General features: G+C 60.0%; 198 protein-coding genes, 1 tRNA gene and 4 pseudogenes (1 of these 203 only partly in view). 96 read left to right on the plus strand and 107 right to left on the minus strand.

The window, feature by feature from the left end:
* The 7 genes from ACNQPL_RS00580 to ACNQPL_RS00610 all read left to right on the plus strand — a co-directional run.
* Positions 1 to 825: the 3' portion of an SMP-30/gluconolactonase/LRE family protein gene (locus tag ACNQPL_RS00580; RefSeq protein WP_416465237.1), read on the plus strand. Its footprint begins 18 nt before the window's first position; only the last 825 of its 843 coding nucleotides appear in the window; the start codon falls outside the window, past its left edge; it ends in the stop codon at positions 823 to 825.
* Between the two features lie 91 nt (positions 826 to 916).
* Entirely contained in the window at positions 917 to 2,560 is a 1,644-nt protein-coding gene (locus tag ACNQPL_RS00585; protein ID WP_416465239.1) for a GMC family oxidoreductase, read from the plus strand.
* A gap of 34 nt (positions 2,561 to 2,594) precedes the next feature.
* Entirely contained in the window at positions 2,595 to 4,067 is a 1,473-nt protein-coding gene (locus ACNQPL_RS00590; protein ID WP_416465241.1) for an NAD-dependent succinate-semialdehyde dehydrogenase, read from the plus strand.
* A gap of 42 nt (positions 4,068 to 4,109) precedes the next feature.
* On the plus strand, positions 4,110 to 5,516 hold the full coding sequence (locus tag ACNQPL_RS00595) for an MmgE/PrpD family protein (RefSeq protein ID WP_416465243.1): 1,407 nt from the start codon (positions 4,110 to 4,112) through the stop codon (positions 5,514 to 5,516).
* A gap of 21 nt (positions 5,517 to 5,537) precedes the next feature.
* Complete coding sequence (locus ACNQPL_RS00600; protein ID WP_416465245.1) at positions 5,538 to 5,825, plus strand: putative quinol monooxygenase; 288 nt, start codon at positions 5,538 to 5,540, stop codon at positions 5,823 to 5,825.
* Positions 5,826 to 5,963: 138 nt separating this feature from the next.
* A complete protein-coding gene (locus tag ACNQPL_RS00605) occupies positions 5,964 to 7,322 on the plus strand; it encodes a carbohydrate porin (protein ID WP_416465247.1) in 1,359 nt (452 codons plus the stop codon).
* A 215-nt stretch (positions 7,323 to 7,537) separates the two neighbouring features.
* Positions 7,538 to 8,365, plus strand: a complete 828-nt coding sequence (locus tag ACNQPL_RS00610) for an IclR family transcriptional regulator (protein WP_416465249.1) — start codon at positions 7,538 to 7,540, stop codon at positions 8,363 to 8,365.
* 72 nt (positions 8,366 to 8,437) lie between these two features.
* Here ACNQPL_RS00610 and ACNQPL_RS00615 read toward each other — a convergent pair whose 3' ends face one another.
* The 3 genes from ACNQPL_RS00615 to ACNQPL_RS00625 all read right to left on the minus strand — a co-directional run bounded on the left by ACNQPL_RS00615 (position 8,438) and on the right by ACNQPL_RS00625 (position 12,024).
* Entirely contained in the window at positions 8,438 to 9,739 is a 1,302-nt protein-coding gene (locus ACNQPL_RS00615) for an MFS transporter (RefSeq protein WP_416465251.1), read from the minus strand.
* A gap of 91 nt (positions 9,740 to 9,830) precedes the next feature.
* Positions 9,831 to 10,595, minus strand: coding sequence for an SDR family NAD(P)-dependent oxidoreductase (locus ACNQPL_RS00620; RefSeq protein ID WP_416465253.1), 765 nt, complete (start codon positions 10,593 to 10,595; stop codon positions 9,831 to 9,833).
* 46 nt (positions 10,596 to 10,641) lie between these two features.
* Positions 10,642 to 12,024 (minus strand): MmgE/PrpD family protein, encoded by a 1,383-nt coding sequence (locus ACNQPL_RS00625; RefSeq protein WP_416465255.1) that lies wholly within the window; start codon positions 12,022 to 12,024, stop codon positions 10,642 to 10,644.
* A 164-nt stretch (positions 12,025 to 12,188) separates the two neighbouring features.
* Here ACNQPL_RS00625 and ACNQPL_RS00630 point away from each other — a divergent pair, with 164 nt between their 5' ends.
* Positions 12,189 to 13,133, plus strand: coding sequence for a LysR family transcriptional regulator (locus ACNQPL_RS00630; protein ID WP_416465257.1), 945 nt, complete (start codon positions 12,189 to 12,191; stop codon positions 13,131 to 13,133).
* A gap of 152 nt (positions 13,134 to 13,285) precedes the next feature.
* Positions 13,286 to 14,638, plus strand: coding sequence for an OprD family porin (locus tag ACNQPL_RS00635; protein ID WP_416465259.1), 1,353 nt, complete (start codon positions 13,286 to 13,288; stop codon positions 14,636 to 14,638).
* Positions 14,639 to 14,667: 29 nt separating this feature from the next.
* Here the strand turns inward: ACNQPL_RS00635 and ACNQPL_RS00640 are convergent, their stop codons facing one another.
* A complete protein-coding gene (locus tag ACNQPL_RS00640) occupies positions 14,668 to 15,588 on the minus strand; it encodes a LysR family transcriptional regulator (RefSeq protein ID WP_416465261.1) in 921 nt (306 codons plus the stop codon).
* 136 nt (positions 15,589 to 15,724) lie between these two features.
* Between ACNQPL_RS00640 and ACNQPL_RS00645 the strand changes: the two genes are divergently transcribed.
* On the plus strand, positions 15,725 to 16,783 hold the full coding sequence (locus tag ACNQPL_RS00645) for a tartrate dehydrogenase (protein WP_416465263.1): 1,059 nt from the start codon (positions 15,725 to 15,727) through the stop codon (positions 16,781 to 16,783).
* Positions 16,784 to 16,951: 168 nt separating this feature from the next.
* Here the strand turns inward: ACNQPL_RS00645 and ACNQPL_RS00650 are convergent, their stop codons facing one another.
* The 11 genes from ACNQPL_RS00650 to ACNQPL_RS00700 form a co-directional block, all read right to left on the minus strand.
* Complete coding sequence (locus ACNQPL_RS00650; protein WP_416465265.1) at positions 16,952 to 17,974, minus strand: XdhC family protein; 1,023 nt, start codon at positions 17,972 to 17,974, stop codon at positions 16,952 to 16,954.
* A 12-nt stretch (positions 17,975 to 17,986) separates the two neighbouring features.
* Positions 17,987 to 19,333 carry a c-type cytochrome gene (locus ACNQPL_RS00655; RefSeq protein WP_416465267.1) on the minus strand — a complete coding sequence of 449 codons (1,347 nt, stop codon included), beginning with the start codon at positions 19,331 to 19,333 and terminating at the stop codon, positions 17,987 to 17,989.
* Positions 19,334 to 19,351: 18 nt separating this feature from the next.
* Entirely contained in the window at positions 19,352 to 21,592 is a 2,241-nt protein-coding gene (locus ACNQPL_RS00660; protein WP_416465269.1) for a molybdopterin cofactor-binding domain-containing protein, read from the minus strand.
* On the minus strand, positions 21,592 to 22,047 hold the full coding sequence (locus ACNQPL_RS00665) for a (2Fe-2S)-binding protein (RefSeq protein WP_416465271.1): 456 nt from the start codon (positions 22,045 to 22,047) through the stop codon (positions 21,592 to 21,594). Before ACNQPL_RS00665 ends, ACNQPL_RS00660 begins: the two co-directional genes overlap by 1 nt.
* Before the next feature lie 161 nt (positions 22,048 to 22,208).
* On the minus strand, positions 22,209 to 22,850 hold the full coding sequence (locus tag ACNQPL_RS00670) for an NAD(P)H-binding protein (protein ID WP_416465273.1): 642 nt from the start codon (positions 22,848 to 22,850) through the stop codon (positions 22,209 to 22,211).
* A 123-nt stretch (positions 22,851 to 22,973) separates the two neighbouring features.
* Entirely contained in the window at positions 22,974 to 23,315 is a 342-nt protein-coding gene (locus ACNQPL_RS00675) for a cyclophilin-like fold protein (protein ID WP_416465275.1), read from the minus strand.
* Positions 23,316 to 23,568: 253 nt separating this feature from the next.
* Entirely contained in the window at positions 23,569 to 24,762 is a 1,194-nt protein-coding gene (locus ACNQPL_RS00680; RefSeq protein WP_416465517.1) for an MFS transporter, read from the minus strand.
* 520 nt (positions 24,763 to 25,282) lie between these two features.
* Positions 25,283 to 26,026, minus strand: coding sequence for a YkgJ family cysteine cluster protein (locus ACNQPL_RS00685; RefSeq protein ID WP_416465276.1), 744 nt, complete (start codon positions 26,024 to 26,026; stop codon positions 25,283 to 25,285).
* Positions 26,027 to 26,107: 81 nt separating this feature from the next.
* A complete protein-coding gene (locus ACNQPL_RS00690; RefSeq protein WP_416465519.1) occupies positions 26,108 to 26,929 on the minus strand; it encodes an MBL fold metallo-hydrolase in 822 nt (273 codons plus the stop codon).
* Positions 26,881 to 27,099, minus strand: coding sequence for a twin-arginine translocation signal domain-containing protein (locus ACNQPL_RS00695; RefSeq protein ID WP_416465521.1), 219 nt, complete (start codon positions 27,097 to 27,099; stop codon positions 26,881 to 26,883). Before ACNQPL_RS00695 ends, ACNQPL_RS00690 begins: the two co-directional genes overlap by 49 nt.
* A 199-nt stretch (positions 27,100 to 27,298) precedes the next feature.
* Positions 27,299 to 28,405 (minus strand): alpha/beta hydrolase, encoded by a 1,107-nt coding sequence (locus ACNQPL_RS00700; protein ID WP_416465278.1) that lies wholly within the window; start codon positions 28,403 to 28,405, stop codon positions 27,299 to 27,301.
* Positions 28,406 to 28,716: 311 nt separating this feature from the next.
* Here ACNQPL_RS00700 and ACNQPL_RS00705 point away from each other — a divergent pair, with 311 nt between their 5' ends.
* Positions 28,717 to 29,631, plus strand: coding sequence for a LysR family transcriptional regulator (locus ACNQPL_RS00705; RefSeq protein WP_416465280.1), 915 nt, complete (start codon positions 28,717 to 28,719; stop codon positions 29,629 to 29,631).
* Between the two features lie 32 nt (positions 29,632 to 29,663).
* The gene (locus ACNQPL_RS00710; protein WP_416465282.1) at positions 29,664 to 31,274 is read left to right on the plus strand and encodes a PQQ-dependent sugar dehydrogenase; all 1,611 of its coding nucleotides are present in this window, start codon (positions 29,664 to 29,666) and stop codon (positions 31,272 to 31,274) included.
* 139 nt (positions 31,275 to 31,413) lie between these two features.
* On the opposite strand, the gene ACNQPL_RS00715 is transcribed toward ACNQPL_RS00710, so the two are convergent.
* From ACNQPL_RS00715 to ACNQPL_RS00730, 4 genes are all read right to left on the minus strand, one after another.
* Positions 31,414 to 31,710 carry a hypothetical protein gene (locus tag ACNQPL_RS00715; protein WP_416465284.1) on the minus strand — a complete coding sequence of 99 codons (297 nt, stop codon included), beginning with the start codon at positions 31,708 to 31,710 and terminating at the stop codon, positions 31,414 to 31,416.
* 224 nt (positions 31,711 to 31,934) lie between these two features.
* Entirely contained in the window at positions 31,935 to 32,609 is a 675-nt protein-coding gene (locus ACNQPL_RS00720; RefSeq protein WP_416465286.1) for a carboxymuconolactone decarboxylase family protein, read from the minus strand.
* A 91-nt stretch (positions 32,610 to 32,700) separates the two neighbouring features.
* The gene (locus ACNQPL_RS00725; protein ID WP_416465288.1) at positions 32,701 to 33,198 is read right to left on the minus strand and encodes a cupin domain-containing protein; all 498 of its coding nucleotides are present in this window, start codon (positions 33,196 to 33,198) and stop codon (positions 32,701 to 32,703) included.
* Between the two features lie 48 nt (positions 33,199 to 33,246).
* Positions 33,247 to 33,690: a cupin domain-containing protein gene (locus tag ACNQPL_RS00730; protein ID WP_416465290.1), complete on the minus strand. Its 444-nt coding sequence runs from the start codon at positions 33,688 to 33,690 to the stop codon at positions 33,247 to 33,249.
* A 104-nt stretch (positions 33,691 to 33,794) separates the two neighbouring features.
* Here ACNQPL_RS00730 and ACNQPL_RS00735 point away from each other — a divergent pair, with 104 nt between their 5' ends.
* Entirely contained in the window at positions 33,795 to 34,694 is a 900-nt protein-coding gene (locus ACNQPL_RS00735) for a LysR family transcriptional regulator (RefSeq protein ID WP_416465291.1), read from the plus strand.
* Between the two features lie 186 nt (positions 34,695 to 34,880).
* Here the strand turns inward: ACNQPL_RS00735 and ACNQPL_RS00740 are convergent, their stop codons facing one another.
* Positions 34,881 to 36,278 (minus strand): tyrosine-type recombinase/integrase, encoded by a 1,398-nt coding sequence (locus ACNQPL_RS00740; RefSeq protein WP_416465293.1) that lies wholly within the window; start codon positions 36,276 to 36,278, stop codon positions 34,881 to 34,883.
* A gap of 148 nt (positions 36,279 to 36,426) precedes the next feature.
* Here ACNQPL_RS00740 and ACNQPL_RS00745 point away from each other — a divergent pair.
* Positions 36,427 to 36,510, plus strand: a tRNA-OTHER gene (locus tag ACNQPL_RS00745).
* A gap of 79 nt (positions 36,511 to 36,589) precedes the next feature.
* Here the strand turns inward: ACNQPL_RS00745 and ACNQPL_RS00750 are convergent.
* Positions 36,590 to 37,626 (minus strand): annotated as a pseudogene (locus ACNQPL_RS00750) (tyrosine-type recombinase/integrase); the annotation flags it as partial.
* A 356-nt stretch (positions 37,627 to 37,982) separates the two neighbouring features.
* Here ACNQPL_RS00750 and ACNQPL_RS00755 point away from each other — a divergent pair.
* The 3 genes from ACNQPL_RS00755 to ACNQPL_RS00765 all read left to right on the plus strand — a co-directional run bounded on the left by ACNQPL_RS00755 (position 37,983) and on the right by ACNQPL_RS00765 (position 39,017).
* Positions 37,983 to 38,156, plus strand: coding sequence for a hypothetical protein (locus ACNQPL_RS00755; RefSeq protein WP_196997916.1), 174 nt, complete (start codon positions 37,983 to 37,985; stop codon positions 38,154 to 38,156).
* 127 nt (positions 38,157 to 38,283) lie between these two features.
* Positions 38,284 to 38,481 carry a hypothetical protein gene (locus ACNQPL_RS00760; RefSeq protein ID WP_416465295.1) on the plus strand — a complete coding sequence of 66 codons (198 nt, stop codon included), beginning with the start codon at positions 38,284 to 38,286 and terminating at the stop codon, positions 38,479 to 38,481.
* A 365-nt stretch (positions 38,482 to 38,846) separates the two neighbouring features.
* Entirely contained in the window at positions 38,847 to 39,017 is a 171-nt protein-coding gene (locus ACNQPL_RS00765; protein ID WP_416465297.1) for a hypothetical protein, read from the plus strand.
* Positions 39,018 to 39,057: 40 nt separating this feature from the next.
* On the opposite strand, the pseudogene ACNQPL_RS00770 reads toward ACNQPL_RS00765, so the two are convergent.
* From ACNQPL_RS00770 to ACNQPL_RS00815, 10 genes and pseudogenes are all read right to left on the minus strand, one after another.
* Positions 39,058 to 39,228, minus strand: a pseudogene (locus ACNQPL_RS00770) (single-stranded DNA-binding protein); the annotation flags it as partial.
* A gap of 252 nt (positions 39,229 to 39,480) precedes the next feature.
* On the minus strand, positions 39,481 to 40,044 hold the full coding sequence (locus ACNQPL_RS00775) for a DUF1003 domain-containing protein (RefSeq protein WP_416465299.1): 564 nt from the start codon (positions 40,042 to 40,044) through the stop codon (positions 39,481 to 39,483).
* 385 nt (positions 40,045 to 40,429) lie between these two features.
* Positions 40,430 to 41,104, minus strand: coding sequence for a polysaccharide lyase family 7 protein (locus tag ACNQPL_RS00780; RefSeq protein WP_416465301.1), 675 nt, complete (start codon positions 41,102 to 41,104; stop codon positions 40,430 to 40,432).
* Between the two features lie 118 nt (positions 41,105 to 41,222).
* Positions 41,223 to 42,386, minus strand: coding sequence for an AAA family ATPase (locus tag ACNQPL_RS00785; RefSeq protein WP_416465303.1), 1,164 nt, complete (start codon positions 42,384 to 42,386; stop codon positions 41,223 to 41,225).
* Positions 42,387 to 42,450: 64 nt separating this feature from the next.
* A complete protein-coding gene (locus tag ACNQPL_RS00790; RefSeq protein ID WP_416465305.1) occupies positions 42,451 to 42,729 on the minus strand; it encodes a DUF3077 domain-containing protein in 279 nt (92 codons plus the stop codon).
* Positions 42,730 to 42,834: 105 nt separating this feature from the next.
* The gene (locus tag ACNQPL_RS00795) at positions 42,835 to 43,101 is read right to left on the minus strand and encodes a DUF3077 domain-containing protein (protein ID WP_346612203.1); all 267 of its coding nucleotides are present in this window, start codon (positions 43,099 to 43,101) and stop codon (positions 42,835 to 42,837) included.
* A 75-nt stretch (positions 43,102 to 43,176) separates the two neighbouring features.
* Positions 43,177 to 43,419, minus strand: coding sequence for a hypothetical protein (locus ACNQPL_RS00800; protein ID WP_346612204.1), 243 nt, complete (start codon positions 43,417 to 43,419; stop codon positions 43,177 to 43,179).
* A gap of 425 nt (positions 43,420 to 43,844) precedes the next feature.
* Positions 43,845 to 44,129: a DUF3077 domain-containing protein gene (locus ACNQPL_RS00805; RefSeq protein ID WP_416465308.1), complete on the minus strand. Its 285-nt coding sequence runs from the start codon at positions 44,127 to 44,129 to the stop codon at positions 43,845 to 43,847.
* 105 nt (positions 44,130 to 44,234) lie between these two features.
* A complete protein-coding gene (locus tag ACNQPL_RS00810) occupies positions 44,235 to 44,501 on the minus strand; it encodes a DUF3077 domain-containing protein (protein WP_346612203.1) in 267 nt (88 codons plus the stop codon).
* 75 nt (positions 44,502 to 44,576) lie between these two features.
* Positions 44,577 to 44,819: a hypothetical protein gene (locus ACNQPL_RS00815; RefSeq protein WP_416465309.1), complete on the minus strand. Its 243-nt coding sequence runs from the start codon at positions 44,817 to 44,819 to the stop codon at positions 44,577 to 44,579.
* A gap of 389 nt (positions 44,820 to 45,208) precedes the next feature.
* Here ACNQPL_RS00815 and trbK point away from each other — a divergent pair, with 389 nt between their 5' ends.
* The 8 genes from trbK (at position 45,209) to ACNQPL_RS00855 (ending at position 49,785) form a co-directional block, all read left to right on the plus strand.
* Positions 45,209 to 45,382, plus strand: coding sequence for an entry exclusion lipoprotein TrbK (trbK, locus tag ACNQPL_RS00820; protein ID WP_416465311.1), 174 nt, complete (start codon positions 45,209 to 45,211; stop codon positions 45,380 to 45,382).
* 88 nt (positions 45,383 to 45,470) lie between these two features.
* A complete protein-coding gene (locus ACNQPL_RS00825) occupies positions 45,471 to 45,827 on the plus strand; it encodes a hypothetical protein (protein ID WP_346612206.1) in 357 nt (118 codons plus the stop codon).
* Between the two features lie 110 nt (positions 45,828 to 45,937).
* Complete coding sequence (locus ACNQPL_RS00830; protein WP_346612207.1) at positions 45,938 to 46,162, plus strand: hypothetical protein; 225 nt, start codon at positions 45,938 to 45,940, stop codon at positions 46,160 to 46,162.
* A gap of 143 nt (positions 46,163 to 46,305) precedes the next feature.
* Positions 46,306 to 47,022 (plus strand): hypothetical protein, encoded by a 717-nt coding sequence (locus ACNQPL_RS00835; protein WP_416465313.1) that lies wholly within the window; start codon positions 46,306 to 46,308, stop codon positions 47,020 to 47,022.
* A 19-nt stretch (positions 47,023 to 47,041) separates the two neighbouring features.
* On the plus strand, positions 47,042 to 47,707 hold the full coding sequence (locus tag ACNQPL_RS00840) for an HD domain-containing protein (protein ID WP_416465315.1): 666 nt from the start codon (positions 47,042 to 47,044) through the stop codon (positions 47,705 to 47,707).
* A 207-nt stretch (positions 47,708 to 47,914) separates the two neighbouring features.
* A complete protein-coding gene (locus ACNQPL_RS00845) occupies positions 47,915 to 48,286 on the plus strand; it encodes a hypothetical protein (protein ID WP_416465317.1) in 372 nt (123 codons plus the stop codon).
* Positions 48,287 to 48,309: 23 nt separating this feature from the next.
* Positions 48,310 to 48,531, plus strand: coding sequence for a hypothetical protein (locus ACNQPL_RS00850; RefSeq protein WP_416465319.1), 222 nt, complete (start codon positions 48,310 to 48,312; stop codon positions 48,529 to 48,531).
* A gap of 180 nt (positions 48,532 to 48,711) precedes the next feature.
* Positions 48,712 to 49,785 carry an aldo/keto reductase gene (locus tag ACNQPL_RS00855; protein ID WP_416465320.1) on the plus strand — a complete coding sequence of 358 codons (1,074 nt, stop codon included), beginning with the start codon at positions 48,712 to 48,714 and terminating at the stop codon, positions 49,783 to 49,785.
* Between the two features lie 56 nt (positions 49,786 to 49,841).
* Here the strand turns inward: ACNQPL_RS00855 and ACNQPL_RS00860 are convergent, their stop codons facing one another.
* From ACNQPL_RS00860 to ACNQPL_RS00870, 3 genes are read right to left on the minus strand one after another with little or no spacing between them, the layout of a single operon-like run.
* Positions 49,842 to 50,192 (minus strand): hydroxyisourate hydrolase, encoded by a 351-nt coding sequence (locus ACNQPL_RS00860; protein WP_416465322.1) that lies wholly within the window; start codon positions 50,190 to 50,192, stop codon positions 49,842 to 49,844.
* A complete protein-coding gene (locus tag ACNQPL_RS00865; protein ID WP_258652939.1) occupies positions 50,189 to 50,698 on the minus strand; it encodes a nucleoside deaminase in 510 nt (169 codons plus the stop codon). The genes ACNQPL_RS00860 and ACNQPL_RS00865 overlap by 4 nt, the downstream gene beginning before the upstream one ends.
* A 57-nt stretch (positions 50,699 to 50,755) precedes the next feature.
* Positions 50,756 to 52,090: a nucleobase:cation symporter-2 family protein gene (locus ACNQPL_RS00870; protein ID WP_416465324.1), complete on the minus strand. Its 1,335-nt coding sequence runs from the start codon at positions 52,088 to 52,090 to the stop codon at positions 50,756 to 50,758.
* Positions 52,091 to 52,274: 184 nt separating this feature from the next.
* On the opposite strand from ACNQPL_RS00870, the gene ACNQPL_RS00875 reads away from it, so the two are divergent.
* From ACNQPL_RS00875 to ACNQPL_RS00885, 3 genes are all read left to right on the plus strand, one after another.
* A complete protein-coding gene (locus ACNQPL_RS00875; protein ID WP_387526823.1) occupies positions 52,275 to 53,189 on the plus strand; it encodes a LysR family transcriptional regulator in 915 nt (304 codons plus the stop codon).
* A gap of 67 nt (positions 53,190 to 53,256) precedes the next feature.
* Positions 53,257 to 53,730, plus strand: coding sequence for an anti-virulence regulator CigR family protein (locus ACNQPL_RS00880; RefSeq protein ID WP_416465326.1), 474 nt, complete (start codon positions 53,257 to 53,259; stop codon positions 53,728 to 53,730).
* 121 nt (positions 53,731 to 53,851) lie between these two features.
* Positions 53,852 to 54,013, plus strand: a complete 162-nt coding sequence (locus ACNQPL_RS00885) for a hypothetical protein (RefSeq protein WP_416465328.1) — start codon at positions 53,852 to 53,854, stop codon at positions 54,011 to 54,013.
* A gap of 242 nt (positions 54,014 to 54,255) precedes the next feature.
* On the opposite strand, the gene ACNQPL_RS00890 is transcribed toward ACNQPL_RS00885, so the two are convergent.
* Positions 54,256 to 55,245 carry a 5'-nucleotidase gene (locus tag ACNQPL_RS00890; RefSeq protein WP_346612219.1) on the minus strand — a complete coding sequence of 330 codons (990 nt, stop codon included), beginning with the start codon at positions 55,243 to 55,245 and terminating at the stop codon, positions 54,256 to 54,258.
* A gap of 217 nt (positions 55,246 to 55,462) precedes the next feature.
* The gene (locus ACNQPL_RS00895; protein ID WP_416465330.1) at positions 55,463 to 55,762 is read right to left on the minus strand and encodes a YceK/YidQ family lipoprotein; all 300 of its coding nucleotides are present in this window, start codon (positions 55,760 to 55,762) and stop codon (positions 55,463 to 55,465) included.
* A 160-nt stretch (positions 55,763 to 55,922) separates the two neighbouring features.
* Here ACNQPL_RS00895 and adhP point away from each other — a divergent pair, with 160 nt between their 5' ends.
* Complete coding sequence (adhP, locus tag ACNQPL_RS00900) at positions 55,923 to 56,933, plus strand: alcohol dehydrogenase AdhP (RefSeq protein WP_416465332.1); 1,011 nt, start codon at positions 55,923 to 55,925, stop codon at positions 56,931 to 56,933.
* 281 nt (positions 56,934 to 57,214) lie between these two features.
* On the opposite strand, the gene ACNQPL_RS00905 is transcribed toward adhP, so the two are convergent.
* Positions 57,215 to 58,549 (minus strand): serine hydrolase domain-containing protein, encoded by a 1,335-nt coding sequence (locus tag ACNQPL_RS00905; protein ID WP_416465334.1) that lies wholly within the window; start codon positions 58,547 to 58,549, stop codon positions 57,215 to 57,217.
* Between the two features lie 122 nt (positions 58,550 to 58,671).
* On the opposite strand from ACNQPL_RS00905, the gene ACNQPL_RS00910 reads away from it, so the two are divergent.
* Positions 58,672 to 59,571, plus strand: a complete 900-nt coding sequence (locus tag ACNQPL_RS00910; protein WP_416465336.1) for a LysR substrate-binding domain-containing protein — start codon at positions 58,672 to 58,674, stop codon at positions 59,569 to 59,571.
* Positions 59,572 to 59,579: 8 nt separating this feature from the next.
* Here the strand turns inward: ACNQPL_RS00910 and ACNQPL_RS00915 are convergent, their stop codons facing one another.
* The 3 genes from ACNQPL_RS00915 to ACNQPL_RS00925 form a co-directional block, all read right to left on the minus strand.
* Entirely contained in the window at positions 59,580 to 60,326 is a 747-nt protein-coding gene (locus ACNQPL_RS00915; RefSeq protein ID WP_416465338.1) for an SDR family NAD(P)-dependent oxidoreductase, read from the minus strand.
* Positions 60,327 to 60,336: 10 nt separating this feature from the next.
* Positions 60,337 to 61,023 carry a type 1 glutamine amidotransferase domain-containing protein gene (locus ACNQPL_RS00920; RefSeq protein ID WP_416465340.1) on the minus strand — a complete coding sequence of 229 codons (687 nt, stop codon included), beginning with the start codon at positions 61,021 to 61,023 and terminating at the stop codon, positions 60,337 to 60,339.
* A gap of 133 nt (positions 61,024 to 61,156) precedes the next feature.
* Positions 61,157 to 62,068: a LysR family transcriptional regulator gene (locus tag ACNQPL_RS00925; protein WP_416465342.1), complete on the minus strand. Its 912-nt coding sequence runs from the start codon at positions 62,066 to 62,068 to the stop codon at positions 61,157 to 61,159.
* Between the two features lie 95 nt (positions 62,069 to 62,163).
* Here ACNQPL_RS00925 and ACNQPL_RS00930 point away from each other — a divergent pair, with 95 nt between their 5' ends.
* Positions 62,164 to 63,330: an MFS transporter gene (locus ACNQPL_RS00930; RefSeq protein ID WP_416465344.1), complete on the plus strand. Its 1,167-nt coding sequence runs from the start codon at positions 62,164 to 62,166 to the stop codon at positions 63,328 to 63,330.
* A 130-nt stretch (positions 63,331 to 63,460) separates the two neighbouring features.
* Here the strand turns inward: ACNQPL_RS00930 and ACNQPL_RS00935 are convergent, their stop codons facing one another.
* Together ACNQPL_RS00935 and ACNQPL_RS00940 are read right to left on the minus strand one after the other, a co-directional pair.
* Positions 63,461 to 64,621, minus strand: a complete 1,161-nt coding sequence (locus tag ACNQPL_RS00935) for an MFS transporter (RefSeq protein ID WP_416465346.1) — start codon at positions 64,619 to 64,621, stop codon at positions 63,461 to 63,463.
* Positions 64,622 to 64,674: 53 nt separating this feature from the next.
* Positions 64,675 to 66,357 (minus strand): amidohydrolase, encoded by a 1,683-nt coding sequence (locus ACNQPL_RS00940; RefSeq protein WP_416465348.1) that lies wholly within the window; start codon positions 66,355 to 66,357, stop codon positions 64,675 to 64,677.
* Between the two features lie 133 nt (positions 66,358 to 66,490).
* On the opposite strand from ACNQPL_RS00940, the gene ACNQPL_RS00945 reads away from it, so the two are divergent.
* The 5 genes from ACNQPL_RS00945 to ACNQPL_RS00965 all read left to right on the plus strand — a co-directional run bounded on the left by ACNQPL_RS00945 (position 66,491) and on the right by ACNQPL_RS00965 (position 72,029).
* Entirely contained in the window at positions 66,491 to 67,111 is a 621-nt protein-coding gene (locus tag ACNQPL_RS00945; protein WP_346612237.1) for a TetR/AcrR family transcriptional regulator, read from the plus strand.
* Positions 67,112 to 67,202: 91 nt separating this feature from the next.
* On the plus strand, positions 67,203 to 68,000 hold the full coding sequence (locus tag ACNQPL_RS00950) for a DUF6508 domain-containing protein (protein ID WP_416465351.1): 798 nt from the start codon (positions 67,203 to 67,205) through the stop codon (positions 67,998 to 68,000).
* Between the two features lie 113 nt (positions 68,001 to 68,113).
* Entirely contained in the window at positions 68,114 to 68,623 is a 510-nt protein-coding gene (locus ACNQPL_RS00955; RefSeq protein ID WP_346612238.1) for a sigma-70 family RNA polymerase sigma factor, read from the plus strand.
* Positions 68,623 to 69,567 carry a FecR domain-containing protein gene (locus tag ACNQPL_RS00960; protein WP_346612239.1) on the plus strand — a complete coding sequence of 315 codons (945 nt, stop codon included), beginning with the start codon at positions 68,623 to 68,625 and terminating at the stop codon, positions 69,565 to 69,567. The genes ACNQPL_RS00955 and ACNQPL_RS00960 overlap by 1 nt, the downstream gene beginning before the upstream one ends.
* A gap of 65 nt (positions 69,568 to 69,632) precedes the next feature.
* Complete coding sequence (locus ACNQPL_RS00965) at positions 69,633 to 72,029, plus strand: TonB-dependent siderophore receptor (RefSeq protein WP_416465353.1); 2,397 nt, start codon at positions 69,633 to 69,635, stop codon at positions 72,027 to 72,029.
* A 347-nt stretch (positions 72,030 to 72,376) separates the two neighbouring features.
* On the opposite strand, the gene ACNQPL_RS00970 is transcribed toward ACNQPL_RS00965, so the two are convergent.
* Together ACNQPL_RS00970 and ACNQPL_RS00975 are read right to left on the minus strand one after the other, a co-directional pair.
* Positions 72,377 to 73,000 (minus strand): glutathione S-transferase family protein, encoded by a 624-nt coding sequence (locus ACNQPL_RS00970; protein ID WP_416465355.1) that lies wholly within the window; start codon positions 72,998 to 73,000, stop codon positions 72,377 to 72,379.
* 72 nt (positions 73,001 to 73,072) lie between these two features.
* Positions 73,073 to 75,184 (minus strand): TonB-dependent receptor family protein, encoded by a 2,112-nt coding sequence (locus ACNQPL_RS00975; RefSeq protein WP_346612242.1) that lies wholly within the window; start codon positions 75,182 to 75,184, stop codon positions 73,073 to 73,075.
* Between the two features lie 433 nt (positions 75,185 to 75,617).
* On the opposite strand from ACNQPL_RS00975, the gene ACNQPL_RS00980 reads away from it, so the two are divergent.
* The 9 genes from ACNQPL_RS00980 (at position 75,618) to ACNQPL_RS01020 (ending at position 87,635) form a co-directional block, all read left to right on the plus strand.
* Entirely contained in the window at positions 75,618 to 77,720 is a 2,103-nt protein-coding gene (locus tag ACNQPL_RS00980) for a TonB-dependent receptor family protein (RefSeq protein ID WP_416465357.1), read from the plus strand.
* The gene (locus ACNQPL_RS00985) at positions 77,720 to 79,432 is read left to right on the plus strand and encodes an ABC transporter substrate-binding protein (RefSeq protein ID WP_416465359.1); all 1,713 of its coding nucleotides are present in this window, start codon (positions 77,720 to 77,722) and stop codon (positions 79,430 to 79,432) included. The genes ACNQPL_RS00980 and ACNQPL_RS00985 overlap by 1 nt, the downstream gene beginning before the upstream one ends.
* Positions 79,429 to 80,361, plus strand: coding sequence for an ABC transporter permease (locus ACNQPL_RS00990; protein ID WP_346612245.1), 933 nt, complete (start codon positions 79,429 to 79,431; stop codon positions 80,359 to 80,361). Before ACNQPL_RS00985 ends, ACNQPL_RS00990 begins: the two co-directional genes overlap by 4 nt.
* A gap of 21 nt (positions 80,362 to 80,382) precedes the next feature.
* Positions 80,383 to 81,627 (plus strand): acyl-CoA dehydrogenase family protein, encoded by a 1,245-nt coding sequence (locus tag ACNQPL_RS00995; protein ID WP_416465361.1) that lies wholly within the window; start codon positions 80,383 to 80,385, stop codon positions 81,625 to 81,627.
* 14 nt (positions 81,628 to 81,641) lie between these two features.
* A complete protein-coding gene (locus ACNQPL_RS01000) occupies positions 81,642 to 82,997 on the plus strand; it encodes an LLM class flavin-dependent oxidoreductase (RefSeq protein ID WP_416465363.1) in 1,356 nt (451 codons plus the stop codon).
* Between the two features lie 214 nt (positions 82,998 to 83,211).
* Positions 83,212 to 84,267, plus strand: coding sequence for an NADP(H)-dependent aldo-keto reductase (locus ACNQPL_RS01005; protein WP_416465364.1), 1,056 nt, complete (start codon positions 83,212 to 83,214; stop codon positions 84,265 to 84,267).
* A 63-nt stretch (positions 84,268 to 84,330) separates the two neighbouring features.
* A complete protein-coding gene (locus ACNQPL_RS01010) occupies positions 84,331 to 85,185 on the plus strand; it encodes an ABC transporter permease (RefSeq protein WP_346612249.1) in 855 nt (284 codons plus the stop codon).
* On the plus strand, positions 85,182 to 86,828 hold the full coding sequence (locus ACNQPL_RS01015) for a dipeptide ABC transporter ATP-binding protein (protein WP_416465366.1): 1,647 nt from the start codon (positions 85,182 to 85,184) through the stop codon (positions 86,826 to 86,828). Before ACNQPL_RS01010 ends, ACNQPL_RS01015 begins: the two co-directional genes overlap by 4 nt.
* Before the next feature lie 135 nt (positions 86,829 to 86,963).
* Complete coding sequence (locus tag ACNQPL_RS01020; protein WP_346612251.1) at positions 86,964 to 87,635, plus strand: TetR/AcrR family transcriptional regulator; 672 nt, start codon at positions 86,964 to 86,966, stop codon at positions 87,633 to 87,635.
* Positions 87,636 to 87,642: 7 nt separating this feature from the next.
* Here the strand turns inward: ACNQPL_RS01020 and ACNQPL_RS01025 are convergent, their stop codons facing one another.
* A complete protein-coding gene (locus ACNQPL_RS01025) occupies positions 87,643 to 88,650 on the minus strand; it encodes a GlxA family transcriptional regulator (RefSeq protein ID WP_346612252.1) in 1,008 nt (335 codons plus the stop codon).
* A 207-nt stretch (positions 88,651 to 88,857) separates the two neighbouring features.
* Here ACNQPL_RS01025 and ACNQPL_RS01030 point away from each other — a divergent pair, with 207 nt between their 5' ends.
* The 4 genes from ACNQPL_RS01030 to ACNQPL_RS01045 all read left to right on the plus strand — a co-directional run bounded on the left by ACNQPL_RS01030 (position 88,858) and on the right by ACNQPL_RS01045 (position 92,495).
* Positions 88,858 to 89,070, plus strand: coding sequence for a PLDc N-terminal domain-containing protein (locus tag ACNQPL_RS01030; RefSeq protein WP_346612253.1), 213 nt, complete (start codon positions 88,858 to 88,860; stop codon positions 89,068 to 89,070).
* A 177-nt stretch (positions 89,071 to 89,247) separates the two neighbouring features.
* Entirely contained in the window at positions 89,248 to 89,655 is a 408-nt protein-coding gene (locus ACNQPL_RS01035; protein ID WP_416465369.1) for a RidA family protein, read from the plus strand.
* Between the two features lie 107 nt (positions 89,656 to 89,762).
* Positions 89,763 to 90,257: a GNAT family N-acetyltransferase gene (locus ACNQPL_RS01040; RefSeq protein WP_346612255.1), complete on the plus strand. Its 495-nt coding sequence runs from the start codon at positions 89,763 to 89,765 to the stop codon at positions 90,255 to 90,257.
* A 138-nt stretch (positions 90,258 to 90,395) separates the two neighbouring features.
* Entirely contained in the window at positions 90,396 to 92,495 is a 2,100-nt protein-coding gene (locus ACNQPL_RS01045) for a putative bifunctional diguanylate cyclase/phosphodiesterase (protein ID WP_416465371.1), read from the plus strand.
* 105 nt (positions 92,496 to 92,600) lie between these two features.
* Here the strand turns inward: ACNQPL_RS01045 and ACNQPL_RS01050 are convergent, their stop codons facing one another.
* Positions 92,601 to 93,425, minus strand: a complete 825-nt coding sequence (locus ACNQPL_RS01050) for an aldo/keto reductase (RefSeq protein ID WP_346612257.1) — start codon at positions 93,423 to 93,425, stop codon at positions 92,601 to 92,603.
* A gap of 230 nt (positions 93,426 to 93,655) precedes the next feature.
* Here ACNQPL_RS01050 and ACNQPL_RS01055 point away from each other — a divergent pair, with 230 nt between their 5' ends.
* The gene (locus tag ACNQPL_RS01055; RefSeq protein ID WP_346612258.1) at positions 93,656 to 94,534 is read left to right on the plus strand and encodes a DMT family transporter; all 879 of its coding nucleotides are present in this window, start codon (positions 93,656 to 93,658) and stop codon (positions 94,532 to 94,534) included.
* 438 nt (positions 94,535 to 94,972) lie between these two features.
* Here ACNQPL_RS01055 and ACNQPL_RS01060 read toward each other — a convergent pair whose 3' ends face one another.
* Positions 94,973 to 95,890, minus strand: a complete 918-nt coding sequence (locus ACNQPL_RS01060) for a LysR family transcriptional regulator (protein ID WP_416465373.1) — start codon at positions 95,888 to 95,890, stop codon at positions 94,973 to 94,975.
* 371 nt (positions 95,891 to 96,261) lie between these two features.
* Between ACNQPL_RS01060 and katG the strand changes: the two genes are divergently transcribed.
* The 3 genes from katG (at position 96,262) to ACNQPL_RS01075 (ending at position 101,270) form a co-directional block, all read left to right on the plus strand.
* Positions 96,262 to 98,523: a catalase/peroxidase HPI gene (katG, locus tag ACNQPL_RS01065; protein WP_416465375.1), complete on the plus strand. Its 2,262-nt coding sequence runs from the start codon at positions 96,262 to 96,264 to the stop codon at positions 98,521 to 98,523.
* A gap of 168 nt (positions 98,524 to 98,691) precedes the next feature.
* On the plus strand, positions 98,692 to 100,020 hold the full coding sequence (gene pssA, locus ACNQPL_RS01070; protein ID WP_346612261.1) for a CDP-diacylglycerol--serine O-phosphatidyltransferase: 1,329 nt from the start codon (positions 98,692 to 98,694) through the stop codon (positions 100,018 to 100,020).
* A gap of 83 nt (positions 100,021 to 100,103) precedes the next feature.
* Positions 100,104 to 101,270, plus strand: a complete 1,167-nt coding sequence (locus ACNQPL_RS01075; protein ID WP_346612262.1) for a GGDEF domain-containing protein — start codon at positions 100,104 to 100,106, stop codon at positions 101,268 to 101,270.
* A gap of 39 nt (positions 101,271 to 101,309) precedes the next feature.
* Here ACNQPL_RS01075 and ppnN read toward each other — a convergent pair whose 3' ends face one another.
* Positions 101,310 to 102,683, minus strand: a complete 1,374-nt coding sequence (ppnN, locus tag ACNQPL_RS01080; RefSeq protein WP_346612263.1) for a nucleotide 5'-monophosphate nucleosidase PpnN — start codon at positions 102,681 to 102,683, stop codon at positions 101,310 to 101,312.
* 50 nt (positions 102,684 to 102,733) lie between these two features.
* A complete protein-coding gene (locus ACNQPL_RS01085) occupies positions 102,734 to 103,795 on the minus strand; it encodes a YeiH family protein (protein ID WP_416465378.1) in 1,062 nt (353 codons plus the stop codon).
* 112 nt (positions 103,796 to 103,907) lie between these two features.
* On the opposite strand from ACNQPL_RS01085, the gene ACNQPL_RS01090 reads away from it, so the two are divergent.
* The gene (locus tag ACNQPL_RS01090; RefSeq protein WP_416465379.1) at positions 103,908 to 104,792 is read left to right on the plus strand and encodes a LysR family transcriptional regulator; all 885 of its coding nucleotides are present in this window, start codon (positions 103,908 to 103,910) and stop codon (positions 104,790 to 104,792) included.
* A gap of 382 nt (positions 104,793 to 105,174) precedes the next feature.
* A complete protein-coding gene (locus tag ACNQPL_RS01095; protein ID WP_416465381.1) occupies positions 105,175 to 106,725 on the plus strand; it encodes a sensor histidine kinase in 1,551 nt (516 codons plus the stop codon).
* A gap of 44 nt (positions 106,726 to 106,769) precedes the next feature.
* On the opposite strand, the gene ACNQPL_RS01100 is transcribed toward ACNQPL_RS01095, so the two are convergent.
* From ACNQPL_RS01100 to ACNQPL_RS01110, 3 genes are all read right to left on the minus strand, one after another.
* Positions 106,770 to 107,126, minus strand: a complete 357-nt coding sequence (locus ACNQPL_RS01100) for a stress-induced protein (RefSeq protein ID WP_416465383.1) — start codon at positions 107,124 to 107,126, stop codon at positions 106,770 to 106,772.
* A 182-nt stretch (positions 107,127 to 107,308) separates the two neighbouring features.
* Positions 107,309 to 108,508, minus strand: a complete 1,200-nt coding sequence (gene pncB, locus ACNQPL_RS01105) for a nicotinate phosphoribosyltransferase (RefSeq protein ID WP_346612268.1) — start codon at positions 108,506 to 108,508, stop codon at positions 107,309 to 107,311.
* Entirely contained in the window at positions 108,505 to 109,155 is a 651-nt protein-coding gene (locus ACNQPL_RS01110; RefSeq protein WP_416465385.1) for a nicotinamidase, read from the minus strand. The genes pncB and ACNQPL_RS01110 overlap by 4 nt, the downstream gene beginning before the upstream one ends.
* A gap of 138 nt (positions 109,156 to 109,293) precedes the next feature.
* Here ACNQPL_RS01110 and ACNQPL_RS01115 point away from each other — a divergent pair, with 138 nt between their 5' ends.
* Both ACNQPL_RS01115 and ACNQPL_RS01120 read left to right on the plus strand, forming a co-directional pair.
* Positions 109,294 to 109,998: an NUDIX hydrolase gene (locus ACNQPL_RS01115; RefSeq protein ID WP_416465387.1), complete on the plus strand. Its 705-nt coding sequence runs from the start codon at positions 109,294 to 109,296 to the stop codon at positions 109,996 to 109,998.
* A gap of 172 nt (positions 109,999 to 110,170) precedes the next feature.
* A complete protein-coding gene (locus ACNQPL_RS01120; RefSeq protein WP_416465389.1) occupies positions 110,171 to 110,467 on the plus strand; it encodes a hypothetical protein in 297 nt (98 codons plus the stop codon).
* 236 nt (positions 110,468 to 110,703) lie between these two features.
* Here ACNQPL_RS01120 and ACNQPL_RS01125 read toward each other — a convergent pair whose 3' ends face one another.
* Positions 110,704 to 111,927, minus strand: a complete 1,224-nt coding sequence (locus ACNQPL_RS01125) for a multidrug effflux MFS transporter (protein ID WP_416465391.1) — start codon at positions 111,925 to 111,927, stop codon at positions 110,704 to 110,706.
* Between the two features lie 215 nt (positions 111,928 to 112,142).
* Here ACNQPL_RS01125 and ACNQPL_RS01130 point away from each other — a divergent pair, with 215 nt between their 5' ends.
* The 4 genes and pseudogenes from ACNQPL_RS01130 to ACNQPL_RS01145 all read left to right on the plus strand — a co-directional run bounded on the left by ACNQPL_RS01130 (position 112,143) and on the right by ACNQPL_RS01145 (position 114,754).
* Positions 112,143 to 112,979, plus strand: a complete 837-nt coding sequence (locus tag ACNQPL_RS01130) for an autoinducer binding domain-containing protein (protein ID WP_416465393.1) — start codon at positions 112,143 to 112,145, stop codon at positions 112,977 to 112,979.
* Between the two features lie 47 nt (positions 112,980 to 113,026).
* Positions 113,027 to 113,161: pseudogene (locus ACNQPL_RS01135) on the plus strand (PaaI family thioesterase); the annotation flags it as partial.
* 47 nt (positions 113,162 to 113,208) lie between these two features.
* Entirely contained in the window at positions 113,209 to 114,195 is a 987-nt protein-coding gene (locus tag ACNQPL_RS01140; RefSeq protein WP_416465395.1) for an aldo/keto reductase, read from the plus strand.
* A gap of 109 nt (positions 114,196 to 114,304) precedes the next feature.
* On the plus strand, positions 114,305 to 114,754 hold the full coding sequence (locus tag ACNQPL_RS01145) for a MarR family winged helix-turn-helix transcriptional regulator (protein ID WP_416465397.1): 450 nt from the start codon (positions 114,305 to 114,307) through the stop codon (positions 114,752 to 114,754).
* A 78-nt stretch (positions 114,755 to 114,832) separates the two neighbouring features.
* Here ACNQPL_RS01145 and ACNQPL_RS01150 read toward each other — a convergent pair whose 3' ends face one another.
* Positions 114,833 to 115,471, minus strand: a complete 639-nt coding sequence (locus ACNQPL_RS01150; RefSeq protein ID WP_416465399.1) for an RraA family protein — start codon at positions 115,469 to 115,471, stop codon at positions 114,833 to 114,835.
* A 245-nt stretch (positions 115,472 to 115,716) separates the two neighbouring features.
* Between ACNQPL_RS01150 and ACNQPL_RS01155 the strand changes: the two genes are divergently transcribed.
* Together ACNQPL_RS01155 and ACNQPL_RS01160 are read left to right on the plus strand one after the other, a co-directional pair.
* On the plus strand, positions 115,717 to 115,941 hold the full coding sequence (locus tag ACNQPL_RS01155; protein WP_280344813.1) for a DUF2188 domain-containing protein: 225 nt from the start codon (positions 115,717 to 115,719) through the stop codon (positions 115,939 to 115,941).
* Positions 115,938 to 116,366 (plus strand): DNA methylase, encoded by a 429-nt coding sequence (locus ACNQPL_RS01160; RefSeq protein ID WP_387526969.1) that lies wholly within the window; start codon positions 115,938 to 115,940, stop codon positions 116,364 to 116,366. Before ACNQPL_RS01155 ends, ACNQPL_RS01160 begins: the two co-directional genes overlap by 4 nt.
* Before the next feature lie 1,225 nt (positions 116,367 to 117,591).
* Here the strand turns inward: ACNQPL_RS01160 and ACNQPL_RS01165 are convergent.
* Both ACNQPL_RS01165 and ACNQPL_RS01170 read right to left on the minus strand, forming a co-directional pair.
* On the minus strand, positions 117,592 to 117,972 hold the full coding sequence (locus ACNQPL_RS01165) for a helix-turn-helix domain-containing protein (protein WP_387526975.1): 381 nt from the start codon (positions 117,970 to 117,972) through the stop codon (positions 117,592 to 117,594).
* A gap of 166 nt (positions 117,973 to 118,138) precedes the next feature.
* Entirely contained in the window at positions 118,139 to 118,825 is a 687-nt protein-coding gene (locus tag ACNQPL_RS01170; protein WP_070383754.1) for a hydrolase, read from the minus strand.
* A gap of 207 nt (positions 118,826 to 119,032) precedes the next feature.
* On the opposite strand from ACNQPL_RS01170, the gene ACNQPL_RS01175 reads away from it, so the two are divergent.
* Complete coding sequence (locus tag ACNQPL_RS01175) at positions 119,033 to 119,494, plus strand: RidA family protein (protein ID WP_019471974.1); 462 nt, start codon at positions 119,033 to 119,035, stop codon at positions 119,492 to 119,494.
* A 19-nt stretch (positions 119,495 to 119,513) separates the two neighbouring features.
* Here ACNQPL_RS01175 and ACNQPL_RS01180 read toward each other — a convergent pair whose 3' ends face one another.
* Entirely contained in the window at positions 119,514 to 120,500 is a 987-nt protein-coding gene (locus tag ACNQPL_RS01180) for a LysR family transcriptional regulator (RefSeq protein ID WP_416465402.1), read from the minus strand.
* A gap of 383 nt (positions 120,501 to 120,883) precedes the next feature.
* Between ACNQPL_RS01180 and ACNQPL_RS01185 the strand changes: the two genes are divergently transcribed.
* The 3 genes from ACNQPL_RS01185 (at position 120,884) to ACNQPL_RS01195 (ending at position 122,665) form a co-directional block, all read left to right on the plus strand.
* Complete coding sequence (locus ACNQPL_RS01185; RefSeq protein WP_132842083.1) at positions 120,884 to 121,462, plus strand: TetR family transcriptional regulator; 579 nt, start codon at positions 120,884 to 120,886, stop codon at positions 121,460 to 121,462.
* Positions 121,463 to 121,515: 53 nt separating this feature from the next.
* Complete coding sequence (locus tag ACNQPL_RS01190; protein WP_132841733.1) at positions 121,516 to 121,992, plus strand: DUF1348 family protein; 477 nt, start codon at positions 121,516 to 121,518, stop codon at positions 121,990 to 121,992.
* A gap of 196 nt (positions 121,993 to 122,188) precedes the next feature.
* The gene (locus ACNQPL_RS01195) at positions 122,189 to 122,665 is read left to right on the plus strand and encodes a DUF1348 family protein (RefSeq protein WP_416465404.1); all 477 of its coding nucleotides are present in this window, start codon (positions 122,189 to 122,191) and stop codon (positions 122,663 to 122,665) included.
* A gap of 146 nt (positions 122,666 to 122,811) precedes the next feature.
* Here the strand turns inward: ACNQPL_RS01195 and cynR are convergent, their stop codons facing one another.
* Positions 122,812 to 123,699, minus strand: a complete 888-nt coding sequence (gene cynR, locus ACNQPL_RS01200) for a transcriptional regulator CynR (protein ID WP_346612280.1) — start codon at positions 123,697 to 123,699, stop codon at positions 122,812 to 122,814.
* Between the two features lie 110 nt (positions 123,700 to 123,809).
* On the opposite strand from cynR, the gene ACNQPL_RS01205 reads away from it, so the two are divergent.
* From ACNQPL_RS01205 to ACNQPL_RS01220, 4 genes are all read left to right on the plus strand, one after another.
* On the plus strand, positions 123,810 to 124,469 hold the full coding sequence (locus ACNQPL_RS01205; RefSeq protein WP_346612281.1) for a carbonic anhydrase: 660 nt from the start codon (positions 123,810 to 123,812) through the stop codon (positions 124,467 to 124,469).
* Positions 124,470 to 124,508: 39 nt separating this feature from the next.
* On the plus strand, positions 124,509 to 124,979 hold the full coding sequence (cynS, locus tag ACNQPL_RS01210; protein ID WP_019471981.1) for a cyanase: 471 nt from the start codon (positions 124,509 to 124,511) through the stop codon (positions 124,977 to 124,979).
* A 112-nt stretch (positions 124,980 to 125,091) separates the two neighbouring features.
* Positions 125,092 to 125,349 carry a DUF2790 domain-containing protein gene (locus ACNQPL_RS01215; RefSeq protein WP_132841725.1) on the plus strand — a complete coding sequence of 86 codons (258 nt, stop codon included), beginning with the start codon at positions 125,092 to 125,094 and terminating at the stop codon, positions 125,347 to 125,349.
* A gap of 45 nt (positions 125,350 to 125,394) precedes the next feature.
* Positions 125,395 to 126,411: an alpha/beta hydrolase gene (locus ACNQPL_RS01220; RefSeq protein ID WP_416465407.1), complete on the plus strand. Its 1,017-nt coding sequence runs from the start codon at positions 125,395 to 125,397 to the stop codon at positions 126,409 to 126,411.
* A gap of 200 nt (positions 126,412 to 126,611) precedes the next feature.
* On the opposite strand, the gene ACNQPL_RS01225 is transcribed toward ACNQPL_RS01220, so the two are convergent.
* The 5 genes from ACNQPL_RS01225 to ACNQPL_RS01245 all read right to left on the minus strand — a co-directional run bounded on the left by ACNQPL_RS01225 (position 126,612) and on the right by ACNQPL_RS01245 (position 134,062).
* A complete protein-coding gene (locus ACNQPL_RS01225; RefSeq protein ID WP_416465409.1) occupies positions 126,612 to 127,406 on the minus strand; it encodes an OBAP family protein in 795 nt (264 codons plus the stop codon).
* A 582-nt stretch (positions 127,407 to 127,988) separates the two neighbouring features.
* Positions 127,989 to 129,515, minus strand: a complete 1,527-nt coding sequence (locus ACNQPL_RS01230) for a fumarate hydratase (RefSeq protein ID WP_416465411.1) — start codon at positions 129,513 to 129,515, stop codon at positions 127,989 to 127,991.
* A 70-nt stretch (positions 129,516 to 129,585) separates the two neighbouring features.
* Entirely contained in the window at positions 129,586 to 131,952 is a 2,367-nt protein-coding gene (ppsA, locus tag ACNQPL_RS01235) for a phosphoenolpyruvate synthase (protein WP_416465413.1), read from the minus strand.
* A gap of 80 nt (positions 131,953 to 132,032) precedes the next feature.
* Positions 132,033 to 132,860, minus strand: a complete 828-nt coding sequence (locus ACNQPL_RS01240; RefSeq protein WP_416465415.1) for an HpcH/HpaI aldolase/citrate lyase family protein — start codon at positions 132,858 to 132,860, stop codon at positions 132,033 to 132,035.
* On the minus strand, positions 132,857 to 134,062 hold the full coding sequence (locus ACNQPL_RS01245) for a CaiB/BaiF CoA transferase family protein (protein WP_416465417.1): 1,206 nt from the start codon (positions 134,060 to 134,062) through the stop codon (positions 132,857 to 132,859). Before ACNQPL_RS01245 ends, ACNQPL_RS01240 begins: the two co-directional genes overlap by 4 nt.
* A gap of 220 nt (positions 134,063 to 134,282) precedes the next feature.
* Here ACNQPL_RS01245 and ACNQPL_RS01250 point away from each other — a divergent pair, with 220 nt between their 5' ends.
* The 4 genes from ACNQPL_RS01250 to ACNQPL_RS01265 all read left to right on the plus strand — a co-directional run bounded on the left by ACNQPL_RS01250 (position 134,283) and on the right by ACNQPL_RS01265 (position 138,415).
* Positions 134,283 to 135,188 carry a LysR family transcriptional regulator gene (locus ACNQPL_RS01250; protein ID WP_416465419.1) on the plus strand — a complete coding sequence of 302 codons (906 nt, stop codon included), beginning with the start codon at positions 134,283 to 134,285 and terminating at the stop codon, positions 135,186 to 135,188.
* Positions 135,189 to 135,592: 404 nt separating this feature from the next.
* Positions 135,593 to 136,324 (plus strand): TorF family putative porin, encoded by a 732-nt coding sequence (locus tag ACNQPL_RS01255; protein ID WP_416465421.1) that lies wholly within the window; start codon positions 135,593 to 135,595, stop codon positions 136,322 to 136,324.
* A 347-nt stretch (positions 136,325 to 136,671) separates the two neighbouring features.
* The gene (locus ACNQPL_RS01260; RefSeq protein ID WP_416465423.1) at positions 136,672 to 137,682 is read left to right on the plus strand and encodes an AraC family transcriptional regulator ligand-binding domain-containing protein; all 1,011 of its coding nucleotides are present in this window, start codon (positions 136,672 to 136,674) and stop codon (positions 137,680 to 137,682) included.
* 100 nt (positions 137,683 to 137,782) lie between these two features.
* Positions 137,783 to 138,415, plus strand: coding sequence for a TetR/AcrR family transcriptional regulator (locus tag ACNQPL_RS01265; protein ID WP_416465425.1), 633 nt, complete (start codon positions 137,783 to 137,785; stop codon positions 138,413 to 138,415).
* A 96-nt stretch (positions 138,416 to 138,511) separates the two neighbouring features.
* Here the strand turns inward: ACNQPL_RS01265 and ACNQPL_RS01270 are convergent, their stop codons facing one another.
* The 13 genes and pseudogenes from ACNQPL_RS01270 to ACNQPL_RS01330 all read right to left on the minus strand — a co-directional run bounded on the left by ACNQPL_RS01270 (position 138,512) and on the right by ACNQPL_RS01330 (position 153,170).
* Complete coding sequence (locus tag ACNQPL_RS01270) at positions 138,512 to 139,891, minus strand: aspartate aminotransferase family protein (RefSeq protein ID WP_416465427.1); 1,380 nt, start codon at positions 139,889 to 139,891, stop codon at positions 138,512 to 138,514.
* Between the two features lie 51 nt (positions 139,892 to 139,942).
* Positions 139,943 to 140,746, minus strand: coding sequence for a coniferyl-alcohol dehydrogenase (locus tag ACNQPL_RS01275; protein WP_416465429.1), 804 nt, complete (start codon positions 140,744 to 140,746; stop codon positions 139,943 to 139,945).
* Between the two features lie 11 nt (positions 140,747 to 140,757).
* A complete protein-coding gene (locus tag ACNQPL_RS01280; protein ID WP_416465431.1) occupies positions 140,758 to 141,987 on the minus strand; it encodes a cytochrome P450 in 1,230 nt (409 codons plus the stop codon).
* A 28-nt stretch (positions 141,988 to 142,015) separates the two neighbouring features.
* On the minus strand, positions 142,016 to 142,966 hold the full coding sequence (gene speB, locus ACNQPL_RS01285) for an agmatinase (RefSeq protein WP_101320434.1): 951 nt from the start codon (positions 142,964 to 142,966) through the stop codon (positions 142,016 to 142,018).
* Between the two features lie 30 nt (positions 142,967 to 142,996).
* Complete coding sequence (locus ACNQPL_RS01290) at positions 142,997 to 143,317, minus strand: 2Fe-2S iron-sulfur cluster-binding protein (RefSeq protein WP_101320432.1); 321 nt, start codon at positions 143,315 to 143,317, stop codon at positions 142,997 to 142,999.
* Between the two features lie 27 nt (positions 143,318 to 143,344).
* A complete protein-coding gene (gene gabT / locus ACNQPL_RS01295; protein WP_416465433.1) occupies positions 143,345 to 144,616 on the minus strand; it encodes a 4-aminobutyrate--2-oxoglutarate transaminase in 1,272 nt (423 codons plus the stop codon).
* A gap of 11 nt (positions 144,617 to 144,627) precedes the next feature.
* The gene (locus tag ACNQPL_RS01300) at positions 144,628 to 146,028 is read right to left on the minus strand and encodes an aldehyde dehydrogenase family protein (protein ID WP_416465435.1); all 1,401 of its coding nucleotides are present in this window, start codon (positions 146,026 to 146,028) and stop codon (positions 144,628 to 144,630) included.
* Between the two features lie 31 nt (positions 146,029 to 146,059).
* Positions 146,060 to 147,283: an NAD(P)/FAD-dependent oxidoreductase gene (locus ACNQPL_RS01305; RefSeq protein ID WP_416465437.1), complete on the minus strand. Its 1,224-nt coding sequence runs from the start codon at positions 147,281 to 147,283 to the stop codon at positions 146,060 to 146,062.
* 12 nt (positions 147,284 to 147,295) lie between these two features.
* Positions 147,296 to 148,780 carry an aldehyde dehydrogenase gene (locus tag ACNQPL_RS01310; protein ID WP_416465439.1) on the minus strand — a complete coding sequence of 495 codons (1,485 nt, stop codon included), beginning with the start codon at positions 148,778 to 148,780 and terminating at the stop codon, positions 147,296 to 147,298.
* A 145-nt stretch (positions 148,781 to 148,925) separates the two neighbouring features.
* Positions 148,926 to 149,681 (minus strand): methyl-accepting chemotaxis protein, encoded by a 756-nt coding sequence (locus tag ACNQPL_RS01315; RefSeq protein ID WP_416465523.1) that lies wholly within the window; start codon positions 149,679 to 149,681, stop codon positions 148,926 to 148,928.
* 102 nt (positions 149,682 to 149,783) lie between these two features.
* Positions 149,784 to 150,896 (minus strand): annotated as a pseudogene (locus tag ACNQPL_RS01320) (HAMP domain-containing protein); the annotation flags it as partial.
* 645 nt (positions 150,897 to 151,541) lie between these two features.
* Positions 151,542 to 151,862, minus strand: coding sequence for a DMT family transporter (locus ACNQPL_RS01325; protein ID WP_416465441.1), 321 nt, complete (start codon positions 151,860 to 151,862; stop codon positions 151,542 to 151,544).
* Positions 151,863 to 151,877: 15 nt separating this feature from the next.
* A complete protein-coding gene (locus ACNQPL_RS01330; RefSeq protein ID WP_416465443.1) occupies positions 151,878 to 153,170 on the minus strand; it encodes an NAD(P)/FAD-dependent oxidoreductase in 1,293 nt (430 codons plus the stop codon).
* A gap of 136 nt (positions 153,171 to 153,306) precedes the next feature.
* Between ACNQPL_RS01330 and ACNQPL_RS01335 the strand changes: the two genes are divergently transcribed.
* The gene (locus ACNQPL_RS01335; RefSeq protein ID WP_416465445.1) at positions 153,307 to 153,861 is read left to right on the plus strand and encodes a TetR family transcriptional regulator; all 555 of its coding nucleotides are present in this window, start codon (positions 153,307 to 153,309) and stop codon (positions 153,859 to 153,861) included.
* Here the strand turns inward: ACNQPL_RS01335 and ACNQPL_RS01340 are convergent.
* Positions 153,829 to 154,728 (minus strand): LysR family transcriptional regulator, encoded by a 900-nt coding sequence (locus ACNQPL_RS01340; protein WP_416465447.1) that lies wholly within the window; start codon positions 154,726 to 154,728, stop codon positions 153,829 to 153,831. The genes ACNQPL_RS01335 and ACNQPL_RS01340 overlap by 33 nt on opposite strands.
* 63 nt (positions 154,729 to 154,791) lie before the next feature.
* Here ACNQPL_RS01340 and ACNQPL_RS01345 point away from each other — a divergent pair, with 63 nt between their 5' ends.
* Positions 154,792 to 155,250 carry a multidrug/biocide efflux PACE transporter gene (locus ACNQPL_RS01345; protein ID WP_416465449.1) on the plus strand — a complete coding sequence of 153 codons (459 nt, stop codon included), beginning with the start codon at positions 154,792 to 154,794 and terminating at the stop codon, positions 155,248 to 155,250.
* 38 nt (positions 155,251 to 155,288) lie between these two features.
* Here the strand turns inward: ACNQPL_RS01345 and ACNQPL_RS01350 are convergent, their stop codons facing one another.
* The 5 genes from ACNQPL_RS01350 to speB (ACNQPL_RS01370) all read right to left on the minus strand — a co-directional run bounded on the left by ACNQPL_RS01350 (position 155,289) and on the right by speB (ACNQPL_RS01370) (position 162,146).
* Positions 155,289 to 155,945, minus strand: coding sequence for a glutathione S-transferase family protein (locus tag ACNQPL_RS01350; RefSeq protein ID WP_416465451.1), 657 nt, complete (start codon positions 155,943 to 155,945; stop codon positions 155,289 to 155,291).
* Positions 155,946 to 155,960: 15 nt separating this feature from the next.
* Positions 155,961 to 157,616 (minus strand): choline dehydrogenase, encoded by a 1,656-nt coding sequence (locus ACNQPL_RS01355; protein ID WP_416465453.1) that lies wholly within the window; start codon positions 157,614 to 157,616, stop codon positions 155,961 to 155,963.
* Between the two features lie 60 nt (positions 157,617 to 157,676).
* Positions 157,677 to 158,846, minus strand: a complete 1,170-nt coding sequence (locus ACNQPL_RS01360; RefSeq protein ID WP_416465455.1) for an MFS transporter — start codon at positions 158,844 to 158,846, stop codon at positions 157,677 to 157,679.
* A 376-nt stretch (positions 158,847 to 159,222) separates the two neighbouring features.
* Positions 159,223 to 160,692, minus strand: coding sequence for an APC family permease (locus tag ACNQPL_RS01365; RefSeq protein ID WP_416465457.1), 1,470 nt, complete (start codon positions 160,690 to 160,692; stop codon positions 159,223 to 159,225).
* A gap of 383 nt (positions 160,693 to 161,075) precedes the next feature.
* A complete protein-coding gene (speB, locus tag ACNQPL_RS01370; protein ID WP_416465459.1) occupies positions 161,076 to 162,146 on the minus strand; it encodes an agmatinase in 1,071 nt (356 codons plus the stop codon).
* A gap of 75 nt (positions 162,147 to 162,221) precedes the next feature.
* Between speB (ACNQPL_RS01370) and ACNQPL_RS01375 the strand changes: the two genes are divergently transcribed.
* From ACNQPL_RS01375 to ACNQPL_RS01385, 3 genes are all read left to right on the plus strand, one after another.
* Positions 162,222 to 162,464: a hypothetical protein gene (locus ACNQPL_RS01375; RefSeq protein ID WP_416465461.1), complete on the plus strand. Its 243-nt coding sequence runs from the start codon at positions 162,222 to 162,224 to the stop codon at positions 162,462 to 162,464.
* A 303-nt stretch (positions 162,465 to 162,767) separates the two neighbouring features.
* Positions 162,768 to 163,136, plus strand: a complete 369-nt coding sequence (locus ACNQPL_RS01380; protein WP_416465463.1) for a histone-like nucleoid-structuring protein, MvaT/MvaU family — start codon at positions 162,768 to 162,770, stop codon at positions 163,134 to 163,136.
* A 55-nt stretch (positions 163,137 to 163,191) separates the two neighbouring features.
* A complete protein-coding gene (locus ACNQPL_RS01385) occupies positions 163,192 to 163,419 on the plus strand; it encodes a hypothetical protein (RefSeq protein ID WP_416465465.1) in 228 nt (75 codons plus the stop codon).
* 255 nt (positions 163,420 to 163,674) lie between these two features.
* Here the strand turns inward: ACNQPL_RS01385 and ACNQPL_RS01390 are convergent, their stop codons facing one another.
* Both ACNQPL_RS01390 and ACNQPL_RS01395 read right to left on the minus strand, forming a co-directional pair.
* Complete coding sequence (locus ACNQPL_RS01390; RefSeq protein ID WP_416465467.1) at positions 163,675 to 163,860, minus strand: hypothetical protein; 186 nt, start codon at positions 163,858 to 163,860, stop codon at positions 163,675 to 163,677.
* Positions 163,861 to 163,890: 30 nt separating this feature from the next.
* On the minus strand, positions 163,891 to 164,373 hold the full coding sequence (locus ACNQPL_RS01395; protein ID WP_346612323.1) for a GNAT family N-acetyltransferase: 483 nt from the start codon (positions 164,371 to 164,373) through the stop codon (positions 163,891 to 163,893).
* Between the two features lie 90 nt (positions 164,374 to 164,463).
* On the opposite strand from ACNQPL_RS01395, the gene ACNQPL_RS01400 reads away from it, so the two are divergent.
* Positions 164,464 to 165,900 carry a PLP-dependent aminotransferase family protein gene (locus tag ACNQPL_RS01400; protein ID WP_416465470.1) on the plus strand — a complete coding sequence of 479 codons (1,437 nt, stop codon included), beginning with the start codon at positions 164,464 to 164,466 and terminating at the stop codon, positions 165,898 to 165,900.
* Here ACNQPL_RS01400 and ACNQPL_RS01405 read toward each other — a convergent pair.
* Entirely contained in the window at positions 165,893 to 166,372 is a 480-nt protein-coding gene (locus ACNQPL_RS01405; RefSeq protein ID WP_416465472.1) for a carboxymuconolactone decarboxylase family protein, read from the minus strand. The genes ACNQPL_RS01400 and ACNQPL_RS01405 overlap by 8 nt on opposite strands.
* A 519-nt stretch (positions 166,373 to 166,891) precedes the next feature.
* Between ACNQPL_RS01405 and ACNQPL_RS01410 the strand changes: the two genes are divergently transcribed.
* Positions 166,892 to 167,050: a hypothetical protein gene (locus tag ACNQPL_RS01410; RefSeq protein WP_346612326.1), complete on the plus strand. Its 159-nt coding sequence runs from the start codon at positions 166,892 to 166,894 to the stop codon at positions 167,048 to 167,050.
* Positions 167,051 to 167,560: 510 nt separating this feature from the next.
* Here the strand turns inward: ACNQPL_RS01410 and ACNQPL_RS01415 are convergent.
* The gene (locus ACNQPL_RS01415; RefSeq protein ID WP_346612530.1) at positions 167,561 to 168,064 is read right to left on the minus strand and encodes a CinA family protein; all 504 of its coding nucleotides are present in this window, start codon (positions 168,062 to 168,064) and stop codon (positions 167,561 to 167,563) included.
* Between the two features lie 235 nt (positions 168,065 to 168,299).
* Between ACNQPL_RS01415 and ACNQPL_RS01420 the strand changes: the two genes are divergently transcribed.
* Positions 168,300 to 168,572, plus strand: a complete 273-nt coding sequence (locus tag ACNQPL_RS01420) for a hypothetical protein (protein ID WP_416465474.1) — start codon at positions 168,300 to 168,302, stop codon at positions 168,570 to 168,572.
* Between the two features lie 524 nt (positions 168,573 to 169,096).
* On the opposite strand, the gene ACNQPL_RS01425 is transcribed toward ACNQPL_RS01420, so the two are convergent.
* A complete protein-coding gene (locus ACNQPL_RS01425) occupies positions 169,097 to 169,399 on the minus strand; it encodes a hypothetical protein (protein WP_346612328.1) in 303 nt (100 codons plus the stop codon).
* A gap of 159 nt (positions 169,400 to 169,558) precedes the next feature.
* Between ACNQPL_RS01425 and ACNQPL_RS01430 the strand changes: the two genes are divergently transcribed.
* Positions 169,559 to 169,792 carry a hypothetical protein gene (locus ACNQPL_RS01430; RefSeq protein WP_416465476.1) on the plus strand — a complete coding sequence of 78 codons (234 nt, stop codon included), beginning with the start codon at positions 169,559 to 169,561 and terminating at the stop codon, positions 169,790 to 169,792.
* Between the two features lie 44 nt (positions 169,793 to 169,836).
* On the opposite strand, the gene ACNQPL_RS01435 is transcribed toward ACNQPL_RS01430, so the two are convergent.
* Positions 169,837 to 170,631, minus strand: coding sequence for an OBAP family protein (locus ACNQPL_RS01435; RefSeq protein WP_416465479.1), 795 nt, complete (start codon positions 170,629 to 170,631; stop codon positions 169,837 to 169,839).
* A 343-nt stretch (positions 170,632 to 170,974) separates the two neighbouring features.
* Between ACNQPL_RS01435 and ACNQPL_RS01440 the strand changes: the two genes are divergently transcribed.
* Positions 170,975 to 171,421 carry a GNAT family N-acetyltransferase gene (locus ACNQPL_RS01440; protein ID WP_416465481.1) on the plus strand — a complete coding sequence of 149 codons (447 nt, stop codon included), beginning with the start codon at positions 170,975 to 170,977 and terminating at the stop codon, positions 171,419 to 171,421.
* A 259-nt stretch (positions 171,422 to 171,680) separates the two neighbouring features.
* Here ACNQPL_RS01440 and ACNQPL_RS01445 read toward each other — a convergent pair whose 3' ends face one another.
* The 4 genes from ACNQPL_RS01445 to ACNQPL_RS01460 form a co-directional block, all read right to left on the minus strand.
* Positions 171,681 to 172,184, minus strand: coding sequence for a ProQ/FinO family protein (locus ACNQPL_RS01445; protein WP_346612336.1), 504 nt, complete (start codon positions 172,182 to 172,184; stop codon positions 171,681 to 171,683).
* Positions 172,185 to 172,375: 191 nt separating this feature from the next.
* Positions 172,376 to 172,558: a hypothetical protein gene (locus ACNQPL_RS01450; protein ID WP_346612337.1), complete on the minus strand. Its 183-nt coding sequence runs from the start codon at positions 172,556 to 172,558 to the stop codon at positions 172,376 to 172,378.
* Positions 172,559 to 172,751: 193 nt separating this feature from the next.
* Positions 172,752 to 174,164, minus strand: a complete 1,413-nt coding sequence (locus ACNQPL_RS01455; protein ID WP_346612338.1) for a purine-cytosine permease family protein — start codon at positions 174,162 to 174,164, stop codon at positions 172,752 to 172,754.
* A gap of 466 nt (positions 174,165 to 174,630) precedes the next feature.
* Positions 174,631 to 175,083, minus strand: coding sequence for an Lrp/AsnC family transcriptional regulator (locus ACNQPL_RS01460; RefSeq protein WP_387527038.1), 453 nt, complete (start codon positions 175,081 to 175,083; stop codon positions 174,631 to 174,633).
* 110 nt (positions 175,084 to 175,193) lie between these two features.
* On the opposite strand from ACNQPL_RS01460, the gene ACNQPL_RS01465 reads away from it, so the two are divergent.
* Both ACNQPL_RS01465 and ACNQPL_RS01470 read left to right on the plus strand, forming a co-directional pair.
* The gene (locus tag ACNQPL_RS01465; RefSeq protein ID WP_416465484.1) at positions 175,194 to 175,811 is read left to right on the plus strand and encodes a LysE family translocator; all 618 of its coding nucleotides are present in this window, start codon (positions 175,194 to 175,196) and stop codon (positions 175,809 to 175,811) included.
* Between the two features lie 111 nt (positions 175,812 to 175,922).
* The gene (locus ACNQPL_RS01470) at positions 175,923 to 178,088 is read left to right on the plus strand and encodes a response regulator (protein ID WP_416465486.1); all 2,166 of its coding nucleotides are present in this window, start codon (positions 175,923 to 175,925) and stop codon (positions 178,086 to 178,088) included.
* Positions 178,089 to 178,095: 7 nt separating this feature from the next.
* Here ACNQPL_RS01470 and ACNQPL_RS01475 read toward each other — a convergent pair whose 3' ends face one another.
* From ACNQPL_RS01475 to ACNQPL_RS01520, 10 genes are all read right to left on the minus strand, one after another.
* Positions 178,096 to 180,276 carry an ATP-binding protein gene (locus tag ACNQPL_RS01475; RefSeq protein ID WP_416465488.1) on the minus strand — a complete coding sequence of 727 codons (2,181 nt, stop codon included), beginning with the start codon at positions 180,274 to 180,276 and terminating at the stop codon, positions 178,096 to 178,098.
* 119 nt (positions 180,277 to 180,395) lie between these two features.
* Positions 180,396 to 180,959, minus strand: coding sequence for an NUDIX hydrolase (locus tag ACNQPL_RS01480; RefSeq protein ID WP_416465490.1), 564 nt, complete (start codon positions 180,957 to 180,959; stop codon positions 180,396 to 180,398).
* Between the two features lie 2 nt (positions 180,960 to 180,961).
* Positions 180,962 to 181,714, minus strand: coding sequence for a GntR family transcriptional regulator (locus tag ACNQPL_RS01485; RefSeq protein ID WP_167062359.1), 753 nt, complete (start codon positions 181,712 to 181,714; stop codon positions 180,962 to 180,964).
* A gap of 88 nt (positions 181,715 to 181,802) precedes the next feature.
* A complete protein-coding gene (locus ACNQPL_RS01490) occupies positions 181,803 to 182,192 on the minus strand; it encodes a carboxymuconolactone decarboxylase family protein (protein WP_033697320.1) in 390 nt (129 codons plus the stop codon).
* A gap of 184 nt (positions 182,193 to 182,376) precedes the next feature.
* Positions 182,377 to 182,862 (minus strand): flavin reductase family protein, encoded by a 486-nt coding sequence (locus tag ACNQPL_RS01495; RefSeq protein ID WP_416465492.1) that lies wholly within the window; start codon positions 182,860 to 182,862, stop codon positions 182,377 to 182,379.
* A 13-nt stretch (positions 182,863 to 182,875) separates the two neighbouring features.
* Complete coding sequence (locus ACNQPL_RS01500) at positions 182,876 to 184,357, minus strand: aldehyde dehydrogenase (RefSeq protein ID WP_346612345.1); 1,482 nt, start codon at positions 184,355 to 184,357, stop codon at positions 182,876 to 182,878.
* Positions 184,354 to 185,187: an alpha/beta fold hydrolase gene (locus ACNQPL_RS01505; protein ID WP_416465494.1), complete on the minus strand. Its 834-nt coding sequence runs from the start codon at positions 185,185 to 185,187 to the stop codon at positions 184,354 to 184,356. The genes ACNQPL_RS01500 and ACNQPL_RS01505 overlap by 4 nt, the downstream gene beginning before the upstream one ends.
* Positions 185,188 to 185,255: 68 nt before the next feature.
* On the minus strand, positions 185,256 to 185,852 hold the full coding sequence (locus ACNQPL_RS01510) for an amino acid synthesis family protein (protein WP_003256068.1): 597 nt from the start codon (positions 185,850 to 185,852) through the stop codon (positions 185,256 to 185,258).
* Between the two features lie 463 nt (positions 185,853 to 186,315).
* Entirely contained in the window at positions 186,316 to 187,356 is a 1,041-nt protein-coding gene (locus tag ACNQPL_RS01515; protein ID WP_346612347.1) for an LLM class flavin-dependent oxidoreductase, read from the minus strand.
* 66 nt (positions 187,357 to 187,422) lie between these two features.
* Positions 187,423 to 187,908 carry a flavin reductase family protein gene (locus tag ACNQPL_RS01520; protein ID WP_416465496.1) on the minus strand — a complete coding sequence of 162 codons (486 nt, stop codon included), beginning with the start codon at positions 187,906 to 187,908 and terminating at the stop codon, positions 187,423 to 187,425.
* Positions 187,909 to 188,225: 317 nt separating this feature from the next.
* On the opposite strand from ACNQPL_RS01520, the gene ACNQPL_RS01525 reads away from it, so the two are divergent.
* Positions 188,226 to 189,629: a purine-cytosine permease family protein gene (locus tag ACNQPL_RS01525; protein ID WP_346612349.1), complete on the plus strand. Its 1,404-nt coding sequence runs from the start codon at positions 188,226 to 188,228 to the stop codon at positions 189,627 to 189,629.
* Between the two features lie 140 nt (positions 189,630 to 189,769).
* Here the strand turns inward: ACNQPL_RS01525 and ACNQPL_RS01530 are convergent, their stop codons facing one another.
* Together ACNQPL_RS01530 and ACNQPL_RS01535 are read right to left on the minus strand one after the other, a co-directional pair.
* Positions 189,770 to 191,395 carry a methyl-accepting chemotaxis protein gene (locus ACNQPL_RS01530; protein WP_416465498.1) on the minus strand — a complete coding sequence of 542 codons (1,626 nt, stop codon included), beginning with the start codon at positions 191,393 to 191,395 and terminating at the stop codon, positions 189,770 to 189,772.
* Positions 191,396 to 191,629: 234 nt separating this feature from the next.
* On the minus strand, positions 191,630 to 192,841 hold the full coding sequence (locus ACNQPL_RS01535; protein WP_416465500.1) for an NAD(P)/FAD-dependent oxidoreductase: 1,212 nt from the start codon (positions 192,839 to 192,841) through the stop codon (positions 191,630 to 191,632).
* Between the two features lie 224 nt (positions 192,842 to 193,065).
* Here ACNQPL_RS01535 and ACNQPL_RS01540 point away from each other — a divergent pair, with 224 nt between their 5' ends.
* The gene (locus tag ACNQPL_RS01540) at positions 193,066 to 193,584 is read left to right on the plus strand and encodes an RrF2 family transcriptional regulator (protein WP_346612352.1); all 519 of its coding nucleotides are present in this window, start codon (positions 193,066 to 193,068) and stop codon (positions 193,582 to 193,584) included.
* A 24-nt stretch (positions 193,585 to 193,608) separates the two neighbouring features.
* Here ACNQPL_RS01540 and ACNQPL_RS01545 read toward each other — a convergent pair whose 3' ends face one another.
* Complete coding sequence (locus ACNQPL_RS01545) at positions 193,609 to 194,520, minus strand: AraC family transcriptional regulator (protein ID WP_346612353.1); 912 nt, start codon at positions 194,518 to 194,520, stop codon at positions 193,609 to 193,611.
* Between the two features lie 102 nt (positions 194,521 to 194,622).
* Here ACNQPL_RS01545 and ACNQPL_RS01550 point away from each other — a divergent pair, with 102 nt between their 5' ends.
* Genes ACNQPL_RS01550 through ACNQPL_RS01570 form a run of 5 tightly spaced genes read left to right on the plus strand, consistent with a single transcriptional unit; the run spans position 194,623 to position 199,056 of the window.
* The gene (locus tag ACNQPL_RS01550) at positions 194,623 to 195,180 is read left to right on the plus strand and encodes a carboxymuconolactone decarboxylase family protein (RefSeq protein WP_346612354.1); all 558 of its coding nucleotides are present in this window, start codon (positions 194,623 to 194,625) and stop codon (positions 195,178 to 195,180) included.
* Positions 195,181 to 195,226: 46 nt separating this feature from the next.
* Positions 195,227 to 196,291, plus strand: coding sequence for an acyl-CoA dehydrogenase family protein (locus tag ACNQPL_RS01555; RefSeq protein ID WP_346612355.1), 1,065 nt, complete (start codon positions 195,227 to 195,229; stop codon positions 196,289 to 196,291).
* A complete protein-coding gene (locus ACNQPL_RS01560; RefSeq protein ID WP_416465503.1) occupies positions 196,288 to 197,109 on the plus strand; it encodes an ABC transporter ATP-binding protein in 822 nt (273 codons plus the stop codon). The genes ACNQPL_RS01555 and ACNQPL_RS01560 overlap by 4 nt, the downstream gene beginning before the upstream one ends.
* Positions 197,096 to 198,301 carry an ABC transporter substrate-binding protein gene (locus ACNQPL_RS01565; protein WP_416465505.1) on the plus strand — a complete coding sequence of 402 codons (1,206 nt, stop codon included), beginning with the start codon at positions 197,096 to 197,098 and terminating at the stop codon, positions 198,299 to 198,301. Before ACNQPL_RS01560 ends, ACNQPL_RS01565 begins: the two co-directional genes overlap by 14 nt.
* Positions 198,301 to 199,056 carry an ABC transporter permease gene (locus ACNQPL_RS01570; protein ID WP_346612358.1) on the plus strand — a complete coding sequence of 252 codons (756 nt, stop codon included), beginning with the start codon at positions 198,301 to 198,303 and terminating at the stop codon, positions 199,054 to 199,056. Before ACNQPL_RS01565 ends, ACNQPL_RS01570 begins: the two co-directional genes overlap by 1 nt.
* Before the next feature lie 111 nt (positions 199,057 to 199,167).
* Here ACNQPL_RS01570 and ACNQPL_RS01575 read toward each other — a convergent pair whose 3' ends face one another.
* A complete protein-coding gene (locus ACNQPL_RS01575; protein ID WP_416465507.1) occupies positions 199,168 to 199,854 on the minus strand; it encodes a GNAT family N-acetyltransferase in 687 nt (228 codons plus the stop codon).
* A gap of 81 nt (positions 199,855 to 199,935) precedes the next feature.
* Entirely contained in the window at positions 199,936 to 200,877 is a 942-nt protein-coding gene (gene argC, locus ACNQPL_RS01580) for an N-acetyl-gamma-glutamyl-phosphate reductase (RefSeq protein ID WP_416465509.1), read from the minus strand.
* 169 nt (positions 200,878 to 201,046) lie between these two features.
* Here argC and ACNQPL_RS01585 point away from each other — a divergent pair, with 169 nt between their 5' ends.
* Both ACNQPL_RS01585 and ACNQPL_RS01590 read left to right on the plus strand, forming a co-directional pair.
* Positions 201,047 to 201,928, plus strand: a complete 882-nt coding sequence (locus tag ACNQPL_RS01585; RefSeq protein WP_346612361.1) for a LysR family transcriptional regulator — start codon at positions 201,047 to 201,049, stop codon at positions 201,926 to 201,928.
* 131 nt (positions 201,929 to 202,059) lie between these two features.
* Positions 202,060 to 202,323, plus strand: coding sequence for a hypothetical protein (locus ACNQPL_RS01590; protein ID WP_346612362.1), 264 nt, complete (start codon positions 202,060 to 202,062; stop codon positions 202,321 to 202,323).
* Positions 202,324 to 202,509 lie beyond the last annotated feature (186 nt).

The following is a 202,509-nucleotide window of genomic DNA, read 5'->3' on the forward strand; positions in this document are numbered from 1 at the left end:
CAGCCACTTGCGGCCGATTTCATTTTTCTTGAGGCGCCTCGTTGGCATGAGGGCGCTTTGTGGGTGCCTGATGTGTTCGACTCGATCCTCTATCGTGTCGATGCCCGCGGTTACAAACAGGTGGTCGTTGACCAGTTGCCGCCTCGTCCCAATAGCCTCGGTTTCCTGCCAGATGGCACGCCTCTGCTGGTGTCCTCTGTTGAGCGACAGTTGCTAAAACTTGTTGGGGGAAGGCTTGAGGTATATGCAGACCTGTCGCATTGGGCGACAGGCGATCTCAACGACTTCGTAATCGATGATGACGGTCGCGTGTATGTGGGCAATTTCGGCTATGACCTCTTTGCGGGCGAAGCTCCCAAGGAAACCGATATCCACATCGTGCAGGCGGACGGCACGCTTCAGGTAGGCGGCAGCGGGGTCGAGTTCCCGAACGGCGCTGTGATCATCAATGAAGGACGGACTTTGGTGGTTGCGGAGACCTGGCGTGGGCGGCTGACAGCTTTTGACCGCTCGCCTGATGGTTCGCTGTCTAACAAGCGCGTGTTCGCTGAGTTACCTGGTCGCCAACCTGATGGCATGTGCGCCGATGCTCAAGGCGCAATCTGGGTCTGTTCGTTCAATACCGGTGAAGTGCTTCGATTGACGGAAGGAGCACAGATCACCCATCGCCTGGAGTTCCCGGGCAGCGCCGTTGCCTGCACATTGGGCGGTGAGGACGGTCGCACCCTGTACATCACTACCTACGACGGAAGCATCCCTGACCAGCAAGCACGCAAGCGGCTGGGTGTCCTCCATACGGTGCGCGTGGCAGTGCCGGCTCCGTAACCGGCCACACACCGGCGTGTTTGAACGAGTAAATCTTGAAAACCGACAGGCCTCGGCCTGCGCACCAGTCGAATAGGGCAGGAAAAGGTGTATGCAAATCTTTGATTACATTGTCGTTGGCGCAGGTTCTTCAGGGTGCTCGTTGGCACGTGGCCTGTGTGACAACCCTGACAATAATGTGTTGCTTCTGGAGGCTGGCCCGTCTGCCAACCGGTTCTGGGTTAATACCCCCGCGGGGATGGCCAAGCTGTATTTCAATGAGAAATTGAACTGGAATTTCCACACCACACCCATGGCGAATCTGCGTGACCGACAGATGTATTGGCCACGGGGGAAGTTGCTCGGCGGGTCGAGTTCGATCAACGGCATGGTGTTTATTCGGGGTCACCAGAAGGATTTTGATGGTTGGCGCAATCTTGGTAACCCGGGCTGGGGATACGATGATGTACTGCCGTATTTCAAGAAAATGGAGAGTTTCGAGCGTGGCGGCGACGACTATCGCGGCGTAAGTGGGCCGTTGTGGATCAGCGATCCGGTAGTTAAAGAGCAAAGTAGTTATGACTTCATCGAGGCTGCTACCCGGCAGGGTGTACCTTTTACCGAAGATATGAATGGCGCGTTGCACGACGGTGTTGGTTTCATGCAGCACAACATTCGTGACGGTGGTCGGCTTTCGGCGTATCGCGCGTTTATTGAGCCAGTGATCGAGCGCAAGAATCTTACTGTGCGCACAGGGTGCGAAGTCCAGCGTGTGTTGTTCAAGGGGCATACAGCGATCGGAGTCGAGATCCTGCGTGATGGACGTCGTGAGAGTATCTATGCGGCGCGCGAAGTCATCATGTCGGCGGGCTCCCTCAAGACCCCGCAATTGCTGATGCTGTCGGGTGTTGGGCCTTCTGCAGAATTGCAAAAGCACGCCATTCCATTGGTGCAGGACATCCCTGGCGTCGGTCAGAACCTACAGGACCACTTCTATATACACACTGGTTTCCGCTGCACACCTGACAGCTCCTACAACGCCAACCTGACGGGTGTGCGCAAGTATTGGGAAGGGTTCCGTTACCTGATGACCCGAAAGGGCTACCTCGCATTGGGCTCTTCTCAAGTCGCGGCGTTCGTCAAAAGTCGCCCTGAAGAAGACTATGCCGACCTGCAGATCAGCTTCCGGCCAATGACCTTCCAGTACTTCCCTGACGGCACAGTTGCCGTAGAACCAGAGCCTGGCGTAGGCGTGTCGGTGTATCAACTGCGCCCCAGCACTACTGGGACAGTCACACTGCGTTCTACCAATGCCTCGGATCCCGCAGACTATACCCCCAATTTCCTCACCAACGAATACGACATTAATGCCGTGATCAGCGGTATTCGCTGGATTCGCAAGATCATGGATAGCGAACCGATCAAGTCGCGCATCGTGGGCGAAGAAGTGCCTGGTATTGGCGTCCAGACCGATGAGGAGATCTATAACTACCTCGTCGAGACCGGCAACTCCGCACACCACCAAGCCGGCACCTGCAAGATGGGCAACGACCCGATGGCAGTTGTCGATGAGCGGTTACGAGTTCGTGGTTTGGAACGGCTGCGTGTTGTAGACGCATCAATCATGCCGTTCGTGACATCAGGAAATACCAACGCGCCGTCGATCATGATCGGCGTAAAGGCTGCTGACATGATCATTGAGGACGCGGTAGCCAGACAGCCGCTAGCCGATAATCACCAAATCAAACATGCGTGAGCGGTGTAATAGCCTGCTGCAGAGAGATAATTCCATGTCCAACCAGACTAATAGTTCGATCGGTGACACCCTCCCACAGACGCGGGTGGGCCTGTTTATTGATGGCGAGTGGATATACGACAGACCATCCTGTTTCGAGGTGTTAAACCCCAGCAATGAGCAAGCGCTTTATGCTGTGCCGGGAGCTACTGCTAAAGACTTGGAGCGTGCGTTAGCTGCTGCGCAGAAAGGCTTCGAGATCTGGCGGAATACGCCACCGGTCGAGCGCAACGTGATCATTACGCGCGCCATTGCGTTGGTCCGTGAGCGTGCCGAAATGATAGCTCGCACCATTACCCTTGAGAACGGGAAGCTGATTGCGGATGCTCGTGCTGAAGTAGAGCGCTCCGCAAGTTTCTTCGACTGGGATATGGCGCAAGCGCTTCGTGCCTACGGTACCATCGTCCCAGGCGAAGCTGGGATGCAGAAGCTGATCTTGCGCCAGCCCATCGGCCCGGTTGCGGGCTTTACGCCCTGGAACGTTCCCCTGAGCGCACCGTCGCGTAAAATCAGTGGAGCCCTCTGCTCTGGGTGTTCGATCATCCTCAAAGCAGCAGAAGAAACTCCTTCAGCTGCCGTGGCCATGGTCCAGTGCTTCGAAGAAGCCGGTTTACCGAAAGGTGTGCTCAACCTGGTATTTGGTAACCCGGCTGAAGTTTCGACGACGCTCATTGCCTCTCCCGTGACTCGTATGGTCACGCTCACCGGGTCAGTCGCCGTTGGCAAGCATCTGACCCAATTGGCGGGCCAGGCGATGAAGCCGGTGCTCATGGAACTGGGTGGGCATGCGGCTGTCATCGTGTGCGAAGGGGTAAATGCAGCCGCCATCGGGCGCATGGCACTCAAAAGCAAAATCCGCATCAACGCACAGTGGTGCGCAGCACCTGGCAGATTCCTGATCCACGAGAGCGTATACGAGGCGTTTGTATCGGCCTACGTTGATGCTGCGCTGGAAGTTCGTGTGCTTGATGGTATGGATGCCAGCGCTGACTTGGGGCCGGTTTCCAGTGGGCGCCGCCTAGCCGCTATGCAGCACTTGGTCGATGACGCCGTATCACGCGGCGGCAAAGTCGCTGTGGGGGGGGCGCGTGTGGGGTCTCGAGGATACTTCTTTGCCCCGACGTTGCTCACAGATATTCCTCTGGACGCCGCCATTATGACCGACGAACCCTTTGGTCCCGTGGCCGCTGCCGTTCCGTTCAAGACGCTGGATGAGGCGCTGAGAATTGCCAATAGCTTGCCTGTCGGTCTGGCAGCGTTTGCCTTCACTAATACCCTGGAAGAGGCCGAACGTTTAAGCCGGGACTTGGATCTAGGTGTTCTATCGATCAACCATTTCGGTGCGCCTGATCCCGACACTCCGTTCGGCGGTGTACGCGACAGCGGCATGGGTAGAGAGGGGGGGCCGTGGAGCCTGGATGCCTACATGGTAAGCAAAACCGTGCTGCAGAAAACGGCGCGCGTTTGATGCTCGCCGGCATTCTGACCAACCGCTACTTTGGGACTGAACATGCAAGCTCCATATACTTCCATCACTGACGAATCTTTGGATATCGCACGGCATTTCGCCGAGTTCGCCGCTAAGGCCCGCTACGAAGACGTGCCTACGGAGGCACGCGAGGCGGCCAAAAAAAGCATCATCGACACGTTGGGGGTGATGCTTGCCGCCAGCGGAATGGAGCCTGCGGTCCAAGGGGTGATCGAGGTCGTACGTGAGTCCGGTGGCGCGGCTGAGTGTACGATTCTCGGCTTCGGTGGACGAGCGCCCGCCATGATGGCGGCGCTAGCCAACGGCGCGCTCGCTCATTGCCTGGACTACGACGATCAGACGCCTTGGGGGCAGCATGCGGCAAGCTCCATCGTGCCGGCATTGTTGGCCTTGGCGGAGCGCCGTGGCGGTGTATCAGGCAAGGAACTGATCACGGCGGTCGCGGTAGGGCAGGACATCTTCGCGCGACTGCGATGCAATGTGGGCTGGAAGAAGGACTGGAATCTCTCGACGGTCCTGGGGGTCTTCGCCGCTACTGCAGCATCGGCACGTCTCCTGCAGTTTACGCCGGCCCAGGTTGGGAATGCGCTCGGCATCGCCAGTCTGCAGTGCTCGGGTATCATGGAGATGGTTTGTGGTACCGGCAGCGATCTTCGCGGCCTTTACGCCGGCTTCTCAGCCAAAGGCGCGGTATTAGCCACTCTATTGGCGGAAAAAGGCGTGCCGGGGATTGTCCGCCTGTTTGAAGGCGAATATGGATTCTTCAATACCTATTTCGACGGTCGTTATGATCGATCGAAGATCCTGCACGGGCTCGGGACCGATTATTTGGGTGCCGGCACGCTATACAAGCGTTGGCCTTCGGTGGGTACTGCTCACAGTCATATGAAGGCGGTTATTGATATCGTCACTGAACAGCGGTTGAGCAGCGCGGACATCGCTCAGATTCGGTTATCCGTGGGTGACTACCATGCACTCATGTGCGAACCCATCGAGCAGCGGATTGCACCGGCTACCCTGGCCGATGCGAAGTTCAGCCTGCCGTTCCTTGTCGCCGTTGCCGCCGTGCGCCGGGGCATGAGTGTGTCCGATTTTACTCAGGCTGGCCTTCGTGATCCTGAGGTTCTCGCCACTGCTCGGAAAATCGTTCTGGTTGCGGATCCCCGTCTGGACTGGAAGCTGGACCTGCCACCAGGTTTCGTCGAAGTGGTGTCCAACGACGGACGGACTTGGTCTACTTTCGGTACCCATATCCCTGGAAGCACCGAGAGTCCCATGGACTGGGGCGCATTGTCCTCGAAATTTTCAGAGTGTGCCTCGGTGGCGTACAGCGCTGTACCCAAGCCTGCAGTATTGCAGGCATTGAAAATGGCTGAAGTCCTTGAACAAGCCGAGGATGCGACCGAATTGTTGCGGTTGTTGCGTTAAATTATCCAGAGGTCATTGACAATGAGTGAAGTGTATTGTGTTGCCGTTACCCTCGCCAAGTCGGAACATTTGCAAGCTGTGAAAACTGCCCTTGAAAAATTGATTCCGCTTGGCCAGCAGGAAAAGGGCGTCCTGCAGTACGAAATGTATGTCGATCAAACGGAGCCTAGGCGTTTCGTCTTCATTGAAAAGTGGGAAAGCGCGGAGGACTTCCAGGCACATGTGAATGCACCGCATGTGCAAGAGTTCCTAAAAGCTACTGAAGGCCTGATTGAAGATAATTATTTCCACCCCTTATTCAAGCACTGATGGTTTTTCTCTAAGGCCTGTACAGTTTGCCTGTCAGGCCCCGTGTTATTAGATAGTCCTATTGAATGCTGGTTCAGTTACGAGGCTACCAGCAGGCTTGAGTTCGCGTCAAATAAAAATAAAATAGAGGAACACAAGATGGGTAAGAATATTTATAGTGTGGGCAAGAATCGCCTGTACTCCAATGCTGTGCTATTGGGTGCACTAGGTCTCGCCGGCAATACTTTCGCGGCTGACGCGTTCGATGTAAACTCAAAATACATGACGGGTGACTGGGGAGGGGTGAGAAATGAACTTCTGGAGAAGGGTTACGACCTTTCCTTGTTCTACACGTCCTCCACTGCGACCAACGTCAGCGGAGGTTATAATGACGATCAGACAGTCCGCTACGCCGACCAGTTTGCATTCGGCCTGCACATGGACCTTGAAAAAATCCTGGGATGGTCGGATACAGAGTTCAAACTGGCAGTTACTGAACGCAGCGGTCGTAACCTGAGCAACGATCGCATCAGCGATCCTCGTGCAGGTATGTTTAGTTCCGTGCAGGAGGTGTGGGGGCGGGGGCAGACCTGGCGGCTCACACAATTGTGGTTGAAGAAGAAGTTTTTGGATGAGCAGCTGGACATCAAGCTCGGGCGTTTCAATCCGGGCGAAGACTTCAACAGTTTCCCCTGCGATTTCCAGAACCTTGCGTTTTGCGGTTCGCAGGTCGGCAACTGGATTGGTGATGTCTGGTACAACTGGCCCGTATCGCAATGGGGCTTGCGCGTGAAGTACAACCTTACCCCAGAGCTGTATTTCCAGGTCGCTGCATTCGATCAGAACCCCTCGAATTTGGAGATCGGCAACGGCTTCAAAATGAGTGGCAGCGGCTCGCGCGGCACCCTGATCCCGGTCGAACTGGTCTGGTCGCCTAAGGTGAACGGTCTCCCTGGCGAGTACCGTGTGGGCTATTACAAAAGTACGCCAAAGGCTAACGATGTGTTCGAAGGCGCTGATGGTCAACCTCAGCCAGTCTCGGGCGGCGCGTTCCGTACGCATAGTAGCAAGCATGGCGGTTGGTTCGTGGCCCAACAGCAGGTGACTAGTCATGCCAGCGATGCCAGTCGTGGATTGAGCTTGTTCGGTAGTGTGACTTTCCACGACAAGGACACCAACTATGTCGATAGCTACCAACAGGTCGGAATGATCTACAAAGGGCTGTTCGATGGGCGGCCCAAGGATGATATCGGTGTGGGCTTGGCGCGTATTCATGTCAACGACGACGCTCAGAAGCGTACGCGCCTCGCCAACGAACTCAACGGCGTGAGTGACTATAACGATCCTGCATTCCAGCCGGTTCAAGACACCGAGTACAACGCGGAGATCTATTACGGCGTACATGTGGCGGACTGGTTGACGGTGCGTCCAAACGTTCAGTACGTCCGTCATCCCGGCGGCGTGAATGAAGTAGATGATGCCGTTGTAGTTGGCTTCAAGGTCCAGTCGAGTTTCTGACACACTTCCCTCGTTTGCAGACCGGGTGCCTCCCCGACCCTGCAGCGGCAGCTCATGTGAGTCCGCGGGCTATCTATGCCGCGGACCTTGCATTGAAGATCATCTTTCCTATAATTTGAGATTTTTCGCGGCTACTGCCGGTCATGACGCAAGCAATGCCTTTCGTCCTGCGGCCGCTCGCTGCGAGCATGATTGAAGGCAGGGGTTACTGAACGATGGCAGCGGACAACATGCTTGAAGTGGAAACGGGGTTTGAAGGTGACAAGGAAGAACATTCCCGGGATGGTGCCAGCAGCCTTATAAAAATGCTCAGCATCCTGGACCTGTTCACCTCCGAGCATCCTGCCTGGTCGACGGCCGCGATCATCGAAGCGCTGGAAACGTCGCGGTCGACCGGTTATAGGTACATTAAGACGCTGCATTCCGCGGGCTTGCTGAGCACGGTGGGCACCGGTAACTACGTCTTGGGTTCGCGAATTATCGAACTGGATTTGCAGATTCGAAATACCGACCCGCTGGTATTGGCCAGTAAAGGTGTACTGGAAGAACTGGTCGATACGATCGGTCACTCGGCGTTGTTGTGTACAGCGTTCCGAGATTCCGTATTGTGCATCAGGGAGCACCGTGCACCGCTGAGCCCAGAAAACCGATTTTGCCGCGGGCAGAGGCGACCGTTGTTTCAGGGGGCAGTTTCCAAGGTGATCCTGGCGTACTTTCCGCATCATCGTCTGAAAAGCCTCTATAGCCGTTGTCAGTTGGACATCGAGAACGCAGGGCTGGGATCCACCTGGGAGGCTTTTCGCAGCGGGCTCAGCAAGATTAAGAAGGACGGTCATATCATCACGGTGGGCGAGTTCAACCCAGGAGTCATTGGTGTGGCCGCGCCCATTATGAGCAGTAGCAACGTCGTCCTCGGTAGCGTTGGCGTTGCTTGGGATGAGAAAGAGCGGAAGGATGTCGACGTCAAGCGGGCGGTCCTCTCGGTGAAACGTGCCGCGAGAGAAATATCCAGCCGCTTGGAGCAGTTCGAGATCAAATCCTAGCGTCGGCTGAAATCGGAGTCGGAATATGGACGGCGTCACCCGGATTGGGTAGGCGCCGTCTTTTTTCAGGACTTAGTTAGTGACTGACTTCGGGTCGAATCGGATGGTTCTGTCTGCAGCGCAGCGGGTAATCATCAATATGATAATCACTGCTACGAAGGTGATAGCCGCCAGCACCAGTAATCCGGCAGTGAAGTCACCCGTGCGATCTCGGAAAAAACCCATTATCGAGGGGCCCATGAAACCGCCGAGATTAGCGATCGCATTGATGGCAGCAATCGACCCTGCCGCGGTTCGGGTTGGTATGTGACTGAAACACAATGACCAGAAAGGTGACATTGCTGCCCAGCATCCGACGGCGGCGCAACTGAAAGCGATCATCCGTGCCACCGGGTCGGTCATCAGGGCGGCAGCGACCAGACCTAAGCTGGCGAATACGATGGGGGCGGCGGTATGGAAACGTCGTTCCATTTTAGCGTCCGAGCGGCGTCCCCAAGCGACCATGACGATTGCCGCCGCCGCGTAAGGGACGGCAGCCAGCAGCCCGGTCTGCAGATCGTTCAAGCCGAATTCTTTGACGATGCGCGGGAGGAAGAAGCTGACCCCGTAGCTGGCGACCACCACGGAGAAATTAGCGACCCCCAGCATCAGTACACGTAGACTGAACAACGCCGACAACATGTTTCCGTGGGCAGGAGGGCGTTTGACTGCGTCCAATTCCAGTTGCTCGGTAAGGGCAATTTTCTCCCGCGGTGTCAACCATTTGGCGTCTGCAGGGCGATCAGCCAGATAGCGCAGCACCACGAACGCCAGTAAGACCGCAGGAAGCGCTTCGAGGAAGAACATCCAGCGCCATCCAGCGATGCCGAGCACGCCATCCAGCCCCAGCAAAATTCCCGAGATCGGTGCACCTATGGACAGCGAAATTGGGGCTGCACACAGAAATGCGCCCATTACCCGTGCGCGATATTGCGCTGGAAACCAGAGTGTTAAGAAATAGGTAATGCCGGGGAAAAAGCCAGCTTCAGCGGCACCGAGTAGCAAGCGTAAAGTATAAAAACCGTACTCCTCGGAGACGAAAGCCATCGCCCCCGACATGATGCCCCAAGTCAGCATGATCCGTGCGATCCAGCGCCTCGCACCGAACCGTGACAGCATCAGGTTTGAGGGAATTTCGAATATGAAGTAGGTGAGGAAGAACAAGCCCGCGCCCAAGCCGAAAGCTGCAGCGGTCAGACCGATGTCTTCACTCATATGGAGTGCCGCGAAGCCGACGTTGGCTCTGTCCAGATAAGCTACGAAATAACAGATCATCAGCAAAGGAATCAGGCGTCGGAAAGCTTTTTTGACGGCTGAGGCTTCATGATTCGACATTGAAAGTCTCCATTCTTGTTCTTGTGCGGAGTGGTCATCGCTTTAATGCATCAGCCCCAGGCTAATTCGCCAGGAGCTGATGCGCGCATGGTTAGACAGAAGCGATACAGGCCGTCTGTCCTCCGTCAACGCTCACCACTGCACCGGTCATGAAGCTGGCGTCGTCTGTCAGTAGGAACGCAGCCACAGCAGCGATTTCTTCCGGTTCACCTTCACGGCCAATAGCGTGCGCCGCACGGATACGCTTGGCTTTTTCCGGGTCATTGAACATGTAGGCGGTGAACGGCGTGCGCACCATGCCAGGCGCAATAGCATTGACCCGTATGCCATAAGGGCCCAGTTCTGCTCCCATGGTGCGAGTGATACCTGACACACCAAATTTCGATGCGACGTAGGGCATGCGGTTAGGGACACCAAGTATCCCTGCGCCTGAAGAAATATTGACAATGGCTCTGCTCGTCTGGTCGTCGCGTACGGCTCTGGCAAAGGCTTGGCACATCAGGAATGTGCCATCCAGATTTACTGCCATGACGTTTTTCCAGTCTTCGATGTCCGCGTCCAAGACACTACCTACGCCCTTGATACCTGCGCAGTTGATCAAACCATTTAGTTGACCGAATTTTTTTTGCACCGCTGCGACGAATGCCGTGGTCTGCTCTGGACTGGAAACATCGAGCGCAGCGCCGAACACCCGCTCTGTATCGGTGAAACGCGACGCCACTTCGTCGATGAGTTGAGGGTTGATATCTGCCAGCGCTACCGAGGCGCCCTCGTCATACAGGCGTTGCACACAGGCCGCACCGATTCCGCTCGCTGCACCCGTCACCAGTACCACTTTGCCGTTGAAACGATTCATGTTGATTCTCACTTTGTCAGTAGGAGGGCGAAAGATGGATGTAGAACTAACGGACCAGCATGTCGAAGAGGTCCTGGACCCGTTCTACGGTCTCTAGCGACTGCACGAGCTGGGCAGTCCTTTGCGCTGTTGCTGGGGTGATCGCAGTGGCGGCTACGGCCGCGCATTCATTGAATTTCTCCCCGAGGACCTGCCAGTTCAACGGCGCCTCCAGGCTGCCGGGCACATTGCTGCCAACTTTCTTCAGCACTCGCCCATCGCGCATAATCAGTTCCAGGCAGCCGTCTGGGATCTTGCATGTCCAGTCATAAGCGCTGTCCTCCACCGGCACCACTTTTTCAGCGAGGCCAAGGACACTTGGGTCTGTGAGTGAGTCAGCGGTGAAGTCTTTGATCCTGATTGCGCCGTGGTGAAGCGCCAGTGCAACACAGAATGGCAAGCTGAACTTGGCATCCACCAGCGTCCTGGGTGCCCGACGAACATCGAGAGGTGTGCACATGCGCATGTGGAAGTCCCCCACGTAGGCGCGAATCTGTTCGATGTCTTGTGCAGCTAATTGATGCTCTCGCATCAACTCGATAGCCGCATGGATATAAGTGTGGACGTTGCCGACCGCTGGCCAGGCCTTGTACAGCGTTGAGCCACCAAGGTAGGTCTGACCAAGGCCCGCGAGCATCTTGTTGCGGTCATACTCACCGTCAAAGTAGACCTTGAAGACGCCCGATGGTCCTTCGAACAAATGTTCAACACCGGTGATTCCATTTCGTGCCATTAGGACAGCCTGCAGAGCGCCTTGAGCGGTGAAACCTGCATACATGCCTCTCAGGTCGCTGCCGATTCCGAAGATCACCTCCATTGTGCCGGCCGACTGCATGCTGGCAATTCCGAACGCATGAGCGATCTGCGGAGCTGTAAGACCCAAGATATGAGCTGCTGCAGCGGTTGCGGAGTACACGCCTACGACGGACGAAAGGTTCCAGTCCTGACGCCATCGGACGTTGCATCGCAAGCGAACGAACAGGTCTTGGCCCACCGCGATGGCAGTCAATAGCTCTTTACCGCTGACGCCCCCCTTATATTGGGCTGCAGCGAGCACAGCGGGTATCACCGAGCTGTCTGGGTGCGCCCCCCAAGGTGTTTGATCGTCGTAATCTAGGCAATGGGCGAGCACGCCGTTTGCAAATGCTGCCATCGGAGCAGGTACCTTGCGACGAAAGCCAAATACGTCGCAGTCGGCCCTGCCGCCATTTTCGAAGATGATGTCGGTTACGCCTTTGACGGCAGGCTCCATGCCGCTGCCTGCGAGCATGACGCCAAAGGTGTCGAGAAGAGATTTTTTTGCACCCTCGATCGCTTCGGGGGGGATGGTGTCGTAACGAGCGTCAGCCACGTGACGGGCGAAGAGATGACTTAAATCGACAGTAGACATAATGGATTATGTGACCTCTGCAAGTGCTTTTGTTATTGGCGGAACGGGGGACATTCGCCCCTCCTATTTGCTTGCAAGCACGATCAATGTGCAGGGGGGGGGTACGATCAACAAGCGATGAATAACGGTCTATTATTAAGAAAAATTGGATAGTGAGTTTCTCGATGTCGCACCTGCGCTTCACTACACGCCAGCTCGCAGCTTTCGTTGAGGTGTCTCGAGTGAGAAGTTTCCGCGAGGCGGGCGAGCACTTGAATCTTTCGTCGTCTGCGGTCAGCCAATTGGTGGCGGACTTGGAGGCGGCAGTCGGTCTGAGGTTGTTTGATCGCACCACGCGAAGTGTGAGCCTTTCGCCTGCCGGACGAGAGTTCCTACCCTCTGCCCTGAGTGTGCTCAAGCACCTGCAATTGGCGCAGACTGCCGTTGATGACATTAGTAACCGCGCTGCCGGCGTGGTGCGGATAGCTGCGCCGTTGATCCTCGCCAGTCTCGTATTGCCTGCGACGATTCAGGCGTATACCCGTGACCGGCCTAAGGTCGTGATCCGAATTCGCGATGCATCGGTTGATAACCTGGTCGATATGGTCAGCAATGCCGATGCAGACTTGGCGATTGGGTCTGATTACCCAAATCAGGGGGATGTCGTCCGTACGGCTTTGTTCAAATCACCATGGGTATTGTGGTGCAGCCCAGCACATCCGTTGGCCACCGGTGAGGGGCTCACCTGGGCTCAGTTACGAGAATTTCCCTTAGTGGTTGCTGGCAGGGACTACGAGCGCACATTGGCGCTCACCCATGCGGATTCGTTGTCTACACAGAAGATCATTCCCGTGGATATCGTCGACAACATCAGCACCGCATTGGGGCTTGCTGCCATGGGTGATGTAGCGACGTTAGCCCCGGCCTATGTCGGAATTCTGGCTCGAAAGTTCGGACTCGTAATGCGACCGATCAGCAAGCCTGCGGACACTCGCCAAGTCTGCATCTACCACACCAACAACCGGGCTGTATCCCCTGTAGCAGAGGGTTTCCGTCAATATCTAATCCGTCGACTGCAGGACAACGATCGGTTCGGGCTCGATGGCATCTGGGAGTCATCGGATTCTTAATGACGGGTCGGAAATTTTTCACTATTGATAAATCCCATACTGCGAGATATATTAAATCTCGTCTTGCCTTGCTGACTGAACTGCTTTCAGCAAATTCCGGAATGTCGGTCTGACATCACCCCTCAAAAAACAATAAGACGGGATGCCCTTTCATGATCAAGCCTTTCGCGCCCCTCGGCGTGCTGATTTCGCTCGCCTGTTTTCAGGCCAGCGCCGATGCTGATACCAATCGAACGCCTGACTTCCTCAGAGATACGAAAGTGTCCGCGACGCTTCGAAACTTCTATTTCAATCGCGATTTTCGGCACGGCCACTCGAGCGCGACAGGTACCAATACGTTCAAACCTGCTGCCCTACGCAGCGGTCGCTCGGAGGAGTGGGCGCAAGGCATCATGACCAATCTTGCTTCGGGTTTTACTCCTGGGGTGATTGGTGTGGGATTCGATGCGTACGGCTTTCTTGGCATTCGGCTCGATAGTGGTGGTGGACGGGCAGGCTTGAGGCTCATGCCGCTGGATGGTGAAGGTCACCCACAAACGGACTACCTCAAGACAGGCGCAGCGATCAAATTGAAGTACGAAAGTGCCGTGCTGCAGTATGGCAATCTGTTTCCCAACGTACCGGTACTGGCTGTAAACACCGCCAGGCTGTTTCCCAGCTCCGCCACCGGCTGGATGCTTAGATGGGATCGAGGAAATGTCCACGTCGACGCTGGCCACTTCTATGCTCAGGGAGGTGTTGACTCTACCAACAACGATGACCGGCTCACTCTGGATTACGGGTTGCCGATTCGGCTGAAAGCAATAAATTATGCAGGCATCAGATACAGCCCATCCCCTGAACTCAAGATATCCGGTTATGCATCGGAGCTGGAAGATGTCTGGCATCAATACTACGGAGGGATGAGCTACAGACTGCCGTTATCGACCAAGTCGACCTTAACCCTGGACGGTAATCTCTATCGCACGACTGATACTGGGCAGGCGTTGGCGGACAGCATTCGAAACACGACGTGGTCATTGGCGGTAGGATATCGGTACCTGGCCCATACCCTGACGTTCGCCTATCAAAAGGTCGACAGTAACGAACCGATGGATTGGGTTGGCTTCGGTACCCAAGGTGGAGGTGTCATGCTGGCAAACGCCGTTCAGTACTCCACCTTCACTGAAGCCAACGAGCGCTCGCTGCAATTGCGGTATGACTTGGATTTCGCCCCTTTGGGTGTACCGGGGCTGTCATTGACGACGCGTTACATTCGCGGTGACCAGATTTCCAATAGTGACAGTGATAACCACTTCTACATCAAGCGCTATTCCTATCCTGAGGGTTCCAATCCTCGACACTGGGAACGGGACGTTGAGGTCAGGTATGTCGTGCAATCCGGACCTGCTAGGAATCTGGCCGTTCGACTTCGCCAGGCTACTCACCGAGCCTCGACAGGTTATCGACACGTTGATATCGATGAGGTGCGGGTGATACTCGATTATCCGCTATCCATCCTCTGAGCGTTTCATTACCAGGTTGCCAGTATTGGTCACCTCAGAGCAGCGCTTTCAAGGTGATCGATGTGCTTGAAACGCTCTACTAGAAAGTCGATCAGCCTCCGTACACGTGCTGACATATGCAATTGCTGCGGGTACACCGCATAAACATCGGCACGTGTGGGCGTCTGGTCTTCGAGTACCAGGCGCAGACGACCACTGCGCACGTATCTAGCAATGTCCCACTCGGCGCGCAGCAGTATCCCGTAGCCGTCCAAAGCCCAATTCAACGCGACTTCACCGTCATTGCAACCAAGGGCTCCGCGAATCTTGATGTTTTGCTCGCGGCCACCATTGGTAAAGCTCCATACCCCATGAGTAGTCTCATTCTGGCGTAGGAAGATGCAGTTGTGTTTCTGTAGATCGGTCAGTCGCTGCGGCGTGCCATGTTTTTCCAGGTAGATTGGTGATGCGCACAGGAGTCGGCGATTCGAGGCAATTTTTCGGGCGTGGAGAGCTGCGTCCGGAAGAGTCCCGAAGCGAATGCTTAGATCGAACGCATGGCTTGCCAAGTCAACCGGGTGGTCACTGATCTCTAACTGGATTTCAACTTCCGGGTACAAAGCATAAAACGCCGCGAGCGCAGGGCCTATGTGACGCCTGCCAAAACCGAGTGACGCATGCACGCGGATCAGACCTTTGGGTGTGGATCGTCGGTTGCTGATGCTCTGCTCAAGCTCTTCGATCTGGGTAAGGATCCGCGCAGCTTGTGAGAAGTACAGCTCGCCGTCGGAGGTGAGGCTCATCGAACGGGTGGTGCGATTGATCAGGCGAACACCCAGTCGGGCTTCCAGTGCTGACAGGCGCTTACTGACGGCAGGAGGCGTTACTCCGAGCTCGCGTGCTGCGGCCGCGAGGCTGCCGTTACTCGCCAGCAAGTGGAAAAAAGACAGATCCAGCGTCGTTTGGCTCATTATTTCCGCCCATTCACGAATGTCGTAATTTTTTATTAATATCGAAAATTAGCTCATTGCTTATACTCGGCTTGCACCCTGTCCGGAGCGCCGGTTCGTGGAGTGTGCAGATAAATTTTAAGTGGGGTTCATGGTTATGAGTGCCTATAAGATTGCAGCCGTTCCGGGAGATGGAATTGGTGTAGAAGTCATCGCAGCTGGCGTGGAAGTACTGCAAGCACTTTCCAAACGCTCCGGGTTTAGCTTGGATTTTAAGCACTTCGACTGGAGCTCGGAGCAGTACTTGGCCACCGGACAATATATTCCAGATGGTGGGCTCGATGAATTGGCGACATTTGACGCGATCTTCTTCGGCGCGGTGGGGGCACTCAACGTTCCAGACCATATCTCGCTCTGGGGATTGCGACTGCCCATTTGCCAAGGATTCGATCAATATGCCAACGTGCGGCCGGCTCGAGTGTTGCCAGGTGTGAAAAGTCCTCTGCATAACGGTGAGCAGATTGACTGGGTCGTTGTGCGGGAAAACTCCGAAGGGGAGTACTCCGGGAACGGCGGGCGGGTTCACAAGGGGCTGCCGGAGGAGGTGGCGACCGAAGTCTCTGTCTTCACTCGCACCGGTGTTGAACGTATTCACCGATTTGCCTTCGAACTCGCTCAAAGTCGCCCGCGCAAGCATCTGACTCTGGTGACCAAATCCAACGCTCAGCGGCACGGAATGGTACTTTGGGATGAGATCTTCTTCGAAGTAGCAAAAGACTTTCCGGACGTTCGGTTCGACAAGGAACTGGTGGACGCCGTAACCACCAGAATGGTCCTTAAGCCTGGCTCGCTCGACGTCATCGTGGCGACAAATCTGCATGCTGATATTCTCTCCGACCTTGCCGCAGCGCTATCGGGAAGCCTAGGTATCGCACCTACAGCAAACCTCAACCCATCACGTAAATTTCCGTCTATGTTTGAGCCGATCCACGGTTCGGCCTTTGACATTACTGGCAAAGGGGTAGCGAACCCGATCGCAACATTCTGGACCGCTGCGCTGATGCTTGAACATCTGGGTGAGCAAAGTGCCGCGCAGGAGCTAATGACTGCCATTGAAACCGTTACAAAAAGTGGCCTGCAAACCCCGGATCTAGGTGGCAGCGCGACTACCCGACAAATCACCGATGCAGTCCTGGAAATCATCCGTGGTGGCTGAGGCTCTCTACTGATAGAGAGGGCTGGGTGGTTTATCTAGCCCTCAGCCTTTCCAAGAATCCTGTTGGCAAAAGAATGATCGAGTGTGACCCTGATAACGTTAAAGTGCCCTATAGCCTTCCACCAAGATGCGCTTGGCACGTTTACACGGCTATAGGGCAAACCTCGTTCAAATTGCCAAGCGGTCTCGAGCATGACCGCGTTTTGCCAGGGTTACGTTCATTTCCGGCGGTAACTCCACAGCATTTTTAATGGCTAGCACCTCAGCCATGACACTGACTGCGATCTCCGCAGGCGTCTTGCTACCGATGTAGATGCCAATTGGGCCGTGCAGGCGCTTTAGCGATACTGCGGTTTCGCCGAAGTGTTCGATCAGACGCTCACGACGAAGCTGGCTGTTGCGTCGTGAGCCTATCGCCCCAATGTAAAAAGCTGGGCTATGCAAAGCTTCGAGCAGGGCCAGGTCGTCTAGCTTAGGGTCGTGACTGAGGGCGACGATGCAACTGCGCAAGTCGGGGGCAAACGCTCTGACCACGTCGTCCGGCATGCCGACAGTTTTCTCCACGCCCGCGATGGTCCAACTGTCCATGTATTCCCGGCGGGGGTCGCATACAGTCACCTTGAAGCCGTTGAACAGGGCCATGGTCGCGAGGTATTCGGTCAGCGCGCCAGCACCGATTAATAGCATGCGATAGCCGGGGCCCAGCGTATTGGTCATGCTCTCGCCATCGAAGCTGAATTGCTCGGGCGTGTGGGTAGTCGTCAGCTGAACCTTCCCATTGCCGAGGTCTAGCTGGCGACGTACCAGATTGCCTGCATCCAGGCGGGGCAGCAGTTGCCCCAGGCTCGACAATGACGGGCTGAATTCGAGGATTAACTCCAGGGTACCGCCGCAAGGTAAGCCGAATCGGTGAGCTTCATCGGCACTGACACCATAGCGGACCACACGTGGTGGTCCCTCCGGGATTCCTTCACCCTGGTACGCCGTAGTGTAGCGATGGACGAGATCATCCTCGATACAGCCCCCGGACACGCTGCCAATCACTCGGCCGTCATTGCGCAGGGCCATCATCGACCCAACTGGTCTGGGTGACGATCCCCAAGTACGGGCCACGGTAGCCAACAATACTCGCTGCCCAGCCTGCAGCCAGTCGCGGGCGGTGCGCAGAACCAGTAGGTCGATACTTTCCATTGGCAGTATTCCTCAGCGCATGTGCAAGATTATCGGGCTGCTGCTGGCCGGGTCGGTATGCCCGCGCAGTTTGCCGACGGCCTGTGCATCCACCGCACCGCCCTGGTTACCCCAAGTGCTGCGGACAAAACTCAGCACATCGGCAATTTCCTGGTCAGACAGGTGTTCGCGGAATGCTGGCATGCGGTAGGCATCCGGCAGGCCGGCGGCGACGATCCTCTGCGAGCCGTTGAGGGTGATGTTGATCGCCGAAGCGCTCTCTTTGGCCAACGCTGAGGTCGCGCCGGCGAGTGGCGGCATCCATTCGGCCTGGCCCCTGCCATCGAGGCCATGGCACGAGGCGCAGCGAGTCACATAAGTGTGGGCGCCGGGGCTGCTCAGGCGCTCCCCAGCAGAAACGGCCTGGTACCGCCAGGGGGCACCGTCACGCTGTGGGTCGCCCGGCAATGATTTAAGATAATGGGCAACCGCGGCCAGGTCGTCATCGCTCATGAACTGGGTAGAGTTGTTGAAGGCTTCGGTCATCGAGCCATAGACCACTGCGTGCTTGTTACGCCCGGTCTTGAGGAAACGCGCGATCTCGGCCTCGCTCCAGCGGCCAAGACCGGTATTGTGGTCGTTGCGCAGGCTTGGCGCGTACCAGCCATCGAGCAGCGCGCCCGCCAGGAACGGCTTGCCCCCCTCATCCAGGGCTTTTTCGTTGAAGGCCAGCCCACGCGGGGTGTGGCAACTGCCGCAATGGCCGGGCCCCTGGACGATGTAGGCACCACGGTTCCATAGTGGGTTTTGCCCGTCCTTGGTGGCATACGGCGTAGTCGCGGCGTACATTCCGTTCCACAGCGCTATCGGCCAGCGCATATTCAGCGGCCAGGGTATGTCACTGGGGATGTTCGCCTGTTGCGCAGGCTGCACGCCCTTCATGAAGAAGGCATACAATGCACGCACATCGTCATCGCTGAGCTTGGCGTAGGAAGGGTAGGGCATGGCAGGGTAGAGCCGGCGCCCACCTGGCGCTATGCCGTGGCGCACGGCGCGGTCAAAGTCGGCGAGGCTGTAGTTGCCGATGCCGGTGGTAGGGTCCGGAGTGACGTTGGTGGCGTGAATTGCACCCAGTGGCGTGGCCATTGTCAGCCCGCCGGCGAAGGGCTTTCCGTCGGGCAGGCTATGGCAAGCGACACAGTCACTGAGCCTGGCCACATACTCGCCGCGGCTGACCAGCGCTGGCTCAAAGCTGACGTTCTGCTCGTTGACGAACGGGGTGGCAGGCACGCGGGTGACGTACCAAGCCAATAGGCCTGCCGCGAGCAGGCAGGGCAGTGTCAACCAGCTCGCGGTTCTTGCGAAACTACGTTGGATCATGGAGCTGTCCTTTTCCGGTCAACTGAAACTGTGGCGGCTCATTGGCAGGCTGCGCACACGCTGACCCGTGAGCTGCGCCACTGCATTGGCCACGGCGGGAGCCACAGCCGGCAGTGGCGGCTCGCCAATGCCACCCATTTTTTCGCCGCTCTCGACAATGCGTACATGTACTCGAGCCATGCGCTGGGGCGGTAATATTGGATAGAGGTCGAAGTTGCGTGCCCGAGGGGTGCCGTTAATCCACACGGCTTCCTCCAGAAGGGTCTGTGAAAGCCCTAGCGCTACCGCACCGTTGACTTGTGCTTCGACGATCGCCGGATTGACGATGCTGCCCGGATCGATCGCCTGCCAGATGTCATGCACCTTCACTTGACCATTTTCGATGGAGACTTCGGCAATAACCGCGGTGTGTGTACCGAACGGTGAGGCCATCGCCACCCCACGCGCGCGTGTGCTGCCGTCCTCGGCAGTGAACGGCCCGCGCTTCCAGCCCCCGGACAGGTCGCCCACAGCCTGCAGCAGAGTGGTCAGTCGCGGGTTTTCACGCAGCAGGTGCAGGCGCAGCTCGAAAGGGTCCTTGCCGCCCTTGTCTGCCAATTCGTCAAGGAATGCTTCATAGAAGAAGTCGTTCAGCGAATTGCCCACCGAACGCCAGTAGCCGAGCATAGCTGGGCCTTTGACATAGATCTGCGCTGTGCGTTTGTTCGGGATGGCGTACGCTTTGCCGGACAGCCCTTCGACGGCTGTGTGATCGACAGTATCGCTCTGCTTGTTGGCGACGCCTTCGACAGGCCCTTCTGTTGCACTCACCGCTTCAAGGGCGATTGGCAGACCCTTGTCATCCAATGCTGCGCGGAACCTGACTACGGCGACGGGCCGCAGCACATCGCGCAAGAACTCCTCTTCGCGACTCCAGATCAGCTTGACTGGCCGGCCGACAGCCTTGGCCAGCAAAATGGCTTGCGGGTAAGGATTGGCCGAGTCGTATAGGAAATGGCGTCCGAAGAAACCACCTAGAAGCGGCGAGTGCAGGGTTATCTGCTCGGGCGCCAGGCCGGTACGTTTGACGATGTCGTCGCGGAACATGTCTGGCGCCTGATTGGGCAGCCACACCTCCAGTGAACCATCCCGGTTGAAGCGCGCGATGGCTGACGGTGGCTCCAACTGTGCATGATTAAGGTACTGGTTGTGGTAACTAGCCTCCACAATCGTCTTGGCATTGGCGAGAACGGCAGCCACATCCCCTTGATTCTCGTCGTCGCGACCTGGACCGCGCTGGGCGGCCAGATGCTCGCGCCAGGCATCGCTGGAGAAGTCTTTGGGCATCGGCCGTACCTTGGAGTTGGGGCCTGGCTCCTGCCAGTCGACCTGAAGCGCCTCCACGGCACGTTTAGCGTCCCACCAACGTTCGGCGACCACTGCGACAGCACCTGGCAACTGATGCACCGAATGCACGCCCTTCATGGTCTTGACCTGTGCTTCGTTGCGCAGGTGACCTACAGTCATTCCCAAGCGTGGTGCATGTTGGACTGCGGCCTGGAGCATACCGTCGACTTTGATGTCGATGCTGTACTGAGCCTTGCCGGTGGATTTGTCGTAGGCATCGATGCGGCGCACTGGCTTACCGATCCAGCGGAACCGGCTTGGGTCACGCAGTTTGACACTGGCTGGATCTGGAACAGGCAGATCCATCGCCTGCTCGGCCAACTCCCCGTAGGACAGACTTCGACCGGATGCCGCGTGCAACACCTTGCCAGGTTCGGTGGACAGTTCGGTCACAGGCACGCCCCACTGGGCGGCCGCAACTTGCATCAGCATTGTCCGCGCCAGGGCGCCTAGGCGCCGCATGATCGGATAGCTCATGCGCACCGACATGCTGCCGCCAGTAACACGCATTCCATTCTCCGTGACGATGTAGGCTTCGCCGGGTGGGGCGCTGTCGACCACGAAGGTGGACGGGTCGGCGTCTAGCTCTTCACCGACGATCTGTGCCATGGCGGTGTAGGTACCTTGCCCGCCTTCCATGAAGGGGCACAGTAGGCGCACGGTACTGTCCGGGCGGATTTCCAGGAACGCTGGCACTTGCGTGCCTCGCTCGGTTGTCGCTGTGATCGCAGCCTGGACCCGAGCGGATCCCATCGGCAGGCCGAAGCCCAGTACCAGCGCACCGACGGCGGCGCCGCCAAGAAAGCGTCGACGGGACAGGTTGACGGTTTCGCCAGCGGGTAAGTGCGAAAGGTCGTAATTGGGCGTCTTCATCAGATTTTGCCCCCGCGGGCCAGATCATCCATGGCGGCATGGATGGCGTTGTAGGTGCCGCAGCGGCAGAGATTGACCATTGCCGCATCGATCTGCGCATCGCTCGGCTGCGGGGTGTGCTTGAGTAGTGCGGTAGCTGCCATCACCTGGCCGGACTGGCAGTAACCGCATTGGGCGACCTGGTGCTCGACCCAGGCGGTCACGACGCGCCTGCCCACTTCGTCGTCTTCAATGGCTTCGATGGTCGTCACTTCGCGGTCGGCAACGCCGGCCACCGGTGTGACACAGGCGCGTACCACATTGCCGTCCACCAGTACCGAGCAGGCGCCGCACTGGGCCAAGCCGCAGCCATATTTGGTACCAGTCAGGCCCAGTTCGTCACGAATCACCCACAGCAGCGGCGTGTCGGCGTCGGTCTCGACCTGATAGGTCTTCTGGTTGATTTTCAGCTCCATGGCTCACCTGTAATCAGTCGGTTGATAAATCGATCTTTTGTAAGCAAAGGGTGGGCATACAATCGCCTGTTCAGGAATGACTTCGGTTCTCCTGCACACGCATCAATTGCTTTGCTGAGGGGCTTGATCTGTCACTATCGAACCGCCAAGTCGTTCGACGATCAGCGGTATGCCGCTGGCCTATCTCCGTCGGTAGAAGGCAAGCTTATTCCCAGGTTCTCACCAACGTGGAGGTCAGGGTTGCGCACGATATCGGCTATCAAACGGCCAATACTTGAACGTGTGGTCTCTGTGCCCTTGAATTCTTCACCTTTGCGCGTCAGTTCGAAGGCATCCGTAGCCTGATCGCTCAGCCAAACCGGGCGCAGGATGGTAAATTTGAGCAAAGAATTCTCGATTTCCTCAGCTGCTTGCAGATTGGTTGGTCTGGTGTATCCCGTCATTCCTTTGTCCCATGTATTGAACGGTTCGGGTAACTCGTCGTAGATGCCACCCGCGCTGATCGCGATGATCCGTGGAGCGCCCACTTCTTCCATTACATGGACCACCGTCCGAATTTTCTCACCGAGGTCCATGCCCCCCATCGTGCAGATCACGATGTCTTGACCCTGGATAGCCTTCTTCAGCGATTCAGGATCTCGGGCGTCGCCCTCGATAATGTCGACGCATTCTCTGGCAAGGTATTTGAGACGTTCGGCCCGGCGCAGGAACAGCCCCAAATGCACGTCGTTCTGCTCAAGCAAGCGGGGAATGATTTCTCGGGAGGTATGTCCATTGGCGCCTAGCAACAACACATTTTTCATCTCGCTCATCCTTTATTTACTTGGTATCTCAGCCAGACCGTGCTGTCCCTTATCCTGATACGTCAGTGCATGAATCACCACGCAAGACTCTTCAATACGAGGTCTCCAGTGTTTCATCCGCAGCTAGTTCTTGGAGAACACTACCCGCACATCGCCACGTCCAACGGTTTGCTCTAGCCCGGCTGGATCATCTATGTGGCCCAGGGAGGTATAGGAGTAGGGGGAGTTGAAAGTCTGGTAGAAGACAACCACGGTGCGGTCCCCCCAGAGCAGAAGGTCGCCGGTATTAATCCTTCCGGGGCGGATCACCGATGTGGGCAGTGCTTGCGGCAGCTCTTTCTTCTTCTCATTGCCGTTGAGTTCCTCCATGTCCAGCGTCAGCGGCAAAAGGGAAGCGAATGCGCGCGCGGCCTCGTTGTCGGCCAAGGTGATGACGAAACGACGTTCGCCAATGGTCATCAACATACGTGATTTCTCCGAACTCACGAGCGTATCTGTTACAACCTCTGCAGGTGTATCAGGCTGCGAGGCCCCAGCCGCGTACGCGGCTGGGGCACCCCACAGTGCAAAGAAAAGCATTGCCACTGCACACTGTCGGACTCCCCTCCGGCCACCAGAAAAGGGGCGGGCTTGCAGTTCCGTCGTGCCGCGTTGAGCCGCGGCGCGGTTACAGATAGTGTCGCAATTCATAAGCGCCTCTTTGCAAAGTGCAGGCGGGCTAGGCATTTTCTTGCGCTTGCACCCGCGATGTCTTAAAGGTCAGGAGAGATGCAACCAGCAATACAATGGCACTCGCGATGAAGGTACTTTGATAGCCGTTGCTATCGAACAGCACTCCACCAATGGTGGACCCCAAAGCGATGGAAAACTGGACTACCGCGACCATCAGTCCGCCACCCGCTTCGGCATCGTTTGGCATTGTCTGCGCGATCCAGCTCCACCAACCTACCGGAGCGGACGTCGCTACCAGCCCCCACAGGCCCAGTAGAATTGCGACGGGTATCATCCAGCCTCCGAACCCAATCAGAGCTACCGCAATTACAGCCATCAGAATCGGAGCGATCATGAGGGGGCGGTAAAGGCTGCGTTCAAGAACCTGGCCGATGATTATGGTGCCAACAAAGCCTGCTATTCCGATCACCAGCAAAACCAGTGACAGCGTGGACACGTTGACCTTGGTCACCGTTTCAAGGAATGGACGCAAGTAGGTGAACAGTGCGAACTGTCCCATGAAGAATGCTCCGCATCCTGCCATGCCGTAGGCGACAGTGCGGCTTTTGAGCACTTTGAATACGTTGCCAGTACCAGATGCCCGGGCCTCTGGCTTCAGAGAAGGCAACGCGCGCCATTGCCAAACCAATGTAATCACGGCCACGGGGACCAAGGCGAAGAACGCCCCTCGCCAACCGATGATGCTGCCTAGATAGCTTCCCAGCGGAGCAGCAATCACGGTTGCCAGTGCATTGCCGCCGTTGAATATGGCCAGGGCTCTGGGTACTTGGTTGGGAGGTACCAATCGAATCGCCATGGCTGCCGACATCGACCAAAAACCACCGATTACGACGCCAATGAGTGCGCGACCTACCATGTATGTTACGTAGTTAGGTGCCAATGCCACGATGCAGCCAGACACACCCATTAACACTGTCAACAGCAGAAGCAGCTTTTTGCGATCCATATCTCCGGCCAGGGCCGAAATCGACAGGCTGGTCAGCACTGCGAAAGCGCCGGAGATTGCGATGCCTTGTCCAGCCATTCCTTCTGTGATTCGAAGATCGCCAGCGATAGGAGTCAGCAAGCTGACGGGCATGAATTCGGAGGCGACGAGTGCGAACACGCAGAGTGACATCGCAAATACACCGCTCCAGAAGGCGGGTTTTTCGCCATCAACCGCTTCGATTGACGCTTGCATAGGTATGTCTGAGCTACTGGAAGTCATGGGGTTTCTTTGATTTTTCCTGTTTCGAAAGCGTAATAGAGCATGCAAATCTGCTGAAGAAGGGCATGGCGAATTGAAGTGACCCAGGCAGCAGTGAGGCCTTGAGAGTGCATCGTTGTGTTCATGAGTGGCAGCAACGTAGCGAGCCCCAGAGCACTGATCGACCTAACCCCTAGGTGGGGTGACTTTTTGTCATGTGATCGTCTTGGCAGTGATACCTCTGCCTCGGTTGTACGTTGTACTAAGGCTCGTATAAGCCCTGGGTCTATTTTCCCCTGGCAAACAGATTGGAACTAGCTAACTAATGCTTAAAGAGCCTATTAGCCAGGCTAATCAAACGGGGCTTGTATGGGGGGCTGAGAAAAGTAGCTTACGAGCGTGCAGAGCGTATCTACTGCAGTGTTTGGATACGAGGGCAGTAACCGAGGATTGATACGTGCTGGATCTTCCTCGGGTTGAATGTCTGAGTTGTGTTGATTCTGGCGCTTCAAATTTACAGCTGATGGAAAATGAAGTCTGTGCTGGCACCCCCTTCCAGGGCGTAAGAACGACGCTCGAGCGCTTCCAGCAGATCTTCATCTTCTGCTTTGATACGCCATGTAGACTGCGACGAATCCCTGGCCTCGAGGCTCTCAAGGGCGACCAGCATTGCCTCACTCGTGGGCATGTGGATGGTGAGTCCGTTACCTTTCCACGCTGCGACTGTCAGTCCCATCGCCTCGCATAATTGAATCTTCCGTTGAGCATCGTCTCGATCTGCCTGACGAGATTGCAAGATCTGATTTGTGAGTTCGCGATCAGAGCCCAGCAGGGCTCCTTGATCCCAGCTTTCAGGAGGGCAATCTTTTGAGGATGGTGACAGAGCAATGAATGGGTTGATCTCCATTGGGTAAATCCGGCAGACCAGAGGCCGCTCGGCATAGATGGAGCAGAGATCATCCTCCCCGAGATTGGGACATTGAGGGATGACATTGGCCGCGAAGATTGCGATCACTTGCAGTGAGGCAGATCCGCATGTGACCGGCGCTGATCGCAATGTGTTGTAGTCGAATTCAGGTGCCCCTTGGGGCCACGCTGTCTCGTCGAATGCCTCCAGCAACACGGCAACGGAATGGCCACGACGGAGCCAAGCATGCGTTTCGTTTAGGGTCAGAGGCACAAACCGACCGCGACAACAGGCGCCGCATCCCACGCAAGCGAAGCGGGTGTCGTTAGTCTCATTGTTAGATTGGATCACTAGGTAAACTCCGAACAAGCTGTTCCTCAGCCGGAAATAGACGGCTTGGGGATTGCTTCGGGATGGTAAGAGCGCTTGCCTTCACTTCCTTGGCTCGAGCGCGACATCCGACCGTACTAGGCCTTCCCACCAAGGTGTAAAAGTCTGTGTGCGGCCATCCAGGTAAGCTGGCTGGCCGATCTCTGGTGTCCAAAGCGCGTAGGTGCGGCCCTGGCTGGCAGCCGTGATGCGTTTGAACGGGTCGTTCCAATCATGCGGAGAAAGCGAAAAACGGCCGGTATGCGCGGGTATCAGTACCTTCGCTCCCAAGTCTTCGGCCGCCTGTGCCGCCTGCTCTGGATTCATGTGGACGTTGGCCCAGCGTGCATCGTATTGACCCATGTCGAGAGCCACCCAGTCGAATGGGCCAAGCCGTTGGCCGATCTCGGAAAAATGTGGTCCGTAACCTGAGTCGCCGCTGAAGAAAAACCGGTGCTTGGGGGTAACTAGCGCATAACCGGCCCATAGGGATTGGTCGCGAGTGAGCGTACGACCCGAAAAATGACGCGCCGGGGTGATGTGTATCTGTACCTGTGGAGTTAGCGCGACGACCTCGTTCCAGTCGGCCTCGCGGACGTTGCCCTGGTCATACCCCCAAGCCTCGAAATGCGCGCCTACCCCAAGCCCCACGATCACATGACGGACTTTGGGGCGTAGGGCAACGATGGTCGGGTAGTCCAGATGATCGTAGTGGTCGTGGCTGATCAGCAGGGCATCGATCTGCGGCATGTCCTGTGCGCTATAAAGGCTAGTGCCATCGAACGCGCGGACGGCGCCAGGCACCGGTGCGGCGTTGGTGCTGAAGACCGGGTCGATCAGGATGCGTTGACCGTCCAGTTGTATGAAAAAGGAGGAGTGCCCCAGCCACCTAGTGGCACGGTCTTCATGAGGGTCCTCATAGGAGTCGTGGAGTGGGTTTGAGTAGGCACGCTTACGCCGCCAGATGCCTGGCTGGCAAGCGTGGCGGTGCTGCCCAGGGCGAGCCCTGCGCTGGCTACCGCAAGCCCGGAGAGAAAGTCGCGTCGAGTTGTCATTGCAAACCTCCTTGTTCAATTGGCAACTTGCTGTGCTTGCCAAGGTAGGTTGGTGGGTCCGACCTTGAATACATCGAAGCGAACATTGCTCTCGCAAGCAGCAGGGGGCGCTATTCGCGTAATGCTTTCGGCGCAGTGCAATGAACTTCGGTCTATCCATGGTCGAACGCGCACCGTCATGGCGTGGAGCTTTGAATCCTTAGGCCAGATGCTGCTTGAAGAACGAGGTCAGCTTGTCAAAGGGGATCACATCTGCACGGTCATACAGATCGGTGTGATTGGCGCCCGGGATGATGACGAGCTCCTTGGGTTGAGCGGCTGCCGCATAAGCGGTTTCACTGAAGTAGCGTGAGTGGGCCTTTTCCCCGTGAATGAACAGCACCGGGCGTGGCGAGATTTCCTTGATGTAGGTCAGTATCGGCATGTTCATGAACGAGATGGGGGTCGTGATCGTCCAAGCATTGCCGGAATTGACCGAGCGTTGATGGAAGCCGCGCTTCGTCATGTAGTAATCGTGGTAGTCCACCGCGAACTGCGGTTCGCCACCCTTGAGTTCGTTGTAGGGTGGCTGGTAGGCCGGAGCGCCTTTTTCGGCATCCACCCAGCGCTGGCGGCTCAACTGCTCTAAGGTCTGAGTACGCTGATCAAGGGTTACGCTGTCGTTGTAGCCCTTGGACATAACGCGAGTCATGTCGTACATGGTGCTGGCAACAACCGCCTTGACGCGCTTGTCCGCAGCGACGGCATTCAGAACCATTCCGCCCCAGCCGCATATTCCGATGACGCCAATGCGATCGCGATCAACTGCCGCTAGCAGACCTAGGTAATCAACAGCGGCACTGACATCTTCTGTATTGATGTCTGGCGATGCGACATTACGCGGTTCGCCGCCGCTTTCGCCGGTGTAGGACGGATCGAATGCCAAAGTGATGAAGCCGCGTTCCGCCATGGTCTGTGCGTAGAGGCCGGACGACTGCTCCTTCACCGCCCCGAATGGGCCGCAAACAACTATCCCCGCCAGCTTTTCATTGGCATTTTTTGGTCGATAAAGGTCAGCAGCCAAGGTGATGCCGTAGCGATTCTTGAACGTTACTTTCGTGTGGTCGACTTTGCTGCTTTTTGCGAATGTCTTGTCCCACTTGTCGGTCAGGTTCAGCTGTGATTGGGCGGCGACCGCATCGGCCGCAATGCTGCCTACGCTCAATACCGCGATTCCAGTGCCGGTCATCTTCAACATGTTTCGACGGCTAACGTCCGTGCTGTCCAAGAAGGCGGTTGAATTGCCAGTTTCGCTGGTCTCAGTCATTGGAAATTTCCTCTCCTGTTCGCCTGTAATGATTAGGCTTGATTGGGATGAAAAAGTCGCTCACTGCTGGTGCAGGCACGCATATTTTAGATTGCGTTGGTGGCCTGGAGTGGCGTTGCGGCGCCCTTCCTCCAGTGTGCGGGGTGGGGGCGCTGCCCTTGTTTACGTAAAGTGGCTGACTTGTCGCGGACTGAATCGTTTGTGCAATTAGTGGCCTTCATTCTCGCGTGCTCACCAAGTCGCGACTAGCTAACTAATGCTTAAAGGGTCTATAAGTGGTGCTAATGAGATTGTCGTGAGAGACTAGGCACATGATTAAGCGCAACCTCAATGATCTTCTCTCCTTTGTCACCGTCGCCCGTGAAGGAAGCTTCACGCGGGCGGCTGCGTTGCTGGGCGTGACACAATCGGCTTTGAGTCAGGCCATCAGCGGCCTTGAGGCCCGTTTGGAGATACGCCTGCTGACCCGCACCACGCGTAGCGTTTCCCCTACAGTTGCTGGCGAACGCCTGTTACAGGCGATCGGGCATCGTTTCGAGGAGATTGAGGCAGAGCTTGAGGTGTTGACAGAGCTGCGCGATAAGCCCGCAGGCATAGTGCGAATAACCTGTGGGGACCATGTACTGAAGACTACGCTGCTGCCAAAAGTCGCGCCTTTGCTCCATAAATATCCAGATGTCCAGGTTGAGTTCGACGTTAGCTACGGGTTCAGGGACATCGTGGCTGACCGCTTCGATGCCGGCGTACGCTTGGGCGACACCATCGACAAAGACATGATTGCAGTACCGATCGGTCCCAAGTTGCGCATGGCGGCAGTCGCTGCACCGAGTTACTTTGCCAAAAATCCAAAGCCTAAGCGGCCGCAAGACCTGACAACGCACAGCTGTATCAACCTGCGCTTTCCCACGCACGGTGGCCTTTATGTCTGGGAGTTCGGCCGCAAAGGGAAGGAGCTCAATGTCCGCGTCGAGGGACAGGTCACGCTCAATAGTACCCCGCATATCGTACAAGCTGCGCTGGAGGGCTTGGGTATTGCCTTCCTCCCTGAGCAAGAGTTTGCGCCCCATATCGATGAAGGTCGGCTCATCCGAGTGTTGGATGATTGGTGTGCACCGTTTGAGGGTTATTACCTCTATTATCCGAGTCGGCGTCAGCCTTCACCCGCTTTCTCTTTGGTCCTTGATGCGCTGCGCTCGAAGGATGCATCAGGAAAGAGACGTCGCTAGCGCTGGCGCTTAAACGAACGCGAAGGAGCCAGATGATTTCCTCTATTCGACACATCGCTGCTTTTCTTGCCGCGGCTGTGGCCACTGGTGCCTTCGCAAGCATCGTCCAGACCCAGATAGTGTTTGGCCACCTCGTCGAACTCGGCGCCCCGGTAACCACCTCGGTCAGGGTGTGGACTACGCTAGAAGACTTGGCGAGATTCGGTCCTGTAATGTTCGGCATCGCCGTCGCTGCGCTGTTCCCTGCGGTTTTGGTCGGGCATTTGTTAATAGGGGGCTCGCGGTCAACCTGGCGCATGATGGTTTTTGCGACGCTGTCCGTTATATGCCTATGGGTTTTGCTCTGGCTGATGCGCTCGGTGATCCCCATGCCCGCGATACCGGGAAGCCGGGAGCTTCTCGGCCATTCGTTGATGTCGTTGACCGCAATCGTTGCTGGGCTTGTGTATGCCCGAATGACTTCGCCTGTACATTTGTCGCGTGTCGGTGAGTGGCGGCATACCGGGCGCTATGCCATGGCAGCGGCACTGCTCGTAATTGCTCCCTTAGTGAGCTTTTTCATCATGGCGCCTGGGCCAGGTGGTAAACCCGCAGCCGTAGACCCTGGCAGCTATGTGGTCCAAACTGTGATTACAGGGTTAAACCGGCCATGGTCCGTGGCATCTCTGCCCGACGGCCGAGCGCTCGTCACGGAGATGAGCGGACGTTTACTGATTGTCGCTGTCGATGGTACGTCCTCACAGGTCGAGCTCAATGGTTTACCACCAATCTTTCAGCAAGGCGGCGTCACTGGGTTGATGGACGTGGTTCTGGATCCGCAGTTCGAGCAGAACGGTTGGCTCTACCTGACGATGGGCTACGGCGATGCTGATGCGAATGGAACACGCCTGTTGCGGGCCAGACTGGTAGGCGACCGGATCGAGGATGTTCGTGTGCTGTTCAGTTCGACGTTGAAGGCGCGTGCGGGCAACAACGGGGGGCGTATAGCATTTCTTGGTGACGGCACGCTGGTGCTTTCGCTGGGCGACGGCAGTGTTCGGCGTGAGGAGGCGCAAAACCTCGCTAACCATTTAGGCAAAGTGGTCCGGCTGGACCGCCAGGGCAGGCCGCCCGCGGACAACCCGTTTGTTGATCAAGCCGGTGCTGCTCCAGAGATCTATAGCGTCGGGCATCGCAACGCCCAAGGTATTGCTGTCGACCCAACAACCGGTGACTTGCTGATCACTGAGCACGGTGCTCGCGGCGGCGATGAAATCAACCAAATCTTGCCGGGTGGGAACTACGGTTGGCCAATTGTCACTGGAGGCATCGATTATCCCTTCGCGCAAATCACCCCATTCCGCAGATTGCGCGGATATCAGGATGCAATTCTGGAGTGGATTCCATCGATAGCGCCTGCTGGTCTGGCAATCTACGACGGCCCGATGTTTCCGGAGTGGCGTGGGGATCTCCTGGTACCGGCGCTTAAAGAGCGTGCGGTGCGCCGTGTTTTGCGTGATGGACGCCGCGTCGTAGGGCAGCAGTTGCTACTGGGCGATTTGAACGAGCGAATCCGAGATGTCAAAGTCGCTTCTGATGGTGCGGTCTACGTGCTCACCGATGGGCAAAATGCCAAACTTCTGCGTATTTCGGCTCCGCTGTGAAAATATCGCCCCGAATTTATGCTTGCGTAAACACATTCAAGGCGAAGAGCGATCAGTTCAGCAGGGAAAACACACTGAAGCATCGAGTAAAAAAAGCCCGCGCATGCGGGCTAGGAGCAATCCGCTCAGTCAAGCGCAGCTATGAAGCAGCAAACCAAACCGGGTGGCTTTTCATCATCCAGACGGCCATGGCTGCTAGCACAAATGCCAGTGCGAAAAGCACATAGAGTTCGGCTGACTTCCAGTTGGCGTCGATGAGCCGACCCGCGACAAGCGGAGAAATGATCGCGCCCACCCGCCCAATCCCGATGCCCCACCCAAGCGCGGTCACACGCTGCTCCGTGGAGTACAGGCTTGGCGTCAGGGCATACACATCATCGGAGATAGACAGCGAAGATGCTTGCCGACATACGGTATCGCTGACGAAGCGGGGCATAGCACTGCACGATCGCGTGCTCGTTATCGCGCTTGAGAGAGAACAATTGCTGATAGCTGATTTGAAGAGCGAGGAAGTCGAGCTCCTGATCAGCATGCTTCATCGCATGAGCGCGCAGTTGGAAGCCGTAAATGCTGTTGAGCCCAGCCAGTAGGAGGGCGTGGGTGCTGACTAAGCTCTTTACAACGGCATTTCGCTGCGCGTGGCAGTAAGGAAGAAGGGGGCTAAGCCGGATTGATATTTTGAAGGTGTTGCTCTAAAGCCTTTCTTGCGCGATCACCCATAGCTGCATCAGCGTGTTCAGTGAGGAGCTGGCACAACTGCCGCAGTTGTGAAACGGTGATTCCGGTATTTGTGCTTATCTTCATGTGGGCCTGCAATTGTGGTTCCACTCCACCTAGTGCGGACAACATGCCCAAGGTTGCCAGTTCCCGGGTTTGCCAGTCCACGTTGTCCCGCTCGAAGATGTCACCGAAGAGGTGGGTGCGTAAAAACTGATTGGCAATCGGGGCAAAGTCAAATAGAGGCCCCTCGACCGGAGAACCCGACAGTTTGGTCTGATTGGCTGTGCCGGCGGCTAGCAGGGCGTCGCCTTGGGGAATCGAACGGCTAGGGGCTCTACCCATAGTGTCGTTGATTCCGCGCTGTTTGCGTGATTCCTGGACGTTCATCAGTGCCGTCAGTGCGTTGAGCGACCGAGGGAAGCCGGCGTAGGCGTAAAGCTGGATGAGCACTTCGCGGAGTTCGCTGACCGTCAGTCCAACATCTAACGCCTGGTTCAATGCATCATTAAGGCGCGGCATATCACCCACGGCGGCAAACGCAGCCAACACGACAACGGCTTGTTGCTGTAGGCTAAGTTTCGTGGAGTTGGTTTGATAGGTGTTGGGGTCGCTCATCGAATTCAGCTCTCCGATAGGGTCCGGCCAGGCTAGTTCCGTAGCACCTAGGCCAATAATGAATGTAAGGGCGGTAGCCACTCGGCCCCACTTACTGAGCGCGTGGCCCGCTGTATTGTTCATCGGTCACCTTCTCCATCCAGTGGACGTTCTCGCCTTCAGCCATACCAGTCACGGCCAGGTGGGTCATGCTCGTTGTTGCAGAAGCACCATGCCAGTGCTTGATGCCTGGCGGACACGACACTACATCCCCCGGACGAATCTCTTTGATCGCACCACCCCATTGCTGAGTCAGCCCAACGCCCGCGGTGACGACTAAGCGCTGGCCTGTGGGGTGGGTGTGCCACGCACTGCGCGCACCCGGTTCAAATGTCACAAGGCTACCCGAGGCGTTAATGCCAGAGTCCGCGGGCCATATCGGATCAATCCGTACTGCACCCGTGAAAAACTGTCTAGAGCCAACCATGGAGGGCTGTGTGCCGACCCTAGTGATTTCCTGCTTCCGCTGTGCAGCTTCTTCTGTCGCGTCGGCCAAAGGTAGCTGTAAGGTAGAAAGGCAGATCACTGCCAGGATGGGGCGAGCATTCATGGTGTGTCTCTCCAGATTTGGGGTTGCGATACTGCGGCTTTCCTCAATTCAATCTCGTTGGACTGAGCTGTTTAAAAAGATGTCGTCAGTAACAGCTTCCAGCCAGTCGACGGCCTTGCCATCCAGAATCTCATTGATCGCAATATGCTGCATGGCTGTGGTATCAGTCGCGCCATGCCAATGACGCCTGCCACAGTTGCACCAGATTAGATCACCCGCTCGGATCTCAGTTTTGGGCCCTCCCTCGCACTGTGTCCAACCCACGCCGTCCGTAACCAGTAAAGCTTGGCCCAAAGGGTGGGTGTGCCAGTGGGTACGAGCACCCGGCTCGAAATTGACCACTGCGACGCCAATGCGAGCAGGAGCTGGAGCCGTGAAGATGCGGTCGATCCGCACGCGTCCGGTGAACCAGTCAGCAGGCCCTTGGATCGCTTTAGTTGAACCGGCACGGTGCACTTGCATGTCGGCGGCAGAATGCTGGTTTGCAGTCATGTTGTTTCTAGCCTCACGAAAATCAGATTGAGATAACTTTACCGATTGCGATTTAATTCGATAATTAGTTAAATCGAGAATTCGGTTTGAAGCTGAGCTTAATAATGAAGGCAGATAATCTGAGCGATCTTGTGGTTTTTGTTGCGGTAGCCAGGGAGAGCAATTTCACCCGTGCGGCGGCGCGTCTGGGTGTATCACCGTCAGCCGTTAGCCAGACAATTCGTAGCCTGGAGGAGCGCCTCGGCGTACGGTTACTCACACGTACCACCCGAAGTGTTACGAGAACGCAAGCAGGGGACCGGTTGTTGCAGGATGTCGCGCCATTGCTGGAACAGATCGAAGGTCATCTTGGGGCGCTGACGGAGTTCGGGCAACATCCGTCAGGGACGGTGCGCATCTCGGCCGACGAATTTGCTGCGCGTCACGTTCTTTGGCCGAAGCTTCGACCTGTGATCGAGTCCTATCCCGAGGTCACGATTGAATTGACGACTGATTACGGCCTGACAGACATCGTCGCCGAGCGATTCGATGCTGGAGTACGGTTGGGTGGCATCATTGACGCGGATATGGTGGCTGTGCCCATCGGCCCTCCTATGCGAATGGTTACCGTAGCCTCACCTTCCTATCTAAAGGGTTATGGCGCTCCCCAGCGGCCTGAGGAGTTAATGGGGCACCGGTGTATTAATTTGCGATTACCCACGCACGGCGGCCTTTATCCTTGGGAATTTACCCGCGGTGGCGACGAATTCCGTATTCGAGTGCAAGGGCCCCTTATTATGAACAGCTCTTTACAGATACTCGATGCTTGTCTGGCCGGGGTGGGGTTGGCTCAAGTGACCGATGTGCACGCTCAGGAGCATCTCAGTAGTGGGGCGCTCGAGGAAGTATTGCGTGAGTGGTCGGAAGCCTTTCCTGGCTATCATCTTTATTATCCGTCACGGCGACAGCAAACCGCTGCGTTCAAGGTGGTTTTGGATGCGTTACGTGTCGCGGGGGCGTCATGAGCTCAGGTCGGCAGATGGTTTTTCAGCCGCTGTAGAGTTAGATCTGGCTTTTCCTATTTCACTGTCAAACTGCTTGAATTACCGACGTCGGATCAAAGGACTGGCGTCCTGTAGGCAGGCGGAAAGTTCGCTACTGAAAACGTGGTCTTAAGTCTTTGTTCCTGTCCTGCTCCCTTTAGTTTATGACTAGTCTACAGTTTCTGGAGCTCGAAGGATGTTTTCAAGGCGCTCTCCCAGTGTATTCCATGCCTCATTTTTTTCCTTGGCATAGTCATAATGTAGATAGTGTCGACGCACCTTTGAACCTCCCAGTAAGTGATTCTGGCACCGATCAATGATCTCAAGTGTCACACCTAGTTCTTGCATCATGGTCGCTCCCGTACGGCGCAAATCATGCGGAGTCCATTCGCCCTTGTTACCTTGGCTTAGTACCAGTGAGTCATCGTGATGGCGGCCAGATAATGGCTTGCTGCGATTTTTGAAACAGCATTGACGGTCTCCGATCAGCTTGCTGACTGTTTTGGTATCAACGTGACTGCTTTCGTCCTTACTGGGAAAGCAGAAGGGTGTGTGGCCGGTTTCTTCTCTAAGACGTTTGAATTGAGCCAGGGCGAATTTGGATAGGAATACATGGTGATCCTGCCGTTTGCCCTTATGCCCTTTAGTGGCTTCTGCTGGGACAAACCAAGTGCCTTTCTCTAGGTCGAGATGTCGCCATTCGGATTTCAGTAGTTCACCAATGCGACAGAGCGTGCTGAGGCAGATCCAGACTGCGCATTGCACGCGAGAGTTCACGGGTCTGATACCGGAATATTTCTTGCCAGCGGGCAGGGCATCATAATCTCGCGTTAAACGAGTGAAAATCTGTTGCAGCTCCTGGATCTCGCCACTGGATAAAAGCCGATCGCGCTGCTCCTGATAGTCATGATCGAGGAGTTTGTTGACGTCAACCAGGTCGGAGGGGTTTCCGTCGACCATCAACGTGCGCCACGGTTTACGTTTCTCGGCCCACCGCAGCATCTGCCCTATGTCCTTGCTGCGAATAACTACGGTGCGGTTTAGGCCGCGGGCCTTGACCGAACGCAGGACGGTGAGCAGGTCTTTTTCAGTTACGGTGCGGAGCGGTTTGTCGCCAATAGCCGGAAGCACGTCTTTGGAGAAGCTACGGCGCAGTTCTGCGTTGCCGTCCTGACGAGACACTCCGTCGCGCAGCCACGCTTCAAAGAGATCGGCAAATGTCTTGTTTTCTGCAGCCTGACGTTCGGCCTCAGCGATGGTTGCAGCTACTGCAGCTTGAGCCTCAATCTTAGATGCCTTTCGGGCAGTGGCGGGATCTATGCCTTTGTGGACACTCGCTTTCACTGCGTCTCGCTCAACACGAATCTGCGCTAGCGATTTTTTTGGCCAACTGCCCAGGCGGTGGTCGCGTTTGGCTCCACCCATTTTGAACTCAAAGCGGAACAAAGCTGTAACGCCGCGCACACCGGCACGAACTCTGGCGGTCAAGCCACCCTCTTCGCGTAGCGTTATGCCATCGTCGGCAGGGGTGAGTGCTTCGAGTTGCTTCACTGTGATCTTCGCCAATCTCTACCCCTAGCCAAGGTCGACCTCGGATTTTTGCCCCACTTTTGCCCCACCGAATCGTTTGGCTGAGGGTGGAAGTAAGTGGATAAGAATAGATCACAATATAGCCATTAGGCCACGTATTTACTAGCTTTAAGGCGATCTAGGACGGGCCGTAGCATTCCATAGAAATGCAGTAAATAAGCGCATGGGGTGCAAGGGGTCGAGTGTTCGAATCACTCCGTCCCGACCATATATTTCAGTGACTTAGGCCATTTCCGAAAGGGATGGCCTTTTTCATGTGCGTGACTTTTGCGTGACTTCTCAGGATTTTACGCCTGTCTCCTCTTCAAAATGGTCAGCACCGGCCCACGCGAGTCCGCCGCTGAAACTTTGTTTGCCGCCTCTATCAACTGCTTCAGCTCCGCGCCAGAATAGTGACTGGTCACGATTCCGTTCTTGTGGCCAAGTAGCGACTTTCGATCTTCCTCTGTTACACCAGCTGCTTTCAGGCGCCTGCCGAAAGTGTGCTTAAAGTCGTGAACCCTGATAGAAGCGAACCCAGAGTGTGCCGGCCGCAAGTGTTGCTCCTGCCAGAGCTTTGCCGCGCGCACCCTCGCTTTCTTCCAAGCAGAGTCGTTCATCATGTGCATCCTGGTGCCGTTGTAGGGAAACACCCATTCCCGGTTTATCCCGCGCTGCCCGTCGAAGATCGATTTTGCCACGCTGTTCAGCACCACCAGACGCTCATCCCGGTTCTTCACGCCAGAGTTCTCGTGCCGACCGCTGAGGTCGACAGGTATCAGGAACACGCTGGTTCCGAGCTCGGGTACTGAAATCTCCCACTCCCACCTCAGCTTGCAGACTTCCTGCTCGCGGCAGCCCATGTTCACCTTGAACAGGCCCATCCGCTGCAGATGGTCCGGCAACTCCCCGAAGAGAATCGACTGTTCGTCCCACGACATGGGGTAGGACTTCCGACTGGCTCTCTTCTGCTCCAGCTTGGCCAGCGGCGGAATGCTGTCGAGCCACGGTCTGCGCTCTTCGTCCCGCCATTTCCGGCAAGCCAGCGACAGAACGCGAATCACACGCTCGATCGCGATGTTGACCGTTCTGTTGCTGACTGCCTTCCTCACCTTCCCATCCGGCAAGTCTTCGTCCGTCTGCCGGTCCCGAATGAACGGGGCCAGCGCCTGGTCGTCGATGTGCGTCAGCTGCAGGTCGCCCAGGTATGGGTCCAGTTGCTGCAAGCACAAAGCCGTAAGTTTGATCGACGGCTGATCCTTGTGCTCGAGAAGTACCTGGTGGCCGACTCGCGGAACGTCCGCATCTGCCGGATGCCATACACCTTGCGCTGGCGGATCTGCTGGCCACTACTTTCCAGCCCGGCAGAAGAGCCAGTCAGCGTCTCTCTAGGTGCCGTTAACCGGGCCGCCATTGCCGTACTGATCTGTTGGCCCTTGGATATGCGCTTCAGAACCACAGATCCTCGATCGATCGTTCGTCAACGTCGCCTGGCGCTATGTGCCCCTGCCTGATCAGGTTGCGGAGCCACTGCGCGGCGTATGGGTCGATTTCGTTGTAATACGCGGCCATGTGGCTCCTCGCCGGGGAGGCGTTATCGTTGAATAGGGGAAGGCGCTGGCGGCCAGCGCGTGGTGTCACGTTTTGCGGCCGGAATCGTTTTTTGGTATAACGCGCGGCCATTTCAAAGGAAGGAACCTCATGAAACGCACCATCATTAGCGCTATGCTTGTCGCCGTTACTGCGCTGTCACTCAGTGGCTGCTTCGAGTCCGAAGCTGAGAAGCAGGCCAAAATTGAAGAGCAGAAGTCCAAGGACTTTTTTGACATGGGTGGCCCTACCGACCGCAGCAAGAGCAAGGGTTACGTACCGTGAGCCGAAGGCTTCCGTAGAACCTCAACGCCGCCGAACCCAAGGCGGCGTTTTCGTTTGCGGGGAATGTGCTAGCGGACAGCGCTGTGGTGAAATGCTTCGGCACGCTTACCGAACAAGGAGAGTGGTAATGAAATTGCGTGAAAGAATTCGGGCGTTCCAGCAATGGTTCAACCCGAAGCGCAGACGGTGGGCTGGCGTGACCCTGATCGCGCTTGGGGTGGTCGGGATGTTTCTCAATCCGCAAAGCCGGTGGACCTTAGTGCTAGGAACTGGAATCTACTGGTTCTTCACGGCTTTGCCGCCCGTCCTCGGCGGTAGGCGCTGAGGCGCCGGCGGGCAGCGCCGTCTGGGTGAATGTGGCATCCGGTGATATGCTTCGCCGCTTACCAAACAAGGAGAGTGGTATGCGCTTTAGAGAAAGGTTCGGAACCATGCAGGAATGGCTCACACCGAAGCGTTTGCGCCGTATCGGCTTTGCGCTGTTGGCGATATGGGGAGGCCTATCAGCGATGTATCCAGGCCAGCATCTTGCCTGGCTGGTTGTGCTCGCGTCATGCATTTTGGCGTCGGCGTATATCCCAAACCCTATCAGGAAGCGTTGAGGCGCTGGCGGGCAGCGCATAGTGTCAGGTTTTGCGGCCGGAATCGATTTTTGGTATAACGCCCGGCCATTTCACAGGAAGGAACCTCATGAAACGCACCATCATTGGAGCAATTCTTGTCGCAGTAACCTCGCTTTCTCTCAGCGGCTGCTTCGAGGCAGAGGCCGAACATAAGCCGAAGGAACAGAAGGAAGTCAGCGATAAGTTCTATGAGATCTCGGAGCCTGATGAAAGTCAGGACGAGGGCTTCAAGCCCTAATTCACTGCCGCCACCAACGTCGCCGGTATAGGGCGGCGTTTTTCTCATTGTCAGGCCGGCCGCCCAGCAACTGCTGGGTGCCGTTGATGTCGACGTGCACCTCTGTGGCGTACCGCTTGATGTCGTCCTTCTCCCACTCGCGGGTTTCCAGCTTGCCCTCGATGTAGCACTGGGACCCTTTGCGCAGGTACTCGCCGGCAATCTCAGCTACATTCAAACGACTCAGCCACCTTCGGGCGGCTTTGTTGTTTCTGGGGGCGCGGAAGTTTTCGGGGCTGCATCCGATTTTATTCGTCAATCTCGTCAACATCGGCCGGCGAGAGTCAGTATGTGGATGCTCTCTTCGCAGCCTCAATCTGCTCGCTAGGCTCAGCGCCGAGTTGTGGAGGGTGATGCGCCCGTCTGAGCCGGAGCCATGACAACCTTCTGAGCCTGTCGGTCCCGGCTGGATTAAAAGGGATTCTTAGTTTTCCCGCGTGGGCGCTTCGCCTGATGAAGCAAGCAGATGCGAATGCATTTGTGATGTAAGGATTTCGATTCTTTCACTCATTTGCTTTGTCACTTCCGTTAGGTGTGTATTTTGCTCCAATAACTGCAGTAGCTGCTTGCTGTGTATCTCTGCGTCCCGCTGCCGTCGTTGATTGGCCATGGCAATGGCTTCTCGATGTCGTGCGTCTGCTTCGGAGGTTGCTTTGTCACGGTCGGCTTGGCGAGTTTGGGCCAGAAGAATGAGAGGGGCCGCGTAAGCCGCCGGCAGGCTAAAGGCCAGATTCAGTAGTATGAAGGGATACGGGTCGAACGCTGATAGCCCCGATAAGCTGATACCCATCCAAATAATGACTACCAGTGACTGGGACCCTAGAAATAACGGGGTGCCGAAGAAACGGGCGAATGCCTCAGATCTGCGGGCAAATGCATCATTCCCAAAAGGGTGATGCATATGTTCATGGGCGCGGAGAAACCTGAGATGGTCGACGTCTTCATGAGTTTCCTGAGGTTTAGACTGCTCAGAGGTTAGTGGGTCCATCTGCTGGCTCCCTGTGCGTTTCCCCCGTCCAGTCTGGTCTAGGCCCCGCATTCCCAGTAGGCGCACCCTTCAGCGAGAAGGCGTTATCGTTGGATAGGCATTAAAAGGGCCGGCGGTGGAGGCCTACTCCGAGCCGCCGGCAATGACGATGATTACTCCACGCTACAAACCCAGCGATGGTTATGCCGGTATGGCGCTCTGGTAAATGCGACGTCTGTTACAAGGGTCATGCCGCGCTCTTGAAGGGCTTCGGTCAGTTGAGCGAGTGTCTCTGCTTCGATAGTCATTGCTGTTACCTCGTCAGATTTACTGCGTTCATAAATCCTGACCGGTTGGGCAACCGCGGGATTCAATTTTTTTTGATCGAGGCTTCGAGGCTACGCGGCTACACGTGGGTCAGTGAGAGGGCGCTCACGATGCAGGTTGAGCCGTCGTCTGCTGCAGTGGCATCGGTGTAATCAACCTGGTTGTAGACGCCGCCATGGAAGTTCAGCAGCGATGAGCGCCACGAGCTGTCCATATGGAGGCTGCCGGACGATGCGGCCTTGCCATTGCAACTGGCGGTCACAGTCAAAGCGCCCGAGGCGAGCACGCGGAGGGTGACGGTGAACTTTGCACCCAGGGGCACGCCTTTGAGCAGCGTGGTGTTGACCGGGGTGGCCTGGTTGAACGTTTCGCGGAACCCCAGGGTGATGTTGCCTTTGCTCCAGAACACCTTCACCGGCGGGCTGTCATCGTCCTTCACGTGCAGTTGCGAGATCACCACTTTCTGCGCGGAGTTGACTTTGGTCAGCGTCATTTCCTGCATGTTGATGTGCTCGGCTGCGCTGGCCAGTAACCAGTAGTTGGGCTCTTTCCATTCACAGCGCGTGCGATGGGTGCTTTTACTCGACGCGCCTTTGGTTGGCGCCGAAAACTGAACTGAGCCATCGGCCAGGGCAGTCACCACGTTCGGGTAACGGGCAAGCGCTTCGGCACCGCTGAGCTCGAGGGCTACGGGGTTGGCAGGTGAAGTGGCCACAGGGGTCGTGATCGTTAGATTGCTGATGTTCACGGTCATGAGTATGTCTCCTGACGATAAAGATCCTGGTCAGTGCATGCGCCTGCTAGTGCCGGGGTAAGGCCTTTGGATTTCAGGGCAAGCGCTCGCGAATACTTTAGACAGTGCACCGTCAGCGTCAATCAACCCAGCGCCATAGCGGCTCGTCTAACAGCCCAACCCCGCTGAGCTGGGTCTGGCCTTGAATCTTCTCCAGCTCCAGCACATTGCACCCGTCACACGCTGACAGCGCCTCAATCAACGGGGCACTGTGCGATACCACCCAAACCTGGCTACGTTGCGAGGCGCGAATGATCAGCCGCGCCAACGCAGGCAGCAGGTCAGCATGCAAACTGGTTTCCGGCTCGTTGAGCACCATCAGCGACGGCGGCCGTGGCGTCAGCAGTGCGGCCATCAACAACAGGTAACGCAAGGTGCCATCCGACAGCTCCGCACCACCCAACGGCCGCAACAGCCCATGCTGATGCAGGCGTACGCTGAACAACCCACCCGGCGGCGCATCGATCTCCAGGCGGCTACCCGGGAAGGCGTCATCCAGTGCTGCTACGAGGTCTTCAACTTCGCCAATCTCGATGATGGTCTGCAACGCCGAGGCAAGGTTGCGGCCATCGTGATGCAGCACTGGCGAGCGCGTGCCCAACTGCGGTTGGCGGCAGGGCGCGTCGCGGTCGATGCGAAAGTGATCGTAGAACCGCCAGCTGTTGATGAACGCGCGCAGCTCGCCGATCTCCGGTGCCTGGCGTGGCCGGCCGACGATGTTGAAAAAGCTCTCGCAACTGTCGGCATGCTGATCCAGCACCGTCCAGCTGTTGCCCTCTCGGGCACGAACCATCGCGTTTTTACGTTCAACCAACAGGGACGCTGGCCGGTACGCACCGGCGCCCCAGATGGCTTCGGTTTTGATCTCCGGGTCGAGCATGAATGCGGTGGGATAGGGCAGGGGGATCGGCAGGCCGAGGGAGATGGCGAAGCCGAAATCTTCGGTGGCGAAGCCGAGGCGCAAGCGTTTGGCTTCGCTTGGGTGCTGGCCTTGGATGGGCACTTCGCTGCGTTTCATGCGGGCGCTGGCCTGGGGGCCGGCCCACCAGGTCGAATCCAGGCCGCCTTCGCGGGCGAGCGCTTCGATCACGCCGCCTTGGGCGGTTTCGGCGAGCAGGCGCAGGGCCTTGTAGAGGTTGGATTTGCCGCTGCCGTTGGCACCCGTCACCAGGTTGAGTTGGCCTAACGGCAGCACGAGGTGGTTGATCGAGCGGTAGTTGCCGATGGCGAGGGTGGTGAGCATGTGGTGCGTCCCAGCTTGAACTGAGTGGCCGATTGTGGCGGAACTGGGGCTCGCTTACTACCGATCAAGATGGCTTCGGGAGTGAGGGACGGTCGCCTTCGAGCTGGTCCAACAGGGCACGAACCATCGTGTTCAGGTGATGGGACGCGGCGACCATGCGCTGGTCGCCTAGCATGACGCCCGTGTGGTTGAGGTGGCGGGCACAGTCCATCAGTTTTGCGGCTTGGGCTTTGGCTACCGTGCCAGGTGTTCCCGGGATGACGGTGAACAAGGGTTGGCTTAGCCCGTAGCGGTGGTCTGGATTGCCTGGATTTGCGCTGGTTGGGAGGGTGTCATTTGGCATGGATGCCTTCTCTCAGGGGCTTGAGTTGCTGGGGCCGCTGTGCGGCCCTTCGCGGGCAAGCCCGCTCCTACAATGACGGTGCTGGCCCGCGAGGGTCGTTACCGTTCAGGTTTTCATCATGCCCAGTTCAGCATCGTCAAGCAGGGCCTTGGCCAGGGCGCAGAGGTAGTGGGAGGCCCACAGCAACTGCGGCTTGTCTTCCATCAGGCCGTCGATGGACAGATCGCGGGCGTAGCCCATCAGTTCGGAGGCTTGTTCGCGGGCGTTCTGGCAGGGGATGCCGGGTTCGATGCGGAACAAAGGGTGGGTGTGGTTTTCACCTTGGTAGAAGGTGGTTTTGCCGACGGTGAAGTGGGTTTCTTCGGTGGCCATTGATTGATCTCCCTGAAGTTGTAGATGCCTGGGCTGACCGCTGGAAGTGGCAGGCCAGGCAGATCATGCTGCGGGCTAGTGCATTGGCTGCGGGGCGGCTGGTTTTTGTATTTGAACCAGCGCGGACTCGAGCAATTTGCGCAGTGTTTCCAGCTCGTGCATTGAGGCCATGATCAACAAGGACACGGGGGATCTGGGCTGCATCAGCATCGCCTGCTGGGCAACGACTTCCGCGCAGAGTGCGTAGTCGGCGGCCATTATCAGCGTGTCTTCGAGGGAGTGGAGATAGTGGGGTGGATCGGGAACGATCTTCAGCATGGTGTGGCTCCTGTCGTAGTGGAGCAACCACCAACCGCGGCTAAACGAATGGGTGGCAGCTGTACGCGGGTTAGCCGACCGGGACGTCAGGCACCCGGCGCACCCGAAGGTGCCCCACGCACAGCCGCCATAAAGGCGCTAATGCCGATTGCTCGGTATTGCACGGCTGTTGTGTCCGACGATTTTTTGGGCGGCTAACCCAGTCGTTGAGTGACAACGACGGGCCGACACTAAAGTCCACTTTTAGCGGGTGCAACGAAAAACAGGCGTCGGCAGTATCTTTGGGAAATGCCCTACAAGAAAGGGGCTTAATCTGATTTTTTTAGCCGTTGGCTGTAACAGGATATTAGGGAAATTCAACGCGCGGTTGAGCATGTCCCAGCTTGAACTGAGTGGCCGATTGTGGCGGAACCGGGGCTCGCTTACTACCGATCAGATGACTTCGGCAGTGGGGGACGGCCGCCTTCGAGCTGGTCCAACAGGGCACGAACCATCGTGTTCAGGTGATGGGACGCGGCGACCATGCGCTGGTCGCCTAGCATGACGCCCGTGTGGTTGAGATGGCGGGCACAGTCCATCAGTTTTGTGGCTTGGGCTTTGGCTACCGTGCCAGGTGTTCCCGGGATGACGGTGAACAAGGGTTGGCTTAGCCCGTAGCGGTGGTCTGGGTTGCCTGGATTTGCGCTGGTTGGGAGGGTGTCATTTGGCATGGATGGCTTCTCTCAGGGGCTTGAGTTGCTGGGGCCGCTGTGCGGCCCTTCGCGGGCAAGCCCGCTCCTACAATGACGGTGCTGGCCCGCAAGGGTAGTTACCGTTCAGGTTTTCATCATGCCCAGTTCAGCATCGTCGAGCAGGGCCTTGGCCAGGGCGCAGAGGTAGTGGGAGGCCCACAGCAACTGCGGCTTGTCTTCCATCAGGCCGTCGATGGACAGGTCGCGGGCGTAGCCCATCAGTTCGGAGGCTTGTTCGCGGGCGTTCTGGCAGGGGATGCCGGGTTCGATGCGGAACAAAGGGTGGGTGTGGTTTTCACCTTGGTAGAAGGTGGTTTTGCCGACGGTGAAGTGGGTTTCTTCGGTGGCCATTGCTTGATCTCCCTGAAGTTGTAGATGCCTGGGCTGACCGCTGGAAGTGGCAGGCCAGGCAGATCATGCTGCGGGCTAGTGCATTGGCTGCGGGGCGGCTGGTTTTTGTATTTGAACCAGCGCGGACTCGAGCAATTTGCGCAGTGTTTCCAGCTCGTGCATTGAGGCCATGATCAACAAGGACACGGGGGATCTGGGCTGCATCAGCATCGCCTGCTGGGCAACGACTTCCGCGCAGAGTGCGTAGTCGGCGGCCATTATCAGCGTGTCTTCGAGGGAGTGGAGATTGTGGGGTGGATCGGGGACTACTTTCAGCATAAACCCTCTCAGTGCCGTCAAGGGCTGCCGCACTCCCGCTGTCAAACGGAAGGGTGGCAGCTGTTCGTGGGTTGACAGACCGAGGGCACTGAGAATCCCGGCGCACACAAAGGTGCCCCACGTACAGCTGCCATAACTGGCATTGCACATGCACTCAGTGACTCACGGTCTGTCAAAACCGTATCGCTGATTAGTAGCGATTGGCCGAGACTATGATTCACGTTTTGCGGGTGCAACGAAAAACAGGCGTCGGCAGTATCTTTGGGAAATGCCCTACAAGAAAGGGGCTTAATCTGATTTTCTTAGCCGTTGGCTGTAACAGTGGATTACTGCTTCGTAACTCCCAATAATTTTGCTATAACTTCGGGCCCCTCAATGGACTGAGCCTGATGATGTTTCGCGAATCCCTTCTTCTCATTGCCACCGCTGTCCTCCTGACGGCCTGTGGCGACGATGCTGCCCGCTATGCAGTCTCCGATGAGCACTGCCAACCCGACTACCTGAAGACACTGCCTGCCGATGGCGCGCGGGATTCGCTGGTCGAAAAGTGCATGGCTCGATAGCGGGTCAACTTGCTCCAACCGCAAGACATGGAAGCGGCCACCCTACGTGGTCCTTTTACTAATGGACGTTTTGAAGACAGAGGTCTCTATGCTCGCCAAGAAAATGCTGTTCGCAGGTCTGATCGCCACGCTCGCCGGGTGCGGGACGATTGGTAACAATGTCGTTTCGGATGCAGAACTTGCCCGCAAGGCCGCCTTTGCCCTGGATACCACGGCCGACCAGGTCACCATTTCCGATCGCTCCGGCGAAGTCTCCGGCGCCATCAACTTCGTTGCCGCTACCCGTGGCCGCAAGCACCAGTGCTATATCACCACAGTGATGGGCGCAGTGAGCTCCAGCGCCATCTGCTCGGGGGCAAACTCGGTAAACAGTGCCAACGCCGGTTCCAGTGCCGGTAACAGTAACTGCAACGCGCTGCAGAGTGCCGCTGGGCAATGCCGCTGAACTGACGCTCTCGCCAGCTTTGCACGAGGGCTGGCGGGAGAACGCGTGAGTGTGAATCTTTTTTTGTCCGCTGGGTCAAGTAATGAGTCCCTTCCGTCCGAGAGGTTCTCATGCACGCTTACACCGTACGTTATGTACTCAACGGCACTCCCTCCATTCACACCTTTGAACTCAAGCAGCCCAGCCTTGCCCTTCACGAGGCGGCGCTCCACTTGATGGTGCTGCACTTCGGCGATGGCGAGAACAGCCTGGTTATGCCGCCTGCCGATGCGGCCCCTGAAGAAATCCTGGCCCAAGCCGAGGTGCTCGGTTTGTCACAGATCGAGGTGGGCTGATCCTTTCCGTCGTCACAGGCGTTGGGTCCGCTTGGCAAAGCAGGCCCGCGTCTTCAGACTGGTGTGCGCAGTGCATCCCCTCGGCATGATGGCCAGCTGATTCGCTCTCGGCCGCGGTTGGAAACTCATAACTAAGGAAGGTCATGGCCTACCCGAGATGCATTAAATCGCTCAGCCTGTTGTTAGCCGCGACCACGCTAGCCGCCTGCGTCCCCTGGAAGCGCGAGCGCGCCGCCTACGCCGACCTGTGCCAATCCGAATTCCAGTTCAAAGTCCCCGGCCCCAAAGGCGAAAGCACCCTCTACCTGGAAACCTACCTCTACGACCACGCCGCCCTATGGGGCGAGAAGCGGTACGAACAAGCCTTGTACGTTCAATACCCGGGCGAGAAATACCCACGCCCCGAGTTCTACGTCCAGCTCATTGCCTACAACAAAGACCGCCAACGCCCTTCAACCCACTCCAGCGGTGGCGAGCCGCCAATCCCGATCGTCTACGACAGCCGCCAGGCCTACATTACCTTCGAAGACGGCTCCCGCCTGAACGCGCGGCCTGAGCTTTACCTGGGCATCAACGAAACCTACGACTTTCCGGTCGTGTACGCACCCGCCGCACGCCCATCGCCTTACGACATCAACAGCGACGAAGTGCAGCGCAACATCCCCAAGATGACCAACAACAAGCGCTACGGCTCTGCCTATGTGATTTTCCAGACCGACAAGTTCGATGCCGATTCCAAATGGACCATCCACCTGGGCGCGCTCGAGGTGCAAGGCCAGAAGCTACCAATCCCACCGCTGGAGCTCTGCTACCACCCCGTGAAGAAGTGGATGGGTATCGAGCCTTTGATGCGGCCATAAGCTGATGGAATGTCCAAAAATGACGATTGAAGCCTTCGCCCCGTACCAGCATCTTGCCGCCGAGCTGCTGAAGCATCTGCCAAGCGGGCAGAAGGACGGCTCCCACGACCTGTCCCACATCCATCGCGTATGGGTCAACGCTCAGCGAATCCGGCAGGTAGAGGGCGGCGACCTTGAAGTGCTGTTCGCGGCCACGGTGCTACACGATTGCGTGGCCGTGGAGAAGAATTCGCCACTTCGCGGGCAGGCATCGACGCTGTCGGCAGAAAAGGCCGCTTCAGTCCTGGCTGCCATGGGCTGGCCCGTGCGGCGTATCGAGCAGGTGGCGCATGCGGTCAAAACCCACAGCTATTCGGCTGGCTTCGAGCCTTTGACGCCGGAGGCCAAAATTCTGCAAGACAGCGACCGCCTCGATGCAATCGGGGCGGTGGGTATCGCCCGGTGCTTCTATGTGGCGGGGCGCATGGGTTCGTCGCTGTACGATTTCACCAACCCCAGCGCGCAGGGTAGGGCGTATCAAGACACAACCTTCGCCATCGAGCACTTTCATACCAAGCTGCTGCAGCTTGCGTCAGGGTTCCAGACCGGCGAAGGGGCGCGGCTTGCGGCCTTACGCCATGCGAGGCTCCAAGCGTATCTCGACGATTTCATGGATGAGGTCGGTACGCTCGGCAATCTCGCTTGAACTGCTCAACAACAGGTGTGCCTAACGAACATCACCCAGAGGGCAGCACCATGACCGAGCAGAAAGACGACCCCAAACAAAGCCAGGTACCGGCGCATTCCACGGAAGAGGAAAAGGCCAAGCTCAAGGACAGGAACAAGGACGGCATCCCGCCCGGCGCCGAGTGAAGCTCGCACCCTGAACCCTAAGCGCAACTGGAGAACGATCATGGCAATCGATCACAATGGCCCCGATGCCCCTTACCCCGGCCCCGCCGAGGGCGCACCCGATACTGGCGCAGGCCACGGCTCGGGGCTGGAGCAAGCCGAGTCCGAACCCAAGCAAGGCGTTGGTGAGAAATGGTCGCAGAACCGGCCCGAAGACTGGAACCCGCCACCTGGCAACCCCGGGTCGGATCAGGATGCCCAGGTCGAGCGGGATAACGGCACCGCGCGCACAGACGAGGACAAACTGCAGCAGCGCGGGAGCAGGGAAGGCGAAGTGCCGCTGCCTGCCGACGACCAGTCGCCGGTAGATGAAGAGATGAGGGATGTGGACGCCAACAATTCGGTCTCCAGCGAGCACCCGAAACCCCGCTGAGCAACGCGACGAGGGATGCAGCGATGAACATCGAGCAAACCGTAGCAGGTGGCAGCGACCGCGACATGCCCCCTTCACCCGACCCGGCAGTGGACCCTGACCACCCCGCGGTCCCTGATCCGGATGACGATCCGCTGATGAATGAGGAAGAGGGCGGCGACCGGCAGGGGGCTGATGATGACGCACAAACGGTCAGGCAAAGCGTCGAGCAACCTTACGATTATCAGCCGCCGGGTAACAAATAAAGAGTTCGGTGCTGGGCCTGTGGAAGCGGCCTTGTGTCGCGAAGGGGCTGCTCCCACACACATACACACGCACATCCCCAAAGCCTCATCCAGCTCAAAGCGCTTGAGTCATCCGATTGAACGTTTCAGCACCCCACGCCGTCGGTACTTCCAAGTCTTTCGCATTTGGAGGCAATCCCCATGAAGTACCGCGCACTCGGCAACACCGGCCTGCTCGTTTCCGAACTGGTCATCGGCACCGTCCCATTCGGTGGGCGGGGGGCGTTCGAAAAGACCGGTAGCGTCGATGTCACCCAAGCCAGGCGCATGTTCGACATGGCCTTCGACGCCGGGGTGAACTTGGTCGACACCGCAGACCTTTACTCACAGGGCCTGGCCGAGGAAATCGTCGGCCAGGCCCTGGGCCAGCGGCGCGATTCGATCATCCTCGCCAGCAAGGCGCGCAGCCCGATGGGCGACAACCCCAACGACAGCGGCGCCTCGCGCTACCACCTGGTCCGCGCCTGCGAAGCCAGCCTCAAGCGCCTGGGCACTGACCATATCGACCTCTACCAGATCCACAACTGGGACGGCATCACGCCGGTGGAAGAAACGCTGTCGGCCCTGGACCACCTGGTGCAAAGCGGCAAAATCCGCTACTTCGGCACCTCCAACTACACCGCCTGGCAAATGATGAAAACCCTCGGCAGCGCCCAGCTCAACGGCTGCCAGCAACCCGTTTCCCAGCAGATCTACTACACCCCTGAAGCCCGCGAGGCCGAGTACGAGCTGCTGCCCATGGCGCTGGACCAAGGCTTCGCCACCCTGGTGTGGGGGCCGTTGGGGGAGGGGTTGTTGACCGGCAAGGTGCGGCGCGGGCACAAGACGCCGGCCGGCACGCGCCAGGGCAATGACTGGCCAGAGCCCTACGTGCACGACAAAGAGCGTGCGTACGACATCATCGAAGCGCTGATCGAGGTTGGCCAGCGCCACGGCTGTTCGCCGGCGCGGGTTTGCCTGGCCTGGCTCAAGGACCGGCCGGGCATCACCAGCGTGATCACCGCCGGGCGCACGGTGGAGCAGTTGCAAGACAACCTGCAGGCGGTGGAGCTGGTGCTGACGGCTGAAGACCAGCAGCAGATCGAGCGGGTGACGCGCATTGCGCCCCAGTACCCGTACTGGCACCGGATTGCGGCGGGCATGGACCGGATCGACCCGGCAGAGGCGCCGTTCATCGAGCTGCACCGGCAGACGATGAAGCTGCAATCGGAGTAAAAGGCTGAAGCGGCGGGGCGGCGCTGGTCATTCAAGGCTGCCCCGTGCCCGCCGTATCAGGCACCGCCGCGGAAACAGCTCACGCCCCATGCCGTAAGCTTGAACGGCAGATGAAAGTGCTCCCCGGTATCGCCAATGCCAAAGCGGTAGATCAGCTCGTCCATGAACGGCGTGTCGGGCAGTGCAGCACCCCGCGCCCGATAAAACGCCGCTACCTGAAGGCGCACCTCGTAAACACCCACAGCAAACCGCTCGTTGAGCTCATCCAGTTGCGGCAGCAGCCCCCGCTCGTCCACGTGACCTTCAATCATGGGCGCTTGCCCGACCGCGCCGATACTCACCGCCATCCCCTGCGCCACGCGCCCGCTGGCAATATCGACGACATGGATCGAAACACCCCGGTTCATTTCCAGAACCCGTCATGCGCGGTGGCCGCCTCGTCCTCAAGCATCGGGCCGTGCACGCACACATCCCGCTGGCCACGGGCAAACACCTCGCGGCAGGGCAGGGAGAATGTCGGGTTCTCCGGATGCGCGCCGGTCAAGCCCAGCAGCGTGTGTTCCGACAGCGCGTACACCACGCGGCCGATGCCAGTCCAATAGACGGCGCCGGCACACATGCAGCAAGGCTCGGCACTGGTATAGAGCGTGCACTCGGCCAGCGCCTCCGGCGGCAGCGCTTTGGCGGCCAGGGCGGCGGCGACCAGTTCGGCGTGCTGGGTGGGGTCGCCTTCGGGTGGCATGGAGTTGTTGCCGGCGCTGGCGATCACCCGGCCGCTGGCATCGGCGACGATCGCCGCAAAAGGGTGGCGCCCGCGTTCGCGGGATTGCTCCGACAGGCGAATCGACTGGCGCAGCAGGTCCAGGTCGAGGGCGCTAACGCCGCTGGCAGCAGGCTGGTTGGAAGTAGTCATGACGGCTCCTTGGGTAGGCAGGTGGTAAGCGCGCCGTTGGGCGCGCAGCAAAACGGCTCACTTGGCCACGCTGGCATCGGCGGCGTGCGGGCCAGTGGCCTTGTCGTTGTTGAGCAGCAGGTTGAGGGTGATGGCGGCGATGGCGCCGAGGAAGATGCCGCTTTCCAGCACAAGCTTCAGCGGGCCGCTCAGGTGGTGGAACAGCGCGGGGAACGACATCGGCAACACACCGATACTCACCGACACGGCGACGATAATGCCGTTGCGGGTGCCTTCGAAGCGCACGCGTGACAGCTCCTGGATGCCCGCCACGGTGGTCATGCCGAACATGACGATGGCGCAGCCGCCCAGCACCGGCGTGGGCACGGCGGCGATCAGTGCGCCGAGTTTCGGGAACAGGCCCATCAACACCATGATCGCGCCAGCGGCGGCCACCACGAAGCGGCTCTTGACGTTGGAAAGGGCGATCAGCCCGGTGTTCTGGGTGAAGGCGTTGTACGGGAAGCTGTTGAACAGGCCGCCGAGCATGGTCGAAAACCCGTCGGCACGGAACGCGTTGCCGAGCGTGGCCTGGTCGGTGGGCTTGCCGACCAGTTTGCCGATGGCCAGGCAGTTGCCGGTGGTCTCGGCCATGATCACCAGCATCGCCAGCAGCATGATCAGGATCGGCACGCTGGAGAACTGCGGCGCACCAAAGGCCATCGGCGGGCTGAGTTCGAACCACGCGGCTTGGCCGACGTTGCCAAAGTGCGTCATGCCGAAGGCCGCCGCCAGCAGGCTGCCGCACACCAGGCCGATCAGTACGCTGAGGTTGCCGATGAAGCCTGAAAAGCGTGCGTACACCACCAGCGTGATGGCCACGGTCGCCATGCCCAGCAGCAAGTTGGCGGGCTTGCCGAAGTCCGGCGCGTCGGGGTTGCCGCCACCCAGCCAGATGGCTGCTGCGGGCATCAGCGAGATGCCGATGATGGTGATCAGGCTGCCGATTACCACGGGCGGAAAGAACCGCAGCAGCCGGCTGAACAAGGGGGCGATGGCGATGGTGATGGCCCCCGCGGCGATCACTGCGCCAAACACGTCCTGCAGGCCGAACTGCTTGCCGATCATGATCATCGGCGCCAAAGCGATGAACGAGCAGCCCTGAATCAACGGCAGCCGCGCGCCGAAGCGCCAGAAGCCGAGGGTCTGGATCAGTGTGGCGATGCCTGAGGTGAACAGGTTGGCGTTGATCAGCGTGACGATCTGCGCCTGGGTCAGGCCCAGCGCACTGCCGAGGATGAGCGGGACGGCGACGGCGCCGGCATACATCACCAGCACGTGCTGCAGGCCAAAGGTGAACAGCTGCCGCAGTGGTAATACTTCGTCCACAGCGTGGACCGGGGTTGGGCTCATGGCGTGAATCTCCTGTAGGTGCGGCTCTTTTCGTTGTTTTCGGCGCCTGGAGTGACACGCAGTGCAGGGAAGCACGGGCAGCTGCCAGCGTTGTCGAGGGTGATAATCCTGCGAAACAAGCGATGGAACAAATGAGTAACCATCGTTAGCATCGATGGTTCACGTGACCATGCGGGGGTTGGAGATGCGCTTTTCGCTGGAGCAATTGCAGGTGTTCGTCGCAGCGGTGCAGGCGGGGTCATTTTCCGCCGCAGCCAGGCGGCTGGGGCGTACTCAGTCGACGGTCAGTGCGGCGATCAGCAACCTGGAGGCGGACCTGGGCGTGGAGCTGTTCGACCGCAGCAGCCGCATCCCGGCATTGACTGCGGCTGGCCATAAATTGTTGTTGCGGGCGGAAGGTATTCTTGAGCGTTGCTATGCCCTGGAGGGCAGCGCCGACAGCTTGGCGGAACAGGCGGAACCCGCGCTCACGCTGGCCATCGAGGTGCCTTACGGCTCGCTGATCCCGGCGCTGAAAGCGTTTGACGAGGCCTTCCCTTTTGTCGACCTGCTGATTCGCCACCCCGTGCACGGCGATGTGAGCGAAATGGTGCACAAGGGCGAGGCAGACCTCGGGATCGCTTTTTCCCAGCCGGGTTACCCGCCGACGCTGGCCTTCCAGCAGTTGGGCAAGCTGATCATGGCCCACGTCTGCCATGCCAGGCACCCGCTGGCGCAGCTGCAAACCTGCCCCTTCGCCGCCCTGCATGCCCACCGCCGCCTGGCGTTCTTCGGCCACGCCCAAAAGCTGCCCAGCAGCGAATACCTGCGCGCCGCGCAGGTGTGGCAGGCCGAGAGTTACCTGGCGCTGGTGGAGATGGTGCGCGGTGGCTTGGGCTGGGCGACGTTGCCGCGGCAGTTGGTGCAGCGCGAGCTTGATTCGGGGGAGCTCATCGAGCTGCAGCTGGAGGCCTATCCGCATACTGACTGGCTGGTGGGCGTGGACCTGCTGTGGCACCAGAAGCGCCGACCGGGCAGGGCGGCGCAGTGGTTGCGGGACTGCCTGCGGCGGACCAAGGTGTACGAGCTGGACCGGCGAGGTATGCCTACCACGCTGTAGGCCGCGCTTTATGTCTTCGCTGTCGTCTATATTTCAACGTACATCGCATATCGCAAGGGATGCTCGTATGGCCAACTTCAAAGCGTTGATTGCGCTATTCACGTCGGCTGCCCTGATGGTGGGGTCTGGTACTGCCTCGGCCGACCCAGGTAACGGCAAGGGCAATGACAACGGGCAGGGGCAGGGCAAGGGCCAGGCTCAGCACGGCCATGGGCAAGGTAATGCGGGGGGTAAAAAGTCCGGTTCTGGCGATGCGGATTGGCATGGCGGGCCGTCCATCGATCGGGGGGATGTGCTCGGTATCCTCGGCGGTCACCGCAGCTACTGGAGCCCAGGCCCCGCCTTGCCACCTGGTATCCAGAAAAACCTGGCGCGGGGTAAGCCACTGCCGCCCGGTATCGCCAAGAAGCTCGATGGCCGGCTACTGGGGCAACTGCCTCACTACGACGGGTACGAGTGGATGCAGGCCGGGGTGGACCTGATACTCGTGGCAGTTGCGACCGGGATCATTTACGAGGTCGTTAATGGGGCGTTCGATTGAGGCGCCCAGATTGTAAAGAGTTGGAAAAGCTCCCACAGGCTGGCCGTCAGCGCATCTAGAATCCGCGCGCTGCCCAACCTGGCGTCAGGCAGGCAGCCGATCTTGCCTTTGGAGTTTTTCGATGAAGTTGAAACACGTTGCCCGCGCAGCTCTTGTCGCGGCTTTGGTATCTACCCTGTCGGGTTGCTGGATGTTCATGCCGCCGGGCGGCGGTGGTGGTGGTGGGCACGGCGGCGGCCATGGCGGCTTTGGCATGGGTGGCCACGGCGGCGGCCCTCGCTGATTTCCGACCTTCAGTCTGTGTAATCGTGCAAAGAAGAATGGGCGCAATGCGTTGCTGACTGTGTGGGAGCCGGCTTGCCGGCGATGCAGGCGCCGCAGTGTTGGGCACCGGCTTCGCCGGTGATCGCTGGCAAGCCAGCTCCCACAGTGATTGCGCAGGATATGCTGTTGTTTTACAAGCTCGCCCTGGCGCTGGTGCTGCTCACCGGCCTGGCTGGCTGCAAGGAAAGCGCCTGAAGCCTGCTACGGAGCGGGCTTGCCCGCACCAGCCGCCACCAGCCCCAGTTTCACCACCCGCTCCTTGTGGGCCCGGTTCGCCACCCCAAACGGCACATGCACCATCGGCAAATCCCCTGCGGCCGACATCAGGTGGCTGCGCTGGTCATCGAAGAACATGTGCGGCTTGAGAATCGACAGCACCCGGTCCTTCTCCATCCCGCCCAGGAAGAACGACTCATCCGGCGAAACGCCCCAGTTCTTCAACGTCGTCACCACCCGTTCATGGGACGGTGCATTGCGCGCGGTGACGATGGCAATCCGCAGAATGCGCTTGTAGTCCGGGTCTTGCGCCAGCTTGCGATCCTCCAACTGGCGAATCAGCGACAGCTTGCGATAAAGGTCTGCCAGCGGCCCCGGCTGGTGCGGGATGGCCTTGTGCGCATGCTCATGGGCCTGAAATTCATTCAGGTCCTGGCGCTGCTTGTACACGCTCTCCGCCTCGTCATCGGCAATTACCCCATCGAAGTCGAAGGCCACGCGCAGCTCGGTATCGATCTCGTCATCGTAGATCTTGCTCGGCAATACAAGGCCTGCGGGGTAGTCCGCGTCAATGGCGCGCTGCACGTCGCCTTCGTGGGCACTCAGAAACAGTGACGCGTTGAATGCGGGAATGTACTCGTAAGGCGAACGGCCGGACATGAACGCCGCGCGGCTGATGTCCAGGCCGTAATGGTCGATCGAGCGGAACACCCGCAGGCCGGTCTCGGGTGAGTTGCGCGAGAGCAGCACCACTTCCACCGGCAGCTGCTCCGGGAAGGCCTTGTTGATGCTCAGGAAGCGGCGGATGAAGGGGAAGGCGACGCCCTTGGGAAAGGGCACATCGAGGTTGGCTTCCTGGTGCAGGCGGTAGGCTTCTACACCATCGGTCTGGTAGATATCGTCGGACACGGTCAGGTCGAACAAGGCACTGGAGGCAACGCCGACGACGAGTTTCTGTTCGATGGGGTAGGGCATGGGCGGCTTCCTGAGGGAGAGGCGGGGTGAAGCTTGGCTCAATGTCGCGGCTGTCGGTGATCAAGCCGCGCTTAGTGCATCACGATAGTACGCTCATCACCGTGATACTCATCGCGCACTTTGCAGACGCGTGTCTCCCTGTGCAAAGTCTTTGGCCGCTTTGTACGCCGGCATCATCTGCCAGGGCCAAGCGTGTATCGCAACTAACTGTCGTGACTTACCTGATTACAGAGAGGTTGAACGAACCATCCAGGTTGCATTCCTGGTGATCCCCGCCCATGCCCTCTGGCAAAAACGCCGTGAGGTCATAGGGCAGCAGCACCGTATCCAACGCAAACGAGAAGGGCACGTCTACCAGGCCTATCCAGGCGCCTTCGTTGCGGATGGCGAAATTCCAGCCAAAACGCGTGCCCGGATACACACAGCGCTCGCCATCAAGGTGGGTCAACAGGCTCCAGCAGCCGCTCAGCATCAGTGCCAACGCCAGCACTAAGCCTCTGGCAATCCATCGCATCATAGGTCGAACTTCCGTTTCATCGTTTTGGTCATCCTGTCGGCGTCCTTGACGGCCGGCAGTGTACCTTACCGGTCGCTGATCTGAATCAACCCCGTCCACCAATCCACCACTATGCTGAAGCCTTCAACCCACGCTCAATCAGGTCAACAAGGAGGCCTCCATGAAAGCTGCAGTTGTTGCCAAAGGGCAGCGCGTCGACGTGGTGGAAAAGACCCTGCGCCCGCTCGCGCACGGCGAAGCGCTGTTGAAGATGCAGTGCTGTGGCGTGTGCCACACCGACCTGCACGTCAAGAACGGCGATTTCGGTGACAAGACCGGCGTGATCCTCGGCCACGAGGGCATTGGCGTGGTCGTGGAAGTGGGGCCGGGCGTCACCTCGCTCAAGCCGGGGGACCGGGCCAGTGTGGCGTGGTTTTTCCAGGGCTGCGGGCATTGCGAATATTGCAACAGCGGTAACGAAACGCTGTGCCGCGAGGTGAAGAACTCCGGGTACACCGTCGACGGCGGCATGGCCGAGGCCTGCATCGTGGTGGCCGACTACGCGGTAAAAGTGCCGGACGGGCTCGACTCGGCGGCGGCCAGCAGCATCACCTGCGCGGGTGTGACAACCTACAAGGCGGTGAAGTCGTCGAACATCCGGCCTGGGCAGTGGATTGCCATTTATGGCCTCGGCGGCCTGGGCAACCTGGCGCTGCAGTATGCGAAAAATGTGTTCAACGCGCGGGTCATCGCGATTGATGTCAATGATGAGCAGCTGGCGTTCGCCAATGAAATGGGCGCCGACCTGGTGGTCAATGCGCGCACTGAAGATGTGGCCAAAGTGATCCAGGCTAAAACCGGTGGCGCACATGCTGCCGTGGTAACGGCGGTGTCGAAAAGCGCCTTCAACTCGGCGGTCGATGCGCTGCGTGCCGGTGGCCGGCTGGTAGCTGTCGGCTTGCCGCCAGAGGCCATGAGCCTGGACATTCCACGCCTGGTACTCGACGGCATCGAGGTGGTCGGCTCGCTGGTCGGTACCCGGCAGGATCTGGCGGAGGCCTTCGAGTTCGCGGCGCAAGGCAAGGTGGTGCCGAGAGTGACACTGCGGCCGATCGAAGACATCAACGACATCTTCGAGGAAATGCTTGAAGGGAAGATCAAGGGCCGCATGGTGATCAACTTCGCGGATTGAGGTAGCGGCACCCCTCAACACTCGTGTGGGAGCGGGCTTGCCCCGCGAACGGGCCCGGCGAGGCACTGGTGGTGTATGGCCAGGGCTTCGCCCTGGTTCGCGGGGCAAGCCCGCTCCCACAAAATCAGCACTGAGCCCGCGCAGATAGTGTGGGGGCCGGCTTGCCGGCGATCACCGGCGAAGCCGGTGCCATCCAATGAGGTGCCTGCATCGCCGGCAAGCCGGCTCCCACAAAGTCAGCGGCGCATGTACGACCCTTGATCCATGCGCGAAAGCGCAGCCTACTTAGCCTGGCCGCGGCCCAAAGCTTCGGCCACGGCATTCACGAACACTGCCTGCTCGTCATACAGCGAGCTCGGCGTTTCGGCATTCTTCCAGGTCGACCACTGCACCACCACCAGGTGCTCGGCGGGGTTGATGGCAATGGTCTGGCCGAAGATCCCCAACGCCCAGAACGTCTGGTCGCTGTGCGCCGTTTTCTTCGGCTCGGCCTGGGCATCCGGCGCGGGCGCGTTGTACCACCACTGGTAGCCATACTGCCCGTTCGGCGCTGCGGCGGTCACCGAGCCCTTGGCCTGGGTCCAGTGCGTGGAGCGCGCAATCCAGTCATCCGGCAGGAGCTTTTCACCGCCTGGCAACTGGCCGCCGCTGAGCACGAACTGGCCGAACCGGCCCCAGTCGCGCAGGGTAGCGTTGAAACCGTGGCCGCCCATGTCGACCTTGCCGGGCACTAGCGCGTGCCACACGCCGTCCTGTTGCATGGCATAGCGGCTCCAGACTTGCTTCTCCAGGTAGTGGGCGATGGTCTGGCCGGTGGCGTTTTCCAGCACCCGGCCCACCAGCCAGGCGCCGCCCGTGTTGTACGACCAGACCTCGCCAGGCTTGACCCCCGGCTTGCGCTTCACCGAGCGCACCAGGTTGAGTACGCACTGGTACGGGTCGGGTTTGGCTTCGCACTGGGTCATGTGCGAAAAGTCGGAATTCTTCGACGCGTAGTTCTCGTCCCAGACCACCCCGGAGGTGTGTTGCATCAGCTGGTGCAGGGTCACGTCTGCCCAGGCACTGCCTTTGAGTTCGGGGGCGTACTGGGTGATCTTGTCGTCCACCGACTTGATCTTGCCTTCCTTGATGGCCACGCCCACCAGCACGCTGACCACCGACTTGGCCACCGAGCGTGAGGTCCACAACGTCTGCGCGGTATTGCCTTGCGCATAATGCTCATAGGCCACCTTGCCATCCTTGAGCACCAGCAGGCCGGTCACGCTTTGGTGATGCAGGTAGTCGGCCAGGCCTTGGGGCTTGCCATCCAGGGTGTAGCGCACATCGGCGAGCTTGTGGGCGGCTTCGGGCAGCGGGTAGGGCTTGGCGCCGTGGGTGGCGAAGACGTCACCGCCGTACAGGCGGTAGGTGTTGCGAAAACCGACCACGCGGGTGGCCTGGTCCCAGGTGAGCATGTCCTTGGCGGCGGGCAGCACCTTGTCGAAGGGTTGCGGGCACGCCTGCAGCCCGGGCACGCCGCACGGCCCCTTGGCGTCGTCGGCATGCACCGCGCCGGTCATGGCGGCCAGCACGGACAACACGGTGAAGGATCGTTTTATTGTTGGTATCGCCAGCATGGGCGGCTCCTCGTTGGGCGTGGAAGTACGCCTTGCGAGTGTCGAGAACTTGCGGGACGCGGAAAAGCACAATAAATTTTCAGCCACTATTAAAAAAACTGACAGCCCAAGGACGTTCAACCATGACGATTGACCGGCTGCCACCGCTGAATGCGGTGCGCGCCTTCGAAGTGGCTGCGCGTTTGGGCAGTTACGTGGCGGCGGCCCGCGCGTTGCACGTCACTCAGCCAGCGATTGGCCGGCACGTGAAAATCCTCGAAGACTGGCTGGGCGTGCGCCTGCTCGACCGTTCGCCGCGTGGCGTCAGCCTGACCCAGGACGGTGCGCACTATTACCAGGCGGTGGCCGAGTCGCTGCAGCTGCTGGCAGACGCCGGCATGCGCTGCGGGCGGCGCAGTGCCGAGCGCTGGTTGCGCATTATGTGTGTGCCGGCGTTCGCGTCGCGCTGGCTGACGCCGCGGATAGAAGCGCTGCGTGCACTGCGCCCGGAACTGAAGATTGCCATTGAACCCAACGCCACTTTCACCAGCGTCGATGCCCGCCAGGCCGACCTTGGGATTGCCTATGGCCTGCCTGGGGAGTTGGCCGGCGTGCGCGAGGTGTTGATCCGCCCGCAAGTGTTTGCCGTGTGCTCCCCAAACTACCGGGCGCAGTTGCCCGCGCAGCTGTCCGTTCGCGACTTGCCCCGCTGCAAGCTCATCCATGTCGACGACGGCAACTGGTGGAGCAGCTGGTTTGCCGCCCAGGGCATACGGGTGAGGGCCAAGGCCGATACTTCGCACATGAGCAATGACATCGTGCTGAACCTGGCGCAAAGCGGGCACGGGATTGCCTTGGCCACCGACGTGCTGGTCGGGCGCGAATTGGCGGCGGGGAGCCTGGTGCGCTGTGTGGAGCAGGGCGTACCGCTGGAGAGTTACCAGGTGCTCGCACCTTCGCCGATGCTGGGTGAGGATGCGTTGTGGTTCATCGAATGGCTGAGGGCGAGCCTGCGCGAGGCTTACCCCGCAGCTGTGGTATGAGGCAATTGTCACCAGGTGATTGGCTGGCCATCCCACGCCCAGAAGCTGCCACTGTCCGCCGGCCCATGGCGGGCAATCTGTTCAAGGATGCACTGCGCGGCAAAGGCAGGCTCGAACAGTTGTTCAGCGGGCACGTTCGCCTGAAACGGCTGCGACAGGCCGGTGTCGGTGGTGCCGGGGTGAAGTAACAGCACGGTGGACGCGGGGTTGAGGCGTTTGAGCTCGATGCTCGCGGTGTGCAGCAACTGGTTCAGCGCCGCCTTGCTGGCGCGGTAGCTGTACCAGCCGCCCAGGCGATTGTCACTGATCGAACCCACGCGCGCTGAAAGGGCGGCGAAGGTGCAAGGTTGCTTGCGCAACAATGGCAGCAGGTGTTTGAGCAATAATATCGGGGCGAAGGCGTTGGTGGCGAAACTGGCCTGCAGGCTTGCCAGGTCAAGTTGCGCCAAGGCCTTTTCCGCTTTGGCGCCGCCCTGCTGCAGGATCCCCAAAGTGCAGATCACCCAATCAAGGTGGGTACAGTGTCGGCCAACTTCCTGCGCAAGCGCGGCGAGCGACGGTTCGCTGCGGGCGTCGCAATCCAGCCGAAGCAGGCGCTCGCCATGGGTCGAGGCGAGGGCTGCCAGCGACGCCTCGCCGCTGGCCTGGCGCGATACCGCACATACCTGCCCCACGTCGGCACGGGCAAGCAGCTGCGTACAGAGCGCCAAGCCGATGCCCTGGCTGGCGCCACAGATGAGTACATTCAGCGCCATGGCGCTGTGCCTACTCGCGCTCGAGCCGCTTGAGCAGCGCCTTGGCCACACCCTCCGAGGAGGCAGGGTTCTGCCCGGTGATCAAGTGGCCGTCCTCCACCACGTAGCTTGCCCAGTCTGCAGCCTTGGAATACTCGCCGCCTTGGCTCTTGAGCATGTCTTCGACCAGAAACGGCACCACCTGGGTAAGCCCGACGGCGTCTTCCTCGCTGTTGGCGAACCCGGTCACCTGCTTGCCCTTGACCACGGGGTGGCCGTCCGGTGCGTTGACGTGCTTGAACACGCCCGGTGCATGGCAGACGGCGGCAATCGGCTTGTTGGAGGCGTAAAAGGCTTCCAGCAGGGTTTTGGAGTCCTTGTCCTCGGCCAGGTCCCACAGCGGCCCATGGCCACCGGGGTAGAACACGGCGTCGAAGTTGTAAGGGTCGATTTCGCTCAGCGGCACCGTGTCGGCCAGCGCCATTTGCCCTTCGGTGTCGGTGCGAAAACGCCGGGTGGCGTCGGTCTGCGCGTCGTCCTCGTCGCTCTTTGGGTCCAGGGGCGGCTGGCCGCCCTTGGGCGAGGCCAGGGTGACGTCGGCGTTGGCGTCGATGAACACATAGTAGGGAGCGGCGAACTCTTCCAGCCAGAAGCCGGTTTTTTTGCCGGTATCACCCAACTGATCGTGGGATGTCAGCACCATCAGGATCTTTTTCATCAGAGCCAGTCCTCCAAGCGTGAATGGGCAGCGCGCCGTTCGCCCTGCATTACTGTGGGAGGCCGCAGCAGGGCAGACGTTCCCTGCGCGGGGTATTTCAGGTGGACTATCAACGCTGCCGCGTGGCCATGTGTCATGCCAGCACCAGCGGCCACCCCTGGTGATTGGCAACCATGAAGTCCACGAACACCCGCACGCGTGCCGGCATCGCCGGGCCGCCGACGAACACGGCGTGGATCGGCTCCCGGTCGCCGGGGTTGAAAGCCTCCAGCAGCGGCACCAGTTCGCCGCTTCGCAGCTCGTCGGCCACGGTAAAGGTACCGATCCGCGCAATGCCGGCCCCCACCTTGGCCATTTGCGCCAGCGCCTCGCCGCTGCTGCACTCGATGTTGCCGGCCACCTTCAGCGAAAACGCCTGCCCCTCGCGAACGAACGGCCATTCGGACACCGCACGGCGGAAGTTGAAACGCAGGCAGTTGTGCCGGGCCAGGTCTTCAGGTTGCTGGGGGGCACCGCAGCGTTCGAGGTACGCGGGCGAGGCGACGATGACTTCGCCGGTGTCGCCAATGAAGCGAGCACTCAGCGAGCTGTCCGGCAGATGGCCGAAGCGCAAGGCGACATCGGCCTGGCCGCCGAGAATGTCGGTGACCTCGTCACTCAGCGTCAGGTCGACCAGCACTTGCGGGTACAGGGCGCTGAACGCGGCCACCAGCGGCACCACGGTTTGCCTGCCGTGGCCAAGCGCGGCGCTGACCCTCAGCCGGCCCCGGGGCACGCCTTGGTCGGTGATGGCTTCTTCGACTTCGACCAGGTCGGCCAGGATGCGCCGTGCCCCGTGCAGGTAGGCGTCGCCCTCGGCGGTCAGGGTGATCGCCCGGGTGGTGCGCAACAGCAGGCGCGTGCCCAGGCGTTGTTCGGTGCGGGCGATGATGCGGCTGACGGCCGACGGTGTCAGGCCGAGTGCACGCGCGGCTGCCGACAGGCTGCCTTCGTCCACCACCTTGGCAAATACCTCCATCTCGCCGGATCGGCCGTTGTAGTCCATTTGTGCCTCTTGCGCAAAGGTGGTTGCCAGAAAAGCGGTCTAGTGCTTTGAAAGCTGGAATCGTAGCATTCCACGCACAGATTAGGAGCTTTGTCATGCGTATCAATCCACCTCTCGTCGCACTCTCCGTCGGTGCCTTCGGCATCGGCGTCACCGAGTTCGCACCCATGGGCATGTTGCCCAGTATCGCCGCCGACCTCGGCGTGTCGATCCCCGCTGCGGGGCTGCTCGTCAGCGCCTACGCCATTGGCGTGCTTATCGGCGCTCCGCTGATGACTTTGGCCACCGGCAAGATCCCGCGGCGGTATTTGCTGATCGGGCTGATGGCGATTTTCACCTTGGGCAACCTGATGTCGGCGCTGGCCACCGATTACCAGAGCCTGCTGATCGCCCGCGTGGTCACATCGCTCAACCATGGCGCGTTCTTTGGCGTCGGCTCTATCGTCGCGGCCAGCCTGGTGGCGCCGGAAAAACGCGCCGGGGCCGTGGCGGCAATGTTCATGGGGCTGACACTGGCCACCATTGGCGGCGTGCCGATGGCGACCTGGTTCGGCGAGCTGATGGGCTGGCGTACCGCGTTCTGGGGCATTGCCGGCCTTGGCCTGGTGACGATGGTGGCGCTGTGGTTTGCCTTGCCCAACCTGAAACTGCCTGCCAGCGATGGCGCGCTGGCCGAAATCCGCGTGCTGGCCCGCGGGCCTGTGCTGTCGGCGCTGGCGCTGACGGTGGTGGGCTCCAGTGCGATGTTCACGGTGTTCACCTACATCGCGCCTATCCTGCACAGCGAGGCTGGCGCCTCGACCACCTTCATCACGGCCATGCTGGTGCTGTTCGGTGTCGGCCTGACCTTGGGCAACGTGTGGGGTGGCAAGGCAGCGGACCGCTCGGTGGACCGCACCTTGATCGTCTCGCTGGCGGTGCTGATTGCGGTGTTGCTGGTGTTCCCGCTGGTGCTGGGCTGGCCGCTGCCGACTGCCGTGGCGATCCTGGTCTGGGGCGCGGCCAGCTTCGCCCTGGTGCCGCCGCTGCAGATGCGTGTGATGGAAGCCGCCAAGGACGCGCCTAACCTGGCGTCGGCGGTGAACATCGGTGCGTTCAACCTGGGCAATGCCATCGGGGCTGCATTGGGTGGTGCGGTGATCAATGCGGGGTTGGGTTATCCGGCGATTTCCGTCGCAGGGGCGACGATGGCGGGGCTGGGGCTGCTGATGACGGTGGCCTGGCGTGCACGGCCGCAAACGCTGGCGAACCAGCTGTCATAGGTCTTCACAAACCTTACAGAGGTAGCAGAGGACATTGTGGGAGCCGGCTTGCCGGCGATGCAGGCACCGCGGTGCATGGCACCGGCCTTGCCGGTGATCGCCGGCAAGCCGGCTCCCACAGAGGTCCCGTCTAGGTTGCAGAACCTTGTTTGTGCCTCGGTGCCAAGTAGCCCGCCGCACACTTGAGCGCAAACCCCAGCACAACCGCTACCCCCGCACTGACGAATATCGTCTCGCGCCCCGCGCTCTGCTGCTGCACTGCCACGAACGCAGGCGCCAATGCTGCCGCGCCCATCTGCAGAATACTCACCCAGGGTGTCAGCGTGCCCTTCGGGTCGTTGGTGGCTATCGCCCCCATGTAATACGTCAGCGCCAGCACCCAGCCAAAGTTCATCAGGAACAACGCCCCGCAAAGCTGCTCTGCATCATGGGAATAGCGTGCCAGCAGCACGATCGACAGCAGCACCAGCAGCGAGCCGAAACCGATCATCGGCCCCCGCCTTACCCGTGCCCCCAGCAGGCTCGGCAGCGCGCCGCCAGGCAGGCCACCGAGTATTCCCAAGCCGAAGGCCCAGCCCACATCCACCGGCCCGATCCCACGCTCACGCGCCAGCTGGTCGACAAACCCCCAGATGCAATAAATGGCCAGCTGCAGGCATAGCATCCCCAGCAACGCATAGCGCCCGAGCAGTGCCGAGCCGCCACCGCACTGTGCCAGCTGCTGCGGCGCCTGGTGATGCAGCCGGGAGGGGATCACCAGCGCAGCCGCGGCAATCAACACGAACCAAAAGCCCATGGAGGCGATCGCCCCGCGGTTGCCAATCAGCGCTGCCAACTGCGGCATGCACGTGGCGTACAGCGCGAACACCGCCGTCTGGATCAGCAGCGACAGCCCGTACGAGCGATCCTGCCCGGGCATGCGCCCCAGCCCACTGATCGCCCCTGCGTACAACAGCCCAGCGGCCATGCCGCAGGCCAGGCGGCAGACGATCAGCGCCGTCAGCGAATCCAGCGCGCCGCTCAGCAGGTTCAGTGCGCCAGCCACCAGTGCGGCGGCAAGGTACAGGCCGCGGCCAGGGCACCGCCGCCCCAGCACAGGCAGCAGCAAGCTGCCCAGCAAGGTGCCGGCCATTTCGACGGAAAGAATCCAGCCTTGCTGGCTTAGGTTGAGGTTCAGCCGCTCGCTCACCAGGCCGATGAAGATCGGTTGCACGCCAATGATGATCAGCGCCGTGGCGGCGATGTAAATCAGGGCGGCACGCAGAAGCAGGGTGTTTTTATTGTTGTGCATTGGAGGGTCCCGGGTGCGGCAAGGTGTGCGGCCCGCAGGCCGCGGCGGTCAGGTCAGGCGTGGGGGAGGGTGCCTGCGTCGTGGGTAATGCGGCCGTTCATCAGCGTCAGCGCCACCTCGGTCTTGCCGATCTGGTAGCGGTCCAGCTCGAACAAGTCCTGCTCGAGGATGATGATGTCCGCCCGCTTGCCCTCGGTGATCGAGCCGATCTCCTTTTCCAGGCCCAGTTGATAGGCACCGTTGAGGGTATAGGCGGCAATCAGCTGCGGAATGCTCAGGCGTTCGTCGGCATCGGGCATCACCGGCGCACCGGGCTCGCCGCTGAGCTGGCGGGTGTGGCCCGACTCGATATGCTCCACGGGTTTGTGCTGGCAGCGGCACTGGCACACCAGCCCGTCCATGCCGATGGACACGGTCACGCCCTGGTCGATGAAGCTGCGGAACTTGTACATCGAGGCCCAGCGCTTGAAACCGTACGATTGCTGAATGGCCTCGGCATAGGCATCGACCACGCCCCATTGCAGCTGGGTGTTGGCCATGACACCGATGCGGCGAAAGCGCGGGATGTCGTCGGGGTGAGTGAGGAAGGCGTGGGTGATGACGTGGCGGCGGTCGCGCGGCGGGTTGCAGGCGAAGGTGCGCTCGAACACGTCCAGGGCCATGCGCACGGCGGCATCACCCACCGCGTGCACCATCACGTCGATGCCGTTGGCGTCGGCGTTGCGCACATGGTTTTCGAACACGGCTTGCGGCATGGTCGTCGAGCCGCAGCTGTGCGGTTTGTCGCAATAGGGTTCCAGCAGGTAGGCGGTGTGGTTCAGCTCGGTGCCATCGAGCATCAGCTTGAGGGTCTGTGCCTTGACCAGCGGCGAGGCATAGCGGGCGCGCAGGTCCTGCAGGCAGGCCACCGGGTCATCCTCGGTGCCCATGTTGATGTAGCTGCCCACCACGCGCAGTTTCAGGCGCTGCTCGCGCTCCAGTTGCTGCAGGGTTTCGTAGAGCAGGGCTTGGTCGCCGGCGGGGTCGAGAAAGCCTGCATCGAACACGGTGGTGATGCCAGCCGCCACCAGCTTTTCTTGCCAGAACGGGATGGAGCGCAGGTACAGGTCGATGCCTGTGGGCAGGTAACCGGCTTCGCTCAGGCGCTGCATCAGCAACGAATAGGCAGCGCAATCGATGATGATGCCGGTGGGCTCGCCCGTCACCGGGTCTTTCTCGAACCAGCTGGCGCCTTCTTCAACTGGCGGGGTGTCGCGGTCGATGCCGGCGGCTTTCAGGGCGAAGGTATTGACCCACATGGTGTGGTAATCGGTGGACAACAGGCACACCGGCTTGTCCGGGCAGATTTCGTCCAGCACTTCGCGGCGCAGCCATTCGGCGGGCATCAGCGGCTGGATCCAGCCCATGCCGGTGATGGCCTTCTCGGTCGGGTTGGCCTCGACATAACGCTTGAGCAGGGCCAGCACTTCGCGCGGGTCTTCATGGTTGACCAGCGCCTGGAAAGCGAAGGCGGTGCTCGAGAAGTGCCAGTGCGACTCGACGAAGCCCGGCAGCACCAGCTTGCCGTCGGCATCTACCAGCCGCGTGGCGGGGCCGGCGTGGGCCATGACACTGGTGTGGTCGCCCACGCAGACGATGCGTTCACCGTGCACCGCCACGGCGTTGGCCCAGGGCCGGTGCGGGTCGACGGTGTAGATGCGGGCGTTATGGATGATGAGGTCTGCAGCGGTGCGCATGGCGGCTCCCTGGGTCAAAATGCCGCGCTAGTTTTGCGTCGATAAAAAGTTTTAGTCAATAAAATATTTTTACGAATATGGCGATGTTGTATGCTGGCCATCCCGACCGGTTCGGTTCGACAAAGGTAGTGACGTGAGCGGATTACGCGAACAGCAAAAGGCCCAGCGCCGGGAAACCATCAGCCGTACTGCGCTTGGCCTGTTCGAGGCGCAGGGCTACCAGACCACCACCATGGAACAGATCGCCCGCCTGGCCGCGGTGTCGGTGCCCACGGTGTTTGCCTACTTCGGCAGCAAGCAGGAGATCCTCCTGGAAAAGCTGCGCGAAGCCGACCACCGCGCCGTCACCCAGGCCCGCCGCCGCTTGCCCGAGTTCGAGGATGCGCTGGATGCCTTGTGCTGTTACGAGGAGCACCTCACCGACTATGCGTTCGCGGTGCTGCCTGCACCGCTGTGGCGCGAGATGCTGCCGCCCTTGTTGCCGCTGCTGGGCGGTGAGCAGCGCGATCTGCCTGCAGCGTACAAGCGGGTCAACGACGCGCTGGTCGATGAGCTCAAGCATTTGCTGCAAGACTTGTGCGACAGCGGCAAGCTACGGGCGGACCTGGATGTGGGCTATGCCGCGTTCCTGATCAACGACTACGGGCATCTGCAGCTGCTGCGCCTGTGCAACTGCCAGACGCTGGACATGCCCTCGCACCGCGCGCAGGTGCGCAGGTTCATGGCCATGCTGCTGGCCGGCATGCGTGGTTGAGAGCACCTTCATGGCACTGACCCTACGGCCTGAAGCAACTCCGGAGCAGGTGTAGACTTGTCGCCCTCCCTTCGTCGATAAGGACATCGTCATGCAGCCCGACAAGGCCTGTGCAGTGGTTCTTTCAAGCACTACACCCCCCAGAATCCTTCTGTTTCGCCATCCCCAGGCGGGGGTGCAACTGGTCAAAGGCAGCCTGCAACCGGGCGAAGCACCGAGTGCGGCCGCGCTGCGGGAGCTGCGCGAGGAGTCAGGCATCAGCACCGCTGTGATCAAGCGGGATCTGGGTAACTGGGAGGCGGGTTATCAAGGGCAGGTGTGGTCGTTGCAATTGTGTGAAACCGACGAGGCTTTACCTGAGCAGTGGTCGCATCAGACGCTCGATGATCATGGCCATGTGTTCTCGTTTTTCTGGGCGTTTTTCGATGAGTTGCCTTATGCAGATTGCCACCCGGTGTATCAGCGCGCATTGGCCCATTTGGACCGGATCCTGCCCATGTACGGCTACACGTTGTTGATGCCGCAGCCGGCCGATGTCGACGCGCTGCTGGATTTCCTGCCTCTTCTGTACCCAGGCGAAATACCTATCAAGACCTACACCGTAGAGGGCAGCAACACTTGGCCGACCTATGCGGCTGTGGTTGACGACTTTTATCGCGAAGCGGGCAAGGCATGCTGGACCCAATCCGATTATCGGCGCGGTGGCACTGAAGGCCTGCTGAGCAACCCCTCTGCCATCGAGCAGGCCAGCCTGGCCGAGATCCAGCGCATGCTGACCTACTGCGTGAGGGGCGAGCGCTTTTGCGATGGGCACTGGGGGGCAATGATCGAGCAGGGCCACGTGTTGCACATACTGAATCGACTGAAGCGCCTGAGCGAACGTCCCTAAATCCGCGTCTCGGCGGCGGCCAGTGCCCGACGGTATCCAGGCACAAACCTCTTGGATTTGAGTGCCTGCGTAAAATAGAATCACTAGCATTTACGCCATTGCAGGGTATTCCCATGAGCGACGCCGCGACGCCCCCGGAGCACAGCCTGCCCGCCCTGTACCGTGATCACCGTGGCTGGCTGGAAGCCTGGCTGCGCCGGCGCATGGGCAATGCCTGGGATGCGGCCGACCTGAGCCAGGACACCTTCCTCAAAGTGCTGGCCAGCGCCCAGCCGCTGGCAGAAATCCGCGAACCGCGCGCCTACTTGCTGACGGTAGGCAAGCGCCTGCTGAGCAACTTCCACAAGCGTCGGAGCCTGGAGCAGGCCTACCTGGACGCCTTGGCGCAACTCCCCGAACACAGCCTGCCGTCGCCGGAGCAGCGCTGGATACTGCTGGAAACCCTGCAAGCACTCGACGAATTGCTCGATGGCCTCCAGGCCCCGGTACGCAAGGCGTTCCTCTGGAGCCAGCTGGAAGGCCTGACCTACCGCGAAATTGCCGAGCGCCTAGACATTTGCGAACGCACCGTAAAACGCTACATGGCGCAGGCCTACGAGCACTGCCTGCTGGCGCAGCTGTAATGGCTGCACCTTGCGTAGAGGCCCGCGAAGTGGTGCGTGCCGCAGCGCGCTGGCTGGCGCTGCTGGAGTCGGGCGATGCCACTGAGGGCGACCTCCAGCGCCTGGCGCAATGGCGCGCCAGCAGCAGCCTTAACGAAAGCGCCTGGCAAAAGGCCCAGTTGCTGCGCCAGCGCTTCGCTCAGCTGCCGGGCGAACTGGCAATGGCGACGCTGGACCGCCCGGATGCCGGGCGCCGTGCCCTGCTCAAGCAGGCGCTTGGGGTGGCCGCAGTGGTCCCGGCCGCCTGGTTGCTTGGCCGGCAGGTGCCGTTGGAGGCGTGGGCTGCCGACGTGCACACTGCTGTGGGTGAGCGCAGGCGATTGCTGTTGAACGATGGCACCGCCTTGCAGTTGAACACCGACAGTGCAGTCAACATCGATCTGGCTGCACGAAGGCTGACGCTGGTACGCGGCGAGGTTGCTATCACGGTTCCCACCGGCGTCAGCATGATGGTGCAGGTGCCCTTTGGCCGCGTTGCCGTCAGCGCTGGCGAGGCCTGTATTCGGCTGTTCGATCAGGCCTGCCAGGTTGCGGTGATCCACGGCACGGCCAGCTTGCAACCGCTGCGCGGGGTAGCCTTGGCGTTGCAGGCAGGGCAGCAGGCCAGCCTGCAAGCCACAGGCGTTGGCACTGTAACGGTGCTGGATGATCTGCTGCTGGGCTGGCGTGATGGTGTGCTAAGGCTGGACGACCGGCCATTGGGCGACCTGCTGCGCGAATTGCGCAGGTACCGCGCCGGTGTGCTGCGTTGGCAGCCGGCGCTGGAAACCCTGCGCGTTACCGGCACCTTCCGCCTCGACGACACCGACCGCGTGCTGGCATTGCTGGCTGCCAGCCTGCCACTGGAGGTGCATGCACGTACCCGTTACTGGGTTACGCTGGCGGCGCGAGAAAATCGCGCGTGAGGCTGTCCCCTTTTTCCTACTCGCCGGTCATCAGCAGTAGGAAACAATAACGGGAGCCTCGTTCGATGCCTGCAGTACTGCCTTGCCGCCCACGCCCATGGATGCACCTCGGGTTCACCCTGAGCCTGCTGTTGAGCTCACCCGCCTGGGCCGATGACCTTGCCCGGCGCGCCTACCAAGTGCCCGCGGGCAGCCTGGGCGCCGCGTTAACCCGCTTTGCCGACCAGGCAGGTGTTAGCCTCTCGCTGGACCCGGCGTTGCTCAACGGCCGGCAGAGTCAGGGGCTGTCTGGCAGCTACAGCGTGGCCGAAGGCTTCCTGCAGTTATTGCAGGGCAGTGGCCTGCAACTGCAGCAGGTAGGCGAGGGCGCTTACACCCTGGTACCTGCACCGCAGGGCGGCGATGCGCTGGAACTCGCGCCCACCAGCATCGTGGGGGGAGCTGTGGCTGGCGGCGACGCTCAGCCCTATGCCGGCGGCCAGGTGGCACGCCGAGGCGCGCAAGGCCTGCTCGGTTCGCGCGACTTCATGGACACGCCGTTCAGCATCACCACCTACACCAGCGAACTGGTGAAGAACCAGCAGGCGCGCACCCTGGGCGACCTGATCGCCAGCGACCCGTCGGTGCGCGCCACCAACCCGGCAGGTGGGCGTTTCGAGCAGTTCACCATTCGCGGCTTCAGCCTGTTCAACAGCGATGTGGCCTACAACGGCCTGTACGGCATCCTGCCGACGTATTCCATCGACATGGAAATGGCCGACCGGGTCGACATCATCAAAGGCCCGAGCCAGCTGATCAATGGCATCTCGCCCCGTGGCAGCATGGGCGGCGGCATCAACGTGGTGCCCAAGCGCGCGGGCGAGACGGCCATCACCGAGTTCACCGGCAGCTATGCCTCGAACAGCCAGGCGGGCGGCGCGGTGGATATTGGCCGGCGCTTTGGCGAAGGCGACCGGTTCGGCGTGCGCTTCAACGGGGTGAAGCAGGCGGGCGATACCGAGTGGGACCACCAGCGCGTCGAGCGCGAAATGGCCGTGCTAGGCCTGGACTTTCGCGGTGAGCGCCTGCGCCTTTCGGCCGACCTTGGCCACACCGAACGCGACACCGATGCGCCGCAGGAACGGGTGCTGGTCAGCGCCAATGCCAAGGTCCCGACCGCCGACGACGTGCGTCACAACTACGCCCAGGCCTGGAGCCAGGCGCGCACCAACGACACCTTTGGTGCGCTGAATGCCGAGTACGACATCAGCGATTCATTGCTGGCTTATGGTGCGGTCGGTGCGCGAAAGAGCAACCATGATTTCCTGCGGCATAACGTATCGATCATCAACGATGCCGGCGACTTCACCGTGCAGCCGCGTGACTTCACCCGCGATGAATCGGTGCGCACCGCCATGGCCGGGCTGCGCAACTGGTTCCGCACCGGGCCGGTCAGCCATGAGCTGAACCTGTCGGCCAGCTACTTCTACATGGACTTCGAGAACGGCGGCGCGCGCTATGCCTCCGCGCCCAGCAACCTCTACAACCCGGTCGCGACACCCACGCCAGGCACGCCCACGCGCATCGACCCCAAGGTGTATACGGAAAACCGCTTCAGCGGGCTGGCGCTGGCCGACACCCTTGGGTTTTTCGACGACCGCCTATTGCTGACACTCGGAGCCCGCTGGCAGCGGGTGCAGGTAGATGACTGGAGCGACGGCGTCAAAGGTGACACCGCTTATGACGAGGAGAAGGTTTCGCCTTCGGGCGGTGCGCTGCTCCAGGTGACCGACCAGCTGTCGCTGTACGCCAACTACATGGAGGGCCTGAGCCAGGGCAAGATCGCCCCGTCGACCTCGGTCAACGAAGACCAGATCTTCCCGCCGTTCACCAGCCGCCAGGTCGAGGTCGGGGCCAAGTACGACCTGGGCCGCGTCGCCTTCACCGCCAGCGCCTTTCGCATTCGCCAGCCCGCCTACGAGACCAACGCCCAATCACGGGTGTTCGGCCCCAACGGCAAGCGCGACAACCGCGGCATCGAGCTCAGCGTATTCGGCGAACCCCTCAAAGGCGTTCGCCTGCTGGGTGGGCTGATGTATATCGACAGCGAGCTGACCAACACCGTGGGCGGCACCTTTGACGGCAACCGTGCACCGGCGACGCCTGAGTACAACGTCAACCTTGGCGCCGAATGGGATGTACCCGGGCTGGCCGGGCTGACCTTGACCGCGCGCGGCATTCACTCCAGCTCGCAGTACCTTGACCAGGGCAACAGCAAGCAGATTGACGGCTGGGAGCGCTTCGACCTCGGCGCGCGGTATGCCTTCAAGGTCGATGCCACCCAGGTCACCCTGCGTGCCAGTGTCGAGAACGTGCTGGATGAGCGCTACTGGGCATCAGCCGGAGCCTCGGATGACAGCGAGCCGGGGCTGACGCTGTCCACGCCCCGGACCTGGCTGCTGTCGGCGACCCTGGGCTTTTGACCTGAAAGCGGTCGCAATCACCCGCGCCTTGTCTGGCACTGCGCAGATACCGGTTTTACGACTGCTGCGCAGCCGATCGCAGGCAAGCCAGCTCCTACAGGGCAAAGCGTACGGCGTACCATCGCGTCCGTGCAGCACAACCCCCCGACCTGGCTGCTGTCGGCGACCCTGGGCTTTTGACCAAAGTCTGAAAGTGATCGCAATCCCTGTAGGAGCTGGCTTGCCTGCGATCGGCTGCGAAGCAGTCGTAAATGCTGCAACCGCATACTGCCTGGCACAGCGCGGATACCGGTTTTACGACTGCTGCGCAGCCGATCGCAGGCAAGCCAGCTCCTACAGGGCAAACCCTACGGCGTACCGTTACGTCCGTGCAGCACAAACCCTGGCCGATCCGTCAGCCGCTTGAAATACTCACTGACCGCCGGCAACGGCGGGTGCTCGAAGGGCGTTTCGAACCAGCGGTTGACCGACAGCCCGATGGGGATGTCCGCCAGGGTGAAGCGGTCCCCGGCGACGTAGGCGCCGGTTGCGGCCAACTGCTGGTCGAGGATGCCCATGTACCGCGACCAGTCGGCGCACCCTGCGGCGAGCGCCTGGGCGTCCTGATGCGCAGGCGAATGCCGTACCAGCGACATGAACGCGTAGCTCCAGGACCGGTTCAGGTCCGAGGCCTGCCAGTCGATCCACTGATCCACGCGAGCCCTGGCTTTCGCCTCGGTCGGGTACACCGCCGCATCGCCATAACGCGTGGCCAAGTAGCGGATGATGGTGTTGGATTCCCACAGCGTGAAGTCGCCGTCCTGAATCACCGGGACCATGGCGTTGGGGTTCAACGCCAGGAACTGCGGGGCGTCGGTCGCTTGAAAGCCCGTGCCCCAGTCTTCGCGTTCAAAAGGGATATCGAATTCGCTGCAGGCCCACAGGACCTTGCGCACGTTGATGGAAGACGCCCTGCCCAATATCCGTAACATGCTGTCAGTCCTTTACCGGGAAGCGCCGATCGTCAACCACGGCCCTTCCTCGGTCAAGCGCAAAAACAGCGGTCAGTAACGCACCTCCACCCCCACGTACGCCCCGACCCCGTCGCCCGGCCAGAAGGCCGCCGTGTCCTGCCCGCCTGCGTTGTACACCGGCGTGATGGCCGTCACATAGGCCTTGTTGGCGAGGTTCTTCAGGTCCAGCGAGACCTTCCAGTTACCCTTGGGCGCTTCATAGCCCAGGTTCGCCCCCCAGATGGTGTAGGACGGCGCGTACAGGCTGTTGGCGTAGTCCGCTGCGGTGCGCGACGCCGACTGCACATTCACCCCGGTGTACCAGCCACTGTGGTCCTGGTATTGCAGCTCGCCTTGGTAGATATGCTTGGGCACGCCCGGTAGCTGGTTGTCGCCGAAGGTTTCGTCGTGGCGGTAGTAGAAATCGTTGTAGGTGTACACCTGACGCCAGCGCACCAGGTCGCCCTGGCCGTTTTCCCACAAGCGCGTATTAAGGCCGGCCTCGACGCCCTGGTGGATGGTCGGCGAGGCGTTGAACGCACCAGTGACTGCGGCGGCGGTCGAGGTGGCGGGGATGATCTGCACGTTCAGCAGCTCGTCGTGGATCCACGAGCGGTACAGCGCCAGGCTACCGTCGAAGATGCCATGCGAGCCCTTGATGCCGACCTCGAAGGTGTTGGCCTTCTGTTCGACCAGCGGGCGGATGTACGGCAGGGCAGGGCCGGAGCCGGAGTATTCCCACGAGGCAGGTGGGTCGATGCTGCGGCTGAAGTTGGTGAACAGCTGCAGGTTGGGGCTGAACTCGTAGCGCAGGCCGATACGTGGGGCCACGCTCCAGTTGTCGTAGTCCACGTGCTGCGGGAAGGCCGTGGTGTTGGGGTTGACCGCGTGGTCGATGTCGACCTTGCGCCGCACGTTGACGAACGACACGCCGCTGGTAAGCCACAGGTTGTCGACCAGGTTGAGGTCGTTGCCCAGCGCGATCACCCGGTCGAACGAGTCCTTGTAGTCGACTTTCTTCAGCGACACTTTGTCGTCGTTGGCCGAGTTCACCCCGCCACGCAGGTGCTGGGTGGAGGTGAAGGCGATGTTGCTGCGGCTTTCATGGCCGAACAGGGTATCGACGCGGTCGTAGCCCAGCAGCAGGCCGAGGTCGTGCCAGTCCCAGTAGCTGGGGTTGCTCGGGCTGCGCGGGCTGTTGGTGTGGCGGTAGTCGTGGTACGACAGGCCGACGGTCAGGCGGGCGTCATCGTCGAAGGTGTAGGTGGTCTTGCTGCCCAGCCAGATACTGCCCGGGCGGCGCGCACCGGCACCGCTGCTTTCGGCGGTGGCGCTGGCACGGCGGCTGTGGTGCAGGGCGCCATCGAGCGTGGTGGCGCTGGGGTCGTTGTGGCTTTCGTCGCGGTAGCGCAGCAGCAGGCGGGTTTCCAGTTTCGGGCTGAAGCGGTAACCGGCGTTGGCAACGATGCCCGAGCTCTTCGACAAGCTGTAGTCGCGGTAGCCTTCGTTGCGGTAATTGTCGGCTTGCAGGTAGTAGTCCAGGTCGCCTTCGACACCGCCGTAGCTGATGCTTTGCTTCTGGTAGTGGTAGCTGCCGGCCTCGGCGCGCACGCGCAGGCCGGGGGCGCTGTAGCCGCTGTGGTTGACGAAGTTCACCGCGCCGCCCAGGGTCAGCGCGCCGTACTGGAAGGCGTTGGCGCCACGCAGTATCTCGGTGTAGTTGACACCGCTGGTGTTGAGGAACTCGTAGGGCGTACCGCCCGGGCCGGTCAGCGGCAGGCCGTCGAAGAGGAACTTGATGCCCTCGCGAAAGTAACCCGGCGAGGTGTTGGCACCCGAGCCGCGGATCGAGATTTTCGCCGCATCGTTGCCGCCGGTGGACTGTACGAACACACCGGGCTGGTAGGCAAGGGTGTCCTGCAGGGTGGCGGTGCGGCCCTTGGCGACTTCTTCGCTGTCGACCACGCTGGTGCCGCCGGGCACTTCGGCCAGTGCGCTGGCGGCCTGTTGCACTTCGGTCTGCTTGTTGCCCTGCACGGTCACCGTGCCCAGGGCCTGGTCAGCCGCCAGTACCGTGACCGGGGCCAGCAGGGCCGTGGCCACGGTGGCCAGGGCGGCCTGGCGGATGGCCAGGCGCAGTGGATGGGGTTGAATCGCACGCATCGTCGTATCCCTTGAAAGTCATCGTAGGTCCTCGGCGTTCTATGGGAATAGTCAGGCCTGTCACCAAGTGCAGGAGCAGTTTTTGTGCCAGATGGCAAAGTGCCGGAAGTTGTGGGGTTGGTCGGTTGTTGCAAATAACCCAGTGAACAAAACAACAAGTTTTTGTTGCGCGGATGTTGGCGGCTGAACAGTTGTTGTTATATGCAAATTACCAAATCAAAGCCCTGCCCCAGAGGGCCTGCGTCACGGCTGATGTTCGCTCTGCAACAGGCAATGAACAGTTTGTGTGGCATCACAACTTGCCACCATGGAAAAGCCCAGCAAATAGGCGGCAAAAGGCTGGCACGACTACTGCAATACCCTTTGCAAAGCAGTTTGGCGATCTTCGCAACCGTCGCGAATATCAGCCTTATATATAAAGGGAGTATGTGCAGTGCGTGCGAAAGTTCGACCCTACAGTCACTCGCTGGCCACGGCCGCCAGCCTGCCGGTGTTGCTGACGCTGCTCTGCCCAGCCGTGGTAGCCGAGGCGGCGGAGTCTACCCTGCAAACCGTGACGGTCACCGGCGCAGCGGCCACCGGCGCGCAGCAGGACCAGAAGCGCCTGCAGAAGGTTGCCGGCAACACGGCGGTGGTCGACAATCGCCAGGTCGAACAAGGCCGTGCGGCCAACGCCGAGGACGTACTGGCGATGCAACCGGGCGTGTTCGCCCAAGGCACCAGCGGTACTGCAGCGAACAAGATCTCCATCCGCGGCTCGGGCCTGAACACCTTCTACCAAGGCTATGTGCTGGGCACCAAGTTCCTCTTCGACGGCCTGCCGATCACCGGCCCCGGCGGTACCCAGGAAGACTTCCTCGACATGCAGGCGGTGGACCACACCGAAGTGCTCTACGGCGCCAACGCCTACGAATACGCCGCGTTGTCGCTGGGCGGGGCGATCAACATGGTCAGCAAGACCGGGCGCACCGACCCGGGCAACTACGCCCGCTTCGAGGTGGGCAGCTACGGCTACCGCAAGCAGCAGTTGAGCACCGGGGGCGTGGTCGGCGACAGCGACTACTACATCAACGTGCTGCACAACGAACGCGACGGCTACCAGGACCATGCCAGCAACGAGGGCCGTGGCCTCGCCGCCAACTTCGGCCACGTGTTCAGCCCCAAGCTTCAGACGCGGTTGTTCGTCAAATACCGTGAAGAGCAGTTGATCAATGGCAACACCCTGACCCGCCAGCAGCTCAAGCACGACCCGCGCAGCAACGTCGCACCCACCGGCCGGCGCAAGGACGGCACCACCTTCGTCGGCAACAAGACCACCTACACCTTCGATGACGGCAACCAGCTCGAAGTGGGCGCTTCGTACAACAACTACCCGCTGCTCAACGGCTGGCGCTACGCCGTGGCGCCGCAGGACTGGCGGTCCAAGGACATCAGCCTGAGCCTGCGCTACCTGCGCACCGGTGACCGCTTTCTCGGCCTGCCCAGCAATAGCAGCATCATCTTCAGCAACACCCGCGCATACCTCGCCGACGTGAAGGCCCATAGCCGCGCCACGGGCGCGAAAATTCAGGAAACCAACTACACCGGATCGCGCGACACCGTGCTGACCTTTGCCAACGAGCTGCAACTGGCGGACGACCTGTGGCTGTCGTCCGGGTTGTCGTTCATCAATATCCGCCGCAAGGCCGAGATCGAAGGCACCACCCTCACAACGGCCAACCCCAGCAACCTCCCCACCGGTGTCGAGTACGTAGAGAACGACCTGGCCCCGCGCCTGGGCCTGCGCTACCAGATCAACCCCGACTTCACCGTGTTCAGCAACGTCAGCCGCAGCATCGACCCGCCGGTAACCTGGCAGCTGGGCTCCACCAGCAACCCGTTCCTGTACGACGTGCGGCCGCAGAAGGCGACCACGTTCGAGGTGGGTGTGCGTGGCAGCCACGGTATTTTCGACGGCAGCCTGACGCTGTACCGCTCGTGGGTGCAAAAGGAGCTGCTCACCGTGGTGGTGCGCCAGGCCTCCGCCACCCAGGACCAGCTCACCGCCACCTCCAACGCCAGCCCGACCCTTCACCAAGGCATCGAAGCCGGGCTCAGCGCCTTGCTCTGGGCTGGCGCCAACGGCGATACCCTGGACCTGCGCCAGGCCTACACGCTCAACGACTTCCACTACCGCCACGACGACACCTTCGGCGGCAACGAACTGCCCAGCCTGCCGCGCCAGGTGTACCAAGCCGAGCTGGCCTACCGCCAGGCCAGCGGCTTCTACGCCTCGCTCAACCTGCGCACCGCCAGCAGCTACTACATCGACTACGCCAACACCTGGCAGGCACCGTCATACGTGTTGTGGGGCGCCAAGGTCGGTTACCAGGCGCCGAGCAAGCGGTGGGAGGTGTTCGCCGACCTGCGCAACCTCACCGACGAGCGCTACGCCAGCGCGGCCAACACCGCCTACAACGCCAATGGCGGTGACTCGGCCAACTTCTACCCGGGGGACGCCTTTTCGGTGACCACCGGCGTGGCGTTCCGATTCTGATGCGCGCGCCGCTGCAGCACCTCATCCCATTGGCCGGCGCGCTGTTGCTGGCCGCCTGCTCGCCGCCGACGCCACCGGACACCGCCAGCACCCTCAAGGGTGAAACGGTGCGCGACGTGGGCGGGGTACTGCGCTACGCGCCGGGTGATTTTGTCGAACAGCAGCCGGGCCGGCGCGGCGGCACCTTGCGCGTGTCTGCCGCAGGCGACGCTGGCAGCTTCGATATACATGCACTGTCCCACGGCAACATTGCCTGGATGGGCCGGGTATTGTTCGACTGCCTGGTCTACCAGACCGAAGACGGCACCCTGACGCCGTGGCTGGCAAAAAGCTGGGACATCAGCGCCGATGGCCTGACCTACACCTTTCACCTGCGCGACGACGTCACCTTCAGCGACGGCGAGCGCTTCAATGCCGAAGCGGTACGGGTCAACCTCGAACACATGCGCGACCCGAAGACCAAGTCGCCGCTGGCCGCCGCCTATATCGCGCCGTACCTGAAGGGCCGCGTGGTCGATGAGTTCACCTTCGAGGCCACTTTGCGCGAGCCTTATGCGCCGTTCCTCGATGTGCTGTCGCAAGGCTGGCTGGGGATGATCTCGCCGCGGCAAATCCTCGAGGCGCCCGCGACCATCGCCAGCAAACCCATCGGCAGCGGCCCGTTCGTGCTCACCCGTTGGGTGCGTGTGCAGGGCGCCACCTTCGAGCGCCGCCGTGGCTACGACTGGGCGCCGCCCGCCACGCACCACCAGGGCGAGGCCTACCTTGACCGCATAGAGCTGAGCTACGTGCCCGAAGCCATGATCCGCTACACCTCGCTGGAGGCCGGCGACAGCGACATGGCCCTGGATGCACCGGCGCAAAATGCCGAGGCAATCCGCGCCAACCCCGACCTGGTGTTGCGCAGCCGCATCCGCAAGGGCATCCCGTTTCGCAGCATCACCTTCAATGTCGAGCGCGCGCCGTTCGATGACGTGCGCGTGCGTCAGGCCGTGGCCAAGGCCATCGACCGCCAGGGCCTGGCGTGGATTTCCGGTTTTGGCGAATACCTGGCCAACGACGGCTTCCTGGCCGTCAACACACCCGGCTACGACCCGACGGCCCAGGCGGCACTGGCGTTCGACCCGGCAGCGGCCAACCGCCTGCTCGATGCTGCCGGCTGGACCGGCCGAGATGACCAAGGCGTTCGTACCCGCAACGGCCAGCGCCTGGCCGCGACCCTGCTGACCTACGACAACCCGGCATTCCCCGCCAACGTCGCCGTCGCCACCCAGGCCGACCTGCGCAAGGTCGGTTTCGACCTGGACATCCAGTTGCTGCCCATCACCCGGGTTTCCGAGCTGCGCTATGCCGGCGACTTCGATGCGCTCGGCGGTGGCTACTGGCACACCAACACCGCCGATGGGCTGTACATCCTCTACCACAGCCAGTCGATCCCGAGCGCCCGCATGCTTGGGCAGAACGTTGGCCATTTCCGCGATGCGCAGGTTGACCAGCTGCTGGGCGAGGCCCGCGGCAGTACCGACCCGGCGCGCCGCCAGCAGCTGTACCGCGAGGCCCAGCAACGCCTTGCCCAGACCATGCCGTCGGTGCCCTCGGTGGAGGCGCAGATGCTGCTGGCCTACCGCAAGGCCGTCGGCGGTGTGCTGTTCGACGGTTCGCACAACGTTCCCCTGTTCACCGGCGTGTGGCTGGCCAAGGAGCAACCATGAAACTGCTGCCAACCCTGCTGCGCCGCCTGCGTGACGGCGTGATCGTGCTATGGGCTGCCGCCACTCTGACCTTCATCGCCGTGCAGCAGAGTGCCGGCGATACCGCGCTGGCCATCCTCGGCGGGCCGGACGCCATGCCCACACCAGCGATGCTCGCCCAGGTGCGTGCCGATTACGGCCTCGATGAACCGCTGTGGGTGCAATACGGCCACTACCTGGCGCGGCTGGCGCAGGGCGACCTGGGCGAGTCGTACCGCTTGCGCATCCCGGTCAGCCAGGCCATCGGCGAGCAGGTGGGTGCCACCTTGGCCCTGGCCAGCACCGCGGCGCTGCTGGCGGTGCTGTTGGCGCTGGTGTCGGCGCTGCTCACCGCCAACCGCGGCCGGCGCCTGCGCGCATTGGTGTCGGGTGTGGAACTGGTGCTGTCGTCGACCCCCAACTTCGTCATCGGCACCTTGCTGCTGCTGGCCTTCGCCTTCTACTTCCATGTGCTGCCGCCCTCAGGTTCCAGCGGTTGGCGCTCGCTGGTGCTGCCGACCCTGGCCCTGGCGTTGCCGATTGCCGCAGTGCTGGCCCAGGTGCTGCGCCAGTCACTGGAGCAGGTGCTGGAGCAACCCTTCATCACCCAGGCCCGGGCGCGCGGCATGTCCGACACCGCCGTACGCCTGCGCCATGCCCTGCGCCACGCGCTGGTGCCGCTGGTAACCCTGGCCGGCTACGTGTTCGCCAGCCTGCTGGGCGGCGCGGTGGTGCTCGAACTGCTGTTCGGCCGCCAGGGCATCGGCCGGCTGATGCTCGAAGCCACCGGTAACAAGGACGTGCCCCTGGTACTGGGCGTGACCCTGCTGGCGGCGGCCATCTACGTGCTGGTGAACCTGCTGGTGGACCTGCTGACCCAGGCCATCGACCCGCGCACTGCGCGCCGCTGAATTCAACAGAAAGGAACCTTCATGAGTCAAACACCCCTTACCGACGCCGAACTGGATGCACGCTTCGCGCCTGTGTATGCCCGCATCGCCGAGGGCGCTGTGGAACGTGAACAGCAGCGCACCCTGGCCTTCGAGCCCGTCGCCTGGTTACGCGAGGCGGGCCTGGGGGCCTTGCGTGTGCCGCGCAGCCACGGTGGCCTCGGTGCCAGCCTGGCGCAGTTGCTGCGCCAGCTGGTGCGCCTGGGCCAGGCCGATTCCAACCTGCCACAGATCTTCCGTGCCCACTTCGGCTTCGTCGAAGGGCGCCTGGCGTCCAACGATGCCGCCTCGCAGGACTACTGGTTTGCCCGCGTGGCAGCCGGTGAGCTGTGGGGCGCGGCCATGGCCGAACGCACCGACAGCACCGGCAACACCGTGCAGCTCAGCGACGCTGACGACGGCTATCGCCTGGACGGCGAGAAGTACTACTGCACCGGCACCCTCTACGCCGACTGGGTGGCAGCGGTGGCCAACCATGGCGATGATTTCGTCAGCCTGGCGGTGCCCACCCGTGCTGCGGGGGTGGAGCGGGCCGATGACTGGGACGGTTTCGGCCAGCGCCTGACCGGCAGCGGCACCACGCGCTTTACCCAGGTGGCGGTGCAACCGCAGCACGTGCTGCGGCGCTTCGCCAAGGGCGAACTGCGCGCCGAATCCTACCTCACCGCGTTCTACCAGGCTGTGCACCTGGCCACCCTGGCCGGCATCGGCCGCGCCGTGTTGGCCGATGCCGTGGCCTTCGTTCAGGGCCGCACCCGTGCCTTCGGCGTGCCGGGCCAGTCGCAGCCGGCCGATGACCCACTGGTGCAAGCGGTGATCGGGCGCCTGGCAAGCCTGGCCTTCGCCGCCGAAGCGCAGGTGACGGCGGTGGGCCAGAGCCTGCAGGCCGTGTTCGAAGCCGGGCAGGCGGGCGAGGTGCCGGAGCAGCTGTACACCGATGCCGAGATCCACACCTTCCAGGCCCAGCAAATCGTGCTGCCGCAGGTGCTGCAGGCCAGCACCTTGCTGTTTGAAGTTGGCGGCGCTTCGGCCACCAGCAATGCCCGGCGCCTCGACCGCCACTGGCGCAACGCCCGCACCCTGGCCTCGCACAACCCGGCCATCTACCGCGAGCAGGCCCTGGGCAACTACTACCTCAATGGCATCAGCCCGGCCCAGGCCTGGCGTGCGCGCCAGGCCGCCGCCAGCGAAGGGCAGGGCAGCGGCGACGAAGCCAGCGCGGTCTGAACAGGAGAACCACCATGAGCAACAAACCCGCACAGATGAGCCTGGGCATGAACATCCTCGGCTTCGGCTCGCACGCCGGCGCCTGGCGCCAGGGCGAGGCGGCGATCGACGCCTACATCGACGTCAACTACTACCGCGACATTGCCCGTTTGTCCGAGCGTGGCTGCCTGGATGCGATCTTCCTCGCCGATGGCCCGGCACTGCCGCCGGATGTTTCCAGCCAGCCCGGCGGGCGCCTGGAACCGACCGTGCTGCTGACCGCAGTGGCCGCCGCCACCGATCGCATCGGTGTAATCGCCACCTGTTCAAGCACCTACAACGAGCCGTTCAACCTGGCCCGGCGCATCGCCTCGCTGGACCACATCAGCGGTGGCCGCGCGGCCTGGAACGTGGTCACCAATGCCGGTGACGCGGCGGCGCAGAACTTCGGCCTGGCGGGTGCGCCGATGCATGTGGACCGCTATGGCCGTGCCGAAGAGTTTGTCGATGTGACGCTGAAGCTGTGGGACAGCTGGGAGGATGACGCGGTGATTGGTGACCGCGCCGGCGGGCGCTTTGCCGACCCGCGCAAGGTCCACACCCTGGACTTTCAGGGCAAGCACTTTCAGGTCAAGGGCCCACTGAACCTGCCGCGCTCGCCGCAAGGCCGGCCAGTGGTGGTGCAGGCAGGCTCGTCCGAAGGCGGCAAGGCGCTGGGTTCGCGCTACGCCGATGCGATCTTCACCACCCAGACCACCCTGGCCGACGGGCTGGCCTTTTATCAGGAAATGAAAGCCCGGGCCAAGGCCTGGGGGCGTAACCCGCAGCACCTGAAGATCATGCCAGGGCTGTCGACGGTGATCGGCAGTACCGAAGCCGAAGCGCATGCGCGGTTCGACGAGCTCAACGCCTGGCATGGCGAGCATGGCCTGCTGCAGCAAGTGGCCGGGCGCATCGGCATCGATGCCAGCCAGCTGGACCCGGACGCGCCGCTGCCCTGGGCGAAGATTGGCGCAGTGGCGGATTTCGAGCGCGGTTCGCACGGGTTCCTGGAGGCCCAACTGAACCTCGCGCGCAGCGAGAACCTGACCATTCGCCAGCTGTCGCGGCGGATTCTGGTGGGGCACCGGTTGGCGGTGGGCACCCCGGAGCAGGTCGCCGACACCCTTGCCGAGTGGTTCCTGGCGGGCGCGGGAGATGGCTTCAACATCATGCCCGACATGTTCCCCTCGGGCGCCCGGGTGTTTGTCGAGGAGGTGGTGCCGTTGCTGCAAAAACGCGGGCTGTTCCGCACCGAGTACAGCGGCACGACGTTGCGCGAGCACCTGGGGTTGCCCAAGGCGGTGAACCAGTTTGCCGAGGCCAGGCGCGAGACAGCGCCGGCTGTTTAAGGGGGCGCTGCGCACCCCATTCGCGGGGCAAGCCCGCTCCCACAGAGATCACCACCGGCCCACCCTTCACCCCATCACCCAAGGACTCACACCATGCTCTATCGCCCGCTCCCGCAGAGATCACCACCGGCCCTGTAGGAGCTGGCTTGCCGGCGATGGGCTGCAAAGCAGCCCCAAGATCCACCCTTCACCCCATCACCCAAGGATTCACACCATGCTCTATCGCCCACTAGGCCACACCGACCTGCAAGTCAGCCTGCTCAGCCTCGGCACCATGACCTGGGGCCACCAGAACACCGAACAGGACGCCCACCAGCAACTGGACGCCGCCATCGCTGCCGGTATCAATTTCATCGACACTGCCGAGATGTACCCCACCCCCACCCGCGCTGAAACCTGGACCACCACCGAGCGTTACATCGGCACCTGGCTGGCCGCCCGGGGCCAGCGCGACCAGGTGCTGCTGGCCAGCAAGATCGCCGGCCCCGCCCGCGACCCAGGGGCCCAGGCGCACATCCGCGATGGCCTGTCGCACCACGACCGCAAGAACATCGTCGCCGCGCTGGAGGGCAGCCTGCGCCGCTTGCAGACCGATTACCTGGACCTCTACCAACTGCATTGGCCCGACCGCAGCAGCAACTTCTTCGGCATCCGCGAATACCCCTATGCCGATGACCACCCGCAAACCGCTGCCATCGAAGAAACCCTCGCCGTGCTCGACGAGCAGGTCAAAGCCGGCAAGGTGCGTCACATTGGCGTGTCCAACGAAACGCCATGGGGCGTGGCGCGTTTCCTGCGCCACAGCGAGGACCAGCACCTTGCGCGCATTGCCAGCATCCAGAACCCCTACAGCCTGCTCAACCGCCAGTACGAGAACGGCCTGTCGGAGTTCAGCCACCGCGAGGGCATCAGCCTGCTGGCCTACTCGCCGCTGGCCTTCGGCGCGCTGACCGGCAAGTACCTGAACGGCGCGCGGCCAGAGGGCTCACGGTTGTCGTCGGTGTACCGCACGTTCAACCGCTACGGCAGCGAGGAGGCCAACAGCGCCATTGCCAGCTATGTGCAGATAGCCCGCGCGCACGGCCTGACCCCGGCGCAGCTGGCCCTGGCCTTCGTTATCCGTCAGCCGTTCGTGGCCAGCGCTATAACCGGGCAAACCAACTTGGCGCAGTTGCAGGAAAACCTCAGTGCGCTGGACGTGCAACTCAGTGACGACGTGCTGGCCGAGATCCAGGCCGTGCACCGGCGCATCCCCAACCCTTCGCCGTGAGGTGAATGGCAAGGGCTTTGCCCCGCGAAGCGGCCGGCCCAGGCACCACAAAAAAGGACTGACATGACCGCAATTGCACTCACCCCTCCAGCCTCGATCAGCCGCTCCATCTGGCCATCCCGCCCCGGCCTGTGGCTGGCCTGGGCCATGCTCGGCCTGTTGCTGCTGGCTGTGGCGCTGCCCAGTTGGCTCTCCCCAGCCGACCCGCTGGCCGCCGACGCGCGGCTGGCGTATCAACCGCCCAGCAGCACCTTCTGGCTAGGCACCGACGAAAACGGCCGGGACCTGCTCAGCCGCCTTGTCCACGGCGCCCGGCCATCACTGTTCATCGGCCTGGCCGCCACCCTGGTCGGCCTGGGCCTGGGCACATTGCTCGGCCTGCTGGCGGGGCTTAGCCCGCACTGGCTGGACAACCTGCTGATGCGCGCCGTGGACGTGCTGCTGGCGTTCCCCGACCTGCTACTGGCGCTGGTGATCATCACCCTGTTCGGCCAGGGCACCACCAACCTGATCCTCGCCGTGGGGGTCGCTTCGGTGCCGCGCTATGCCCGGCTGGTGCGTGCGCAAACCCTGACCATCCGCCATGCCGGTTTCGTCGAGGCGGCAGTGGCCCTGGGCCGCAGGCCTGTGGCGGTGGTACTGACCCACGTGCTGCCCAACGCCGTGCAGCCCGTGCTGATCCTCGCCTGTATCGGCCTTGGTGGCGCGATCACCGCCGCCGCCGCCCTGAGCTTTCTCGGTTTTGGCGCACCACCACCGGCAGCCGAGTGGGGCGCGATGATGGCCGTGGCCCGCAACTTCATGGCCAACGCGCCCTGGCTGATGGCCTGGCCGGCGCTGGCGATCACCTTGACTGTCATTTCCATCAGCGTCATCGGCCGTGACTGGCTGCGGCGCAGTGAGGGTAGAAGCGTATGAACAACGTCGACACACAGCCACCGCTGGTGGATATTCGCGACCTATGGGTAGGCTTCAAGGGCGTACCGGTGGTGCGCGGCGTCAACCTGCAGCTGCACGCCGGGCAGTGCCTGGCGCTGGTGGGCGAATCCGGCTCGGGCAAGAGCGTGACCGCGCGCACCTTGGTTGGCCTGACCGGCCCGGGGGCTGACGTGCAGGCGCAACGGTTGGCCTTTGCCGGGAAAGACCTGCGCGGGCTTGACGAGGCCGCGTGGCAGCGCCTGCGTGGCGGGCGCATCGGTTTTGTCATGCAGGACGCGCTGGGCTCGCTCGACCCCCTACGCCGCGTGGGCGCCGAGATCGAGGAGCCGCTGTACCTGCACACCCGGCTAGGCGCCGAGCAGCGCCGCCTGCACGTGCTGGAGCTGTTGCGGCAAGTCGGTGTGCCAGAGCCGCAGGTGCGGGCACGGCAGTACCCGTGGCAACTGTCGGGCGGCTTGCGCCAGCGTGCGCTGATTGCCTCGGCCATCGCCTGCCAGCCACGGCTGCTGATTGCCGACGAGCCGACCACCGCGCTCGACGCCACGGTGCAGGCGCAGATCCTCGACCTGCTGGAGCAGCTGCGTGCCCGTGACAACAGCTTGCTGATGGTCAGCCATGACCTGGCGGTGGTTGCACGCCTGGCCGACTGGGTCGCGGTGATGCGCCATGGCGAAGTGGTCGAGCAAGGCAGCGTCGAACAGATTCTGCAGGACCCCCAGGACCCTTATACCCAGCGCCTGCTGAGCGCGGCGCGGGCGGTGCATTTCCAGCGCCCTGCGACGGCTGCACTGGCGCTGGTGGAGGAAGACGTGAATCCGCAACCAGCGCTGCTGCAAGCCCGTGGCTTGAGCAAAGCCTTCGTTGGCCCGGATGGCCGGCCCCGCCAGGTGCTGGACGACGTGTCAGTGCAATTGCGTGCAGGGCAGACCTTGGGGGTGGTGGGTGAATCCGGCTCCGGCAAGAGCACCCTGGGCCGCATCCTGCTCGGCCTGGAGCGCCCGGAGCAGGGCAGTGTGCAGTTTGCCGGGCAGGACTGGCTGGCGCTTTCTGCCGAGCAACAGCGCCAGGCCCGCCAAGGCATCCAGGTGGTGTTCCAGGACCCACTGGCCTCGTTCGACCCGCGTTACACCGTGCTGCGGGTGTTGTCCGAGGCGCTGGCCCAGGCCGGCGTGCCGCGTGGGCTGCGGCGTACCGAGGCGGCGGCGCTGCTGGAGCGGGTGCAACTGCCGGCGAGTGTGCTTGACCGCCGCCCCCTGGAGCTGTCTGGCGGGCAACGCCAGCGCATCGCCATCGCTCGGGCACTGGCGATGAAACCGAGGGTGCTGGTGCTGGATGAGCCGGTGTCGGCGCTGGATGTGTCGGTGCAGGCGCGGATCCTGGCGTTGCTGGCCGAGCTCAAGGCCGAGCTGAATCTGGCGTGCGTGTTCATCTCGCATGATTTGGGTGTGGTCGAGCAGGTCAGCGATCAGGTGCTGGTGATGCAGGGCGGCAAGGTGGTGGAGCAGGGCGCTGCGGCGCAGGTGCTGGGGCAGCCGCGTCATGCCTACACCCGCGCCCTGCTCGATGCCGTGCCCGGCCTGCCGGCCGCGCGGCCCAGCTGGGTCAGCCGGATTGCAGTGTGATCTGCCTGGCCGCCGTTGTTTGCAAGTGCAGCGGCGAGCCAGTAATCCTGACCCTTCGACCAACAGCGCGCTTCCCCCCAACCCCCCACTCACGGATAATCCCACCCAAATCCAATAAATACCCCGTGAGCACTCATGAGCCACCCCGTAGCCCCCCTCGACCAGCCCGAGACCGAAGGGACACGCAAATCGCGCAAGAACAACCCCGAGAAAACCCGCGAGGACATCCTCCAGGTGGCCATCAACGAGTTCGTCCAGCAAGGCCTGGCCGGCGCGCGGGTGGACGCCATTGCCGAGCGCACGGCCACCTCCAAGCGCATGATCTACTACTACTTCGGCAGCAAGGAGCAGCTGTACGTCGAGTGCCTGGTCAAGCTGTACGGTGACATCCGCAAAACCGAGCACCGCCTGGACCTTGAGTCGCTGCCGGCCGTGCAGGCGATCCAGCGCCTGACCGAGTTCACCTTCGACCACCACGACCGCAATGTCGACTTCGTGCGCATGGTCTGCACCGAGAACATCCACTACGGCGAGTACGTCAAGAAAACCCCGGCCATCCGCGAGATGAGCAGCCTGGTGCTGCAAGCCTTGGGCCGCACGCTGGAGCGCGGTGTGGCGGAGGGCGTGTTCCGCCCTGGCATCGAGGTCATCGACTTGCACATGCTGATGAGCGCGTTCTGCTTCTATCGGGTATCGAACCGCCACACCTTTGGCGATATCTTCCAGATCGATCTGCTCGACGAGCAGGTCAAGCTGCGCCACAAGGCGATGATTTGCGAAGCGGTGCTACGCTACATTCAGGCCTGAGCGCCGTTCACTCGCCCAGCCGTTGCTCGCGCGACGGCGGGTAGCCGAAGTAGGCCGCGTAGCACTTGCTGAAGTGCGACACCGACACGAAGCCGCAGGCCACCGCCACTTCCATCACCGACAGGTCGGAGTATTGCAGCAGGCGGCGGCTCTTGGTGATGCGCAGCTCCATGTAGTAGCGCCGCGGCGAGGTGCCCAACTGAGCCTGGAACAGGCGGTCGATCTGCCGGCGTGAACGGCCGCTGTAGGCCGCCAGCTGGTCGAGGCTGAGGGTTTCTTCGAGGTTGTTTTCCATCAGCTCGACGATGGTGCGCAGGTGCAGGCTCATCGACTTCTTCGCCCCGGGCCCGACCTGGCGATAACGCGCGCCGGAGAACGACAAGATCTCTTCGACACCTTCGGCCAGGCCGTCACCGTACAGGCGGCGGACCAGGCCTAGCATCAACTCCATGGCGCCGTTGGGGCTGGCGGCGCTGAGGCGGTCGCGGTCGAGGGTGAAGCTGGCCGGGGTGATGCGGGTTTGCGGGCTGCGCTCGGACAGGCTGGCGCGCTGCTCGGGGTGGATGCTGCAGCCGTAGTCATCCAGTGCCCCCGCGCGGCCGAGGAACCATGCGCCATTCCATAGACCACCCAAGGCCATGCCGTGGGCGGCGCAGTCACCCAGCATGCGGTCGAGTTCAGGGTACTTGAGCGGTGTGCGCAGGCCGCCGCAGACGATCAACAGGTCCAGGCCCTTGAGGTCGCCAGCAGTAAGCTCGGTGGCCACCAGCTCCAGGCCCAGGTCGCTCAGCACCCGGTCGCCGTCCAGCGACAACGGGGTGAACTGGAAACTGTCGGCGCGCAGCAGGTTGGCGGTGACCAGCACGTCCAGGGCCACGGTGAAGCTGGCCATCGAGAAGTGCTCGAGCAGCACGAAGTCGACCCGGTAGGGCGCCTGCGGGCTGCCGGCGGCGCTCTTGAGGCGCAGCATGTTGCTGGTGCTGGTCTTCTTGCTGAACTGACGTGGGCTGGGCACTCTGGACTCCGCTTCCTGGCTGGCCGGGAGAGTGTGGCGGGTGGCCGGGGGAAAGACAATCGCCAGGGGGGCGCGTGTCGTAGTGAAGGTCGTATCGAGGCAAGTGGGCGGTGCAGTGGCGGATACGCAGGCGCAGTGCTTCAATCCGAATTGAACCCTTACCGCTGCGAGCTACCCAACCCAGTACATGCCAACGGGAGAGTGCTTATGGAAATCGGAACGATGTGGATCATTGTCGCGGCCTTGGTCATCCTGCTGGAGATTTTCGCCATCTGGCACATCATCGGCAGCGAGCGACGCGCCGAGCGCAAGATGCTGTGGATCGTCTTCGTCGTCTATGCACCGATCCCTGGTTTGCTGTTCTGGATGTGGCGCGGGCCGCGCGCGGTGAAGGGCAGGTCGGTATTGCAAGAGAAATGACAGGGGGCATCAGGGGCGAGGCGCCTGATGCCGTCGAAAGTGGCAATGCGCAAGGGGCAAACAAACGCGGTGTTGATGCGCAGCCGCGTATGCCGGGAAAAAGCCTACGACAGCCCTTGACCTCGACTTGACTCGAGGTTGCAGACTCGGGCGCTCAATCACACGATGGAGCGCCCAATGCCCCCTGCCTTCAAGCTGTTCAACCCGCAAGGCCTTTACGACCCCAGTGCCAATGCCTATTCCCATGTTGCCGAGGTGCGCGCCGGTAGCCGGCTGCTGTTCGCTGCCGGGCAAGGGGGTGAAGATGCCGGGGGCCGATTGTCGCCGCGCTTCGCCGAGCAGGCGCGTCAGGCGTTGGCCAACGTCCAGGCTGCCCTTGCCGCGAGTGGAGCCAGGCTTGACCAGGTGTGCAAGCTGACGTTGTTGATCGTCGACCACAGCGAGGAACGCCTGCGCGAGTGGGTGGCCGAGGCTGATCGTGCCTGGGGGGAGCATATGAAGCCCACCTGTACGCTGATCCCGGTGCCGCGCTTGGCACTGGAGGGCATGTTGGTCGAGATTGAGGCGGTTGCAGCGGTGGTGTGAGCCATAATTGTGGGTGGCAGTACCGGCCTCTCGCGGGCTTGCCTGCGAAGAGCCCGGTACCTTCAATACAGAACCCTTAGAATGACCCCTTTTGCCCGAGCCCAACCATGCTGCCCATCGAACTGCTCCCGACCACCGCCGACCAGGCCGAACTGATCCGCAACCTGTATCAGTTCTATGCCTACGAGTCTTCCGACTGGGAACAGGAAGACGTCGAGGTGGACGGGCGCTTCTATGTCCATGAAGAGCACCTGCAGCGCTACTGGGCATGCGAAGGCTGGAGCGCCAACCTGGTGCTGGTGGACGGTTTCATCGCAGGCTTCGTGCTGGTCGAGCGCAGCGAGCTGCCAGGCATCGACGCCAGTGAGCTGGCCGACCTGTTCATCCTCAAGCGCTATCGCCGCCAGGGTATCGGCCGGGCTGTGGCGCAACAGATGCTCACGGGCCCGGGCGACTGGCTGTTGCGTTGCTATGCGCTGGACCCGGTAGCCGTGGCCTTCTGCAAGGCCGTCGTGGCCAACCTGCCGCGGCGGGTGCAGCAGCTGGTGCTGGACGATGACCCGGACCTGCTCAACTACAAGGTCACTTCCTCACTGCATTGAGTGGCCCCTTGAAGCAAAATTTTGTGAGCCACTTCACAAAATTCACTCGCACGGCATAATGCCAGCACGTCAAATCAAGACCCAGCCGCTCTGGCCTGGGGTTCCTTTTCGTGCGCGTCGCAGGTTCAGGGAAATTTCATGTCGCTAGTCGCAAGCCCCGACATCATGTACCGGCTGTTGATCCAGAGCGTGGTGGACTATGCCATCTACCTGCTCACCCCCGACGGTATCGTCGCCAACTGGAACCCCGGCGCCCAGCGGGCCAAGGGTTACCTCGCCGATGAAATCGTCGGCAAGCATTATTCGCTGTTCTACAGCGAGACCGAGCGCGCCGCCGGGCTGCCGCAGCAGAACCTTGAGCAGGCACGCCACACCGGCCGCTTCGAGGAGGTCGGCTTGCGCCTGCGCAAGGACGGCTCTGCCTTCCACGCCCATGTGGTGATCGATGCCGTGCGCGACGACAGTGGCAACCTGGTCGGCTTCGCCAAGGTCACCCGCGACATCTCCGAGCGCCGCCAGCAGGAGCTCGAGCTGCTGCAGGCCAAGGAGCTGGCGGAGCAGTACAGCCAGGAAATGGCCAAACTGTCGCAGTTTCTGGACTCGGTGATCGCCAATATTCCGGCCAGCGTCATCGTCCAGGACCTGGAAACCCAGCGCATTCTGTTGGCCAACCAGCAGGCCGAACGCCTGTTCGGCGGGGGCGGCAGCAGCATGATCGGCCAGCTGCCCGGCGCCTGCCTGGCACCGGCTGCCGCCGACTACCTGGAGCAGCAGCTCAGCCGGGGTGCCCGCAACGCCAAAGGCTACGCCGCCGAAACCCGGGTGGACACCGCCTGCGGCCCGCGCACCCTGCGCAGCCGCGCGTTGCTCAGCCAGCACCGCAAGGGCCAGGCCGACTACGTGCTGTTCGTGGCCGAAGACGCCACCGAGGAGCTGGCGGCCCATGCCCAGATCCACCACATGGCGCACCACGACGCACTGACCGGCCTGCCCAACCGCACGCTGTTCAACGAGCGCCTCAAGCAAGCGCTGGTGCGTGGCCACGAGGACGAAAAACTGACCGCTGCGTTGTGCCTGGACCTGGACAACTTCAAGAACATCAACGACTCCCTCGGCCATGCCTTCGGCGACAAGCTGCTGCGCGCCCTGGGCAAGCGGCTGCGCCGCGAGCTGCGTGAGCACGACACCCTGGCGCGGCTGGGCGGTGATGAGTTCGCCGTGGTGCTGACTCGGCTGGACAGCCGTGAGGCAGCCTGCAGTACCGCACAGCGCCTGATCGATGCGATCAGCCCGCCGTTCCAGATCGAGGGCCACCAGTTCACGGTGGGCGTAAGCATCGGTATCGCGCTGGCCCCGGATGACAATGAACAGGCCGAACAGCTGCTCGGTTATGCCGACATGGCGCTGTATGAGGCCAAGCGCAACGGGCGTAACCGTTATGAGTGCTTCCATGTCGAGCTGGACGTCGCCGCCCGTCAGCGCCGCCTGGTGGAAACCGATCTGCGCACCGCGCTTCATCTGGGCCAGCTGCACCTGCATTACCAACCGGTGGTGGACCAGCTGACCAGCAGCGTGACCGGTTACGAGGCGCTGCTGCGTTGGCAGCACCCGACCCGCGGCATGGTCATGCCGATGGACTTCATCCCCATTGCCGAAGAGACCGGGCTGATTCACGAACTGGGCATCCGCGCGCTGAACCTGGCGTGCCAGGAAGCGGCCACCTGGGACAGTGAGCAGACGGTGTCGGTCAACCTGTCGCCGGTGCAGTTCAAGAACGCCAATCTGGTGCACACCGTGTCGCTTGCCCTGGCCGACTCCGGCCTGCCGGCCAGGCGCCTGGAGCTGGAAATCACCGAATCGGTACTGCTGGGGAACAGTGAAGAGAACGTGCGCACCTTGCGAGCGCTGAAAGACCTGGGGGTGTCGATTTCGCTGGACGATTTCGGCACCGGCTATTCCTCGCTGGGCTACCTGCGCTCGTTCCCGTTCGACCGGATCAAGATCGACAAATCGTTCGTGCATGACATGTGCGATAGCCGTGAAGCGATGTCGATCATCCGTGCAATCACCGAGCTGTCCAACAGCCTGATGATCAAGACCACCGCCGAAGGGGTGGAGTCGGAGGAGCAGATGCTGCGCCTGAGGGCGGAGGGGTGCTCACACTTCCAGGGGTATCTGTATGGCCGGCCGGTGCCGGCGGACGAGCGGTTGAAGCAGGTGGCTGCTGCGGTGGGTTGAAGCGGGCTGCAGTGCAGCCCATCGCCGGCAAGCCGGCTCCCACAGGTACGGCAGCGTGCGGCCGTTGTGGCAGCCGGCTTGGCGGCGCCGCGGCGCTGGCGAGTATCAGCTGTTCCAGTCCGGGGCGAAGTCCGGGTTTACCACCCGCTGATCCTTCGGCAAGCCGGCAATCAGCGCACGGTCTTGGTCATCCAGGCGCACGTCCAGCGCCGCCAGGTTGCTCAGTTGGTTCTCGCGGCTGCTGGCCTTGGGGATCACCGCGACGCCATCCTGGTCCAGCAGCCACTTCAGCGCCACCTGGCTCGGCAACACACCGTGCTTGCGGGCAATTTCCTGGATCACCGGCTGTTGCGCCGCTTGCCCGCGGGCCAGCGGCGTGTAGGCGGTGAGCAGCAGGTCGTGCTGGCGGGCGTAATCGAGCAGCGGTTGCTGGCCAAGCAGCACGTGGTATTCAACCTGGATCGCCGACAACGGCGCACCCAGCTGCTCGATCACCTGGCGCAGCAGGCCGAGCGGGAAGTTGGCCACGCCGATGCTGCGCACCTTACCCTCGTCACGCAGTGCCACCAGGGTCTCGATGCTGCGGGCCAGGTCCCAGTCCTTGCCGGGCCAATGAATGTGGAACAGGTCGACCTGCTCGGTGCCCAGCGCTCGCAGGCTGTCTTCCAGTGACTGGCGCATGGCATCAGGGGCCAGGCGGTCCCACCACACCTTGGTGGTCAGGTGGATCTGATCGCGTGGCACACTGCTGTCGCGCAGGGCTTGGCCGACGGCGGCTTCGTTGTTGTAGGCGGTGGCGGTGTCGATGTGCCGGTAACCCAGCTCCAGCGCCTGGTGGACTGCACGTGTGCACTCGGCGCCGGTCATCGGCCAGGTGCCCAGGCCGATGCTGGGCAGGTCGAGGCCGTTGCGGGTGGTGAGCCTATGCATGAAAACTCCTTGTTCGGGTTCGAGGGTCCATGGCCGATGGTGCGCGTTTCGCCTGGCAGGGGCTATGCGCGGGGCGCAGAAAGTGGTCGATCAGCGAACGGAAAATGCAATGCCCCGAATGGACGCGGCAATTGGCCTTCCTCAAGTCGTCGTATCTCTTCTAGAATCTCTGCTGGTCACACCTGCCTTCACCTGGCGCAGCATGCCGCCGCGCCGCCATCGAGAACGCCATGAGTTCCAGCACACCGCTGTCCGGAGTCAACCACCCCTTGCGCGGCATCGTCCTGGTGGTGGTGGCGACGTTCCTGTTCGCCAGCCACGATGCCTTGTCCAAATTCCTCGGCGGGCTGTACCCGATCATCATGGTGGTATGGGCGCGTTATGTGGTGCACACCTTGCTGATGGCCGGGATCTTCCTGCCCAAGTCGGGCCTCAACGTGCTGCGCACCCGGCGCCCGGTGCTGCAGACCTTGCGTGCGCTGAGCCTGCTCAGCACCAGCCTGCTGTTCACAACCGGCTTGCAGTACCTGCCGCTGGCCGAGGCGACTTCGGTCAACTTCCTGGCCCCGGTACTGGTCACCGCGTTGTCGGCGCCGCTGCTCAAGGAGCGGGTCACGGCCGGGCAATGGGTGGCGGTGGTGCTGGGCTTCATCGGCGTGCTGGTGGTAGTGCACCCGGGCGGCGCGATGTTCACGCCGGCGATTCTGTACCCGTTCGGTTCGGCGCTGGGGTTCTGCTTCTATCAGTTGCTGACGCGCATCCTCGCCGCCTATGACAGCCCGACCACCAGCAACTTTTACGCCGGGCTGTGCAACACCCTGGTGATGAGTGCGCTGGTGCCGTTTTTCTGGGAAGTACCGCGCTGGGACCATGCGCTGCTGATGCTGGCGCTGGGCGGTTTTGGCATGAGTGCGCACCTGCTGCTGACCCAGGCCTTCCGCCACGCCGCGCCTGCGCTGCTGGCGCCGTTCAGTTACTGCCAGATCGTGTTTGCGGGGTTGCTGGGGCTGTTGATCTACGGGCAGGTGCCGGACAGCGCGAGCCTGGTGGGGATCGCTATCATCTGTTTGAGTGGGTTGGGGGCGGCTTGGATGCAGCGGAGGAAGTGAGGATCTTGGGGGGCGATAGGGGCGCTTGCCTTGAGATCTTCAGCGCCCTTGAGATCGAGCGCCGCCCGCGCGGCGCTTCGCGGGGCAAGCCCGCTCCCACATTTGTTGCAACGCGCCGTTCCAGTCAGGCCATGGTTGTTCGCCTTGGTGCATGGCTGAAGACAGGCGGGGCTCCGGCAGCGCCACCCGAAATATCTCGGCGGGCCAACAAGGCTGACAACTATGGCCTATCAGGCCATGGCACGTTGCAACAAATGTGGGAGCGGGCTTGCCCCGCGAAGCGCCGCGCGGGCGGCGCTCGATCTCAAAGGCGCTGAAGATCCCAAGGCAAGCGCTTCGCGATGCGCCGCGCGGGCGGCGCTCGATCTCATTACCGCAACACATCTAAAGGCATGCGCCCGAGGGCATCACCCAGCCCCCCAAAAAAACCAACGCCTCTCAAACCCCTCCCCCCGACCTCGCCATAAACTGCATGATCCGCTCCCGCAACCAACGCTCGGCTGGGTCATTATCCTGGGCGCCGCTCCAGACCATCGACAACTCCGCTTCGGTGATCTCGAACGGCGCCGGGTCGGCGCGCAGGCTGCCATCGTCGGCCAGGGCGCAGGCGGCATAGTCCGGTACAGTGGCGATCATCTCGGTGTTGCGCAGCAAGGCGCGCAAGCTGCCGAACTGCGGCACCGCCAGCACCACCTTGCGGCAACGGCCGATACGCGCCAGGTCGAGGTCGATGTTGCCGCTCATGTCACCGGAGAACGACACCATCACATGCGGCCTGGCGCAGTATTCGTCCAGGGTCAGCGGGCCTGGGCGGTCGTCAGCGCGCAGCACGCGCACGCCGATGTCGCGCAATTTGCGGCGTTTGGCGGTGGCCGGCAGGTCGGTGGTGTAGCTGACGCCGACCGAGATCTCGCCGCTGGCCAGCAAGCTCGGCATCAGCAAGAAGTTCGCCCGGCGTACCACCACGCTGATCTCCGGGGCCTCTTCGCGCAGGGCTTGCAGCAAGGCGGGGAACAGCCCGAACTCGGCATCGTCGGACAGCCCCAGGCGGAACACGTTGCAGCTGTTGGCCGGGTCGAACTCCCGGGCGCGGCTGATGGCCGACGAGATCACGTCCATCGCCGGGCCCAGCTCGGCGAAAATCTGCATCGCCCGAGGGGTGGGCTCCATGGCGCGCCCGCTGCGGATCAGCAGCGGGTCGTCGAACAGCTCGCGCAGGCGGGCGAGGGCGGCGCTGACGGTGGACTGGGTGATGAACAGCTTTTCGCCGACGCGGGTGAGGTTGCGTTCGATCATCAGGGCTTCGAAAAGCACCAGCAGGTTCATGTCGACGCGGCGCAGGTCATTGCGGTTCATGGGGCTTGGCTCACGGAGGGTGATGGCTTGGCGTTGTATTGAAGCACGGCGCAGGCGCTCGTGCCTTGTACAGATGTGCCGGCCTGAGCGCAGGGCAAGCCCGCTGCCACAAGAGCCAATCTATCAGCCGCCAATAGCCACTCTATTAGAAGTCTGCCCAAGCTCGACTAGTCTTGACCGTGGCCCCGCGAAACCGCGTGCGGGCGGCGCTCCAACAGCTTCATGCGCCGCGCAGTGACAGCTTCGCAAGCCCCGTGTCGGAACGTGACCGACAGGACCTGATGAGGGGTAGGCATGAGCCCATGTGCTCGGCTGAAAGAACACCTGGCATAGACCGGAAATCTGGATAACCGACCCAAAGGTAACCGCAGATGTCGAACGAATCGAAATGCCCGTTCCATCAAACCGCAGGTGGCGGCACCACCAACCGTGATTGGTGGCCCGACCAGCTCAACCTCAGGATTCTCCACCAACACTCGTCCAAGTCCAGCCCCGACCCGGACTTCGACTACGCCAAGGCGTTCAAGAGCCTCGACTTCCAGGCCCTGAAAAATGACCTGACCGCCTTGATGACCGACTCCCAGGACTGGTGGCCGGCCGACTTCGGCCATTATGGCCCGCTGTTCATCCGCATGGCCTGGCACAGCGCCGGCACCTACCGCATCGGTGATGGCCGCGGTGGCGCAGGCTCCGGCCAGCAACGCTTCGCCCCGCTCAACAGCTGGCCCGACAACGTCAGCCTGGACAAGGCCCGGCGCCTGCTGTGGCCGATCAAGCAAAAGTACGGCAACAAGATTTCCTGGGCCGACCTGATCGTGCTCACCGGCAACGTCGCCCTGGAGTCCATGGGCTTCAAGACCTTCGGTTTCTCTGGTGGCCGCGCGGACGTGTGGGAGCCGGACGAAGACGTGTACTGGGGCTCGGAAAAGGTCTGGCTGGGCGGCGACACCCGCTACGGCAAGGAGCAGGTCAAGGCCCAGCCACCCGGGCAGGGCGACCTGGTGGCCGAACCCGCCAAGCACGGCGAAGAGCAGAACCGCGACCTGTCCGCCGAGCGCAACCTGGAAAACCCCCTGGCTGCGGTGCAGATGGGCCTGATCTACGTCAACCCCGAAGGCCCGGAAGGCAACCCAGACCCGGTGGCTTCGGGCAAGGATATCCGTGAGACTTTCGGCCGCATGGCCATGAACGATGAAGAAACCGTGGCGCTGATCGCCGGTGGCCATGCCTTCGGCAAAACCCACGGTGCCGGCCCGGCCGATAACGTCGGCGCCGAACCGGAAGCCGCCGGGCTGGAGCTGCAAGGCCTGGGCTGGCCCAACAAGTTCGGCACCGGCAAGGGCGGCGACACCATCACCAGCGGCCTGGAAGTGACCTGGACCTCGACCCCGACCCGCTGGAGCAACGAGTACCTCAACAACCTGTTCAACTTCGAATGGGAGCTGACCAAGAGCCCGGCCGGCGCCCACCAGTGGCGGCCCAAAGAGGGCAAAGGCGCAGGCACCGTGCCGGATGCCCACGACCCGAGCAAAACACACGCACCGTCTATGCTCACCTCCGACCTGGCCCTGCGTTTCGACCCCCTCTACGAGCCGATCGCCCGGCGCTTCAAAGACAACCCCGAGCAGTTGGCGGACGCCTTCGCCCGTGCCTGGTACAAGCTGATCCACCGTGACATGGGCCCGCTGGCGCGTTACCTCGGGCCGGAACTGCCCAATGAAGAACTGCTGTGGCAAGACCCGCTGCCCAAAGCCGAGCCCTCGTCACTCGATGACCAGGATATCGCCGCGCTCAAGAGCAAGATCCTGGCCTCAGGGTTGAGCGTGGGGGAGCTGGTGTCCACCGCCTGGGCCTCGGCCTCGACCTTCCGTGGCTCCGACAAGCGCGGCGGTGCCAATGGCGCCCGCCTGCGCCTGGCGCCGCAGAAGGGCTGGGCTGCCAACCAGGGCGTGGACAAGGTGCTGGCGGCGCTGGAGAACATCCAGCGCGAGTTCAGCAATGGTGGCAAGCAGGTTTCGCTGGCCGACCTGATCGTGCTGGCCGGCACCGCAGCCGTGGAAAAAGCCGCCAAGGACGCAGGTTTCACCGGCAGCGTGGGCTTCCGCCCGGGCCGCGTCGACGCCACGCAGGAACAGACCGACGTCGAGTCGTTTGCCGTGCTCGAACCGTTGGCCGACGGCTTCCGCAATTTCACCAAGGACCGTTACAGCGTCAAGGCCGAGAAGCTGCTGCTGGACAAAGCCCAGCTGCTGACCCTCACCGCGCCCGAGCTGACCGTGCTGATCGGCGGCTTGCGGGTGCTGGGCGCCAACCATGGCGGCAGCAAGGACGGGGTGTTCACCGACAAGCCTGGCACCTTGAGCAACGACTTCTTCCGCAACCTGCTGGACATGGGCGTGGAGTGGAAGCCGACCTCGGCCGACAACGAAGCCTTCGAAGGGCGCGACCGCAAGACCGGGCAGGTGAAGTGGACGGGCAGCCGAGTTGACCTGGTGTTCGGCTCGCATGCCCAGTTGCGGGCACTGAGTGAGGTGTATGGCAGCAGCGATGGCAATGACAAGTTCGTCAAAGACTTCGTTGCCGCCTGGGTGAAGGTGATGGAGCTGGACCGTTTCGACTTGAAACAAATGTAATCCCTGCGGCTGCTGTGCAGCCGGTTCGCAAGCAAGCCCGCCCCCGCAGGTGACCGCGGGGGCGGGCTTGCGCGTATCTGCTTCAATGGTTGCTGGACCATTGCGCTGTTCCTGTGCAAGCTGAGGCATTCAGGAATGGACCTCGATGCAGACAGAAGGTGAACCCACGTGAACCCCGAATCCATGCTGGCGGCGCTGCCAGGTTTCGCCATTGCGCCGGAGGCGATCCAGGTATTGCCCGATGCCGCAGCCTACCGTGCCTGCCTGCTCGAGCGCATCGCCGCAGCAACCCGGCGCATCGTCATCGTCGCCCTGTACCTGCAGGAGGACGAGGCCGGGCAGGAAGTGCTCGACGCCCTGTACCAGGCCAAGGCTGCACGGCCGGGGCTGGAGATCGTCATCGTGGTCGACTGGTTCCGCGCCCGGCGTGGCCTGCTGGGGGCCGGGCGCCAGCCTGGCAATGCCGCCTGGTACCAGGCCCAGCGCCAGTTGCGCGGCCTGGACGTGGTGATTCATGGCGTGCCGGTGCAAACCCGCGAGCTGTTTGGCGTGCTGCACCTGAAGGGCAGCGTGATCGATGATTGCGTGATCTACACCGGCGCCAGCCTCAACAATGTCTACCTGCACCGGTTCGACCGCTACCGCCTGGACCGCTACCACCTGTTCGAATCGCCCGCGCTGGCCGAGGCCATGGTCGACCTGGTGCGGCGCCTGCTGCACCACACCGCCACGCCGCGCCTGGACCTGCCTGCGCCACCGGAAACGCGCAACCTGCGCGGTGATATCCGCCGCCTGCGCGCCCGGCTGCGGCGCATGGCCTATGACGCACCGGCCGCCGCGCCGGGGCAGGGCCTGCGGGTGGTGCCGCTGCTGGGTGTCGGCCGTGGCAACCCGCTCAACCGTGCCCTGTGCGCGCTGCTGGCCGCCGCCCGCTCGCAGATCATCATCAGCACGCCGTACTTCAACCCGCCACGGGTGGTGATGCGCGAAATCGACCATGCCCTGGACCGCGGCGTGCGGGTAGAGCTGATTGTCGGCCACCGTACCGCCAACGACTTCTACATCGCCCCCGGCGAGCCGTTCAGCGCCAGCGGCGCCTTGCCTTACCTGTACGAAGACAACCTGCGCGCCTTTGCCCGGCGCCGCCATGCCGGCATCACCAGCGGCCAGCTCAGCGTGCGCATCTGGAACGACCCCGGGCATACCTTTCATGCCAAAGGCGTGTGGATCGACCAGCGCTATTCGCTGCTGACCGGCAACAACCTCAACCCGCGCGGGTTTAACCTGGACCTGGAGAACGGGCTGCTGATCGATGACCCGCAGGGGCAGTGGATTGTGCCGCGCGAGGTGGAGCTGGAGGGCATCCGCCGGCATGCGCCGCAGATCAGTTCGGCCGAAGAACTGGGGGTCAAGGCCGAGCACCCCAAGGAAGTGCGCAAGTTCCTGCGGCGCTTGCGCTACAGCCGCCTTGAACCGTTGATCAAACGGGTGCTTTAAGGGCTCTCATACCTCTCTGAAAAGTCATGGCAAACGAATACAATCAGCCGTTTTCCACGTTAACCAGATAGGCCAATCCATTCATGGCGCTTGACCCACCCACGATGCTGACCATCACCATCGCCCTGGCTGCCGCCGCAGCCCTCTACCTGGCGATCGAGTGGCGCAGCGTTCGCGAACCCTCGCTGCTGTTCTGGAGCGCGGGTTTCGCCACCATCACCGTCGGCTCCACCCTGGCCCTGCTGCGCGGGATCGGCCTGTTGCTGATCGGCATCTGGTTTGCCAACGGCTTGCTGGTGGTGGCGCATGCGTTTTTCCTGATGGGCGTGTTGCGCTTTACCCAGGCCCGGCTGTCACGGGCCTGGCTGCTGCTTGTGCCGCTGTGGTGTGCCTTGCTGCTGTTACCCGCAGGGCCGCAGTGGTCGAAGATCATGCTGATGGTCAATTCGCTGCTGGTGGCGCTGCTCACCCTCAAGGCCAGCCTGCTGTTGCGCCCGCACGGCAAGTCGCTGAGTGTGGGGGCGGTGCAGCTGCGCTATGTGCTGCTCATTCACGGCCTGTTCTATGTGGCCAAGGCGATCATCGCGGTGGCCCCCGGCACGTTGATCGACCTGGCAACCTTTGGTGGCCTGATCATCCAGATTTCCTTGGTGGAAGGGGCCATGGCGATCATGCTGATCGCCCTGTCGATGACCGGCACCGTGCGCTACCGGCGCGAAGAGCGGATTGCCCGGTTGGCCGCGCGTGATCCCCTGACGGCGTTGTACAACCGCCGCGCGCTGGAAGTTCGCGCCGTGCACCTGTTCAAAGGCGTGAGCCCGGCCCGCCCGGGGGCGCTGCTGCTGATCGACATCGACAACTTCAAGCTGGTCAACGACCTGCACGGCCACGCAGCCGGTGACCGCCTGCTGGTCACGCTCAGCGAGATGATCCGTGCGGTGCTGCCGGAACGTTCACTGGCGGCGCGGCTGGGCGGCGATGAGTTCGTCATCCTGCTTGGCGATGCCAGCAGCGAGCGTGTGGTGGAGCTGGGCAGCCTGTTGCGGGGGCAGTTCCAGCAATTTGCCGAACAAGCCATGCCAACCCCGCAGGCGGTAACCCTGAGTATTGGCGCCAACCTGTTCGACCAGCCACCGGCCAGCCTGGCGGCGTTGATCGAGCAGGGGGATGTGGCGCTGTATCAGTCCAAGCGTGGCGGGCGTAACAGTATCCGCCTGGTTGACCGCACCGACGTGAGCCCGGTCAGGTAGGGGTGGATGAAACTGGGGCCGCAAAGCGGCCCCAAAGGTTCAGGTCACAACCTGATAGCAAGGCACGTACGCCGCGCCACCCGGCAGCTTCATCCGGTGCTGGTCGACAAACGCCTGCAACAGGCGCCCCAGCGGCTCCAGAACCGCACTGTCACCGCGTATCTGGTACGGCCCGTGTTCTTCGATCAAGCGGATGCCCTTGTCCTTGACGTTGCCCGCAACAATCCCGGAAAACGCCCGACGCAGGTTGGCGGCCAGCTCATGCGGCGGCAGCTCGCGGCGCAGGGCCAGTTCGGCCATGTTGGCGTGGGTCGGGTCGAACGGGTGCTGGAAGCCCTCGTCGATCTTAAGCAGCCAGTTGAAGTGGAAGGCGTCGTTGCGCTCACGGCGGAACTGCTTCACCTCCTTGAGCCCTTCGACCATCTGCCGTGCTACTTCGGCCGGGTCATCGATGATGATCTGGTAGTGGCGCTGGGCGGCTTCGCCGAGGGTGGCGCCGACGAAGGCGTGCAGCTGCAGCAGGAACGGCTCGGCACTGCGCGGCCCGGTCAGCACCACCGGGAAGGGCAGGTCCTGGTTGTCCGGGTGCATGAGGATGCCGAGCAGGTAGAGGAACTCTTCGGCCGTGCCGGCGCCGCCGGGGAAGATGATGATGCCGTGGCCGACACGCACGAAGGCTTCCAGGCGCTTCTCGATGTCCGGCAGGATCACCAGCTCGTTGACGATCGGGTTCGGCGCCTCGGCGGCGATGATGCCCGGCTCGGTAAGGCCCAGGTAACGGCTGCCGTGCATGCGCTGCTTGGCATGGGCGATGGTCGCGCCCTTCATCGGGCCTTTCATCACCCCCGGGCCGCAACCGGTGCACACGTCCAGCTTGCGCAGGCCCAGCTCATGGCCGACCTTCTTGGTGTACTGGTATTCCTCGGTGCTGATCGAATGGCCGCCCCAGCACACCACCATCTTCGGCTCCACGCCCGGGCGCAGGGTGCGGGCGTTGCGCAGCAGGTGGAAGACGTAGTCGGTGATGCCCTGGGAGCTTTCCAGGTCGATGCGCTGGCTGGCCAGCTCGCTTTCGGTGTAGACGATATCGCGCAGGGCGCTGAACAGCATTTCGCGGGTGCTGGCGATCATTTCGCCATCGACGAAAGCGTCGGCTGGGGCGTTCAGCAGCTCTAGGCGCACACCGCGGTCTTGCTGGTGGATACGCACCTCGAAGTCCCGGTAGGCTTCGAGGATGGTCTTGGCATTGTCGACATGCGCGCCGGTGTTGAGGATGGCCAGGGCGCACTGGCGGAACAGGGTGTAGAGGCTACCGGTACCGACTTCGCTCAGTTGCTGGACTTCACGTTGCGACAGCGTCTCCAGGCTGCCTTTGGGGCTGACGGATGCATTGATGACATGGCGTTGGGGCATCTAAGTCTTTCCTGTGCAGGTAAAACATCCTTCTCAGACAACACCATAAGTCATGCGAAGAGCTTTTGCACACCCAGCGTAATCGCCATCCCGCCGCCCACCAGCCACAGGTTGAGAATGGCCCCGGTGACCAACGCCCGTGGCCCGGCCTGGCGAATCTGGCTGAAGCGGGTTTCCATGCCCAGCGCGGTCATGGCCATGGTCAGGGCGAAGGTGTCCAGGCCGTTGACCGCCTGGGTCACGCTGCCCGGCAGCACCTGCAGCGAATTCACCAGCACCAGGCCCAGGAAGCCGAAGGCGAACCAGGGCATGGCGATACGGCCATTGCCTTGCGCCTGGCCCGGCTGGCGCGAACGGCTGATCCACAGGCCCACCACCAGCAGCACCGGTACCAGCAGCATCACCCGGGTCATCTTGACGATGGTGGCGATGTGCGTGGCTTCGGGGCTGACGTTGCTGGCCGCGCCCACCACCTGGGCCACCTCGTGAACGGTGCCGCCAAGGAACAGGCCGGCGCCCAGGGTATCCAGCGGTAGCCAGCCGGCATTGATCGCCAGCGGGTAGAGGAACATCGACAGGGTACCGAACAGCACCACGCTGCCTACGGCCATGGCGCTCTTGTGTGGCGCGCTGCGCAGGGCCGATTCGAATGCCAGCACCGCAGCGGCGCCACAGATGGCGCTACCGGCGGCGGTCAGCAGAGCCGTGTCGCGGTCCAGCTTGAGCAGCTTCATGCCACACCACAGGCCGATCAGCAGGGTGCTGACTACCACCAGCAGCGACACGGTCAGCCCGGACCAGCCGACTTCGGCAATTTCCTGCAGGCTCACGCGCAGGCCGAAGAACGCCACGGCAATGCGCAGCAGCCCACGGGCAGAGAAGTTGATGCCCGCCGCCCAGCTGGCCGGCACGCCGTCACGCAGGGCATTGCCGTACAAGGCGCCGGCGACGATACCGACAATCAGTGGGCTGATGCCCAGGTTGGCGATGGCAGGCAACGCCGCCAGCTGAGTGACGGCGAATGCGAACAGTGCGACGAACAGGATGCCATTGAGCCGCCCTCGGGTGGAGAGGGTAGGGGCAAACGCAGGGTTGGACGGAACCGTGGCCATGTGAGTCCTCCGGGAAATGTGTTTCGACAGGGACTACTTTATTTTGGTTATAAGCTTATAAAAAATCGTAATTTAGGATGCCAAGTATCCGTTTAGCTGATACTTTTGCAAAATGACCCCGGAACAGCTGATAACCTTCGCCACCGTTGCCGAGCACGGCAACATCAGCCATGCGGCCTTGGCCCTGCATTTGTCGCAGCCGGCTGTCTCCGGCCAGCTCAAATTGCTGCAGGAGGCGTTTGGCGAGCCCCTTTACCAGCGCGCCGGGCGGGGCGTGCGGCTGACGGCTGCAGGTGAACAACTGCTGGCCCATGCCGAGCGCCTGCGCGAAACCTTCCGCCAGGCCCAGGTGCTGCGCGAAGCCATGCGCGGGCTGGAGCGCGGCACCCTGCGAATTGGCGCGAGCACGACCCCCGCGAGCTACCTGCTGCCTTACCTGATCGCCGACTTCCATGCCCGTTATCCCGATGTGCTGGTTACCACCTCCCATGGCAACACGGCGGAAATCGTCGCAGCGCTGGACAGTGTCGATATCGCCCTGATCGAAGGCCCGCCTGGCCAGGAGTTGCCGCTAGGCACCGGCGTTACGCCTTGGCGTGAGGACGAAATCGTTGCCATCGTGCCCAGCGGCCATCCGTTGCTAGCGGATCAGCAGCAACCGCTGGAAGCACTGGGCCGCTACCCGTTGGTGTTGCGCGAGAGCGGCTCGGGGGGGCGGCAGATCGTCGAGCGGGCGTTTGCCCGCAGTGGTGTGGCGATGCGCGTGGCGCTGGAGATCGCTGGGGTGGAAGGGGTAAAGGAAGCGGTGCGGGCGGGGATGGGCATTGGCTTTGTGTCGGCGATGTCGATCCGGCATGAAGATGGCGCGCTGCGGCGTCTGCACATTGCGCCGCAGCCGTTGGTACGGCGCTTTTCGATCCTGCTGCCGCATGCCGCCACACCCTCGCGGGCGGCGGCGCGGTTCATGGAGCTGTGTGTCGGCGCGTCAAAACCCTGAAGACCTGCCCCTTGCCTAGCGGCGCCTGATGAAGCAGAGCTGCGGCGGTTTGCTGAGCAAATCAGGGCGCATAGGTACAAGTTGCTCATAACGGTAATGGCTTATACAGTTTTCGTTGTTGCGCCCAAGCGATGGGCGGTGATAAACGAGAGCCACTAGGCTTTGTATGAAGAACCCCGTGTAGGAGCTGGCTTGCCTGCGATCGGCTGCGAAGCAGTCGTAAAATCGGTATCTGCGCAGTACCAGACAGACTGCGGATAGAGGATTTACGACTGCTTCGCAGCCGATCGCAGGCAAGCCAGCTCCTACACGGGGAGCGCGATATGCGATATTTCGTACAGCGCCTGGCGAGCGGCACGCCCAACAGCCCTGGAAGATTCCCATGCAAGAGTTGCCTCCTGACGAGACAATCCGCGCGGCATTGCGCAAGTCCCATGCTCGGCTGCACAAGCAGCACGAGCTGGTGGTTGAGTACGGGGTGAAGTCATTGAAGTCGACGGATCTCGATGCCTTGCTGACCCACGCTTGTGAAGTGGTCGCGCAGGGCATGCAGACCCGCTTCGCCAAGGTGCTGACTCCGGTACCCGACAGCGATACGTTCCTGTTGTCCCACGGCGTCGGTTGGGATGAGGCGGATATCGGCAGCGCCACGGTCGGCGCCGATGAAGCCAGCCCTGCAGGGTATGCCATCGCCACCTACCGGCCCGTGCTGTCCAACCACCTGGGCCAGGAGCACCGCTTTCGCACGCCAGAATTGCTCAAGAAGTACGGCATCGAGCGGGCTATCAACGTCCCTATCAGGGGGGCGCTGACGCCGTTTGGCGTGCTTGAGGCGGACAGCAGCAATGGCGACGACTTCATCGAAAGCGATCTGGTCTTTCTGGAGGGCATTTCCAACGTCATCTCCATGGCCCTTGAGCGGCTGGCATCCGATGCCGATGCCGAATTGCCCAACCCCTATTCGGAAAGCATGCTCAATGCCAGCCCGGATTGCGTGAAGGTGTTGTCCACCAGCGGTGCAATCGAGTTCATGAATGATGCAGGGCTCTGCCTGATGCATATCGACGAACTTGCGCAGGTGCAAGGGTTGCCGTGGGCGCAACTCTGGCCCGACGAGTCCAGGCCGGTCGTGCTGGAGGCCCTCGACAAGGTGGTCGCGGGCGAGTCCACCCGGTTCGAGGCTTTTTGCCCGACCGGGCCGGCAGAACCTAAGTGGTGGGATGTCACGGTGGCGCCCATTCTGGGCGCGGATGGCCGCGTAGAAAAGCTCATCGCCGTCTCCCGGGATATCACCGAGCGCCATCATCACGAAGCCCGGTTGTTGTCCCTGATCGAAGCACAGAATACCCGGCTCGATAGAAGTGACCTGCATCTGGAAGAAATCCACCACCGCGTCAAGAACAGCCTGCACCTGGTCAATACGCTACTGCTGCTGCAGGCCAACCTGACGCCAGACGAAGCTGTGAGGATCCAGCTGGAGACGGCGGCGGGGCGGGTGGTGACCATCGCCAGTGTCCATGAACGGCTTTATCAAACCGCTGAGGAACGGGACGTGCTTGTCACCGACTACCTGAGCGCCTTGCTGGCGGACCTGGGTAAAGCCCTGGCCGATCGCAAGATTACGCTAGAAGCCGATGCGTTCATCCTACCCCCCGGCCGGATGGCACCGTTGGGCATGGTGATTTCAGAACTGATCACCAACGCCTTGAAGTATGGCAAGGGCACCATCGCAGTCCGTGTGGAAGACGCGGATGATCATGCGCTGATTTCGGTGACCGATGAGGGAGAGGGGTTCCCTGAGAACTATCCCAAGCCGACGGGGACCGGGCTCGGCATGCGGCTTGTCAAAAGCTACTCGGGTTACGGCAGCACGGCAATTTCGGTGGACAGGCAGCTTGAAAAAAGCACTATTCACGTACGTTTCAAGCTGTGAAGTGAAAGGGCCAGGGATGTTCCATCAACCCTGGCCCGAGGCAATCAGCGATCGTCCTTGTTCATCCCACTGTCTTCTTCATCATCAAGCTCGGTGCCAGGGTCCATGCCCTGTTCACGGTCGCCGTCCGAACGGCTTCCCGCGCCATGGCCACCCATCCCGCCTTGTTGTCCCGCGCCGCCAGAGCGCTGCGGGTCGTTTGCCCATTTGTCATCTGGGGTTTGGCCACCTTGCTGGCCAGGCTCGGACGTATGCTGTGGATTGTCCTTGCCAGCGGATTGCCCACCTTGCCCACCTTGGCGGCCAGATTCCCAGGCCTGGTTCGGATCGTTGGTGACCTGGTCCGGGTTCTGTTGCGGCATGCCGCCTTGTTGTCCGCCTTTACCTTGATCGTTAGCCATGATCGTGCACCTCGTGAAGTTCACACAGAAAGGCTGTGTTCAATTCCGACGCTGGGGGCGAACGGCTTGCTCCCATAACTTTCGTATTAACGGACGAGGTGCACGAAAGAACTGAAAGCCGGACGTATTGCGCCGTAAAAGCCTCCAGCCCAACAAGCCGGGCGGGGTATATGGCGTGTGGCTCAGGCCACCTTGAATACATGCTTCAGGTACGCCACGAAGTTTTCGTCACGGCACTGGGTCTTGCCCGGGCTGTCGCTGATCTTCGCCACCGGGGCGCCGTTGCAGGCGGTCATCTTGATCACGATGTTCATCGGCTCGACACCGGGAATATCACACGTCAGGTTGGTGCCGATGCCAAAGCTCACGTTGATCCGCCCGTGCAGGGCACGGTACAGCCCCAACGCCTTGGCAAAATCCAGCCCATCGGAAAAGATCAGCGTCTTGCTGCGCGGGTCGATCCCCAGCCGTTCATAGTGGGCAATGGCCTTTTCAGCCCACGCCAGGGGGTCACCTGAGTCGTGGCGCAGGCCATCGAACAGCTTGCCGAAGTACAGGTCGAAATCGGCCATGAACGCCTCCATGGTGATGCAGTCGGTCAGCGCGATACCCAGCAAGCCGCGGTATTCCCGTACCCAGCATTCCAGCGCGGCAACCTGGCTGTCGACCAGCCGCGGGCCGAGCTGCTGGTGGGCCATGAACCATTCGTGGGCCATGGTGCCGATGGGTTTGAGTTCATACTCGCGGGCCAGGTGCACGTTGCTGGTGCCGACGAAGCGGCCTGGGAAGTCGCGCTTGAGGGTGTGCACCACTGCTTCCTGCACCCGGTACGAAAAGCGCCGCCGCGTGCCGAAATCGGCCAGCTGGAAGCCCGCCAGCTCATCGGGGCTGGCTTCGGCCTTGAGCCAGTCGAGCTTCTGGTACAGCCGCTCGCCCACCTGCTCCATCACCACCTCGCGGTAGCGGTAGCGGTTGCGCACTTCGCTGATGATCGCCAGCAGCGGGATCTCGTAGAGAATCACATGCAGCCACGGCCCGCGCACGCGGATCGCCAGTTGCCCCGCGTCATCCAGGCCAACCTGGACGTAGCGCAGGTTGAAGCGGAACAGGCTGAGGAAGCGGATGAAGTCCGGCTTGATGAACGGGATCTTCTCCAGGTACGCCAGCTGGTCGTGGGTGACCGTGACCTCGGCCAGTTGCTCCACCTGGTAGCGGATTTCCGCCAGGTAAGGGGCGAGGTCCTCGCCATTGCGGCAGCGAAATTCCCATTCCACCTCGGCATTGGGGTAGTTGTGCAGCACCGCCTGCATCATGGTGATCTTGTAGAAGTCGGTGTCCAGCAGGTTCTGGATGATCCGTGGGCCGAAAACGCTGTCGCTCATGGGCGGGCTTCCTTGATCAGAGAGAGCTGGTAGTCGAGCGCGGCCTCGTCGCCGCAGAGGATAACCCCTTCGGCAGCCAGCGCTCCGCAGGCGGTGATTGCGCCTTGCTGGGTCAGCGCGCGGCAGGCGGGCAAGTACAGCAGCACCTGGAAGCCTGCCTGGCGCAGTTGCTGGGCGGTGGTCTTGACACAGTAATCCAGGGCCAGGCCGCCAACGATCACCGCGCCTACCTGCTGCACCTTGAGGTACTCGATGACACCGGTGGAACGCCGTTCGGCCAGGTCGTGGTAGCACGCGCCGTAGGGGTGCAGGTCCGGTTCGACGCCTTTCCACACGAAGTAGTCGTAGTCGATGGGGGCCGGCAGCCCAGGCAGCAGTTCGAAACCCGGGGTGCCTGGCACGCAGTGGCTGACCCAGGTCAGGTCGGCGTTGGGCAGGGCCAGCGGCTGCAGCATTTGCGTAGGTTCTGACACCACCCAGGCGGCATTGGCCGGGTGTGCGTCCTTGCTGCCCAGGCGCAAGTCGGCGCGCAGGGCCATGGTGTTGAGGTCGGCGGCGATCTCATTGCCCTCGGGTACCGGCAGTTCCTGCGGGGCGTTGGCGGTGAAGCCGTTTTGCGCGTCGACATCGAAACTGGCGATTTTCATGAGGCACTCCTCGCTGGATTTGCTACATAATTCATCTGGTGTAGTAAGTGTGTCAAGCACAATCTACAGCGCAGTTCGAGCTTGCATTACTTAAACGCTCTGGTGGATTATTGCGGCATTAAACTGTGGAGGCTCCTGGTGAGTACAGCCGAAGTCCTGGCCAGCGTCGATATCGTCGCCTTGCGCCTGGCCCCCGAAGCCCAACACCTGCAAGTGTTGTTGCACCGCCGCGAGCGTGAGCCGCATGCCGCCCAATGGGCGCTGCCCGGCGTGATCGTCAACGGCCGCACCCCGGACACCAGCCTGGAGGCCGCTGCCGAGCGGGCCTTGTGTGAAAAGGCCCAGGTGTTGCCGCGTTACCTTGAGCAGGTCGGTACCGAAGGCAATGCCTTCCGAGACCCGCGCGGCTGGTCATTGAGCACCTACTACCTGGCTTTGCTTGACCCCCAGCAGCAGGTCGAGGGTGACACGTTGGCTTTTTTCGACCTGGACAGTGTGTTGGGCCGCAAAGTGCTGCTGCCGTTCGATCACAACCTGCTGGTGGAGCGCGCCCGCGAACGGTTGGCGAGCAAGACGGTGTACAGCAGCTTGCCGCTGAATCTGCTGGGTGAAAAATTTACCGTGCTGGACGCGTTGGGGGCAGTGCAGGCGTGCCTGGGGCAAGCGGTGAACAGCACCTCGCTGCGCAAGCGCCTGGAACGCTTGCGTGAGCTGGGCTGGGTGCGCGATACCGGCGAGAAGAACCAGCCTCGGCTCGGCCGGCCGCAGCAGCTGTATCAGTACTCACCACCAGGCGAGCGGCCGTTCATGTTCGACCGCAGCCTGTTGCCGGAAGGGGTGTGAGGGCGGGTTGCTCACGCAGTGCGTTTCGCCATGCAGGCGCGTTGCGGATGCGTGCACATTCTGCATTTCATGACAATTGATCAGCTTTTTGTACCAACCGGTACATTCTGCGCGTAGAATCGCCGGCAACCGGCAATTGTCCTACAAAACTATTCAGCGGAGTTCTGAGTTGATGCGCGCGGACCCGAGTCGCCTGACCGCAATCGAGCACAAAATGCTGCTCGAGGACCTCAGCAGCAGCTCCACCCAAATTGAAGACCTTCTGGAACACATCGTGTGCGGGCAATCCACCTTGGTTGAGCTTGTGAATCTGCTCGGCCCTTTTGCGCAATGCGAGGCTCAAGGTGATGTGCAATTACCCCTGTGGAAGTTTTTTTACACAGAGCGCGGCTTTGAGCTGAGCGATCCACAAGTATTGTCGGTGGCCATCGATGTGAAGGGCTGCGTCAGCGTTTTTGCGCTGGTCTAGTTAACCAGGAATTGATCGCCCCTGGCTTCGTATACACCTCCAAGGCTAACCGATGCACCGGCGTTTAGCTGAGTTAGCCTCTTTGGGAAACAGTCTCGCCTTGCACGCGACCTTTTCGAAGAATGGTGCGTGGACGTGACGCTGAATCGATCACATGGGCACAGGGGCGGGGCCCTTCACGCCTGTGGGGCAGGCCTGAAGGGCTCGGGTCGCCCTCAGCATTGATCCCAGCTTCTCTACCTGGCAGTCAAAAAGCACAGGAAGGCTAGTGCGATGGCGGTAAGTAGCACGACCCCAAGCACCGTATACGCTGGCAGGGCAAGAAGATTGCCGCAGGTGATGGCCAGGGCAGCGCAACCCATTTGCATGAAGCCCAGCAACGCGGAGGCTGCTCCAGCTTGCTTAGCAAACGGATGCAGGGCGATAGCGGTGCCGAGTGGGTTGAACAGCCCCATACCGAGCAGAAAAATGCTCAGCGCGAAGCAGAAGTATTTGAAGTCCATTGGCCCCAACAGCAGCATCACGCTGGCAGCAAGCGCGACAACCAGGCCGATCCGGGCAGCTGTGATTTGGCCAAAGCGGTTGGCCAGGCGAGGTGCTATCAAGCCTGCGGTGAAGACGATCACCACAGTCGTCGCGAAAAACAGTCCGAACTGCAGCGTTGACAAGCTGAACCCTGTTAGCAGCACCGCTGGAGCCATAGCGAAGAACGCGTACAGTGCGCCGATCACCAAGCTCACTGCCAGGGCTGGGGCCATCAGGCTGCGGTCGTTGATTAGGGCTGCGTAGCTGCGAAACACGGCTGCCACTGACAGCGGCGAACGCCTGTCCGGCAAATGCGTTTCGCCCAAGCGCGTGCGATAAATCACCGCGAGTATCAACGCCACTGTCGCAATGATGATGAACAGGGCTCGCCAGCCCAGAGCGTTACTCAAAATGCCGCCGATCAGCGGGGAAAACCCCGGCGCAGCAGCCATGGCAACCATGGTCAGGGAGAGCGCGCGTGCCAGCTCGGCACCGTCATACAGGTCACGAGCAATGGCACGCGACAGAACCGCTGTAGCGCACACGCCCAGTGCCTGAATGCTTCGTCCAGCGATGAGCGCCGGCAGCGAATCTGCCAGTGCGCACACGACGCTTCCGAGCATGAAGATGGCCAAGCCGGACAGCACCAGGCGCTGCCGCCCAAAACGATCCGATAGAGGGCCCACGACCAACTGCCCCAGTCCGAACACCAGGAAAAAACTGCTCAGCGTGCCACTCAGTTGGCTGATCGATGCCCCGAGGTCGCGGGCCATGGAGGGGAACGCAGGCAAGATGATGTTCGTGGCCAGTGCCCCCATGGCCGCCAGCGCTGCCAAGAGCAGAACAGCGCCAGAGTGCAGTGTCGTGACGTTTGAAATGCGGCGCGAGCCGTCACCTCTGAATACGGTTACCTGCGGCATTTGGTCGTCGCTCATGCGCTGTCTGTCTCAAAGAAATGAATTGGGTGGCTGCGCCAAGGCGTCGTTGAAAGCTGGCCATGCTGGCCGTCGACGCCCCACGGCGGGTTGCCCTTCGTCGGCTCACTGCTTGGCTGGAGCAGCTCAAGCCAGGAAGGGCTTGCTGCGATGCCGTTGCTTGATTATTGTATCTACAACATTTGTATATGCAACTATCTAGGTGGAGGTAGGCGATGGGAGGCATAGACCAATCCGCACGCTGGCTTGCAGAAGAGCAGAGGGTTCGAGCTCGCCTCTTGCCTCCTGGCGTGGCATCCGCCGAGCAGCTCACGGGCCATTCCGGCATGGAATTAGGGCAGCAGTTGGGATGGGATGCGTACTTTTATAGTATCTTTGCGCGAACCATGGATATGCAGGAGTTTACGGCTGTCGCGTTGAGGGCCTTGCGCGAACTACGGTTTGATTTTTTTGCCTACGGCATGTGCAGCGTGACTCCGTTCATGCGGCCCAGGACTTATATGTATGGCAATTATCCCGAGGACTGGGTGCAGCGATATCAGGCGGCTAACTACGCGGTGATCGATCCCACGGTGAAACACAGCAAAGTATCGTCGTCCCCCATTTTGTGGAGCAATGAGTTGTTCCGTGGGTGCCCGGATCTGTGGTCCGAAGCCAACGACTCGAATTTACGCCACGGCCTGGCACAGCCCTCGTTCAACACCCAGGGGAGGGTTGGGGTGTTAAGCCTGGCGCGCAAGGATAATCCCATCAGTCTTCAGGAATTTGAGGCGTTGAAGGTGGTGACCAAGGCGTTTGCCGCAGCGGTCCACGAGAAGATTTCCGAGCTGGAGAGCGACGTGCGTGTGTTCAATACGGATGTGGAGTTCAGCGGTAGGGAATGTGATGTGCTGCGCTGGACGGCCGACGGCAAGACCTCGGAGGAAATCGGCGTGATCATGGGGGTGTGCACCGATACGGTGAATTACCACCACCGCAACATCCAACGCAAAATCGGCGCCAGTAACCGCGTGCAGGCAGTCTCTTACGCCGTCGCGATGGGCTATATCTGAATGGAGGTGTTCAACGCGATTTTCGATGGCGTACTCCCACAGCCTCGGTAGTGCGGGCCGAAGGGAAAGTGATACAGGCAGGGCGGCAAGTTGCTCTAGCAGAGGGTCGCATTGTTGGCCCTGACGGCAAGCTTTATGCGCACGCAACTACAACGTGCTTGATATTTGAACACCGGGCCTGAAGCAGGTTAGGTCAGTCGCGCAGCTTATTATTAACTGGGAGTGTCATATGAAGTATGTAGCCTTTGGAAGTACCGGTCTGCGGGTTTCCCAAGTAGCCCTGGGCACTGGTAATTTCGGTACTGGCTGGGGTCACGGAGCTGATGCTGAGGTTAGCAAAGAGCTCTTCAATGCCTACGTTGAAGCAGGCGGCAATTTTATTGATACCGCTGACATCTATCAGTTTGGTCAGTCCGAGCAGATTCTAGGCAATTTGCTGAAGGGCCGTAGAGAAGACTTTGTCTTGGCCACAAAATATACAAACGGTGCTGAGCCCAACGCAAATCTACTGGTTACAGGCAATAGCCGAAAGGCGATGGTTGCATCAGTTGAGGCGAGTTTGAAGCGTTTGGGTACAGATCGCATCGATATGTACTGGGTACATCACCCAGACGGTGTGACGTCTGTTGATGAGATCCTGCGTGGTCTCGATGATCTCGCCCGGGCCGGCAAGATCCTGTACGCAGGCCTGTCGAATTTCTCGGCATGGCAGCTCTCAAGGGCTGTGACGATAGCTGAGCTTACCCGCTCCCTGCCAATTGCTGCAGTCCAATTTGAGCATAGTTTGGTGCACCGCGAACCCGAGGCGGATATTTTCCCCGCATCCCAGGCATTCAACCTCGGCATGGTAACGTGGTCACCTCTGGGTGGTGGGTTGCTTACCGGGAAATACCGCAAAGGCGAAGCTGGGCGGGCTGAAGCCCTTGGTGGGAAAGTCTTTCAGCCGGAAAACTCTGCTCAGCGAACGCAGGTATTGGACACCGTGATCAAGATCGCCGATGAGCTTGACACCACCCCAGGCCAGGTTGCACTCGCCTGGGCCGGTACTCATGGCTCCGTACCTATCATCGGGCCGCGCTCGCTATCTCACATGGCGGAAAACCTTGGCGCTTTGAGCTTGGCCATGTCGCCGGAACAAATTGATCGGTTGGATCTGGTGAGCAGCTTGAACCCTTCCGCGCCAGCAAGAACTCCAATCGCATGGGGTGGGAAATAATTCAACGCCTGTTGCTTCAGCGTGAGCGCATCGGTCGGTTGTTGCTTGTTGCCCAAAGGGTTGTCAGATATATTTGCATATACAACTGTTGTGGGTGCAAGTTTGTTCTATGGAAAACATCCGTAAGCCTCAGGGCTGTACCAACCTGAAACTTAGGCAGCTCACTCGAATGGTGACTCGCCATTACGATGGCTACGTAGCTGCAACGGGCCTGAAAAATACCCAGTATGCACTGCTGTCTTATGTCGCAAGGCTTAGCCCAATCCGGCCAGGTGACCTCGCTAAACGCATGCAGATGGATGCATCGACGCTGACTCGAAATACTCAGCCTTTGGTAGCGCATGGGTGGATTGAAGTCCAACCGGGTACGGATGCCCGGAGCCGTGTGGTTGTCATCACTGAAGCGGGCCGTGAAAAGCAGGCAGAGGGTCAGCGGGCCTGGAGGAAGGCGCAAAATGCGCTCAACGCTAAACTCGGATTAGAAACTGTCGCAACCTTGCACGAAATATTAGATGCCGGCATTCAATGCCTGGATGACGACGAAAGCCCTGAACTTTAATTCGGAGCAGAAGGTTCATTAAGGGGCTGGTGGCGGCAATTACCGGCCGCCACCAAGGCTTCCAAGGGCCGGGTATAGTTAGCGCAGACTTCCCCGTATTTTCTCGCGCAAGCTGTGTTCGTAGCCGTCCTGGAGTTTCACCTTCTCAGCCAGGTTCGGCAGCAGGCTGCGGGCAATCACGATGATGCCGTCGCGGTCACCAATAATGGCATCACCTGGGTAGCAAACGACATTACCGCAGGCAACTGGGACGCCGACCTGCCCTGGGCCCCATTTTGAGGGGCCGGCTGGGTTCACCGCACGGGCATAGATAGGCAGCCCCATGCTGTCGAGTTCTTCAATGTCACGTACCGCGCCATCGATGACGACCGCAGCAACCTGCTTTGCCAGGCAGATCTCCCCGAGCAGGTCACCGAAAACAGAGCGGTTCACTTCACTGTTGCCGTTGATCACCAGCACATCGCCTGGCTGCGCTTCGTCCAGCGCACGATGAATCGCGAGGTTGTCACCCTCGCGAGTGTTGAGCGGCAGGATGGTGCCGTAAAACGCAGGCTTGCCTGCGGTGTGGCGAATGGCCGAAGCCATCATGCCCATCCGGTGGAGTACGTCGCCGATGAGTGCTACTGGGTAATGCGAGATTTCCTCGATCAACGCCAGGTCAGCTCGCTCCCAGGTGGCGTTAACACTGATCGAGTCATCGGACACATTGATGAACATAGGATACCTCCAGTATCGGAAAAAGGCTTAGCTGAACGACTTCGGCACAGGCTGGTTAACTGGGTGGGCAGGTGCTCCGCCCTTCAACACGGCGGCAATCGCCTCCAGTGCGCTCATGCCAACGCGTAACAGCGACTCATCGGTCTGGCCGGCGACGTGGGATGATGCCGATGCTACGGACGCAGCAGAGACGGAGGAAGGCATTCAAGACGACGCAGAGTCGATCTAGATCCGAGGAGCTACGCATGGATACCTATCACCTGAGCCCAACCGCCGATGGTTGGGAACTCAAAAAAGCCGGCGCTGAACGTGCTTCGAAGCGTGCCGCCACCAAGCAAGAACTGGTTAGCTCACTGTCCGACTTCTTTCACGGCAAAACAGCATCGGTGAAGATCCACAAGGCGGATGGCACCATCGAAGAAGAACGCACCTACCCGCGTTCTGCTGATCCGAGGCGTTCAAAAGGGTGACGCCTATCACTGCAGCCGAGCTTGGTATCGATGTCAGCGAGCCGAGCGGCCACGGGCTGTACAAGTGGCTGCTCGCGAGCTTTTTGATCGGGAAGAGGATTCGTTCCTCTGTCGCGTTTGAAGCGTACCGAAATTTGGTTGATCGCCATGGGTTGGATACGCCTGAAAAATTGGCTGGCTGCTCCCATCGGGATCTCGTCAGGCTCTTGGGCCAGGCAGGTTATGCGCGGTACGACGAATCCACTGCGACCCGATTGCACGAGTTAGGTGTTGGCCTGGCTGCCGAGCTGGAATCTCGAACGAATGCTGTAGAGAGCGGGTCAATGAAGTCAGCTGAGTTTGACGCGTGGCTGCTCAGCTTCAAGGGCATAGGGCCGAAGACATTGGAAATCTTCAAGCGTGAAGCTGTTCTGGGAGAAAAGTAATGCGTGTAGTTGGATGGCTTCTTACCGCGCTTGGCAGCGTTGGACTTTTGGTGGCTATGGGGCTGCTGGCCTTGTCCATGATGGGTAGCATTACAAACCCTGGACAACAGTTAATGGTGCCCCTGTGCACCGGTGCTTTCTCCGGCATATTAATCTTGGCGGGGAGACATCTCCGGTCTCGAAGTAAGCCACTCCTCCCAATTCTTCTTGCATCCTGACGGTTATCGCCTCAACGTTGCCAGGGCGATATGCCCCTCGTGTCAGCTCAATACGGCTGGCCGTATGCTTTACGAGGGGGTCTATCGGACTTCGGTGCAAGGAAAAGGCGCATGCCGAACCAAAATAGAGATCAAGCTGAGCAGTTGATAGCCGAGGTGCTAGCGGCAGCCTGCCTTGTGGTTGAAAGCGATGGAGGCTCTGCAAAAGATCGATGCCTCGTTCGGCGCGTCCTGCGGTGTACGGATGATGCCCTACGCGCTCAGAAAATCACTGTGCATAGTCAAGCTGATGCTAGAGAGCTGCAGTTGCCGAGCGCGGCGCAACAGGGCTACAGCGCCCTCGCAGTTCGAAAAGTAGTGATGAGAAGACGTGGCCGGCAGGTGGTGCTAGATCTAGCCCGCCTCCGTTCGTATAGAGACCTCATGAACGTGGGCAGATGGTGCAAATCCGCACTCCGAAGCAACCTTCTGAAGGCCTTCAAAATTCTTGGACAACCTGAGCTCTGCTGAGCCAGTCCGCCGTTAACCTGAATCACGCGGCACATCCCGTCATATAAGGGGTCGATAATCCGCTCGCCGGTGATGGCTTTGCCGCTTCGCTGCGCTATGGTGAGAACACCCCACAAATAAGACTAAAGTCGTATGAGGTCGGCATGCGGATTCGCGGTGACGTTTTCTGGAAATGGGCAGACCCCCACGTATTGAAGTCGGCGTATAGCGGGTGGAATCACCTGGGTGGCGGCCAATAGGTCACCACCACCACCTTCTTGATCGGAGCTTTACGCTACCTGCCGTTCAGCAGGCTGCTGAGAGCAATTCCCTCGCCGAATCGGCGTCCCAGCTGCCCTTGGTGCGGGGTAGGAGCTCTACGACACCCATGGCAAAACACGACTGGCCTTGAACTACCCCACCCGGGCGGAAGCGGAGTACGACTGTGCAAGTCGAAATAGCCAGGAAGGCGCTAGCGGCGCTAGCTTAGTAGGATGTGGATAGCGAACCTGTCCCTGCTAAATAGCCTGCTGCTGCCATGCCTGAGGTGTCATCCCTACAGATCTCATAAACGTCCGACAGAAATGCGGCTGGTCGTAGAAGCCGCACTCTAGGGCGATCTCGGCGAGCATCATCGTCGATGCCTCCAGCAATTCTTTACTCTTCCTGAGCCGCTGCTCACGCAACCACTGTTGCGGAGAGACATGCGTGGATTCCTTGAACATTCGCGAGAAATGGCTGCGTGACAAGCCGCAGGCTTCGGCCAGTGCAGTGACCGATATACCTATATCCAGATGATCCAACATCATTTGCTTGGCAGTGGTCACCTGCCAAGGTTTGAGCCGTCCCGTCCATTGAATCGCGACGGTGGCTATCACGATACCGTTAGCACTGTTCATGGGAATCAATTCATCCTGAAAATTTGGAGGTGGTTGATCCGGGCAGCGCGGTTCGCTGAAGCCTCTTCTATGGCTTCAGAATATTCCGTCTCGATGGTCTAGCCCGGATCAGCTGATTCCAGCCCCTGGTTGTCGATCAGAAACCAAGCCTGGGGCTGATAAGGTCTCAGATCGGCGCGGCCACGGGTGCCAAGGTGGGGCCGTGCTGAACGCGCTCTGGCGCTTTGTGCACCATGGTGTAGGCGTAGTCGACGCCCATGCCGTAGGCGCCTGAGTGTTCCTTGACCAGCTCCATCACCGCATCGTAGGTGTCACGGTTTTTCCAGTCGCGCTGCCACTCCAGCAGCACCTGTTGCCAGGTCACCGGCACCACACCTGCCTGGATCATGCGCTGCATGGCGTAGTCGTGGGCATCCTTGGTCGTGCCACCGGAAGCGTCGGCAACCATGTAGATCTCATAGCCTGCATCGTGCATGGCCGACAGTGCGAAGGTGGTGTTGCAGACCTCAGTCCACAGGCCCGAAACGATAATCTTGTTTCGACCGTTCTTCTTCAGCGCATCACGCACTTTCTGATCGTCCCAGGAGTTCATGGACGTGCGCTCAAGCAATGGAGCGTCAGGGAAGACCGCGAGCAGCTCGGGGTAGGTATGGCCGGAAAAACTCTCGGTTTCGACCGTGGTAAAGATGGTCGGCACATTGAAGATCTTGGCTGCTTTGGCCAGGCCCACGGTGTTGTTTTTCAACGTCTGCCGGTCGATGCTCTGCACGCCAAAAGCCATTTGCGGTTGCTGATCAATGAAGATCAGCTGGCTGTTGAGCGGGGTCAGGACTTCAGTGTGTGGATTGCTCATTGTTCTTCCCTTTTGCTGAACGGTAGCGAGAGTTTTTCGGCGAGTCGTCGCCGAGTGCCATCACAAGATAGCGAAACACTCAGCGAAGCGGTGGCGCACTTTTGCGCCTTTGGAATCGCATTAATGCACCACAGAAGGCGTCCAATCCGGTGCTAGGATCTCGGCCAGTCGGATCACGTCGATCCATTTTTCGCCGAGGAGAAACCAATGGCCGCTTCACGACCTTTCAACGACGACACCGCCTACTGGGGCGTTTCATGGGAAGAGGCCTATGGCTATCCGCAAGCGCGGCGAGTTGGGAACGAGATCTTCATCTCGGGGCAGTTCAACCATGACGAAGAGGGCAATCTGGTAGCACCGGCGCCACTGGATGCTGACGGTCGTCCGAGCGATTTCTCGTCGATGGGCGAACAGATGCGGGTGTCCTACGACAACATTGCCAAGTTGTTGGCCTTGTATGGCGCCACGATGCAGGACGTCGTTGAAGAGACGCTGTATGTATTGGACATGGATGCAGCCTTTGCCGTTGTCGGCAAGGTGCGCAAGGCGGCGTATGGCACCGAGCGCCCGCAGGCGGCCAGCAATATCATCGGCGTATCGCGGCTCGCTCAGCGTCCACAACTGATCGAGATTGTGTGCCGTGCGGTGATCGGTGCCCAGGCCAAGTGACCTGCGCTCGGGGTTTCAGCTATGAAGCCGGGATGGCCTGCTGACCTTCGACCAGCGGTTTGAGGTCGGCCACAGCAGCCGCACAAAATGTCATGAATGCCTTCACCCGCCAGGACTTCCTGATGTCCTGGTGGGTAAGCAGCCAAAGCTCGTCCTGAAGCTCTTGCACCACTGGGCCTGCCCGAACCAACCCAGGGGTCATATCGCCCAGCATGCAGGGGAGGAAACCAAAACCGAGGCCCGCCGCAATTGCAGCGCTCGCTGCTGCGACCGAATCGGTGCGATAAGAGATTTGCTCCGGGGGCACCCGACATTCGACGTAGCTCGTTGCCTTCAAACCGCACAGGCCTCCCGAGTAGGACACCCACGGCTGGCCCTCAGCGAAAGGATCGGCAATTGCCGCCTGCTTGACGCTGCCATATGGCGCCCAGGCGATGTTGGCGAGCTTGCGACCCACAAGGGCATCTGCCGGTTTCTTGGTCGCGCGCACCGCGATGTCCGACTCGTCTCTCGCCAGGCTCAACGTCTGGTTGCCGACCAGCACTTCAATCGTGATCCCCTCATTGGCGGCTTTGAAGTCCGCGATGATCGGCGTAAGAAAGTACAGCAGCAGCGAGTCGCTGGTGGTAATTCGCAGTTTCCCCAAGGGGCCTTGGCCGGCACGAGAAACCCTGCGAGTGACACTGACGATGTCCAGCTCAACGCGCTCGGCCAGTGCACGCAGCTCTGCACCTTCGGCGGTTAGCAAATACCCCGCCTTGCGATGATCGAACAGCGCAACCCCCAGCGTCTTCTCAACCTGCGCAACCCGCCGCGAGACGGTGGAGACATTGATGCCGAGCCTCTTGGCGGTAGCGGCGCGATTGCTACAGTCGCTCAGCGTTTTGATGATCCGCAAGTCGTCCCAAGACAGCCGGCTGACAGCTTCACCGACATCCCACTTAGGGCCATTGGCATTTGCAGGGACAGGCTGGGCACTTCCAGGTGACGGCTTCACGTAAATCATTCCGGGTAGGGAGGGCTGATGATACGAGAAGGGGCTTAGCCAACCAAGGTGTAACTTGGGGCATGTCAGGGGGGAAAAAGAAAACCCGCCGCTAGGCCTGTGCGAGCAGCGGATTATCAACCTTGCCCATACCCTCGCGGTGAGACGCCCCGTCGCTTTAATGCCTCCCTACACAAATCATCAGCAGGTTGACTGAGGCACCGCCTAAGACCGGAGCCAGGTAGGGTGCTTCGGCAGCCTCGGTAATCGAGGCTTTCGATCCTCTCGAATGGCCGGGCGCAGATTGGAGCGCAGTCTCGATTGAAAACCCTTCTCACACGTACAATCAAAAAAATTCAGAAGAGATGCTTGACCAGGGAGAACGACCGTTCTACTCTGGCTACATGGATAAGCCAATGACCGATACACGTGAAAAAATTCTGGCTACTGCCGAAAAGCTGATTTACGAAAATGGGATCCACGCCACTGGCATGGATCTCCTGGTAAAGACCTCTGGCGTAGCGCGTAAAAGTATTTATCGCTATTTCGCGAATAAAGACGATGTCGCAGCAGCGGCACTGAATGCGCGTGATGTACGCTGGATGCAGTGGTTCAGGAGTGAATGCGAAAAGGCGCAAACTCCACAAGAACGCATCCTTAGCATTTTTGATGTCTTAAAGTCCTGGTTTGAGTCTGAAGGTTTTCGCGGCTGTGCTTTTATTAACACTGCCGGAGAAGTGGGCGATGCAGATGACCCTATTCGGCAAATCGCAAAGCTGCATAAACAAAAGCTACTTGACTACACGCTAGAGCTTACTAAAGATTTAGGCGTCAAAGATCCGATTGTTTTGGCTAAGCAGTTTTTCGTGCTTATAGAGGGCACTATAACCGTGGCCCGGGTAATGGGTGATTTCACCGCCCTGGATAGTGCTAAAGAAATCGCTAACATTTTGCTCAAAGAAGTACCGCGCACAAGCGCTTAACGTTCCAGAACCGCTAATTCCACTGAACGATCCAAATGATTGGAGGCACCCTCATGTCCAACGAAACTGCTCGTCCGCCACTTCCTCCGTTCACTCGCGAATCGGCCATTGAAAAAGTCCGACTCGCTGAGGATGGTTGGAATACCCGCGAGCCCGAAAAAATCGCGCTCGCCTACACGCTGGACACCCAATGGCGAAACCGCGCCGAGTTTGCGACCAATCGCGAAGAAGCCCAGGGTTTCCTCACTCGTAAGTGGAAGAAGGAGCTGGACTACCGTCTGATCAAAGAGCTTTGGGCCTTCACCGACAACCGCATCGCCGTCCGTTATGCCTACGAGTGGCACGACGATTCGGGCAACTGGTTCCGCTCCTACGGCAACGAAAACTGGGAGTTTGAGGCAGATGGCTTGATGCATCGCCGCTTCGCCTGCATCAACGACATGCCCATCAAGGAAAGCGAGCGCAAGTTCCACTGGCCACTTGGGCGCCGTCCGGATGATCACCCAGGTCTGACTGAACTGGGTCTGTAATCGCTACACCTGCTTCAATATTGTAATAAGCCATTAGTGCAGGAATGTTATTTCTGATGCTAAGGGTGGTTTTCAGTCGCTCTCTTTTAATTCGTTTCACGTCTTTGAATATCGCGTCAGGCGGGCCTGGCTTCATTGGCCTGATTTAACGTCCTGCAATCAAATTTGTTTATCCACTAAATTTGGAGGCATCACCATGTCCAACGCACAAGCTCGCCCGCCACTTCCTCCTTTTACTCGCGAATCGGCGATTGAAAAAGTCCGGCTCGCTGAAGATGGCTGGAATACCCGCGAGCCTGAAAAAATTGCGCTCGCCTATACCCTGGACACCCAATGGCGTAACCGCGCCGAGTTTGCAAACAATCGCGAAGAAGCCCAGGGTTTCCTAACTCGCAAATGGAAGAAGGAGCTGGACTATCGTCTGATCAAAGAACTCTGGGCATTCACCGACAACCGCATCGCCGTCCGTTACGCCTACGAGTGGCACGATGATTCAGGCAACTGGTTCCGCTCCTACGGCAACGAAAACTGGGAGTTTGAGGCAGATGGTCTGATGCACCGCCGCTTTGCCTGCATCAACGATATGCCTATCCAGGAAAGCGAGCGCAAGTTCCACTGGCCACTGGGTCGCCGGCCAGATGATCACCCAGGTTTGACTGAACTGGGTCTCTAAGCCGTGCAGAACCTGATCCTTCACAGCGCAAGGATCAGGTTTTTTGTTTCCGCACGGTGTCGACATGGTAGTCGCGCCGAAACCCACCGCAAGTGCCGTCTCCCTTCCCTGAGCGCCGAGCCGCGCCATCAGCCCGCGTGGCTATCTCACCCATCAAGACCGCTGGACACTTCTTTAGCCAGCTCGATGAAAACCCCCACCGCTGCACTCAGATAGGCTTCCTTTCGCCGTAAAAGAACGGCAGTTCGCTGCAAACGTTCTGGCTCCAGGGTGATGGCCACTAGGTCGTCATGAGCCAACGCAATTCTGGCAGGCAGCAACGTCGAAAGATGCGTTCGTCGAACGATCTCAATCACTGCCCCAAGAGCATTGACCTCCATCTGCACCTGAGGGCGAATCGCGTGTTTGCGGCAGTAGCGGTCGATTTGGTCACGAGTGGCAAACTCTGTACTGAGCAGAACCAGAGACTCAACACTCAGGCCTTTCGATGTAATTGCCCGCTCCTCGGCCAAACGGTGTTTTCGGTTCACCACTAGAGCGAGCGTTTCGTTCAGCAAGGGGATGGCTTCAATGTCCGGTGTATTTATTTCATCGAACGCGATCCCTACGTCCAGTTCTCCTGCCAAAAGCAATTCCTCGATGCGCTCTTGGGAGATCTCTTTCAGGTTGACGGTGATTTTGGGATGCCTGGAGTGAAATGCCTCGATCAGCGGCCCCACCAGATAGGTCGTGAATGTTGGCGTTACGGCAATGCGCAATGAGCCACGGCTGAGGTCGCTCACGTCATGGATAGCGTTCTTAGCTTCCCGCAACTCCTGATGCGCACGGCGTGCATAGAGAAGGTAGACATCGCCTGCGTCTGTCAGCCGCGTTGTGCGCCCTGAACGGTCGAACAATTGGGCTCCAAGACTTTCTTCCAACTGCCTTACTTGCTGCGAAAGGGCCGGCTGAGAGACATGCAGAGCCGCTGCAGCTTTCGTGAAACTGAGATGTTCAGCAACCGCCAGGAAATACTGGATGTGTCGAGCGAGCATAAGTTGACCCATAAGATTATCTGATCTACTGCATAATAAATGAGACTTTTACCTTATGTCATGTGTTGCTTAATCTTTGTCTCACACCCAGCGACATTGAGACAGCAACCATGAAAGCGATCATCGACGGTTTTCTGAAATTCCAGCAAAACGCCTTTCCTGAGCGGGTCAAATTGTTCAAGGACTTGGCCAACCAGCAGAGCCCGAAGGCGCTGTTCATCTCCTGCTCAGACAGCCGACTGGTGCCTGAACTGGTCACTCAGCGCGAGCCAGGCGATCTGTTTGTAATTCGTAACGCCGGCAACATCGTGCCGTCGTATGGCCCAGAGCCTGGCGGCGTTTCGGCCTCGGTCGAATACGCGGTAGCCGGACTCGACGTCGCAGACATCGTGATCTGCGGTCACTCGGACTGCGGAGCGATGACCGCTATCGCAACCTGCAAGTGCCTGGATCACATGCCTGCTGTAGCCGGTTGGTTGCGTTACGCCGACTCGGCCAAGGTGGTTAACGAAGCCCGTCAGCACCTAGATAAGCCCAGCAAAGTCGCTTCCATGGTGCGCGAAAACGTCATCGCACAACTGGCCAACATTCAGACCCACCCATCCGTTCGCCTGGCGCTCGAAGAAGGTCGCGTCACGCTGCATGGCTGGATCTATGACATCGAAACCGGGCGTATCGATGCCTTTGATGGCAGCACCGGCACCTTCGTGTCTCTCGCCGAAAACCCTGAAGTTCACGCCGTATCCCAACAAGCCAGGCACGTTGCCTGAAACCTATACCTGCACCTTTACCTACCCAGGAGATTCACCATGATCCAGACTCAAGCTACTCGCACCGCTCGCCAGGAACTGACCGAAATCATCATCCTGGCCAAGGCCCGCAAGGATCTTTCCTTCGCCGAAATCGTTGATGGCACCGGCCTGTCCGAAGCCTTCGTCACTGCAGCCCTGCTTGGCCAGCACCCACTGCCTGAAAGCGCCGCCAAGGTCGTAGGTGAAAAGCTCGACCTGGATGCTGATCAAGTCACTCTGCTGCAATCGATGCCAATTCGTGGCAGCTTCTTCGACGGCGTACCGAGCGATCCGACCATCTACCGCTTCTACGAGATGATGTCGGTGTACGGCACCACCCTCAAAGCGCTGGTTCACGAGAAGTTCGGTGACGGCATCATCAGCGCCATCAACTTCAAGCTGGATATCAAGAAAGTCGAAGACCCGGACGGTGGTCACCGCGCTGTGATCACCCTGGACGGCAAGTACCTGCCTACCAAGCCTTTCTGATGCCACTCAGCCCGGCGTCAGAACTGCGCCGGGCTAGCCCCCAACCCTTTACTCCGACCGAGCGCCGTATGAGTGCGCTGGCCTCCTTACGCCCCCAATACAGGTGATTGCTATGAAGCTGTTACTCGTTTTGTTCCTCGGCTGCCTTGGTTCTGTCGCTATGGCCGACGACCAGGTTACTCAGACTGCGCAGCTTACAGTGGAGCCCTATCGCTACGCTCAGCACCTCGATATCGCGCACGTTGTGGCTGTTACCCCGGTACCTAATGTCTGCGATGTGGTGCCAATGCAGCTGACTTACGACGATTCCAAAGGCGACCGTCACATCATGGAGTACCGCGTTATAGGGAATGGTTGTTCCAACAACTAACCCACGACCCACCGACTACCGACCCATCGCCAAGGAACTTGAACCATGAAGTTGTCACGCACACTCACCGCCGGCCTTCTTGCCATTGCCGTTAACAGTGCATTCGCTGCGGGTGGCCCTGGTGTCGAAACCACCACCCAGGCCTTTCTTCAAGCCCTGGAAGCAGGCGGTGGTAAACCGCTGGAAACCCTCTCGCCGAAAAACGCCCGCGCCGTGCTGAGCGGTGCCCAGGCCAGCGTGAAGGTAGATCTCGCGGGTATCCAGATCGAGCGTCGGAGCATCGAGGTAGAGGGCAGAAGCCTGGATATTCGGGTTATGCGTCCAGAAGGGGCAGAGGGTGACTTGCCTGTGTTCATGTTCTTCCATGGCGGGGGTTGGGTGCTTGGTGATTATCCCACCCATGAACGCCTGATCCACGACCTGGTAGTAGGGTCTGGTGCGGCAGCGGTTTACGTCGACTACACGCCGTCGCCGGAAGCGAAGTTCCCCACAGCGATCAATCAAGCTTACGGCGCCACACGCTGGGTTGCCGAACACGGTAAGCAGATTGGTGTCGATGGAAGCCGTCTCGCGGTTGTGGGAAATAGTGTCGGTGGGAACATGGCCGCTGTGGTTGCGATCAAGGCCAAAGAGGCCGGCACCCCCAAACTGCGTTTCCAGGCGCTCTTGTGGCCGGTGACGGATGCAGACTTCAGCAGCGGCTCTTACAGCCGCTTCGCCGAAGGTCACTTCCTTACTCGTGGCATGATGAAATGGTTCTGGGACAACTACACCACCGATCCGGAACAGCGAAGCGACATCCACGCCTCACCACTGCGCGCTACCTTGGAGCAGCTGCAAGGCCTACCACCAGCTTTGGTACAGACTGCCGAAATGGATGTACTGCGGGACGAGGGTGAAGCTTACGCCCGTAAGCTCAATGCGGCAGGCGTGCCGGTTACTGCCGTTCGATACAACGGCATGATTCACGACTACGGCTTACTCAATGTACTCGCCCAGGTTCCCAGCGTCCGTGATGCGATGAGTCAAGCCGCTCAGGCGATCAAACAGCACCTGAAGTAATCGCAAAAATCAGTCGAAGACAGCCAGTCAGATAGCGAACGCTACTGCTCCGCTTGGCCTCCATGTGTGAACTAGGCAGCAAGCGGAGCGCACCGGCCCCGGAGGGGCCAGAGGCGTGCGGAGGGAAGCCCGGAGGGCCGCAACCTTGCGGTTTACAACAGCCGCCCCATCACGAGCACGTCCAGTTCTCGTCTTCCTCTTCATTGGCTTGATCGGCTATTCGCTTTCTCAGGTGTCGATTTGGCCGGCCGATGCAGATGAGCCCCCGTTGGATCGTTTATCTGAACGACGTTGCCGTGCTGCCAGCCATCCGCCTGGGGATCAGCCGCAGGGATTCGAATGTCAGCCCGCTGAGCTTTCGTTTTTGCCGCATCCACTCTCAGACGCCGATTCCGCTGCTCGACCATCGTTGGATCAGCCTGGCCATCCGCTGTGAACCCCATCATCAACTGCGGGACGCCCACCGGTAGGGCTTTGTCCTGGTCGGTGTGCCACGTGTGCCATGTCTTCCCATAGGTATGCGCAAGCCGCTCCATCAGCGCATGTTCAGCAGGTGCAGGAATACCTGGTGCAATCAACTGACCGGACGAGACTTCATACCCATGGCTGTGCCACATCGCCTTCTCCTTGGCCGGTAGATCAGCAAACAGCTTCTCGTCGATGATGTACTCGACACCCATGATCTTCGCTTCCTTGGTGTTACCGTCGAAGATGACGCACTGGATGACATCCTCATTCAGGATGGAGCAGTAGTGATGCGCTTCCATCTGCACATCAGGATGTCCGTTGTAAAAGTGGAAGCCATCCAGGTAAGCGTTGATAGCCTCTATGGGCGGCTTGGCCTGCAAGGTCGCGGCCCCGGCTTCCAGCAACTGGGTCTTGGCTGACTCGGGCCTGCCGGGTGTCTCCACCGGCGATTTTGTCTCAGGAGCAGAGCAAGCCCACAGAAAACTACAGGCCAGGGCAAGGGTTATGAATCTGATGAGCTGTGGCATGAGAGTGGCTCTGGCTAGTGTCCTCAAGGGACAGCCTGGGCCAGCAGAACGGACAATTCAGAAGACAAACGGCCGGGGTTGCCCACATCCGACAGATTTAGATAGGCCTGGCACAATCGAAGAAGAACGCACCTACCCGCGTTTTGCTGATCCGAGGCGGTCAAAGGGATGATGGGTGTTCCGCTGCTGAGCGCGTGAACGGAGAAATGACTCGATGGCTACAGACGCTACAGGATGTTCGTCAGCTTGGTTATTGGTGAAACGATGCGCCTGCTGTGCTGCCATCCAATCGCATCAAAATACGATCATGTAGTAACCACCTCGTTCAGGTTCGGTGGTTCGATCAGGGAATCTGATAAGAAAGCCACCACCCGCGTGGGGGTGGTGGTTCCAAGGTGCTGAAAGCCGTCAGAACAGCACCTATCCGATCAACCGCAAGTTTTGGCCTTGTGAGCCGCATTCCCACTGCTGATCACGCCCCGACATGCGTTGGACGCACGGCGGGGCTGGACTCTGTGTCTCCAGGAGGCTCGATACGAGTCCTTTTTGAGCTTGGACATCCAGGCCACCCGGAGCGAAATTTTATGTATTCGAGTTACCAGCCCACATCAGATTGCTAATGGGCGCCCATTGCTGAGGCCCAGTTTCGTGGACAGATTCGCCTAGGGCATCGACAGCCACGGTGGTGGGCATGTCTTTGAGCTCAAATTCGTAGATGGCTTCCATCCCCAAGTCTTCGAAAGCGACCACACGTGACTTGGTGATGGCTTGGGAAACCAGGTAAGCGGCGCCGCCCACAGCCATCAAGTACACCGAGCCATGTTCTTTTATCGCTTCAATGGCGATAGGGCCGCGTTCAGATTTGCCGATCATGCCAAGCAAGCCGGTTTCAGCCAAAACGCGCGGCGTGAATTTGTCCATCCGGGTCGAGGTAGTAGGGCCGGCTGGGCCAACGACCTCATCTCGTACAGGATCAACTGGCCCAACGTAGTAGATGAATCGACCTTTGAGATCGACTGGGAGAGACTCACCTCTATCGAGCATCTCAACCATCCGCTTGTGTGCAGCATCACGTCCAGTCAGGAGTTTGCCGCTCAGCAAGATAGTCTCGCCTGGCTTCCAGGTGCGCACCTCTTCAGGCGTCACAGTGTCCAGGTTTACACGGCGCACACCTTCACCTGTTTCCCATGCAATGTCCGGGTAATCGTCGAGGTTCGGTGTATCCAAAACAACCGGGCCCGAGCCATCAAGCGTGAGGTGAACGTGGCGAGTCGCCGCGCAGTTCGGGATGATGCAGATCGGCAGTGACGCTGCGTGAGTCGGATAATCCTTGATCTTCACATCAAGCACAGTGGTCAGCCCGCCGAGACCCTGAGCGCCAATACCCAGTTGGTTGACCTTGCGATACAACTCGATCCGGAGCTCTTCCACCCGGTTGCTTGGGCCGCGTTCGATCAGCTCATGGATGTCGATGGAGTCCATCAACGACTCCTTGGCCATGACAGCAGCTTTCTCTGCCGTACCACCGATACCTATGCCCAGCATCCCGGGAGGGCACCAGCCCGCGCCCATGGTCGGTACCACTTTCATCACCCAGTCCACGATGGAGTCGGAAGGGTTCAGCATGACCATCTTGGCCTTGTTCTCAGAGCCACCACCTTTGGCGGCGATATCAATCGACAGCTCTGTGCCTGGCACGACGGAGTAGTGAATGATTGCTGGCGTATTATCCTTGGTGTTGGGACGCTTACCGGCCGGGTCAGACACTATGGAGGCTCGAAGCACATTGTCAGGATGAGAGTAAGCTCGACGAACACCTTCGTTGATCATCTCGTCCAGGCTCATCGTGGGATCTTCCCACTTAACGCCCATGCCGATCTTAACGAACACGGTCACGATGCCGGTGTCCTGGCAGAGAGGGCGATGTCCCGTTGCACACATCCTCGAGTTGATGAGGATCTGAGCGATGGCATCTCTCGCAGCTGGAGACTGCTCGCGCCGGTAGGCCGCATGCATCGCTTGGATGAAGTCGCTGGGATGGTAGTAGGAGACGTACTGCAGAGCGTCTGCAACGCTCTGAACGACGTCATTCTGACTGATTGAACTCATAACCACTCCTGCGAAATCTTCAGATCCGCCGGCGACAACTGCCGGCCGACATCCACTGCTGCGGAATCACTCAACGCTGAGAAGCGAGATACATCCAAGTGTCCATCACTGAGTCAGGGTTCAGCGAGACACTGCTGATACCTTGATCCATCAGCCACTGCGCGAAGTCCGGATGGTCAGATGGCCCTTGGCCGCAGATACCGATGTACTTGCCGGCCTTATTGCATGCAGCGATTGCTTGCGAGAGCAGCTTCTTCACTGCAGGGTTGCGCTCGTCAAACAGGTGGGCGATAAGCCCAGAGTCTCGGTCGAGGCCAAGGGTGAGCTGAGTCAGATCATTCGAGCCGATGGAGAACCCGTCGAAATGTTCCAGGAATTCCTCGGCCAGGAGGGCGTTCGAGGGGAGCTCACACATCATGATGATTTTGAGCCCGTCCTTTCCTCGCTCTAGGCCATTTGATGCAAGCAACTCGACAACCTTGCGCGCCTCGCTGAGGGTTCGCACGAATGGAACCATGACTTCGATGTTGGTAAGACCCATCTCTTGACGAACGCGTTTGAGGGCTCGGCATTCGAGCTCGAAGCAGTCGCGGAATGAATCGCTGATGTAGCGAGAGGCACCACGGAATCCGAGCATCGGGTTTTCTTCCTCCGGCTCGAACAGCGATCCGCCGATCAGGTTGGCGTACTCGTTCGATTTGAAGTCCGAGAGGCGAACAATCACTTTTTTCGGGAAGAAGGCGGCGGCCAGGGTGCTGATGCCTTCTGCTAGCTTGTCAACGTAGAAATCGACCGGAGATGCATAGCCTGCAATGCGCTTGGAGACAGTTGCTTGGATCTCCGGCGGGAGTTCGTCGAAACCGAGCAGCGCCTTCGGGTGGACACCGATCATTCGGTTGATGATGAACTCCAGGCGCGCCAGGCCGATACCCTCATTGGGCAACTGAGCAAAGTCGAATGCGCGGTCGGGATTGCCGACGTTCATCATCACCTGGAAGGGCAGCGAAGGCATGTCATCCACTGCACTCTGGCTAACCTCGAACGGCAGCTCACCTTCGAAGATGAAGCCGGTGTCGCCTTCTGCGCAAGATACGGTCACAGCCTGGCCATCCTGCAGGCGGTGCGTTGCGTCGCCACATCCCACGACAGCTGGAATCCCAAGTTCACGGGCGATGATCGCGGCATGGCAGGTACGACCACCACGGTTGGTAACAATCGCGCTCGCTCGCTTCATCACCGGCTCCCAATCAGGATCGGTCATGTCGGAAACCAGCACATCACCTGGTTGTACCTTGTCCATTTCTGCGACGTTGTTGATCACACGCACGCGGCCGGAACCAATCCGCTGGCCAATCGCACGGCCCTCTACCAATACCGGGGCGCGCTTCTTCAGCAGATATCGCTCGATAACGCTGACGTTCGCCCGGCTTTTCACTGTCTCAGGTCGGGCCTGGACGATGTACAGGCGGCCATCATCACCATCCTTCGCCCACTCGATGTCCATGGGGCGACCATAGTGCGTCTCGATAAGCAGGGCCTGCTTCGCCAGTTCCGACACTTCTTCATCACTCAAGCTGAAGCGATCACGGTCATGTTGAGCCACCTCAACGGTTTTGACCGACCGACCGGCTTGCGCCAGATCGCCATAGATCATTTTGATTGCCTTGCTGCCGAGGTTGCGCCTAATGACCGCTGGACGCCCAGCTTGGAGTGTTGGCTTGTGAACGTAGAACTCGTCAGGGTTCACCGCGCCTTGAACGACGGTTTCCCCCAGGCCATACGAGGAAGTGATGAACACGACATCGCGAAAGCCCGACTCGGTGTCGAGTGTGAACAGAACACCAGCGGCGCCCGTTTCAGAGCGAACCATGCGCTGCACGCCAGCGCAGAGAGCGACGAGTTTGTGGTCAAACCCTTGGTGTACGCGGTAGGCGATGGCGCGGTCGTTGAAGAGGGATGCGAATACTTCTTTCGCCGCACGGATGACGTTGTCCACGCCACGGATATTCAGGAAGGTTTCCTGCTGCCCGGCGAACGAAGCATCCGGCAGGTCTTCAGCTGTGGCGGATGAGCGCACGGCGACAGATATGTCAGGATTGCCTTCCGAGAGCAGAGCGAAGTGCTCACGAATTTCTTGATCAAGCTGAGCGGGAAATTCTGCCTCCATGACCCACTGGCGAATCATTGCTCCTGTACGAGCGAGCTCGACGACATCGTTAACATCCAGTTTGTCCAATGCCTCATGAATGCGTTTATTCAGGCCGCTCTGCTCCAGGAGGTCGCGATATGCCTGGGCGGTGGTTGCAAAGCCCCCTGGTACCGATATGCCAACCTCGGAAAGGTTGCTGATCATCTCGCCCAAGGATGCGTTCTTGCCGCCGACATGTTCGACGTCATCAAGCCCTAGGCGTTGAAGGGATACTACGTAATCGGTCACAGGTGTAACTCCGGGCGCTTTCGGGCAGCTTGCCTAACAGGCAAGCCACGCGGGTTTGTACTTGTTTTCAGAGCGAGGGCTTACGCCCCGTAGAAGGCAACGATGCGTTCGGCTTCGGCAATCACTGGGGCATCAATCATTTTGCCCTCCAAGCGGAATGCACCTGGCGCACCAGAAGCAGCTTCTACAACCCGCTTCGCCCAGCTGATTTCGCTTTGGGATGGAGTGAAGACGTCGTTGATGACCGCAACCTGGCTCGGATGGATGGCCAGCATTCCTGCGAAGCCGAGGTCTCGAGCGTCGCTGGCAAATGCCTTGAGCCCCTCCGAATCGGCGATGTTGGGAAACACAGTATCCAATGGCTTTTCCAGCTCATGGAGAGCACTGTTGACCAGCAGCTGGTAACGCACTTGGTCGAACATCCGGTATGCAGCCGGGCTGGATGCGCGGACACCCAAATCTAGAGCCAGATCAAGCGCACCGAAGGTCAGGCGCTGGACGGCCCAAACCTCAGCGATTTCGCTCAAGTTAGCCAAGCCGGCTGCGCTCTCAATCAACGGCCAAATGGGCTTCTTGCATTCAGCTGCAACGAGCACCTGTTGTGCGGTTTCAGCTTTGGGCAGCAAGACTGCTGCAACCCCTTGGTGGCGGCCGCAGAACTTGATGTCATCGGTGTGCATGTGATGGTCAGCAGCGTTGACGCGAACCACCACAGAAGCATCTGGATTTTCATCGAGGAAGGCTGCCAGGTTGTCCCGGGCTTGCGCTTTCAGTTCTTCCTCAACAGCATCCTCGAAGTCCACGATGACGACGTCGGCGCCGCTGGCCAAAGCCTTCGCAAAACGCTCAGGTCGGCTTCCAGGGACGAAGAGGGCGCTGCGGATCAGGCGGTTTTTACGAGTGGTCACAGTGCACCTACTTCCTTCAGCTCGGCGATTTGGGATTCGGAATAGCCCAGTTCTTTCAGGATCGATTCGTTGTGCTGGCCTATCGAAGGGATAGCATCCATTCGAGGTTGGTAAGCACGGTTCGCGCCTGGCGGAAGAAGAGCTGGCAGCTTGCCTCGTGGGGAGTCCACCTCAACCCAGCGTTCGCGGGCACGCAGTTGTGGGTGCTCCCACACCTGATGCATATTGTTGACCTGAGCGTTCGCAATCGGGGCCGCATCAAGACGAGCCACCACTTCCTTCGTACCGAGCTCAGCGAACTTCTCGATGATGATTGCTCGCAGGGCTTCGCGGTTCGCGGAGCGCTTGGCATTGGTATCGAATCGTTCGTCCTGCAGCAGTTCTGGCTTCTGCAGGACTTTCTCGCAGAAAGACGCCCATTCACGTTCGTTCTGCAAACCCAGCATTACCGTCTGGCCAGGGGCGGTTGGGAACGGGCCGTACGGGTAGATGGTCGCGTGGGAAGCGCCGGCACGAGGTGGAGGGTTGGCACCGTCGTAGGAGTAGTAAAGCGGGAAGCCCATCCACTCGACGAGGCTCTCCAGCATGCTCACATCCACACGGCTACCTTTGCCAGTTTTGTTCCGCAGGTGCAGCGCAGACAGCACGCCTGTGTAGGCGTACATGCCTGCAGCGATATCGGCAATCGAGCAACCTGCCTTGGCGATTTCCTCTTCACCTGCGCCGCCAGTCACGGACAGGAAGCCGCCTTCGCTCTGAATCAGCAAGTCGTAGGCTTTCTTCTGCTCGTAGGGGCCACCTTCGCCATAGCCGGAGATGTCACAAACGATCAGTTGAGGAAAGCGCTCATGCAGGGCTTCGAAGGACAGGCCCATTCGAGCTGCTGCACCTGGGGCGAGGTTTTGTACTAAGACATCCGCCTTGGCCAAAATGCTTTCAATAATGGCATCTGCACCCGGCTTCTTGGCGTCGAGAGCCAGGCTCTCCTTCGAGCGGTTTGTCCATACGAAGTGCGAGGACAGGCCGTTAGCACGGTTGTCATATGCTCGGGCGAAATCACCTACGTTTGGACGCTCAATCTTGATAACGCGAGCGCCCAAGTCGGCAAGTTGGCGAGTGCAGAATGGAGCTGCGATGGCATGCTCAAAGCTAACAACAGTGATGCCATCAAGCGGACGAGGAGAGGAGGTGAGGTCGGTCACGGGCGTACTCCGTAAAGCCACTGGCTCATCGACCTGTAGATCTACAGCGATCGCCAGGACGTTAAGCACTGTTAGAGGAGGTGGCCACCGCAGGGATTCGGTGATCGCCAACTGGTGTTAGGGCAAGCATGAACATAGGCTGGCGTTCTGGGAATCGGTATTCTATTAAGTAGGCGTTCGGTGTAGCCTAACGCCGACCAGTTGCAGGCGAGGCGCCTTCATGAACATCGATTTCAAAGATTTGGCGCTTTTCATCCAGATCGCGGAAGCGCCGAGCCTGACTCAAGGAGCGAAGCGTTCCTTCATGTCCCCCGCAGCAGCGAGCGCACGCATCAAAGCGCTTGAAGTAGAGCTGAACACCCAACTCCTCTACCGCGACAGCAGAGGCGTAGGCTTAACGGAAGGTGGCCGACGGCTCCTCACGCATGCGAGGCTCATCATGCGTCAGCTCGGCTATTTGAAGACGGAGTTCGATGAGTACGGGGCGGATGTCTCCGGACACATTCGAATTTTCGCCAATACCACAGCGGTCAGTGAGTTCCTGCCCCAGCTACTGGCCGGTTTTCTGGCGAGCTATCCAGGTGTCACGATTGATCTGCAGGAGCGCCACTCTTCGGACATCGTACGGGGCGTACTTGATGGGTCGACGGACATGGGAATTACTGCAGGCCCTATTTCGGCAAAAGACCTGGAAATCATTCACTTCAGTACAGATCGTTTGGTGCTTGTACTACCTCAAGGTCATCCACTTGAAGCTGTTGTGGCGATCAAATTCGAGGAATTGATTCGCTACCCTCAAATAGGCTTGCAGGAAGGCAGTACGCTCCACGTATTTCTCAGGGAGCAGGCCAGGCACATAGGTCATAGCCTGACCTGGCGAATTCAGGTCTCTAGCTTTGAATCGGTTTGCAGGATGGTTGAAGCCGGCGTTGGCATCGGTGTGATCCCCGAGTCGGCAGCTCTTCGTCACCAACGGTTGATGAGCATTACCGTCAAGCATCTGGACGAGTTATGGGCTGTCAGAGAGCGCAGCATTGTTGTGCGTGAATACGAGGCCTTGCCGGGCTGCGTTAAGGCGCTCATCAATTTGATCAAGCCAATCAAAGTGCCTGCCTCTGTCGGTTAATCACCCGTTCGTACTGCACAGTCTGGGCCGGGATCCAAAGGAGCGCTCGTTCACCAATGGTGTTGCTCGAATGAGCGTCCTCGGCCAGCTACATCTCAATGCCATCTTATTGCCAGCCTCAAACCCTCGTGGCCTTTGCAGTAAATTTTTGGCCTTCCGCGCTATATCAATGGAAAAAATGTTAGCGGAAGATTTCGGCAAAGGGAGATTTGTCACTTCTGCTGGAAGTGCATGAGCTAATAATAACAGGTGCCCTATGTCCATAAGACTCTATCGTCGTCTTCTTCGTCTGGTCTCTTACACCTATGTCCACTCCGAGTTTGCGGGTGGCCAAGTATAGGTGTGCCGTAAGTTTTTCGAATGATTTGTTCGTATCTGCCATAAAAACAACATAGAGAATGGTCATGAAAAAAACGCTGTTGAGCCTCGTTGTGGGCGCTGGAATTAGTTATGGTGCACAGGCTCAAGCCCTATCCCTAAGCGAGAATTTTGACCTGATTGGTTCTGTGGGGGCGTTATCAGAATACTCAATGCGCGGCGTTTCCTATACGCAGCGTAAACCTGCAGTTCAGGCTACCGCTACTTTGGCACACTCCAGTGGGCTCTACGCCGGGGTTTGGAGTTCCAACGTCGATATCAATGGTATTGATGCTCGCTACGAAGCCGATTATTTCGCAGGTTACACCCACCCGTTCACCGACCAGGTTGGGATAGATGTGGGGTATATCAAGTATACCTTCCCAAAGGGATCGATTCTGAATGCAACCGAGACCTATGCAGTGTTGACTGCTTATGGCTTTAAGCTCGGTAGCTACTACTCAGACGACTACTACGGTGATCAAACCTATCTGTACAACTACATCGGCTATGGCGTTAAGGATTTGCCCTATGGCATAGGCTTGGATGTTCGTTATGGTGTCGCGGATTACAAAGACCCTAGTTTCTTCTCTTCGAACGGTAATGCTAAGAATTCCTATCGAGAGTGGGAGGCTAAGGTCAGCAAAAACTGGTTAACCCTGGACTGGTCTGCGAGCTACGTCGATACCAACTTATCGGAAACCGAGTGCCTTGGGTTTCAGGGCGACAAAGAGTCCTGCTCGGCACGGATCGTATTGGGTGTTAGCAAAAGCTTCTAACTTTTTCGATTCTCACCATTCAGCCAGGCAGCCGCCTGGCTTTTTTTGGCGTCTGCACAAGCGTCCCTGTCACCGTTCGTCGCTCAGCTTTTGTTAAGACGACGGTCGTGTTAAAAAGGGTTCTAGATAAAGCCCAGCTGGCTCCGTGCCGGCTAAACGACCCTACAAAAAAGCTAAGAAGGCCGGTTACATGAGACTAAACGAGATTCTCACCACGCTGATGCACTCGCTTGCCGCTCGCGGCGCTGCTGCTGGGTAGCGTTCACGCGACGGATGCCATCCTTGCTAGGAGACATGGGCGGCGCCTTGGCCCCTGGCTGTTTCTGAACATTCTCGAGATCAAGCGCATGAGTGGCTGGAAAAGTTGTTCACTGACATCCCTTCATCACATCAGGCAGCTCGTAGCCCAGGTCAAAGCATCCGGCCGAGAGCCGGAATCGGCCCTCGAAGGTAGCGAGATCACTCTAGACTTGCTGGATGATCTCACCAGGAAGATCAAAATCGTTGATGAGTACGTGGTGTATCGCAACGTCAATGCGATGTTCCCTCACCGAAATGTCACGCTCGAAATAGGATTGAATGCTCGGGTATCCATTTATGGCTTGCTTGGGTATGCGATGTTAACGGCACCTACCTTGAGAGATGCGCTGAACGTAGCAGCTGAGTTTCCTGCATTGATCGCCAACGGATTCAGCATGGCGGTGGATGAGCACCATGGACGGGCACGGGTAATCTTTAGTGGGTACTCAGGCGCGCACGACCTCAAGGTCTCTTACGCCGAGCTAGCGATATCTTCCTTCAAACGTAGCTGCAGTGACATCTTGGGCAGGGAGCTGGCTCTAGACGAAGTGACGTTTGAAGGAAGCGTAGTGCCAAGCCATTCAGCCCGATGCCAGGAGCATTTAGGGTGCAAGGTAGCTTACGCTCAGCCTAGAAATATGATGGCTTTTGACTTGGCCTTGCTCGACTTGAGCCTTCCCATGCGAGACCCTGTCTCGCATTTTGAAATCATTGAGGCCTGTCGCAGGCAGAACCGTGAGTATGCCGCTGAAAGAGAGTGGTTACAGCGGGTTAAGCTAATTTTAGAGCGCGACTTGCAGAGTCCTGCACCGCTTGAGGATGTTGCTCATCAGATGCATTGTTCAGCTCGCACGTTGAGACGTCAGTTGGGAGTCTTCAAGACCAGCTATCGCCAACTCCTCGATGAAGTGAGGTTCGAAAGGGCCAAAATCATGCTCAAGGACGGTAAGCTGGCCACTGATCAAATCGCTGAAACGCTGGGATTCTGCGACGGCGCGGGGTTCCGTCGGGCGTTTCAGAGGTGGAGCGGGTTAGCGCCTGGCGCCTACAAGGCGTGATTGCATACTCTTACTGGCATGGCAGAAGCCGTTGATTTTCAGCGGGTGAGCCTTCATCCTTGCCATCAATAGAACTAGGATTTGTACGGTTATTGCTGACATGCCCAAAATCGTTGATCACGAAGTACGAAAGGCCGAGATTACCAAGGCGGTATTACGCTCCATTGGTAAGGAGGGTCTTGCTAATGTAACGATTAGGGGTATCGCCCGGGAAGGTGGTTTCAGCAGCGGGACGCTTGCTCATTATTTCAATAGTAAAGAAGAACTGATCAATTTCGCGTTTGACGAAATTTCAAAAAAAGCTTTCCTGCGGATCGAGAACCGTGTAGCTGAATATCAGACCGCGCTGGAAAAAATTCGCGCAGTCATTGAAGAGCTGACTCCTCAAGTCAGTGATGAACACGATGCTGTGATTTCTGTTTCGTTTTGGGCGGCTGCGCGCCAGGATGAAAAGCTACGTCGCAAGTTCCATGATGTCTACGAGAACTTCAGAAGCCATCTGAGGGATTACATTGGGGAAGGCCTCAGTAGTGGAGAGCTGGGGATTGAGGGCCAGCTAGATGACGAAATCGACTTCATCGTTGCCGTTACCGATGGCCTGCTCGTTTCCTTCCTGCTTGATCCAGACCGTTTTCCTGCTCAGCGTAGCCAATGGTTAGTAACTGCGGCCATGAGCCGTTTAACTTATGCCGCACCCATGATCAGGGGTGCAAGCGTCGCTATGGAAAGTTGAACGAGGTAGCGATACGCCTTGTTCAATGTTTCTCCACCTGGAACCTAACGCAAAAAAAGCCCCGCTTTACGCGGGGCAAAGCGCGTAATCTAAGGTTCAAACCATCTGGGTGCTGTACCACTTTTCTGTATCGTCCAGAGCACGAGCGAACCGTTCCACAATATCCAGGGTCTGTTTTTCACTTGTGACTAGTGGTGGACAGAAAGCAATCGCGTCACCGATATTTCTAGTGATGACGCCATGGTGCTGTGCCCGTTGAGCCAGGTAAGCACCGACACTGCCAGGGGATGCAAAACGCGCCTTGGTGGCCTTGTCAGATACGAGCTCGACGGCTGCAATCAGGCCTTGACCTCTAACTTCGCCTACCAATGGGTGCTTATGAAATGCTCCAAGCTTTTCATTCAGCAGGGCGCCTATCTCGGCAGCTCGTGCTACGAGATTGTCTTCCTGAATAATCCGAATGTTCTCGAGAGAAACAGCGGAGGCCACAGGGTGTCCTGTAGCGGTGAAGCCATGTCCCAAAGTACCGATCTGATGAGACTGGTCTGCAATGGGTTCAAAAATGCTCTCGTTGATCAGCACGGCCGCAATGGGCTGATAACTTGATGACAGCTGCTTGGAGACCAGCATCGCGTCCGGGTAGATATCGAATGTATCGCAACCAAACATAGAGCCGGTACGCCCAAATCCGCAGATAACCTCATCTGCGATCAAAAGGATGTCGTACTTCCTGCAGACGGCCTGAATCTTTTGCCAATACGTCCGAGGAGGAACCAGTACGCCGCCCGCGCCCATGAGAGGCTCACCGAAGAACGCTGCAATGGTATCTGCACCCTCTTTGAGAATGAGGGCCTCGAGCTCCTGCGCCAAGCGATCGGCGTACTGCTCTTCCGTTTCACCCTGTTTACCGAAACGGTAGAAGTGGGGGCAGCTGACGTGAAGCACTGGCCCCAACGGGAGATCGAATCCCCTGTGGTTGTTTGGCAGTCCCGTCAGGCTCGCACTCATGACAGTGACGCCGTGATAGGCATTAAGCCTACTGATGAGCTTTTTCTTAAGAGGCTTTCCCAGCGCATTGTTTCGGTACCAGATGAGCTTGACGACTGTATCGTTCGCTTCCGAACCTGAGTTGGTGAAGAAAACCTTGCTCATCGGCACCGGTGCCAGCTCCAGGAGCTTGCTGGCCAGCTTGGTGCTTGGCGCATGGGCCTTACGATTGAATATATGGTAGAAGGGCAGGGTGCGAAGCTGCGCCTCGGCCGCTGCGACCAATCGTTCTTCGCTGAACCCAAGAGCCACGCTCCAGAGTCCAGACATGGCTTCGATGTATTCCTTACCTTCCGAGTCGTAGACGTAGATACCTTGGCCACGTTCAATCATCAAAGGCCCAAGCGCTTGATGTTGCCGTGCATCGGTATACGGATGTAGAACGCTGGTCACGTCTGCATCGCCAAGTGCGCAAGATGTGTTGGTCATGGTAAGCGCTCGCGAAGCGCCGGGGCAGTTGTACCTCGGCGCACAAATAGCTCAGTTGAAGGGGAGCGGAGGAGTAGCTAGCCCTTCCAGATTCATCAAGACTTCTGCGCCGCCATCGACGATGAGGTCAGTCCCGTTGATCCAGAATCCCTTAGCATCAAGCATCAATAGGATGGCGCCGGCAATTTCGTCTGGATAAGCATCACGGCCTCCAGCCTGCTCCTTCAAGTTTTGCAGCAGCTCGTCACCCATGGTGTCGTAGAAGGCCGCAAGAATCGGCGTGCAAACAGCTCCTGGGCTCACCGAGTTCACACGCACTCCACGGTGACGTTGGTGACTGGCTACCAACATGGTGTAAAGGATGACCAGTTCTTTGGTGAAGTCGTAGGTAGCAACCGCATCCATGTGAAGTTCTTGGAAGCTTGCCAAGCACTGATGCCAGTCCCCCAGGGTCAGGAGACGCTCACAAATCGATTTGTGATTTCTCCAGCCGGCTCCAGCTGTAGATGCGACATTGACCACAGATGCTCTGTCAGCGAGCTTGGGCAGCAACAGGTTGGTCAGATAGCGAAGTCCGAGGAAATTAACCTTGAAGACCACATCGGCTGGCAGGCTACCTGGCACGCCGGCAATGTTGGCAAGGCCATCGATCGGCTGCTTGATTTGAAGGACAGCTTCGTCGATGGATGCTGGATTTGACAGGTCACACAGGATGAACTGACTGCAGCTATCGCTCGCAGGCTTTATGTCCAAACCGATGACGAATGCCCCTGCGTTCATTAATGCAAGCGCAGTCGCTTGGCCAACACCCGAAGAAACACCGGTGACTACAATTCGTTTGTCATGGAACGACATGTCGGTATTCCTTAGGCGGCCTTGAAGCGAATGGGGAGAGAAGCGATACCGTTGATGAACCGCGACGGGATCATTTCGGGTGCTCCGGCCAACTCGATGTCCTTGAATTGCTTCAGGGTTTCAGCGAGCAGGAAGGGCAGCTCCAGGCGAGCCAGGTGCGCCCCCAGGCAGGTGTGACGTCCGCCACCACCGAAGCCCAGATGTGGGTTGGGCGAGCGCAGTACGTTGAAGTCATTCGGGTTCTCGAATTTAGCCGCATCGCGGTTGGCCGAGTTGAACCACATCACTACCTTGTCGCCTGCGGCGATGCGTTGGCCATGGATCTCGGTATCGCGCGAGGCGGTACGGCGCATGTGCATGACCGGAGTGACCCAGCGCACAAGCTCTTCAAAACCGCTGACTGCCACACCCGCGGGGTCGTTAGCCCAGATCTTCATCTGCTCTGGGTACTCGAGGAAGCACTTCATCGCATGAGCCCCGACCGTGCCGGTCGTTTCCATGCCGGCGGTAACCAGCAACTGGAAGAAATAGCCGGCCTCGACATCGTCCAGCTTCTTCCCTTCGACTTCAGTGGCAAGGATCATCGAGAGGATGTCATCACCTGGGTTCTTGCGCTTTTCGGCAGCCAGGCACCGACCGTAGTCGTTCAGCTCGGCGAAAGCGCCAGTAATCGCTTCGATGGCGTTAGTGCCCAGTACATCGCCAGCGAGTGCGGTGACGGTCAGCTCGTGCAGGCGACGACGGTTTTCCTTCGGCGCCCCGAGGAAGTCACAGACCACTTCAACGGGGAAAGCTTGAGCGACATCTTTGGCATAATCACATTCGCCGCGATCTTTCACGCTGGCAACAACCGATGCGGCATATTCCTTCGCCACTTCGGACATCTTGGTAACGCCCTGAGGTGAGAAGGCGCGGGCCACGACTTGACGCAGCTTGAAGTGGCGCGGGGCGTCCATGTTGAGGAACCAGCCTTCCTGGAGTGCTTCCTCGACACTCTGGTCACCGACAATGGTGCCCTCGCCGCTGATGAAGGTTTTAGCATCACCACTCACTGCAGTGATGTCATCGTATCGGACGACCGACCAGAACCCTTTGCAACCGTATTCCGGAGAGCCTTCGGGAAATTCGTGCCAGCTCAGCGGTTTGTGCTCGCGCAGTGCTGCGAAGGCCTCGTCGCGATCCGGGCGCTTCCAAAATTCCATATCAGCCAGGTTGACGCTGTCTACATCGATGCGGCTCATGAGTCTGTACCCACAATTTTGGTTGTTCTTAGACGTTGTGATATTTGACGCCGGGAAGGACGCACAGCATTTCAAACAGCAGGTTTGCGCCCAGTAGAGAGGTGTTCCCAGAGCTGTCGTAGGGGGGGGAGATCTCCACCACGTCAGCGCCGATGACGTTCAAGCCTTTACAGCCGCGAATGATCTGTTGACCCTGGTACGCAGTCAGACCACCGACTTCCGGCGTCCCGGTTCCGGGTGCGACAGAGGGATCGAGGCCATCAATGTCGAACGAAATGTAGAGTTTGGTGTTGCCGATCTTTTCGCGGATTGACGCCATCAGCGGCGCCAGCGAAACCCCTTGACACTCATCAGAAGTGACTACAGTGAAGCCTTTGCTGCGGGACCAATTGAAGTCGTCTGGCGAGTAACCGGTGCCGCGCAGACCGATCTGGAAGGTCAGGTCTGGATTGATCAGTCCATCTTCATAAGCGCGGCGGAAGGTTGTGCCATGGGCGATCTTTTCCCCGAACATGTGTTCGCCAACGTCTGCATGCGCGTCGATGTGGATCAGCGCGACAGGGCCGTGTTTCTTGGCAATCGACTGCAGGATCGGATAGGTGATGGTGTGGTCACCGCCCAGAGTCAAGGGCACAACGTCGTTCTGCAGGATGACGTCATAGGCCTCTTTGATCCGGCGCACGGCGTCAGGCAGGTTGAAGGTGTTAATGGCGACATCGCCAATGTCCGCCACTTGCAAGCTTTCAAACGGCGCAGCCCCGGTTGCCAGGTTGAATGGACGTAGCAGGCACGACTCAGCGCGGATGCTGCGTGGCCCCATTCGGGTGCCGGAGCGGTTTGAGACGCCGATGTCGAGCGGGACGCCGACGAAGCAGGCATCCAGACCGGCAGTTGTTTTGGCTTCAGGCAGGCGCATCATGGTAGGAATGCCGCCGAAGCGTGGCATTTGATTGCCACCCAGAGGTTGATTGAAAGTCATGGTGCTGTCTCCTTTGAAGGGGGTACCTAGTCAGCTCTGCTGACTAGGAACGCGAATCACCAGGCCTTCCATCTCCGATGTGATACGGAGCTGGCAGGAAAGGCGACTGGAGGCATCTGGCTCAAAGGCGTACTCAAGCATGTCGCTCTCCATCACCTCGGCGGCCTGAAGCTTTTCTTTCCACTCATCAGAGATGTAGACGTGGCAGGTCGCGCAAGCGCATGCACCGCCGCAATCCGCATCAATGCCTTTAACCATGTTGTTGACTGCCGCTTCCATCACGGTGCCGCCAACTTTTGCGTCGACGTGAACGGAGGAACCATCAGGCTGCACGAAAGTAATTTTGACCATTTTTATTATCTCGACTTGGCTGGGGGTTTAGGCCTTCAGGGCGCCGGCCAGGCGGGAAAGTCCTGTTTCCAAAACGTCGTCACTGATAGTCAGTGGCGCAGACACGCGAATCGTGTTGCCGTAGTAACCGCACGGCAGAAGCAGCAGGCCGAGTTCTTTGGCCTTGGTTGCAACACGTTTGGTAGCGTCGGCATCAGGGGTATGAGTGCCTGGTTCGGTGACGATTTCGAATGCGACCATTGCGCCCAGACCACGGATGTCACCCAGCGGCAGGACGCCGCCAGTACCTTTCAGATCGGCCAGGAACGATTGAATTTTCCCGCCGATGACATTGGCGCGTGCCAGCAGGCCTTCACTCTCGATCACATCCAGCACCGCATTTGCGGCAGCACATGCAAGTGGGTTGCCGGCAAAGGTGCCGCCCAGGAAGCCTGGCGGTGGTGCATCAATCACTTCGCTACGGCCGATCAGGCCAGAGAGAGGCAAGCCGCCGCCCATGGCCTTACCAATGGCGATCAAATCGGGTTGCACGCCGGCGTGCTCGGTGGCGAAAAACTTGCCAGTGCGGCCGAAGCCCGATTGCACTTCGTCCACGACAAAGCAGATACCGTGATCGTCGCAAATCTTGCGTAAGGCTTGCATGAAGGCAGGAGATGCTTGGTAGAAGCCGCCTTCACCTTGCACTGGCTCAATGACGATGGCCGCGACCTGATCAGGGGCGATGGTCGCGCGGAACAGATGATCCAGTGCCTTCAGGCTTGCCTGTTCGGTGGTGCCATGATGCTCGATTGGAAACGGCACCTGGTACACACCCGCTTGAGAGGGAGTGACGCCGGTACGTAACGGTTGCACTTTACCGGTCATGGCCAAAGCGAGTTGAGTCCGCCCGTGGAAGGAGCCGGTAAAGGTCACGACGCCTTGGCGCCCGGTGTAATACCGTGCCACCTTTACAGCATTCTCAGTCGCTTCTGCACCGGTGGTAAACAGGGTGGCTTTGGCGTCAGAGATAGGCGCCAGTTCGATCAGGCGTTCGCACAGGCGCACGTAGGGCTCACATGAGAGCACTGGGAAGCCGATATGTGCATAGTCGTTCAACTGCGCGGCGATGGCCTCCACAACCTTCGGGTGGAGGTTTCCGGTGTTGTTAACGGCGATGCCCGATGCGAAGTCCACGTAGTGGTTGCCCTCGACATCCCAAATTTCACTGCCTGCAGCTTTTTTAACGAAAACAGGAAGGGCAGTTGCGGCGCCACGCGGTAGAGCCTTGTCGCGGCGCGCCAGAAGATCTTTATTGTTCATGTTCACACTTCTCAGTTCAGGACGTCAGAGCGCCAGACCATCATTTTTTCAACCTGCATTTCGTGCATGGTGTAGGGGATGCCACCTACGCCGTGGCCGGAGTGACGGGCGCCGGCGAAAGGCATCCAGTCAACGCGGAACAGGGTGTTTTCATTGACCATCACGGCAGTGCCATCGAGGTGCTTGTAGCAGTGCAAGGCGGTGTCCAGGTTCTGGGTGAAAACAGCGGCCTGGAAGGAGAAGTCGAGCGAATTCGCCGCGGCCAGCGCCTGGTCGATATCGTCGAAGCTGGAAACGCAGATGACTGGGCCGAAGACCTCTTTACGCATCACGTTGGAGTCGTCGGCTGGGTTCAGCAAGACGGTCGGTGCATAGCAGCTGTCGCTGATTTTTTTGCCGCCGCAGATCAGCTCAGCGCCTTGAGCAATCGCTTCTTGAACCCACTGATGAATGCGGTCGTTTTCCTGATGCGAAATGATCGGCCCAATGTCGGTGGTTTCGAGGACTGGGTTCCCTACAGTCATCTTCTCGGCAGCTGCGGCCAGGCGCTCGGCGACTTCACGCGAGACTCGACGGTCTGCGAATACGCGTTGAACCGAGACACATGCCTGGCCGGCGTGCCAGAAACCGCCGCGAGCTAGGCGAGGGATAGCCATTGGAAGGTCTGCGTCATGGGCAACGATGACTGGCGCAACGCCGCCGTGTTCCAGTGCGCAGCGGGTGCCCGGAGCAAGCTTGGAACGCAGCATCCAGCCCACTGCAGCAGAACCGATGAACGAGAAGAACCCAACGCGAGGGTCAGCCACGAGCTTGCCAACTTGCTCATTGGTACCTGGCAGCACGATCTGCGCCCACTCTTTTGGCAGACCCGCTTCGTGGAGAATTTCAATGAAGGCGTAACCGCTCAAAGGCGTCTTGGCGGCTGGCTTGATGATCACCGGAGCACCAACTGCGACAGCGGGGGCTGCCTGGTGAACAACCAGGTTAAACGGGTGGTTGAATGCGCTCACGCCCACAACTACACCGATGGGCTCAGGTTGAGTGAAAGCGATACGACCGGCCGAGGTGGCATTCAAGTCCATCGGGATCACAGAGCCAGCCTTGGTACGAATTTCCTCAACACAGATGTGCAGGCAATCAACACCGCGATCCACCTCGATCAGGGCGTCTTTGAGGGGCTTGCCGCATTCCTGTGCTACCAGGCGGGCAAGCTCCTCGCGGCGACCGGTAATGATGGTGGCCGCTTTCTTCAGAATTTCGATGCGCTGGGCCTTCTTCAACCAACCTTTACGATCCCGATACAGAGCATGGGCAGTAGCCAGCGCCTGCTCGATCTGTTGATCAGTCGAAACAGGCAGCTCTGCCAGCAGGGCACCGTCGAAAGGCGCATTGATTTTGATTGTTTGAGTCATGAGGCTCTTCCAGTTGTCGGGTAGAGGTGCATTAGCCGGCGAGTAGCGACTTCAACTCTACGGTTGAATCACAGACCCGGACGGGCGAGGGGCTGGCACCGGTGGTAATCAGCTTGCGGGCCACCATGTGGTCACCCGCAGAGTTGATGCTTTCAACCGCAATCAACTTGCCTTCGCGATAGTGGAAGACGCTGAACTTCTTCTCGTCCGGCGACCCGCGAACGACCAACTCATCAGTGCCCAAGGGCAAACCGACGGTCTGCAGCTTGATGTCCCCCTGATCCGACCAGAACCATGGCGCTGCGCGGTAAGCGCAGGCGGTGCCGAGAATGCTGGCAGCGGCGACCTTCGCTTGATCGATGGCGTTCTGTACCGACTCGAGTCGGAACCTGCCATTGGCGAAAGGATTGGGGTGATTGGTGCAGTCGCCCGCTGAGACAATGTCGGCATCTGAGGTGACGGCGAACTCGTCCACCAGGATCCCGTTGTCACAATCGAGGCCCGCGTGTTCCGCAAGCTCCACGTTGGGGAGGGCGCCGACACCGACCAAGATGAGGTCACATGGAATCTGCTGACCATTGTGTAGCGATACGCTGGTAGCTCGCTCAACGCCTTCAATCCGCTCGATACGAGCATCGGTGATGATCCGAACCCCGATGCTTTCGTGGTAAGCCTTGAAGAAGTCGGAGCTTACGGTGGAAACGGCCCGACCCATCAGGCGAGGCGCGTACTCGAGGACGGTTACAGTTTTGCCCAGGCCCGCTGCACACGCGGCCACTTCCAGCCCAATGAACCCACCGCCGATAATGACGATGCTCTGACGCTGCTGAATGTCATCGCGCAGATCAGCTGCATGCAGGAACGAGCGCAGAGCGTGAACGCCTGGCAGGTTGGCGCCAGGGAGATCCAGCGGACGTGGTCGGGTACCAGTGGTGATGGCCAGCTTGTCGTAGCTCAACTCTCTACCACTGGCTGTCACAACGATCTTGGCCGCGCGGTCTATTCGCTCAACCTTGTCACCCTTGATCAATTCGATGCGATTGTCTGCATAGAAGTTGTCTGGTCGCAGCTGAATCGAGGTCTCATCAGCCAGGTGCTTAAGGTATGCCTTCGACAGTGGTGGGCGTTGGTAAGGGATGTTGTTCTCGTCACCGATGATAGTCACAGAACCCTCGTAACCACCTTGGCGGAGTGAGGCTGCGACCTGGAAACCGGCTTGGCCGGCACCGATGATGACTACTCTATCGAGACTCATGGCGCACCCCTCTCAATACTTGATCCAGGTGGTTTTCAGGGACGAGTATTTTTCGAACGCATGGAGGGAGTTATCGCGACCGTTGCCCGACTGTTTCACCCCGCCGAATGGCACTAGCGGGGAGATCATGTCCACGGTATTAACGGTCACTGTCCCCGCTTTCAGAGCTTCAGCGACACGGTGAGCGCGAGAGAGATTGGAAGTGAATACTGAGGCCATCAGACCGTAGATCGAGTCGTTCGCGATCTCGATGGCTTCTGCTTCGGTCTGGAATTTGATGATGCTCAACACTGGGCCAAAGATTTCCTCTTTGGCGATACGCATTTCGTTGGTCACGCCCGTGAAAATGGTGGGACGGATGAAGTTGGAGCTTCCGTTAATCACAACCTGCTCACCGCCATAGGCCAAGGTTGCTTCAGCCTTACCCGCTTCTACATAACGCATGACGCGCTGGGTGTGGATGTCCTCGACCATAGCGCCCATCAACGCATTAGGATCCAGCGGGTCGGCCGGCTCGTAGCTTTCGGCGTACTTGATGACCTTGGCGACGAAATCGTCGTGGATGCTTTCCTCTACCAGCAAACGGGTTGGGGAGGAGCAGACTTCACCTTGGTTGTAGAAGACGCGGGCAGCGAGGTCGGCGGCTTGTTCCAGGTTTTCGGTATCGGCGAACACGATGTTCGGGCTCTTTCCACCGCATTCCAGCCAAACCAGCTTCATGTTGGATTCTGCGGAATACTTGAGGAAGTACTTGCCAACCTCGGTCGAGCCGGTGAAGGCCAAGCAGGCTACGTCCATGTGCAGGCCGAGCGGAGCGCCTACGGTTTCACCAAACCCAGTCACTACGTTGAATACGCCGTCTGGCACGCCCGCAGCTTTAACCAGTTCCGCAAGCTTGATAGCGGTGAGGGAAGACTGCTCAGCAGGCTTGAGCACTACCGAGTTGCCCATTGCCAGAGCAGGGACACATTTCCAAATGGCCATGTCCAGCGGAAAGTTCCACGGAACCACGCAGGCGACAACACCAAGCGCTTCGCGACGGATCAGTGCCAGGTCACCTTGAGCAGTCGGCGCTACTTCGTCGTACAGCTTATCGACGGCTTCAGCTACCCACTGTACGTAACCTCCCAGCTCTGGCATTTCATAGCTGTAAGACACCTCGACTGGCTTCCCCATGTCGAGAGACTCGAGAACGGAAAGCTCCTCCATATTTTCCTGGATGAGCGCGGCCAATTTGAGCAAAACGTTTTTACGTTCGGTAGGGGAGCGTTTAGCCCAGACACCGCTCTCAAAGCGTTGCTTTGCAACCGAAACCGCCAGATCAACGTCTGCCCGGTCGCACTCGGCGATCTGGGCAATTTCTTTCCCCGTTGCAGGATTGATGCAAGGGAAGGTTCTACCTGAGATCGAGTCGACGTACTTCCCATCGATGAAGGCCCTCCCTTCAGGTTTCAGGCTAGCAACTTTGGTTTGCCAAAACTCAATAGAGCGATTCATCGACTCAGTACCTCCGGTTTTTTGTAGGTGCTCCACCATGGTTTCCTGTCTGTTACGAAGAGCGCAGGCAGGGAGGGAGCGTTTTGAAATCTTTATAGCACGACAGTTGTGTTAAAAAAAGACCTTTGGTCTGCACGACTACGTGTCAGACCTTGAATTGCGACATGAGGGCCTGTTGACGAGTGGCCAAGGCATTCAGTGAATGGCTGACTTGGGCGGATTCATCTGCTTGAGATGTGAGGGATTCGGTCACCTGACGCACGTTTGCGACATTTCGACTGATCTCTTCAGCCACCGAACTCTGTTCTTCCGCCGCCGCCGCAATCTGCAGATTCATGTCGTTGATAACTCGTACCGCGTCGCTGATCCTGCTCAGGGCGGCGAGGGCGAGGGTGGATTGCTCGGCAGTGTCCTGAACGTCTGTGTGACTCTTGCCAATAGCATTCACCACCATCCGGGTTCCGGCTTGCAGGTTTTCAATGACGTCGCGTATTTGCTCGACAGATTCTTGAGTCCGGCGCGCTAGGCTTCGAACCTCGTCAGCGACAACCGCGAATCCTCGGCCTGCGTCACCCGCACGTGCCGCCTCAATCGCGGCATTCAGAGCGAGCAGGTTGGTCTGTTCAGCTATTGACTTGATGACATCCAGCACGGAGCCAATCTGTTCGCTGCGTTGAGAGAGACTCTCTACCTGGGACATGGCCTGATTCATCTCATTTGCCAAGTAGGCGATTCGCTCCGAAGTAGAATTGATAACATCGAGGCCGGCCCTGGCAGCGGATTCTGCGTCTTGGGCGGCGGTTGCTGCTTGAGATGCACTCCGGGCTACGTCCTGGGCGGTGGTACTCATCTCGTGGGAAGCTGTAGCGACCTGATCGATTTCCCGGTACTGGTGCTGCATGCCGTCGCTGGTACTCGTAGCAATATTCGCTGACCGATGCGCCGTGTCTTGAGCTTCTAGGACAGATGATTTCACCTGCGCCACAATTGGCTGCAGTTTGTCTAAAAAGGTGTTGAACCAAGATGAGAGCTCACCTAACTCGTCGTTGGATCGTTTCGGCAGCCGCTGCGTCAAGTCGCCTTCACCTGTAGCAATGTCCCTAAGCAGTGAGGACACATATCCGATAGGGTGCGTCACCTTGCGAGCTGTGAAGCCCATAAGCAGAAGACCCACCAGTACCGCAGCAAGGCCGCCTAGGAAATTGTTTCGCTGGCTGGTTGTGGCTTGCTGATCCAGCTGTCCCTCCAACACCCTCGACGGTTCGAAAAGCATTGATGTAGGGATTTCGATAACGACCAACCACGGTTGGCTTTCTGGGATCGGCGAAAATCGGCTCACTATGCGGAGTGACTGCCCTGCACGGCTGACAACAGCTTCGTCGGTCTTGAGTCCAGCCATGATCGCCTCCGAATTTTCGCCGAACGCTTCTGAGACCGGCCTGCTTAATAGTTCGGAATTTGCACTGTGAGCGGCTAACAGGCCGCCCGGGCTGATGATGGTGATCTCGGCCTGGCCGTTGAAAATGGTTTCAGCCCCTTCGGTGGCAAGCTCCTGCAGTCGCTGGAGGCCAATGTCCATACCCAGAACCGCAACAGGCTTGCCATTTTCAAGCATGGGGAAGGTGATGGAGGTAATCAGATTTTTTTGGCTGCCCAGCTCTTCAATGTAAGGGTTGAGCATGCAGGGCTTGAGGGTGGTGAGAGGGCAGGTGTACCAGGCGTTAAAAGGGCTGCCGTCAAGCATCGGCGAAGTGTCGCTCATGGCTTCCTCAGCGGTTTGGAGCTGAGACACCTCCCCGTTGCGCCGAGTCCAGTAGCTACTGAAGCGTCCACTGTCGATGCTGCCTACATCCGCACGGTTGAGAAAACTGGCGTCATTTCCGTCAAGCGTATTGCGCCCATAAACGGCATAGATACTTAAAATTGAGTTATTGCCCGCGAGTGACTTTTTGGTCTGCTCATGCAGCAGGCTACGAAGCTGCTCATTGTTGAGGGAGTATTGCATCGCATCAACTTTGTATTGCGCTAATTGATTGGCAAGACCATTTCCGTACAGGAAAGCTCTGATAAAGTATGCTTGGATTTTGAGCGACTGATTCTCACTGTAGGCCTTCATCCGCTCAATAGCTGCTTCGTCAGCTAGCGTCAGGGTTTTTTCTTTGACAAATGCGATGCTTTTTTTTGACTGAGAAAAATTGATGGTAGAGAGAACCGCCACTACAGTGAGCAGGCTCAATCCTGCAAGTATCACGATTTTGTTTTTAATTGATATCTGCACGGGCACACCAAATTGCCATTGACGTTTGCCGCTGCGAAGGCCGCAGGAGAGCCCTAATTTTGCCTTAGGTGTCAACAATGAAATATGGCCGAATAGGTCACAAAGATACCCCTTCGGCCAATGTGGTGCTGTAGTCTTGACGGTAGACTATTTTGATAGCAAAAAAGGATTATCTCACGGAGTGTTTCTCATGAAATATTACACAAAAATAATTGTATCGTGGTGGTTCGAGCAGCTTGCCCAAAGTGATCTAGAGCTGCAGCGACTCAGTCGAACTTCTGACTCAAACCTACTTGCTTTTCTCACTAGACTTTGATGCCCGCTTTGCATCACTAGGTCTTGCCGCGCCAGGCGATAGCCCATGGATCAAGCATCCGCTTACTACGATCAGGAGGCATATTGCCCACCCGATCCACTCATTTTGTATTTCCAATTCCGTCTCCTTTGGGGGGCGGCGCGCCTGTATTGGCGCGCCGGTGGTTTTCAGTGACCGGAGGTCAGTTTAAGCCCAACGATACAGGCAACAATTCCTAGGGCAAACATGATCCGGATCAAAGTGCTAGGCTCACCAAACCAAATCATACCGATAGCAACTGTTCCAAGTGCGCCAATACCTGTCCACACTGCGTAGGCAGTACCAAGGGGGATTGTGCGTGCGGCTACCTCCAGGAAGAACATGCTGAGTCCTATGCAAATTATAAAGGCCAGCGTCCATGGAATGTTTTTAAAGCCTTCGGTGTAGCGCATGCATGTTGTGAAGCCTACTTCAAAAATGCCACCGAGTATCAAATAAAGCCATGCCATTTGAAATACCTCTAGTTAGGAGTCAATATTTTCGGTAGAGGGAGTGGAGGAGTTAGATTCACGCTTCACTCCAGTTAATAGTCTTGCTGCCCTGCCTCGAGTGAACCATGCCCAAGACCAGTGTAGATAAACGGAAGCTCGACTGCGAAAATCTATAAGCAACATTAGGTGGACTAGAGACCATGCTAACCAGCCGACAAAACCCTTGAATCGGAGCTTGCCAAAGTCCGCAACGGCGTGAGAACGACCGATAACTGCCATGGATCCCCAATTTTTGTACACAAACTCCTCCGGCTCCCTGCGCCCATTAGCTCGGTTTAACAATAGCTTGCCGACAAACCGGCCTTGTTGCTTCGCCACTGGGGCAAGCCCGGGTAGTCGCATGCCCATCCCTGAATCGAAACTCGAGACATCACCGATGGCGAAGATGTCAGGTTGGCCAATTACGGAGCAGTTCTTGGCGACCCGCACCCCGAGATTCCGGTCGGCACTGGCTCCAACCCACATTGCAGCAGGCCTGGCTTGAGTGCCTGCACACCAGATTACGTTGCGGCTGCTGATCCGCATCTCACCTAAATTGATTCCGCCCTGGTCAATTGTAGTGACCGGTGAACTTAGCCGAACCTCTACACCGAGCTTCTCCAATGCTTTGACTGCGTAATTTGAGAGATGCTTCGGAAACGAGGAGAGGATTGCGGGCCCCGCCTCAATCAGTAAGATCTTGACCATCATGGGATCGAGATTTCTGAAGTCTTTTGCAAGGGCAGAGCGGGCAAGCTCAGCGATTGCTCCGGCCATTTCAACACCCGTTGGCCCGCCGCCTACTACAACAAAGGTCAATAGGGCTTCTACTTCGCTAGGCGAGACGTTGCGCTCAGCTCTTTCCAGGCTTGCCAGCAGTCCCTCTCGAATCGTCAGCGCATCCTCGAGCGTTTTCAGGGTCGGCGCATGTCTTGCCCATTCATCATTCCCAAAGAACGAATAATCAGCCCCCGTGGCCAGCACGAGATAATCATAAGGAAGATTCTTCCGGGATCGTGTCATCACCAGCTTATGGGTTGTATCGACTCCAATGACCTCATCCATGATGACTTGAACGTTAGGCCCCTGTACCAGCGCGCGAGCAGCCGATGCAATGTCTGCTGGCGAAAGAGTGGCGGTGGCCACCTGGTATAGAAGAGGTTGGAAGAGGTGATGATTGCTTCGATCCACCAAGGTCACTTCCACATCTGTGCCTGCCAATGCCTTGGCTGTCGCCAAGCCTCCAAACCCAGCGCCCACGATGACTACACGTTTCGTTCTACCCATCTGTTTTGCACCTCGTTGGGGCCTCGATTTGCGTCAAGCGCAGGCACGCGTCTGTCACGTATCATTGCTTGGCACTAGCCTGTGCCTTGTAAAAATAGCAATATAATCGTATTCGTATTTTAGGAAGTCAACCGCCATGGGTCGTAGAAAGACAATTGATAGGGATGAGGTCTTACGCCTCGCGGAGCAGTTGGTTGCACAGAATGGGGTGTCTGCGCTTACCATCGATTCGGTTGCTAAGGCGGCTGGGATAACCAAGGGTGGTGTGCAATCCTGCTTCAAAAACAAGGAGATGCTGATCGATGCCATGCTGAAGCGTTGGGGCAAGAGTTATGATGAATCGGTAGAGGCGATTGCTGGTTCTGACCCTGCGCCAATGGCCAGGGTGGATGCCCATATCGAATCTACTCGCATAGCTGACCAGGCCTCACTGGGCAAGGCGGCAGGACTAATGGCAGCGCTTATTGATACTCCAGATCACTTAGGATGGATCCGCGATTGGTATCAAGCCCGGTTGGAGGGGATAGACCTCAAGACCGAGGAAGGACGGCGGGCACGGTTGGCGTTTCTAGCCACTGAAGGCGCGTTCTTCCTCAGGTTCTTCGGGTTTATGGAGATCGACGACGAATCCTGGCTGGAGCTTTTTTCCGACATCTGGTCAATCAATCATCAAGCGATCGAGAAGCCATGATGCTGCTGGGCCCAAGGGATGTTTACGAGACCATACTGCGTCCACCGGTACAGTCTTGGGCCAACCAGGCGTCACGATTTCCTGAAGGCGCGAGCTTCCGTATGCCACCACCAGAGCCTTAGGAAGAATTGCCCATCCAAAACCCAGAGCGGCCATCTCTAGCAAGGTTAAATAGTCTGGTGCTGACCAAAATTTCAGGGAGGAAATTGCAAAATTTTCATCTTCATCGTCCCAGCGTGCGACGCTGCTCAAGCGGAGCATTCTGTGCCCAATGAGGTCTTGATGCGTCGGACTTCCTCGTTCCAGCAGCTCATGTCCATGGCGGACGAAAATGCCAAATTCAGACGGATGATTAAGGCGGCAATTCGCTACCTCTGCAGGATAGTCAGGCTGGGCTGCTAGCAATCCGAGTTGACCTCTCCCTTGGAGGATGTGATTCAGAACGTCTCTTCTTTCGGCTATCAAGCATTCAAATTGGAGGTCTGGATAACGAGCATCCAACTCGGACAGCCGCGTTGCATATTGCTGGTGCTGGTATAAATCAGAGAGAACCAAGGTCAGCTTGAATTCCTTGCCGCTTGTCATCGAGTTGGCCTGCAAACGGAAGCAGTCAGCAGCGTGAAGCGCCTCTTTGGCGTATCGGATCAGAGCTACACCTGCAGGCGTCGGGGTTAACGATCGCGTTCCCCTCACGAAAACCTCTGTATTGAGATCGATCTCAAGCCGGGAGATTAATTCACTGATTGTCGACTGGCTCTTGCCTAGGTGCCTCGCTGCTGCGCTGAAGGATCCGCAGGATGCAGAGTGAATGAGCGCCTCTAGGGTTTCGTTTGAGTAATACATATCGGTCAGGCCGATGGCAGCCAACTGGAACGAAAATTGTCCAGGGGTATCATTGGATCATCCTTAATTGTTGTGGAAGGCTGAGTTATGGCAGAGAATCTGATCGAGCGGAGTATCCAAGAGCGTGTGGCCCATGCATTAATTTTTGAGGTTTGTGCAATATTAAGCTTTACTCCAATCATCAGCTGGGTTACAGGAAAGCCGCTCCTTGATATTGGTGTCCTGACGCTCGTCATTTCGACTGTGGCTATATTGTGGAACATGCTTTATAACTACCTCTTTGACGGGCTTCAAAACCATTTACGTTTCAAGCGTGGATTGTGGGTGCGAGTGATGCACGCTGTGATGTTTGAGTTTGGTTTAATCTTTTTTGTGGTTCCGATGGCCGCCTGGTGGCTGTCTATCTCACTTGTCGAAGCATTTTGGTTGGATATAGGTATTTTGCTTCTATTTCTTCCATATACCATGCTGTTTAACTACGCGTATGACAAAGTGCGAGTGAGGTTGTTCGAGTCGGCGGATCGCTCCTGTCAACTTGAGCAATAGGACTCGGCAGCCCGGGGTAGGGCTGCCGTATCGATTTGTTAGAGGAGAGTTGGGTGAGTGAAAATCGTGTCACCTAAGCCTTCAAGTTCGGCGCACGCTCGGGATGCTCTGCGATTCTCCAACCCCTTCAACATCGAATGCAGAGCAGGGTAGTTAGTGCTTGGAATGTGGGCTGGGTGAGTCGCGTCGAAGCCATTCATCCAACGCATCAATAGACCCAGGTAATAGCATATTGCCGATGGTGTCTCGTGTTGAAACCACGAAGGTTGGTCTTGTGTGACCATGGCGTTCACAATGCTCAAGGCTTGTTGCACCTGGTTTCGAGCGTTCTGCATCGTGGCGTCAGTGCTATCTGAGCTCGATACCCGCTCAGGATGGAATAGGGAAAGAATGTGGCTGTGGATCGAATTGTTAATGAACAGCAGCCAGCGCAGGTACGCGGCGCGATCTGGAGATTTCGCTGCCGGGGCAACGCCTGGATGCTGGTCGGATAACCACAGCAGAATTGCCACGGTCTCACACATGTCACCGACCGGTGTACTAAAAGCCGGGATCAATCCGAGCGGGCTCATTTTCCGAAATTCGGGCGTATCACGTTGCTCGGCCAATGAGGCTACATACGGGATCTGGAATTCTTCCAGAGTCAGCCGAACTGCAAGCGAGGCCCAGTCAGGAACGAAGTGTAATGTGTACATGAGTGCGCTTCCTTTTCAGCGTTGTTCAGTCATCCAGTTTTCATGAATGAAGTAATCTACCTGTTCAGGTTTCAGGAGTGGCCGGTTGAGGATCAAGTCCGCCGCCTTTTCTGCAATCATGATGGTAGGTGCATTAAGATTTGCGTTGGTAATGGTCGGCATGACGGAGGAATCAACAACTCTCAGATGCTGTACGCCAATGACCTGAAGCGATGAGTTAACGACTGCCATAGGGTCGCTAGAATGACCCATTTTGCATGTCCCTGAAGGATGAAATCCGCTTTGTGCGTTCTGAGCGATGAAATCATTTATCTCGTCATCGGTTTGGACGTGAACTCCTGGTATTAACTCCTCGCCCGCGTAGAGGCTCAAGGCTGGCTGTCGGATAATTTCCCTTACTAAGCGAACGCAGGCGCGCATTTCTCGCCAGTCGTCCGAGTTGCTGAGATAGTTGTAGGAGATCTTGGGGGCTTCCATGGGGTCGTTGGATGCGAGAAGAACGTGACCCACGCTTTTTGACTTGGTCGTGCCAACATCTACCTGGAAGCCATGCTCCTTGGCTTGAGGATGCCCCTTGTCCCGCACCGCAACCGGTAGAAAATGGATCTCTATATCAGGGTACTTCAACCCCGCCTTCGAGCGTATAAAACCACCGCATTCGAAATGGTTTGTGGCGCCCAGGCCATCGCGACGCAGCAGCCAACGTGCCCCGAGTTTGGCCTTTGCCACGTGGCTTATGGCATTGAGCGTTACCGGCTTTTTGCATTTGACCTGGACATACAAAGAAATGTGGTCTTGCAGATTTTTTCCGACCCCGGGCAAGTGATGCACTGGCTCGATTCCGACTGAACGCATGTGCTCGCTGTCGCCAATACCAGAAAGCAGCAAGATTTTTGGACTGTTTATCGGCCCGCTCGACAGGATGACTTCGCGTCGGGCTGCGATAGCCCGCTTAACGCCAGATTCAACCACGTTGACTGACACTGCCACGCCGTTCACCACATTGATCTTTGTGACCACGGCGTTATGGAGAACTTGAAGATTTTTGCGCTTCGTTACTGGGTGTAGGTAGGCTGCAGCGGTAGACCACCGCGTGCCGTTGTGTACCGTCATGTCGAACCGGCCAAAACCTTCCTGGCGGTAGCCGTTGAGGTCGTCTGATTCGGCGTAGCCGGCTTCTTTGGCTGCGTTGATGAAGGCGCTGTATAGGGGATTGCTCAGGGTGCCATAGCGGGTGTTGAGCGGGCCATGTGCGCCACGCCAGTCGTTGCCGCCGTCCGCTCGGCATTCCGCTTTTTTAAAGTAGGGCAGCACATTGCTGTAGCCCCATCCTTCGGCACCGCTCTTTTCCCACTCATCGAAGTCCAATGGATGGCCGCGCATGTACACCATGCCATTAATCGATGAGCAGCCCCCTATCACCCTGCCGCGCGGAGAAAATATACGCCGACCGTTGAGGTGCACCTCGGGCTCTGACTCGAATGCCCAAGTGAATTTTGGGGTGACGAGGGGAACACCTACAGCACAGGGCATTTTGATGAAGATTGAATTGTCTTTACCGCCTGCTTCGATCAGGCAGACCTGGAATTCACCGCATTCAGACAGCCGATTGGCCAACACGCAGCCAGCCGAGCCTCCGCCCACGATGACGTAATCGAACACCATTTCCATATTCTGTAAATCCTTAAACGGAAAGCCTGGCCGGATTGAACGACCAGGTGATTGCCTTTCTTATTGGCGGGCGGGGTTCGCCGCTTTAGTCTTTTTTACGAGGATGAACGCCGCAGGGATCAAGCACAGCAATTGCATAAGGACGCCAAATTCGCCGAGTTGGGCATATCCGTTATCGAACTGAAGCGTCACTGCGACGATCATCGGCCCTATGACCATGCCCAGCGAGTCAGCGCCGCTGGCAGCAGCGGTTGTGCGGCCTGTGCTATCAATGTCAGACGAATACATACGGGCGTATGCCAGAAGGAAAACGTACAGGAATGTCATGGACAAACCGATGGCCCAGTAAATGTAGAGATTCGGTTTCACGTACAGGTAAGACGTAACGGCCATGAGGAGACAGGCAGCCAACAAGGGGAGGGCGTTTCTGAATTTTTCGAACGCCTTATTAGCTACTAACGGAACGAAGATGGAGCAGAACATCCCTACAGACCCAACGAGGCCAACGCCGGCGAAGTCTAAGCCAGCTTGTTGACCAACCTGCTCAAAGTACAGCCATAGCGTATTCGCTCCAATGCTGCTCAGGAGGCAGAGGAAAAACAGGGAAATGCTTCGTACACCAATCGAGGCTGATGGGGATGGCAGCTCTATGTGCTGAATTTTGCTGACATTGGGCAGAGCGAAGGCAAGTGGGAGCAAAATGATATACCCGGCTGAAAGCGCCCAAAACACTGCCTTGGTACCCAGAACCCCATGAAGTGGCGGGACGATCAGGAAGGCGCTGAGTGTCACAGCTGCACTGAGGGCCGAGCTATAGCCAAGGAGCTTGGTACCGCCTTTGAATTGAGCCAGGCTTGCGAACCCTAACCCGATGCACAAGCCCTCGCCGAGTCCGGCGACCGCTCTGTACATCACAACATGATTGAAGGCGTCCGCACCCAGAGTGCCTACCTGGCCCGCAATGGCCAAAGCGACACCGAGGACATAGAGGGTCTTGCGATTCATGATGCCGAGCACAAGCGACATACAAATCGATGCAAATGCAATGCACGCGATCTCTGCAGTTGAGGCAATCGTGGCTTGCGCGGGGGTGATTCCGAAGGTCTCGATAATGCCCGTGAAGGTGATCGGAACACCCAGGACGGCTACGTATGCAAAGCAAGGGATCAACAGCGCCGAGACCTTTTGGAGCGTGGAGGCCTCGAAATGCAGATCGACGTTCGAAGACATGGTTCATCCTCTGTTTTTATATTGCACGCTGATGGCATGCGGTATTGGCAGGATGCTTGGCGTCATTACCTGACGTGATAGAGGGCGGTTAGCCCCTAGCATTGTTCTTGTATTGGCCTCCATGGCAGACCCCAACTGGACGTAATGAGGGTCATTCGATTCTCGGTAATGTGAGTCTCTGTGGATATGGCGAGGATGGCCAAAAAGGGGTGATACAGGTCAGACGCCTTCCTTGTCGGGGGGCGGAATAGGGCGCGTAACGCGTTGAATACGGTACCGTACGAGATAGCCACGGCATGCAGGGAGGGTAGCAATCAGAGCTTGGGAGCGGGTGTGCCCGACGTGCATGAGGAAGCGCCTTCCCTGGCGCTGCTTATCAGCCATTAGCCTCGTCAGGAAGCAGATGGTCTGCAGATTCTGAGAGCGCTTTGGAGCCCTTGAGGTTTTTGCGAATGCTGAGCCATACGGCGGCGCCACTCAAGCCGACCAGCGATATCCCGATAAATACGGCCCAGCTTACGTACCAGCTTTGACCTGCTACCTCGCGGGGCCAGGCAGAGTTAGCGATTTCGAATACGATCCAAGAGGCGGCACCGAAAACGACTGGAACGGTCATGGAAGCCAAACTGAACGACCCCGATTGCCATTTTTTCACCATCAGGCGGAATAGAAGACCGAGGACGGCAAACCCCATCGTGATAAAGAAGGTAGCGGTGGCCGATGAAATCAGGGTTGCATAGACTCGCTCTGAGAAGGCCAGCAGGGTAACAATCACAGCAAGCGCGCCAACTACGACAACTGCTCTGTCGGGAGTGCAATGCTTACTCGAGAGCTTCGACAGAAAATGCGAGCCCGGCAAGATACGGTCGCGCGAGAACGCCCAGATGACCCGGGAAACGCTGGTTTGAGCCATCATCATGGAAGCTGCGAAGCCGATAATGACCAGGATGAAGAAGACCCGAGCAATACCCTCACCAAATGCGGCCTGGATAGTGGAAGCAGCTGGGTCGACGATTGCCCCGCTCACGATGGCACCGAAATCGGGTGTAGCGAGGATAAGTGCAAGGGCGCAGTAGCTGACAATAACGCCGATGGCGAGCAGGGCGCCAATGATAGCTTTAGGAATGTTCTTCTCCGGTTGCTCCACCTCCTCAGCCATGCTGCACACAGACTCAAAGCCCGCCAAGCCGAAGCCAACGAATCCCAGCGCTACAAGTAAGCCCCCCAGAATATAGTTGTCCCCGCCTGCACCTGCTGTGGTGAAGAGGATGTCGAGATCATGCTTGCGATGCCAAATCAAAAGAACAGTAGCCAGGCCGAGCGATCCGATGATTTCAGCACCCAAGCTAAGCTTCCCAAGCAGCTTTAGAGTACCAGGGCCAAGGAGATTTAATATCGTTGCCAGACACACGATGCCGAGAGCGATATAAATTTGAGTAGATGTCGTGAACGCCTCGATCCCCAGCGCCGCAGGAATAAAGCTTGCAATAGCATATCCGTTGGAGGCAAAGACAAAGATGAGAGTCCAAATGTAGAACCATCCGGTAATCCAACCGTAGTTATCGCCAATGAGACGCCGGGCCCATTGGTAACTTCCACCTTGAAGCGGCCAGCGTGAAACCATTACGCCTAGAGATAGGGCGATTAGGAGCTGTAAGCATAAGCCAAGAGGGAAAACCCACCAGCCCGCAGGGCCTGCGGCTTGAACAATGAGTCCGAAAACGGCGTAAAGCGCTACAATTGGAGAGATGTAAACGAACGCAAGCGTGAATGCATCATGCATTTTAAACTGGCGCTTCAATGGCGCAGCGGTTTCGATGTAGCTTTGTGCGGGCGGGAATGTCATTTTATTAGGATTCCGTATTGTCTTAAACCTGCCGTTTCAAGTCGCACTAACCTCCTTATTTTACGCCAAAGGTTTGAACAGGTTCGGTTAGGGCTGCGACATTGTGTCACCAAGAAGGGAGAAAACTCTACGGAACGGCAGCAGGTTGGCCGTTGCGGTTGCTTTTTGGCCTCTTCGGACACATTTCGGTGAAAATACGATCCAGAACGCCCATTATTGCCAGGTGGCCAGTGTGGGCTATACGAATAGAACAGTAGCGATAGTTGTCAGGTGAATGAATTATGAGGAGAGCATATCGTGTTTTGTATATTTCCTGGCGCTTGGTTCTGCAGCAGGTGGTAGGCCCACTTGCTGCAGAGGCCTAGGCTAATTGCGTTGGGAGGTTATTTGATGTTTTGCTTTTTGATAGGCTCTGCCAGCAAGTGCATAAGGTCGCGCGAGATTGCACCTGCAGAGAGGGCTGTGACACCACTCGGATCGTACATCGGGGCGACTTCAACTAGATCCGCGCCTACGACGTTAAGTCCCGCAAGGTTGCGGAGAACCTCGGATGCCTGGAACGTGGTTGGGCCTCCGGGCACGGGCGTGCCAGTACCCGGTGCAGAGGATGGATCAAGGGCGTCGATATCAAATGTAATGTAGACAGGCATGTCCCCAACGATTTTCTTGATGTTGGCAGCAATGTCCTCCGGCTCAGAATACAGCGCGTCATGAGCGTAAATGATGTTGTAGCCTTCTTCGTTTGGCATATCCGTGCGAATGAACACTTGGACGGATTTGTGAGCGTTAACCGTGTTTTCCTCAGCTAAGTCGTGGGCAAATGAGCCGTGGAAGATCTCCTTTCCACCATTGCTGCTCATCGAGTCTTGATGGCTGTCGAAGTGGATCAGGGCGATCTGACCGAACGTATCCTTAGCTGCTCGAACCGGGCCATACGGAATGGTGTGATCCCCGCCAATGGTGAACAAGCGCGCACCCGAGGCGAAGATTTTTTTCGCATGCTTGTAGGTTTCGTCGATCATGTTTTTGGTTGCATCGCCACCTACACCCATGCCGACATCACCGTAATCGATGATCTTCAAATCCTTGGCAATATTTCCTTTCCACGGATGCTGGAAATTGCCGACGTGCAGCGATGCTTCGCGGACTGCGCGTGGGCCCAAGCGCGCACCGGAACGGTTGGTGACCCCGATATCGTATGGAACACCCATCACAGCGATGTCTACGCCGGTAAGATCCTGAGTGCTTTGGGCACGCCAGAATGTTGGGATTCCTGCATAAGCCAGGTAGTCACCAGTGGTTTTCGAGGGTGGGAGCTTGCCTCCACCCATAGCAGGCACGCTTTGCGGTTTCTCATCTGGAGCGGCCGTAGCCACGCAAGCCGTGCTAGCCAGGGCGCTAACTGTAAGGAGAGAGTATGCAATCGCTTTCGAAAGGGCGCTTTTCGTAATCATAAATCCACTCATCTTCCCGACGTTCAACGTCAGGTTCGTTACACTTGGTTCTCGCGCCTTGGGTCGGAGCTGCTGATGGCCGAGCCCGACAGGCTGGAGAGTTTGGAGGTGGGGAAGCAGCAGAGGCCCGTCAAAACCGAGCTGCTTTCCCATCTCATTTTTAAAATACGACCGTATTCTAAAATTAACAACCCAGTTGAATGGGGTAGCGACATCGCGCCGCAGAGTGGTTTTTGTCGGGTTGGGGGAGAAGACGCGGGCAAAGTCCCGACCTTGCTGGCGGCGAACGCCGTCAGACGTCCACCAAGCACAACCTGAGCAACAATTAGTAACGTTTGACCTATCTCGGGTAGCTCGTATTCCCCGTAACTGGTCGCGCCAACACGCTTCTAAATTGACCGAGAAATCTAGCTAAGACTGATATGGCTTCCTGAAATGTTTCCTGATTTTTCAGCAAGGATCTAAGACTTGTGAAAATAGGAATACGAACGTATTCTAAATCCAAAGGTTTGCGAGCGCTTAAGGATTCGATAGCAGGTTTCAGGAGACCCCGCCGCCAACCTTCATTGCACGCCTCATACGGCCTGTGACCTGGGATCTGAACCATAGGAAGCAATTGGGATGTCGCGTTTGGTAGCCTTTCGCCAGATGGAGCGATTTGTAGAGGCTCAGGTATTAAAACTCGAGAGCTGGCGGATAAGCTCCGCGCTCCAGCGAGATATCAGCTTTGAAGCCGAACTTTTGGCACTACTGGATGAATACGGATTTGGTATGCGCCAGGTTCTCGATGTATTAAGGCCAGTCACTATCCCATGCAGTGAGTTCCGCCAAAGAAGAATAAAGGCCACTCGAAGACCACGCGCTGTCAAAGTCTACATCAATCCGCATGATGGAACGGTTGCAGAGACTAAGATGGCCAATCATGGACTTCTTAAGCGCTGGAAGAAGGCATATGGTTCGCACGTTGTAGAGTCGTGGCGTGTGTCTTAGAACTCGCCGTTTATTGAATGAGTAGTAACCCTGGCGCCATTTCTTGGAGGTAATCATGAAGTATTTTGTCGCATTACTTACGTCGCTTATGCTTGCCAATCTTTCATGGGCGGAGGATGGCGCCCAGCGTTCGAAAGAATTTAACCAATATGTCAAAGAAACAAACAAGGCTGCGACTGAAGCTCGTGAGCGAGCCAGGCTGAAAGCGGAGCAATTGGAAGTTAATGAAGCTTCCGAGGTTAACCGTCTCATTGAAGACTCCCGGGGCGACTCGAAATCTTAAGTCGCTAAAATGAGCTCCCTCTTGGCGCCCTCTGGCGCCTTTTTTTGGCGTAACGAATCAACGGTCACATCTTTTAAAGCAGGCAGTTCTTTGACGTCCGGTAATCCGGTGTGCGGTTTACGACAGCCGTCCCCGAATTGGGAACGCCCAAGGCAGTTCGCCATTGCGCCGCTGCCGGATGCCATCGCCTGCCCGAGCTACGAAGAGCTCAACACCTTGGAATTCCAAGGCCCCAGGAAGTGTGGAGATTTCGATTCAGAGATCTGGCAAAAGAAAGCCCGCTGCTAGGCGGGCTAACTGGATAGCCCTTCTGCCTGCCTGACTGGCCAAGGCAAACAGGATCTGCTGGGACAGTTTCAGACTTTCCGAAGAGTCTGCATTGGCGCTGGCGACCAGGCGAAGAATGCGCAAAGGAGCAAGTGGCTGCTGGGACGATGTCATGAGGTTTGCCTCCTTGAATGTGCGTGCGGGTTATGGCGTATCGAATTGTTTTTGAAAGCGCAGTGCACCCGTCAACAGGCCTTCACGGAAGTAGAAACGTTGCGCGCGGGCGTTGGCCAAGCCCGTGTCGAGCACCAGGCGTGCACAACCGCTGGCGCGGCCCAGTCGTTCCAAGGCTTGCAATAAGCGCGACCCCCACTGGCCACCCCGCTGCGCCTCGGCGGTTACAAGGTCATCGACATACAGGAATGCGCCGTAGACCAAGTTTTCCTGTAAGCGGTAACCAGCCAGTGCGACAAGAACGCCTGAGTCATAAGCACCAATCAGGCGATAGCCTTCAACGCGCATACGCTCGATGCGGCTGACGAAGTCGGCTTCGCTCGTCAGATGAGGGCGCAATTGCTGCATTACCGAGAATGCGCTGCACAGGTCATGGGTGCTGTCCAGGGGACGCAGGGCCGGGTCGGCCAGGTCGAGCACGCTGGGTATGAAGTTGTGCAAAGTGAATGTCATGGGAGTTGCCCTCATGAGTAGGTGATAGCGCTATATTGGACTAGCATTGACCCACTTGATTGAGCCAAGAAATGGGGTATGAACTAGGCCATGATGACCTTCCCAAAGTCGCCTTTTGCTCCCTTGGAAGAGCAGTCCGGCTTGCCCCTGTATCGTCAGCTGTACAACCGAGTGCTGGCCGCCGTTGCCGCTGGCACGTTGAGCCCCGGTGACCGCTTGCCGTCGGCGCGCGCCATGGCCAAGGAGCTGGGGGTGGCCCGTGGCACCGTCGAACTGGCCTATTCGCTGCTGGCCAGCGAGGGTTACCTCCTGGCGCTCGGGCAGAAAGGCACCCTAATCAATCCTGAACTGCAGAAGCCCGTGTCGGCGGCCACCGCATTACCAGTCAGTAGCCAAGTGATCGAAGACACCCCTGATTCGCTCTGGCGTCCACCGCAGCTGTTGCCATTCCAGATGGGGGTACCGGCGTTGGATGCATTTCCGCGCAAGATATGGGCGCGTCTCGGTGCTCGGTATCTACGCGGGATGCGTCTGGGAGATCTGGACTATCCGGCTCCCCACGGCCTGGCAGCGTTGCGCAGCGCCATTGCCTCGTATCTGCAGGTGTCCCGAGGTATCGATTGCGGTGCCCACCAGGTGTTCATCACCAGCGGTTGGCGCAATAGCCTGTCGTTGGTCGCTCACACCTTGTTGCAGCCAGGCGAGTGCGCCTGGGTGGAAGACCCGGGCTATCCCACTACGCGCCAGGTGCTTCGCCAGTTTGGCCTGGAGCTGGAAGCGGTGCCGGTTGATGCCGATGGCATGAATGTAGAACACGCCATCGCGGGTTCTCGGGCTGCCCAGGTCGCCATGGTGACACCGGGGCATCAGAGCCCGCTGTCGATGGCACTGTCGCTGCCACGCCGACAACTGCTACTGGATTGGGCTGCCCGCACCGGTGCCTGGATTGTCGAGGACGATTACGACGGCGAGTATCGCTATGTCAGCCGTCCACTTCCAGCGCTGGCCAGCCTGGATCGCCATGGCCGCGTGCTGTATGCCGGCACCTTCAGCAAGGTGCTGTTTCCCGGTATTCGCCTGGCTTATCTGGTGGTGCCGCAGGCGCAGGTGGCAGCGTTCGAGCGCATCGGCCGGGCCTTGTTTGCTGCCGGGTCACCGTCAATTACCCAGGCCTTGGTGGCGGAGTTCGTTGCCGAGGGACACTTCGCTCGGCATATCCAACGCATGCGCCGCCTCTACAACGAGCGACGGGCAATGACCATCGAAGCACTGGAGCGGAGTTTGCCGAAGGGTATGCAGGTGGAACCCTCGCCAGGCGGCATGCACCTGGTACTGCGTTTGCCGGAGGACGTAAGCGACACCGCCCTGGCCGAGCAGGTGCTAGCCAGGGGCATGTCGGTACAAGCGTTGTCGCGCTGGGCTGCCTCATCGCAGCGTCAGTCAGGTCTGCTCCTGAGTTTTACCAACTGCGCCACGACTGCTCCAGGCGAGCAGCTTGGCGCGTTGATCAGCAAGTTACTCAGTTGAGGTTGGCCTTGTTCAGGCCGAACAGCTCATCGGACGAGCCCGGGATCGCCTGGAAAGCCACATTGAGGCGATTCCAGCCATTGATGGCGACGATTAGGAACGACAAGTCCGAGAGATCCTGCTCGGAAAACTGCTCGCGCGCACTCGCATAGAGGCTGTTGGAGATACCATGAGGCGGCAGTTGGGTGAGGGCTTCAGTCCACTCCAGCGCCGCTCGCTCTATTGGCGAAAACAGCTGCGACTCACGCCAGACGGCGACGTGGTGAAGACGCAGCTCGCGCTCGCCATGGATCTTGGCCTCTTTCACATGCATATCCACGCAGAACGCACAGCCGTTGAGCTGCGAAGCGCGCAGCATGATCAGGTGGGCAAGATCGGCCATTAGCGGCTTCTTGCTCAGTTGCAGGGTGAGTTCCACCAGTTTGTTGGACGCTTGGGGAGACAGCTTGAAGTGATCAAGGCGGTTGTTCATGGGTAGTTGCTCGCAGTGGGTGGATGTTTGTTGGAGCCCACTGTAGCTACGCTTGGACTAGCCCTACAGGGCCAAGATGTTAACTTCGAACTGGGCCATGTCTGTATCGAAGTGCGCCATGATCACTCAGCGGGCGATAGGGTCGAAGGGGCGCTATGGGCCGTTTATTGCCCTCCGCGAATGTAGATTGTGACGTCCCCTCGCTGGTTGAACGCATGAAACTGGCTTCAAAGCGGATTAGCCAACTGCTGTCTCTGGGTGCAAGGGGCATTGAGTTCTAGCAGAGCTGCCCCTGCGACTCGCCGCTCGGCTTTTCAACTGAATTTTTCCAGCAGTAGACACCTCCATAAATCATCAACCAGGGAGGGGGTCTTGTGTCCGCACTTCAACTGTACGTTATCGACAATGGAGATCAGCGGGCCGGAGCCGGAGTTCATAACTCTACCTGTTGATTTCAAGAGGTTCGCTGAAGGGGCGGGTGGCGCATAGCCCCACGCCGATCAATTCTGGAGAGTGAGTATGCAACCCAAGACTGAGGGCTCGGAAGAAAAAGGGCCTAGCAATATTCCATTTATCAACGACCCGCAAAAGCCTACGTCGCCGCCTATGAATGATGCCGATGCTACGGATGCAGCAGAGGCAGAAGAAGACATTCAAGACGACGCAGAGTCGATCTAGGCCGACTGGCGCATGAATACCTGACACTTGAACCCAACCGCTGATGGCTGGAACTCAAAAAGCCGGTGCGGCACGTGCTTCGAAGCGTGCCGCCACCAAGCTCAGTCTGGTCAGCTTCGGCCTGGACGTTCTCTCCGGTTTATTAAAGATAATCGGAATTTCGAGGTGCCGCTGAACTCTCAGTCAATGGTATGTGCGTTGTTTTCCCGGCTCCAATCCTCCCAACCAACAAGACCAACAGGGGGCTTTTATGACGTGTCTGATTTGCGCAGGGCATGCGCACACCGTGGAATGTGCCACGGGTTGGGAAGAGCGGCATTGTACGGAGTGCGGCGGCTATCGCATGTCCCAAACACTCATTCTGGCGATGATGGAGCAGGGGCAGATCTTCGACACCCCCAAAATGCGAGCATGGCTGAGCACCCGGCGGGACGTGGCGCCAATACCCACAATCGAGTCCCACCACGCCATTCTCGTCAGGTGAATGGCGGTGCGCCGCACCCGTTTCCTTCAGGCGCGCTCCCCTCGAAGCCAGCGCTCGTGATAATGCATCAGGCGGGTCAGCCCATAGACGGCGCCGTCGTGCATGACTTGCGCTCGCTCTCCAAAAAAACGCTGGGTACGGGTGAACACGGCAATCGGCTCGCCGGCAAAAGCCCACGCAAAGCACAGCGTGCCGGGTAACACCCCAGATGTTGGGCTTGGCCCTGCTACACCGGTAGTTGCAATAACGACGTTGGCATCGCTGTCCTTCAACGCCCCCAAGGCCATCTCCCAGGCGACGGGTTCGCTAGTCAGCCCGTACCGTTCGATGGTTTGCGCGCTTACACCTAGCAGGCGCTTCTTGGCGGAGGGCGAATACACCACGTAGCCGCTTTCGAGTACCTCCCCTGTACCGGGGAAGGCCGCTAGCAGAGCCACCATGCAGCCTGCAGTGCAGGATTCGGCAGTGGTCAGTACCAGATGGTGGTCTTTGAGGTAGCCGAGCACGGCCAATACGGGATCACTTGCCATGTTCATGTCGACTCGTTGTTCTTTTGCGGTGGACGTGTCGGCTATGTAAATGGTTCACCGGTTTAGTGCAGCTTCGATGCGCAGCGGCCGGATGGTGCGTCAGGCACTGATCATGAGCTCATCCAGACGCAGTGATGCCTGCCACGGTCGTGTGCCGCTCATACCACTCATACTGGTCTGCTGAACCTCTGAGGCATTGACGGCTCAACCGGGCATCGATGTATGGGGCAGGCTGATGCGAACGTTTGAGAAAGACCTCTCTGCACCTCAACTGTTGAAGCTCAATTACCTGGCCCGGTGGTTTCAGGTATTTGAGGACAGAGCATTGCGTATGGAGTCGCCGGACGATTATCACGAGGAACTGCTTCGCCAGGCCGATGAGCTGGATCGTCAAGGGCTGATCTCTTGGCAGGAGTGGCGTGATCTTCGTCTAGAGGCTGACGCTGCTTACCTCAGAGCGGTAGCAGGGGATGATTACCCGTCAGGGTTTGTGTCGAGATCGATGTAGGGGATTGCGCTAAGGTGCGTCGAAATCCTGCATCAGGATGAAGTGGGTACGTGGGCCTGTTGATCCAGGCCGGTCAACCCAACACCGGCCAAGAAGCGCTGCGGCAGGCCAGGGTTGGCCACGAATGCCTGGGGCCGCTTTGCGGCCCATCGCCGGCAAGCGCGGCTCCCACAGGTACTGCGCTGGCCCGGAGACTGGTTAAATCTCTGTGGGAGCCGGCTTGCCGGCGATGAGGCCGGTACTGACTACACAGCCTTGGTGCAGGGCAGCAGTTACCGGCCGCCACCCAAGTGATTCCACTCGCTGTACGCCGACTTCAAAACGTGGGGAAGGCGAGGCAGCTCTCGTCTGATTTCGCTCAACGCGTCAGGGCTTCGAATCCATTCCGTCAGCCACGCGATCAGCATCGGTCGGGTAGTGGGGCAGGGGGCGACCTGGTGTTCAAGCTCGTCGGCTATTTGTCCCAGAAGCTCCAGATACGCGTCCAACTCGGCAATTTGATCGACCATGGTATGCGACCTCTCTCAGCTTTGGATGAGTGCTGGCTCTGTTGCCCTCACTGCTCCAATGTCAGCAAGCGCGCGTCCTCTTCCCGCGCCCCAGGCCATGGCCCTCGTAGTCGTCTCGCCGGGCCGCCTGGCGTAAGCCTCTTCAACCCGGGCCAGGCCCGAGGGTTCGTAAATCCCGATGAACAACTGGGTGTCGCCCGTGCGAGCTAGCCTGGCCTGAACATCAAGCCGTGCTCCGTCCGCGAGCACCTCCTCATGGGAATGGTGTTGCAGGCTTGGATCGGCCCAAGCCCAGAATACTGCTCCACGATGTCGCATCCTTGCCTCCTGATCAGATCTTCCTCAACAGAGCCTAGCCCTTGTGGTCTTTTTTACCTGCCCCAATCATTTCTGAACATTCCAATGCCAGCTCGACCAAGAGTTGCCTTGATGCTTTCACATAGCCGGACTAATACTAAAGAACTGCCAAGAAGAGGGATGATCATGCAGACACGCTTCGTTGTGATTCCCGCATTGCCTCTGCAAAAAGAACAGTTCCCTCGCCGCATCGGCGTTCCTGCTGCCTTGGCGGCCGGGTATGACCTGTACGACACCCACTGCAAGATGCGGCTGTGCCTCGGCTATCCCACCCGTGCCGAGGCGGATTACCAGTGTATGTGCCGCAACAGCCAGGAACTAGCAGGCGGTTCCTGCGTCGCTGCGCAAGCATAAAGCAGAGCTATCCGCCCAGTCGCTGCTACACCCTGACCCCCAGCCTATTGACTGGAACGGCTGTTGGTATTCGCTGGAGTTGAGGTGGAGGGACGGTGCAGATGGGTACCGGTTGGATCGGTGATCTGGATGACCTTTCCATGCCGCCAGCCATCCGCACCAGCATCAGCAGGGGGAATCGGGATATCTGCACGTTGAGCCCTCGTCTTCGCAGGGTCCACCCCCAGACGCCGATTGCGCTGCTCGACCATCTTTGGATCAGCCTGGCCATCCGCTGTGAACCCCATCATCAACTGCGGAACGCCCACAGGTAGGGCCTTGTCCTGGTCGGTGTGCCACGTGTGCCATGTTTTCCCGTAGGTATGGGCAAGCCGCTCCATCAACGCATGTTCAGCAACCGCTGGTATGCCTGGTGCGATCAACTGCCCGGAAGACACCTCATACCCATGGCTGTGCCACATCGCCTTTTCGTTGGCCGGCAGTCCGGCAAACAGCTTCTCGTCAATGATGTACTCGACGCCCATGATCTTCGCGTCCTTGGTATTGCCGTCGAAGATTACGCACTGGATTACATCCTCGTTGAGGATGGAGCAGTAGTGATGCGCCTCCATCTGAACGCCGGGGTGACCGTTATAGAAATGGAAACCATCCAGATACGCGTTGATGGCATCAATTGGCGGTTTGGCCTGCAATGCCGCCGCGCCGGCTTCCAGCATCTGGGTCTTGGCTGACTCATGCCTGCCGGGTGTCTCCATCGGCGACTTCGTCTCAGTAGCAGAGCACGCCCACAGAAAACTACAGGCCAGGGGAAGGGTTACGAGTCGGATAAATTGTGGCATCAGAGTGGCTCTAGCGGGTGTCCTCAAGGGACAGCCTGGGCCGTTAAAGCGGACAATGCAGCAGACGAACGGACGGGGGGACGACGAATGCCAGGCAAAAGAAAGCCCGCTGCTAGACGGGCTAATGGGAGCTTCTATCACTCGTAGGGATAAGGCGAGTGTCGCCCGGGAGTCGTGAAAATTGGGTGAAAGAAAAGTCCCGACAATGTCATCACGGGTGCGAGTATTTTAAATGAGCATGATCCCAAGATCTGCTGACGCGATTGCCGGCACAGGCTAGCCAGTGAAATTGAGCAGCTGCGGCAGAGGGACTGGCAGTAGGTAATCCCTATAGGAAATTAATATGATCCGGTTAGCCGAAAAAAGTGACGAACCCGATATCAGAAACTGCGCTGAACGCGCCTACGCTCGTTATGTGCCAATAATCGGCCGCAAACCAGCCCCGATGATCGCCGATTTCACCACGCAAATAGCGGCCGGAATGGTCTATGTTGCGACGGACGAAAATGCCACGTTTCTAGGCTTTATTGTGTTCTATCCCAAGGACGGGTATTTCCTTTTGGAAAACGTGGCGGTCCTCCCAAGCGCAGCCGGGCGTGGGGTCGGAAAGATGCTGATTAGCTTTTGTGAAAAGGCCGCCCGTCAGCATGGAGTGGCCGCTGTCCATCTGTATACCAATGCAAAGATGAAGGACAATCTTGCGATGTATTCGAGGCTCGGCTATGTGAAAGTAGCGCAGCGCACGGAAGAGGGTTTCAATCGCGTTTACTTCGAAAAAAACCTCACCTGACTGAGCGCGGCTCCCGCCCTGAACTGGCGCCACCTTCAGTCTTTAAGCACCCCGCTTCGAACTCCGAGCGAACATCTCCTACAGGCCGGCCCTTAGCAGAGGCGGCCACTGTTTTTGCCGAACTGTTGCGGTAATGGCGGCCCGCAGGCGCCGGCAAGCCAGCGCCTGCAGTGCCGGTCGATAACGAATTTCGGGCAAAAGAAAGCCCGCTGCCAGGCGGGCTCCCATAACGCACGGCTTAACCCGAAAGAGGCGGGGATCAGTCCGTTTTTTGCTCCACGGCAGGGGCACCGGCTGCTGCGCCGGCATTTGATTTCGCCCGACCGCGGCCGCCTTTGCCGCGCTGTAGCGAGGCTTGGTGTTTCGCATATCTCGCCTGAGCGGCGGTCACAACACCTGCTACCTGGCCGTTCAAATCCAGGCGAGGCGCATCCTCCACCATGCTTGCCCAGTACCGAGCGCCTCGGCACCAGGTAGAAATGCCAAGCTTGAGCTGTTCGCGAGTCAACCCAAGCAGCTCCAGGTGTTGCTCGGCATCCGTGAAAATGCCCTCCTTGAGCGGGACCTTTGGCGCCGGATTGACAGGAAACGCCAACGGAAAATGCTTCTGGAGTGGCCAGATGGCAGCCACCGCTGGATCCTGCTCACGGGGTTTGGGATGTGAGGAGGGCTTGCGCTCAGCGCGCTTGGCGCCAGGGGCCTTTGCCTGATCCTTCTCAGCCCGCAGGCGGTCACGTAGTCCAGCTAGTTGTTCAAAACCCATCGTTAAATTCACTGCTTCGGAAATGATTGCGTGGTGCAAGGATAAGCCATATAGCGTCTGGGGGCAGCACCAAACCGGACAAATTGCCGATGGCTTCGTCTGCAGGCTAGCGGTGCTTTATCTGAAATCGCGGGATCTGCCGCGCTTGGCCGGGCTCAACGGTGGCTTCTGAACCCTACCCACAACTTCAATTACCCCGCTTTGAGCTGCTGCTTGAGCTGGGCCAGCAGGCGCAAGCCTGCGGCCTCGACCAGATCGCCGTGTTGGCTGAGGGCACCACAGCTTCTGCAGGTGATCAGTGATTTGCGATGCAGTCTGGTGGGCTGAACGAGCTGCTCGCCATCGCATTTCAGGCAGCGCAGTGTGAGGCTCATGGTTCCTTCTCCTTGGAAATGTCGCGAGGGCTGCCCCCGTTCCTTGCGAGGGCGTTACATTGAGTGGAGAAGGGGGAAATCGTTCAGTCGGAAAATCACCCCAGGGGATCTATTGAAACGAACATGGGCCTGTGCCGCGACAGCGGACAGGCCCAACGGATCCAACAATCGGGGCTGCCAGGCAGCCCCTTTCTCAGGCGGCAGCCGCCAATTTGGCACTGGTCTGCCGACGACGATACGCACTGTCGCGGCTCGCCAGCCACCAGTACAGCGGCGACGTGATCAACAGCCCCACCAGCCACGACAGGTCGGCCCCGTTGATGTGCTCGGAGATCGGCCCTACATACAGCGGCGTGTTCATGAACGGGATCTGCACCAGAATACCCACCGCATAGGCGGTCAGGGCCTGCGGGTTGTAGCGCCCGTAGATGCCGCCATCGACCTTGAAGATCGACTGGATGTCGTAGTCGCCCTTGTGGATCACGTAGAAGTCGATCAGGTTGATCGCCGTCCACGGCACCAGCACCACCAGCAGCACCAGCACCATGTCGACGAAGTGGCCGATGAAGTCCGCCGAGGCGAACACTGCCACCACGCAGCAGGCTGCGAGCACGATCAGCGACAGCACCGCGCGGCTCTTGGCGGTGGGGATCCAGCGGTAGGCGAAGGTCTGGATCAGGGTGATGATCGACAGCACCGCGCCATACAGGTTGAGGGCGTTGTGGCTGATCACGCTAAGCAGGAACAGCACCAGCATGACCGGGCCGAGGGTGCCGGTGGCGAGCTTCACTGCGTCCATGGTGTCCATGCCAGCCGGGATGGCCAATACCGCCACGGCGCCGAAGATGAACGACAGGCTCGAACCCAGGGCCGAGCCCAGGTAAGTGGTCCAGAAGGTCGACGAGACTTTCACGTCGGCCGGCAGGTAGCGCGAGTAATCCGAAACATACGGGGCGAAGGCGATTTGCCAGAGCGCCGCCAGCGACACGGTCGCCAGCCAGCCGGCCAGGTTGAAGTTGCCGCGGGTGAGGAAGTCATCGCTCTGCACGTGGCTGAAGATGTAGCCAAAGCCGACCACGATACCGATGCCCAGCACCCAGGTGCCGATGCGGTTGAGCACGTGGATGAAGCGGTAGCCGATGATGCCGATGATCCCCGAACCCAGTGCGCCGATCACGATGCCGACCGGTACCGGCACGGCATCGACCACGCCATGCAGCGACTTGCCGGCCAAAACGATGTTGGAGGCGAAGAAGCCGATGTACATCACGCCTGCGATCACCACCACCAGCAGCGCCCCGAGCGTGCCGAACTGGGCACGGCTCTGGATCATCTGCGGGATGCCCATTTGCGGGCCCTGCGCTGAGTGCAGCGCCATCAGTACCCCGCCGACCAGGTGGCCAACCAGGATGGCGACGATGCCCCACACCAGGTTCAGGTGAAACAGCTGCACGCCCAGCGCGCCGGTGACGATGGGCAGCGGCGCGATGTTGCCGCCGAACCACAGCGTGAACAGATCCCTTACCTTTCCATGGCGGTCTTGCGGGGGCACATAGCCGATCGTGTGTTTTTCTATGAGGGGTGCCGAATTGGCTGCACTGGTCATGACTGACTCCAAGGCAAGGTGGGGCATCGGGTGCTGCCCGGGTGCGTGCCGGCGAAGGGCGACGCGTTCTTGTTGGAGCGATGATGGGGTGTGCGCAGGGAACGAGAAATTAGTAAATATGTGCCCATAAACCTTAAAAAACCTAAGGCTGACAAAAGGTTAAGGGACGAGTGGTAGCAAAGAGCGGGCCACCGGGCTGTAAGGCCCGGGTTTGGCAGGTTTGAGTGGGCATTGTGGCAAATGGGTGTGCCGCTATGGTGCGGGGTGCTCAATTGAAGTGCGGGTATCAGCCAGGTAGACAGTTGCGGATATCTGGCATTTTTATGGGCTAGTCCCAACAACGCCTGCAAGGCGAACCCTAAAAGGGGAATGCTGTTCACTCAGGTTATCCGTCGCCTGTATGGGGGCCGCTTTGCGGCCCATCGCGACACAAGGCTGCTGCCACAGGGCCCGCGCATGCCAGTAGCTACATCGGCAGCATGCGGTCTTGAATGACCTCCTTCATTACCAGGGTGGAGCTCAGCCGTTTCACATTGGGAATGCTGGTCAGCTGTTCGTCATACAGCTTCTGAAACGCCGGCAGGTCCTTGGCCACCACATGCAGCAGGTAGTCCGGGTCGCCGAACAGCCGCTGCGCCTCGACGATCTGCGGTATGTCGCCCAGTGCTGCCTCGAAGTCCGCCACCGGCTGGCGGGTGACTTCGCGCAGGGTGACGAACACCAGCGCGGCAAAGTTCAGCCCCAGTGCCGCCGGTGCCAGGCGTGCGTGGTAACCGAGGATGGCGCCGGCGTCTTCCAATGCCTTGAGCCGCCGATGGCAGGGCGACAGGCTCAGGCCTACGCGGTCGGCGAGCTCGGTGACCGATAGGCGCCCGTCTTTTTGCAGCTCGGCAAGGATCTTTCGGTCAGTTCTGTCCACTGAGAAGAATCTTCCAATAATCAGGGTTGAAGGGGAAATATACGAAAGATAATCCCCCGATGGAATCCGTACGCTTTCTTCATCCCGAAATCGTCTGAAGGAAGACTCAAGTGGCAATCAGTGTGCTGACGGCGTTCTGGGCCGTGTCGTTGCTGTTCGTGATCACCCCCGGTGCCGACTGGGCTTACGCCATCTCGGCGGGTATGCGCGGGCGCTGGGTGATGCCGGCGGTGGCCGGCATGTTGTCCGGGCATTTGCTGGCAACCCTGGTGGTGGCGGCGGGGGTGGGCAGCCTGGTGGCCGGGCACCCGCTGGCGCTTATGTTGCTGACGCTGGCCGGTTGCACCTACCTGCTGTGGCTGGGTGGCAACCTGTTGCTCAGCCCCGCCGTACCGCAAGCCGGGCAGGGCGGTGTTGGCGACAGCGGTTCACGCTGGGCCTTCAAAGGCTTTTGCGTGAGCGGGCTCAACCCCAAGGTGTTTCTGCTGTTCCTGGCCTTGCTGCCGCAGTTCACCGACCCGCATTCAAGCTGGCCGGTGCCGCTGCAGATCGTCCTGCTGGGCCTGGTGCACCTGTGCAGTTCGCTGGTGGTCTATACGCTGGTGGGCTATGGCGCCAAGCTCGTACTGGCCTCCAGACCGGGGGCGGCGAGAATGGTCGGAAGGCTGTCAGGTGTGGCGATGATTGCGGTGGCCATGCTGTTGGTTGTCGGTCAGTTCGCCAAATGATCACTGCCTGAAGGGCGCCGTTGATCGACCGGTAAAATCCTGCGGAACGAACCGTTGATTGCACACCTCCTATCCTCAGATAGCTGGCAATGTGCCCGGGACTTCCCAGACATGAACGTGTTTCAACCCCGCAAAAACGATACGCCGCCCCTGCACTTTCTGCTCAACGGCGGCACCATCGGCAGCCTGCTGCAGTCGATGGACTGGAGCGATTCGCCGCTGGGCCCGCCAGAGGCTTGGTCACCGCACTTGCAGGCGGTCATTGCCACTTTGCTACCGGCGCAGACGCAGTTCGTGCTGTTCTGGGGTGAAGCGTTGGTTGCCCTGTACAACGATGCCTATGCGCCGACCATCGGCAGCAAGCACCCACGGGCGCTGGGGCGGCCGGCCGAGGAGAACTGGCGTGAGTTGTGGGGCGACCTTGAGCCCCTGCTGCGCGGCGTGCGCGAAACTGGCCAGACGTTTTCGGCCAAGGATCGGCCGTTCTACATAGAACGCCGCGGCGTTGGCGAAACCGTGTATTTCGACGTGTCCTATTCCGCCGTGCGTGAGGCCGATGGCAGCGTTGGAGGGGTACTGTGCCTGGTCACCGAGACCACCGAGCGCGTGCGCTTTCAGCAGCGTCAGGCGTTTCTGCTGGAACTGGGCCGGACCTTGCCCGGGCTGGGTGAGGCGGAGCGCATGGAGGCCTATGCGGTCAGCCGCCTTGCGCAGCACCTGGGTGCAGCCCAGGTGTACTTCGGCGAAGACCAAGGCGATGGCGCAGGTTTCAAGGTCACCCATGAGTGGGCCGACGGTGTGCCGTCAATGGTCGGCCACCACCGCTATGCGGCTTACGGGGCAACGCTGCGCGAGCAACTGGCCGCCGGCCAGGTGGTGCAGCAGGCGTTTGAGTGTGCTGCCACGCCGCTGGGCGGCGCGTCCGCCACGCTGCACGTTCCAGTGCTGCGCGCCGGCCGCCTGGAGGCGGTGCTCGGCGTGCACATGCGCAGCCCGCATGCGTGCCTTGAAGACGATTGCCAGCTGGTGGAAGACGCCGCCAAGCAAGCCTGGGCAGCCATTACCCATGCCCGTGCGGAGCGTGCCCTGCACCTGCTCAATGAAAGCCTGGAAGAACGCGTGGCGGCCGTGCTGGCCGAGCGCGAAGCGGCCATGCTGCAACTGCACGAAGCGCACAAGCTGGAGATGATCGGGCAGTTGACCGGTGGCATTGCCCATGACCTCAACAACATGCTCACGCCGATCATCGCCTCGTTCGAGCTGATGCGCCGCAACCCGCAGTCCGAGCGCGCCCCGCGCCTGATCGACGGTGGCCTGCAGGCCGCGGAGCGGGCGCGCAACCTGGTCGGGCGCCTGCTCAGCTTCGCCCGCCGCCAGACACTCAAACCCCAGGCCGTGTCGCTGGCGGCCCTGGTGGAGGACATGCGCGAGCTGATGGCGCGCTCGCTGGGGCCGACCATCGCCGTGCAGGTGCAGATCGACCCTGCGCTGCCCGCGGTAGTGGTCGACCCGCATCAGCTGGAGCTGGCCGTGCTCAACCTGGTGGTCAATGCCCGCGACGCCATGGCCGACGGCGGTGGCCTGCATATAATTGCCGGGCGCGATGCCGACGGCCCGCCGAGGCCAGCGGGGGTAGCCGCCGCGCGGTTGGTGTGGCTGCAGGTTCGCGACAGTGGTGGCGGCATGAGCGAGGAGCAGCTGCGTCGCTGCATCGAACCGTTCTACTCCACCAAGGGCGTGGGCAAAGGCACCGGCCTTGGCCTGCCGATGGTCCAGGGCCTGGCAGTACAATCGGGCGGCGGTTTCGAGATTCGCTCCCAGCAAGGGGAGGGCACCGTCGCCACCTTGTGGCTACCGATCAGCGATGTCCCGGCCGTGTGCCGTGATCATGAAATGGCCGACGTGCCGCAGGCTGACCGCCCAAGCCGGGTGCTGCTGGTGGACGACGAGGAGATCGTCCGCCATGCCACGGCCTTGCAGTTGCGCGATCTGGGCTACGAAGTGACAGAAGCGGCCAGTGCAGCGGCCGCAATGGCGCTGATGGAGCGGGGCTGGCTGCCGGATGTGTTGGTGACCGACCACGTGATGGCCGACATGACCGGGGTGCGCTTTGCCCAGCAGATGCGCGAGCGCCAGGCAGACTTGCCGGTGTTGATCATCACCGGCTACGCCAACCTGACACCGCGCGAGCTCAAGGGCTTCGAGGTGTTGCGCAAGCCCTACCGGCGGGCCGAGCTGGGGCAGAGTGTGGCGCGGTTGCTGGCAGCTCGGCATTGATGGCTATTCAAGGGGCCAGCACCTTGGCAAGCATCTGGCACACTTGCTCGGCCGAGTACGGTTTGGCAAGAAACGCAAAGCCTTGATGGCCGCCCTCGGCGATTGCGTCGCTGTAACCGGAGGTCAGAATCACCGGCAATTGCGGGCGCAGGCGCTGCAGCTCGTGGGCCAGCGCCAAGCCGCCCATGCCAGGCATCACCACATCGGAAAACACCGCATCGAACTCGCCAGCCGGGCCGGCCAGTGCTGCCAGGGCCTCTTCTGCCGAGCTCACCCAGCTGATGCGGTAGCCATGATCTTCGAGAATCTGCGCGGTGAAAGCACCCAGATCGGGGTTGTCCTCGACCACCAGAATTCGTCGTTGCGCACCGCCCTCCTCGGCTTGGGGGAGGGCGGCAGCATCGGCGTGCTCGGGGGGCGTGGTTTCCTGGGGCAGGTACAGGGTAAAGGTCGTACCCTGACCTTCGACGCTGTTCACCTCCACATCGCCTTCGGACTGCTTGGCAAAACCGAACACCTGGGACAGGCCAAGCCCTGTTCCTTCACCGGGCGCCTTGGTGGTGAAGAACGGGTCGAATATGCGATCGAGCAGTTCGGCGGCGATGCCGACGCCACTGTCCACCACGGAAATAGCCGCGAACGGCCCCGCATGCGCAGTTTGCCCGCGCAGGCCTGGCATGCGCTGGTTGGCCTGCAGGCGCAAGCGCAACGTGCCTTCGCCGGCCATGGCGTCGCGGCCGTTGAGCATCAGGTTGATCACTGCGGTCTCGAGTTGGCTGAGGTCGGCGCGGATGTGACACGGCGCCTCTGGCAGCTCCAGCTGCACCTGGATCCTTGCCCCCGTGGCGGTATCGAGCATTTCGGCCATGGCCTGCAGGCGGGGGCCAGCTTCGAAAACCTGCGGGCTCAAGGCCTGCCGACGGGCAAACGCGAGCAACTGCCCGGTCAGTTTGGCGCCGCGGTCGACGGTGTCGGCCATGGTCTTCAGGTAACGCTCGCGGCGGGCCTCGTCGAGGTTTGGGCGCTGCAGAAAGTGCAGTGACGAGCGGATGATGGTCAACAGGTTGTTGAAGTCATGGGCCACGCCACCGGTCAACTGGCCAATGGCTTCGAGTTTCTGCGCCTGGCGTAGCACGGCTTCGGTGTGCAGCAGCTGGGTGGTGCGCTCTTCGACGCGGTGCTCCAGGGTGGCGTTGAGCGCCTCCAGCGCGGCCATCGCCTCGCGCACTTCAGCGTGGGCCTGGACCCGCTGGATATGGGACCAGCAGCGCTCCGTCACCTCGCCGATCAGCCGCAGTTCATAGCCAGTCCACACACGTGGCGCCTTGTCGTGAATGGCCATCAGTGCGGTCAGGCGGCCTTCCTTGATCAACGGCATGCAGATGGTCGCAGTGATGCCGATGGCCTGAAACGTTGCGGCTTCTTCGGCGGCCAGTTCGCTGAGGTTGTCGTTGATCACCAGCGCTTCGCCAGCGCGCAGGCGGCTGACGGCCAGGCGGCCGAAGTCGGCCAGGCGGTACTGCCCGATCAACCGAGGCGAACCAGGGGCCACGGCGTCACCACAAATGTTGAACCCGTCCTGGTCGGCGTCCATCACGGCATAGGCACAACTGGACAGCTGCAAGTGTTCAACCAGCATGCGCGTGGTGATGGCCATGATCAGCTCAGGATCGGTGGCGTTGGCCACTTGGCGGCCCAGGTTGTCGAGAAAGCTCAGGCGTTGGCTGTTGACCACGTTGGTGGTGGTTTCGGTCACCGTGTCGAGCATGCCCAGCACGCGGCCGTCCTCGCCACGGACCGGGCTGTAGCAGAAGGTGAAATACGCGCGCTCGGGGCCACCGTTGCGGTCGATGACCAGTGGGAAGTTTTCGATGTACACCGCCTCGCCGGCCATGGCTCGGTCGGCCATGGCACTGATTTCGCTCCAGGCTTCCTGCCACACCTCGCTGAACGGCCGCCCCAAGGCCAGCGGCTTGCTGCCGAGGATCTGCACGAAGGCATCGTTGTACAGGGTGGTCAGCTGGTCGCCCCAGAGCACGGCTTGCGGGAAGCGCGAGCCCAGGCACAGCGCGACCGTGGTCTTGAGTACGCCGGGCCAGGCCTCCAGCGGGCCAAGCGGGGTGCTGCTCCAATCGTGGTGGCGGATGCGTTCGGCCATCAGCCCGCCGCCGTCTAGCCATTTTGCCATGTGTGCTGCCAATCCTTTTGCCTGGAGCGCTCAGGGTGCACCGAGACGGCGAAATTGGCGAGGGATTTGTGTTGTAGGGCGGGCCTCCCGGGGGGAACCCGCTGGAAAGCCGCACTGGCTCAGCGAATGAAATGCACCTTGCCGGTATCGTCATTGCCCATGTAGATCCCATACACCCCGGCCTGCCGTTCGAGGATGTAGCGCTCGAGGATCTGCCGGATCGCCGGGTAGTAGATTTCTTCCCAGGGGATTTCGTCCGGCGCGAAGAACTTGTAGGCCAGCGTCTCCGGCCCGTATTGGCCGGTTTCTTCGGTGGCGATGGCGCGGAAGATGATGTACACCTCGGAGATTATAGGCACGCTGAAGATCGAGTAGGGCGAGACGATCTCGCCGCGTACGCCGCTTTCTTCCCACACCTCGCGCAGCGCCGCCTGCTCGGTGGTTTCACCCGCCTCCATGAACCCGGCCGGCAAGGTCCAGGTGCCTGGGCGCGGCGGGATCGCGCGCTGGCACAGCAGGTACTTGCCATCGCGCTCGATGATGCAGCCGGCGATGATCTTCGGGTTGATGTAGTGGATATAGCCGCAGCCGGGGCAGTGCAGGCGTTCGTGGGTGTCGCCTGTGGGAACGCCCCGGGCCAGTTCCGTGGTGCAGTGCGGGCAGTAGCGCGGGGCGTTGGGCATGGTCAGCGGCCTATGCGAGGTTCCTTGAGGGCCAGGGGCTCGACGATGTCGCGCACCTTGGTGTTGTCGTCCTGCTTCTGGCGCAGGTAGTCCAGGGCCACCTTGGCGGCAGCGCGGACGTGATCGACCGAAGCCTGATGGGCCACCAGCGGGTCGCCGCCCTTGATCGCTTCGACGATCTTTTCCATCTCGCGGTTGCTGGCGCCGCGGCGGTTTTCCTGCGACACCGAGGTGGCGCGCAGGTAGCTGATACGGGCCTGCAGCTGGCGCAGCTGCTGCGCCGCGACCTGGTTGCCGGAGCCTTCCAGCAGCACGTCGTAGAAGCCTTGCACCGAGTCCAGCACCTGTTGCAGCTCACCTTCTTCGAGGGCCTCGCGGTTGACCTCCAGCGCCCGTTCCAGGGCACGGATGTCCTTGGCCTTGGCGTTGAGGGTAAACAGCTGGACGATCAGGCCTTCGAGCACGCAACGCAGCTCATAGATGTCGCGGGCGTCTTCCAGGGTGATGATGGCCACGCGCGGGCCCTTGGCGTCGGCGAACTCCACCAGGCCTTCCGACTCCAGGTGGCGCAGGGCTTCACGCACCGAGGTGCGGCTGACGCCGAGGCGGTCGCAGAGGTCGCGCTCGACCAGGCGGTCGCCCGGGAGCAGGTGGAAGTTCATGATCGCGCCGCGCAGCTTGTCGAGCACGATTTCACGCAGAGTAACGGGGTTGCGGTTGACCTTGAAGCTGTCGTCGAGTGGCTGGCGTTTCATCAGGTGCGCTCTTTATGAGGCTGTTGCGCCAACATCACGGAGCCCCCTGAACCGAGGCACTCCTTGCAGTGGTTCGAACAGCCCGTTGTTAACGGGTTGACTCCGCATCGGCTTCTGCGAATGCCTCGCGGGCCAGGCGGAAACTGTCCACCGCCGCGGGCACGCCGCAATAAATGCCGACCTGGAGCAGGATCTCGCGAATCTGTTCTCGGCTCAGGCCATTACGCAATGCGCCGCGAATGTGCAGCTTGAGCTCGTGGGGCCGGTTGAGCGCGGAAATCATGGCCAAGTTTATCATGCTGCGCTCTTTGAGCGACAAGCCATCACGGCCCCACACATGGCCCCAGCAGTACTCGGTGACCAGCTCCTGCAACGGCTTGGTGAACTCGTCGGCGTTCTGGATGGAACGGTTGACGTATTCCTCGCCCAGCACCTGGGTGCGGATCTGCAGGCCTTTCTCGTACTTTTCGTTGCTCATGCGCAGTACTCCGGAACAAAAACAGGGGCCGCAACCGAGGGTGAGACGATTAGCGCGGCCCCTGGAAAATAGGGACATCGGTGCTGGCTTCTTCGCGGGGCAAGCCCGCTCCCACAGGTAGACTGGCCCTCACTGTGGGAGCGGGCTTGCCCCGCGAAGAAACCAACACCGATTTCAAGGTGTATCAACCCAGCGGGGGCAGGGCGCCCAGCTTGCCTTTGTGGTAGACCATCGGGGTAACCGGCTGCTCGGGCAGCACCAGGTTCTTCACCGCGCCGACGATGATCGCGTGATCACCGCCGTCGTACTCGCGCCAGAGTTCGCACTCGATGATCGCCGTGGCCTTGGCCAACAACGGGTTGCCCAGCTCGCTCAGGTGCCAGTCGATACCGGCAGCCTTGTCCTTGCCCTTGCCGGCGAAGGCATACGCCTCGGCGGTCTGCTCGGCGGACAGCAGGTGGATCGCGAACTGCTTGCTGTCCCGCAGGATCGGGTAGGTGTCGGAGGCGTAGTTGGGGCAGAACAGCACCAGTGCCGGCTCGATCGACAGCGCGCTGAACGCGCTGGCGGTGATGCCGACGATGCCGCCGTCGGCGTCCAGGGTGGTGACCACCGTGACCCCGGACGGAAACGAGCCCATCACGTCTTTGTAGATGCCTGGTTCGATCATCTCGTGCTACCTCTCAACGCATCACAAACGGGTCGGGCATCGGCGCGGTGGACAGGTTGATCCACACGGTCTTCAGCTCGGTATAGGCCAGCACCGAATCGATGCCGCTTTCACGGCCGTAGCCGCTGTTCTTGAAACCGCCGATCGGCGCCATGGCCGACACGGCGCGGTAGGTGTTGACCCAGATGATCCCCGAACGCACGTCGCGGGCCAGGCGGTGGGCACGGCCCAGGTCGCGGGTCCAGATGCCGGCGGCCAGGCCGAACTGCGAGTCGTTGGCGATTTCCAGCGCCTCTTCCTCGGTCTTGAAGCGGATCACCGCAGCAACCGGGCCGAACACTTCTTCCTGCATGATGGTCATCGAGTTGCTGTCGCACTCGAACAGGGTCGGCTCGTAGAACCAGCCGTCACCCTCGACCTCGGCACGCTTGCCGCCCATGTGCAGTTTGGCGCCTTCGGCCTTGGCGGCAGCCACCAGGCCCTCGACCACGGCCAGTTGCTGGGCGGTGGCCATGGGGCCCATTTCGCTGGCGTCGTCCTGCGGGTTGCCGATGCGGATGCGTTTAGCGCGCTCGACCAGGCGGGCGACGAATTCGTCGAAGATCTCGTCCTGCACCAGCAGCCGGGAACCTGCCACGCAGCTTTGCCCGGAGGCGGCGTAGATGCCGGCCACTGCACCGTTGATGGCGCTGTCCAGGTCGGCGTCGGCAAAGATGATGTTCGGCGACTTGCCGCCCAGCTCCAGCGACAGCTTGGCGAAGTTCTCGGCGCTGCTGCGCACCACGTGCCGCGCGGTGGCGGCGCCGCCGGTGAAGGCGATCTTGCGCACCAGCGGGTGGCGGGTGAGTGCTGCGCCGGTGCTAGGGCCGTAGCCGGTAACCACGTTGACCACGCCTGGCGGGAAGCCGGCCTCGAGGGCCAGGCGGGCCAGCTCGAGGATGGTCGCCGAGGCGTGTTCGGACGGCTTGAGCACGATGGTGTTGCCGGCCGCCAGGGCCGGGGCCAGCTTGATCGCGGTGAGGTACAGCGGGCTGTTCCACGGGATGATCCCGGCCACCACGCCGATCGGCTCGTGCACGGTGTAGGCGAACAGGTCCGGCTTGTCGAGGGGCAGGGTGCCGCCCTCGAGCTTGTCGGCCAGGCCTGCGGTGTAATGGAAGAACTCCGGCAGGTAGCCGACCTGGCCGCGGGTTTCGCGGATCAGCTTGCCGTTGTCACGGCTTTCCAGCTGGGCCAGGTGCTCTTTGTTCTCGGTAATCAGGTCACCCAGGCGGCGCAGCAGTTTGCCCCGCGCAGTGGCGCTGATGCTGCGCCAGGCCTTGCTTTCGAAAGCGCGCTGGGCGGCCTGCACGGCCAGCTCCACATCGGCTTCGTCGGCGTCGGGCAGTTGCGCCCAGGCCTGGGCGGTGGCCGGGTTGAGGCTGTCGAAGGTCTTGCCGCTCTGGGCATCGAGCCATTGGCCGTCGATGCACATCTGGAAACGAACGAGGGTCATGCAACAATCCCCTTGGCGGATTCGGTGAGGGTGCGGGCTTGCTTGAGGAAGTCCAGCAGCATCTTGTTGACTTCACGGGGTGCTTCCACCGGCATCATATGCCGTTGCTCGGCGAGGACCACGCTTTGCGCACCCGGAATGCTGGCGGCAAGCTGGCGGGTCATGGCCGGGGTGGAGCCCGAGTCGAGTTCGCCGGTGGCGATCAGCGTCGGCACCTGGATGCTGCCCAGGTCGCCTGCGCGGTACATGTCCTGTGTGGCGAACAGCGAATACGTGGTGTGGTAGCCCTGCGGGTCGTTGCTCGCCAGCACCTGGCGAATCGCCGCAACCTGCGCGGGGTTGGCGGCTTTGTATTCACGGCTGAACCAGCGGTCGAGGGCGGCATCGACGTTGGCGTCGGGGCCCAGTTCGGCAGCCTGGGCGGCACGGGCGATAACGCCGGCGCTCTGCTCTGGGGTGCGGTTGAACACGCTGTTGAGCACCACCAGCGCTGACAGGCGCTGCGGGTATTCGAGGGCGAAGGCCCGCGCCACCAGGCCACCCATGGAGAAGCCGATCACGGTCGCCTGGGCGATTTGCAGGTGGTCGAGCAATTCGGCCAGTTGTGCGGCGTAGCCTTCCAGGCCGGTGTCGGCGGCAGGCAGTGCGCTCTGGCCGTGGCCGAGCATGTCGTAGGCGATGACGCGGTAGTCGTTGGCCAGGCCGACAAACTGCCCGCCCCACATTTCCTTGTTCAGGCCCACGCCGTGGATCAGCACCACGGCTTGGCCCTGGCCTTGCACCAGGTAACTGGTGCCGGCCGGTGTACGTTCAGCGACAGGCTGAATCATGGAGGGCGCTCCTTGAAGGTCGGGCGCGGCGGGTATTCACGCCACGCCCAGGCCCGTCTTGGTTGTTGTTATTGAGCGTTGGCTTTTTCGGCAGCCAGTTCTTCCAGGTCGATGTAGCGGTTACCGATGCGTGGGTGCAGGCGGCCACCGTCGGCAGCGCCCAGCACCACGACGATTTCGTCGGCACGCGGCGCGTCTTCGATCTGCATTTCCAGGGTGATGTAGTGCGAACGCAGGCCTTCGTCGTCCTTTTGCATCATCGGGATCTGGATCGAAGTGCCCGGGCCGCCGCGCTTGTTGGTGAAGCTCAGGTAGCTCTTGGCCTGTACCGCTTCGCGGTAGTGGTTGCCGAAGCGCAGGGTGTGGATTACCGCCGAGGCGTGTTCGATTTCACCGTCGGCACCCACCACGGCAGCCTTGCCGTAGGCTTCGATCTTGTCGGCACCACCGATGGCGGCGGTCAGGCGCTCGACCATCAGTGCACCCAGCTCGGAGCAGTTGGCGCGAATTTCCGGCTTCAGATCTTCAACGAAACCGCGACCGGCCCATGGGTTCTTGATGACCACGGCCAGGCCGACCATGGTCACCGGCTTGTCGGTGGCCTTGCCGCCTTCGATGCGGGTCTCTTCGGAGTAGGTGACGATCTTGCGGATTTCGAAACTCATGGGTGGCTCCTGGTGAGGGTTATCAGCTCTTGTTGTCTGATGGTATACCATAATATTTGTTGTGCAAGAGGGTGCTTGAAATTTCTCTGGAGAGGAGACGAAAGGTGTATGCCTTGAGTGTTGTGGGGTGTGTGAGATCGAGCGCCGCCCGCGCGGCGCATCGCGGGCAAGCCCGCTCCTACATTCGTTTCGGGCCAGTTATTTCTGAGGCATTGGCGCGTGCGCTCTTGGCGCCCGCCTCGATGTTGCGTCTTACAGACAAAAGGGCGCGCGCCTATATAACAGGACTCACTGGCCCGAAACGGATGTAGGAGCGGGCTTGCCCGCGATGCGCCGCGCGGGCGGCGCTCGATCTCACAGGCGCTACAGAACCCAAGACAAGCACCAAAAAATGCCCGCTCGCGAAGGCCATGACGGCCCCCGGGAGCGGGCTGATCCCGCAACGACTTCAGGCAATGGGAATTCAGGCGAACGCCGGCACCACTTCCTTGATGAACAGCTCGAGCGACTTCTTCTTCTCGGCGTGGGGCAGGCTGTTGTCGCACCAGAAGCTGAACTCGTCGACGCCCAGTTCCTGGTAGTACTTGATGCGCGCGATGATTTCTTCCGGGGTGCCGATCATGGTGTTCTTGCGGATGTTCTCCAGCTGGAACGCTGGCACTTCGGCGAACTTGGACTCCGGGCTTGGCTCCAGGAAGCCGTTGACCGGCACGGTCTTGTTGCCGAACCAGGCATCGAAGGTGCGGTAGAAGCGCGAGATGGCCTGGGCGCCGACTTTCCAGCCTTCAGGCTCCGACGGGCTGTGCACGTGGGTGTGGCGCAGCACCATCAGTTGCGGGCGCGGCACATCCGGGTTGTTGTCCAGCGCGGCCTGGAACTTGTTCTTCAGGTCCAGCACTTCTTCGTCGCCCTTCATCAGCGGGGTGACCATGACGTTGCAGCCGTTGGCCACGGCGAAGTTGTGCGAGTCCGGGTCGCGGGCGGCGATCCACATCGGCGGCGTGGCGTTGAACGGCTTCGGCACGCTGGTGGAGGTGGGGAACTTGTACACCTCGCCTTCATGGGCGTAGTCGCCTTCCCACAGTTTGCGCACCACCGGGACCATTTCACGCAGGGCCTTGCCACCGTCGGTGGCTGGCATGCCATTGGCCATGCGGTCGAACTCGAACTGGTAGGCGCCACGGGCCAGGCCCACTTCCATGCGGCCGTTGCTGATCACATCGAGCAAGGCGCATTCGCCGGCCACGCGGATCGGGTTCCAGAACGGCGCAATGATGGTGCCGGCGCCCAGGCGGATCTTCTCGGTGCGTGCGGCGAGGTAGGCCAGCAGCGGCATCGGGCTTGGCGAGATGGTGTATTCCATGGCGTGGTGTTCGCCGATCCACACGGTGCTGAAACCGCCGTTCTCGGCCATCAGGGTCAGTTCGGTGAGGTCTTCGAACAGCTGGCGGTGGCTGACCTGTTCATCCCAACGTTCCATGTGCACGAACAACGAAAATTTCATGGGGCTTTCCTCGGAGCTTGAAAGTCTCGCCTGGCGCGCCAGGCGTCAGTAATAAGGCTAGGCGCTTCAGGCGAAGGCGGGCAGGCTGGCCATCTTGCCGCGGCAGTAGATCATCGGCCGTGGGGCCTGCTCGGGGACGATCAGGTTGTGCACCTTGCCGACCATGATGGCGTGGTCGCCACCTTCATATTCGCGCCACAATTCGCATTCGATCACCGCGGTGGCGCCGGCCAGGATAGGGTTGCCCAGAGCGCTCAAGCTCCACTCGATGCCGGCCGCCTTGTCCTTGCCCTTCTTGGCGAAGGCGTAGGCCTCGGCCTGCTGTTCACCAGAGAGCAGGTGAATGGCGAAGCGCTTGTTCTTGATCAGCACAGGGTAGGAGTCGGAGCTGTAGTTGGGGCAGAACAGCACCAGCGGCGGGTCCATCGACAGGGAAGAGAAGGCGCTGGCGGTGAGGCCGACGATCGAGCCGTCGTCGTCCAGGGTGGTGATGACGGTAACGCCGGACGGGAAGGAGCCCAGCACGTTCTTGTAGACGGTTGCGTCGATCATGGCGTGAACCTCGAATTGGGGCAGCGGTGGACCGCTTTTTATCGTTGATGTGTCTGATGGTATACCGTAATACTCGATTTGCAAGCGGAATTTTCAGCCACGGAAAATTCACGATGAATGGCGCAAAGCCGCATGGATATTGGGCTCTGTGAAATTGCAAAGCTTTTGGTCGGGGTGCTGAACCGGATCAGTAACAGTTTTTAAAGCCGAATCAGTGTTGTCAAAAGTTTGGAATACCATAATATGGTCCGCAGCTGAGAGGCCGCCTAGATGCGGTTTCCTTACAACGATAAAAACGACCTTTCGAGCTGAAAACCATGTCCCAACCGTCATCGCAACACCAGTTTGTCGAGAATCACACGGTCGATTACGTTCCACCTGCCGAGCGCCATGGGAAGGCGCGCGACCTGTTCACCCTCTGGTTCAGCACCAACATTGCGCCACTGCCCATCGTCACCGGCGCCATGGTGGTCCAGGTGTTCCACCTGAACCTGTTGTGGGGCCTGATCGCCATCGCCTTGGGGCATCTTGTCGGGGGCGTGGTCATCGCCCTGGCCTCTGCGCAGGGACCGCAGCTGGGCATCCCGCAGATGGTGCAGAGCCGCGGCCAGTTCGGCCGTTACGGCGCCTTGCTGATCGTGTTCTTCACCGCGCTGATCTATGTTGGCTTCTTCATCTCCAACATTGTCCTGGCGGGCAAGTCGATCCACGGCATCGCACCGAGTGTGCCAATGCCCACGGCGATCGTCATCGGTGCCCTCAGCGCCACCGCCATCGGCGTCATCGGTTACCGCTTCATTCATGGCCTTAACCGTATTGGTACCTGGGTGATGGGCTCGGCGCTGCTGGCCGGCTTCATCATGATGTTCGTCCAGGACCTGCCGGCCGACTTCTTCAGCCGCGGCGCCTTCAACCTGTCCGGCTTCATCGCCACCGTGTCGCTGGGCACCATCTGGCAGATCAGCTTCTCGCCTTACACCTCCGACTACTCGCGCTACCTGCCCAAGGAAGTCGGCATTGCCAAGCCGTTCTGGGCCACGTACTTCGGCGCTACCCTGGGCACCATCCTGTGCTTCAGCTTTGGTGCGGTGGCAGTGCTGTGCGTGCCGGAGGGCACCGATGCGATGGACGCGGTCAAGCAGGCCACTGGCTGGCTGGGGCCGATCCTGATGGTGTTGTTCCTGCTCAACATCATCAGCCACAACGCCCTCAACCTGTATGGCGCGGTGCTGTCGATCGTCACGGCGATCCAGACCTTCGTCGCCGAGTGGACACCGAGCGTCAAGGTGCGTGTGATGCTGGCGGCAGTCATCCTGGTGGCGTGCGGCATGGTCGCCCTGAATGCCTCGGCGGACTTCATTGGCCACTTCATCGGGCTGATCCTGGCGCTGCTGCTGGTGCTGGTGCCGTGGGCTTCGATCAACCTGATCGACTTCTACCTGATCAAGAAAGGCCAGTACGACATTGCCTCGATCTTCCGCGCTGATGGCGGGATCTACGGGCGCTTCAACCATCACGCGATCATTGCCTATGCGTGCGGCATCCTGGTGCAGCTGCCGTTTGCCAATACGTCGCTGTACGTGGGGCCGTACTCGAACATTGTCGAAGGGGCTGACCTGTCGTGGCTGGTCGGCTTGGTCGTGACGGTGCCGCTGTATTACTGCCTGGCTACGCGCGGCAAGGCCGAGAGGGCTGTGCGGGCCGTTAGCGTTAACGATTGATCTGAGAACAGGGGCTGCTTTGCAGCCCATCGCAGGCAAGCCAGCGCCTACAGGAATCGCACAAGACACGAGGCTTGCGTGGTATCGGTAGGAGCTGGCTTGCCTGCGATGGGCCGCAAAGCGGCCCCGGCTGTTTCAGATCACACCTTGAACTGCGCCACCATGCCGTTCAAATCCACCGCCAGCCTGGACAAGTCCTGCGCTGCCGCACTGGTCTGATTGGCCCCTGCCGATGTCTGCATCGCCAGGTCGCGAATATTGACCAAGTTGCGATCCACCTCCCGGGCCACCTGTGCCTGCTCTTCCGAAGCACTGGCAATCACCAGGTTGCGCTGGTTGATCGATCCGATCGCCTCGGCAATCACCTCCAGCGCCTGCCCGGCACCTTGCGCCACCTCCAGCGTTCCGGCGGCACGCCCCTGGCTGCTGTGCATGGCTGTCACTGCCCGCTCGGTGCCGTTCTGGATACCGGCAATCATCTGCTCGATCTCCGCCGTGGACTGCTGGGTGCGGTGGGCGAGGGCGCGCACTTCATCGGCGACCACCGCAAAGCCACGGCCAGCCTCACCGGCACGCGCGGCCTCGATGGCAGCGTTGAGTGCCAGCAGGTTGGTCTGCCCGGCAATCGCGCCGATTACATCGAGCACCCGGCTGATCTCGTTGGCATTGTTGGCCAACTGCTCGATTTCTGCAGAGGTGCCGGTGACGTCATCGACCAGATGCTGGATCGACGCCAGTGCCAGGTTCACCTGCTCACGGCCATCGCGGGTGGTGCGGTCGGCGCCCTGGGAGGCGTCGGCGGTGCTCACGGCGTTGTTGGCCACTTCCTCGACGGCAGCGGTCATCTGATTGACGGCGGTGGCCGCCTGGTCGATCTCTGCGCTTTGCTGGTGCAGGCCGCGGCTGGTGTCTTCGGTGACGGTGTGCAGTTCTTCCGAGGCCGAGGCTAACTGGTCGGAAGACGCGGCGATCTTGCGAAGGGTGTCGCGCAGGCTTGCCTGCATTCGGCTCAGGGCGCGCAGCAGCAAGGCAGGCTCATCCTTGCCGGTGACCTTGATGTCATGGGTCAGGTCGCCGGTCGCCACACGTTCGGCCACGGCCACGGCGTCGGCCAGCGGCACGACGATGCTGCGGGTGAGGGCGGTGGCGATGACGGCCAGGGCGAGCATGATCACCAGCAGCGCGCTGATGATCGCGGTAAAGGCTTCATCGGCTACATCGCTGCTGCGCTGCGAGGCCTGCTCGGCACCCTCGCTGTTGTAGCTGATCAGCGCCGTCATGGCTTTCATCATGCTGTCGGCAGCCTGGGTAAGCGGGCCGGTGATCTGCTGCCTGGCCTCGACCATGCGCCCGGCGGCGATGTCCTGCAGCACTCGCGCTTGCAGGGCGAGGTACTGTTGATGGGCGGTATCGAAGGTGTTGAACAGGGCGCGGTCATCGGCAGCGATGATGGTGGCTTCATAGTCCTTGAGGCCGCCGTCGAGCTGTTCGTTGATGCCTTTGAGCAGGTCGATGTTGCGCTGGCGCTCCGCCGGGCTGTCATCCAGTGCGGCGCGCAGGGTGACGGCGCGGGCGCGGCCCAGGTTGGTGCTGATTTCACTGAGGGCGACCACGGCAGGCATCCAGGTCACGCGGATTTCATCCGTGGCCTTGTCCATCTGGCGGGTTTCATAGAGTGCGGTAAGGCCCATGACCAGGACCAGAATGCCCAACAGGGCGAATACGCTTGCCGCGCGAATGCCGATCTTCATATTCCGTAACAGCATGGAATGCTCCTTGACGGTGGCGTGCAGGCGTCAAGAGCATGGACGGAAGGCCGGGCCACCGGGTGGTGGTGCCAGGCTCTCGATGCGCTGCGGATTTAAGTGTGTGTCTCACCCTCTTGCATGTTTTTTTGTTTGAATGATGCCATATGGCCATCATTATTGACCAGTCATTCAATGTAACTACGTGTGCTGATAAATCCGTCATTAATTGACGGATTTATCAGGAAATTGCACTCAAACGATGGCGATGGCGATGGCGATGGCCGGGTCGGCAGCGGCCAGCGCGACGGCACGGTCAGCAACCGGCGGGTAGATCCATACCCCGTTGATGTTGCGCTTGAGCGCCTTGCCTTCCTGGCCCTGCAATTTCAGTTCACGCTCCCAACCTTCGCTGAATGCCGCACCCCAGTCCCCGAGGTCCAGGCACGTCACGTACTTGGGTTGACGGTAGATGACCGGCTGTTCGCCGAGCAGGTCAGCCATGGCGTTGTTGCCACAGTGGCGGCCCATGGGAATGGCATGCTGGCAGGTCATCAGCGCGTGGTTGCCCACGTCGTCGACGGCAGCCCAGGCGGTGTCGCCGGTGGCGTAGATGTGCGCCTGGCCAACCACTTTGAGGTGGTCGTCGACCTTGAGGCGGCCGAATGGGTCACGCTCGCCAGCCACGTGTGCAGTCAGCGGGCTGGCCTGGACGCCCACGGTCCAGATCACGGTCTTGCTGGCAATGTACTCGCCGTTGTCCAGCGTAACGCCACCGGCATCGACGGCCACCACTGACGTACCCGCCAGCCACTCGACACCCGCCTGTTCGCAGGCGGCAACGATCGACGGTGTAATGCCTGCGCCCAGCGCCGCGCCCACCTTGGCACCGCGGTCGACTACCAGCACGCGTACCGTAGCGTCACCGAGTACGGCGCGCAGGCGGGCAGGCATTTCGGTGGCGGTCTCGATGCCGGTGAAGCCGCCGCCGCACACCACCACGGTGTTGCGTGCCGGCGAGGCGGGCAGGGCAGCCAGAGATGCCAGGTGCTGCTCCAAGTGCATGGCCGATTCCATCTGGTCGACATCGAAGGTGTGTTCGCCCAGCCCCGGGACTGCCGGGCGTGCCACCTGGCTACCGGCGGCCAGGATCAGCCGGTCATAGGCGATCTGCTGCGGTTGGCCATTGGCGCCGGTGAAGCTGACGCTGCGCCCCTGGGCGTCGATGCCTTGCGCATGGCCTTCGATGAACTGCACACCCACCGCGTCGAACAGTTCGCCTAGCGGCGCCTTCATGCCATGCACGTCGGCTTCGTAGAAGCGCGGGCGGATGCGCAGTTCGGGCTGCGGCGCCAGCACGCTGATGCTCAGGTCGTCACGCTTGGCTCTGTCCAGCAGGCGGGCGGCGCTCAGGGCACTCCAGACACCGGCAAAGCCGGCACCAATGATCAGGATGTTGGTTTTCATGCAGCTGCTCCGCGAATGTGATTACGGGAAAAGGTGGCTTCGATCACACCCAGGGTGCCTCTCGAATAACTACGACTCTATTGGTCGTAGTTTGTCTTTGCAAGTTTTTTCTACACCCCTGTGGGTCTGCTCATCGGGTGAGCTATCCAACGCTTCAAGGCGAGCCTTTTGCAGTGCACGCGCTACCCGCGTATGATTTGCGACAAAGTTGGTCGGAGATACACATGTCGCTCTACAGTGCTGGCGTCGAATACGGCATCCATTGCCTGCTGTACCTCGTGGACGAGCGCGGCGATACGCGCGATGCCAGCGTGCGCGACCTGGCCGAGCTGCAGGGCGTACCGCAGGAGTACCTGGCCAAGGTCTTCACCAAGCTGGCCCGCGCCAAGCTGGTGGTCGCCACCGAGGGCGTGCGGGGCGGCTTTCGCCTGGCCCGGCCTTCGGACGAGATCACCGTGCTGGACATCGTCAACGCCATCGACGGGCCGAAGAAGATTTTCGACTGCCGCGAGATTCGCGAGCGCTGCACGCTGTTCGACGGCTCGCCACCCGGCTGGGCGACTGAAGGCACCTGTGCGATTCACGCCGTGATGCTGGGGGCGCAGAAGCGTATGGAAGAGGCGCTGGCGCAGCAGACCATCCTCGACCTGGCGCGCCGGTTCGGGCGCAAGGCACCGGCGGAGTTTGGCCAGCAGGTCAATGACTGGATGGGCGAGCGGCGGATCCCGACGAGTCAGGCGTAAGGCGGGTGTTTCGCCCGCGGGGCCTCAACGCCCTTCATGCTGGCGACGGTACGCCCCCGGCTGCACGCCCACCGCCTTGGCGAACGCCCGGGTAAACGCCGCCACCGACTGATACCCCACCTGCGCGCCCACCTGCTCCACGGTATTGCCCGCCTGCAGCAACTGGCAGGCATGGCGCATGCGCAAGGCCAGCAGCACCTGCCCTGGTGACTGCCCGGCCAGTTCGTTGAAGCGTTTGAAAAACGCCGACCGCGAAAGCCCCGTGCACGCGGCCATGGTTTCCAGTGTCCAGGCCTGGCCGGGTTGCTCGATCAGTTGCGCCAGCAACCCAGCGAACGCCGGCTGCCGGGCCAGCGCTACCAAGCCACCGAGTGGTTGCCCGGCGTGCACCTGCTGGCGCAGCACATACAGGAACAGCAAGTGCGTCAGCCGCTCCAACAACGTTTGCGACGGTGCTGGCAGGCGCTCGCACTCTTCAAGAATCAGCCCGAACAGCGCCCGCGCCGCATGCCCGGCGGGCTCGTCGGCGCGCAGCACGATCCAGTCGGCCAGGCCCTCGACAATCAGTGACGACAGCCCCGGGCGAAAGTGGAAGAACCCGCACACCAGGCCCACCCCGTCATTGGCATGGGCATTCAGCGCCTGCATGGCCTGGCGCGGCTGGGCGCAGGCGCTCACCGGGTCCTGGTCGCCCGACAACCGGTAAGCCAGGTCTCGCAGCAAAAACACCGCATCCCCGGCCTCAAGGCGCACGGCTTCGGCTTGCCCGTCGATGTGCAGCCAGCAATGCCCCTGGACTACCAGGTGAAAACTGGCCCGGCCCATGCCCTGGGTGCTGGCGTGCCAGCCACCGCAATAGCGGCCCACGTGGAACAGGCTGGCGTCGAGCTGGAGGCCTTCTAATAACCAATCGACAAGATGGCTGGATGAAATCATCTAATGCAAACACTCAGGAGCAAGGAAAGGCGACTGATGAATATGGAGGGTAATTCTTATAACCAACAGACTGTATGCACACCCATCAAAGGAGTCCACTCCATGTCCTCGCGCATTACGCTACACACGCTGCAGAGCGCCCCGGAAGCAGCCCGCCCGTTCCTCGAAAATGCCCAGAAGAACTCCGGTTTCATCCCCAACCTGCTCGGCGTGCTGGCCAACGCCCCAGCAGCGCTGGAAACCTACGTAACCGTGTCGGCCCTGAACGGCAAGGCCGAACTGACCCTGGCCGAACGTGAAGTGGTGCAGCTGATTGCTGCTACCCAGCACGGTTGCGACTTCTGTGTGGCCGGCCACACCGCCGTGGCGCTGAACAAGGCCAAGCTGCCGCAGGAAGTGGTCGACGCCCTGCGCGCCCGTGGCGAACTGCCTGACGCCCGCTATGAGACCCTGGCCGCGTTCGCCCGTGAGGTCATCGCCACCCGCGGCAATGTCAGCGAAGCGACTTACCAGGCGTTCCGGGCTGCCGGTTTCACCGAGGGCAACGCCCTGGAAGTGATTCTTGGCGTCAGCCTCGCAACCTTGTGCAACTTTGCTAATGTGTTCGCCCAAACGCCGCTCAACGACGAGCTGAGCAAGTACCGCTGGCAGCCTGCGTAATCCGCACAGGGCGCCGCGGCGCCTGCTTATCAAAAGGAGTAGGGATATGCTTGATGCTGGATTTGCGCAGTGGCTGGATGCCAATGCCGAAGCAATCGACCAAGGCCAGTGCGACCCGCATCGGGTGCTGGCGCACATCGCCGAATCGCAGCTGCTGCGCGTCGGTGTCGACCCGGCGCTGGGCGGCAGCGGCGGCGCCGTGACCCATGCGGTCGAAGCCATTGCCGCCATCGCCAGCCGTTCACTGGCCGCAGCCTTCGTCAGCTGGGGCCAGCGCGCCTTCATCGAATACCTGTTGCAAAGCCCGAACCAGGCGCTGCGTGAGCGCCTGTTGCCCGGCTTGTTGACCGGGGAACTGGCCGGTGCCACGGGGCTTTCCAATGCCATGAAGTTCCTTTCCGGCATCGAAGCGTTGCAAGTGCGCGGCCGCCCGCAGGCCGACGGCTGGGCCCTCGACGGCCGCCTGCACTGGGTGACCAACCTGCGCAAGAGCGGTTTCGTGGTGGCTGCAGCCATTGAAGACGATGCAGGCGGCGCGCCGTTCGTGCTGGCGATCCCATCCGATGCCCAGGGCCTGGAACGCTCCGACGACTTGCAGCTGATGGGCCTGCAATCGAGCAATACGGCTGCCCTGGCGTTCCATCAGGTCGAACTGAAGCGCGAGTGGCTGCTGCACGACAACGCCCGCGAGTTCCTGCCAACGGTGCGCCCGGCATTCCTTGGATTGCAGTGCGGTATGGCCATCGGCCTGGCGCGGCGTGCGCTGGATGAAGTGCAGGCGCACATGAACGGCCGCATCTCGTTCCTTGAAGAAGCCCGCCAGGTGCTCAAGGAGCGCCTGGAAAACACCGTGGCCGAGCTCAAGCAAGGCCTGCTCGAAGGGCGCTTCCTGAGCCAACCGGCAGCGCTGTTCAAACTGCGCATCACCCTGGCTGAAAGCGCCGCCGACGCAGTGCAGCTGGAACTGCAGGCCAGCGGTGGCAAGGCTTACCTGAGCGAATACGGCCAAGGGTTCGCCCGCCGCTGGCGGGAGTCGGCATTCGTGCCGATCGTGACCCCGAGCCTGGTGCAGCTGCGCGCCGAATTGCACCGCCAGGCGGCGAACGCATGAGCCAAGTGTTGCTCGAAGCCCGGGAGATCAGCCTGGGCTACCCGCGCGATGGCGGCTGGCAGGAGGTGCTGGCGCGCTTCGACTTGCAGCTGGCGCCGGGCGAGGTGGTGACCATCCTCGGCCCCAGTGGTGTCGGCAAATCCAGCTTGTTGCGGGTACTGGCCGGGTTGCAGCAGCCGCGTGGCGGCAGCGTGAGCCTGCACGGCGAACCGCTGCAGGGCCCGCACCCGCGTCTGGCGGTGGCCTTCCAGGACCCGAGCCTGCTGCCGTGGCTGAGCCTGGAAAAGAACGTCGCCTTTGGCCTGGATTTCGCCCGCCAGCCCAAGCTGGCCGCCGCCGAGCGCCGTGCGCGCATCGACCATGCGATCGCCGCTGTGGGCCTGGCCCATGCGCGCAGCCACTACCCGGCGCAGTTGTCGGGCGGCATGGCCCAGCGCACCGCGCTGGCCCGCTGCCTGGCCCGCCAGCCCGAAGTCTTGCTGCTGGATGAACCCTTCGGTGCGCTGGATGAGGTAACCCGTGCCGACATGCAGCAATTGCTGCTGCAACTGATCGCCACGCACAAGACCGCGGCGGTGCTGATTACCCACGATATCGACGAAGCCTTGCTGTTGTCCGACCGGGTCTTGCTACTGGGCGACCACCCAGCGCATGTTCTCGGCCAATGGCACATCGACCTGCCGCAACCGCGCACGCACCGGGTCGAAGCGTTGGGCGCGCTGCGTATCGACATCGTCAAAACCCTTCGGCGGGCAAGCCGCACAGCCCAACCTTCATCTCCCTCATTGCCCTCGGAGGCTGTCCATGTGCATGGATGACTGCTGTTCCTCTTCGTCGCGTCGCGATTTCCTCAAGCTCAGCGCCATGCTCACCGCCGCCGGTGCCGTGCCGCTGCTGGCCAGCCTGCAGGCGCGGGCAGCCGCCGAGCCGGACGCGCCGGTGCGCATCGGCTACCTGCCGATCACCGACGCCACGCCATTGCTGGTGGCGCACAACAACGGCCTGTTCGAGGCCGAAGGCCTCAAGGCCGAGCGCCCGGTGCTGCTGCGCAGCTGGGCCCAGGTGATCGAGGCGTTCATCTCTGGCCAGGTCAATGTGATCCACTTGCTGTCGCCAATGACGGTGTGGGCGCGCTACGCCAGCAAGGTGCCAGCCAAGGTGGTGGCGTGGAACCACGTGGGTGGCTCGGGCCTGACGGTGGCGCCGGACATCACCGACATGAAGCAGCTGGGCGGCAAGACCGTGGCCATCCCGTTCTGGTACTCGATCCACAACGTGGTGCTGCAGCAGATGCTCAACGACAACGGCCTGACGCCGGTGTCCAGGCCCGCCAACGCCCAGTTGGCCGCCAACGAGGTCAACCTGTTGGTGCTGCCACCGTCGGACATGCCGCCGGCCCTGGCCAGCAAGCGCATTGCCGGCTACATCGTCGCCGAGCCGTTCAACGCCCTGGCTGAAAACCTCAAGGTCGGCCGTGTGCAGCGCTTCACCGGTGACGTGTGGCGCAACCACGCCTGCTGCGTGGTGTTCATGCACGAGCACGACTTGAACAACCGCCCCGAGTGGTCGCAGAAGGTTGTCAACGCCATCGTCAAGGCCCAGCACTGGACCCGCGACCACCGCGCCGAAGCCGCAGCGCTGCTGTCCAAGGCCGGCCCCAACAAGTACACACCACACGAGCCTGCGGTGCTGGCCAAGGTGCTGGCCCCGGCCGCCGAGGACCGCGCCGCCTACATCGCCAGCGGGGCCATCCAGCACCAGCAGTGGGACGAGAAGCGCATCGACTTCCAGCCGTACCCGTTCCCCAGCTACACCGAAGAACTGGTCAAACGCCTGAAAGGCACCCTGATCGAAGGGGAGAGCGCTTTCCTTGCCGGCCTGGACCCGGCGCAGACCGCGCGCGACCTGGTCGACGACCGCTTCGTGCGCAATGCCATTGCCGCCGTAGGCGGCCCGTCGGTGTTCGGCATTGCCGACAACTTCGAGCGTAGTGAGGAGTTCGCGGTCTGATGCGCAAACATGTTGTACATGCCGGACTTGGGTTGGCCGGGCTGCTGGGGTTGCTGCTGCTGTGGTGGGCCGGGGTGCGGTTGTTCGGCGAGGCCGATGGCCTGTCGGCGCGCTTTTCGCCCCAGGCGACACTGGCCAGCCTGGTGGAGTTGCTGGGCGAAGGCGAGGTCTACGGGCACGTCTGGGTCAGCCTCAAGCGTATTCTTGTCGGCCTGTTGCTGGCGTTGCTGATCGGTGTGCCGCTGGGCCTGCTGGTGGGCAGCTACCGGCACCTGGAGGCGGCAACCACGCCGGCGTTCCAGTTTTTGCGGATGATCTCACCGTTGTCGTGGATGCCGGTGGTGGTGATGCTGATGGGCGTGGGCGACCAGCCGATCTACTTCCTGCTGGCGTTTGCGGCGTTGTGGCCGATTCTGCTCAACACCGCCGCAGGCGTGCGCCAGCTCGACCCGCGCTGGTTGCAGTTGAGCCGTAGCCTGAGTGCCACGCGCTGGGAAACCTTGTGCAAGGTGATCATCCCCGGGGTGATCGGCCATGTGCTGACCGGCGTGCGCCTGGCCATCGGCATTCTGTGGATCGTGCTGGTGCCGTGCGAAATGCTGGGCGTGAGTGCCGGGCTTGGGTATTTCATTCTCGATACCCGTGACCGGCTGGCTTACTCGGAGCTGATGGCCATGGTGCTGCTGATAGGGGTGCTGGGGTTCATGCTCGATGCACTGGCGCGTGGGCTGCATCGGCGCTGGGTGCATGCCTGAAGGGCCAGTGTGGCCTCATCGCCGGCAAGCCGGCTGCCACAGTTGCCCCACAGCATTCTGGAGTTGTGGCTTACCTGTGGGAGCCGGCTTGCCGGCGATGAGGCCGTCAGGTCAATGCACGGTCTTGCGCTGGCGCACACAGTCGCGCGCCGATTCCGCCAACTCATCCAGCCACTCATCGCGCTGCTGCTCGGCCTCGATCATCGCATCCTCACCCTGCTGGTTGAGCAGGTAGGTGTGAATCTGATGCACTTCGGTGGTCTGGTAGATCGGCGCAATGTCCAGCCGGCCGATCAGCGCAGCGCTGGCCTGGCCGGTGCTGCTCATCAGCACCTGTGGCCCGCTGGCCGCCACCACCTGCATGCCCATCGCTTCGAACCAAGGCACCTGGTGGGCAAAGGCATTCAGCTCGACACTGGCAAAACGCGCCTGCACGTCACCCAGCAATGCGCGGGCGATGCCCTGGCGGCGGTGCTCCGCGACCACGGCCAGAAACGCCACTGCGCAAGCCTGGTCGTTGTCCTGGGCGGGCAAGGTCAACGCAAAACCCAGCATCTGGTCCGGCGCATCGGCGTCCAGGGCCAGGGTCAGCTCCACGGCCAGGCCGCGCGTGCCGTCCATGGCCTGCAGGTATTGGTGGACCTCCATGCCGACACCGTACTGATACAGCGGGTACAACGGGTTTTCGGCACGAATGGCGACACTGCTCAGTTCGCCGACGTGGTGGATCACCAGTTCGCGGATCTGGTTCTGGAAGGATTCGGGCGGCACGCTGTCGAGGCGGCTCAGGATGAACATCGGTGGACGGGCTCCGGCTGCGGTTTGATCACCCCGCGCCGGATTGGCGCGGGGTGCACAGTCTAAACCCTTTTTGCCGTGTCAGCCTTGTGCGTGCATGGCCGCAAGCATCAGGTCGAGGTTTTGCACCGCCGCGCCCGAGGCGCCCTTGCCCAGGTTGTCGAACACGGCCGTCAGCAGCACCTGGCCGTGCTCTGGGTTGGCGTACAGGGCCAGGCGCAGGTCGTTGCTGTCGTTCAGCGCCTCGGGGTCGAGCGGCGTGGCCGGGCCGTGCTGGTGCAGCGGTGCGACCTGCACGTGGCGGGCGCCCTGGTAGTGCCGTTCAAGGCACGCCTGCAGCTGTTCGGCGGTGGCCTGGCCAGGCAGCAGGCGCAGTTGCAGCGGGATGCTCAGGACGATGCCCTGGCGATACGCGGCATAACCGGGCAAGAACACCGGCCTTGCCGACAGCCCAGCGTGCAGCTGGATTTCCGGCACATGCTTGTGCGCCAGCTCCAGCCCGTACATCTGCAGGGTGGGTGCCTGTTCGGCGCCGGGCTGTTCATGCTGCTCGACCGCCGCGCGGCCACCCCCGGAATAACCGGAAATGGCATGGATGCTCAGCGGGTAGTCGGCCGGCAGCAGGCCGGCCTGGACCAGCGGGCGCAGCAGCGCGATGGCGCCGGTCGGGTAACAGCCGGGGTTGCTGACGCGCTTGGCCTGGGCGATACGCTCGGGCTGCTGCTCGTTCAGCTCCGGTAGCCCATACACCCAACCGGGCGTGGTGCGGTGCGCCGAGCTGGCATCGATCACCCGAACCGCCGGGTTGTGGATGGCCGCTACGGCATCGCGGGCGGCGGCGTCGGGCAGGCAGAGCAGGGCGATGTCGGCGCTGTTGATCGCCTCGCGGCGGCGCTGCGGGTCCTTGCGTTCGGCTTCGGGCAGGGTCAACAGGTGCAGGTCGTCGCGGCCGTGCAAGCGGGCGTGGATCTGCAGGCCGGTGGTGCCTTGGTCGCCATCGATGAAGACAAGAGGGGTGTGCATGGTCAGGGTCCGGTCAGGAGGAGATGAACCATGGTCGCCTCTGGCGGTGGTAAAGGAAATTTGAATATCATGACTGCGATGTTCATTTTTTCTGAATTACAGTTGTCGGTGCCTTGCCCCTGCGCAGTACCCGCGCAGAGGCCGTAGCTGCCACAACAGGACCGATGCCATGCGCGAAATCAGCCTCGACCGCCTCCGTACCCTGGTGGTCATCACCGACCTGGGCTCGTTCGCCGAGGCCGCCCGCCAGCTCAACCTGGCGCCCCCGACCATCAGCCTGCACGTGGCAGAGTTGGAGGCGCGGGTCGGTGCCCCGCTGCTTACCCGCAACCGCAACCAGGTACGGCCGACGGCCATCGGCGAAACCCTGCTGGCGCGTGCCCGGCGCCTGCTGGCCGATGCCGACCTGGCCCTGGACGAAGTGCGCCGGCAAGTCGAAGGCCTGACCGGGCGGGTGCGCCTTGGCGCCTCGACCGGCGCCATTGCGCATCTGTTGCCCAAAGCACTGGAACACTTGCGCACAGCGCACCCCGGCATCGATGTGCAGGTGCAGGTACTGACCTCGCAGGCGTCGCTGGCGCGCTTGCGTGAGGGCGCGCTGGACATCGGCCTGGTGGCCTTGCCGCAAGTGGCAGGCAAGGGCGTCAGGCTCACCCCGTGGCGGCGCGACCCCATCCTCGCCTACGTCCCGGCCGACTGGCAGCCACCGGCCAGGGTCACACCGGCCTGGCTGGGGCAGCGGGCGCTGATCCTCAATGACAGCAGCACGCAACTGTCGCGGGTGACCGCTGAATGGTTCGCCGCCGCCGGGCTGTACCCCGAGCCGCGGATCGAGCTGAACTACAACGATGCAATCAAAAGCCTGGTGGGCGCCGGGTATGGCGCCACCTTGCTGCCCCAGGAGGGCGAAGTGGCCGAACTGGACCGGCGCATCGCCCGCCGACCGCTGCGGCCGGGGTTGTGGCGGCAGTTGGGGATTGCCTGCAGGGAAGGGCCGCCCGAGCGGGCGACCGGGTTTGTGCTGGAGGCCCTGGAGCGGTTGCGGCAGTAAGGGGTATATGCCGCAGCGGGTCACGATCATCGGCCTGAGCAGAGGCGTCAGGGCGTTTGGCCTACTATGCTGTTGGCTGCGTCGAGCCAATGTCTCTCGATGAACCTTCCGATTTCCCAGGAGAACGCTCCATGAAATCCATCGCACTGCTGGTGATTGCGTCTGTGTTGAGTTTTGCGGCCCATGCGGACCCGGCGAGCAACTGTGAAGCCAAGATCAAGGAACTGGAGGACTTCCACAAGGCCAGTGGCCAGGCGATGCATGGTGGCATGGCCCATGACTTCAAGGTGCATCTGCAAAATGCCAAGGATGCCCAGAAGGCCGGCGACATGACCAAGTGCCAGGCTTCGGCGGACCAGGCCAAGACCATCTACAACAAGGCGCGCAGCAAGTGAGTGAGGGGTAGGGTTTGAGCGCTTGTCTTGATTATTGAAGTTTGGCGTAGATCGAGCGCTTGCCTTGGGATTTTTAGCGCCCTTGAGATCGAGCGCCGCCCGCGCGGCGCATCGCGGGCAAGCCCGCTCCTACATTTGTTGCAACGTGCCATGGCCTGATAGGCCATAGTTGTTAGCCTTGGTGGC

Origin of the sequence: Pseudomonas sp. LFS044 (assembly GCF_047978245.1) — a bacterium.
Classification (GTDB): domain Bacteria; phylum Pseudomonadota; class Gammaproteobacteria; order Pseudomonadales; family Pseudomonadaceae; genus Aquipseudomonas.

Coding starts and splice junctions, on each gene's coding strand:
- ACNQPL_RS00585 (WP_416465239.1), top strand. CDS start 917: ATGCAAATCTTTGATTACATTGTCGTTGGCGCAGGTTCTTCAGGGTGC.
- ACNQPL_RS00590 (WP_416465241.1), top strand. CDS start 2,595: ATGTCCAACCAGACTAATAGTTCGATCGGTGACACCCTCCCACAGACG.
- ACNQPL_RS00595 (WP_416465243.1), top strand. CDS start 4,110: ATGCAAGCTCCATATACTTCCATCACTGACGAATCTTTGGATATCGCA.
- ACNQPL_RS00600 (WP_416465245.1), top strand. CDS start 5,538: ATGAGTGAAGTGTATTGTGTTGCCGTTACCCTCGCCAAGTCGGAACAT.
- ACNQPL_RS00605 (WP_416465247.1), top strand. CDS start 5,964: ATGGGTAAGAATATTTATAGTGTGGGCAAGAATCGCCTGTACTCCAAT.
- ACNQPL_RS00610 (WP_416465249.1), top strand. CDS start 7,538: ATGGCAGCGGACAACATGCTTGAAGTGGAAACGGGGTTTGAAGGTGAC.
- ACNQPL_RS00615 (WP_416465251.1), bottom strand. CDS start 9,739: ATGTCGAATCATGAAGCCTCAGCCGTCAAAAAAGCTTTCCGACGCCTG.
- ACNQPL_RS00620 (WP_416465253.1), bottom strand. CDS start 10,595: ATGAATCGTTTCAACGGCAAAGTGGTACTGGTGACGGGTGCAGCGAGC.
- ACNQPL_RS00625 (WP_416465255.1), bottom strand. CDS start 12,024: ATGTCTACTGTCGATTTAAGTCATCTCTTCGCCCGTCACGTGGCTGAC.
- ACNQPL_RS00630 (WP_416465257.1), top strand. CDS start 12,189: ATGTCGCACCTGCGCTTCACTACACGCCAGCTCGCAGCTTTCGTTGAG.
- ACNQPL_RS00635 (WP_416465259.1), top strand. CDS start 13,286: ATGATCAAGCCTTTCGCGCCCCTCGGCGTGCTGATTTCGCTCGCCTGT.
- ACNQPL_RS00640 (WP_416465261.1), bottom strand. CDS start 15,588: ATGAGCCAAACGACGCTGGATCTGTCTTTTTTCCACTTGCTGGCGAGT.
- ACNQPL_RS00645 (WP_416465263.1), top strand. CDS start 15,725: ATGAGTGCCTATAAGATTGCAGCCGTTCCGGGAGATGGAATTGGTGTA.
- ACNQPL_RS00650 (WP_416465265.1), bottom strand. CDS start 17,974: ATGGAAAGTATCGACCTACTGGTTCTGCGCACCGCCCGCGACTGGCTG.
- ACNQPL_RS00655 (WP_416465267.1), bottom strand. CDS start 19,333: ATGATCCAACGTAGTTTCGCAAGAACCGCGAGCTGGTTGACACTGCCC.
- ACNQPL_RS00660 (WP_416465269.1), bottom strand. CDS start 21,592: ATGAAGACGCCCAATTACGACCTTTCGCACTTACCCGCTGGCGAAACC.
- ACNQPL_RS00665 (WP_416465271.1), bottom strand. CDS start 22,047: ATGGAGCTGAAAATCAACCAGAAGACCTATCAGGTCGAGACCGACGCC.
- ACNQPL_RS00670 (WP_416465273.1), bottom strand. CDS start 22,850: ATGAAAAATGTGTTGTTGCTAGGCGCCAATGGACATACCTCCCGAGAA.
- ACNQPL_RS00675 (WP_416465275.1), bottom strand. CDS start 23,315: ATGTTGATGACCATTGGCGAACGTCGTTTCGTCATCACCTTGGCCGAC.
- ACNQPL_RS00680 (WP_416465517.1), bottom strand. CDS start 24,762: ATGCAAGCGTCAATCGAAGCGGTTGATGGCGAAAAACCCGCCTTCTGG.
- ACNQPL_RS00695 (WP_416465521.1), bottom strand. CDS start 27,099: ATGACAACTCGACGCGACTTTCTCTCCGGGCTTGCGGTAGCCAGCGCA.
- ACNQPL_RS00700 (WP_416465278.1), bottom strand. CDS start 28,405: ATGACTGAGACCAGCGAAACTGGCAATTCAACCGCCTTCTTGGACAGC.
- ACNQPL_RS00705 (WP_416465280.1), top strand. CDS start 28,717: ATGATTAAGCGCAACCTCAATGATCTTCTCTCCTTTGTCACCGTCGCC.
- ACNQPL_RS00710 (WP_416465282.1), top strand. CDS start 29,664: ATGATTTCCTCTATTCGACACATCGCTGCTTTTCTTGCCGCGGCTGTG.
- ACNQPL_RS00715 (WP_416465284.1), bottom strand. CDS start 31,710: ATGCCCCGCTTCGTCAGCGATACCGTATGTCGGCAAGCATCTTCGCTG.
- ACNQPL_RS00720 (WP_416465286.1), bottom strand. CDS start 32,609: ATGAGCGACCCCAACACCTATCAAACCAACTCCACGAAACTTAGCCTA.
- ACNQPL_RS00725 (WP_416465288.1), bottom strand. CDS start 33,198: ATGAATGCTCGCCCCATCCTGGCAGTGATCTGCCTTTCTACCTTACAG.
- ACNQPL_RS00730 (WP_416465290.1), bottom strand. CDS start 33,690: ATGACTGCAAACCAGCATTCTGCCGCCGACATGCAAGTGCACCGTGCC.
- ACNQPL_RS00735 (WP_416465291.1), top strand. CDS start 33,795: ATGAAGGCAGATAATCTGAGCGATCTTGTGGTTTTTGTTGCGGTAGCC.
- ACNQPL_RS00755 (WP_196997916.1), top strand. CDS start 37,983: ATGAAACGCACCATCATTAGCGCTATGCTTGTCGCCGTTACTGCGCTG.
- ACNQPL_RS00760 (WP_416465295.1), top strand. CDS start 38,284: ATGAAATTGCGTGAAAGAATTCGGGCGTTCCAGCAATGGTTCAACCCG.
- ACNQPL_RS00765 (WP_416465297.1), top strand. CDS start 38,847: ATGAAACGCACCATCATTGGAGCAATTCTTGTCGCAGTAACCTCGCTT.
- ACNQPL_RS00775 (WP_416465299.1), bottom strand. CDS start 40,044: ATGGACCCACTAACCTCTGAGCAGTCTAAACCTCAGGAAACTCATGAA.
- ACNQPL_RS00780 (WP_416465301.1), bottom strand. CDS start 41,104: ATGACCGTGAACATCAGCAATCTAACGATCACGACCCCTGTGGCCACT.
- ACNQPL_RS00785 (WP_416465303.1), bottom strand. CDS start 42,386: ATGCTCACCACCCTCGCCATCGGCAACTACCGCTCGATCAACCACCTC.
- ACNQPL_RS00790 (WP_416465305.1), bottom strand. CDS start 42,729: ATGCCAAATGACACCCTCCCAACCAGCGCAAATCCAGGCAATCCAGAC.
- ACNQPL_RS00795 (WP_346612203.1), bottom strand. CDS start 43,101: ATGGCCACCGAAGAAACCCACTTCACCGTCGGCAAAACCACCTTCTAC.
- ACNQPL_RS00800 (WP_346612204.1), bottom strand. CDS start 43,419: ATGCTGAAGATCGTTCCCGATCCACCCCACTATCTCCACTCCCTCGAA.
- ACNQPL_RS00805 (WP_416465308.1), bottom strand. CDS start 44,129: ATGCCAAATGACACCCTCCCAACCAGCGCAAATCCAGGCAACCCAGAC.
- ACNQPL_RS00810 (WP_346612203.1), bottom strand. CDS start 44,501: ATGGCCACCGAAGAAACCCACTTCACCGTCGGCAAAACCACCTTCTAC.
- ACNQPL_RS00815 (WP_416465309.1), bottom strand. CDS start 44,819: ATGCTGAAAGTAGTCCCCGATCCACCCCACAATCTCCACTCCCTCGAA.
- trbK (WP_416465311.1), top strand. CDS start 45,209: ATGATGTTTCGCGAATCCCTTCTTCTCATTGCCACCGCTGTCCTCCTG.
- ACNQPL_RS00825 (WP_346612206.1), top strand. CDS start 45,471: ATGCTCGCCAAGAAAATGCTGTTCGCAGGTCTGATCGCCACGCTCGCC.
- ACNQPL_RS00830 (WP_346612207.1), top strand. CDS start 45,938: ATGCACGCTTACACCGTACGTTATGTACTCAACGGCACTCCCTCCATT.
- ACNQPL_RS00835 (WP_416465313.1), top strand. CDS start 46,306: ATGGCCTACCCGAGATGCATTAAATCGCTCAGCCTGTTGTTAGCCGCG.
- ACNQPL_RS00840 (WP_416465315.1), top strand. CDS start 47,042: ATGACGATTGAAGCCTTCGCCCCGTACCAGCATCTTGCCGCCGAGCTG.
- ACNQPL_RS00845 (WP_416465317.1), top strand. CDS start 47,915: ATGGCAATCGATCACAATGGCCCCGATGCCCCTTACCCCGGCCCCGCC.
- ACNQPL_RS00850 (WP_416465319.1), top strand. CDS start 48,310: ATGAACATCGAGCAAACCGTAGCAGGTGGCAGCGACCGCGACATGCCC.
- ACNQPL_RS00855 (WP_416465320.1), top strand. CDS start 48,712: ATGAAGTACCGCGCACTCGGCAACACCGGCCTGCTCGTTTCCGAACTG.
- ACNQPL_RS00860 (WP_416465322.1), bottom strand. CDS start 50,192: ATGAACCGGGGTGTTTCGATCCATGTCGTCGATATTGCCAGCGGGCGC.
- ACNQPL_RS00865 (WP_258652939.1), bottom strand. CDS start 50,698: ATGACTACTTCCAACCAGCCTGCTGCCAGCGGCGTTAGCGCCCTCGAC.
- ACNQPL_RS00870 (WP_416465324.1), bottom strand. CDS start 52,090: ATGAGCCCAACCCCGGTCCACGCTGTGGACGAAGTATTACCACTGCGG.
- ACNQPL_RS00875 (WP_387526823.1), top strand. CDS start 52,275: ATGCGCTTTTCGCTGGAGCAATTGCAGGTGTTCGTCGCAGCGGTGCAG.
- ACNQPL_RS00880 (WP_416465326.1), top strand. CDS start 53,257: ATGGCCAACTTCAAAGCGTTGATTGCGCTATTCACGTCGGCTGCCCTG.
- ACNQPL_RS00885 (WP_416465328.1), top strand. CDS start 53,852: ATGAAGTTGAAACACGTTGCCCGCGCAGCTCTTGTCGCGGCTTTGGTA.
- ACNQPL_RS00890 (WP_346612219.1), bottom strand. CDS start 55,245: ATGCCCTACCCCATCGAACAGAAACTCGTCGTCGGCGTTGCCTCCAGT.
- ACNQPL_RS00895 (WP_416465330.1), bottom strand. CDS start 55,762: ATGATGCGATGGATTGCCAGAGGCTTAGTGCTGGCGTTGGCACTGATG.
- adhP (WP_416465332.1), top strand. CDS start 55,923: ATGAAAGCTGCAGTTGTTGCCAAAGGGCAGCGCGTCGACGTGGTGGAA.
- ACNQPL_RS00905 (WP_416465334.1), bottom strand. CDS start 58,549: ATGCTGGCGATACCAACAATAAAACGATCCTTCACCGTGTTGTCCGTG.
- ACNQPL_RS00910 (WP_416465336.1), top strand. CDS start 58,672: ATGACGATTGACCGGCTGCCACCGCTGAATGCGGTGCGCGCCTTCGAA.
- ACNQPL_RS00915 (WP_416465338.1), bottom strand. CDS start 60,326: ATGGCGCTGAATGTACTCATCTGTGGCGCCAGCCAGGGCATCGGCTTG.
- ACNQPL_RS00920 (WP_416465340.1), bottom strand. CDS start 61,023: ATGAAAAAGATCCTGATGGTGCTGACATCCCACGATCAGTTGGGTGAT.
- ACNQPL_RS00925 (WP_416465342.1), bottom strand. CDS start 62,068: ATGGACTACAACGGCCGATCCGGCGAGATGGAGGTATTTGCCAAGGTG.
- ACNQPL_RS00930 (WP_416465344.1), top strand. CDS start 62,164: ATGCGTATCAATCCACCTCTCGTCGCACTCTCCGTCGGTGCCTTCGGC.
- ACNQPL_RS00935 (WP_416465346.1), bottom strand. CDS start 64,621: ATGCACAACAATAAAAACACCCTGCTTCTGCGTGCCGCCCTGATTTAC.
- ACNQPL_RS00940 (WP_416465348.1), bottom strand. CDS start 66,357: ATGCGCACCGCTGCAGACCTCATCATCCATAACGCCCGCATCTACACC.
- ACNQPL_RS00950 (WP_416465351.1), top strand. CDS start 67,203: ATGCAGCCCGACAAGGCCTGTGCAGTGGTTCTTTCAAGCACTACACCC.
- ACNQPL_RS00955 (WP_346612238.1), top strand. CDS start 68,114: ATGAGCGACGCCGCGACGCCCCCGGAGCACAGCCTGCCCGCCCTGTAC.
- ACNQPL_RS00960 (WP_346612239.1), top strand. CDS start 68,623: ATGGCTGCACCTTGCGTAGAGGCCCGCGAAGTGGTGCGTGCCGCAGCG.
- ACNQPL_RS00965 (WP_416465353.1), top strand. CDS start 69,633: ATGCCTGCAGTACTGCCTTGCCGCCCACGCCCATGGATGCACCTCGGG.
- ACNQPL_RS00970 (WP_416465355.1), bottom strand. CDS start 73,000: ATGTTACGGATATTGGGCAGGGCGTCTTCCATCAACGTGCGCAAGGTC.
- ACNQPL_RS00975 (WP_346612242.1), bottom strand. CDS start 75,184: ATGCGTGCGATTCAACCCCATCCACTGCGCCTGGCCATCCGCCAGGCC.
- ACNQPL_RS00985 (WP_416465359.1), top strand. CDS start 77,720: ATGCGCGCGCCGCTGCAGCACCTCATCCCATTGGCCGGCGCGCTGTTG.
- ACNQPL_RS00990 (WP_346612245.1), top strand. CDS start 79,429: ATGAAACTGCTGCCAACCCTGCTGCGCCGCCTGCGTGACGGCGTGATC.
- ACNQPL_RS00995 (WP_416465361.1), top strand. CDS start 80,383: ATGAGTCAAACACCCCTTACCGACGCCGAACTGGATGCACGCTTCGCG.
- ACNQPL_RS01000 (WP_416465363.1), top strand. CDS start 81,642: ATGAGCAACAAACCCGCACAGATGAGCCTGGGCATGAACATCCTCGGC.
- ACNQPL_RS01005 (WP_416465364.1), top strand. CDS start 83,212: ATGCTCTATCGCCCACTAGGCCACACCGACCTGCAAGTCAGCCTGCTC.
- ACNQPL_RS01010 (WP_346612249.1), top strand. CDS start 84,331: ATGACCGCAATTGCACTCACCCCTCCAGCCTCGATCAGCCGCTCCATC.
- ACNQPL_RS01015 (WP_416465366.1), top strand. CDS start 85,182: ATGAACAACGTCGACACACAGCCACCGCTGGTGGATATTCGCGACCTA.
- ACNQPL_RS01020 (WP_346612251.1), top strand. CDS start 86,964: ATGAGCCACCCCGTAGCCCCCCTCGACCAGCCCGAGACCGAAGGGACA.
- ACNQPL_RS01030 (WP_346612253.1), top strand. CDS start 88,858: ATGGAAATCGGAACGATGTGGATCATTGTCGCGGCCTTGGTCATCCTG.
- ACNQPL_RS01035 (WP_416465369.1), top strand. CDS start 89,248: ATGCCCCCTGCCTTCAAGCTGTTCAACCCGCAAGGCCTTTACGACCCC.
- ACNQPL_RS01040 (WP_346612255.1), top strand. CDS start 89,763: ATGCTGCCCATCGAACTGCTCCCGACCACCGCCGACCAGGCCGAACTG.
- ACNQPL_RS01045 (WP_416465371.1), top strand. CDS start 90,396: ATGTCGCTAGTCGCAAGCCCCGACATCATGTACCGGCTGTTGATCCAG.
- ACNQPL_RS01050 (WP_346612257.1), bottom strand. CDS start 93,425: ATGCATAGGCTCACCACCCGCAACGGCCTCGACCTGCCCAGCATCGGC.
- ACNQPL_RS01055 (WP_346612258.1), top strand. CDS start 93,656: ATGAGTTCCAGCACACCGCTGTCCGGAGTCAACCACCCCTTGCGCGGC.
- ACNQPL_RS01060 (WP_416465373.1), bottom strand. CDS start 95,890: ATGAACCGCAATGACCTGCGCCGCGTCGACATGAACCTGCTGGTGCTT.
- katG (WP_416465375.1), top strand. CDS start 96,262: ATGTCGAACGAATCGAAATGCCCGTTCCATCAAACCGCAGGTGGCGGC.
- ACNQPL_RS01075 (WP_346612262.1), top strand. CDS start 100,104: ATGGCGCTTGACCCACCCACGATGCTGACCATCACCATCGCCCTGGCT.
- ppnN (WP_346612263.1), bottom strand. CDS start 102,683: ATGCCCCAACGCCATGTCATCAATGCATCCGTCAGCCCCAAAGGCAGC.
- ACNQPL_RS01085 (WP_416465378.1), bottom strand. CDS start 103,795: ATGGCCACGGTTCCGTCCAACCCTGCGTTTGCCCCTACCCTCTCCACC.
- ACNQPL_RS01090 (WP_416465379.1), top strand. CDS start 103,908: ATGACCCCGGAACAGCTGATAACCTTCGCCACCGTTGCCGAGCACGGC.
- ACNQPL_RS01095 (WP_416465381.1), top strand. CDS start 105,175: ATGCAAGAGTTGCCTCCTGACGAGACAATCCGCGCGGCATTGCGCAAG.
- ACNQPL_RS01100 (WP_416465383.1), bottom strand. CDS start 107,126: ATGGCTAACGATCAAGGTAAAGGCGGACAACAAGGCGGCATGCCGCAA.
- pncB (WP_346612268.1), bottom strand. CDS start 108,508: ATGAGCGACAGCGTTTTCGGCCCACGGATCATCCAGAACCTGCTGGAC.
- ACNQPL_RS01110 (WP_416465385.1), bottom strand. CDS start 109,155: ATGAAAATCGCCAGTTTCGATGTCGACGCGCAAAACGGCTTCACCGCC.
- ACNQPL_RS01120 (WP_416465389.1), top strand. CDS start 110,171: ATGCGCGCGGACCCGAGTCGCCTGACCGCAATCGAGCACAAAATGCTG.
- ACNQPL_RS01125 (WP_416465391.1), bottom strand. CDS start 111,927: ATGAGCGACGACCAAATGCCGCAGGTAACCGTATTCAGAGGTGACGGC.
- ACNQPL_RS01130 (WP_416465393.1), top strand. CDS start 112,143: ATGGGAGGCATAGACCAATCCGCACGCTGGCTTGCAGAAGAGCAGAGG.
- ACNQPL_RS01140 (WP_416465395.1), top strand. CDS start 113,209: ATGAAGTATGTAGCCTTTGGAAGTACCGGTCTGCGGGTTTCCCAAGTA.
- ACNQPL_RS01145 (WP_416465397.1), top strand. CDS start 114,305: ATGGAAAACATCCGTAAGCCTCAGGGCTGTACCAACCTGAAACTTAGG.
- ACNQPL_RS01150 (WP_416465399.1), bottom strand. CDS start 115,471: ATGTTCATCAATGTGTCCGATGACTCGATCAGTGTTAACGCCACCTGG.
- ACNQPL_RS01155 (WP_280344813.1), top strand. CDS start 115,717: ATGGATACCTATCACCTGAGCCCAACCGCCGATGGTTGGGAACTCAAA.
- ACNQPL_RS01165 (WP_387526975.1), bottom strand. CDS start 117,972: ATGAACAGTGCTAACGGTATCGTGATAGCCACCGTCGCGATTCAATGG.
- ACNQPL_RS01170 (WP_070383754.1), bottom strand. CDS start 118,825: ATGAGCAATCCACACACTGAAGTCCTGACCCCGCTCAACAGCCAGCTG.
- ACNQPL_RS01175 (WP_019471974.1), top strand. CDS start 119,033: ATGGCCGCTTCACGACCTTTCAACGACGACACCGCCTACTGGGGCGTT.
- ACNQPL_RS01180 (WP_416465402.1), bottom strand. CDS start 120,500: ATGATTTACGTGAAGCCGTCACCTGGAAGTGCCCAGCCTGTCCCTGCA.
- ACNQPL_RS01185 (WP_132842083.1), top strand. CDS start 120,884: ATGGATAAGCCAATGACCGATACACGTGAAAAAATTCTGGCTACTGCC.
- ACNQPL_RS01190 (WP_132841733.1), top strand. CDS start 121,516: ATGTCCAACGAAACTGCTCGTCCGCCACTTCCTCCGTTCACTCGCGAA.
- ACNQPL_RS01195 (WP_416465404.1), top strand. CDS start 122,189: ATGTCCAACGCACAAGCTCGCCCGCCACTTCCTCCTTTTACTCGCGAA.
- cynR (WP_346612280.1), bottom strand. CDS start 123,699: ATGCTCGCTCGACACATCCAGTATTTCCTGGCGGTTGCTGAACATCTC.
- ACNQPL_RS01205 (WP_346612281.1), top strand. CDS start 123,810: ATGAAAGCGATCATCGACGGTTTTCTGAAATTCCAGCAAAACGCCTTT.
- cynS (WP_019471981.1), top strand. CDS start 124,509: ATGATCCAGACTCAAGCTACTCGCACCGCTCGCCAGGAACTGACCGAA.
- ACNQPL_RS01215 (WP_132841725.1), top strand. CDS start 125,092: ATGAAGCTGTTACTCGTTTTGTTCCTCGGCTGCCTTGGTTCTGTCGCT.
- ACNQPL_RS01220 (WP_416465407.1), top strand. CDS start 125,395: ATGAAGTTGTCACGCACACTCACCGCCGGCCTTCTTGCCATTGCCGTT.
- ACNQPL_RS01225 (WP_416465409.1), bottom strand. CDS start 127,406: ATGCCACAGCTCATCAGATTCATAACCCTTGCCCTGGCCTGTAGTTTT.
- ACNQPL_RS01230 (WP_416465411.1), bottom strand. CDS start 129,515: ATGAGTTCAATCAGTCAGAATGACGTCGTTCAGAGCGTTGCAGACGCT.
- ACNQPL_RS01250 (WP_416465419.1), top strand. CDS start 134,283: ATGAACATCGATTTCAAAGATTTGGCGCTTTTCATCCAGATCGCGGAA.
- ACNQPL_RS01255 (WP_416465421.1), top strand. CDS start 135,593: ATGAAAAAAACGCTGTTGAGCCTCGTTGTGGGCGCTGGAATTAGTTAT.
- ACNQPL_RS01260 (WP_416465423.1), top strand. CDS start 136,672: ATGAGTGGCTGGAAAAGTTGTTCACTGACATCCCTTCATCACATCAGG.
- ACNQPL_RS01265 (WP_416465425.1), top strand. CDS start 137,783: ATGCCCAAAATCGTTGATCACGAAGTACGAAAGGCCGAGATTACCAAG.
- ACNQPL_RS01270 (WP_416465427.1), bottom strand. CDS start 139,891: ATGACCAACACATCTTGCGCACTTGGCGATGCAGACGTGACCAGCGTT.
- ACNQPL_RS01275 (WP_416465429.1), bottom strand. CDS start 140,746: ATGTCGTTCCATGACAAACGAATTGTAGTCACCGGTGTTTCTTCGGGT.
- ACNQPL_RS01280 (WP_416465431.1), bottom strand. CDS start 141,987: ATGAGCCGCATCGATGTAGACAGCGTCAACCTGGCTGATATGGAATTT.
- speB (WP_101320434.1), bottom strand. CDS start 142,966: ATGACTTTCAATCAACCTCTGGGTGGCAATCAAATGCCACGCTTCGGC.
- ACNQPL_RS01290 (WP_101320432.1), bottom strand. CDS start 143,317: ATGGTCAAAATTACTTTCGTGCAGCCTGATGGTTCCTCCGTTCACGTC.
- gabT (WP_416465433.1), bottom strand. CDS start 144,616: ATGAACAATAAAGATCTTCTGGCGCGCCGCGACAAGGCTCTACCGCGT.
- ACNQPL_RS01300 (WP_416465435.1), bottom strand. CDS start 146,028: ATGACTCAAACAATCAAAATCAATGCGCCTTTCGACGGTGCCCTGCTG.
- ACNQPL_RS01305 (WP_416465437.1), bottom strand. CDS start 147,283: ATGAGTCTCGATAGAGTAGTCATCATCGGTGCCGGCCAAGCCGGTTTC.
- ACNQPL_RS01310 (WP_416465439.1), bottom strand. CDS start 148,780: ATGAATCGCTCTATTGAGTTTTGGCAAACCAAAGTTGCTAGCCTGAAA.
- ACNQPL_RS01315 (WP_416465523.1), bottom strand. CDS start 149,681: ATGCAGCACCAGTACCGGGAAATCGATCAGGTCGCTACAGCTTCCCAC.
- ACNQPL_RS01325 (WP_416465441.1), bottom strand. CDS start 151,862: ATGGCATGGCTTTATTTGATACTCGGTGGCATTTTTGAAGTAGGCTTC.
- ACNQPL_RS01330 (WP_416465443.1), bottom strand. CDS start 153,170: ATGGGTAGAACGAAACGTGTAGTCATCGTGGGCGCTGGGTTTGGAGGC.
- ACNQPL_RS01335 (WP_416465445.1), top strand. CDS start 153,307: ATGGGTCGTAGAAAGACAATTGATAGGGATGAGGTCTTACGCCTCGCG.
- ACNQPL_RS01345 (WP_416465449.1), top strand. CDS start 154,792: ATGGCAGAGAATCTGATCGAGCGGAGTATCCAAGAGCGTGTGGCCCAT.
- ACNQPL_RS01350 (WP_416465451.1), bottom strand. CDS start 155,945: ATGTACACATTACACTTCGTTCCTGACTGGGCCTCGCTTGCAGTTCGG.
- ACNQPL_RS01355 (WP_416465453.1), bottom strand. CDS start 157,616: ATGGAAATGGTGTTCGATTACGTCATCGTGGGCGGAGGCTCGGCTGGC.
- ACNQPL_RS01360 (WP_416465455.1), bottom strand. CDS start 158,846: ATGTCTTCGAACGTCGATCTGCATTTCGAGGCCTCCACGCTCCAAAAG.
- ACNQPL_RS01365 (WP_416465457.1), bottom strand. CDS start 160,692: ATGACATTCCCGCCCGCACAAAGCTACATCGAAACCGCTGCGCCATTG.
- speB (WP_416465459.1), bottom strand. CDS start 162,146: ATGATTACGAAAAGCGCCCTTTCGAAAGCGATTGCATACTCTCTCCTT.
- ACNQPL_RS01375 (WP_416465461.1), top strand. CDS start 162,222: ATGGCCGAGCCCGACAGGCTGGAGAGTTTGGAGGTGGGGAAGCAGCAG.
- ACNQPL_RS01380 (WP_416465463.1), top strand. CDS start 162,768: ATGTCGCGTTTGGTAGCCTTTCGCCAGATGGAGCGATTTGTAGAGGCT.
- ACNQPL_RS01385 (WP_416465465.1), top strand. CDS start 163,192: ATGAAGTATTTTGTCGCATTACTTACGTCGCTTATGCTTGCCAATCTT.
- ACNQPL_RS01390 (WP_416465467.1), bottom strand. CDS start 163,860: ATGACATCGTCCCAGCAGCCACTTGCTCCTTTGCGCATTCTTCGCCTG.
- ACNQPL_RS01395 (WP_346612323.1), bottom strand. CDS start 164,373: ATGACATTCACTTTGCACAACTTCATACCCAGCGTGCTCGACCTGGCC.
- ACNQPL_RS01400 (WP_416465470.1), top strand. CDS start 164,464: ATGATGACCTTCCCAAAGTCGCCTTTTGCTCCCTTGGAAGAGCAGTCC.
- ACNQPL_RS01405 (WP_416465472.1), bottom strand. CDS start 166,372: ATGAACAACCGCCTTGATCACTTCAAGCTGTCTCCCCAAGCGTCCAAC.
- ACNQPL_RS01410 (WP_346612326.1), top strand. CDS start 166,892: ATGCAACCCAAGACTGAGGGCTCGGAAGAAAAAGGGCCTAGCAATATT.
- ACNQPL_RS01415 (WP_346612530.1), bottom strand. CDS start 168,064: ATGGCAAGTGATCCCGTATTGGCCGTGCTCGGCTACCTCAAAGACCAC.
- ACNQPL_RS01420 (WP_416465474.1), top strand. CDS start 168,300: ATGCGAACGTTTGAGAAAGACCTCTCTGCACCTCAACTGTTGAAGCTC.
- ACNQPL_RS01425 (WP_346612328.1), bottom strand. CDS start 169,399: ATGCGACATCGTGGAGCAGTATTCTGGGCTTGGGCCGATCCAAGCCTG.
- ACNQPL_RS01430 (WP_416465476.1), top strand. CDS start 169,559: ATGATCATGCAGACACGCTTCGTTGTGATTCCCGCATTGCCTCTGCAA.
- ACNQPL_RS01435 (WP_416465479.1), bottom strand. CDS start 170,631: ATGCCACAATTTATCCGACTCGTAACCCTTCCCCTGGCCTGTAGTTTT.
- ACNQPL_RS01440 (WP_416465481.1), top strand. CDS start 170,975: ATGATCCGGTTAGCCGAAAAAAGTGACGAACCCGATATCAGAAACTGC.
- ACNQPL_RS01445 (WP_346612336.1), bottom strand. CDS start 172,184: ATGGGTTTTGAACAACTAGCTGGACTACGTGACCGCCTGCGGGCTGAG.
- ACNQPL_RS01450 (WP_346612337.1), bottom strand. CDS start 172,558: ATGAGCCTCACACTGCGCTGCCTGAAATGCGATGGCGAGCAGCTCGTT.
- ACNQPL_RS01455 (WP_346612338.1), bottom strand. CDS start 174,164: ATGACCAGTGCAGCCAATTCGGCACCCCTCATAGAAAAACACACGATC.
- ACNQPL_RS01470 (WP_416465486.1), top strand. CDS start 175,923: ATGAACGTGTTTCAACCCCGCAAAAACGATACGCCGCCCCTGCACTTT.
- ACNQPL_RS01475 (WP_416465488.1), bottom strand. CDS start 180,276: ATGGCAAAATGGCTAGACGGCGGCGGGCTGATGGCCGAACGCATCCGC.
- ACNQPL_RS01480 (WP_416465490.1), bottom strand. CDS start 180,959: ATGCCCAACGCCCCGCGCTACTGCCCGCACTGCACCACGGAACTGGCC.
- ACNQPL_RS01485 (WP_167062359.1), bottom strand. CDS start 181,714: ATGAAACGCCAGCCACTCGACGACAGCTTCAAGGTCAACCGCAACCCC.
- ACNQPL_RS01490 (WP_033697320.1), bottom strand. CDS start 182,192: ATGAGCAACGAAAAGTACGAGAAAGGCCTGCAGATCCGCACCCAGGTG.
- ACNQPL_RS01495 (WP_416465492.1), bottom strand. CDS start 182,862: ATGATCGAACCAGGCATCTACAAAGACGTGATGGGCTCGTTTCCGTCC.
- ACNQPL_RS01500 (WP_346612345.1), bottom strand. CDS start 184,357: ATGACCCTCGTTCGTTTCCAGATGTGCATCGACGGCCAATGGCTCGAT.
- ACNQPL_RS01505 (WP_416465494.1), bottom strand. CDS start 185,187: ATGATTCAGCCTGTCGCTGAACGTACACCGGCCGGCACCAGTTACCTG.
- ACNQPL_RS01510 (WP_003256068.1), bottom strand. CDS start 185,852: ATGAGTTTCGAAATCCGCAAGATCGTCACCTACTCCGAAGAGACCCGC.
- ACNQPL_RS01515 (WP_346612347.1), bottom strand. CDS start 187,356: ATGAAATTTTCGTTGTTCGTGCACATGGAACGTTGGGATGAACAGGTC.
- ACNQPL_RS01520 (WP_416465496.1), bottom strand. CDS start 187,908: ATGATCGACGCAACCGTCTACAAGAACGTGCTGGGCTCCTTCCCGTCC.
- ACNQPL_RS01525 (WP_346612349.1), top strand. CDS start 188,226: ATGTCCCAACCGTCATCGCAACACCAGTTTGTCGAGAATCACACGGTC.
- ACNQPL_RS01530 (WP_416465498.1), bottom strand. CDS start 191,395: ATGCTGTTACGGAATATGAAGATCGGCATTCGCGCGGCAAGCGTATTC.
- ACNQPL_RS01535 (WP_416465500.1), bottom strand. CDS start 192,841: ATGAAAACCAACATCCTGATCATTGGTGCCGGCTTTGCCGGTGTCTGG.
- ACNQPL_RS01540 (WP_346612352.1), top strand. CDS start 193,066: ATGTCGCTCTACAGTGCTGGCGTCGAATACGGCATCCATTGCCTGCTG.
- ACNQPL_RS01545 (WP_346612353.1), bottom strand. CDS start 194,520: ATGATTTCATCCAGCCATCTTGTCGATTGGTTATTAGAAGGCCTCCAG.
- ACNQPL_RS01550 (WP_346612354.1), top strand. CDS start 194,623: ATGTCCTCGCGCATTACGCTACACACGCTGCAGAGCGCCCCGGAAGCA.
- ACNQPL_RS01555 (WP_346612355.1), top strand. CDS start 195,227: ATGCTTGATGCTGGATTTGCGCAGTGGCTGGATGCCAATGCCGAAGCA.
- ACNQPL_RS01560 (WP_416465503.1), top strand. CDS start 196,288: ATGAGCCAAGTGTTGCTCGAAGCCCGGGAGATCAGCCTGGGCTACCCG.
- ACNQPL_RS01565 (WP_416465505.1), top strand. CDS start 197,096: ATGTGCATGGATGACTGCTGTTCCTCTTCGTCGCGTCGCGATTTCCTC.
- ACNQPL_RS01570 (WP_346612358.1), top strand. CDS start 198,301: ATGCGCAAACATGTTGTACATGCCGGACTTGGGTTGGCCGGGCTGCTG.
- ACNQPL_RS01575 (WP_416465507.1), bottom strand. CDS start 199,854: ATGTTCATCCTGAGCCGCCTCGACAGCGTGCCGCCCGAATCCTTCCAG.
- argC (WP_416465509.1), bottom strand. CDS start 200,877: ATGCACACCCCTCTTGTCTTCATCGATGGCGACCAAGGCACCACCGGC.
- ACNQPL_RS01585 (WP_346612361.1), top strand. CDS start 201,047: ATGCGCGAAATCAGCCTCGACCGCCTCCGTACCCTGGTGGTCATCACC.
- ACNQPL_RS01590 (WP_346612362.1), top strand. CDS start 202,060: ATGAAATCCATCGCACTGCTGGTGATTGCGTCTGTGTTGAGTTTTGCG.